This window comes from Pseudomonas sp. Rh2 (assembly GCF_040762985.1).
GTDB classification, from domain to species: Bacteria; Pseudomonadota; Gammaproteobacteria; order Pseudomonadales; family Pseudomonadaceae; genus Aquipseudomonas; species Aquipseudomonas taiwanensis.
Genome location: NZ_CP142890.1, coordinates 236,124 through 463,537 on the forward strand (window position 1 = coordinate 236,124; position 227,414 = coordinate 463,537).

Annotated in this window: 209 protein-coding genes, 1 other RNA gene and 2 pseudogenes (2 of these 212 cut by a window edge); 87 read left to right on the plus strand and 125 right to left on the minus strand. The window is 62.1% G+C overall.

The window, feature by feature from the left end; all coding sequences use genetic code 11:
* From VXM67_RS01070 to VXM67_RS01080, 3 genes are all read left to right on the plus strand, one after another.
* Positions 1 to 267 carry the 3' portion of a PaaI family thioesterase gene (locus VXM67_RS01070; protein WP_023382897.1) on the plus strand. 117 nt of this gene lie to the left of the window's left edge, so 267 of the gene's 384 nt are visible here — the last part of the coding sequence; its start codon lies off the left edge, out of view; its stop codon occupies positions 265 to 267.
* Positions 268 to 463: 196 nt separating this feature from the next.
* Positions 464 to 2,041: a glutamate--cysteine ligase gene (gene gshA / locus VXM67_RS01075; RefSeq protein ID WP_367237451.1), complete on the plus strand. Its 1,578-nt coding sequence runs from the start codon at positions 464 to 466 to the stop codon at positions 2,039 to 2,041.
* Positions 2,041 to 2,673 carry a TetR/AcrR family transcriptional regulator gene (locus VXM67_RS01080; protein ID WP_023382899.1) on the plus strand — a complete coding sequence of 211 codons (633 nt, stop codon included), beginning with the start codon at positions 2,041 to 2,043 and terminating at the stop codon, positions 2,671 to 2,673. The genes gshA and VXM67_RS01080 overlap by 1 nt, the downstream gene beginning before the upstream one ends.
* A gap of 38 nt (positions 2,674 to 2,711) precedes the next feature.
* Here VXM67_RS01080 and VXM67_RS01085 read toward each other — a convergent pair whose 3' ends face one another.
* The 8 genes from VXM67_RS01085 to VXM67_RS01120 form a co-directional block, all read right to left on the minus strand.
* Positions 2,712 to 2,927, minus strand: coding sequence for a molybdopterin-binding protein (locus tag VXM67_RS01085; protein WP_008095172.1), 216 nt, complete (start codon positions 2,925 to 2,927; stop codon positions 2,712 to 2,714).
* Positions 2,928 to 2,958: 31 nt separating this feature from the next.
* On the minus strand, positions 2,959 to 3,771 hold the full coding sequence (gene ssuB, locus VXM67_RS01090; RefSeq protein ID WP_023382900.1) for an aliphatic sulfonates ABC transporter ATP-binding protein: 813 nt from the start codon (positions 3,769 to 3,771) through the stop codon (positions 2,959 to 2,961).
* Positions 3,768 to 4,565, minus strand: coding sequence for an aliphatic sulfonate ABC transporter permease SsuC (gene ssuC, locus VXM67_RS01095; protein ID WP_027907225.1), 798 nt, complete (start codon positions 4,563 to 4,565; stop codon positions 3,768 to 3,770). The genes ssuB and ssuC overlap by 4 nt, the downstream gene beginning before the upstream one ends.
* A gap of 10 nt (positions 4,566 to 4,575) precedes the next feature.
* Positions 4,576 to 5,724, minus strand: a complete 1,149-nt coding sequence (gene ssuD / locus VXM67_RS01100) for an FMNH2-dependent alkanesulfonate monooxygenase (protein ID WP_027907224.1) — start codon at positions 5,722 to 5,724, stop codon at positions 4,576 to 4,578.
* A 59-nt stretch (positions 5,725 to 5,783) separates the two neighbouring features.
* Complete coding sequence (locus tag VXM67_RS01105) at positions 5,784 to 6,749, minus strand: sulfonate ABC transporter substrate-binding protein (RefSeq protein WP_023382903.1); 966 nt, start codon at positions 6,747 to 6,749, stop codon at positions 5,784 to 5,786.
* A 93-nt stretch (positions 6,750 to 6,842) separates the two neighbouring features.
* Positions 6,843 to 7,436, minus strand: a complete 594-nt coding sequence (gene ssuE, locus VXM67_RS01110) for an NADPH-dependent FMN reductase (RefSeq protein ID WP_367237452.1) — start codon at positions 7,434 to 7,436, stop codon at positions 6,843 to 6,845.
* Positions 7,437 to 7,896: 460 nt separating this feature from the next.
* On the minus strand, positions 7,897 to 8,535 hold the full coding sequence (locus tag VXM67_RS01115; RefSeq protein WP_023382905.1) for a peroxiredoxin: 639 nt from the start codon (positions 8,533 to 8,535) through the stop codon (positions 7,897 to 7,899).
* Between the two features lie 163 nt (positions 8,536 to 8,698).
* Positions 8,699 to 10,054, minus strand: a complete 1,356-nt coding sequence (locus VXM67_RS01120; protein ID WP_104881090.1) for an OprD family porin — start codon at positions 10,052 to 10,054, stop codon at positions 8,699 to 8,701.
* Positions 10,055 to 10,555: 501 nt separating this feature from the next.
* Between VXM67_RS01120 and tauA the strand changes: the two genes are divergently transcribed.
* From tauA to tauD, 4 genes are read left to right on the plus strand one after another with little or no spacing between them, the layout of a single operon-like run.
* On the plus strand, positions 10,556 to 11,527 hold the full coding sequence (gene tauA, locus VXM67_RS01125; protein WP_023382907.1) for a taurine ABC transporter substrate-binding protein: 972 nt from the start codon (positions 10,556 to 10,558) through the stop codon (positions 11,525 to 11,527).
* A 24-nt stretch (positions 11,528 to 11,551) separates the two neighbouring features.
* Complete coding sequence (tauB, locus tag VXM67_RS01130; protein ID WP_104881088.1) at positions 11,552 to 12,346, plus strand: taurine ABC transporter ATP-binding subunit; 795 nt, start codon at positions 11,552 to 11,554, stop codon at positions 12,344 to 12,346.
* Positions 12,343 to 13,173, plus strand: a complete 831-nt coding sequence (gene tauC / locus VXM67_RS01135) for a taurine ABC transporter permease TauC (RefSeq protein ID WP_023382909.1) — start codon at positions 12,343 to 12,345, stop codon at positions 13,171 to 13,173. The genes tauB and tauC overlap by 4 nt, the downstream gene beginning before the upstream one ends.
* A 47-nt stretch (positions 13,174 to 13,220) precedes the next feature.
* A complete protein-coding gene (gene tauD, locus VXM67_RS01140) occupies positions 13,221 to 14,054 on the plus strand; it encodes a taurine dioxygenase (RefSeq protein ID WP_027907222.1) in 834 nt (277 codons plus the stop codon).
* A 62-nt stretch (positions 14,055 to 14,116) separates the two neighbouring features.
* Here tauD and betT read toward each other — a convergent pair whose 3' ends face one another.
* Positions 14,117 to 16,078, minus strand: coding sequence for a choline BCCT transporter BetT (betT, locus tag VXM67_RS01145; RefSeq protein ID WP_209439657.1), 1,962 nt, complete (start codon positions 16,076 to 16,078; stop codon positions 14,117 to 14,119).
* Positions 16,079 to 16,383: 305 nt separating this feature from the next.
* Complete coding sequence (epsC, locus tag VXM67_RS01150) at positions 16,384 to 17,316, minus strand: serine O-acetyltransferase EpsC (protein ID WP_027907221.1); 933 nt, start codon at positions 17,314 to 17,316, stop codon at positions 16,384 to 16,386.
* Positions 17,317 to 17,606: 290 nt separating this feature from the next.
* Between epsC and tcyJ the strand changes: the two genes are divergently transcribed.
* Genes tcyJ through tcyN form a run of 3 tightly spaced genes read left to right on the plus strand, consistent with a single transcriptional unit; the run spans position 17,607 to position 19,827 of the window.
* Entirely contained in the window at positions 17,607 to 18,401 is a 795-nt protein-coding gene (gene tcyJ / locus VXM67_RS01155; protein WP_023382913.1) for a cystine ABC transporter substrate-binding protein, read from the plus strand.
* Positions 18,398 to 19,066 (plus strand): cystine ABC transporter permease, encoded by a 669-nt coding sequence (tcyL, locus tag VXM67_RS01160; RefSeq protein ID WP_023382914.1) that lies wholly within the window; start codon positions 18,398 to 18,400, stop codon positions 19,064 to 19,066. The genes tcyJ and tcyL overlap by 4 nt, the downstream gene beginning before the upstream one ends.
* A 2-nt stretch (positions 19,067 to 19,068) precedes the next feature.
* Complete coding sequence (gene tcyN / locus VXM67_RS01165) at positions 19,069 to 19,827, plus strand: L-cystine ABC transporter ATP-binding protein TcyN (protein ID WP_023382915.1); 759 nt, start codon at positions 19,069 to 19,071, stop codon at positions 19,825 to 19,827.
* A gap of 26 nt (positions 19,828 to 19,853) precedes the next feature.
* Here tcyN and VXM67_RS01170 read toward each other — a convergent pair whose 3' ends face one another.
* From VXM67_RS01170 to VXM67_RS01185, 4 genes are all read right to left on the minus strand, one after another.
* Positions 19,854 to 20,765: an SdiA-regulated domain-containing protein gene (locus tag VXM67_RS01170; RefSeq protein WP_023382916.1), complete on the minus strand. Its 912-nt coding sequence runs from the start codon at positions 20,763 to 20,765 to the stop codon at positions 19,854 to 19,856.
* Positions 20,766 to 20,855: 90 nt separating this feature from the next.
* Positions 20,856 to 21,782, minus strand: a complete 927-nt coding sequence (locus VXM67_RS01175; RefSeq protein ID WP_023382917.1) for an SdiA-regulated domain-containing protein — start codon at positions 21,780 to 21,782, stop codon at positions 20,856 to 20,858.
* Between the two features lie 204 nt (positions 21,783 to 21,986).
* Positions 21,987 to 22,652 carry a fumarylacetoacetate hydrolase family protein gene (locus VXM67_RS01180; protein WP_023382918.1) on the minus strand — a complete coding sequence of 222 codons (666 nt, stop codon included), beginning with the start codon at positions 22,650 to 22,652 and terminating at the stop codon, positions 21,987 to 21,989.
* Positions 22,653 to 22,677: 25 nt separating this feature from the next.
* The gene (locus VXM67_RS01185; RefSeq protein ID WP_023382919.1) at positions 22,678 to 24,075 is read right to left on the minus strand and encodes an FAD-binding oxidoreductase; all 1,398 of its coding nucleotides are present in this window, start codon (positions 24,073 to 24,075) and stop codon (positions 22,678 to 22,680) included.
* 170 nt (positions 24,076 to 24,245) lie between these two features.
* Here VXM67_RS01185 and serA point away from each other — a divergent pair, with 170 nt between their 5' ends.
* Entirely contained in the window at positions 24,246 to 25,475 is a 1,230-nt protein-coding gene (serA, locus tag VXM67_RS01190) for a phosphoglycerate dehydrogenase (protein WP_023382920.1), read from the plus strand.
* Positions 25,476 to 25,595: 120 nt separating this feature from the next.
* Here the strand turns inward: serA and VXM67_RS01195 are convergent, their stop codons facing one another.
* Positions 25,596 to 26,072: a DUF4399 domain-containing protein gene (locus VXM67_RS01195; protein WP_023382921.1), complete on the minus strand. Its 477-nt coding sequence runs from the start codon at positions 26,070 to 26,072 to the stop codon at positions 25,596 to 25,598.
* A gap of 197 nt (positions 26,073 to 26,269) precedes the next feature.
* On the opposite strand from VXM67_RS01195, the gene VXM67_RS01200 reads away from it, so the two are divergent.
* Positions 26,270 to 26,785 carry an ABC transporter substrate-binding protein gene (locus VXM67_RS01200; protein ID WP_023382922.1) on the plus strand — a complete coding sequence of 172 codons (516 nt, stop codon included), beginning with the start codon at positions 26,270 to 26,272 and terminating at the stop codon, positions 26,783 to 26,785.
* Here VXM67_RS01200 and VXM67_RS01205 read toward each other — a convergent pair.
* Together VXM67_RS01205 and VXM67_RS01210 are read right to left on the minus strand one after the other, a co-directional pair.
* Positions 26,724 to 27,239 (minus strand): DUF523 domain-containing protein, encoded by a 516-nt coding sequence (locus VXM67_RS01205; RefSeq protein ID WP_027907219.1) that lies wholly within the window; start codon positions 27,237 to 27,239, stop codon positions 26,724 to 26,726. The two genes, VXM67_RS01200 and VXM67_RS01205, sit on opposite strands and share 62 nt — an antisense overlap.
* Positions 27,220 to 27,852 (minus strand): 2OG-Fe(II) oxygenase, encoded by a 633-nt coding sequence (locus VXM67_RS01210; RefSeq protein WP_081669665.1) that lies wholly within the window; start codon positions 27,850 to 27,852, stop codon positions 27,220 to 27,222. Before VXM67_RS01210 ends, VXM67_RS01205 begins: the two co-directional genes overlap by 20 nt.
* A 113-nt stretch (positions 27,853 to 27,965) precedes the next feature.
* Between VXM67_RS01210 and VXM67_RS01215 the strand changes: the two genes are divergently transcribed.
* Positions 27,966 to 28,718: a DUF2059 domain-containing protein gene (locus VXM67_RS01215; protein WP_023382925.1), complete on the plus strand. Its 753-nt coding sequence runs from the start codon at positions 27,966 to 27,968 to the stop codon at positions 28,716 to 28,718.
* Here the strand turns inward: VXM67_RS01215 and VXM67_RS01220 are convergent.
* Entirely contained in the window at positions 28,711 to 29,646 is a 936-nt protein-coding gene (locus VXM67_RS01220; protein WP_023382926.1) for an alpha/beta hydrolase, read from the minus strand. The genes VXM67_RS01215 and VXM67_RS01220 overlap by 8 nt on opposite strands.
* Before the next feature lie 121 nt (positions 29,647 to 29,767).
* Here VXM67_RS01220 and VXM67_RS01225 point away from each other — a divergent pair, with 121 nt between their 5' ends.
* Positions 29,768 to 30,337, plus strand: coding sequence for a DUF6436 domain-containing protein (locus VXM67_RS01225; RefSeq protein WP_027907217.1), 570 nt, complete (start codon positions 29,768 to 29,770; stop codon positions 30,335 to 30,337).
* On the opposite strand, the gene VXM67_RS01230 is transcribed toward VXM67_RS01225, so the two are convergent.
* The gene (locus VXM67_RS01230) at positions 30,316 to 30,882 is read right to left on the minus strand and encodes a sugar O-acetyltransferase (RefSeq protein ID WP_023382928.1); all 567 of its coding nucleotides are present in this window, start codon (positions 30,880 to 30,882) and stop codon (positions 30,316 to 30,318) included. The genes VXM67_RS01225 and VXM67_RS01230 overlap by 22 nt on opposite strands.
* Positions 30,883 to 30,971: 89 nt before the next feature.
* On the opposite strand from VXM67_RS01230, the gene VXM67_RS01235 reads away from it, so the two are divergent.
* On the plus strand, positions 30,972 to 33,335 hold the full coding sequence (locus VXM67_RS01235) for a penicillin acylase family protein (RefSeq protein ID WP_367237453.1): 2,364 nt from the start codon (positions 30,972 to 30,974) through the stop codon (positions 33,333 to 33,335).
* Between the two features lie 16 nt (positions 33,336 to 33,351).
* On the plus strand, positions 33,352 to 34,170 hold the full coding sequence (locus VXM67_RS01240) for an alpha/beta hydrolase (protein ID WP_023382930.1): 819 nt from the start codon (positions 33,352 to 33,354) through the stop codon (positions 34,168 to 34,170).
* A gap of 89 nt (positions 34,171 to 34,259) precedes the next feature.
* On the opposite strand, the gene VXM67_RS01245 is transcribed toward VXM67_RS01240, so the two are convergent.
* From VXM67_RS01245 to VXM67_RS01330, 18 genes are all read right to left on the minus strand, one after another.
* Positions 34,260 to 35,045: a MetQ/NlpA family ABC transporter substrate-binding protein gene (locus VXM67_RS01245; RefSeq protein WP_023382931.1), complete on the minus strand. Its 786-nt coding sequence runs from the start codon at positions 35,043 to 35,045 to the stop codon at positions 34,260 to 34,262.
* A gap of 187 nt (positions 35,046 to 35,232) precedes the next feature.
* Entirely contained in the window at positions 35,233 to 36,063 is an 831-nt protein-coding gene (locus VXM67_RS01250) for a sigma 54-interacting transcriptional regulator (protein WP_023382932.1), read from the minus strand.
* A 65-nt stretch (positions 36,064 to 36,128) separates the two neighbouring features.
* A complete protein-coding gene (locus VXM67_RS01255) occupies positions 36,129 to 36,710 on the minus strand; it encodes an alpha/beta hydrolase (protein ID WP_023382933.1) in 582 nt (193 codons plus the stop codon).
* Between the two features lie 156 nt (positions 36,711 to 36,866).
* Complete coding sequence (locus VXM67_RS01260) at positions 36,867 to 37,856, minus strand: sulfate/molybdate ABC transporter ATP-binding protein (protein ID WP_023382934.1); 990 nt, start codon at positions 37,854 to 37,856, stop codon at positions 36,867 to 36,869.
* Positions 37,857 to 37,859: 3 nt separating this feature from the next.
* Entirely contained in the window at positions 37,860 to 38,732 is an 873-nt protein-coding gene (cysW, locus tag VXM67_RS01265) for a sulfate ABC transporter permease subunit CysW (protein ID WP_023382935.1), read from the minus strand.
* A 15-nt stretch (positions 38,733 to 38,747) separates the two neighbouring features.
* Positions 38,748 to 39,566: a sulfate ABC transporter permease subunit CysT gene (cysT, locus tag VXM67_RS01270; protein WP_367237454.1), complete on the minus strand. Its 819-nt coding sequence runs from the start codon at positions 39,564 to 39,566 to the stop codon at positions 38,748 to 38,750.
* 159 nt (positions 39,567 to 39,725) lie between these two features.
* Positions 39,726 to 40,733 carry a sulfate ABC transporter substrate-binding protein gene (locus VXM67_RS01275; protein WP_023382938.1) on the minus strand — a complete coding sequence of 336 codons (1,008 nt, stop codon included), beginning with the start codon at positions 40,731 to 40,733 and terminating at the stop codon, positions 39,726 to 39,728.
* 48 nt (positions 40,734 to 40,781) lie between these two features.
* A complete protein-coding gene (oscA, locus tag VXM67_RS01280) occupies positions 40,782 to 40,964 on the minus strand; it encodes a sulfur starvation response protein OscA (RefSeq protein WP_016489716.1) in 183 nt (60 codons plus the stop codon).
* A 237-nt stretch (positions 40,965 to 41,201) separates the two neighbouring features.
* Positions 41,202 to 44,264, minus strand: a complete 3,063-nt coding sequence (locus VXM67_RS01285; protein ID WP_023382941.1) for an efflux RND transporter permease subunit — start codon at positions 44,262 to 44,264, stop codon at positions 41,202 to 41,204.
* A complete protein-coding gene (locus VXM67_RS01290; RefSeq protein WP_023382942.1) occupies positions 44,261 to 45,328 on the minus strand; it encodes an efflux RND transporter periplasmic adaptor subunit in 1,068 nt (355 codons plus the stop codon). The genes VXM67_RS01285 and VXM67_RS01290 overlap by 4 nt, the downstream gene beginning before the upstream one ends.
* The gene (locus VXM67_RS01295; protein ID WP_027907215.1) at positions 45,325 to 46,413 is read right to left on the minus strand and encodes an efflux RND transporter periplasmic adaptor subunit; all 1,089 of its coding nucleotides are present in this window, start codon (positions 46,411 to 46,413) and stop codon (positions 45,325 to 45,327) included. The genes VXM67_RS01290 and VXM67_RS01295 overlap by 4 nt, the downstream gene beginning before the upstream one ends.
* 359 nt (positions 46,414 to 46,772) lie before the next feature.
* Complete coding sequence (locus VXM67_RS01300) at positions 46,773 to 47,666, minus strand: ABC transporter permease subunit (RefSeq protein ID WP_023382944.1); 894 nt, start codon at positions 47,664 to 47,666, stop codon at positions 46,773 to 46,775.
* Positions 47,663 to 48,583 (minus strand): ABC transporter permease subunit, encoded by a 921-nt coding sequence (locus VXM67_RS01305; protein ID WP_023382945.1) that lies wholly within the window; start codon positions 48,581 to 48,583, stop codon positions 47,663 to 47,665. The genes VXM67_RS01300 and VXM67_RS01305 overlap by 4 nt, the downstream gene beginning before the upstream one ends.
* Positions 48,580 to 49,722 (minus strand): polyamine ABC transporter ATP-binding protein, encoded by a 1,143-nt coding sequence (potA, locus tag VXM67_RS01310; protein WP_023382946.1) that lies wholly within the window; start codon positions 49,720 to 49,722, stop codon positions 48,580 to 48,582. Before potA ends, VXM67_RS01305 begins: the two co-directional genes overlap by 4 nt.
* Before the next feature lie 60 nt (positions 49,723 to 49,782).
* Positions 49,783 to 50,877, minus strand: a complete 1,095-nt coding sequence (locus VXM67_RS01315; RefSeq protein ID WP_023382947.1) for a polyamine ABC transporter substrate-binding protein — start codon at positions 50,875 to 50,877, stop codon at positions 49,783 to 49,785.
* Positions 50,878 to 51,052: 175 nt separating this feature from the next.
* Entirely contained in the window at positions 51,053 to 52,150 is a 1,098-nt protein-coding gene (locus VXM67_RS01320) for a polyamine ABC transporter substrate-binding protein (protein ID WP_027907214.1), read from the minus strand.
* Positions 52,151 to 52,319: 169 nt separating this feature from the next.
* A complete protein-coding gene (locus VXM67_RS01325; RefSeq protein WP_367237455.1) occupies positions 52,320 to 53,681 on the minus strand; it encodes an aspartate aminotransferase family protein in 1,362 nt (453 codons plus the stop codon).
* A 48-nt stretch (positions 53,682 to 53,729) separates the two neighbouring features.
* Positions 53,730 to 55,088 (minus strand): glutamine synthetase family protein, encoded by a 1,359-nt coding sequence (locus tag VXM67_RS01330; RefSeq protein ID WP_023382950.1) that lies wholly within the window; start codon positions 55,086 to 55,088, stop codon positions 53,730 to 53,732.
* 574 nt (positions 55,089 to 55,662) lie between these two features.
* Here VXM67_RS01330 and VXM67_RS01335 point away from each other — a divergent pair.
* A complete protein-coding gene (locus tag VXM67_RS01335; RefSeq protein WP_016712594.1) occupies positions 55,663 to 57,039 on the plus strand; it encodes a glutamine synthetase family protein in 1,377 nt (458 codons plus the stop codon).
* A 64-nt stretch (positions 57,040 to 57,103) separates the two neighbouring features.
* Here the strand turns inward: VXM67_RS01335 and argA are convergent, their stop codons facing one another.
* Together argA and argE are read right to left on the minus strand one after the other, a co-directional pair.
* Positions 57,104 to 58,402 (minus strand): amino-acid N-acetyltransferase, encoded by a 1,299-nt coding sequence (gene argA / locus VXM67_RS01340; RefSeq protein WP_023382951.1) that lies wholly within the window; start codon positions 58,400 to 58,402, stop codon positions 57,104 to 57,106.
* Between the two features lie 125 nt (positions 58,403 to 58,527).
* A complete protein-coding gene (argE, locus tag VXM67_RS01345) occupies positions 58,528 to 59,670 on the minus strand; it encodes an acetylornithine deacetylase (RefSeq protein WP_023382952.1) in 1,143 nt (380 codons plus the stop codon).
* Positions 59,671 to 59,850: 180 nt separating this feature from the next.
* Here argE and VXM67_RS01350 point away from each other — a divergent pair, with 180 nt between their 5' ends.
* Positions 59,851 to 61,218: a CYTH domain-containing protein gene (locus tag VXM67_RS01350; RefSeq protein WP_023382953.1), complete on the plus strand. Its 1,368-nt coding sequence runs from the start codon at positions 59,851 to 59,853 to the stop codon at positions 61,216 to 61,218.
* A gap of 69 nt (positions 61,219 to 61,287) precedes the next feature.
* On the opposite strand, the gene VXM67_RS01355 is transcribed toward VXM67_RS01350, so the two are convergent.
* Positions 61,288 to 61,758, minus strand: coding sequence for an Lrp/AsnC family transcriptional regulator (locus VXM67_RS01355; RefSeq protein ID WP_023382954.1), 471 nt, complete (start codon positions 61,756 to 61,758; stop codon positions 61,288 to 61,290).
* A 126-nt stretch (positions 61,759 to 61,884) separates the two neighbouring features.
* Between VXM67_RS01355 and VXM67_RS01360 the strand changes: the two genes are divergently transcribed.
* From VXM67_RS01360 to VXM67_RS01370, 3 genes are all read left to right on the plus strand, one after another.
* A complete protein-coding gene (locus VXM67_RS01360) occupies positions 61,885 to 62,196 on the plus strand; it encodes a hypothetical protein (RefSeq protein ID WP_023382955.1) in 312 nt (103 codons plus the stop codon).
* 122 nt (positions 62,197 to 62,318) lie between these two features.
* Positions 62,319 to 64,004 carry a GspE/PulE family protein gene (locus VXM67_RS01365; RefSeq protein ID WP_023382956.1) on the plus strand — a complete coding sequence of 562 codons (1,686 nt, stop codon included), beginning with the start codon at positions 62,319 to 62,321 and terminating at the stop codon, positions 64,002 to 64,004.
* Positions 64,005 to 64,094: 90 nt separating this feature from the next.
* On the plus strand, positions 64,095 to 64,409 hold the full coding sequence (locus VXM67_RS01370; protein ID WP_023382957.1) for a DUF2388 domain-containing protein: 315 nt from the start codon (positions 64,095 to 64,097) through the stop codon (positions 64,407 to 64,409).
* A gap of 30 nt (positions 64,410 to 64,439) precedes the next feature.
* Here the strand turns inward: VXM67_RS01370 and gcvP are convergent, their stop codons facing one another.
* The 10 genes from gcvP to VXM67_RS01420 form a co-directional block, all read right to left on the minus strand.
* Complete coding sequence (gene gcvP / locus VXM67_RS01375) at positions 64,440 to 67,313, minus strand: aminomethyl-transferring glycine dehydrogenase (protein ID WP_023382958.1); 2,874 nt, start codon at positions 67,311 to 67,313, stop codon at positions 64,440 to 64,442.
* 139 nt (positions 67,314 to 67,452) lie between these two features.
* On the minus strand, positions 67,453 to 67,836 hold the full coding sequence (gene gcvH / locus VXM67_RS01380; protein ID WP_367237457.1) for a glycine cleavage system protein GcvH: 384 nt from the start codon (positions 67,834 to 67,836) through the stop codon (positions 67,453 to 67,455).
* A 47-nt stretch (positions 67,837 to 67,883) separates the two neighbouring features.
* Positions 67,884 to 68,966, minus strand: coding sequence for a glycine cleavage system aminomethyltransferase GcvT (gene gcvT / locus VXM67_RS01385; protein WP_367237458.1), 1,083 nt, complete (start codon positions 68,964 to 68,966; stop codon positions 67,884 to 67,886).
* Between the two features lie 124 nt (positions 68,967 to 69,090).
* On the minus strand, positions 69,091 to 70,671 hold the full coding sequence (locus tag VXM67_RS01390) for an iron ABC transporter permease (protein ID WP_023382961.1): 1,581 nt from the start codon (positions 70,669 to 70,671) through the stop codon (positions 69,091 to 69,093).
* 206 nt (positions 70,672 to 70,877) lie between these two features.
* A complete protein-coding gene (locus VXM67_RS01395; protein ID WP_027907209.1) occupies positions 70,878 to 71,879 on the minus strand; it encodes an extracellular solute-binding protein in 1,002 nt (333 codons plus the stop codon).
* Between the two features lie 151 nt (positions 71,880 to 72,030).
* Positions 72,031 to 73,248, minus strand: coding sequence for a 2-octaprenyl-3-methyl-6-methoxy-1,4-benzoquinol hydroxylase (locus tag VXM67_RS01400; RefSeq protein WP_177325273.1), 1,218 nt, complete (start codon positions 73,246 to 73,248; stop codon positions 72,031 to 72,033).
* Positions 73,249 to 73,257: 9 nt separating this feature from the next.
* On the minus strand, positions 73,258 to 73,740 hold the full coding sequence (locus VXM67_RS01405; RefSeq protein ID WP_023382964.1) for a DUF4442 domain-containing protein: 483 nt from the start codon (positions 73,738 to 73,740) through the stop codon (positions 73,258 to 73,260).
* Positions 73,737 to 74,936 (minus strand): 2-octaprenyl-6-methoxyphenyl hydroxylase, encoded by a 1,200-nt coding sequence (gene ubiH / locus VXM67_RS01410; protein WP_023382965.1) that lies wholly within the window; start codon positions 74,934 to 74,936, stop codon positions 73,737 to 73,739. The genes VXM67_RS01405 and ubiH overlap by 4 nt, the downstream gene beginning before the upstream one ends.
* Positions 74,933 to 76,267: a Xaa-Pro aminopeptidase gene (pepP, locus tag VXM67_RS01415; protein ID WP_023382966.1), complete on the minus strand. Its 1,335-nt coding sequence runs from the start codon at positions 76,265 to 76,267 to the stop codon at positions 74,933 to 74,935. Before pepP ends, ubiH begins: the two co-directional genes overlap by 4 nt.
* Positions 76,268 to 76,296: 29 nt before the next feature.
* Positions 76,297 to 76,851 (minus strand): YecA family protein, encoded by a 555-nt coding sequence (locus VXM67_RS01420; RefSeq protein ID WP_023382967.1) that lies wholly within the window; start codon positions 76,849 to 76,851, stop codon positions 76,297 to 76,299.
* A gap of 154 nt (positions 76,852 to 77,005) precedes the next feature.
* Here VXM67_RS01420 and VXM67_RS01425 point away from each other — a divergent pair, with 154 nt between their 5' ends.
* The 4 genes from VXM67_RS01425 (at position 77,006) to VXM67_RS01440 (ending at position 78,416) form a co-directional block, all read left to right on the plus strand.
* Entirely contained in the window at positions 77,006 to 77,215 is a 210-nt protein-coding gene (locus VXM67_RS01425; protein ID WP_023382968.1) for a TIGR02449 family protein, read from the plus strand.
* Complete coding sequence (locus VXM67_RS01430) at positions 77,212 to 77,529, plus strand: cell division protein ZapA (protein WP_023382969.1); 318 nt, start codon at positions 77,212 to 77,214, stop codon at positions 77,527 to 77,529. Before VXM67_RS01425 ends, VXM67_RS01430 begins: the two co-directional genes overlap by 4 nt.
* 17 nt (positions 77,530 to 77,546) lie before the next feature.
* A non-coding RNA gene (gene ssrS / locus VXM67_RS01435) (6S RNA) lies at positions 77,547 to 77,726 on the plus strand.
* Between the two features lie 81 nt (positions 77,727 to 77,807).
* The gene (locus tag VXM67_RS01440; RefSeq protein ID WP_023382970.1) at positions 77,808 to 78,416 is read left to right on the plus strand and encodes a 5-formyltetrahydrofolate cyclo-ligase; all 609 of its coding nucleotides are present in this window, start codon (positions 77,808 to 77,810) and stop codon (positions 78,414 to 78,416) included.
* 18 nt (positions 78,417 to 78,434) lie between these two features.
* On the opposite strand, the gene VXM67_RS01445 is transcribed toward VXM67_RS01440, so the two are convergent.
* Complete coding sequence (locus VXM67_RS01445) at positions 78,435 to 78,584, minus strand: hypothetical protein (RefSeq protein WP_023382971.1); 150 nt, start codon at positions 78,582 to 78,584, stop codon at positions 78,435 to 78,437.
* 177 nt (positions 78,585 to 78,761) lie between these two features.
* On the opposite strand from VXM67_RS01445, the gene VXM67_RS01450 reads away from it, so the two are divergent.
* On the plus strand, positions 78,762 to 79,214 hold the full coding sequence (locus VXM67_RS01450) for an EVE domain-containing protein (RefSeq protein ID WP_367237459.1): 453 nt from the start codon (positions 78,762 to 78,764) through the stop codon (positions 79,212 to 79,214).
* A gap of 273 nt (positions 79,215 to 79,487) precedes the next feature.
* Here the strand turns inward: VXM67_RS01450 and VXM67_RS01455 are convergent, their stop codons facing one another.
* A complete protein-coding gene (locus tag VXM67_RS01455; RefSeq protein WP_023382973.1) occupies positions 79,488 to 79,892 on the minus strand; it encodes a flagellar basal body-associated protein FliL in 405 nt (134 codons plus the stop codon).
* Between the two features lie 157 nt (positions 79,893 to 80,049).
* Between VXM67_RS01455 and VXM67_RS01460 the strand changes: the two genes are divergently transcribed.
* Positions 80,050 to 81,027, plus strand: a complete 978-nt coding sequence (locus VXM67_RS01460; protein ID WP_023382974.1) for an NADPH:quinone oxidoreductase family protein — start codon at positions 80,050 to 80,052, stop codon at positions 81,025 to 81,027.
* A 91-nt stretch (positions 81,028 to 81,118) separates the two neighbouring features.
* Here VXM67_RS01460 and VXM67_RS01465 read toward each other — a convergent pair whose 3' ends face one another.
* From VXM67_RS01465 to trxA, 5 genes are all read right to left on the minus strand, one after another.
* Entirely contained in the window at positions 81,119 to 81,769 is a 651-nt protein-coding gene (locus VXM67_RS01465; RefSeq protein ID WP_027907207.1) for a gamma-glutamylcyclotransferase, read from the minus strand.
* A gap of 279 nt (positions 81,770 to 82,048) precedes the next feature.
* Positions 82,049 to 83,017 carry a CDP-6-deoxy-delta-3,4-glucoseen reductase gene (locus VXM67_RS01470; protein ID WP_367237460.1) on the minus strand — a complete coding sequence of 323 codons (969 nt, stop codon included), beginning with the start codon at positions 83,015 to 83,017 and terminating at the stop codon, positions 82,049 to 82,051.
* Positions 83,017 to 84,483, minus strand: coding sequence for a 4-hydroxy-3-polyprenylbenzoate decarboxylase (gene ubiD, locus VXM67_RS01475; protein ID WP_023382977.1), 1,467 nt, complete (start codon positions 84,481 to 84,483; stop codon positions 83,017 to 83,019). The genes VXM67_RS01470 and ubiD overlap by 1 nt, the downstream gene beginning before the upstream one ends.
* A gap of 203 nt (positions 84,484 to 84,686) precedes the next feature.
* Complete coding sequence (gene rho / locus VXM67_RS01480) at positions 84,687 to 85,946, minus strand: transcription termination factor Rho (RefSeq protein ID WP_023382978.1); 1,260 nt, start codon at positions 85,944 to 85,946, stop codon at positions 84,687 to 84,689.
* A 328-nt stretch (positions 85,947 to 86,274) separates the two neighbouring features.
* Positions 86,275 to 86,604: a thioredoxin TrxA gene (gene trxA / locus VXM67_RS01485; protein ID WP_016392405.1), complete on the minus strand. Its 330-nt coding sequence runs from the start codon at positions 86,602 to 86,604 to the stop codon at positions 86,275 to 86,277.
* A 243-nt stretch (positions 86,605 to 86,847) separates the two neighbouring features.
* On the opposite strand from trxA, the gene ppx reads away from it, so the two are divergent.
* Positions 86,848 to 88,350 carry an exopolyphosphatase gene (gene ppx, locus VXM67_RS01490; RefSeq protein WP_027907205.1) on the plus strand — a complete coding sequence of 501 codons (1,503 nt, stop codon included), beginning with the start codon at positions 86,848 to 86,850 and terminating at the stop codon, positions 88,348 to 88,350.
* On the opposite strand, the gene ppk1 is transcribed toward ppx, so the two are convergent.
* Positions 88,337 to 90,571 carry a polyphosphate kinase 1 gene (ppk1, locus tag VXM67_RS01495; protein WP_027907204.1) on the minus strand — a complete coding sequence of 745 codons (2,235 nt, stop codon included), beginning with the start codon at positions 90,569 to 90,571 and terminating at the stop codon, positions 88,337 to 88,339. The two genes, ppx and ppk1, sit on opposite strands and share 14 nt — an antisense overlap.
* Positions 90,572 to 90,785: 214 nt before the next feature.
* Here ppk1 and VXM67_RS01500 point away from each other — a divergent pair, with 214 nt between their 5' ends.
* The gene (locus tag VXM67_RS01500) at positions 90,786 to 91,430 is read left to right on the plus strand and encodes a DedA family protein (protein WP_162144444.1); all 645 of its coding nucleotides are present in this window, start codon (positions 90,786 to 90,788) and stop codon (positions 91,428 to 91,430) included.
* A gap of 501 nt (positions 91,431 to 91,931) precedes the next feature.
* Here VXM67_RS01500 and VXM67_RS01505 read toward each other — a convergent pair.
* A pseudogene (locus VXM67_RS01505) lies at positions 91,932 to 92,576 on the minus strand (sterol desaturase family protein); the annotation flags it as partial.
* Between the two features lie 94 nt (positions 92,577 to 92,670).
* Between VXM67_RS01505 and elbB the strand changes: the two are divergent.
* Entirely contained in the window at positions 92,671 to 93,339 is a 669-nt protein-coding gene (gene elbB, locus VXM67_RS01510; RefSeq protein WP_023382983.1) for an isoprenoid biosynthesis glyoxalase ElbB, read from the plus strand.
* A 94-nt stretch (positions 93,340 to 93,433) separates the two neighbouring features.
* Here elbB and VXM67_RS01515 read toward each other — a convergent pair whose 3' ends face one another.
* From VXM67_RS01515 to VXM67_RS01550, 8 genes are all read right to left on the minus strand, one after another.
* The gene (locus VXM67_RS01515; RefSeq protein ID WP_023382984.1) at positions 93,434 to 93,886 is read right to left on the minus strand and encodes a YaiI/YqxD family protein; all 453 of its coding nucleotides are present in this window, start codon (positions 93,884 to 93,886) and stop codon (positions 93,434 to 93,436) included.
* Between the two features lie 86 nt (positions 93,887 to 93,972).
* A complete protein-coding gene (locus VXM67_RS01520; protein WP_367237461.1) occupies positions 93,973 to 95,901 on the minus strand; it encodes an FTR1 family protein in 1,929 nt (642 codons plus the stop codon).
* Positions 95,902 to 96,234: 333 nt separating this feature from the next.
* Positions 96,235 to 97,653, minus strand: a complete 1,419-nt coding sequence (locus VXM67_RS01525) for an efflux transporter outer membrane subunit (RefSeq protein ID WP_023382986.1) — start codon at positions 97,651 to 97,653, stop codon at positions 96,235 to 96,237.
* Positions 97,650 to 98,525 carry an HlyD family secretion protein gene (locus VXM67_RS01530; RefSeq protein ID WP_023382987.1) on the minus strand — a complete coding sequence of 292 codons (876 nt, stop codon included), beginning with the start codon at positions 98,523 to 98,525 and terminating at the stop codon, positions 97,650 to 97,652. The genes VXM67_RS01525 and VXM67_RS01530 overlap by 4 nt, the downstream gene beginning before the upstream one ends.
* The gene (locus VXM67_RS01535) at positions 98,522 to 98,734 is read right to left on the minus strand and encodes a DUF1656 domain-containing protein (protein ID WP_023382988.1); all 213 of its coding nucleotides are present in this window, start codon (positions 98,732 to 98,734) and stop codon (positions 98,522 to 98,524) included. Before VXM67_RS01535 ends, VXM67_RS01530 begins: the two co-directional genes overlap by 4 nt.
* Entirely contained in the window at positions 98,731 to 100,818 is a 2,088-nt protein-coding gene (locus tag VXM67_RS01540) for an FUSC family protein (protein WP_023382989.1), read from the minus strand. Before VXM67_RS01540 ends, VXM67_RS01535 begins: the two co-directional genes overlap by 4 nt.
* Complete coding sequence (locus tag VXM67_RS01545; protein WP_023382990.1) at positions 100,815 to 101,267, minus strand: MarR family transcriptional regulator; 453 nt, start codon at positions 101,265 to 101,267, stop codon at positions 100,815 to 100,817. The genes VXM67_RS01540 and VXM67_RS01545 overlap by 4 nt, the downstream gene beginning before the upstream one ends.
* A gap of 155 nt (positions 101,268 to 101,422) precedes the next feature.
* Positions 101,423 to 102,217: a tetratricopeptide repeat protein gene (locus VXM67_RS01550; RefSeq protein WP_041925567.1), complete on the minus strand. Its 795-nt coding sequence runs from the start codon at positions 102,215 to 102,217 to the stop codon at positions 101,423 to 101,425.
* A 206-nt stretch (positions 102,218 to 102,423) separates the two neighbouring features.
* Here VXM67_RS01550 and VXM67_RS01555 point away from each other — a divergent pair, with 206 nt between their 5' ends.
* On the plus strand, positions 102,424 to 102,981 hold the full coding sequence (locus VXM67_RS01555; RefSeq protein WP_023382992.1) for a WYL domain-containing protein: 558 nt from the start codon (positions 102,424 to 102,426) through the stop codon (positions 102,979 to 102,981).
* A gap of 56 nt (positions 102,982 to 103,037) precedes the next feature.
* Here VXM67_RS01555 and ycaC (VXM67_RS01560) read toward each other — a convergent pair whose 3' ends face one another.
* Entirely contained in the window at positions 103,038 to 103,667 is a 630-nt protein-coding gene (gene ycaC / locus VXM67_RS01560) for an isochorismate family cysteine hydrolase YcaC (protein ID WP_023382993.1), read from the minus strand.
* A 133-nt stretch (positions 103,668 to 103,800) separates the two neighbouring features.
* On the opposite strand from ycaC (VXM67_RS01560), the gene VXM67_RS01565 reads away from it, so the two are divergent.
* Complete coding sequence (locus VXM67_RS01565) at positions 103,801 to 104,712, plus strand: LysR substrate-binding domain-containing protein (RefSeq protein ID WP_023382994.1); 912 nt, start codon at positions 103,801 to 103,803, stop codon at positions 104,710 to 104,712.
* Between the two features lie 127 nt (positions 104,713 to 104,839).
* The gene (locus tag VXM67_RS01570; RefSeq protein ID WP_027907843.1) at positions 104,840 to 106,102 is read left to right on the plus strand and encodes an OprD family porin; all 1,263 of its coding nucleotides are present in this window, start codon (positions 104,840 to 104,842) and stop codon (positions 106,100 to 106,102) included.
* 85 nt (positions 106,103 to 106,187) lie between these two features.
* Here the strand turns inward: VXM67_RS01570 and VXM67_RS01575 are convergent, their stop codons facing one another.
* The 4 genes from VXM67_RS01575 to ycaC (VXM67_RS01590) all read right to left on the minus strand — a co-directional run bounded on the left by VXM67_RS01575 (position 106,188) and on the right by ycaC (VXM67_RS01590) (position 110,566).
* Complete coding sequence (locus VXM67_RS01575) at positions 106,188 to 108,026, minus strand: amidohydrolase (protein ID WP_315696489.1); 1,839 nt, start codon at positions 108,024 to 108,026, stop codon at positions 106,188 to 106,190.
* Positions 108,027 to 108,396: 370 nt separating this feature from the next.
* Positions 108,397 to 109,215, minus strand: a complete 819-nt coding sequence (locus VXM67_RS01580) for an alpha/beta hydrolase (RefSeq protein ID WP_023382997.1) — start codon at positions 109,213 to 109,215, stop codon at positions 108,397 to 108,399.
* Positions 109,216 to 109,253: 38 nt separating this feature from the next.
* Positions 109,254 to 109,820, minus strand: coding sequence for an antibiotic biosynthesis monooxygenase (locus VXM67_RS01585; protein ID WP_023382998.1), 567 nt, complete (start codon positions 109,818 to 109,820; stop codon positions 109,254 to 109,256).
* A gap of 116 nt (positions 109,821 to 109,936) precedes the next feature.
* Positions 109,937 to 110,566 carry an isochorismate family cysteine hydrolase YcaC gene (gene ycaC / locus VXM67_RS01590; RefSeq protein ID WP_023382993.1) on the minus strand — a complete coding sequence of 210 codons (630 nt, stop codon included), beginning with the start codon at positions 110,564 to 110,566 and terminating at the stop codon, positions 109,937 to 109,939.
* 333 nt (positions 110,567 to 110,899) lie between these two features.
* Between ycaC (VXM67_RS01590) and VXM67_RS01595 the strand changes: the two genes are divergently transcribed.
* From VXM67_RS01595 to VXM67_RS01605, 3 genes are all read left to right on the plus strand, one after another.
* Positions 110,900 to 112,303: a PAAR domain-containing protein gene (locus tag VXM67_RS01595; protein ID WP_023382999.1), complete on the plus strand. Its 1,404-nt coding sequence runs from the start codon at positions 110,900 to 110,902 to the stop codon at positions 112,301 to 112,303.
* A gap of 392 nt (positions 112,304 to 112,695) precedes the next feature.
* On the plus strand, positions 112,696 to 113,295 hold the full coding sequence (locus tag VXM67_RS01600) for a hypothetical protein (RefSeq protein WP_367237462.1): 600 nt from the start codon (positions 112,696 to 112,698) through the stop codon (positions 113,293 to 113,295).
* Between the two features lie 312 nt (positions 113,296 to 113,607).
* Positions 113,608 to 115,035: a mechanosensitive ion channel family protein gene (locus tag VXM67_RS01605; protein ID WP_023383001.1), complete on the plus strand. Its 1,428-nt coding sequence runs from the start codon at positions 113,608 to 113,610 to the stop codon at positions 115,033 to 115,035.
* 52 nt (positions 115,036 to 115,087) lie between these two features.
* On the opposite strand, the gene VXM67_RS01610 is transcribed toward VXM67_RS01605, so the two are convergent.
* Together VXM67_RS01610 and VXM67_RS01615 are read right to left on the minus strand one after the other, a co-directional pair.
* The gene (locus VXM67_RS01610) at positions 115,088 to 116,374 is read right to left on the minus strand and encodes an FAD-binding oxidoreductase (RefSeq protein WP_023383002.1); all 1,287 of its coding nucleotides are present in this window, start codon (positions 116,372 to 116,374) and stop codon (positions 115,088 to 115,090) included.
* A gap of 196 nt (positions 116,375 to 116,570) precedes the next feature.
* A complete protein-coding gene (locus tag VXM67_RS01615) occupies positions 116,571 to 118,061 on the minus strand; it encodes an aldehyde dehydrogenase family protein (protein WP_023383003.1) in 1,491 nt (496 codons plus the stop codon).
* A 136-nt stretch (positions 118,062 to 118,197) separates the two neighbouring features.
* Here VXM67_RS01615 and VXM67_RS01620 point away from each other — a divergent pair, with 136 nt between their 5' ends.
* Both VXM67_RS01620 and VXM67_RS01625 read left to right on the plus strand, forming a co-directional pair.
* Positions 118,198 to 119,088 (plus strand): LysR family transcriptional regulator, encoded by an 891-nt coding sequence (locus VXM67_RS01620; protein WP_023383004.1) that lies wholly within the window; start codon positions 118,198 to 118,200, stop codon positions 119,086 to 119,088.
* Positions 119,089 to 119,250: 162 nt separating this feature from the next.
* Positions 119,251 to 120,645, plus strand: a complete 1,395-nt coding sequence (locus tag VXM67_RS01625) for a VOC family protein (protein WP_023383005.1) — start codon at positions 119,251 to 119,253, stop codon at positions 120,643 to 120,645.
* Between the two features lie 55 nt (positions 120,646 to 120,700).
* Here the strand turns inward: VXM67_RS01625 and VXM67_RS01630 are convergent, their stop codons facing one another.
* Together VXM67_RS01630 and VXM67_RS01635 are read right to left on the minus strand one after the other, a co-directional pair.
* A complete protein-coding gene (locus VXM67_RS01630) occupies positions 120,701 to 122,608 on the minus strand; it encodes a methyl-accepting chemotaxis protein (protein WP_023383006.1) in 1,908 nt (635 codons plus the stop codon).
* A gap of 212 nt (positions 122,609 to 122,820) precedes the next feature.
* Positions 122,821 to 123,747 (minus strand): LysR substrate-binding domain-containing protein, encoded by a 927-nt coding sequence (locus VXM67_RS01635; protein ID WP_027906675.1) that lies wholly within the window; start codon positions 123,745 to 123,747, stop codon positions 122,821 to 122,823.
* A 155-nt stretch (positions 123,748 to 123,902) separates the two neighbouring features.
* Between VXM67_RS01635 and VXM67_RS01640 the strand changes: the two genes are divergently transcribed.
* Positions 123,903 to 125,300, plus strand: coding sequence for a NorM family multidrug efflux MATE transporter (locus VXM67_RS01640; protein WP_023383008.1), 1,398 nt, complete (start codon positions 123,903 to 123,905; stop codon positions 125,298 to 125,300).
* A 24-nt stretch (positions 125,301 to 125,324) separates the two neighbouring features.
* Here VXM67_RS01640 and VXM67_RS01645 read toward each other — a convergent pair whose 3' ends face one another.
* The gene (locus VXM67_RS01645; RefSeq protein WP_023383009.1) at positions 125,325 to 126,983 is read right to left on the minus strand and encodes a bifunctional diguanylate cyclase/phosphodiesterase; all 1,659 of its coding nucleotides are present in this window, start codon (positions 126,981 to 126,983) and stop codon (positions 125,325 to 125,327) included.
* A gap of 298 nt (positions 126,984 to 127,281) precedes the next feature.
* Here VXM67_RS01645 and rep point away from each other — a divergent pair, with 298 nt between their 5' ends.
* On the plus strand, positions 127,282 to 129,291 hold the full coding sequence (gene rep, locus VXM67_RS01650; RefSeq protein ID WP_367237464.1) for a DNA helicase Rep: 2,010 nt from the start codon (positions 127,282 to 127,284) through the stop codon (positions 129,289 to 129,291).
* Between the two features lie 64 nt (positions 129,292 to 129,355).
* Complete coding sequence (locus VXM67_RS01655) at positions 129,356 to 129,928, plus strand: xanthine phosphoribosyltransferase (RefSeq protein WP_023383011.1); 573 nt, start codon at positions 129,356 to 129,358, stop codon at positions 129,926 to 129,928.
* A gap of 111 nt (positions 129,929 to 130,039) precedes the next feature.
* Here VXM67_RS01655 and VXM67_RS01660 read toward each other — a convergent pair whose 3' ends face one another.
* The 6 genes from VXM67_RS01660 to dadA all read right to left on the minus strand — a co-directional run bounded on the left by VXM67_RS01660 (position 130,040) and on the right by dadA (position 136,959).
* Positions 130,040 to 131,899, minus strand: coding sequence for an acetyl-CoA hydrolase/transferase C-terminal domain-containing protein (locus VXM67_RS01660; protein ID WP_023383012.1), 1,860 nt, complete (start codon positions 131,897 to 131,899; stop codon positions 130,040 to 130,042).
* A gap of 185 nt (positions 131,900 to 132,084) precedes the next feature.
* The gene (locus tag VXM67_RS01665; RefSeq protein WP_244880939.1) at positions 132,085 to 132,879 is read right to left on the minus strand and encodes an RHS repeat-associated core domain-containing protein; all 795 of its coding nucleotides are present in this window, start codon (positions 132,877 to 132,879) and stop codon (positions 132,085 to 132,087) included.
* Between the two features lie 351 nt (positions 132,880 to 133,230).
* Positions 133,231 to 133,635, minus strand: a complete 405-nt coding sequence (locus VXM67_RS01670) for a c-type cytochrome (protein WP_049818688.1) — start codon at positions 133,633 to 133,635, stop codon at positions 133,231 to 133,233.
* Between the two features lie 153 nt (positions 133,636 to 133,788).
* On the minus strand, positions 133,789 to 134,337 hold the full coding sequence (locus VXM67_RS01675; protein ID WP_023383015.1) for a cupin domain-containing protein: 549 nt from the start codon (positions 134,335 to 134,337) through the stop codon (positions 133,789 to 133,791).
* A 108-nt stretch (positions 134,338 to 134,445) separates the two neighbouring features.
* Positions 134,446 to 135,519, minus strand: coding sequence for an alanine racemase (gene alr / locus VXM67_RS01680; protein WP_023383016.1), 1,074 nt, complete (start codon positions 135,517 to 135,519; stop codon positions 134,446 to 134,448).
* 135 nt (positions 135,520 to 135,654) lie between these two features.
* Positions 135,655 to 136,959, minus strand: a complete 1,305-nt coding sequence (gene dadA, locus VXM67_RS01685; protein ID WP_023383017.1) for a D-amino acid dehydrogenase — start codon at positions 136,957 to 136,959, stop codon at positions 135,655 to 135,657.
* A gap of 155 nt (positions 136,960 to 137,114) precedes the next feature.
* Here dadA and dadR point away from each other — a divergent pair, with 155 nt between their 5' ends.
* Positions 137,115 to 137,603 carry a transcriptional regulator DadR gene (gene dadR / locus VXM67_RS01690; protein WP_003258963.1) on the plus strand — a complete coding sequence of 163 codons (489 nt, stop codon included), beginning with the start codon at positions 137,115 to 137,117 and terminating at the stop codon, positions 137,601 to 137,603.
* Positions 137,604 to 137,605: 2 nt separating this feature from the next.
* Here dadR and VXM67_RS01695 read toward each other — a convergent pair whose 3' ends face one another.
* Entirely contained in the window at positions 137,606 to 137,959 is a 354-nt protein-coding gene (locus tag VXM67_RS01695; protein WP_027906671.1) for a YkgJ family cysteine cluster protein, read from the minus strand.
* 177 nt (positions 137,960 to 138,136) lie between these two features.
* Between VXM67_RS01695 and VXM67_RS01700 the strand changes: the two genes are divergently transcribed.
* Positions 138,137 to 139,429, plus strand: coding sequence for an FAD-binding oxidoreductase (locus VXM67_RS01700; protein WP_104883116.1), 1,293 nt, complete (start codon positions 138,137 to 138,139; stop codon positions 139,427 to 139,429).
* Positions 139,430 to 139,559: 130 nt separating this feature from the next.
* On the opposite strand, the gene VXM67_RS01705 is transcribed toward VXM67_RS01700, so the two are convergent.
* Positions 139,560 to 139,790 carry a DUF1127 domain-containing protein gene (locus tag VXM67_RS01705; protein WP_027906669.1) on the minus strand — a complete coding sequence of 77 codons (231 nt, stop codon included), beginning with the start codon at positions 139,788 to 139,790 and terminating at the stop codon, positions 139,560 to 139,562.
* A 178-nt stretch (positions 139,791 to 139,968) separates the two neighbouring features.
* Between VXM67_RS01705 and VXM67_RS01710 the strand changes: the two genes are divergently transcribed.
* Positions 139,969 to 141,393, plus strand: a complete 1,425-nt coding sequence (locus VXM67_RS01710; protein WP_027906668.1) for a PLP-dependent aminotransferase family protein — start codon at positions 139,969 to 139,971, stop codon at positions 141,391 to 141,393.
* Between the two features lie 65 nt (positions 141,394 to 141,458).
* Positions 141,459 to 143,015, plus strand: a complete 1,557-nt coding sequence (locus VXM67_RS01715) for a phospholipase D family protein (protein WP_023383022.1) — start codon at positions 141,459 to 141,461, stop codon at positions 143,013 to 143,015.
* A gap of 9 nt (positions 143,016 to 143,024) precedes the next feature.
* Here VXM67_RS01715 and VXM67_RS01720 read toward each other — a convergent pair whose 3' ends face one another.
* The gene (locus VXM67_RS01720; RefSeq protein ID WP_367237465.1) at positions 143,025 to 144,164 is read right to left on the minus strand and encodes an MFS transporter; all 1,140 of its coding nucleotides are present in this window, start codon (positions 144,162 to 144,164) and stop codon (positions 143,025 to 143,027) included.
* A gap of 124 nt (positions 144,165 to 144,288) precedes the next feature.
* Positions 144,289 to 145,782, minus strand: coding sequence for an aldehyde dehydrogenase (locus VXM67_RS01725; RefSeq protein ID WP_023383024.1), 1,494 nt, complete (start codon positions 145,780 to 145,782; stop codon positions 144,289 to 144,291).
* 196 nt (positions 145,783 to 145,978) lie between these two features.
* Between VXM67_RS01725 and VXM67_RS01730 the strand changes: the two genes are divergently transcribed.
* Together VXM67_RS01730 and VXM67_RS01735 are read left to right on the plus strand one after the other, a co-directional pair.
* Complete coding sequence (locus VXM67_RS01730) at positions 145,979 to 146,338, plus strand: cupin domain-containing protein (RefSeq protein WP_023383025.1); 360 nt, start codon at positions 145,979 to 145,981, stop codon at positions 146,336 to 146,338.
* Positions 146,339 to 146,421: 83 nt separating this feature from the next.
* On the plus strand, positions 146,422 to 146,625 hold the full coding sequence (locus VXM67_RS01735) for a hypothetical protein (RefSeq protein WP_023383026.1): 204 nt from the start codon (positions 146,422 to 146,424) through the stop codon (positions 146,623 to 146,625).
* A 65-nt stretch (positions 146,626 to 146,690) separates the two neighbouring features.
* Here VXM67_RS01735 and rpmG read toward each other — a convergent pair whose 3' ends face one another.
* Together rpmG and rpmB are read right to left on the minus strand one after the other, a co-directional pair.
* Entirely contained in the window at positions 146,691 to 146,846 is a 156-nt protein-coding gene (gene rpmG / locus VXM67_RS01740) for a 50S ribosomal protein L33 (protein ID WP_003253507.1), read from the minus strand.
* A 10-nt stretch (positions 146,847 to 146,856) separates the two neighbouring features.
* Positions 146,857 to 147,093 (minus strand): 50S ribosomal protein L28, encoded by a 237-nt coding sequence (rpmB, locus tag VXM67_RS01745; RefSeq protein WP_003258972.1) that lies wholly within the window; start codon positions 147,091 to 147,093, stop codon positions 146,857 to 146,859.
* A gap of 361 nt (positions 147,094 to 147,454) precedes the next feature.
* On the opposite strand from rpmB, the gene VXM67_RS01750 reads away from it, so the two are divergent.
* On the plus strand, positions 147,455 to 149,044 hold the full coding sequence (locus VXM67_RS01750; protein ID WP_023383027.1) for an ABC transporter substrate-binding protein: 1,590 nt from the start codon (positions 147,455 to 147,457) through the stop codon (positions 149,042 to 149,044).
* 291 nt (positions 149,045 to 149,335) lie between these two features.
* Here VXM67_RS01750 and radC read toward each other — a convergent pair whose 3' ends face one another.
* Complete coding sequence (radC, locus tag VXM67_RS01755) at positions 149,336 to 150,016, minus strand: DNA repair protein RadC (RefSeq protein ID WP_023383028.1); 681 nt, start codon at positions 150,014 to 150,016, stop codon at positions 149,336 to 149,338.
* 126 nt (positions 150,017 to 150,142) lie between these two features.
* Between radC and coaBC the strand changes: the two genes are divergently transcribed.
* The 4 genes and pseudogenes from coaBC to argB all read left to right on the plus strand — a co-directional run bounded on the left by coaBC (position 150,143) and on the right by argB (position 154,263).
* Positions 150,143 to 151,354 (plus strand): bifunctional phosphopantothenoylcysteine decarboxylase/phosphopantothenate--cysteine ligase CoaBC, encoded by a 1,212-nt coding sequence (coaBC, locus tag VXM67_RS01760; RefSeq protein WP_023383029.1) that lies wholly within the window; start codon positions 150,143 to 150,145, stop codon positions 151,352 to 151,354.
* A gap of 5 nt (positions 151,355 to 151,359) precedes the next feature.
* On the plus strand, positions 151,360 to 151,815 hold the full coding sequence (gene dut / locus VXM67_RS01765) for a dUTP diphosphatase (RefSeq protein ID WP_023383030.1): 456 nt from the start codon (positions 151,360 to 151,362) through the stop codon (positions 151,813 to 151,815).
* Positions 151,816 to 151,956: 141 nt separating this feature from the next.
* Positions 151,957 to 153,324 (plus strand): annotated as a pseudogene (locus VXM67_RS01770) (phosphomannomutase/phosphoglucomutase); the annotation flags it as partial.
* A 30-nt stretch (positions 153,325 to 153,354) separates the two neighbouring features.
* A complete protein-coding gene (gene argB, locus VXM67_RS01775; protein ID WP_023383032.1) occupies positions 153,355 to 154,263 on the plus strand; it encodes an acetylglutamate kinase in 909 nt (302 codons plus the stop codon).
* 79 nt (positions 154,264 to 154,342) lie between these two features.
* Here argB and pyrE read toward each other — a convergent pair whose 3' ends face one another.
* Complete coding sequence (pyrE, locus tag VXM67_RS01780) at positions 154,343 to 154,984, minus strand: orotate phosphoribosyltransferase (RefSeq protein WP_011536401.1); 642 nt, start codon at positions 154,982 to 154,984, stop codon at positions 154,343 to 154,345.
* A 79-nt stretch (positions 154,985 to 155,063) separates the two neighbouring features.
* On the opposite strand from pyrE, the gene VXM67_RS01785 reads away from it, so the two are divergent.
* On the plus strand, positions 155,064 to 155,843 hold the full coding sequence (locus VXM67_RS01785; RefSeq protein ID WP_023383033.1) for an exodeoxyribonuclease III: 780 nt from the start codon (positions 155,064 to 155,066) through the stop codon (positions 155,841 to 155,843).
* Between the two features lie 50 nt (positions 155,844 to 155,893).
* Here the strand turns inward: VXM67_RS01785 and rph are convergent, their stop codons facing one another.
* Complete coding sequence (gene rph / locus VXM67_RS01790) at positions 155,894 to 156,616, minus strand: ribonuclease PH (RefSeq protein ID WP_023383034.1); 723 nt, start codon at positions 156,614 to 156,616, stop codon at positions 155,894 to 155,896.
* A gap of 227 nt (positions 156,617 to 156,843) precedes the next feature.
* Here rph and VXM67_RS01795 point away from each other — a divergent pair, with 227 nt between their 5' ends.
* Together VXM67_RS01795 and gmk are read left to right on the plus strand one after the other, a co-directional pair.
* Entirely contained in the window at positions 156,844 to 157,707 is an 864-nt protein-coding gene (locus tag VXM67_RS01795) for a YicC/YloC family endoribonuclease (protein ID WP_023383035.1), read from the plus strand.
* Positions 157,708 to 157,720: 13 nt separating this feature from the next.
* A complete protein-coding gene (gmk, locus tag VXM67_RS01800) occupies positions 157,721 to 158,341 on the plus strand; it encodes a guanylate kinase (protein ID WP_023383036.1) in 621 nt (206 codons plus the stop codon).
* 32 nt (positions 158,342 to 158,373) lie between these two features.
* Here gmk and VXM67_RS01805 read toward each other — a convergent pair whose 3' ends face one another.
* From VXM67_RS01805 to VXM67_RS01815, 3 genes are all read right to left on the minus strand, one after another.
* A complete protein-coding gene (locus tag VXM67_RS01805) occupies positions 158,374 to 159,915 on the minus strand; it encodes an APC family permease (RefSeq protein ID WP_023383037.1) in 1,542 nt (513 codons plus the stop codon).
* A gap of 114 nt (positions 159,916 to 160,029) precedes the next feature.
* Positions 160,030 to 160,779, minus strand: coding sequence for a gamma-glutamyl-gamma-aminobutyrate hydrolase family protein (locus VXM67_RS01810; protein ID WP_027906665.1), 750 nt, complete (start codon positions 160,777 to 160,779; stop codon positions 160,030 to 160,032).
* Between the two features lie 4 nt (positions 160,780 to 160,783).
* Positions 160,784 to 162,166, minus strand: coding sequence for a glutamine synthetase family protein (locus VXM67_RS01815; protein WP_023383040.1), 1,383 nt, complete (start codon positions 162,164 to 162,166; stop codon positions 160,784 to 160,786).
* Positions 162,167 to 162,373: 207 nt separating this feature from the next.
* Here VXM67_RS01815 and VXM67_RS01820 point away from each other — a divergent pair, with 207 nt between their 5' ends.
* The 5 genes from VXM67_RS01820 (at position 162,374) to VXM67_RS01840 (ending at position 167,119) form a co-directional block, all read left to right on the plus strand.
* Positions 162,374 to 163,246 carry a LysR family transcriptional regulator gene (locus VXM67_RS01820; RefSeq protein ID WP_023383041.1) on the plus strand — a complete coding sequence of 291 codons (873 nt, stop codon included), beginning with the start codon at positions 162,374 to 162,376 and terminating at the stop codon, positions 163,244 to 163,246.
* A 254-nt stretch (positions 163,247 to 163,500) separates the two neighbouring features.
* The gene (gene rpoZ, locus VXM67_RS01825; protein ID WP_016394025.1) at positions 163,501 to 163,764 is read left to right on the plus strand and encodes a DNA-directed RNA polymerase subunit omega; all 264 of its coding nucleotides are present in this window, start codon (positions 163,501 to 163,503) and stop codon (positions 163,762 to 163,764) included.
* Between the two features lie 60 nt (positions 163,765 to 163,824).
* Positions 163,825 to 165,933, plus strand: a complete 2,109-nt coding sequence (gene spoT / locus VXM67_RS01830) for a bifunctional GTP diphosphokinase/guanosine-3',5'-bis pyrophosphate 3'-pyrophosphohydrolase (protein ID WP_023383042.1) — start codon at positions 163,825 to 163,827, stop codon at positions 165,931 to 165,933.
* Positions 165,934 to 165,956: 23 nt separating this feature from the next.
* Positions 165,957 to 166,337 carry a RidA family protein gene (locus VXM67_RS01835; protein WP_009684531.1) on the plus strand — a complete coding sequence of 127 codons (381 nt, stop codon included), beginning with the start codon at positions 165,957 to 165,959 and terminating at the stop codon, positions 166,335 to 166,337.
* A 53-nt stretch (positions 166,338 to 166,390) separates the two neighbouring features.
* On the plus strand, positions 166,391 to 167,119 hold the full coding sequence (locus VXM67_RS01840) for a hypothetical protein (protein ID WP_023383043.1): 729 nt from the start codon (positions 166,391 to 166,393) through the stop codon (positions 167,117 to 167,119).
* Positions 167,120 to 167,239: 120 nt separating this feature from the next.
* Here VXM67_RS01840 and VXM67_RS01845 read toward each other — a convergent pair whose 3' ends face one another.
* Positions 167,240 to 168,094 (minus strand): NAD-dependent epimerase/dehydratase family protein, encoded by an 855-nt coding sequence (locus tag VXM67_RS01845; RefSeq protein WP_023383044.1) that lies wholly within the window; start codon positions 168,092 to 168,094, stop codon positions 167,240 to 167,242.
* A gap of 192 nt (positions 168,095 to 168,286) precedes the next feature.
* Here VXM67_RS01845 and exbB point away from each other — a divergent pair, with 192 nt between their 5' ends.
* From exbB to VXM67_RS01875, 6 genes are all read left to right on the plus strand, one after another.
* Complete coding sequence (gene exbB / locus VXM67_RS01850; protein ID WP_027906663.1) at positions 168,287 to 169,261, plus strand: tonB-system energizer ExbB; 975 nt, start codon at positions 168,287 to 168,289, stop codon at positions 169,259 to 169,261.
* Between the two features lie 3 nt (positions 169,262 to 169,264).
* Complete coding sequence (gene exbD, locus VXM67_RS01855; protein ID WP_013974803.1) at positions 169,265 to 169,693, plus strand: TonB system transport protein ExbD; 429 nt, start codon at positions 169,265 to 169,267, stop codon at positions 169,691 to 169,693.
* Positions 169,690 to 170,424 (plus strand): energy transducer TonB, encoded by a 735-nt coding sequence (locus VXM67_RS01860; RefSeq protein WP_023383046.1) that lies wholly within the window; start codon positions 169,690 to 169,692, stop codon positions 170,422 to 170,424. Before exbD ends, VXM67_RS01860 begins: the two co-directional genes overlap by 4 nt.
* A 94-nt stretch (positions 170,425 to 170,518) precedes the next feature.
* Positions 170,519 to 171,442 carry a hydrogen peroxide-inducible genes activator gene (locus tag VXM67_RS01865; RefSeq protein WP_023383047.1) on the plus strand — a complete coding sequence of 308 codons (924 nt, stop codon included), beginning with the start codon at positions 170,519 to 170,521 and terminating at the stop codon, positions 171,440 to 171,442.
* A gap of 3 nt (positions 171,443 to 171,445) precedes the next feature.
* Complete coding sequence (gene recG / locus VXM67_RS01870) at positions 171,446 to 173,524, plus strand: ATP-dependent DNA helicase RecG (RefSeq protein ID WP_023383048.1); 2,079 nt, start codon at positions 171,446 to 171,448, stop codon at positions 173,522 to 173,524.
* A 78-nt stretch (positions 173,525 to 173,602) separates the two neighbouring features.
* On the plus strand, positions 173,603 to 175,006 hold the full coding sequence (locus tag VXM67_RS01875; RefSeq protein WP_027906661.1) for an aminoacyl-tRNA deacylase and HDOD domain-containing protein: 1,404 nt from the start codon (positions 173,603 to 173,605) through the stop codon (positions 175,004 to 175,006).
* 105 nt (positions 175,007 to 175,111) lie between these two features.
* Here the strand turns inward: VXM67_RS01875 and VXM67_RS01880 are convergent, their stop codons facing one another.
* The 4 genes from VXM67_RS01880 to VXM67_RS01895 all read right to left on the minus strand — a co-directional run bounded on the left by VXM67_RS01880 (position 175,112) and on the right by VXM67_RS01895 (position 177,471).
* Positions 175,112 to 175,486, minus strand: coding sequence for a hypothetical protein (locus VXM67_RS01880; protein ID WP_023383050.1), 375 nt, complete (start codon positions 175,484 to 175,486; stop codon positions 175,112 to 175,114).
* 149 nt (positions 175,487 to 175,635) lie between these two features.
* The gene (locus VXM67_RS01885; protein WP_016394014.1) at positions 175,636 to 175,935 is read right to left on the minus strand and encodes an HU family DNA-binding protein; all 300 of its coding nucleotides are present in this window, start codon (positions 175,933 to 175,935) and stop codon (positions 175,636 to 175,638) included.
* 187 nt (positions 175,936 to 176,122) lie between these two features.
* On the minus strand, positions 176,123 to 177,271 hold the full coding sequence (locus tag VXM67_RS01890; protein WP_027906660.1) for an FAD-dependent oxidoreductase: 1,149 nt from the start codon (positions 177,269 to 177,271) through the stop codon (positions 176,123 to 176,125).
* A 32-nt stretch (positions 177,272 to 177,303) separates the two neighbouring features.
* Positions 177,304 to 177,471 (minus strand): rubredoxin, encoded by a 168-nt coding sequence (locus tag VXM67_RS01895; protein WP_011536423.1) that lies wholly within the window; start codon positions 177,469 to 177,471, stop codon positions 177,304 to 177,306.
* Between the two features lie 114 nt (positions 177,472 to 177,585).
* Here VXM67_RS01895 and VXM67_RS01900 point away from each other — a divergent pair, with 114 nt between their 5' ends.
* Both VXM67_RS01900 and ubiA read left to right on the plus strand, forming a co-directional pair.
* Positions 177,586 to 178,143 carry a chorismate lyase gene (locus VXM67_RS01900; RefSeq protein WP_023383052.1) on the plus strand — a complete coding sequence of 186 codons (558 nt, stop codon included), beginning with the start codon at positions 177,586 to 177,588 and terminating at the stop codon, positions 178,141 to 178,143.
* Positions 178,143 to 179,033 carry a 4-hydroxybenzoate octaprenyltransferase gene (gene ubiA, locus VXM67_RS01905; protein ID WP_023383053.1) on the plus strand — a complete coding sequence of 297 codons (891 nt, stop codon included), beginning with the start codon at positions 178,143 to 178,145 and terminating at the stop codon, positions 179,031 to 179,033. The genes VXM67_RS01900 and ubiA overlap by 1 nt, the downstream gene beginning before the upstream one ends.
* A gap of 129 nt (positions 179,034 to 179,162) precedes the next feature.
* Here the strand turns inward: ubiA and VXM67_RS01910 are convergent, their stop codons facing one another.
* Positions 179,163 to 179,534, minus strand: a complete 372-nt coding sequence (locus VXM67_RS01910; protein WP_023383054.1) for a hypothetical protein — start codon at positions 179,532 to 179,534, stop codon at positions 179,163 to 179,165.
* A gap of 171 nt (positions 179,535 to 179,705) precedes the next feature.
* Between VXM67_RS01910 and phoB the strand changes: the two genes are divergently transcribed.
* From phoB to VXM67_RS01925, 3 genes are all read left to right on the plus strand, one after another.
* Positions 179,706 to 180,395, plus strand: coding sequence for a phosphate regulon transcriptional regulator PhoB (gene phoB, locus VXM67_RS01915; RefSeq protein WP_003253341.1), 690 nt, complete (start codon positions 179,706 to 179,708; stop codon positions 180,393 to 180,395).
* Between the two features lie 44 nt (positions 180,396 to 180,439).
* Positions 180,440 to 181,756 carry a phosphate regulon sensor histidine kinase PhoR gene (gene phoR / locus VXM67_RS01920; RefSeq protein WP_367237467.1) on the plus strand — a complete coding sequence of 439 codons (1,317 nt, stop codon included), beginning with the start codon at positions 180,440 to 180,442 and terminating at the stop codon, positions 181,754 to 181,756.
* Between the two features lie 155 nt (positions 181,757 to 181,911).
* Positions 181,912 to 183,252, plus strand: coding sequence for a hemolysin family protein (locus VXM67_RS01925; protein ID WP_023383056.1), 1,341 nt, complete (start codon positions 181,912 to 181,914; stop codon positions 183,250 to 183,252).
* A gap of 78 nt (positions 183,253 to 183,330) precedes the next feature.
* On the opposite strand, the gene VXM67_RS01930 is transcribed toward VXM67_RS01925, so the two are convergent.
* The 8 genes from VXM67_RS01930 to VXM67_RS01965 form a co-directional block, all read right to left on the minus strand.
* A complete protein-coding gene (locus VXM67_RS01930) occupies positions 183,331 to 184,230 on the minus strand; it encodes a peptidoglycan DD-metalloendopeptidase family protein (protein ID WP_367237468.1) in 900 nt (299 codons plus the stop codon).
* A gap of 149 nt (positions 184,231 to 184,379) precedes the next feature.
* On the minus strand, positions 184,380 to 185,291 hold the full coding sequence (locus VXM67_RS01935) for a response regulator (RefSeq protein WP_023383058.1): 912 nt from the start codon (positions 185,289 to 185,291) through the stop codon (positions 184,380 to 184,382).
* Positions 185,292 to 185,456: 165 nt separating this feature from the next.
* Positions 185,457 to 186,215: a phosphate signaling complex protein PhoU gene (gene phoU, locus VXM67_RS01940; RefSeq protein ID WP_023383059.1), complete on the minus strand. Its 759-nt coding sequence runs from the start codon at positions 186,213 to 186,215 to the stop codon at positions 185,457 to 185,459.
* 63 nt (positions 186,216 to 186,278) lie between these two features.
* A complete protein-coding gene (gene pstB, locus VXM67_RS01945; RefSeq protein ID WP_023383060.1) occupies positions 186,279 to 187,112 on the minus strand; it encodes a phosphate ABC transporter ATP-binding protein PstB in 834 nt (277 codons plus the stop codon).
* A gap of 72 nt (positions 187,113 to 187,184) precedes the next feature.
* Positions 187,185 to 188,855, minus strand: a complete 1,671-nt coding sequence (pstA, locus tag VXM67_RS01950; RefSeq protein WP_023383061.1) for a phosphate ABC transporter permease PstA — start codon at positions 188,853 to 188,855, stop codon at positions 187,185 to 187,187.
* A 17-nt stretch (positions 188,856 to 188,872) separates the two neighbouring features.
* Positions 188,873 to 191,161 carry an ABC transporter permease subunit gene (locus tag VXM67_RS01955; protein ID WP_023383062.1) on the minus strand — a complete coding sequence of 763 codons (2,289 nt, stop codon included), beginning with the start codon at positions 191,159 to 191,161 and terminating at the stop codon, positions 188,873 to 188,875.
* Between the two features lie 138 nt (positions 191,162 to 191,299).
* Positions 191,300 to 192,298: a phosphate ABC transporter substrate-binding protein PstS gene (locus VXM67_RS01960; protein WP_003258169.1), complete on the minus strand. Its 999-nt coding sequence runs from the start codon at positions 192,296 to 192,298 to the stop codon at positions 191,300 to 191,302.
* Positions 192,299 to 192,523: 225 nt separating this feature from the next.
* Positions 192,524 to 193,813, minus strand: a complete 1,290-nt coding sequence (locus tag VXM67_RS01965; RefSeq protein ID WP_186598618.1) for an MFS transporter — start codon at positions 193,811 to 193,813, stop codon at positions 192,524 to 192,526.
* 359 nt (positions 193,814 to 194,172) lie between these two features.
* Between VXM67_RS01965 and VXM67_RS01970 the strand changes: the two genes are divergently transcribed.
* Together VXM67_RS01970 and VXM67_RS01975 are read left to right on the plus strand one after the other, a co-directional pair.
* Entirely contained in the window at positions 194,173 to 194,571 is a 399-nt protein-coding gene (locus VXM67_RS01970; protein ID WP_003253317.1) for an acyl-CoA thioesterase, read from the plus strand.
* Between the two features lie 71 nt (positions 194,572 to 194,642).
* Complete coding sequence (locus VXM67_RS01975) at positions 194,643 to 195,539, plus strand: D-hexose-6-phosphate mutarotase (RefSeq protein WP_023383064.1); 897 nt, start codon at positions 194,643 to 194,645, stop codon at positions 195,537 to 195,539.
* Between the two features lie 63 nt (positions 195,540 to 195,602).
* Here the strand turns inward: VXM67_RS01975 and VXM67_RS01980 are convergent, their stop codons facing one another.
* The 5 genes from VXM67_RS01980 to VXM67_RS02000 form a co-directional block, all read right to left on the minus strand.
* Positions 195,603 to 196,136, minus strand: a complete 534-nt coding sequence (locus tag VXM67_RS01980; RefSeq protein ID WP_023383065.1) for a DUF3299 domain-containing protein — start codon at positions 196,134 to 196,136, stop codon at positions 195,603 to 195,605.
* Positions 196,137 to 196,183: 47 nt separating this feature from the next.
* The gene (locus tag VXM67_RS01985; RefSeq protein WP_010955824.1) at positions 196,184 to 196,429 is read right to left on the minus strand and encodes a GlsB/YeaQ/YmgE family stress response membrane protein; all 246 of its coding nucleotides are present in this window, start codon (positions 196,427 to 196,429) and stop codon (positions 196,184 to 196,186) included.
* A 96-nt stretch (positions 196,430 to 196,525) separates the two neighbouring features.
* On the minus strand, positions 196,526 to 197,608 hold the full coding sequence (locus tag VXM67_RS01990) for a 5-(carboxyamino)imidazole ribonucleotide synthase (RefSeq protein ID WP_186598619.1): 1,083 nt from the start codon (positions 197,606 to 197,608) through the stop codon (positions 196,526 to 196,528).
* 10 nt (positions 197,609 to 197,618) lie between these two features.
* Entirely contained in the window at positions 197,619 to 198,110 is a 492-nt protein-coding gene (purE, locus tag VXM67_RS01995; protein WP_023383067.1) for a 5-(carboxyamino)imidazole ribonucleotide mutase, read from the minus strand.
* A 214-nt stretch (positions 198,111 to 198,324) separates the two neighbouring features.
* Positions 198,325 to 199,242, minus strand: coding sequence for a LysR substrate-binding domain-containing protein (locus VXM67_RS02000; RefSeq protein WP_023383068.1), 918 nt, complete (start codon positions 199,240 to 199,242; stop codon positions 198,325 to 198,327).
* A 181-nt stretch (positions 199,243 to 199,423) separates the two neighbouring features.
* On the opposite strand from VXM67_RS02000, the gene aspA reads away from it, so the two are divergent.
* Positions 199,424 to 200,848, plus strand: coding sequence for an aspartate ammonia-lyase (gene aspA, locus VXM67_RS02005; protein WP_367237469.1), 1,425 nt, complete (start codon positions 199,424 to 199,426; stop codon positions 200,846 to 200,848).
* 525 nt (positions 200,849 to 201,373) lie between these two features.
* Here the strand turns inward: aspA and VXM67_RS02010 are convergent.
* Positions 201,374 to 201,589: a hypothetical protein gene (locus VXM67_RS02010; protein WP_148299942.1), complete on the minus strand. Its 216-nt coding sequence runs from the start codon at positions 201,587 to 201,589 to the stop codon at positions 201,374 to 201,376.
* A gap of 43 nt (positions 201,590 to 201,632) precedes the next feature.
* Between VXM67_RS02010 and VXM67_RS02015 the strand changes: the two genes are divergently transcribed.
* The 3 genes from VXM67_RS02015 to VXM67_RS02025 all read left to right on the plus strand — a co-directional run bounded on the left by VXM67_RS02015 (position 201,633) and on the right by VXM67_RS02025 (position 204,920).
* Positions 201,633 to 202,625 (plus strand): AraC family transcriptional regulator, encoded by a 993-nt coding sequence (locus VXM67_RS02015; protein ID WP_023383071.1) that lies wholly within the window; start codon positions 201,633 to 201,635, stop codon positions 202,623 to 202,625.
* A gap of 148 nt (positions 202,626 to 202,773) precedes the next feature.
* Positions 202,774 to 203,817: a histone deacetylase family protein gene (locus VXM67_RS02020; RefSeq protein ID WP_023383072.1), complete on the plus strand. Its 1,044-nt coding sequence runs from the start codon at positions 202,774 to 202,776 to the stop codon at positions 203,815 to 203,817.
* Positions 203,817 to 204,920: a polyamine ABC transporter substrate-binding protein gene (locus VXM67_RS02025; RefSeq protein WP_023383073.1), complete on the plus strand. Its 1,104-nt coding sequence runs from the start codon at positions 203,817 to 203,819 to the stop codon at positions 204,918 to 204,920. The genes VXM67_RS02020 and VXM67_RS02025 overlap by 1 nt, the downstream gene beginning before the upstream one ends.
* Before the next feature lie 139 nt (positions 204,921 to 205,059).
* Here the strand turns inward: VXM67_RS02025 and VXM67_RS02030 are convergent, their stop codons facing one another.
* Positions 205,060 to 206,592, minus strand: coding sequence for a PLP-dependent aminotransferase family protein (locus tag VXM67_RS02030; protein ID WP_027906657.1), 1,533 nt, complete (start codon positions 206,590 to 206,592; stop codon positions 205,060 to 205,062).
* 90 nt (positions 206,593 to 206,682) lie between these two features.
* Here VXM67_RS02030 and VXM67_RS02035 point away from each other — a divergent pair, with 90 nt between their 5' ends.
* The 3 genes from VXM67_RS02035 to VXM67_RS02045 are packed head-to-tail and all read left to right on the plus strand — an operon-like array spanning position 206,683 to position 208,450.
* Positions 206,683 to 207,312, plus strand: coding sequence for an FMN-binding negative transcriptional regulator (locus tag VXM67_RS02035; RefSeq protein ID WP_023383075.1), 630 nt, complete (start codon positions 206,683 to 206,685; stop codon positions 207,310 to 207,312).
* 12 nt (positions 207,313 to 207,324) lie between these two features.
* A complete protein-coding gene (locus tag VXM67_RS02040) occupies positions 207,325 to 207,771 on the plus strand; it encodes a GNAT family N-acetyltransferase (RefSeq protein ID WP_023383076.1) in 447 nt (148 codons plus the stop codon).
* 7 nt (positions 207,772 to 207,778) lie between these two features.
* Complete coding sequence (locus VXM67_RS02045) at positions 207,779 to 208,450, plus strand: GNAT family protein (protein WP_023383077.1); 672 nt, start codon at positions 207,779 to 207,781, stop codon at positions 208,448 to 208,450.
* Between the two features lie 91 nt (positions 208,451 to 208,541).
* Here the strand turns inward: VXM67_RS02045 and oadA are convergent, their stop codons facing one another.
* Together oadA and VXM67_RS02055 are read right to left on the minus strand one after the other, a co-directional pair.
* A complete protein-coding gene (oadA, locus tag VXM67_RS02050; protein ID WP_023383078.1) occupies positions 208,542 to 210,350 on the minus strand; it encodes a sodium-extruding oxaloacetate decarboxylase subunit alpha in 1,809 nt (602 codons plus the stop codon).
* 11 nt (positions 210,351 to 210,361) lie between these two features.
* Positions 210,362 to 211,777, minus strand: coding sequence for an acetyl-CoA carboxylase biotin carboxylase subunit (locus VXM67_RS02055; RefSeq protein WP_023383079.1), 1,416 nt, complete (start codon positions 211,775 to 211,777; stop codon positions 210,362 to 210,364).
* 189 nt (positions 211,778 to 211,966) lie between these two features.
* On the opposite strand from VXM67_RS02055, the gene VXM67_RS02060 reads away from it, so the two are divergent.
* Complete coding sequence (locus tag VXM67_RS02060) at positions 211,967 to 212,929, plus strand: LysR family transcriptional regulator (protein WP_023383080.1); 963 nt, start codon at positions 211,967 to 211,969, stop codon at positions 212,927 to 212,929.
* Here the strand turns inward: VXM67_RS02060 and VXM67_RS02065 are convergent.
* A complete protein-coding gene (locus VXM67_RS02065; protein WP_081669616.1) occupies positions 212,871 to 213,089 on the minus strand; it encodes a PA3496 family putative envelope integrity protein in 219 nt (72 codons plus the stop codon). The genes VXM67_RS02060 and VXM67_RS02065 overlap by 59 nt on opposite strands.
* Before the next feature lie 147 nt (positions 213,090 to 213,236).
* Positions 213,237 to 214,103: a transcriptional regulator HexR gene (hexR, locus tag VXM67_RS02070; protein ID WP_023383081.1), complete on the minus strand. Its 867-nt coding sequence runs from the start codon at positions 214,101 to 214,103 to the stop codon at positions 213,237 to 213,239.
* Between the two features lie 104 nt (positions 214,104 to 214,207).
* On the opposite strand from hexR, the gene zwf reads away from it, so the two are divergent.
* Positions 214,208 to 215,650 carry a glucose-6-phosphate dehydrogenase gene (zwf, locus tag VXM67_RS02075; RefSeq protein ID WP_023383082.1) on the plus strand — a complete coding sequence of 481 codons (1,443 nt, stop codon included), beginning with the start codon at positions 214,208 to 214,210 and terminating at the stop codon, positions 215,648 to 215,650.
* Between the two features lie 31 nt (positions 215,651 to 215,681).
* On the opposite strand, the gene VXM67_RS02080 is transcribed toward zwf, so the two are convergent.
* Positions 215,682 to 218,039, minus strand: a complete 2,358-nt coding sequence (locus VXM67_RS02080; RefSeq protein WP_023383083.1) for an EAL domain-containing protein — start codon at positions 218,037 to 218,039, stop codon at positions 215,682 to 215,684.
* A gap of 240 nt (positions 218,040 to 218,279) precedes the next feature.
* Between VXM67_RS02080 and uvrD the strand changes: the two genes are divergently transcribed.
* From uvrD to VXM67_RS02095, 3 genes are all read left to right on the plus strand, one after another.
* On the plus strand, positions 218,280 to 220,466 hold the full coding sequence (uvrD, locus tag VXM67_RS02085) for a DNA helicase II (protein WP_023383084.1): 2,187 nt from the start codon (positions 218,280 to 218,282) through the stop codon (positions 220,464 to 220,466).
* Positions 220,467 to 220,664: 198 nt separating this feature from the next.
* Complete coding sequence (locus tag VXM67_RS02090; protein ID WP_023383085.1) at positions 220,665 to 221,519, plus strand: TIM44-like domain-containing protein; 855 nt, start codon at positions 220,665 to 220,667, stop codon at positions 221,517 to 221,519.
* Between the two features lie 111 nt (positions 221,520 to 221,630).
* The gene (locus VXM67_RS02095; RefSeq protein WP_023383086.1) at positions 221,631 to 222,038 is read left to right on the plus strand and encodes an SMI1/KNR4 family protein; all 408 of its coding nucleotides are present in this window, start codon (positions 221,631 to 221,633) and stop codon (positions 222,036 to 222,038) included.
* Positions 222,039 to 222,176: 138 nt separating this feature from the next.
* Here VXM67_RS02095 and VXM67_RS02100 read toward each other — a convergent pair whose 3' ends face one another.
* Positions 222,177 to 223,937, minus strand: a complete 1,761-nt coding sequence (locus VXM67_RS02100; RefSeq protein ID WP_367237470.1) for a cation:proton antiporter — start codon at positions 223,935 to 223,937, stop codon at positions 222,177 to 222,179.
* A gap of 322 nt (positions 223,938 to 224,259) precedes the next feature.
* Here VXM67_RS02100 and VXM67_RS02105 point away from each other — a divergent pair, with 322 nt between their 5' ends.
* Positions 224,260 to 224,745: an acyl-CoA thioesterase gene (locus tag VXM67_RS02105; protein ID WP_023383088.1), complete on the plus strand. Its 486-nt coding sequence runs from the start codon at positions 224,260 to 224,262 to the stop codon at positions 224,743 to 224,745.
* On the opposite strand, the gene pdxY is transcribed toward VXM67_RS02105, so the two are convergent.
* On the minus strand, positions 224,742 to 225,614 hold the full coding sequence (gene pdxY / locus VXM67_RS02110) for a pyridoxal kinase PdxY (RefSeq protein WP_023383089.1): 873 nt from the start codon (positions 225,612 to 225,614) through the stop codon (positions 224,742 to 224,744). The two genes, VXM67_RS02105 and pdxY, sit on opposite strands and share 4 nt — an antisense overlap.
* Positions 225,615 to 225,734: 120 nt before the next feature.
* Between pdxY and VXM67_RS02115 the strand changes: the two genes are divergently transcribed.
* A complete protein-coding gene (locus VXM67_RS02115) occupies positions 225,735 to 226,127 on the plus strand; it encodes a DUF3301 domain-containing protein (RefSeq protein WP_023383090.1) in 393 nt (130 codons plus the stop codon).
* Here the strand turns inward: VXM67_RS02115 and VXM67_RS02120 are convergent, their stop codons facing one another.
* Together VXM67_RS02120 and VXM67_RS02125 are read right to left on the minus strand one after the other, a co-directional pair.
* Positions 226,128 to 227,099, minus strand: coding sequence for a GTP-binding protein (locus VXM67_RS02120; RefSeq protein ID WP_104881055.1), 972 nt, complete (start codon positions 227,097 to 227,099; stop codon positions 226,128 to 226,130). It abuts the gene before it with no gap.
* Positions 227,100 to 227,139: 40 nt separating this feature from the next.
* Positions 227,140 to 227,414 carry the end of a DUF1826 domain-containing protein gene (locus VXM67_RS02125; protein ID WP_023383092.1) on the minus strand. The gene runs 352 nt beyond the window's last position, so 275 of the gene's 627 nt are visible here — the last part of the coding sequence; its start codon lies off the right edge, out of view; its stop codon occupies positions 227,140 to 227,142.

Sequence of the window (227,414 nt, forward strand, 5' to 3'; positions counted from 1 at the left end):
AACCGTGGCCAGAAGTTGCACGGTGGGGCGATCTTCAGCCTGGTGGACATCGCCATGGGCCTGGCCTGCTCGGCCAGCCATGGCTTCGACCAGCAAAGCGTGACCATCGAATGCAAGATCAACTACCTGCGCGCCGTCAGCGACGGCGACGTGCTGTGCACCGCCCGCGTATTGCACGCCGGGCGCCGCACGCTGGTTGTCGACGCTGACGTAGTCCAAGGCGACAAGCTGGTGGCCAAAGCGCAAGGAACCTTCGCTGTTCTCTAGCTCCCAAAGCAGTATCTGCGGTATTTTCGGCAGCAGATGAGGGCCGCTTCGCAGCGCGAGGCGGTCCCAAGTCGGCGCTGGCACTGCCGAGAACCCAGGCAAACCAGGCGACAACGCCAGTTCCTTTTCCAACTACCCTTGTAGACCGTCAACGCTACCCCCATATTGGGGCGACTGACGCGTGAAGGAATCCATCTTGAGCGACCTCCTCAACCGCCGCCTGAGCCTGCTCGGCGCCAATCTTCCCCTGCTCAAGCAGTGCCTGCACGGTATTGAGCGCGAATGCCTGCGCGTGACCGACGAAGGTCGCCTGGCCCAGACCCCACACCCGGAAGCATTGGGTTCGGCGCTGACCAACGAGCAGATCACCACCGACTATTCCGAGTCGCTGCTGGAGTTCATCACCCCGGCACTGGCCGACCCGGCCAAGGTGCTCGAAAGCCTTGAACAGACCCACCGCTTCGTCTACAGCAAGCTGGGCGACGAGTACCTGTGGAGCCCGTCGATGCCCTGCACGTTGCCGGCCGAGGAGGATATTCCGATCGCCGAGTACGGCACCTCGAACATCGGCAAGCTCAAGCATGTCTATCGCAAGGGCCTGGCCCTGCGCTACGGCCGCACCATGCAGTGCATCGCCGGCATCCACTACAACTTCTCCCTGCCTGAAGCCCTCTGGCCGCTGCTGCGCGAGGCCGAGGGTGGTCAGGAGAGCGACCGCGACTACCAGTCCTCGGCCTACATTGCGTTGATCCGCAACTTCCGCCGCTACAGCTGGCTGCTGATGTACCTGTTCGGTGCCTCGCCGGCGCTGGACAAAGGCTTCCTGCGCGGTCGCCCGCACCAGCTCGAAGAGCTGGACGCCGAGACCCTGTACCTGCCCTACGCCACCAGCCTGCGCATGAGCGACCTGGGCTACCAGAGCAACGCCCAGGCGGGCCTGACGCCTTGCTACAACAACCTGTCGAGCTACACCGACAGCCTGCGCAAGGCCGTCGGCACGCCCTACCCGCCCTATGTCGAAGTGGGAACCCACAAAGATGGCGAGTGGGTGCAGCTGAACACCAACATCCTGCAGATCGAGAACGAGTACTACTCGAACATCCGCCCCAAGCGCGTGACCTACACCGGCGAGCGGCCGATCCAGGCCCTGACCTCGCGTGGCGTGCAGTATGTCGAGGTGCGCTGCCTGGACATCAACCCGTTCCTACCGGTAGGCATCGACCTGACCGAAGCGCGTTTCCTCGACGCGTTTCTGCTGTTCTGCGCCCTGGAGAACAGCCCGCAGCTGGACAACGGCGAATGCGGCCAGTGCACCAGCAACTTCCTTACCGTGGTCAAGGAAGGCCGCCGTCCTGGCCTCGAACTGCGCCGTGACGGCCAACCGATCGGCCTCAAGGCATGGGCCAGCGAGCTGATCGAGCGTATCGGGCAACTGGCCGAACTGCTCGACCGAGCCAACGGTGGCGACGAGCACGCCAAGGCGCTGCGTGCTCAGCAAGCCAAGGTCGATGACGCTTCGCTGACCCCTTCTGCCCAGGTACTGGCGCGCATGACCGAACATGACGAATCTTTCGTCAAGTTCGCCCTGCGCCAGAGCCGCCTGCACGCCGAGACCTTCCGCGACCAGCCCCTGCCCGTCGAGCGCCAGCAGGCTTTCGAAACCCTAGCCCGCGAGTCGCTGGCCGAGCAGGCGCGCCTGGAACAGCAAGAGGTCGGCGACTTCGACCTGTTCGTCGGCGCCTACCAGGCCAGCATTCTGGGGATCAGCAACTGATGACCCGTACCGTCACCCCGCGCAAGCCACGCGCCAGCAGCCAGGCCAGGATCGAAGCGATCCTGGCAGCGGCACGCGAGCTACTGGCCGATCAAGGGGTGGCAGGGTTGTCGATCTACAGCGTGGCCGATCGGGCGCAGATTCCACCGTCGTCGGTGTACCACTTCTTCGCCAGTGTTCCGGCCTTGCTCGAAGCCTTGACCGCCGATGTGCATCGCGCCTTCCGCGAGGCCCTCAGCGCGCCCATCGACAGCTCGGCATTCAACACCTGGCATGAGCTGTCACGACTGATCGAAGAGCGCATGCTCGCCATCTACAACGAAGACGCCGCTGCCCGCCAGTTGATTCTGGCGCAGCACGGCTTGAGTGAAGTGGTGCAGGCTGACCGCCAGCACGACATGGAGTTGGGCGAGCTGATGCACAAGCTGTTCAACCAGCACTTCCAGTTGCCGGTGATGCCTGTGGATGTGGATGTGTTCGCCTTGGCCATGGAGCTCAGCGACCGGGTGTATGCGCGGTCGGTGCAGTTGCATGAGGCGATTACCCCACGCATGGCCGAGGAAGGCAAACGGGTGTTCGAGGCGTATCTGGGGCTTTACCTGCCGCCGTTTCTGAGCAAGCGTCCGGTTTGAGATTGTTGGGGCCGCAGCGCGGCCCCGGATGGCCAACCTCACAACTTGGCGATGGACACTTCGGTCGACTTCACGAAGGCAATGACCTCACTGCCAACCTGCAGCTCCAGCTCCTTCACGGAACGGGTGGTGATCACCGAGGTGACGATGCCGGAGGCGGTCTGCACGTCGATTTCCGACAGTACCGGGCCTTCGAGGATTTCTTTCACAGTGCCTTTGAACTGGTTGCGGACATTGATCGCTTTGATGGTCATGACTTGATTCCTTCTATTTGGCTTCTGGGGTTCAGTGCGCCCAACGCAGTTGCGTGGGCAAAGGGGCTACAGGGTCCGGCTCGGGCGCAGCGCCCGGCACGGAAAGAACACGGTCGAGCACTTCGCTTTCCAACGCCGCCAGGCGGTGCGAGCCACGCGCCCTGGGCCTTGGCAAGTCGACGACCAGGTCGAGACCGACCTCACCGTCCTCGATCAGAATCACGCGGTCGGCAACGGCAACCGCTTCGCTGACATCGTGGGTAACCAGCAGCACGGTAAAACCGTGCTGGCGCCACAGCCGTTCGATCAGTTGCTGCATTTCGATCCGGGTCAGAGCATCCAGCGCACCGAGCGGCTCATCCAGCAGCAGCAGGCGCGGCTGATGGATCAGGGCACGGGCCAGGGCCACGCGCTGTTTCTGGCCACCGGACAGCGCCGCCGGCCACTCGTTGGCGCGATCGGCCAGGCCGACCGCCTCCAGGGCATCCAGCGCCTTCGTCCGCCAGTCGCCCGACAGGCCCAAGCCGACGTTGTCGATCACCTTCTTCCAGGGCAGCAGGCGTGCGTCCTGGAACATCAACCGGGTTTCCTCGCGCGCCTCGGCCAGAGGCGCAGCACCGGCCAGAAGCTCGCCGGCAGTAGGCTTGTCGAGACCGGCCAGCAGACGCAGCAAGGTGCTCTTGCCGCAGCCGCTGCGGCCAACGATGGCGACGAACTGACCGGCCGGGATGTGCAAGTCGATGCCACGCAACACTTCACGTTTGCCAAAGGTCTTGCGCAGGTCGTTGGCAGCCAGAGGGATGCCACGCAGCAGGCGTGGCGGCTGTTCATTGAGCACGGTCATGCGCCCTCCTTCTTCGCCGGCTGATAGGCCGGGTGCCAACGCAGCCAGACACGCTCCAGACCACGGGCCGCCAGGTCGGCGAGCTTGCCAAGCACGGCGTACAGGACGATGGCCAGCACCACGACGTCGGTTTGCAGAAACTCACGGGCATTCATGGCCAGGTAACCGATGCCGGCGTTGGCCGAAATGGTCTCGGCAACGATCAACGTCAGCCACATGAAGCCCAGGGCGAAGCGCACGCCCACCAGGATCGAGGGCAGCGCCCCCGGCAGGATCACCTGACGGAACAGCGAGAAGCCTGACAGGCCGTAGCTGCGCGCCATTTCCACCAATGCCGGGTCGACATTACGGATGCCGTGGTAGGTGTTCAGGTAGATGGGGAACAGCGTGCCCAGCGCCACCAGGAAAATCTTCGCCGACTCGTCGATGCCGAACCACAGGATCACCAGTGGAATCAGCGCCAGGTGCGGCACGTTTCGAATCATCTGCACCGAGCTGTCGAGCAGGCGCTCGCCCCAGTTCGACAACCCGGTGATGAAGCCCAGCACCAGGCCGATGCTGCCACCGATCAAGAAACCTAGGCCTGCCCGCCAGCCACTGATGGCCAGGTGAGACCAGATCTCACCGCTGCGCACCAGCTCGACCCCGGCACTGATCACCGCGCTCGGGGCCGGCAGGATGCGGGTCGACAGCCAGCCAGCGCTGACCGCCAGTTGCCAGACGGCCAGGAGCAATACCGGCAGCGCCCATGGCGCCAGACGCTGCTGCAAGTTGGATGACGTTGCACGACTCATGGCCTGGCCCTCAGCTCTGCGCGACGGATTTGGGCAGGATGTCGTTAGCCACCATCTCGCCAAACGGGCTCACGTAGCCACCACTGCTCGGTTGCTGTGGACGCTGTACATCCAGGTGGGGGAACAGCAGTTCAGCCACGCGATAGGACTCTTCCAAGTGTGGGTAGCCCGAGAAGATGAAGGTATCGATGCCCAGTGCCGCGTATTCCTTGACCCGCTGCGCCACCGTCGGGCCGTCGCCCACCAGTGCAGTGCCTGCGCCACCGCGAACCAGGCCGACGCCGGCCCACAGGTTGGGGCTGACTTCCAGCTTGTCGCGGTTACCGTTGTGCAGGGCCGCCATGCGTTGCTGGCCGACCGAATCGAACCGCGCCAACGAGGCCTGGGCGCGAGCGATGGTGTCGTCGTCCAGGTGCGAGATGAGCTTGTCGGCGGCGGCCCAGGCTTGCTCGTTGGTTTCCCGCACGATTACGTGCAGACGAATACCAAAGCGTACTTCCCGGCCCTGCGCCGCGGCCTTCTCACGCACCTGGGCGATTTTCTCGGCCACGGCGGCCGGCGGCTCGCCCCAGGTCAGGTACAACTCGACCTGTTCGGCGGCCAGATCCTGGGCAGCCTCTGAAGAGCCACCGAAATACAGCGGCGGACGCGGCTGCTGGATCGGCGGGTAGAGCAGTTTGGCGCCCTTGACCTGAATGTGCTTGCCGTCGTAATCCACCACTTCGCCTTCGAGCACCTTGCGCCAGATGCGGGTGAACTCGACGGACGCTTCGTAGCGCTCCTGGTGGTTAAGATGCAGGCCATCACCGGCCAGCTCGTCCGGGTCGCCACCGGTAACCAGGTTGAACAGCGCACGGCCATTGGACAGACGATCGAGGGTCGCCGCCTGGCGGGCAGCGACGGTCGGCGAAATGATGCCTGGGCGCAGGGCGACGAGGAATTTCAGGCGTTGAGTCACGGGGATCAGCGATGCCGCGACCAACCAGGAGTCTTCGCAGGAGCGCCCGGTGGGAATCAGCACACCACCAAAGCCAAGGCGGTCGGCGGCCTGGGCGATCTGCTGCAAATAGCCATGATCGACTGCGCGGGCGCCCTCGGAAGTACCCAGGTACTTGCCGTCGCCGTGGGTCGGAAGGAACCAGAAAATGTTAAGGCTCATTGGAGTTGTCTCCTCAAGGGTGGCTCAAGCCGGCGCGGCGCCCCGGCGTAGCGAATGGTTCAAGGCGCGCTGGCGACCTTGGCCGGGGGTGTCCAGATCACGTCCTTGATGCTCAGCGGCTTGGGAATCAGCTTGAGCGCTTGGAAGGTGTCGGCGATCTTCTGCTGCGCGGCGACCACTTCCGGCGTCAGCGGCGCGGCACCGTAGCCTTGGCGCTTGACCGACGTCAGGGTGATGTCGGCAGGTAGGCCAAGCAGCGGCGCTACCTGTTCGGTGACTTGCTGCGGGTTGGCCTTGGACCATTCACCCACACCGCGCACCTCATCGATCAGCGTGTTGATCACCGCCGGGTGCTGGGTCGCGTAATTGCGGGTAGCCAGGTAGAACTGGTGGTTGTCGACCAGGCCTTTGCCGTCGCGCAGGGTACGTGCCTGCAGCTGCTGCTCGGCGGCGGCCTGGTAAGGGTCCCAGATCACCCAGGCATCGACGCTGCCTCGCTCGAAAGCGGCGCGGGCATCGGCAGGCGGCAGGTAGACCGGCTGGATATCGCTGTACTTGAGGCCGGCGTCTTCCAGGGCGCGGACCAGCAGGTAATGAACGTTGGAGCCCTTGTTCAGGGCAACTTTCCTGCCTTTGAGATCCTTGACCGACTGGATCGACGAACCCTTCGGTACCAGGATCGCTTCGCTGTGCGGCGCAGGTGGCTCATAGGCGACATAGAGCAGGTCAGCGCCAGCTGCCTGGGCGAACACGGGTGGCGTTTCGCCGGTCACGCCGAAGTCAATGGAGCCAACGTTCAACCCTTCGAGCAGCTGCGGACCGCCGGGGAATTCGGTCCATTGCACCTGAATGCCTTGCTCGGCCAGGCGCTTTTCCAACGTACCCTTGGCCTTGAGCAGCACCAGGGTGCCGTATTTCTGATAACCGATACGCAGGCTTTCAGCCTGGGCCTGAGTGATGGCGCCGAAGGACACAGCCGCCGCGAACAGGGCGACCAGACCACGACGCAAGAAGACTGTGCGCATGGCGCTCTCCTGTGCGAATGAGGTTCGGGTTGCACCTGCTTGCCTCGTTGACGGGCGAGTAAGGTGGAAAAGCAGTGAAGCGGTGTTGCCGGGTCAGATGCTCCAGCGAGCACTGATCAGGCGTTCGTTGAGTACGCCAGGGGCCACGGCGCTCGGCCGACGGGCCAAGGCAACGTGGAAGGTTTCCAACGAGTCCAGCAGCCGCGCTTCCAACGCGGGTGTCAGCTGGGCAGGCTTGCTGCCCTCTGCGTAACTGACCTGGCTGTCGTCGGCGAAGATCCCTTGCAGGGTCTCTTGCGCCTTAAGTGCCGACAGCACGGGCTTGAGTGCGTAATCCACCGCCAGCATATGGGCAATGCTGCCGCCGGTAGCGATGGGCAAAACGATCTTGTGCACCAGGGCGCGCTCGGGCAGCAGGTCGAGCAGGGTTTTCAGGGCACCAGCGAAAGACGCCTTGTACACCGGGGTTGCGACTATCAGGCCATCGGCCTGGGCGACCACCTGCTGGAAGTGCTGGATATGCGGGCTGTCGAAACGCGCATGCAGCAGGTCCTCGGCTGGAAAGTCACGCACCTGGAAGTTCACCACTTCGACACCACGCTCCTGTAGCCAATGGCGCGAACGCTCGAGCAGCACGCCAGAGCGTGAACGAGGACTGGGGCTACCACCGATAGAGACGACCAGCATTGGAGCGCTTCCTTGAGTTCTATGGGGAGAGACATTAACAGTCGGCTTATATATCTAGAAATCATATTTTTTTATTTGTTTATTCCATTTTGCATTTGCATTGATGCGTCAATCGAGCGCCGCCCGCACGGCGCATCGCGAGCAAGGCTCGCTCCTACGTTTGTTTCGGGCCAGTTATGCCAGCGGGAAATGCGCGCGACCGCTTTGGCGTGCGCCGCGATATCGAGCCGAACAAACAAGGCGGTCGCGCGCGTCTGTCACAGGCGTTATTGGCCGTAAACAAACGTAGGAGCGAGCCTTGCTCGCGATGCGCCGCGCGGGCGGCGCTCGTTCTCATGATCACCGTACCTCTCGCGCCAATCACCCAGCGGCCCGAACACCATTCCTGCAGCCATAAAAAAGGGCCGTCGAAACGGCCCGAATATCCCTGCTATGGCTAAGAGCAATGCAACGAGGATCCTTAACGATTAGGTTGCGGGGTCAGACGCAGATAGGGCTTCACGGCGCGGTAGCCTTTAGGGAAGCGCTGCTTGATCTCGTCCTCGTCCTTCAGCGACGGCACGATCACCACGTCGTCGCCGTCCTGCCAGTTACCTGGCGTGGCGACCTTGTGGTTGTCGGTGAGCTGCAGCGAGTCGATCACCCGCAGGATTTCGTTGAAGTTGCGCCCGGTACTGGCCGGATAGGTAATGGTCAGGCGCACCTTCTTGTTCGGGTCGATGACGAACAGCGATCGCACGGTGAGGGTATCGCTGGCGTTGGGGTGAATCAGGTCGTACAGGTCGGACACCTTGCGGTCGGCGTCAGCGATGATCGGGAAATTCACCACGGTATTCTGGGTTTCGTTGATGTCGTCGATCCAACGGTGGTGGGAGTCGACTGGGTCTACCGACAGCGCGATGACCTTGACGCCGCGCTTGGCGAAATCGTCCTTGAGCTTGGCGGTCAGGCCCAACTCGGTGGTGCATACCGGCGTGAAATCGGCCGGGTGGGAGAACAGCACACCCCAGCTGTTGCCGAGCCATTCGTGGAAGCGGATATTGCCTTCGCTGGACGCTTGTTCGAAATCGGGGGCGATGTCGCCAAGTTTGAGACTCATGGGCTGCGGCTCCTGTGCTGTGTTTGCCTTATGGGATTCAATGTGCCTGCATTCGATTCAAAACAAAAAGAATAAATATTGATTTATTTATAACCAGGTGGAATACAGAAGTTGAGACACAAAAAAGCCTCGCACTAGGCGAGGCTCTTTTTGTGGTTACGACTTACAGGAAGCTGTAAGTGTAGTTCACGATGAAGCGGGCTTGGTCCTGATCGGCGCTGGATTCACTACCGCTGCCACGGTATACGCCTTGACGCAGGCTGAACCCGAGACCCTTGAGGGTGCCTTCCTGGATCGTGTAGTCGATACGTGCGTCGCGCTCCCACTCGTTGTAGGTACCGTTACCGGACTTGTAACGAATGTCATCACCACGGAGGTAAGCTACGGAAGCCTTCAAGCCTGGTACTCCAAGGCCAGCGAAGTCGTAAGAGTACTGACCAAAGGTGGTGTTTTCGCCAGCACGTGCGAACTGGTTGATCATACTGTCGGTGAACAGATAGAAGCTGGAGCCAGCAGCGCCTTCCGAAGTATTGCTGTCGTTGACCAGGCTACCTTGGTTCAGCCATACGAAGCCGCCGTCGTCGCCGACCTGCTGGTGACCGACCATGAATGCATGACCACCCAAGGTGTAGGTGAACATGGCAGACCAAGTCTTGTTGTCGATCTTGCCGTCGGTTTTCTCGTAACCGCCGTTGTTGTTGAAGTTGTAGTCGCCTGGGCCACCCTTCTTGTTTTTACCGTCGGCACTGCTGTCGAAGTAGCGAAGGTCAGTCTTGAAGGACTGGTCATCAGCAATCTTGAAGACATGCGTAGCCCCCAGGAAATGCTGCTTATAGAAGTCTTCCAGATTCGAGTAGTAGTACTGAAGCGTCAGATCAGGCGTGAGCTTGTAGTCCAAACCACCGTAGCGGAACTTGTTGCTCTCAGCCTTGGCGCCAGAAACCGACAGACCAGTTCGGTTGCTAGATGCACGGCCCATCGCATGAGTCAGCTGACCAGCATTGATGGTGAGGTTGTCGATTTCCTTCGACTGAATGGTGCCACCCTCGAAGGTCTGGGGCAGCAGACGGCCGTCGTTGGCAACCAGGATCGGCAGGTTCGGAGCCAGCGCGCTACCGAAGTGCGCTTCGGTTTTCGAGAAGCGAGCTTTGGCGTTGGCGCCGAAACGAGCCCACTGGGCCGCAGAGCCTTTGCCATCATCCGGGAAGAAACCACTCTTGTGATAACCCTCACCACCATCCAGGTGGATACCCCACAGTGCCTGGGCATCAACACCGAAACCTACAGTGCCTTCAGTGAAACCGGAGATGTAGTCGAGCTTGAAGCCCTGACCCGATTCACGCTGGTCCGGACGCTCGAAGTTGGTAGTGCTGCTCGCGTGAGCTTCACGGTTATCGTTATTGAAATACATGGTGCGCGAGCTCAGGGACAGCTTGCTGTCCTCTACGAAACCGGCAGCGCCTGCTTGTTGGGCGAGAACCCCCAGTGCCACGGCCAGAGCCAGGCTGGACTTGTACATGTTTTGCTCCTCTACGTTCTAATTCTTGTAGGTCTCAGGTGGCCAGGTCTTCTGCCGTGCTCACCATGGATTGGCGATTTAGTCCCAAAGTGTGACTGTCTAGTCAATGGTTACTAAACATTTCTAGACTTTGGTCTAAGGCGCCGCCTGGGCTACAGGATAATGACAATCCTATAAATCCAAAATGACCGTTTTATGAATTTCTAAGATTTTTGCGGAATAAGGTAGGAACCTTTACAGCCAAAAGTTGTATCGTCCGCGCAAATCATACCTTTAGGTTATTTGCAAACGTTTGCCAACCTGCTGGCCGCCCACCTCTCTTCTAAAGGCAAAAGAGCCTAGCAGCGGAAACCTGTTTCGCCAGCGGCACCCAGACCACTTGACAAGGGTTAAAACCTTTGGCTCCCAAGCTAATTCCAAAACGTTATTTATTTCTGATTTCTTAGATCATCTAGTCTTCTCGCCATCCATCACCACGATTGCCTGACGAGGAGTTCAACCATGATCCCGCACGCTCCGCTGCGCCTGTTCGCCGCCCTGACCCTCGCCAGCGCCAGCTGGTTGGCCCAGGCCGCTGACCTGACCGTGGCCTACCAGACCACCGTCGATCCGGCCAAAGTGGCCCAGGTCGATGGCGACTATGAAAAAGCCAGCAAGGCCAGCATCGACTGGCGCAAATTCGACAATGGCGCCGACGTGATCACCGCGGTGGCCAGCGGCGATGTGCAGATCGGCTACCTGGGCTCCAGCCCGCTGGCTGCCGCCGCCACCCGCAAACTCCCGGTCGAGACGTTCCTGATCGCCACCCAGATCGGCGCGGGCGAAGCGCTGGTCGCTCGCGACACCATCAAGACCCCGCAAGACCTGATCGGCAAGAAGGTCGCGGTGCCCTTCGTCTCGACCGGTCATTACAGCCTGCTGGCGGCGCTCAAGAGCTGGAACATCGATCCGTCCAAGGTTCAGATCCTCAACCTGGCGCCTCCGGCCATCATCGCCGCCTGGAAACGTGGCGACATCGACGCCACCTACGTTTGGGACCCGGCCCTGGGCGTCGCCAAGGAGAACGGCAAGGTGCTGATCACCTCCGGCGAGCTGGCCGAGAAAGGCGCACCGACCTTCGACGCGTGGATCGTGCGCAAGGACTTCGCCGCCAAGCACCCTGATGTGGTCAAGGCCTTCGCCAAGGTCACCCTCGACGCCTACGCCGACTACCGCAAGGACCCTAAAGCCTGGTTGGCCAACCCTGACAACGTCGCCAAGCTGGCCAAGCTGTCCGGCGCCAAGCCATCGGACATCCCTGTGCTGCTGCAAGGCAACGTCTACCCGCTGGCCGCCGACCAGGCCAGTGCGCTTGGCGCGCCGACGACCCAGGCCCTCACTGACACGGCCACCTTCCTCAAGCAGCAAGGCAAGGTCGACGCAGTGCTGCCTGACTACTCGCCGTATGTCAGCGCCCAGTACATCCCCAACTAAGACTGCAACCGACGGGAGGCTGTCATGGCCTTGCTTGAGCTGGAGCGCATCAGCGCACAGTACCCCGGCGCCACCACCCCGGTGCTGGCCGACATCAACCTGAGCCTGGGGCCGCGCCAGCTGCTGGTGGCCCTCGGGCCTTCCGGCAGCGGCAAGACCTCGCTGCTGAACCTGATCGCCGGCTTCGTCGCCCCCAGCGGCGGACGCATCACCCTGGATGGTGTCCCGGTGCAAGGCCCTGGCGCCGAGCGTGGCGTGGTGTTCCAGGACGATGCCTTGCTGCCTTGGCAGAACGTGCTGGGCAACGTCGCCTTTGGCCTGGAACTGGCCGGTGTCGCTCGCCCGGAGCGCGAGGCCAAAGCTCGCGAGATGCTGGCCCTGGTCGACCTGGAAGGCTTCGGCGAGCGGCGCATCTGGCAGTTGTCCGGCGGCCAGAAACAACGCGTGGGCCTGGCCCGGGCGCTGGCGGCAAACCCTCGGGTACTGCTGATGGACGAACCGTTCGGCGCCCTGGATGCCTTCACCCGCGAACAAATGCAAGAGCTGCTGCTGCAGGTATGGCAGCGCACCGCCAAGCCGGTGTTCCTGATTACCCACGACATCGAGGAGGCGGTCTTCCTGGCCTCCGAACTCGTATTGCTGGCGCCGAGCCCCGGCCGCGTGGTCGAACGCTTGCAACTGGACTTTGGCCAGCGCTACGCGGCTGGCGAATCGGCCCGGGCGATCAAGTCCGATCCTCGCTTCATCGAAACCCGCGAACACGTGCTGGCGCGAGTGTTTTCCGAACGTGAAACGGCCCGCCGGGAGGCATCCGCATGAGCATCCTCGAACTGCCGGTTGCCACCAAGCGTACCGCGCCAGCGGCCAAGCCCCGCAAGCCACTGCCAACCCGCTGGATCAGCGCTCTGACCCTCGGGTTGCTACTGTCCTTGTGGTGGCTGGTCACTGCCGCTGGCTGGATCGAACCTTTGTTCCTGCCCTCGCCCGCCGACATCCTGGCCAAGGCGTGGACGCTGCTTACCCAAGGCTACATGGACGCCAGCCTGTGGCAGCACCTGGGCGCAAGCCTGGGCCGCATCGGGCTGGCGCTGGTCGCGGCAACGCTGACCGCCATCCCGGTCGGCATCGCCATCGGCTACAACCGCGTGGCCCGGGGCATCCTCGACCCGCTGATCGAGTTCTACCGCCCGATTCCGCCGCTGGCCTACCTGCCGTTGATCGTCATCTGGTGCGGTATCGGCGAGCTGTCCAAGGTGCTGCTGATCTACTTGGCGATCTTTGCTCCGATCGCCATCGCCACCGCCACCGGCGTGCGCACCGTCGACCCTGCCAAACTGCGGGCCGCGCAATCGCTGGGCGCTACCCAGGCGCAATTGATTCGCCACGTGATCCTGCCAAGTGCCCTGCCCGACATCCTCACCGGCATTCGGATCGGCCTGGGTGTCGGCTGGTCGACCCTGGTGGCCGCCGAGCTGATCGCCGCCACCAGCGGCCTGGGCTTCATGGTGCAGTCTGCGGCGCAGTTCCTGGTTACCGACGTGGTGGTACTGGGCATCCTGCTGATCGCGCTGATCGCCTTCGCCCTGGAGATGGGCCTGCGCGCCCTGCAACGCAAGCTGGTGCCCTGGCATGGGCAAAGCCACTGATTTCCGACTGACCACGCTGGCACGCCGGCGCTAGAACGAGACAAGACATGAGCCTGACCGTTACCCCTCTCAGCCCAGCGCTCGGTGCGCTGATCAGTGGCGTGGATATCAGCCGCGAGATCACCGTCGAGCAACGCGATGCCATCGAACAAGCGCTGCTCAAGCATCAGGTGCTGTTCTTCCGCGACCAACCGATCACGCCTGAACAGCAGGCCCGTTTCGCTGCCCGCTTCGGCGACCTGCACATTCACCCGATCTACCCCAATGTGCCGGAAACCCCGCAGGTGCTGATCCTCGACACCGCGGTCACCGACGTGCGCGATAACGCGGTCTGGCACACCGATGTGACCTTCTTGCGCACCCCGGCGCTGGGCGCGGTACTTAGCGCCAAGCAGCTGCCGGCCTACGGCGGCGATACACTGTGGGCCAGTGGTATCGCCGCCTTCGAGGCGTTGTCAGCGCCGCTGCGCGAGATGCTCGACGGTCTGACCGCCACCCATGACTTCACCAAGTCGTTCCCGCTCGAGCGCTTCGGCACCACGGCTGAAGACCTGGCGCGCTGGGAAGCTACCCGCCGCAACAACCCGCCGCTGTCTCACCCGGTGGTGCGCACCCACCCGGTGAGCGGGCGCAAGGCGCTGTTCGTCAACGAAGGCTTCACGACTCGCATCAACGAGTTGAGCGAACTGGAGAGCGAGGCGCTGCTGAAGTTGCTGTTCGCCCACGCCACGCGGCCAGAGTTCAGCATTCGCTGGCGGTGGCAGGAGAACGACGTGGCCTTCTGGGACAACCGCGTGACCCAGCATTTCGCGGTGGATGATTACCGGCCGAGCCGGCGGGTGATGCATCGGGCGACCATCCTGGGGGACGCGCCGTTCTGAATGCCCTCGGCCGGTGGCCGCGGCCTTGTGTCGCGAAAGGGCCGCAACGCGGCCCCCGCGATCTATCGGACCAGGTGCAGGAACTGCATGTGCCGTTCGTACTGGTCGAGAATGTCGTTGATGATCTGCTCCTTGCTGTAGCCCACCAGGTCGTAGTTCTGGCTGCCCTCGCTCAGATGCACCTCCGCCCGGTAGTAGCGGCGGTTCTTCAAATCCTGGGTCCCCAATCCACCCAAGGCGAACGATGGCGTGAAATACCCGCGCATCTGCACCTGGTAAAGGAATGGCTGCTCCTCGCCATGGCCAATCTTCAGGCTGACGTTGTCGTGACTCGGGTCGTCCTGGGTAATCAGCGCCAGGCCCTTCTGCTCGAACACTTCGGTCACGTCGGCAATCGCCGGGCGCACCACGTCATCCATGAAGCGATACACCTCATCGCGTGACGGGAAGTGCACCGCCTGGCTCAGACGCTGGCGCCAGCCACCACGACCACGACGTGACTGCGCGAACGGCGCCAACGAGTGCATCTGCGCGATCTGCCGCTGGGACTCTAGGTAAAACGCCTTGTGCAGCCCCCACATCATGCTCAGCAAAATCAGCGAGAATGGCAGCGAAGTCAGCACCACCGCCGACTTGAGCGAGTCGATGCTGCCAGCGAACAGCAACCCGCTGGTGATCAGCGCCGTCATCGCGCCCCAGAAGATCCGCAGCCAGTTCGGCCCATCTTCATCGGCACCACCGCCCTTGGCGGACAGCGTCGACAGCACCACCGTGCCCGAGTCGGCCGACGTGACGAAGAACACGAAGCTGATGAAGACCGTCACCGCGATGACGGTCTTGCTCCACGGGTAGGTTTCCAGCAGCAGGTACAGACTCATCGACGGGTTATCCAGCGCCGACTGCCCGAGCGCGGTCATGCCGTGGTTGATCACCTGGTCCAAGGCGCTGTTGCCGAAGATCGACATCCACGCCAGGGTGAAGCCCAGCGGAATCAGCAGCACGCCGAAGACGAATTCGCGGATGGTCCGGCCACGGGAAATACGTGCGATGAACAAGCCCACGAACGGAGCCCAGGCAATCCACCAGGCCCAGTAGAACACCGTCCAGCCGCCGAGCCAGTCGCGATTCTCACCGTAGGCGTATACATCGAAACTCTTGCGCGGCAAGGCACCGAGGTAGTCGCCGAGGTTCTGGATCAGGGTGTTGAACAAGTGCTGGGTAGGCCCGGCGAACAGCACGAACAGCAACAGCGCACAGGCCAGGAACAGGTTGATGTCGCTCATCACCCGCACGCCCTTCTCGACCCCTGCCACCGCAACGGCTACCGCCGCACCCATCATCAGGGTGATGAGGATGACCTGCACCCACTGGCTATGGCTGATACCGAACAGGTAGTCCAGCCCGGAATTCAGGTGCAGCACGCCGAAACCCATATCGGCACCGAGGCCGAAGACCGTGGCAATGATGCCAAAGCCGTCCACCGCATAGCCGATGGGGCCGTTGATACGCTTGCCGATCAGCGGATACAGCGCCGACCGCAGGGCCAGCGGCAGGTTGTGGCGGTAGGCGAAGTAGGCCAGGGCCATGCCGACGAAGGCGAACACGCCCCAGCCATGCAGGCCCCAGTGCAGGAACAGGATCTGCATCGCCTGGCGCCCGGCCTCCGCCGTACCCGCTTCGCCCTGAGGCGGTTGCAGCATGTGGGTCAGCGGTTCGGAGACGCAAAAGAAGAACAGGGTAATGCTGATGCCAGCGGCGAACAGCATGCCGGCCCAGGACAGGTAACTGAACTCGGGCTCGTCGTGGTCGGCACCGAGCTTGATCTTGCCGTAGCCGGACAAGGCGGTGACCACCACGAAGACCAGGTACAGGGTCATCGCCAGCATGTAGTACCAGCCGACCGTGTTGGCCGCCCAGTTCTGTGCCGCCAGCAGCCACTCACCTGAGGCTTGCGGGAATGCGATGACCACCAGGCCGAACAAAAGGATGAAACTTGCCGCGAAGTAGAACACCGGAGGGTTCATGCGGATCTTGCCGTGGGCAAGGGAAGCGGTCGGTGCACTCATTGGGCATGCACCTCGTCGAAGGACGTGAGGTTCGGATTGAACGGGTTCAGCAAAGGAATCCTCCTGTTGAACACCGGCAGCGGACCAGCGTTTTTCGTTGAACAAGCGTTCAAGTTAAACATGGATCGACTTTCAATGCGACCTGGGGTGCCGACTGGCGAAGGTAGAACCAGCTTGTGGCGGGGCTCCCACAGGCTCACTCAGGCCCCTGTGGGAGCGGGTTCACCCGCGATGGCGCCAACCCGACCCGCCCCCCCATCAGGTCAAGTCTTGTCCTGGCAATCCAACTGCAAATTCGCCTGGGTGATGTTGCTCTCGGCTGGCACGCTGCGCGTCAGCCACACGTTGCCGCCGATGGTCGACCCCTTGCCAATGGTGATCCGCCCCAGAATAGTCGCCCCGGCGTAGATCACCACATCGTCTTCGACGATCGGGTGGCGCGCCAGGCCCTTGTGCAACGTTCCCGACTCGTCGCTGGGGAAGCGCTTGGCGCCCAACGTCACCGCCTGGTAGATACGGACCCGCTCACCAATGATGGCGGTTTCACCGATCACCACACCGGTGCCATGGTCGATGAAGAAGCTCGGGCCAATCTGCGCACCCGGGTGTATGTCGATACCCGTGGCCGAGTGCGCCAGCTCCGAGCTGATCCGCGCCAACAACGGCAGGCCGGCCTGATAGAGGTGGTGCGCCAGGCGATGGTGGATGATCGCCAGAATGCCGGGGTAGCACAGCAGGACCTCATCCACACTACGTGCCGCTGGGTCGCCGTGGTATGCGGCCAGCACATCGGTGTCGAGCAGCACACGCAGATTCGGCAGGGCCGCAGCGAAGTCCTGGATCAAGCGCAGGGCCTGGGCGTCCACGGTACTCAGGTCGCCCTTGTTGTGCCTTGCCGCGTAACGCAACTCCAGGCGCGCCTGGGCCAACAGCGCGGTCAGCGCGGCATCGAGGGTATGACCGACATAGAAGTCTTCGCTTTCTTCCCGCAGGTCCACCGGCCCCAGGCGCATGGGAAACAACGCCCCGCACAACTGTTCGAGAATGTGCCGCATGGCCTCGCGCGAGGGCAGTTCGCGCCCGCCTTGCTCACCACTGCTACGGCCATTGCGGGTGCGCCACTGCTCCCGGGCGCTGCGCAGGCCGCTGACGATGCTCTGCAATTGCCAATGCCCAGATGAAGATTGTTCGCTCACGGTGTTCTCCTGCCGGTGTTCTCGAATAGGCACGCATCCCCTGTAGCAACCGGCTTGTCGGCTACGGCATCCGCCGCCCACAAAGGAAGTGCCAGCCTTTTGTCCCACGATACGTCAATTCTCCCCCTTGGAAAAAACAACGCTTTATTCCATCCTGAGCTAACTCGGGCATAAGCTGATTCAAAATCGGGATTTAGGAATAACAACCTGATTTTTTATTATTTCCCGACCTATCAAATTCACCCCTATAGTCGCCAACCACTACTTCCACAACAAGCGCGGGGCCTGTCATGCCGAAATTTGCCAAACCGCTACTCAACGCTACCCTGGCCGTCCTGCTGGGCGCCGGTCTGCTCAGCCAGGCCTTCGCTGGCGAGCAACTGAAAACCATCCAGGAAAAAGGCGTGATCAACGTCGGCCTGGAAGGCACCTATCCCCCCTTCAGCTTCCAGGACGAAAACGGCAAGCTGACCGGCTTCGAAGTGGAGCTTTCCGAGCTGCTGGCCAAAGAGCTTGGGGTGAAGGCCAAGGTCCAGCCGACCAAATGGGATGGCATTCTCGCAGCACTGGAATCCAAGCGCCTGGACGTGGTGATCAACCAGGTCACCATTTCCGAGGAGCGCAAGAAGAAGTACGACTTCTCCGAGCCCTACACCGTCTCCGGTATCCAGGCCCTGATCCTGAAGAAGAAGGCTGACCAGCTGAACATCCACAAGGCGGCAGACCTGGCGGGCAAGAAGGTCGGCGTGGGCCTGGGCACCAACTACGAACAGTGGGTGAAACAGGACGTCCCGCAAGCCGATGTGCGCACCTATGAAGATGACCCAAGCAAGTTCGCCGACCTGCGCAACGGCCGCATCGACGCGATCCTGATCGATCGTTTGGCCGCGCTGGAGTACGCGCAGAAAGCCAAGGACACCCAACTGGCCGGCGATGCGTTCTCGCGCCTGGAGTCCGGTGTTGCCTTGCGCAAGGGCGAGCCTGAGCTGCTGGCGGCCATCAACAAGGCGCTGGACAAGCTCAAGGCTGACGGCACGCTGGCCAAGCTGTCCGAGAAATACTTCGGTGCCGATGTCACTAAATGATCGCTGAAAGCCTGCAACTCGTTGTCGATTCCGCGCCCTTCCTGCTCAAGGGCGCGGGTTATACGGTACTGCTCAGTGTCGGCGGCATGTTCTTCGGCCTTGTGCTGGGGTTTGCCCTGGCACTGATGCGCCTGTCGAAAATCCTGCCACTGAACTGGCTGGCACGTGTCTACGTGTCGTTCTTCCGGGGCACACCCCTGCTGGTGCAGTTGTTCGTCATCTATTTCGGCATGCCACAGATCGGTATCGAGCTCGATCCGATCCCGGCATCGCTGATCGGCCTGTCGCTGAACATGGCGGCCTACATCTGCGAAATCCTGCGGGCGGCCATCTCGTCGATCGACCGCGGCCAGTGGGAAGCCGCCGCCAGTATCGGCATGACCCGCACCCAGGCCATGCGCCGGGCCATCCTGCCGCAGGCCTTGCGAACCGCACTGCCGCCGTTGGGTAACAGCTTCATTTCATTGGTCAAGGACACTGCCCTCGCGGCGACCATCCAGGTGCCAGAGCTGTTCCGCCAGGCGCAGTTGATCACCGCACGCACCTTCGAAGTCTTCACCATGTACCTGGCTGTTGCGGTGATCTACTGGATTCTCTGCAGCATCCTCGCGCACTTCCAGAACCGCATGGAAGCGCGGGTCAACCAGCACGACCAGGAGCATTGAGCATGATCGAAGTAAAAGGCCTGACGAAGCAGTTCAAGGGCCAGACCGTGCTCAACGGTATCGACCTGACGGTGCAGCCCGGCGAAGTGGTGGCCATCATCGGCCCCAGCGGCTCGGGCAAGACCACCTTCCTGCGCTGCCTGAACCTGCTGGAAACCCCTGATGCCGGGCAGATCCAGATCGGCAACATTCGCATCGATGCCAACCGCCCGCTGGGTAGCCAGCAAGGTGCAATCCGCCAGCTGCGCCAGCAAGCCGGCTTCGTGTTCCAGAACTTCAACCTGTTCCCCCACCGCACGGCCCTGGAAAACGTGATCGAGGGGCCGGTGATCGTCAAGAAGACCCCGAAAGCACAAGCGGCGGAATTGGGCCGGCGGTTATTGGCCAAGGTGGGCCTGGCTGGCAAGGAAGATGCCTACCCACGGCGCCTGTCCGGTGGCCAGCAGCAACGGGTCGCCATTGCCCGCGCCCTGGCCATGGAGCCGGAAGTCATCCTGTTCGACGAGCCGACGTCGGCGCTCGACCCCGAGCTGGTCGGAGAAGTGCTGGCCACCATCCGTGGGCTGGCCGAGGAAAAACGCACCATGATCATCGTCACCCACGAGATGAGCTTTGCTCGCGACGTGGCGAACCGGGTGATTTTCTTCGACAAGGGCGTGATCGTGGAACAGGGCGAGGCCAAGGCACTGTTCGCCAACCCCAAGGAAGAGCGCACACGGCAGTTCCTGCGCAAGTTCCTGGGAACTGCGGCCGGCGATTGAAGGCCATCAGCCGGCGCGCTGGACCTTCAGTCAGCCGGCTGCTTGAACACGTAGAACAGATTCGGCTCGCTGACCAGGTAGATCGTTCCGGCTTCATCCATGGCGATACCCTCTGCCTGCGGTACCGTTTCCTTCAACCCCTGATAGCCCTTGCGCAGCGACAAGGAGCTCAGCGGCCGGCCCTCCACATCCAGTTCCAGCACCAGGCGCGACTCGTCGGACAGCGCCAGCAAGTGCCCGCTGCGCTCATCGAACTGCAGGCTCGACAGGTCCCGTACGAACAGCCGTGAATCGCGCTCGCGGTCCTGCACCACATGCACGGCGTAGGGCTGTTCGGGGTTGGCATGCGGGAAGCCATGAACCTCATAGATCATCATCGGATCCCGCTCCTTGGCCACGAACAGGCGCTTGCCCGCCGAGTCGTATGCCAGGCCCTCGAAGCCCTTGTTTCCGTTCAGGCCAATGCCCAGCGTCAGTTGCTCGGCATCATGGGCATCAAGGAACATCGTGTCATCGTCCAGACGCACACGGATCAACCGCTGCTGGCGTTCGTCGGTGATCACGTAGCTGTTCGGCCCGACGTACTCCACAGCTTCGGGATCGCCGAACCCGGTCAATGGAACACGGCGTAGAATGCGGCCAGCCAACGACAGCTCGATCAATTCCGAGCGCTTGTTGGTCACTGTGAAGAGGGTCTTGCGGTCGGGGTCGTAGGTCAGCGCCGAAACGTCATCGTCCAGCCCTTCGACAGGTTGCGCCTCGACCACCACCCGGTAGCGATCCAGGCCGATGCTCTGCTGCGCAGGCTGCCACCAGGTCTTCAGGTTGAACCAGCCCCGCTCGAACAGGCGAAACTCATAGCCGGCCACCACCAACATGCACAAGGCAAGCAAACCGAAGGTGGCAAGGATCAGTGGCGGGCGGACAAAACGGCGCATAACGGCAGACTCGACGTGAGGATGGCGAATCTAACCATGATCAACTGAAGTAAAGCTTAATGCTGGCGTAAGAATGGCCCGAAGCAATCTTTAGTCTTTTCTGAAGCGATAGAACAGGTTGGGCTCGCTGACCATGTACAGGTTGCCTTGGTCATCCATGGCCACCCCCTCGGCACGCGGCACGGTGTCTTCCAGGCCGTTGAAACCGCCCAGCAGCGTCATGAAGCTGACTTGCTGGCCCTGTTCGTCCAGCTCAAGCAGCATGTTGGAGTCAGCCGACAGCGCGAGCAAATGGCCGGTACGCGGGTCAACGTCAAGGGCCGACAGGTTGCGCAGGTCCAGTTCGTCATTAGGCAGCGATTGCTTCTCGCCCTTCAAAGGGCTGCGGCCATCGGTGCTCCAGGTGAATAGCTTCGGCGGGCGTTCTTCCCCGATGACCAGCCGCTGTCGCAGGGGGTCCCAGGCCACCGATTCGTAGCCCTTGTTGCTCTTGACCGACTCACCCAGGTCGTAGCTCTGGAAGTCGGTTCGGTTCAAGGCCGTGGTGTGCTCATCCACCTTGACCAGGGTCAGGTCGTGGCGGCGCTCGTCGACAATAGCCAGGTGCCCGTCCTCCAGCACAGCGACGCCTTCGGGGTTCTCCCAGCCGTTGAGTGGCATCTTGCGCAGCACATCGCCATCGAGGCTCAACTCGACCAGGAACGGATTCTTGCCCATGACGGCGAACAGGGTGCGGGTGCGCGGGTTGAAGGACAGGTCCGATGCCTCGTCGTCCTCCATGCCCGGCAAGACCTTGGCGTCGATGTCAACCCGATAGTTCGGCAGCCAGACGCTCTCGCTGCGTTCGGCCGAGCTCTCGAAGCGCTCCTTGACCCACAGCAGCCCCCGGTCATCCCAGTGCATCGCCACGGCAACGCCGTAACCGATCACGGCCGCCACGGCCAGCCCGAACGGCCAGCGCAGGAAGAAGCGACGCTTGTGACGGGAGGTGGCAGAGGCGCTGGGGGAGGGAGCCATGCGAAGAGTTCCTGGAATGTGCCGGGCTAACGCTGGCGCCGGTAGATGGACGATGATCAGCGCATTATCCAGATGGTTTGTGAAAAAACTGTCTTGCACACGCGCTGAAGGCCACCTGGCCGACAAGCCGGCTCCCCGGTCAAACCGTGCAACCTGTGGGAGCCGGCTTGCCGGCGATATCCGGCGATGCCGGCAGGCCAGCCGTCAGAGCACGCGGCTTTCGAAACGGCTGACGCCCGGCAGCTCCAGCACCAGCTCATCGCCCACGCTGAACGGGCCAACGCCGGCTGGCGTGCCGGTCAGAACCACATCGCCCGCCTGCAGGGAAAAGTGCGCGGCAATGTGCTGGATCATCGGCACGATGGGGTTGAGCATCATCGCGCTGTTGCCATCCTGGCGCACTTCGCCATTGATGGTCAGGCGAATGCCAATGTCGGTCAGATCCTCGAAGCTGGCGGCGGAAACGAACGGCGGCAGCACGCAGGCACCATCGAAGCTCTTGCTCAGCTCCCACGGCAGGCCCTTTTCCTTGAGCTTGGCCTGCACGTCGCGCAGGGTCAGGTCCAGGGCTGGCGCATAACCGGAAATAGCGTCGAGCACCTCTTCCTCGGTCGGCTTGGTGGACAGCGGCTTGCCCAGCAGAACTGCGATCTCCGCTTCGTAGTGAACCGAGCCACGGTCGGTCGGAATCTTGAAGCCACCTTCCAGCGGCACCACGCAACTGCCTGGCTTGATGAACAGCAGCGGCTCGGTGGGAATGGGGTTGTCCAGTTCCTTGGCATGCTCGGCATAGTTACGGCCGATGCACACCACCTTGCCCAGTGGGAAGTGGATGCGCGTGCCGTCTACGTACTGGTGCTGGTAACTCATGGCCGACTCCTCTGGATACTGCTTTTTATTCAGGAGCGAAGATCTTACCCGGATTCATGATCCCGTTAGGGTCGAAGACGGCCTTAATTGCCTTCATGCAGGCAATTTCTTCAGGCGAGCGGCTGTAGCCCAGGTAGTCGCGCTTGGTCATGCCTACGCCGTGCTCCGCGGAGATCGAGCCGTCATAGCGCTGCACGATCTCGAACACCCACTTGTTGACCTTGGCACAGGAGGCGAAGAAATCATCCTTGCTCATAGAGTCGGGCTTGAGGATGTTCAGGTGCAGGTTGCCGTCGCCGATGTGGCCATACCAGACCACTTCGTAGTCCGGGTAGTGCTCGGCGACAATGGCGTCGATGTCACGCAGGAAAGCCGGCACTTTCGAAACGGTGACCGAGATGTCGTTCTTGTACGGCGTCCAGTGGGAGATGGTCTCGGACAGGTACTCGCGTAGCTTCCACAGGTTCTTGAGCTGGGTCTCGCTCTGGCTCATCACCCCATCCAGCACCCAGCCCTGCTCGACGCAATGCTCGAAAGTGGCCAGGGCCTCGTTGGCGACGTCCTCGGTGCTGGCCTCGAATTCCAGCAGGGCATAGAACGGGCAGTCGGTCTCGAACGGTGCCGGCACATCGCCTCGTGCCATGATCTTGGCCAGGCCCTTGTCGGAGAAGAACTCGAAGGCGGTCAGGTCCAGCCTGGCCTGGAAGGCATGCAGCACTGGCATGATCGAGTCGAAGTCCGGTGTGCCCAGCACCATGGCAGTAAGGTTGCGCGCAGCGCGATCCAGGCGCATGGTGGCCTCGACCACGAAGCCCAGCGTACCTTCGGCACCGATGAACAGCTGGCGAAGGTCATAGCCTGTGGCGTTCTTGATCAGGTCCTTGTTCAATTCGAGCAGTTCACCCTTGCCAGTGACCACCTTGAGGCCCGCGACCCAGTTGCGGGTCATGCCGTAGCGAATGACCTTGATCCCACCGGCATTGGTGCCGATATTGCCGCCAATCTGACTGGAGCCGGAGGAAGCGAAGTCCACCGGGTAATACAAGCCATGTTCTTCGGCGAACAATTGCAGTTGGCGGGTGATGACACCCGGCTGACAGACCACGGTGCGGTCGAAGGCATTGAAGTCGAGAATCTGGTTCATGTAGTCGAAAGCGACGACGACTTCGCCGTTGGCCGCCACGGCGCCGGCAGAAAGCCCGGTCCGCCCGCCAGAAGGCACCAGCGCGACCTTGTGGCAATTGGCCCAGCGGACGATGGCCTGTACCTGCTCGACCGTCTTGGGAAAGACGATGGCCGAGGGTGCTGGGGGAAAATGCTTGGTCCAGTCCTTGCCGTAGGTATCAAGGGAAGCCGCGTCGGTCAGCACCCGGCCAGGGTCGACCAGGGTCTTCAGTTCATCAATTACCGCCGGGTGGGTCATCGCCGGAACTCTCGACTTATTCATAGTCACCCTGAGCACTCTTCACCTGTCGGGATAAGCTCAGATTGTGTCGCGTATGCTAGCATAGCCCCCCTGCTGTTCGTGCTAAGGCCGACACCGCGCCGCTTTACCCCCTCGCCATTTTTTCTCCGGGATACAGGTTTACGCAGATGAGCAAGACTTCTCTCGACAAGAGCAAGATCAGGTTCCTTCTTCTTGAAGGTGTGCACCAGAACGCGGTGGATACCCTCAAGGCTGCCGGGTACACCAATATCGAGTACCACACTGGCTCGCTGCCAGAGGCGGAACTCAAGGAAAAGATCGCTGATGCCCACTTCATCGGCATCCGCTCGCGTACCCAGCTGACCGAAGAGATCTTCGACAGTGCCAAGAAACTGGTCGCTGTCGGCTGCTTCTGCATCGGTACCAACCAGGTCGACCTGAACGCTGCCCGCGAGCGCGGCATCGCCGTGTTCAACGCCCCGTACTCCAACACCCGTTCGGTGGCCGAACTGGTACTGGCTGAAGCCATCCTGCTGCTGCGCGGCATCCCTGAGAAAAACGCCTCGTGCCACCGTGGCGGCTGGATCAAGAGCGCGGCCAACTCGTTCGAAATCCGTGGCAAGAAACTGGGCATCGTCGGCTACGGCTCGATCGGTACCCAGCTGTCGGTCCTGGCCGAAAGCCTGGGCATGCAGGTCTACTTCTACGACCCGCTGACCAAGCTGCCGCTGGGTAACGCCACCCAGGTCACCAGCCTGCACGAACTGCTGGGCCTGGCCGACATCGTCTCGCTGCACGTTCCTGAGCTGCCCTCCACCCAGTGGATGATTGGCGAGAAGGAAATCCGTGCGATGAAGAAGGGCTCGATCCTGATCAACGCCGCCCGTGGCACCGTGGTCGAACTGGATCACCTGGCCGCCGCCATCAAGGACAAGCACCTGATCGGCGCCGCCATCGACGTATTCCCGGTCGAGCCTCGCTCCAACGACGAGCAGTTCGAAAGCCCGCTGCGTGGCCTGGACAACGTGATCTTGACCCCGCACATCGGTGGTTCCACCGCCGAAGCGCAGGCCAACATCGGCCTGGAAGTGGCCGAGAAGCTGGTCAAGTACAGCGACAACGGTACCTCGGTATCGTCGGTCAACTTCCCGGAAGTGGCCCTGCCAGCGCACCCAGGCAAGCATCGCCTGCTGCACATCCACGAAAACATCCCTGGCGTACTCAGCGAGATCAACAAGGTCTTCGCCGAAAACGGCATCAACATCTCCGGTCAGTTCCTGCAGACCGACGAGAAAGTGGGTTACGTGGTAATCGACGTGGACGCCGAGTACTCGGACCTGGCGCAAGAGAAACTGCAGCACGTCAAGGGCACCATCCGTTCCCGCGTACTGTTCTGAGTTTCCACCGCTAACGAAAAAGGCGACCTTCGATGAAGGTCGCCTTTTTTATTGCCTGTGTCCCGGCTCTTTCGCGAATGAACCCGCTCCGGCAGCTTCAGCATGCGAAAGGAGCAGCAATCATTTCACGGTTACCGTGATTTTCTTCGACTCGACGCTCGGCTTGAACGGCACGTGATACTGGTCGCCCAGCACCAGCTGCAAGGTGTGCTTGCCTGGGGTCAGGGTAATGGTCGCTTCGGTCTGCGCCTTGCCGAAGTGCAGCACTTGCGGGCCGGCCGGCAGCGGCGCGTTGTTCTCCGGCATCAGGCTGGTTGGCAATGGCTGATCGGCAGCCGGTGCTGTGTCGACATCCACCAGCAGGTGGTGATGGCCGGTGTGCGGGGTCTGGTCGCCAGCGGGCTTGAGCGCCATGCCTTCGATACCGAACTTGACGGTAAAGGTCTTGTCGACCGTGGCACCATCGGCGGGGGAAACGATGAAGACCTTGGCATCCTGGGGCGGTTCCTGGCTCTTGAGCGCATCCGCAGCGCCGGCGAACACCGATACCCCCATCAGCAAACCGGCGACGGCAGCACGCGAAAATAGGCTGTTCATTCACTTCTCCTGTGATTCACTTATTGGCCGCCCCCAGTAAAACGAATGGCGGCGGTAATTCACCATAGCCCACAAAGAGAATTTTTTCAGTTAGGGTTAAACCTCGCCAAGGCTTCAAGGTCATAGGCTGCGCTCGACCGTGACGAGGAAGAAAGTCGCGGCGAAGGTTATTCATCTGCCAAATAAAAGGGGCATTCATGCGTTCGACCATAGGCGTACTGCTGGCAGTACTGATCACTCCATTGGCTCAGGCCGAGCTGATAGATGAAATCAACGACCGCGGCGAACTGCGCATTGTCGTGCAGGCTGATAACAAGCCCTACGCCTTCAAGGAAAACGACCGCCTGACCGGCTTTCAGGTCGAGTTTGGCCAGGACCTTGCCCGTGAGCTGGACCTGCGCGCCGAGTTCATCGAGGCGCCTGCTGCCGATGTGCTACCAGGCGTAGAAAGCGGGAAGTACGACGTCGCACTGACGGCGGAGCAAGCACAGACCGCCGCCAACGGCACATTGGATGTCAGCCAGCCTTATGGCGAGAAGCAGCTGGTCATTCCGTTCCAGAAGGACAACCCGGCCTTCCAAAGCGCGCTGAACAATGCCCTTCAGCGCCTGAAGGACAGTGGCCGTACCGCACAACTCGAACAGAAGTGGTTCAAGGCGATTCAGACAGCCGAGCCAGCGCCCGCTGCGCTTGCTCCAACTCCAGCTCACTGAACACCAGCACGCCCTCGCGCCGCAGCAATGCCGCCGTGACGCCCTCCCCCGGCACCTTCACCGCGCTGAAGGTGCCATCGTAGGTCAAACGGTTGCCACACGAGGGGCTGCCGGCTTTGAGCACCGCCACGCCGATCGCGTGCTGGCGCACCAACGCCAGCGCCTGCCGCGCCCCAGCCAGAAAGGCACCGCTGACATCCTCCCCGGTGACTGTCAGCACCTGCGCCATGCCATCGAGTACCTGTCCGCCTTGCCCGCCCGGAATCTCCGCAGGAGGACGCGGCGTCGGCAAGCCGCCGGCCACTTCCGGACACAACGGCACTACACGGCCTTCGGCCTGCCAGCGCTGCAACTGATCGTGGTGCCCGCTGGCCCGGCCGTCGTAGCGCACCGGTTGCCCCAGCAGGCAGGCGCTGACCAGGACCTTCGGCAAGTCAGAAGGGTTCGTTGCCACGGCGGCGGAACCAGCCCGTCAGCGACAAGCGCTCGCGCCCGGCCGGCAAGACTTCATGGGGAACATCACCCGAGAGGAATACCACCAGGCTACCGGCCAACGGCAGGACGTCGTGCTCGACTTCGTCGGCCAGGAACATGCGCAACTGGCCGCCGTCCTGGGGCTGCCAGTCTTCATTGAGGTAGAACACCGCCGAAACGCTGCGGCGATCATCGTCGCGGAAACGATCCAGGTGCCGGCGATAGAATGCACCCGGTGGATACAGGGCGAAATGGCATTCGAAGTCCTCGAGCCCCAGGAACAGGCTACGGTTGATGGCCTGACGCAAGCAGTCCATGGCTTCGAGATAGCGATCGCAGGCGTCGGCCTGACCGGGGTCGATCCACTGGATCTGGTCGCCGCGAATGGCCTCGCGCACTTCCTGGGAAGCGCCCCGTCCAACCCCGGCAGGGTTGAGTTCGCCTTCGGCATGACGGCGCCGACACTCGGCCGCCAGGGCGCGCACCAGGTCCGCAGGCAAGAAAAGGGCCTGCTGCGACCAGCCACGGGTGGCGAGGTCATCGACGACGGCCGACAGCATAGGGTGTTCAGGAGAGATGTGCATGGCGCGCATCATATCCATTAGCCATGACCACGGACAGCGCCACTTGGCTGAGAACCACGCTGATATCTCGACAAAATACCGCCGAGCCAAGGACAATAGCCGCCTGCCGACAGGAGTCCTGAATGCGCCGTCTGTTTTCCCTGCTTCTGCTGATGATCTGCACCATGCCTGTCTGGGCAGACAGCCTCGATCAACTGTACAAGGCCGCCGGCTGGCCCGACCAGCGCGCCCATTTCAACGATGCCCTGACCGCTGCCCAGCAGCGCTACCGCAACAGTTTGCCGCCTGCCGTCTACCAGGCCCTGGTCAACAACAGCAACCAGCGCTTCCAGGCCCAGGCCATGGACCGCCGTGCCCAGGCGCAACTGCGCGCTACCCTGCCCAACCCTTCGCCAGCGCTGGCCTTTTTCCAGTCGCCACTGGGGCGCAAGGTGGTGGCGGCTGAACTTCAAGCTACCCGCAAGGACCAGTTGGCCAAGAATGCCAAGGGCCTGCCAAAGGTCCAGGCCAGCGACGACCGCCTGCTGATCATCGGCCACCTGGCCCAGGCCTTGCCGGCACGCGAGGCCGGAGCCGAAGTGAGCCTGGCGATCGCCGGCGTGGCCGCCGACAGCCTCAGCTCGATGATCCCCGGCCTGTTCGGGGGCGGGCAGGCCCAGGGCATGCTCGACGGCCAGCGCCAGCGCCTGATGTCGCAAATCGGCGAAGACCTGAACAACACGCTGCTGTATGTCTATCGCGACTTGTCCGATGCCGAGCTGGAGCAATTCGCCACCTTCGCCGAGTCGCCTGAAGGCAAGGCGTACTACCAGGCAGCCCTTGCCGCTGTGCGTGCGGGGCTGGCGGTGGGGCAAAGTACCGAGGATCTCAAGTAGTCACGCCCAGCCGCTGGTCGATGAATGCGAAGTAGCGCTGGCGGATGCCAGGCAACTCGTTGGCCAGGTGGTGTCGTGCTTCCGGCAGCATCAGAATCTGTGGCTCGCGGAATTTGGCCTTGAGCACCTTGAGGTTATGCTGCCAATCCACCGTGCCGTCTGCCTCGCCCTGCACGATCAGCGGTTGCCGCGTGCTGCGCGGCGCCGCCTCGATCCGCTTGACCCAAGCCGCCAACGCCCCAACCCAGGCCGTGGGCAGGCGCCGAGGTTGGAGCGGGTCCGCTTCGAGAAAGGGCAAGAAAGCAGGGTCGTTGGTGTTCTCGCTGAAGCGCCGCTCGATGCCATTGACGAAGTGGCGCAACACACAATAGCTCAACTTCGACCAGCGCCACCCCCTTGGCCGCACCAACGGCGCCAACAGAATCACTTGGCCATCGGACGGGCTATGCTCGCCCTTGCTCAACAGGTGGTCGATCACGATTGCCCCACCCGTGCTTTGCCCACACAGGTGCCATGGACGAGGTAGCTCAAGCATGCGCGCCTGCTCGAACAACGCATCGAGCACCTGCTGGTACAGCGCAAAATCCTTGATGCTGGCGCGCTCGCCGCTAGACAGGCCGTGGCCTGGCAGGTCGCAACTGATGACCGCATAACCCAGGCCCAGGGCCCATTCGATCACATGTCGGTACAGGCCCATGTGGTCGTAGTAACCGTGCATCAGAAATAGCGTTGCCGTCGGCTCCCTGGGTAGCCACACCTGGCCGACCACCTCGAAACCCGCTGCCTGGAAGCGGCCAAGCCAACTGCGGGCCGGCAGGTCCAGGCCGTAGAAGCGCTGGTATTGCTGGGCCTGCGCCGACAAACGCTCACAGGCTGTCAGCGGTGCAAGGCTGGTACGCAGGTGATTGGGGTCGAAAACAGCGGGCATCAGGTGCATCCACGGTAGAGCAAGTATTGATCTGGGATATTCAGCTCTGCCTGGCGTCATGGCAAGCTTGCTGACCTTCGAACGCACTGCACTGCCGCTCGCACAAGGCTCCGGAAACCCCATGAACGCCCACGTCATCAAGCCTGCAATCACCCTACTGGCACTTGCACTCTGCGCCGCCGGACTGTGGTGGGCCTACGATAGTTTCCAGTCCCGTTACCTGCGCTCGTTCGACAACCAGGCCACCCTGTTCGACGGCAGCCAACTGCGCCTGCCTGCAGAGCTGGCGGGCCCCGGGCCGATCCGGGTGGTGCACTTCTGGGACCCAGCTTGCCCCTGCAACGTCGGCAACCAGCAGCACCTGGGTGACCTGGTCAGCCACTTTGCCGACCAAGGCGTCACCTTCTTCGTCGTGCACAAGCCAGGCAGCCACGGCCAGTTGCCAGCCAACCTCAGCAGCCTGAAACCTATCACCCGTCTTCCCGGCAGCGAGCAGCTGCCAGCCTCACCTGCCGTGGCGATCTGGGACCGCCAGGGCCGCCTGGCCTACTTCGGCCCCTATAGCGAAGGCGCGGTGTGCAATGCCAGCAACAGCTTCATTGAACCCATCCTCAAGGCGTTGCTCGACGGCCGCCCAGTCACGGCCTCCAACACCTTGGCCGTCGGCTGCTATTGCACTTGGGCAGGGTGACGCTCGCGCGCAGGGTTACCCACCACCACAGCACCCGCAGGCACATCGCGCGTGACCACGCTGCCCGCGCCGATCACGGCATCGTCACCGATGGTCACGCCTGGCAAGATGATCGCCGCCCCACCGATCCACACGTTGTTACCGATAGTCACCGGCCGACCACTTTCAAGGCCGGTTCGCCGCAGTGCCGGGTCGAGGGGATGGTCGGCGGTATAGATCTGCACGGCGGGTCCGACCTGGCAGTCGTCGCCGATCCGCACAGGCAGCACATCCAGAATCACGCAGTTGAAATTCATGAAGCTGTTGCGGCCGATGCTGATGTTGTAGCCATAGTCGCAATAGAACGGCGGCCGGATTACCGCACCTTCGCCAGCATGACCGAAGTGTTCGGCGAGCAGGCCATGGCGCTGTTCGTTGAGCAATTCGAAGCTGTTGTTGTATCGCTGCATCCAGTGTTTGTTGGCGATCTGCTCGGCCTGGAGTTCAGGACAACTGGCGTGGTAAAGCTGGCCACTGAGCATCTTCTGTTTTTCGCTGAGGGACATGGGTACGGCTCTCCAAGGGCTATGCTCTGTTCGCGAATCCGTCGATGATCGGACCACAGTTTTGGCGTTCATGCACACAAGGAGTATCGATGAAGCGCAGCTTGACCGTGTTGGCCCTCGTCATGGCGGTGGCCGCGGGAGCCGGTTACTGGTACGTGCAAGGCAAGTTGCCGCGACGCGAGGGCGAGGTTGCCTTGGCCGGCCTGCAAGCGCCGGTCAGCGTGCGCTACGACGCCCGGGGGGTGCCGCACCTGCAGGCACGGAACGAGCAAGACCTGTACCGCGCCCTGGGTTATGTGCACGCCCAGGATCGGCTGTTCCAGATGGAAATCATGCGCCGGCTGGCCCAGGGTGAACTGGCCGAAGTGCTGGGCAGCAAGCTGGTGCCCACAGACACCCTGTTCCGCAGCTTGCGCATCCGCGAGCAGGCTGCGCTCATGGCGCGCCGCCAAGACCACAGCGCGCCGGCCTGGCAAGCCCTGCAAGCTTATCTCGATGGCGTCAACGCCTGGCAGAGCAGCCACCCCAAGCCCATGGAGTTCGACCTGCTAGGCATCACGCCGCGCCCGTTCACCGCCGAGGACACCCTGAGCATCGCAGGCTACCTGGCCTATAGCTTTGCCGCTGCGTTCCGGACCGAGCCTGCGCTGACCTACATTCGCGATCAACTCGGCCCACAGTACCTGACTCTGTTCGATCTGGACTGGAAGCCCCAGGGTGACTTGAACGCCCCCCTGGCGGCTGCCGACTGGACCAGCCTGGAAACCCTCGCCCGGCTCAGCCAAGAAGCGCTGGGCGATGCGGGCATCCCGCAGTTCGAGGGCAGCAACGCCTGGGCCATAGCCGGTAGCCGCACCCGCAGCGGCCTGCCCCTGCTGGCCGGCGACCCGCACATCAGCTTTGCGGTGCCGGCGGTGTGGTATGAAGCCGAGCTTTCAGCCCCCGGCTTCAACTTGTATGGGTATTTTCAGGCACTCAACCCCTTCGCCATGCTCGGGCACAACCGCGACTTCGGCTGGAGCCTGACCATGTTCCAGAACGACGATGTCGATCTGATCGCGGAGCGGACCAATCCGGCCAATGCCGAACACGTGATGGTCGATGGCAAGTGGCGCCCCCTCGAAAAGACAGAGCAGAAGATTGCAGTCAAAGGTGAAGCGCCAGTCACCCTCACCCTGCGCCGCTCCCCCCACGGCCCGATCGTCAACGATGTGCTCGGTGCCACCGCCAGCACCACGCCCATTGCCATGTGGTGGGCGTTCCTCGAAACCGAGAACCCAATCCTGGAAGGCTTCTACCAGCTCAACCGTGCGGACACCCTGGGCAAGATGCGCGAGGCGGTGGCCAAGGTGCAGGCGCCCGGCCTGAACTTCGTCTGGGCCAACGCGCGCGGCGACATCGGCTGGTGGGCGGCGGCGAAGCTGCCGATACGCCCCGATGGCGTGAACCCAACCTTCATCCTCGACGGCGCCAGCGCGCAGGCGAACAAGCTGGGCTTCTACCCGTTCAGCGTCAACCCACAGCAGGAAAACCCAGCCAGCGGCTACATCGTGTCAGCCAACTTCCAGCCACCCGCCACGGTGCCCGTACCGGGCTATTACAACTTGCCGGATCGGGGCCGCCAACTCGACCGCCGGCTGGCCGACCCTGATATCAAGTGGGACACCCGCAACAGCCAGTCCCTGCAATTGGACACCAGCAACGATTATGGCCCTCGCACCCTGGCACCACTGCTGTCGACCCTGCGTGCGGTGGCCCAGGGCGACGAGGAAAAAGAGCTGGTCGAACAGCTGGCCGCCTGGCGCGGCGATTACCCGCTGGACTCGATCAGTGCCACGCTGTTCAACCAGTTTCTCTATGAGCTGGCGTTCGCGGCCTTGCATGACGAACTGGGTGATACCTGGTTCCCGGTGTTGATCAGCACCCGTGCCATCGACGCCGCCCTCCCACGCCTGGCCGCCGACCCACAGTCGCCCTGGTGGAACCTGCGCGGCGGCAATGAACGCACCGACCGGACGGCCATCGTGCGCATGGCCTGGCAAAAGAGCCTTGTGCACCTGCGGGATACCCTCGGCAAGGACCCGGCGAGCTGGCAATGGGGCAAGGCCCACACCCTCACCCACAACCACCCGCTGGGAGCGAAGAAGCCGCTGAACCTGTTGTTCAATGTCGGTCCATTCGCGGCGCCCGGCACCCATGAGGTACCGAACAACCTCTCGGCGAAGATCGGCCCGGCGCCCTGGCCGGTCACCTACGGGCCTTCGACGCGGCGGTTGATCGACTTCGCAGACGCCTCGCAAGCGCTGACCAGTAACCCGGTCGGGCAGAGTGGCGTGCTGTTCGACACCCATTACGCCGACCAGGCCGAGGACTACATCAACGGCCGCTACGCCAAAGCGCAAATGGGCGTCATACCGGCCCAAGGCACGCTACGATTGAACCCGGCACATTAACCAGCAAGGCACCCCCATGCAGAAACACTTCATCGAAATCGACGGCGCCCGCATGAGCTACGTCGACCAAGGCCAGGGCTTCCCGGTCCTGCTGGGCCACAGCTACCTGTGGTCGGCCCAGATGTGGCAACCGCAGATCGAGGCGCTGTCACAACACTTCCGAGTCATCGTCCCCGAGCTGTGGGGCCATGGCGACTCCGACGCGCCACCGGCCACCACTACCGACATGGGCGCCCTGACTCGCCAACACCTGGCGTTGCTGGATGCCCTGGATATTCCCAAGTGCCACCTGGTAGGCCTGTCGGTCGGCGGCATGTGGGGCGCACAGTTGGCCATCGAGCACCCGACGCGCATCGACCGCCTGGTGCTGATGGACACTTACCTGGGTGCCGAACCTGAAGCGACCCGGCTGAAGTACTTCGGCCTGCTGGATGCCGCCAGTGCAGCAGGCTGTTTCCCGGAGCCGCTGCTGGATATCGTCGTGCCGATTTTCTTCCATGCCGAAGGCCAGACGGTGCCAGCGGTTCGCGAGCGTTTCCGCGCGGACCTGAAGGCCAGCACCGCGCAGGCCATTCGCAACAGCCTGGACCCCATGGGCCGGGTGATCTTCGGACGCCCCGACCTGCTGGCGCGGCTGGGTGAACTGGCGGCGCACAGGACCATCGTCCTCTGTGGCGACCAGGACATCCCCCGGCCGCCGGCCGAGTCTGGCGAAATGGCAAGGATCATCGGCTGCCTGGCGGCGCAGATCCCGTTTGCAGGACACATCTCCAGCCTTGAGAACCCGCAGGTGGTGAATGATTTCCTGCTGAGCTGGTTGCCGCGCAGCGCCTGAGAAGAACGGCGCGCTCCTATCGGCCGAAAACGAAAACGCCGACACACAGGTGTCGGCGTTTTCACATCAGGCAACGCGTTAACGGCGCATCAGAACGCCGGCAACACTGCACCCTGGTACTTCTTGGTGATGAATGCCTTCACCTCGGGGCTGGTCAGGGCCTTGGCCAGCTTCTGGATGGCTTCGCTGTCCTTGTTGTCCGGACGCGCCACCAGGAAGTTCACATACGGCGAGTCGCTGCCCTCGATCACCAAGGCATCCTTGGCAGGGTTCAGGCCGGCTTCCAGCGCGTAGTTGGTGTTGATCATGTCCAGGTCGACCTGGTCCAGCACACGCGGCAGCATGGCCGATTCCAGCTCACGGAACTTGAGCTTCTTGGGGTTCTCGGCGATGTCTTTCGGCGTGGCCAGCGCGTTCTTCGGATCTTTCAGGGTAATCAGGCCAGCCTTCTGCAGGAGCAGCAGGGCACGGCCGCTGTTGCTGCCCTCGTTAGGGATTGCAATGGTGGCGCCTTCTTTGAGCTCGGCCAGGGACTTGACCTTCTTCGAATAGCCACCGAACGGCTCGACGTGCACGCCGATCACGGTTTCCAGGTGGGTACCCTTGCCTTCGTTGAAGTTCTGCAGGTACGGCAAGGTCTGGAAGTAGTTGGCGTCCAGGCGCTTCTGGTCGACCTGCACGTTGGGCTGGACGTAGTCGGTGAAGACCTTGATCTGCAGGTCGACACCTTCCTTGGCCAAGGTCGGCTTGATCAACTCCAGGATCTCGGCATGCGGTACGGGGGTCGCTGCAACTACCAGTTTCTCGGCGGCGCAGGCCAGGCCGGCGAACGACAGCGCAGCGGCCAGGGCAGTGGTCAACAGAGTCTTCTTCATGGTGTTCCTTGTTATGAACCTGGGCCATCGGTGATGGCAAAGTCGGGTGCCCAACCGTTCTAGCGGGGGGGCGTGAGGCGGACAATACCGAGATTTTTTATACCGTAACAATATCTTTTAATTAGCTGCTTATTCCAAAATCAAAAAGCCATCACCCACTTTGCTTATGAGCCCTGTTGCCCGCCGTCTAGCGCGGGATATTCAGCAGGTCCAGGTGCTCCGGCAGGATCTCTTCACCGTCACAGACCAGCAACGCGAAGTGGATGACATTTTCCAACTCGCGGGTATTTCCAGGCCAGGCGTGGGCTTCGAGCGCGTGCTGCGCAGCCTCGCTGATCAGCGGCACAGCGCGCTGTTGCCGCACGCTGTAGATGCCGACGAAATACTCGGCCAGCGGCAGGATATCGCCACGCCTTTGGCGCAGCGGCGGCAGGTCCAGCGCGCCTTCGCGCAGGTACAGGTAAAGCCTCTCGTTGAATCGACCGGCCTTCACCACTCGCGCCAGATCGACGCTGGAGGCAGCGACCAGGCGTACATCAACCGCCTGCGGTTGCTGGGCGCCGACCCGGGTGACTTCACGGGTCTCGAGGGCGGCAAGCAGCTTGCCCTGAACAGCCAGCGGCAAGTCGGCTATCTCGTCCAGGTACAAGGTGCCGCCATTGGCCGACCCGAACCAACCGGCTCGACTGCTGGCGGTTCCACCATGGGCGCCGGCGCTGTAGCCGAACAGTTCGGCATCGGCATAGGTGGGACTGATGGCCGCGCAGTTGACCGACACGAACAGCCCGCTGCGATCACTGGCCCGATGGACCTGACGCGCCAGCAATTCCTTGCCGGTGCCGGTTTCACCCCGTATCAACACTGGCAGCGGTTGGGGGGCCAGTCGCTCCAGCGCCTGACGCAAGGCCTGCGAACGAGGGTCGATGAACACCAGCGCCTTGGCACGGATGCTCAGGGGGCTTTTGTCCAGTTCAGGAAAGGTCAGCAGCGGCTGGCCAAATGGGTTTTGAAGGGTCATGACGAACTCCCGCCCCAGACCTGCGATGGCCGGGCGTCAGGTGCAGCGGTAATCGGTAGGGTCGCTCAGGCGCGGCGCAGTGCGCGCTGTTCGACCCGGCTTTGCAGGCGGTACAGGTAGGCGAAGCCCTGCTCCCAGCGCTCATGTCCGGACTTCACGTTGATATGTCCGGCGTTGGCCAACAACCCCGCTTCGGCACCCCAGGCGCGAGCCAGGTACAGCGCACGGGGCACGCTCACCGCCGGGTCATTGTCGGAGCTGACCACCTGGCTGGGGAACGGCAGTGCCTGCAGCGGGATAGGCGCAAAGTTGCGCAGTGCCGGCGCACAGGTAGGGCGCTCGACATCGGCGGGCGCCACGAGCAATGCACCGCGCACTCGACGTAGCAGGGACGGGCTGGCGTGTGCAGCCCAATGGGCCACGGTAATGCAACCCAGGCTATGGGCAATGAGAATCACCGGCGAGCGTTCAGCGGCGATGGCCTGCTCCAGTGCTTGAACCCAATCATGGCGTTGCGGGGTCAGCCAGTCGTGCTGTTCGACCCGGGCACTGTTGGGCAAGGTACGCTGCCAGTGACTCTGCCAGTGGTTGTCTGGCGATCCTTGCCAGCCCGGCACAATCAGGTAACGAATCGACTCATTGCGCATGGGGACGCCTCCAGTAAGTTTGCGTGCTTGGAGACCAGTATAGGGAGGGAGTTATATTCGTAAAGGAATAAGAAGCTATTTATTAATAACCAAAATTACTGCCGTCCGTGAATGCAAAAAACCCGGGACATGCCCGGGTTCTTTGTTTCTGGCGGCTCAGATATCCGCCACCTTCTGCCAAACCTTCGGCCGGAAGAACAAGGTCTCCCCACGGGCCAATCCGGTAAGGCTGTCGTGATCCTTGACCACCTCTGCCTCGATCAGCTCGCTCTGCCCCTCCACCTTCAAGGTCACCCGGGTCGTGGCGCCCAATGGGCGAATGTCCCGCACCTCTGCCGCGTGATGTCCTTCCGTCTCGTGCCGCGACAGCGACACCTCGTGCGGGCGGAACAGCACATGGTGGCCTTCGCTCAAGCTCAGGCGGTTGGAGTCACCCAGGAAGTGATAGACGAAATCGTTGGCCGGCTTTTCGTACACCTCACCTGGCGAGCCAATCTGCTCGATCACGCCCTTGTTCATCACCACGATGCGGTCAGCCACTTCCATGGCCTCTTCCTGGTCATGGGTGACGAACACCGAGGTCAGGTTGATGTCCTCGTGCAGGCGCGCTAACCAGCGGCGCAGCTCTTTACGGACCTTGGCGTCCAGGGCGCCAAATGGTTCATCGAGCAACAGCACCTTGGGCTCTACCGCCAGTGCGCGCGCCAGGGCGATACGCTGGCGCTGGCCACCGGACAACTGCTCGGGGTAACGGTCGGCCAGCCAGTCGAGCTGAACCATGTTCAGCAGCTCGTGCACCTTGTCGGCAATCTTGCTTTCGCTCGGACGCTCGCCCTTTGGCTTCATGCGCAGGCCGAAGGCAACGTTGTCGAACACACTCATATGGCGGAACAGCGCGTAGTGCTGGAACACAAAACCCACGTTACGGTCGCGCACATCGTGGCCGGATACGTCCTCGCCGTGAAACACGATGCTGCCCTGATCCGGGGTTTCCAGGCCAGCGATGATGCGCAGCAGCGTGGTCTTGCCGCAGCCGGACGGGCCGAGCAAAGCCACCAGCTCACCGCTGTGGATATCCAGGTTGATGTTGTCCAGGGCCTGGAAGCTGTTGAAGCGCTTGCTGACGTTACGAACTTCGATCGACATGAATTATTCCTCCGCTGCGCTTTGGCGCAGGCGGTTAATACGGTTCTCGCTCCACTGCTTGAGCAGCAGGATGAAGAGCGCCAGGATCAGCAGCAGGCTGGCCACGCTGAAGGCCGCGACGTGGTTGTACTCGTTGTAGAGGATCTCCACGTGCAGCGGCAAGGTATTGGTGACGCCGCGAATATGGCCAGAGACCACCGACACCGCGCCGAACTCGCCCATGGCCCGGGCGGTGCACAGCACCACGCCGTAGATCAGGCCCCACTTGATGTTCGGCAAGGTCACGTGCCAGAACATCTGCCAGCCGTTGGCACCGAGCAGGCGTGCTGCTTCTTCTTCCTGGGTCCCCTGCTCCTGCATCAGCGGGATCAGTTCACGGGCCACGAAGGGCACGGTAACGAAAATGGTCGCCAGGACGATGCCCGGAAGGGCGAACACGATCTGGATATCATGGTCCTGCAACCAAGGCCCGAACAGGCCCTGTGCACCGAACATCAGCACATAGACCAGACCTGCGATGACCGGCGAGACCGAGAACGGCAAGTCGATCAGGGTGACCAGCAGGCTTTTGCCGCGGAAGGTGTACTTGCTCACGCACCATGCGGCGCTGACACCGAATACAAGGTTCAGCGGCACAGAGATGAACACCGCCAGCAGGGTGAGCTTCAGCGCCGACAGTGCGTCTGGCTCGAAGATTGCCTCGAAGAACGTACCGAAGCCATTCTTGAGTGCCTGCGACACCACGATGAACAACGGCAACAACAGGAACAGCGTGAAGACCAGCCAAGCCAGACCGATCAGTACCCGTCGCGAAGTAGCACTGCCACGACGGGCGGCGTTGGCGGCGGCAGCGGCGCCAATGGATGAACTAGACATGAGCCACGGCCTCCTTCAAGGGGTTTCGATGCGGCGCTGCAGCAGGTTGATCAGCAGCAGCAGGATGAAGGAAACCACCAGCATCAGCACGCCGATGGCCGTGGCGCCGGTGTAGTCGTACTGGTCGAGCTTGACCATGATCAGCAACGGCAGGATCTCGGTCTTCATCGGCATGTTGCCGGCAATGAAGATCACCGAACCGTACTCACCCACGCCACGGGCAAAAGCCAGGGCGAAACCGGTCAGCCAGGCGGGCAGCAGCGCTGGCGCCAGGATGTGGCGAAACACTTGTAGCGGCTTGGCACCCAGGCAGGCAGCGGCTTCTTCGACTTCACGCGGGATATCCGCCAGCACCGGCTGCACGGTGCGCACCACGAACGGCAGGGTGACGAAGGTCAGCGCAAGCGTGATGCCCAGCGGGGTGTAGGCGATCTTGAAGCCCAGATCGGTGGCGAACTGCCCTACCCAGCCGGCCGGTGCATACAAGGCCGTCAGGGCGATACCCGCCACCGCGGTGGGCAGGGCGAACGGCAGGTCGATCATCGCATCGATGATCTTGCGTCCCGGGAAGGTGTAGCGCACCAGCACCCAGGCCAACAAGGTGCCGATCACGCCATTGATGATGGCGGCGAACAGCGCAGTGCAGAAACTCAGCTTGAGCGCGGCAAGCACTCGCGGCGCGCTGACGATGTTCCAGAACTGTTCCCAGGTGAGCTGTGCGGCATGCACGAACATGGCGGCCAGTGGTATCAGCACTATCAGACTGAGGTACACCAAGGTGTAGCCCAGTGTCAGCCCGAAGCCGGGTATGACGGGGGAAATGCGACGCGACATAAATATCCCTGGTTTAACGCACTTGACCCGGCAATTCTGCCGGGCCGGTGCAAGCTTCTGAATCACGCGGCCGCCGCCACAGGAGATCGCGATTCCTAATGGCAGCGGCCTCGTGTCGCGAAAGGGCTGCATAGCGGCCCCCGCGCTTTTTCATGACCCTTACTGTGCCTGATAGATCTGGTCGAATACACCGCCGTCATTGAAGAACTTAGGTTGTGCAGTCTTCCAGCCGCCGAAGTCCTTGTCGATCGTCACCAGTTCCAGTTTCGGGAACTGCTTGCCGAATTCGGCGGCCACCTTCGCGTCACGCGGACGGTAGAAGTTCTCTGCGGCGATCTTCTGGCCTGCAGGGCTATACAGATGCTTGAGGTACTCCTCGGCGATCTTCTCGTTACCCTTCTTCTGGGCGTTCTTGTCGACCACGGCCACCGGCGGCTCGGCCAGAATCGACAGCGAAGGCACGACGATCTCGAACTTGTCGCTACCGCCATCTTCCTTCAACGCCAGGAAAGCTTCGTTTTCCCAGGCCAGCAGAACATCGCCCTGACCATTGTTGACGAAGGTGATGGTCGAGCCGCGGGCGCCGGTATCCAACACTGGCACGTGCTTGAACAGCTCCTGCACATAGGCCTTGGCCTTGTCTTCACTGCCACCGGTTTTCAGGCCGTAGGCCCAGGCGGCCAGGAAGTTCCAGCGGGCGCCACCAGAGGTTTTCGGGTTGGGGGTGATGACCGAGACATCCTGCTTGATCAGGTCGCCCCAGTCCTTGATGCCTTTCGGGTTGCCCTTGCGCACCAGGAACACGATTGTCGAGGTGTACGGGGTGCTGGCATCCGGCAGGCGCTTCTGCCAGTCCTCGGGCAGCGACTTGCCAAGCTTGGCGACTTCGTCGATGTCTCCGGCCAGGGCCAGGGTCACCACGTCAGCGCGCAAGCCATCGATCACCGCGCGGGCCTGCTTGCCCGAGCCGCCATGGGATTGCTGGATCTTCACCTTGTCGTCCGGGTGAGCCTGCTGCCAGTGCTTGATGAATTCGGCGTTGTACTGCTGGTACAGCTCACGGGTCGGGTCGTAGGACACGTTCAACAGTTCGTAGTCCTTGGCGATGGCGGAACCGGCAAAAACAGCACTGGCCAGGGCGGCGAGCGCATAACGGCGGATGGACATGGTGAAGCTCCCGATTGGCATTTTTCTAGTTTTGAATGTGAATCGCGATCAGCCGGACTTGTTGCCAGGCTGCTGCAGGCGGAACTTCTCCTTGCGCTCGATCTGTACGACCTGCGCGTTGTGCACGGTTATCTCCACCGCACCGAAACGCAGATCGCGCAAGGCGCTCTGGATCTCACGCAGAATGGTGGCTTCGTCCTGACCGTCGATGCTACGCAGAGATGCACTCATGCTCGTTCTCCTTGGAGTGAGGTGCCGGGCAGAGGTTTGAAGGGGATGTACGCCTGGCTTGAGTGCAATAGTAGTGAGGCGGGTTTATTCTTAAAAATACTGTTTAAGAATTTTTATATAACCAAAATTAAATCGCGATTTTACACGCGACAAAAAGCCTCGGTGGGAGCGGGCGTGCCCGCGAATGCGGCAGTGAATCCACCATCGCATTCGTGGGCATGCCCGCTCCCACAGGGTTTAATGTTGGGTTTTAGTGCTGTGTTCAGGCTCGCGGATCTTGTACCAGGCCACATACAACGCCGGCAGGAACAACAGCGTCAGCAGGGTAGCCACGATGATCCCACCAATCATGGCGTAGGCCATCGGCCCCCAGAACACTTCGCGGGCAATCGGGATCATGCCAAGGCTCGCCGCTGCCGCCGTCAGCAGAATCGGCCGGCGCCGGTGGTTGGTGGCCTCCACCACGGCATCCCAGGGCGAGAAGCCCTGCGCCTCGAACTCGTCGATCTGGGTCACCAGAATCACCGAGTTGCGAATGATGATCCCGGCCAGGGCCAGAATCCCCAGGATTGCCACGAAGCCCATGGGCGTGCCGGTGGGCACAAGGGCGATGATGACACCAATCAATCCCAGCGGTGCCACGCTCACCACCAGGAACAGCTTCTGCACACTGTGCAGCTGGATCATCAGGAAGGTCGCCATGAGGAACAGCATCAGCGGAATGACTTTGCGGATCGGCCCCTGCGCCTTGGCGCTTTCCTCCACGGTACCGCCGGTGGCCACCTCGTAGCCGGTCGGCAGTTTGCTGATGAATTCGTCGATGCTCGGTTTGAGCTGGGTCACCAGGTCGGTGGGCTGGATGTCGCCGGTCACCGAGGACTTGATGGTGATGGTCGGCTTGCGGTCACGACGCCACACCAGCGGTTGCTCCAGCTCATAGCGCACGGTGGCGAAGGCCAGCAGCGGAATGGAAGTCCCGTTGGGGCTGACGATTTGCAGGTTCTGCAGGGTATCGGGCGAGCCTCGTTCGCTGTCTTCGGCGCGCGCGACCACGTTCACCAGGTAGATGTTGTCGTTGACCTGGGTGATCTGCACGCCGCTGACGATGCTGTTCATCACATTGGCCACATCCTCGGACGAAAGCCCAAGCTGGCGTGCCTTGTCCTGGGCAATTTCGATGCGCATCACCTTACCGGGCTCGTTCCAGTCATAGATCATTTCACCGATATGCTCGTTGCGGTCGAGCAAGGTCGCCAGTTCGATGGCGTGCTTGCGCACCTGGTCGATGTCCGGGCCGCTGATCCGGTACTGAATCGGCCGCCCTACCGGTGGGCCCATTTCCAGCGACTGGACGTTGGTACCGATGCCGACGAACTCCTCGCGCAGTAGCTTTTGCAGGCGGTCCATCATGGCCTGGCGCTCTTCGAAGCCTTTGCTGACGATCACTAGCTGGGCGTAGTAAGGGTTCTGCAGTTGCTGATCGAGCGGCAGGTAGAAGCGAATGGCGCCCTGGCCGATATAGGTGCTCCAGTGCACCAGGTCCGGATCGTCCTTGATCTTGGCTTCCAGCCGGTCGACTACCTTGCGGGTCTCTTCGATCGAGGCATTTTGCGGCAGGTTCAGGTCGACCAGGATTTCCGGTCGGTCCGAGGAAGGGAAAAACTGGTTCTGCACGAAACGCTCGCAGAAGATGGCCAGGACGAACAGCAGCACGGTGCCGATGATGGTCAGCCAGCGGTTGCGCATGCACCACAGCAAGCCATTTTCGAAGGCCTTGCCCACCCGCCCCGGCTCGGCTTCATGGGGCTTCACCTGACTGCTGAGAATGTGCACACCCAACACCGGCGCAAAGAACACCGCCACCACCCAAGACACCATCAGCGCGACGGCGATCACGGCAAACAAGGTGTAGGTATATTCACCGGCGGAACTGGCATTGAGCCCGATGGGCACGAAGCCCGCCACGGTCACCAAGGTGCCGGTCAGCATAGGAAAAGCGGTGGAGGTGTAGGCGAAAGTAGCTGCCTGCTCCTTGCTCTCGCCCATCTCGAGCCGCGTGACCATGACCTCCACGGTGATCATCGCATCGTCCACCAGCAGGCCCAGGGCGATGATCAGTGCACCCAGGGAAATCCGCTGCATGGTGATGCCGCTGTATTCCATGAACACGAACACCATCGCCAGCACCAATGGAATCGAACAGGCCACCACCAGGCCGGCACGCACCCCAAGGCTGACGAAGCTCACCCCCAGCACGATCACCACCGCCTCGAACAGGGCACTGGTGAAGCCACCGACAGCCTGCTTGACCACCACCGCCTGGTCGGAAACAGTGTGCACTCCGACCCCTATCGGCAAGTCTTCGACCACCTGATCCATGCGCTTTTTCAGCGCCGCACCAAACACCTGGATATTGCCACCGGCCTTCATGCCGATGGCCAGGCCGATGGCGGTTTGGCCGTTGTAGCGGAACATGGGCGATGGTGGGTCGACGTAACCGCGCTCGATGTCGGCAATGTCCGCCAGGCGGAAGAACCGGTCGTTGATGCGCAGGTTGACGGTTTCCAAGTCTTTCTCAGAGGCGAATTGCCCGGTGGTCCGCAGCGAAATGCGCTCCGGACCCGCCTCGATCACGCCCGCCGGCGTGACGGCGTTCTGCGATTGCAGGGCCTGCATGACCTGCCGCTGGTCTATGCCCAGCGCCGCCAGTTTGCGGGTCGAGAAGTTCAGGTACAGCACTTCGTCCTGGGTGCCGACCAGCTCGATCTTGCCGATATTGGGCACATCACGGACCTCGGCCCTGGCCTGCTCCACATAGTCACGCAATTGGCGCAGGGTGAGGCCATCGGCGGTGAAGGCGTAGATCGAACCGAACACATCGCCGAACTCGTCGTTGAAACCAGGGCCCTGGATACCCTGGGGGAACTGACCGCGTATGTCCTGGATCTTCTTGCGCACCTGGTACCAGATGTCCGGGATGTCCTTGGCCTTGGTGGTATCGCGAAGATAGACATAGACCGTGGACTCGCCGGGGCGGGTATAGCTCTTGGTGTAATCGAGCGAGTCGAGCTCCTCAAGCTTTTTCTCGATGCGGTCGGTGACCTGGTACAGCGTCTCGTCCTGAGTCGCCCCTGGCCAACGGGTCTGGATCACCATGGTCTTGATGGTGAAGGAAGGGTCTTCCTCACGCCCCAGGTTGAAGTACGAAAAGATCCCCATCAGCAAGCCGACGAACATCAGGTACCAGACGAAGGACTGATGCCGGAGCGCCCATTCGGACAGGTTGAAGCTTCCTTTCATTGCGCGTCCTCATCGAAGGCGACCTTCTGGCCAGGCTTGAGACTGTTCACACCCGCCGTGACGACCCGCTCGCCGGGCTGAACGCCTGAGGCCAGAACGATGCTGTCGTGGGTGCGCTCGATCAGCTTCACGTCGCGGACAGCCACAGTCTTTTGCTGCGGATCGATCACCCAGACCTGCGGCTTGCCATCACGCTCGAGCAATGCGCTCAGGGGAAGTTCGCTGCGTGGCGTGATCGCCGAGCTCAGGGTCACGCTGATGGCAGTACCCAAATGGAAAGCCGCGGGCGTACTCGCCAAGGTCAGGCGTGCACGTCGTGTGCGGGTCGTGGCATCCGCCTGGGGCTCCAGTTCCCGTAGGGTGGCAGTGGTGCTGATAGTGGGATCGAGCTGAGAGGCCACGGTGAAGGTAACGCCCTCGCCGAGCTGGTCGGCCAGGCTGATCGGCAAGTCGATGACCGCCTCCTTGACGTCCGGGCGGGCCAGGGTGACCACGGCCTGACCGGCAGTGATGGTCTGCCCGGCTTCGGCCTGCCAAGCGGTGATGACTGCCGCGTGATCGGTGCGCAAGGTGCTGTAGTCGAGCTGGTCGCGAGCCTGGCTGACTGCCGAGCGCGCCTGCTCGAGCGCAGCGCCAGTCGTCTTGAGGTTGGTCTGGGCGATGTCCAACTGGGCCTGGGCGCCGACACCGCGATCATACAATTGCTGCTGGCGGCGGGCGTCGGCCTGGGCATTGATCCACTGCGCCTGCACCTTCGCCAGGTCGCCCTCGGCGGCACGCAACTGGTTTTGCTGGTCGGTCGGGTCGAGCGTGGCCAAGGTATCGCCTGGTTTCACCTGGGCGCCAACGTCCAGCCAGCGCCGGGCGATGCGACCGGAAACACGAAAGCCCAGGGTGCTTTCGAAGCGCGCCTGGATGCTCCCGGCAAAGCGCCCGAGCTGGGATTGCTCCAGCGGCTCGACCTTGACCGACAGTACTGGCCGGATCGGTTCAGCCACCTGTTGCTCATCGCCACATCCGGCAAGCAGCAGGCCGGCCAATGGCAACAGCAGCAGGCGCTTCATAGCTCACCTCCTTCGGCCTTGGCGTCGATCTTCTCCACTTGCATGCCCGGGTGCAGCAGCTGCCCACCATTGACCACGACGGTCTCGCCGCTCTTGAGGCCGCTGGCGACCACGATCTTGCCGGTGAGGTAGCGGGTGACTTCGACCTTGCGCAGCTCGACCTTGTCGCCCTCGCCCACCACCCAGACCGCTGGCTCGTGCAGGGCTTTGGTCAGCGCGGCCCAGGGCAGCTCGATGCTCGGCCGGCCTTCAGCATTGGTGGTGGCGGTGACGGGTGCGCCCAGCTGCATGCCGGGCGGCACATCGCGCAGGCCTACCTTGACCTGTACCGTGCCGCTCTGCGCGGAGACGGTCGGGGTGATTTCCCGAACGAAGCCCCGCGCCTTCACCTTCGGGTTATCCAGCAGACTGACGATGACACCTGCATCGCTGGGCGGCGCTACCAGCAACGATTCATAGACGTTGAACACTGCATCACGGTCGCCATCCTGGGCGAGACTGAAAATCGGCATGGTCGCCTGCACCACCTGTCCGACCTCGGCCTGGCGCTCGGTGATGACGCCATCGGCTTCGGACACCAACGCGGTGTAGCTCAGTTGTTCGTTGGCGTTGGCCAGTTGCGCCTGGGCGGCCTTCAGCGCGCTCTGGTTGCTGCGCAGGGCGGCTTCGGCGGAGTCGTATTCGCTCTGGCTGGTATAGCCCTTGGGCAGCAGCTTCTGTTGCCGGACGAACGCCGCGCTGGTCTGCGTGACCCGAGCCTGGGCAGCGAACACCTCGGCCTTGGCCGAGTCGACGTTGTTCTGCAAGTCTTTCGGATCCAGCCTCGCCAGCACCTGGTTGGCCTTGACGTGATCCCCCACATCGACGCTACGCGAGATGATCTTGCCGCCGACCCGAAACGACAGGTCAGTCTGCACCCGCGCCTGTACATCACCGGTCAGCGTGACCCTGGCGGCGAAATCGGTTGGTTGGACCTCCAGTACCCCCACCCGAGGCAGTACCTCAGGCGTTTCTTCCTTGCTACAGCCCGTGAGCATGTACAACAGCCCCAGGCAGACGACCGACAGCAGACGCGTCACCGTCATGCAGGCCTCCTGGCTTGCGCGCGAACGATTCTTGGGATGCGACTGTTAGCGTAGATCAGGCTTTGGGAAACGGCACTGATGGCAGGAAGGTGGGGAAATCATGGCGGCTTCGAGGGCGCCTTCGCGGGGAAACCTGCGCTTGCAGATTCCGCATGAGCCCATCGCTACAGAAAAACTGCCCATGATTGGCCTGTGCGGCGGGAGAAACGTTTGGCGCATGTTGCGTCAGCGACCCAACCCCTCTGGGATGCGGCTTGGCTTTGAGTCCCTGGTGAGGTCTTCGCGGGTGAACCCGCTCCCACAGGCTCAGTGCAGCCTGCATGAGACCTGTGGGAGCGGGTCACCCGCGAAGAGACCGGTCAGGCCGACGCAGTGGCCGGAGCCGGGCGCCGCACCTGGGGCTGCGATACGTTCGCCGCCGCACCTTCTTCGATCGCCTGCTGAATCGCCTTGCGACGACGCTCTTCGGCCTGGCGGCTGAAGTACCAGACCAGGAAGGTTACCAGCGACACCGACAGCAGGATCAGGCTGGCCACGGCGTTGATTTCCGGCTTCACGCCCAGGCGCACCGCCGAGAACACTTCCATCGGCAAGGTGGTCGAACCGGGGCCGGACACGAAGCTGGCCAGCACCAGGTCATCCAGCGACAGGGCGAACGACATCATGCCGCCCGCCGCCAGCGAGGGCGCGATCATCGGGATGGTAATCAGGAAGAACACCTTCCACGGCTTGGCACCCAGGTCCATCGCCGCTTCCTCGATCGACAGGTCCAGCTCACGCAAGCGCGCCGACACCACTACCGCCACATAAGCCGCACAGAACGTGGTGTGGGCGATCCAGATGGTGACGATGCCACGCTCCTGCGGCCAGCCGATCATCTGCGCCATGGCCACGAACAGCAGCAACAGCGACAGACCGGTAATCACCTCAGGCATCACCAACGGCGCGGTCACCAGGCCACCGAACAGCGTGCGGCCCTTGAAGCGTGTCACACGGGTCAGCACGAAGGCTGCCAGGGTACCCAGCGCCACCGCTGCCACCGCCGTGTAGCAGGCGATCTCCAGCGAGCGCATCACCGAACCCATCAACTGGCTGTTGTCCAGCAGGCCAACGTACCACTTCACCGACCAGCCGCCCCACACCGTCACCAGCTTCGAGGCGTTGAACGAGTAGATCACCAGGATCAGCATCGGCAGGTAGATGAACAGCAAGCCGAGCACCAGCATCAGCTTGGAGAAACTGAAGCGCTTCATGCCCTGCCCTCCATTTCTTTGGCCTGGCTGCGGTTGAACAGCAGGATCGGCACGATCAGGATCGCCAGCATCACCACCGCCAAGGCAGATGCCACCGGCCAGTCACGGTTGTTGAAGAACTCCTGCCACAGCACCTTACCGATCATCAAGGTTTCCGGGCCACCCAGCAGTTCAGGAATCACGAACTCACCCACGACCGGGATGAACACCAGCATGCAGCCGGCGATGATGCCGTTCTTCGACAGCGGCACGGTGATCTTCCAGAAGCTGTTGAAGGTGCTCGAACCCAGGTCAGACGCGGCCTCTAACAAGCTCGGGTCGTGTTTGACCAGGTTCGCGTACAGCGGCAGGATCATGAACGGCAGGTACGAATAGACCACGCCGATATACACCGCCAGGTTGGTGTTGAGGATCTGCAGCGGCTGGTCGATCAACCCGGTCCACAGCAGGAAGCCATTGAGCAGGCCGTTGTTGCTGAGAATGCCCATCCAGGCATAGACGCGGATCAGGATCGCGGTCCAGGTCGGCATCATGATCAGCAGCAGCAGTACTGTCTGGGTTTCCTTCTTGGCGTTGGCAATCGCATACGCCATGGGATAGCCGATCAGCAGGCACAACAGCGTGCTGAAGAACGCCATCTTCAACGAACCCAGATAGGCCGAGATGTACAGCTCATCCTCGGTCAGCAGTCCGTAGTTGGCCAGGTTCAGCACCAGTTGAACCTTGTCTTCGACGTAGCTGTAGATCTCGGTGTACGGCGGGATCGCCACGTCGGCTTCGGCAAAGCTGATCTTCAGAACGATGAAGAACGGCAGCATGAAGAACAGGAACAGCCAGATGAAGGGCACGCCGATCACCAGATGCCGCCCCTCCGGGGTGATGCGCTTGAAGGCTCGCTTGAGCTTGCTCGGTTTCATGACCGCAGTACCACGCCGCTGTCGTCTTCCCACCATACGTACACTTCGTCGCCCCAGGTCGGGCGGGTACCCTGGCGCTCGGCGTTGGCAACGAACGACTGGACGACCTTGCCACTCGGCAGTTCGACGTAGAACACCGAATGGCCACCCAGGTAAGCGATGTCATGCACCTTGCCACGCGACCAGTTGTGCTCGCAGGTCGGCTGGGTGGTGGTGACCAGCAGCTTCTCCGGGCGCAACGCGTAGGTGATGTGCTTGTCTTCTACCGAGGTAGTGACACCGTGGCCGACATAGATTTTACGTTCGAGCTCCGGGCTTGCGATGATCGCGTGGCCTTCGGCGTCGTCGACCACCTCACCTTCGAACAGGTTGACGTTGCCGATGAACTCGCAGACCAGGCGGCTGGTCGGGGTCTCGTAGACGTCGATAGGGCTGCCGATCTGGGCGATCCAGCCCAGGTGCATGATGGCGATACGCTGGGCCATGGTCATGGCCTCTTCCTGGTCGTGGGTCACCATCACGCAGGTCACACCGACCCGCTCGATGATTTCGACCAGTTCAAGTTGCATCTGCGAGCGCAGCTTCTTGTCCAGAGCGCCCATCGGCTCGTCGAGCAGCAACAGTTTTGGGCGTTTGGCCAGCGAGCGGGCCAGTGCCACACGCTGACGCTGACCACCGGAAAGCTGGTGCGGCTTGCGCTTGGCGTACTGGGTCATGTGCACCAGCTTGAGCATCTCCGCCACGCGGGCTTCGATCTCGGCCTTGGGCATCTTGTCCTGCTGCAGGCCGAAGGCGATGTTCTGCGCCACGGTCATGTGCGGGAACAGCGCATAGGACTGGAACATCATGTTGATCGGCCGCTCGTAGGGCGGCATGTCGGTGATGTCGACGCCATCGAGGAAAATCCGCCCTTCGGTCGGACGCTCGAAGCCCGCCAGCATACGCAGGAGGGTCGATTTACCGGAACCGGAGCCTCCCAGCAGGGCGAAGATTTCACCCTTGCGGATTTCCAGGGACACATCGTCCACGGCTACCGTTTCGTCGAATTTTTTCGTGACCCGGTCGATCTTGACCAGCACCTGCTTGGGTTGCTGGCCACCCTCGAGGGCTTTTTTATAGGCACCGGAGGCAACTGCCATGAGTGAAACTCCCAACAAGATTTGTGTGCCCGCCCCGTCTGGCGCGGCAGGCCTGGATTGTTACTTGCCCGACTTGACCTTGGTCCAGCTGCGGGTCATCAAACGTTGCACCTTGGGTGGCAACTCACTGTTCACGAACATCTTGTCCAGCACTTCCTGCGGTGGGTAAACCGCAGCGTCAGTCCTCACGGCCTGGTCCATCAGGTCGCCAGCCTTGGGGTTCGGGTTGGCGTAACCGACGTAGTCACTGACCTGGGCGATAACCTCAGGCTTCAGCAAATAGTTGATGAAGGCGTGGGCCTCTTTCACGTTCTTGGCGTCCTTGGGAATCGCCAGTACGTCGAACCAGAGGTTGCCGCCCTCCTTGGGAATCGCGTAGGCCAGGTTCACGCCTTTCTTCGCTTCTTCAGCGCGGGTCTTGGCCTGGAACACGTCACCGGAGAACCCTGCCGCGACGCAGATGTCGCCGTTGGCCAGGTCGGTGATGTACTTGGAGGAGTGGAAATACGTCACGTAGGGGCGTACCGCCAGCAGCTTCTTCTCAGCCTTGGCGTAGTCCTTGGCATCGGTGCTATTGGGGTTCAAACCCATGTAGTTGAGCACCGCCGGCAGCATTTCGTCCGCCGAGTCGAGGAAGGCCACACCGCACTTGGACAGTTTCTTCATGTTCTCGGGCTCGAACAGCACCGCCCACGAGTCGATGGTGTCCACGCCGAGCGCGGCCTTGACCTTGTCGACGTTGTAGCCGATTCCATTGGTGCCCCACAGGTACGGCACGGCGTACTGGTTGCCCGGATCGTTCTTTTCCAGGCGCTTCATCAGCGCCGGGTCCAGGTTGGAATAATCAGGCAGCAGGCTCTTGTCGAGCTTCTGGAACGCGCCCGCCTTGATCTGCTTGCCCAGGAAATGGTTGGACGGCACGACTACGTCGTAGCCGGTGTTACCGGCCAGCAGCTTGCCTTCCAAGGTTTCATTGGAGTCGAAGACGTCCTGCACCGGCTTGATACCGGTCGCTTTCTCGAAATCCGCGAGGGTGTTAGGGCCGATATAATCGGACCAGTTGTAGAAGTGCACCGTAGGCGCCGCTTGGACGCTGCATGCCAGCGTCAGGCCCGCTCCAGCCATCAAGGCCTTGCGTAAAACAGAAATAGACAAGTGGGTGGTCCTCACAATCAGTGCCTCGGTGACGGCTCGCTTCATGGGTACGAGCGCTGCCGCACACGTAAAACCGGCGCGCAACTTACCTTCGCAGCCTCGATGCCGCAATCATCAATTGCCTTTCACTGCCTCTGGGCCGGAAAGCCCCGGCCCAGAGGGTTCAGCATCGGGTTTACTTGCCCGACTTGATCTTGGTCCAGCTGCGAGTGATGACGCGCTGGGCGGCGGCTTCTGGAGCAGCAATCGCGTACAGCTGTTTCTTCACTTCGGCAGGCGGATAGATGCTTGGGTCGCTGGTGATGTCCTTGTCCACGAACTGGGTCGCGGCCTTGTTGCCATTCGGGAAGCGCACGGCGTTGGTGATCTCGGCCATGATTTCCGGCTGCATCAGGAAGTCCATGAACTTGTAGGCAGCGTCCTTGTGCTCGGCATCCTTCGGCATGGCGACCATGTCGTAGAAGGTACCGGCGCCTTCTTTCGGAATGACGTAGTCCAGCTTGACCTTGTCGCCCGCTTCATGGGCGCGCGCCTTGGACTGCTCCAGGTCACCCGAGTAACCGACGGCGACGCAGATGTTGCCGTTGGCCAGGTCACCGATGTACTTGGACGAGTGGAAGTAGGTGATCGAAGGACGGATGCTCAGGAACAGGTCCTCGGCGGCCTTCAGGTCTTCCTTCTTGGTGCTGTTGGTCGGCTTGCCCAGGTAGTGCAGTGCGGCCGGCAGCATTTCGGTCGGCGCATCGAGGAAGCTCACGCCGCAGCTCTTGAGCTTGGCGATGTTCTCTGGCTTGAACACGGCGTCCCAGGAGTCGATCTTGTCGACGCCCAGCGCGGCCTTGACCTTCTCAGGGTTGTAGCCAATACCGATCGAACCCCACATGTAGGGGAAGGCGTATTTGTTACCCGGGTCGCTGGCATCGCCGACGGCCTTGAGCAGGTCTTCGTCGAGGTTTTTCCAGTTAGGCAGCTTGGAACGGTCCAGCTCCTGATACACACCAGCCTTGATCTGCTTGGCCAGGAAGTTGTTGGACGGCACAACGATGTCGTAACCGGACTTGCCCGCCAGCAGCTTGGCTTCCAGGGTTTCGTTGCTGTCGAAGACGTCGTACTTGACCTTGATGCCAGTCTGCTTCTCGAACTTGGCGACCGTTTCCGGAGCGATGTAGTCCGACCAGTTGTAGACGTTCAGGACTTTGTCTTCAGCCTGCACAGCGGTGGCCATGGCACCCATCAGGGCTGCGGCCAGCAACGTCTTGCCCATTTTCTTCATGCGTCATGCTCCAGATTTTTTTGATTAGCCATCCGTTCAGCTGCCAGGTCCCGCAGTACACGCGTTGGGCGACTGAAACAGTCGCTAGTCTGGCAAGTTCCAAGGCGCTGTTTCAAGGAAAGCAGAGCCTTGTCCGCAACTAATGTCACAACGCTAGCCTAGCAGGCGCTCACTTGATCGCTTCATAGGTCAGGTCCAGGCACTTGCGCGCCTTCTCTACCAACTCGTCCACCTCTGCATGGCTGATGACCAGGGGCGGGGCGATGATCATGGTGTCGCCGACCGCACGCATGATCAGGCCGTTCTCGAAGCAGAAGTTGCGGCAGATCATGCCTACGCCCTTGCCTTCGTAACGGCTGCGGGTGGCTTTGTCCTTGACCAGCTCGATCGCACCGAGCAGGCCCAGGCCGCGCACTTCGCCAACCAGCGGGTGGTCTTGCAGCTCTCGCAGACGCTTTTGCAAGTAGGGTGCCACATCTGTGCGAGCCTTCTCGACGATCTTCTCGTCGCGCAGGATGCGCAGGTTTTCCAGGCCCACCGCCGCCGCAACCGGGTGGCCGGAGTAGGTGAAGCCGTGGTTGAAGTCACCACCTTCGCTGAGCACCTGGGCGACTGTGTCACGCACGATCACACCGCCCATGGGGATGTAACCGGAGGTCAGGCCCTTGGCGATGGTCATCAGGTCTGGCTTGAGGTCGTAGTAGTCCGAACCGAACCACTCGCCGGTACGGCCGAAACCGCAGATCACTTCGTCGGCGACGAACAGGATGTCGTACTTGGCAAGGATCTCCTTGACCTTCGGCCAGTAGGTCACTGGCGGAATGATCACGCCGCCAGCGCCCTGAATCGGCTCGGCGATGAAGGCCGCGACGTTGTCTTCGCCAACCTCCAGAATTTTCTTCTCCAGTTGCTCGGCAGCCCAAACCCCGAATTCATCAGGGGTCATGTCGCCGCCCTCGCCGAACCAGTACGGCTGAGGGATGTGCACGATGCCCGGGATCGGCAGGCCGCCCTGCTCGTGCATGCCGCTCATGCCACCCAGGCTTGCACCGGCGACAGTGGAGCCGTGGTAACCGTTGATGCGGCCGATGATGGTCTGTTTCTGCGGCTTGCCCTTGAGCGCCCAGTAATGACGGACCATGCGCAGCACGGTGTCATTGCCTTCGGAGCCGGAACCGGTGAAGAACACATGGGTCATGCCCTTCGGCGCCACCTCGGTAATGGCCTTGGCCAGCTCCAACGCAGGTGGGTGGGCGGTCTGGAAGAACAGGTTGTAGTACGGCAGTTCTCGCATCTGCTTTTCTGCCGCCTGCACCAGCTCTTCACGGCCATAGCCGACCGCAACGCACCACAGGCCAGCCATGCCGTCGAGGATCTTGTGCCCCTCGCTGTCCCACAAATGCACACCCTGCGCCTTGGTGATGATGCGCGGCCCTTTCTCCTTCAACTGCTTGTAGTCAGAGAAAGGTGCAAGGTGGTGCTCGCCGCTCAGGGTTTGCCATTCACGGGTTTGCGGGTTGTTGACGCTCATGTGCCTCTCCATTTTCCGGCGGCCGCCCTTGAGCGGCCTCAGGGTTGATCAGACAGCGAACAGCAGGAACTCACGTTCCCAGGAGCTGATGACGCGTTTGAAGTTTTCATGCTCGGCGCGCTTGGTGGCGACGTAGCCGGTGATGAATTTCTTGCCCAGGTACTGGGTCAGCGCGCGGCTGATTTCCATACGCTCAAGGGCATCCTCGATGGTCAGCGGCAGGCGCAGGTTACGCCGCTCATAGCCTCGGCCCACCACCGGTGCGCTGGCTTCGATACCTTCGACCATGCCGATGTAGCCGCACAGCAGGCTCGCCGCGATGGCCAGGTAGGGGTTCGCATCAGCACCGGGGAGGCGGTTTTCGACACGCCGGCTCTGTGGCCCGGCATCCGGCACCCGCAGGCCAACCGTGCGGTTCTCTTCGCCCCATTCGACGTTCACCGGCGCCGAGGTATCGGGCAGGAAACGACGGAACGAGTTGACGTTGGGAGCGAACAGCGGCAGCGCTTCGGGAATGAATCTCTGCAAGCCACCGATGTGGTGGAGGAACAGCTGACTCATGCTGCCGTCTTCATTGGAGAAGATGTTCTTGCCGGTGTGCACGTCAACCACGCTCTGGTGCAAGTGCATGGCACTGCCCGGCTCGCCGGTCATCGGCTTGGCCATGAAGGTCGCGGCCACATTGTGCTTGAGCGCCGCCTCGCGCATGGTGCGTTTGAACACCAGGATCTGGTCGGCCAGGTGCAGGGCGTCGCCATGACGGAAGTTGATCTCCATCTGCGCCGTGCCGTCTTCGTGGATCAGCGTGTCGAGGTCCAGCTGCTGCAGCTCGCACCAGTCGTAGACATCTTCGAACAGCGGGTCGAATTCGTTGGCTGCCTCGATGGAGAACGACTGCCGACCGGTTTCCGGGCGGCCCGAACGGCCCACCGGGGGCTGCAGCGGGAAGTCCGGGTCTTCGCTACGCTTGGTCAGGTAGAACTCCATCTCGGGCGCGACGATCGGCTGCCAGCCCTTGTCGGCATAGAGTTTGAGCACTTTTTTCAGGACGTTGCGCGGCGATAGTTCGACCGGGTTGCCCTTCTTGTCGTAGGTGTCGTGAATGACCTGGGCGGTTGGCTCGATGGCCCACGGCACCAGGAACACGGCGTTCTCGTCCGGGCGGCAGATCATGTCGATGTCGGCAGGATCGAGCAGTTCGTAATAGATGTCGTCGTCGACGTAGTCGCCGGTCACGGTTTGCAACAACACGCTCTCGGGCAGGCGCATGCCTTTTTCGGCGATGAACTTGTTGGTGGGCGATATCTTGCCGCGCGTGATGCCGGTCAAGTCGCTGATCAGGCACTCGACTTCGGTGATCTTGTGCTCTTTCAACCAATCGGTGAGCTGGTCGAGGTTGTTACTCATAAATACCTCAGGAGGTAAGGTGGTCCGCGCTCTGATTCTGGATGGAGTACATTGCTAAAGCAAAAACCCGCGCGCAGGACCGCAGTGGATACACTGGAAACAGGCGTATCCGTAATGAGTTCGATGGGCAGAAAGGCGAAAAAAGGTGCGATAGACCGCTACGGGGCGTGGTCCGCGAAGGCCAGGCGTCAATTATTGCGGCCAGTGCAGCCGACCAATCGTCGGGGCGCGCAAATAGGACGGAGATACCCGATGGTGCTGCACTGGCAGCACGTACAGGTCGCGACAAGCGGACCATGTGACCCTCGTATTATTGTGTTCTGGGTTGAGACCGAGCTTAGCCTTGTTCATTTTTTTACACAACACCTCCGTAAAAAATAAAACACGGCGTGTCGGAGATAGCCCTTCGCAGCGGAAATAGCGGATAATGGATTGCCCCGATATGCAGCAAATCTGCCGTCGATGTGCCATTTCAGGGCATCATGGGGTTGGCTTGACATCAGTATGTCTTTTCGATTGACTGGACCTGCAAGCCCCCCTTGATTGATATTTTTAACAACAAAGGTGTTGCATCATGTCGGTACCCCCGCGTGCCGTTCAGCTTAACGAAGCGAACGCGTTCCTTAAGGAACATCCTGAGGTTCTCTACGTTGACCTTCTGATTGCAGATATGAATGGTGTGGTTCGTGGCAAGCGAATCGAACGCACCAGCCTCCACAAGGTTTACGAGAAAGGCATCAACCTGCCGGCCTCCCTCTTCGCCCTGGATATCAACGGTTCCACCGTTGAAAGCACCGGGCTGGGCCTGGACATCGGCGATGCCGACCGCATCTGCTACCCGATTCCCGGCACCCTCTCCAACGAACCCTGGCAGAAGCGCCCCACCGCTCAGCTGCTGATGACCATGCACGAGCTCGAAGGCGAGCCGTTCTTCGCCGACCCGCGCGAAGTGCTGCGTCAGGTAGTGAGCAAATTCACCGAGATGGGCCTCACCATCTGCGCAGCCTTCGAGCTGGAGTTCTACCTGATCGACCAGGAGAACGTGAACGGCCGTCCACAGCCACCGCGTTCACCCATTTCGGGCAAGCGTCCGCAGTCGACCCAGGTGTACCTGATCGACGACCTCGACGAATACGCCGACTGCCTCCAGGACATCCTCGAAGGTGCCAAGGAGCAAGGTATTCCGGCCGACGCCATCGTCAAGGAAAGCGCCCCGGCGCAGTTCGAAGTCAACCTGCACCACGTCGCCGACCCGCTCAAGGCCTGCGACTATGCCGTGCTGCTCAAGCGCTTGATCAAGAACATCGCCTACGACCATGAAATGGACACCACCTTCATGGCCAAGCCCTACCCGGGCCAGGCAGGCAACGGCCTGCATGTACACATCTCCGTGCTGGACAAAGATGGCAACAACATCTTCACCAGCGAGGATCCCGAGCAGAACGCCGCGCTACGTCACGCTGTCGGCGGTGTGCTCGAGACCCTGCCCGCGTCCATGGCGTTCCTCTGCCCGAACGTCAACTCGTACCGCCGCTTCGGCGCCCAGTTCTACGTGCCGAACGCGCCGAGCTGGGGTCTGGACAACCGCACCGTGGCCCTGCGCGTGCCGACTGGCTCGCCAGATGCCGTGCGCATCGAGCATCGCGTTGCCGGTGCCGATGCCAACCCGTACCTGATGATGGCGGCCGTCCTGGCGGGCGTGCACCATGGCCTGACCAACAAAATCGAGCCAGGCGAGCCGATCGAAGGCAACTCGTACGAGCAGCTGGAACAGAGCCTGCCGAACAACCTGCGCGATGCCCTGCGCGAGCTGGACGACAGCGAGATCCTGAACAAGTACATCGATCCGAAGTACATCGACATCTTTGTCGCGTGCAAGGAAAGCGAGCTGGAGGAGTTCGAGCACTCGATCTCCGACCTCGAGTACAACTGGTACCTGCATACCGTGTAAACGAAAACGCCGCCCACAAGGGCGGCGTTTTTCATTGCGGGCCGCGAAGCCGGCAAGCACAGGCTTACAGGGATTTCTCGAAAATCTTCGAATTGCGCTGATAGTTGTACAGCGAAGCTCGCGCCGCCGGCAGCCGCTCGACCCCACTGGGCGCGAACCCACGCTCGCGGAACCAGTGCGCGGTACGCGTCGTCAACACGAACAAGGTATTCAACCCCAACTGCCGCGCCCGGCTCTCGATGCGCTCCAGCAACTCGTCCCCGCGCCCGCCATGGCGGTACTCTGGGTTGACCGCCAGGCACGCCAGTTCGCCCGCTTCGGAATCGGCTATCGGGTACAACGCCGCACAGGCGATGATCATGCCCTCACGCTCGACCACGCTGAACTGCTCGATCTCCCGCTCCAGCACCTCGCGCGAACGACGTACCAGAATGCCCTGCTCTTCCAGCGGACTGATCAACTCCAGCAAGCCGCCGACGTCGTCGATGGTAGCCTCGCGCACCACCTCGAACTGTTCCTGGGAAACCAGCGTACCGCCACCCTCACGGGTGAACAGCTCGGTCAACAGCGCGCCATCTTCGGCATAACTGACGATATGACTGCGCGCCACGCCCCCCTTGCACGCCTCGGCGGCAGCATCGAGCAACTCGCCCTGGTAATCGCTGCCCAGACGGGCCAAATGCGGTGCGACCTGTTGCGGGCGCAGCTCGCGCACCAGCTTGCCGTTCTCGTCCAGCAAACCCGGTTCGGCGCCGAACAGCAGCAGCTTGTCAGCACCCAATTCGATGGCCGCCCGGGTGGCGACGTCTTCGCAGGCCAAATTGAAGATTTCACCCGTAGGCGAATACCCCAGGGGCGACAGCAGCACGATGGAGCGCTCGTCGAGCAAGCGGCTGATGCCCTTGCGGTCGATCCGACGCACTTCGCCGGTGTGGTGGAAATCGACGCCTTCGAGTACGCCGATCGGCCGTGCGGTGACCAGGTTGCCGCAGGCCACACGCAAGCGCGAGCCCTGCATCGGTGAGGCGGCGATATCCATCGACAGCCGCGCCTCGATGGCAAGACGCAAGGCGCCGACTGCATCGATCACACAGTCCAGGGTGGCCGCGTCAGTGATGCGCAAGCCGCGGTGGTAGTGCGGCGTCAGCCCGCGAGCCGCCAGGCGGCTTTCGATTTGTGGACGCGAGCCATGCACCAGTACCAGCCGCACGCCAAGACTGTGCAGCAGTACCAGGTCATGGACGATATTGCCGAAGTTCGGGTGCTCCACACCATCGCCGGGGAGCATGACCACGAAGGTGCAATCGCGATGAGCATTGATGTACGGGGAGGCATGACGCAGCCAGTTGACGTATTCGGGCATGACAGGGCCTGTGGATAAAGTGGACGGAGAACGGTGGATCACACGGCGTTCAGGATCATCGTCGGAACAGGCTTGCGGTCACGCGCGGTCTCCTCTAGGCAAGAACGAATCAGCTCGATTGACGTTTAATTCAGGCAATAGTGCCGGATCAGGTCACGCAATAGACGCACGGTAGGCTCGATTCGTGACATTTCAAGGTATTCGCCCGGCTGGTGAGCACAGGCGATGTCACCGGGGCCGAGCACGATGGTCTGGCAACCCAGCTGCTGAAGATAAGGCGCTTCGGTGCCGAACGCCACCGCTTCGGCGCGATGCCCGGTCAGACGTTCGGCTACCTGTACCAGCTCGGCATCGGCGGCCTGCTCGAACGGTGGCACTTCCGGGAACAGCGGCGCGTAGTCGATACGCACCTCATGGCGCTCAGCCAGCGGCACCAACTTCTCGCGGATGGCCGCGCGCAACTGCTCCACGTCCATGCCAGGCAAAGGACGCAGGTCGAACTCCAGCGCGCACTGGCCACAGATGCGGTTAGGGTTGTCGCCACCGTGGATGCAGCCGAAGTTCATGGTCGGTGTCGGTACGGAGAACTGCGGGTTGCGGTAGGTTTCCTGCCATTGCCGGCGCAAGCCCATCAACTCGCCCATGACCGCATGCATGGCCTCCATGGCGCTGCGCCCCAGGCTTGGGTCGGAGGAGTGGCCGCTGCGCCCGAGGATGTCGATTCGGTCCATGAGAATGCCCTTGTGCATGCGAATCGGCCGCAGGCCCGTGGGCTCGCCAATCACCGCCGCACGCCCAAGAGGCTGCCCGGCTTCTGCCAGGGCGCGGGCCCCAGACATGGAGCTTTCTTCGTCGCAGGTGGCCAGGATCAGCAACGGCTGCTTGAAGTCGTGCTCCAGCAACGGCAGCACCGCTTCGATCACCAAGGCGAAAAAGCCCTTCATGTCGCAACTGCCAAGCCCGACCCAGCGACCATCGACCTCGGTCAGCTTGAGCGGATCACTCGCCCACAGCTGCGGGTCATAGGGCACCGTATCGCTGTGACCTGCCAGTACAAGGCCGCCAGGGCCGGTGCCACGACTGGCCAACAGGTTGAACTTGCCGGGGCTGACTGGCTGAATGTCGCACTTGAACCCCAGGTCGGCCAACCAGCCTGCCAGCAGGTCGATGACCTGGCGGTTGGACTGGTCCAGCGCGGGCTGGGTGCAACTGACCGAGGGCGCGGCAACCAAGGCGGCGAACTGGTCTTTGAGCGTCGGCAACGGCATGCGCATACTCCTCGAAAGCGTTGCCCATCATAGCAACGCATTCCTGCTCGCGGGCAACCCGCTGGCCCTGTGGAAGTCCCCTTGCGTCGCCAAAGCAGGGCAAAGCCCTGGCAAACTCAACAGTCCACAGCCGACTCCTGTAGACTCACCGCCAACCACGCCCCTCCCTTCGAGCCTGTGATGCACAAAGAAACCGAACTCAAGCTCCGCGCCAGCCGCGAGACCCTTGCCGCCCTGCGCGAGCACCCCCTGCTGAAGAAGCGCAACAAGTCCGGCTGGCAGACCCGCGAGCTGCTCAACCAGTACTTCGATACCCCCGAGCGCGACCTCTCGGCTGCCCGCGTCGCCCTGCGCCTGCGCCGTGACGGCGATGTGATCATCCAGACCCTCAAGTGCCGTGGCCAAAGCGTTGCCGGCCTGTCCGAGCGCAACGAATTCGAATGGCAGCTGGACAAGGTCAAGCTGGACCTGAAAAAGCTCGACGCCACCTGCTGGCCCGAGCAACTGGCCGACCTGGACAAGAAAACCATCAAGCCGCTGTTCACCACCGACTTCACCCGCGAATACGCTGAAATCGCCTGGGGTCGGGGCAAGAGCAAGGTGGTGATCGAAGCCGCGCTGGACCAGGGCTTCGTGATCGCCGGCAAACGAAAGGAAGAGATCTGCGAGCTGGAACTCGAACTGCGCGAAGGTGCCCCGGAGGCATTGCTCGAACTTGCCGCCGAGCTGGCCGCCAGCCTGCCACTGATGCCCTGCGACATCAGCAAGGCCGAGCGCGGCTACCGCCTGCTGGATCCCGACAGCTACGAGTTGGGCCTGCCCCACACCGAGCTGGACGCCGAAATGGCCGTGGACGACGCCTACGCCGCACTCGCCTGGCAACTGCTGGGCAGCAGCCAGCGCCTGGCTGAGCAATACCGCCACAACGGTCACTGGCGCTTGTTGCAGGAATGGGTCCTGTGCCTCAGCGAACTGCGCGCCCTGACCAGCAGCCTGGGCCAGGCCGCACCACGCCCGACTACTCGCGCCCTGCGCACCCGCCTGGACGCACTGCTGGAAGACTGGCGCCCGCTGGTTCAGGCCGGCAACGATGACGAAGACATCCGCCGCGCCGCGCCCGAGCAGTTCGCCGAAGAGCTGGAAGACATCCGTTGGGGCCAGTTCTCGCTGGAAACGTCTCGCTGGCTGCTAGCCCGTAGTTGGACTCTGGATCGTAAAGGCCGTGGCGAGCGCCAGGGCAAGGCGCAACTGGCCAGCTGGCTGGGCCACCTGCTGGGCGAGGAAGGCCGCGCCCTGAAGCTGCCGCTCTACACTCAGCGTCCAGAAGACCTGGCCGAGCAGTTGCCGCGTCTCGAACAGTTGCTGGCCTGGCTGCACCACGCACGCCAGGTGCTCGAAGCGCCGCAGATGGACCGCCTGTATGGCGACCTGAAGAAACTGCACGAGCTGGCCGAACAACCCCTGTCCGATGAGCTGCTCGAAGCGCGCATCGAGCAGGCCCGCGCGGTGGATCAGAGCCGCGGTTGGAAGTATCTGATCAAGGCTTGAGTCAGCGTAGACCCCGCCGGCTAGCCGCTCCTGCAGGGGCTGCGATGATTTGCGGATCATCGCAGTCGCTCAACGCGCCAGCGGCAGGCTGGTCGTGGACTTGATCTCGGACAAGGCCACGATCGAATTGACCTCCTGGATCCCCGGCACATTCGACAGCTTCTCGAAGAAAAACCGTTCGTAGGCTTCGATGTCCGGCGTGACGATGCGCAACAGAAAGTCCACCGACCCCATCAGCACATAACACTCCAGCACTTCCGGAAAGCCGCGAATCGCCTCGGTGAACTCGGTAAAGTTGGAGCGCCCGTGAGCGTTGAGTTTCACCTCGGCGAAAATCTGCGTGTTGAGCCCGACTTTCTTGCGATCGAGCAAGGTCACCTGGCCCCGAATCACCCCCTCCTCCTTCAGGCGCTGAATGCGACGCCAGCACGGCGATTGCGAAAGCCCGACACGCTCGGCGATCTGTGCGCTGGACAGCGAGGCGTCCTCCTGCAGCAGCTCAAGAATGCGTCGATCGTAGGCGTCCAGCTCGCCATGCATTTTTAATTCTCTCATAGAGTGGTTTTTGAATTGATCAATTCGCCTCAACGGCGAAATCCACCCATCATAGCGAAAAAATGCCTTTGGAAACGTGCAAGAATTCTTCCCACTCTTGCGGAGAACAGCATGAACGCACAGCCCCGTACCGACGTCTGGGCGGCCAACAACGCCCACAGCACCGTCAACTATCGCCTGCAGGCCGAGGCCGAACCCGACAGCCTGTGCCGGGTACTCAACCTGTTTGCCCTGCAGTTCCTCACGCCACACAGCGTGCAGGTCAGCCAGCAGGATGACTGGTTGAATATCGAGGTGGGCATCGGTGGACTGAGCTGGCACCGGGCCGAGGTGATAGCGCAAAAACTGCGTAACCTGGTGTGTGTGGGTGAGGTGAGCCTGACCAACCAGCAGTGGCTCGTCAGGTCGTCACGATCACTGTAAGCGCCGTCTCGCCAATGACCGGGCAGTGACAGGCCCTGCAAGATCCAGAAACCCTTCATGTTCGGCAACCTCCCCCCGCCCGGCTAGCCTGAGCAGCACCTCCATCAGGCACGGACGCCTCCATGCATACCCAAGACAATCCGGCACTCGACCTCAGGCGCGTGCTCGAAGCCCTGCTCACCGACCAGCACCTGCACGCCAACGACACCCTGCAGGTGCTTAGGCACGCCGCCACCCAACCCGCCCGCCATCCGTTGGAACAAATCGCCGCCTGTGGCCTGCAAGATCGCCAGCAGCCAGGCCAACGCCTTGATCTGGACCGCCTCTGCCAATGGCTTGCGAACAAGGTCGGCCAGCCCTACATGCAAATCGACCCCATGCAGCTCGACCTGTCCCAGGTCACGGGTCTGGTTTCCCCAGCATTCGCTCAACGCCATGGCATCCTGGTCGTGCACGCCGATGCCCAGCGCGTCACCGTCGCCAGCGCCCAACCTTTTCAGGACAGTTGGCAGGCCGACCTGGCGCGCAGCCTGGGTAAACCCATTCGCCGCGTACTGGCCAACCCGGTGCAACTCCGCCAGCTAGGCCAGTCGCTCTTTCGCCTGGCCCATTCGGTAAAGGGCGCGCAGCATCAGCAATCGGCCAGCCTGGGCGACCTGGAGCAGTTGCTGGAGCTGGGCAAGCGCCAGGCCGAAGCCTCGGCTGACGATGCCCATATCGTGCACATCGTCGATTGGCTGCTGCAGTACGCCGTCGAACAACGGGCCAGTGACATCCACCTGGAGCCCCGCCGCGACCAGGGCCGACTGCGCTACCGCATCGACGGCCTGCTGCACACGGTCTATGCCTTCCCTGCCGGCGTGACCCTGGCGGTCGTCAGCCGCCTCAAGCACCTAGGGCGCATGGATGTCGCGGAAAAACGCCGGCCTCAGGATGGTCGACTTAAGAGCCGTCTGCCTGGCGGCGAAGAAGTCGAGCTGCGCCTTTCGTCCCTCCCTACCCCGTTTGGCGAAAAACTGGTGCTGCGCCTGTTCGACCCGCAGCAATTGCATCAGCGCTTCGACAGCCTGGGTCTTGAAGGCGAACAGCTTGCCCTGTGGCAAGCACTGTTGCGTCGACGACAGGGCATCATCCTGGTCACCGGACCCACCGGCTCCGGCAAGACCAGCACCCTGTACGCGAGCCTTAAGTCGCTGGCCACGCCCGAGGTCAACCTGTGCACCATCGAAGACCCTGTCGAGCGCCTGGAGCCTGCGTTCAACCAGTTGCAAGTCCAACCAAGCCTTGACCTGAGCTTCGCCAACGGCGCCCGCGCCCTGCTGCGCCAGGACCCGGATATCATCATGATCGGTGAAATTCGCGACCGCGAAACGGCGCTGGTGGCGGTTCAGGCGGCCTTGACCGGGCATCTGGTGCTGTCCACGTTACACACCAACGACGCCTGTAGCGCCATCACTCGGCTGCAAGAGCTGGGCGTCGCCGATTACCTGATCAAGGCAACCCTTATCGGCGTCATGGCCCAGCGTCTGGTGCGCACCTTGTGCGACGAGTGCAATGGACGTCCGACGATGGGAGAAGGCCAGCCATGCCGCCGCTGCCGTGGCACTGGTTTCCAAGGCCGAACCGGTCTTTTCGAGCTGCTGACCCCAAGCGACGAGCTTCGCGCGCGGATAAGCCCGGGCACCGACCTTGCAGCATTGCGTGACCAGGCCAGGGAGGATGGACTAAAGGATCTTCGAAGCTGCGGGGAAGCGAAAGTGGCGCTGGGTCTGACCAGCCTCGAGGAGGTCCTGAGGGTCTGCACCTGAGCAAAAAAAGCCTTGTATTCAAGGAACTTGCGTCAGTGCGGCAGGATCAAAGCGGGCATCTTCAACCCCCACCCTTTGAGGTGTTTCATCATGCGTCTCAAAACCGCCATCGCAGCTACTGCCTTGCTGTCGCTGCCGATTGGCTCCGCCATGGCCGATGAGTTCTTGCGTAACCTCATGACGACAGGTGCGACCACAGCGTCGAGCTACCTGACGTCCAGAGATCACAAGCTGGTATTGGCGGCACAGGATGATGCCGGCAGCTTCGTCGCCAGTGAAGGCGCCATTCGCGGACCTTTCCTGGAGGCAGCCCTGCACCAGGTACGCACCGAGAACCCAGGGATTGAAGCCAGCGACATGGAACTGGCCAATGCCATTCTTGCCAAGAATGCAGTAGCCGAGTAAGCGTGGGGGGCTGCAACGCAGCCCCTTCTCTCAGCGGTAGGCCTCCACCGGCACACACGCACAGAACAGATTCCTGTCCCCATAGACATTGTCGACCCGGTTCACCGCTGGCCAATACTTGTGCTGGCGAACGTGGCCACTGGGGGCGACGCCTTGCTCCAGGCTGTACGGCCGATTCCACGGTGCGAGGACATCAGCCAGCGTATGCGGCGCGTGCTTGAGCGGGTTGTCCTCCGCCGGCCAATTACCCTCCTGCACCTCGCCGATCTCGGCGCGAATTGCCAGCATGGCATCGACAAAGCGATCCAGCTCCGCCTTCGACTCGCTTTCGGTCGGCTCCACCATCAACGTGCCAGGCACCGGGAACGACATGGTCGGGGCATGGAAACCGTAGTCCATCAGGCGCTTGGCCACGTCTTCCTCGGTGATGCCGGTCTGCGCCTTGAGCGGGCGCAGGTCGAGAATGCATTCGTGCGCCACCCGCTGGTTGCGGCCGCGATACAGCACGGGGAACGCGCCACTCAGCTGGCTGGCCAAATAGTTCGCCGAGAGGATCGCCACCTCGCTGGCGTCAGCCAGCTGCGGGCCCATCATGGCGATGTACATCCAGCTGATCGGCAAGATGCTCGCGCTGCCCCACGGCGCGGCGCTGACCGCGCTGTTGTTCGGGTCCAGCCCAGGCACCGGCACTACCGGGTGGCTGGCGACGAACGGCTTGAGGTGGGCGCGAATCCCAATTGGCCCCATGCCTGGGCCACCCCCGCCGTGGGGGATGCAAAACGTCTTGTGCAGGTTCATGTGCGAAACGTCTGCGCCGATGTCCGCCGGCCTGGTCAGGCCAACCTGGGCATTGAGGTTGGCGCCATCCATGTACACCTGGCCGCCGTGCTGGTGGATCACGTCGCAAATCTCGCGAATACCCTCCTCGTACACCCCATGGGTGGACGGGTAGGTGATCATCAGGCAGGACAGCCGGTCGCCAGCCGCTCGGGCTTTGGCCTTGAGGTCGTCGAGGTCGACGTTGCCCTCGTCATCGCATTCGACGATCACCACCTCCATCCCCGCCATCTGCGCCGAAGCCGGGTTGGTGCCGTGGGCCGATGAGGGTATCAGGCACAAGGTGCGGTGGGGCTGATGACGGCTGTGATGATATCGGGTGATGGCCATGAGCCCGGCATATTCACCCTGGGCGCCCGAGTTGGGCTGCATGCAGATGGCGTCGAAGCCGGTAATGGCGCACAACCAAGCCTCCAGCTCGTCGATCATCGCCTTGTAGCCCGTCACCTGGGCGGCCGGCGCGAAGGGGTGGATGTTGGCAAAGCCCGGCCAGGTGATGGGAATCATCTCGCTGGTGGCGTTGAGCTTCATGGTGCATGAGCCGAGCGGGATCATCGACTGGTTCAGCGCCAGGTCCTTGTTCTCCAGGTGCTTGAGGTAACGCAACATCTCGGTCTCGCTGTGGTGCAGGTTGAACACCGGGTGAGCGAGCAATGGCGTGCGCCGCACCAACGCGGCGGGAATACCCTCGGGCAAGGCATGCTTGTCGAGTTCAGCGATGTCCAGGCCATGGTCCACACCGAGGAAGATGTCGAACAGCCGCAGTACCGTCGCTTCGTTGCAGGTCTCGTCCAGGCTCACGCCCAGGTGCCCGCGTCCAAGAATTCGCAGGTTGATCCGGGCATGTTCGGCACTTTCGATGATCGCGGCCTGGGCGCCACCGACATCCAGTGTAAGGGTGTCGAAGAAATGCTGGTTGAGGCGCTTTATACCCTTGGCCTCAAGCCCTGCTGCCAGGATAAACGTCAACCGATGGACCCGCTGGGCGATGCGCTGCAGGCCTTCCGGGCCGTGGTAGACGGCATAGAAACCGGCGATGTTGGCCAGCAGCACCTGGGCCGTGCAGATGTTGGAGTTGGCCTTCTCACGGCGAATGTGCTGCTCGCGGGTCTGCAGCGCCATGCGCAGCGCGGTGTTGCCGCGGGCATCGCGGGAGACACCGATGATGCGCCCCGGCATGGCGCGCTTGTAATCATCGCGGCAGGCGAAATAGGCCGCATGGGGGCCGCCGTAGCCCATGGGCACGCCAAAGCGCTGGGTCGAACCCAGCACTACGTCCGCACCCCACTCGCCGGGCGGTGCCAGCACCACCAGGCTCAACAGGTCGGCCGCTACACAGGCCAATGCCTGCTGGCTGTGGAGCTGGTCGACCAGCGGACGCAAGTCGCGCACCTCGCCGTGGGTATCCGGGTATTGCAGCAGCGCGCCGAATACCGAGTGCTTGGCGAGGTTATCCACGCAGTCCACGATCAGCTCGAAGCCAAACCCTTCGGCGCGGGTTTTCAGCACCGAGAGGGTTTGCGGGTGGCAATGCTCATCAGCGAAGAACGCGTTGCTCTTGCTGCGCGCCACACGCTTGGCCAAGGCCATGGCTTCGGCGGCAGCGGTGGCCTCGTCGAGCAACGACGCATTGGCCAGGGCCAGCCCGGTCAGGTCGATGATCATCTGCTGGAAGTTCAACAGCGCCTCCAGCCGGCCTTGGGCGATTTCCGGCTGATAGGGCGTGTAGGCGGTGTACCAGCCGGGGTTCTCCAACACGTTTCGCAGGATCACCGTCGGCGTGACCGTGCCGTGATAGCCCATGCCGATCAGACTGGTCCATACCTGGTTCTGCTCGGCATAGCCAGCGAGCTTGGCCAGTGCAGCCTGTTCATCCAGAGCCGGCGGAAGGTCGAGCGGACGGTTCAGTCGGATTCCAGGGGGGACAGTCTGCTCGATCAGCTCACTGCGGCTGGCAACGCCCAACGTGGTGAGCATGGCCTGCTGCTCCGAGGCATCAGGCCCCAGGTGGCGACGCAGGAAAGGGTTGAGCTCTTGCAGTTGATGCAGGGATGGCGACTGGGACATGACGACGCTCTCTTCCTAGACCAGGCCTCATGGAGACTTATAAGTCTAGGAAGGATTGCCGATTCTGCGGGAATTCTTGGGGTTGCAGTACCGGGCTCCTGCAGGAGGGTGCCTGCTGCAGGAGCCAGCGACCAGGCGATTACTCGCCGATGGCAGCCTTGTAGCCGGCGGCATCCAGCAGCTTGTCCAGCCCGGACGTGTCGCTTGGCTTGAGCTTGAAGATCCACGACTCGTAAGGTTTTTCGTTGAGCAGCTCGGGGCTGTCGGCCAGTTCTTCGTTGACGGCGATGACTTCGCCACCGACCGGGGCGTAGATGTCGGAAGCGGCCTTGACCGACTCCACAACGCCGGCAGCGTCGCCAGCAGCGAACACCTTGCCAACTTCCGCCAGCTCTACGAACACCACATCACCCAGGGCTGCCTGGGCGTGATCGCTGATGCCCACGGTGACGGTCCCGTCAGTTTCCAGGCGTGCCCATTCATGGCTTTCGGCATAACGCAGGTCGGCGGGGATATTGCTCATGTCTTGTATTCCTCGATTGGCTCAGCGGTCGGTCCGCCGTTGATTGTTCAGATCAGAATCTTGCCGTGGCGCACGAAAGTGGGTTTTACCACACGCACCGGGTACCACTTGCCGCGAATTTCGACTTCGGCGCGGTCGCCAGTGGCCATGGGCACGCGCGCCAAGGCGATGGACTTGCTCAGCGTAGGCGAGAAACTACCACTGGTGATCTCTCCTTCGCCAATGCCAGCGACACGTACCACCTGATGGGCACGCAACACGCCACGTTCTTCGAGCACCAGCCCAACCAGTTTTTCCTTCACGCCACTCTTGATCTCGTCCTGCAGCGCAGTGCGGCCAATGAAGTCGCGCTCGGCAGGTTCCCAGGCAATGCTCCAGCCCAGGTTGGAGGTGAGCGGCGTGTGGTTTTCGTCGATGTCCTGGCCGTACAGGTTCATGCCGGCTTCCAGTCGCAGGGTATCGCGGGCGCCAAGGCCGCTGGGGGCGATGCCGGCACCGACCAGGTCGTTGAAGAATGCAGGGGCCTGATGACCGGGCAAGATGATCTCGAGGCCGTCTTCACCGGTGTAACCGGTTCGGGCGATGAACCAGTCACCTTCGGCCATGCCTTCGAACGGGCGCAATTCGCGGATCAGCGCGGCACGCGAGGCACTGACCAGCGCGGCGACCTTCTCGCGGGCGTGGGGGCCCTGAATGGCAAGGATGGCCAGGTCGGAACGCTCATCCACACCCACCTCGAAACCCGCGCTGCGTGTCGTCAGCCAGGACAGCACGCTGGCTCGGGTCGCGGCATTGGTCACCAGGCGGTAGCCGTCCTCGGTGCGATAGACGATCAGGTCATCGATGACCCCGCCTGCGTGGTTCAACAGCGGGCTGTACAGGGCTTTGCCGGGGCTGTCCAGGCGAGCGACATCGTTGGCCAGCAGCTGTTGCAGCCAAGGCGTGGCGGCACTGCCATCGATGTCGATGACGGTCATGTGGGACACGTCGAAAACCCCGCAGTCGCTACGCACCTGGTGGTGCTCTTCGACTTGCGAGCCATAGTGCAGGGGCATATCCCAACCGCCGAAATCGACCGTCTTGGCGCCGAGCGCCAGGTGCAGGTCATACAAAGGCGTGCGCTGTCCCATGGGTTTCTCCTTCCGGGCTTGGCGAAGCGGCAGCGGGCGATGACGTTTGGTCGTCAACTCTTGTTATAGGACCCGCCGCTGCGAATGCCGCGCATTGTAGCCGCAAGGGCGCGGGCTGGCATCCTTACTGACTGTGACCGGGACGTCTGGCCGAACGGCGGATCAAGCCGATGACCGGTAGCAGCCCAACCAGCACAAGGGTCAGCGCGGGTAACGAAGCACGCGCCCACTCCCCTTCGCTGGTCATCTCGAACACCCGCACCGCCAACGTATCCCAGCCGAAAGGACGCATCAGCAAGGTTGCCGGCATTTCCTTGAGCACATCGACAAATACCAGCAAGGCCGCGCTGAGAGCACCTGGAACCAGTAATGGCAGATACACCTTGCAAAACAATCTCGCGCCACCGACACCCAGGCTGCGCGATGCCTCCGGCAGCGAAGGCCGGATACGCTCCAGGCTGCTTTCCAAGGGGCCGTAAGCCACTGCGATGAAACGCACCAGATACGCCAGCAGCAGCGCCGCCAGGCTGCCCAGCAACAGTGGCTTGCCTGCGCCCCCCAGCCACTGGGACAGCGGCACCACCAACTGGTTATCCAGATAGCTGAAGGCCAGCATGATGGACACCGCCAACACCGACCCCGGCAACGCGTAACCCACGTTGGCCAGGCTCACGCCAGCACGGATGACGTGCGTCGGCGCCTGACGTCGGGCAAAGGCCAGCACCAACGCCACGCCAACGGTGATCAGCGCCGCCATGGCGCCCAGATACAGGGTGTGCAGTACCAGGCTGACGTATCGCTCATCCAGGTCATACCGCCCGCGCTGCCAGAACCACGCCAGCAATTGCAGCAGCGGAATGACGAAGGCACAGGCGAATACGAGCAGGCACCAGCCACTGGCCAGCAGCGCCTTGCCGCCGCGTAAATGGTAAAGCGCCCGCCCTCGTGGCCGCTCGTTGCCATGGTGACTGGCACCCCGGGCACGACGCTCGCCATACAGCACCAGCATCACCGCCAGCAGCAGCAGGCTGGCCAACTGCGCCGCGCTGGAGAGGCTGAAGAAACCGTACCAGGTCTTGTAGATGGCCGTGGTGAAGGTGTCGAAGTTGAATACCGCAACTGCGCCGAAGTCGGCCAGTGTCTCCATCAACGCCAAGGCAATACCCGCACCGATGGCGGGTCGGGCCATTGGCAACGCGACCCGCCAGAACGCTTGCAGCGGCGACAGCCCCAGCACCCGCGCCGCTTCCATCAGGCCCTTGCCCTGGGCGAGGAACGCCGTGCGCGCCAGCAGGTAGACGTAGGGGTAGAACACCAGCACCAGCACGACGATCACCCCGCCCGTGGAGCGCACACGGGGCAAGCGCATCGGCCCAAACATTTCGCGCAGGGCAGTCTGCACCGGGCCGGAGAAATCCAGCAGGCCGACGAAGACGAAGGCCAGCACATACGCCGGAATGGCGAATGGCAGCATCAACGCCCAGTCCAGCCAGCGTCGGCCGGGGAATTCACAGAGGCTGGTGAGCCAGGCCAGGCTGACGCCTAACACGGTGACCCCGACGCCGACCCCGAGTACCAGGGTGGCCGTGTTGCCCAGCAAGCGGCTCATCTGGGTATCGAGCAGGTGCGACCATATTTGCGGGTCGATCGACTGCCACGACAGCAACAGCACGCTCAGGGGCAAGAGCACCAGGGCGGCGGTCATCAAGACCGGGAGGTACCAACGGCGTTGGGGCGTGTGCGGCAAGTTGACTGTCTCTGAGGCTGAATTGCGACCGCTTTGGGGTCATTCGCGGGTAAACCCCCTCCCACAGGGTGCGGCGCCGCTCTTGATGACGGCGAAATACCTGGGGGAGCGGGTTCACCCGCGAAAGGGCCTTCGCAGGCCCCCGAAAGGATAAGGCCTGGGGCTTAGTTCCAGCCAGCCCGGTCCATCAAGCGAATCGCTTCGGCCTGGCGCTTGCCGGCGACTTCAACCGGAATGCTGTCGGCCTTGAAGCTACCCCAGGCCGCCACCTCGTCCGATGGCTTGACCTTTGGGTTGGCCGGGAATTCCTGGTTGATATCGGCGAACAGCTTTTGCGCTTGCTCGCCGGTCATCCACTCGACCAGCTTCTTCGCCGCTTCAGGATGCGGCGCATGCTTGGTCAGGCCGATACCCGAGAGATTGACGTGCACGCCTCGGTCGCCCTGGTTTGGCCAGAAGATCTTCACCGGCAGTTGTGGATTCTGATTGTGCAGACGCCCGTAGTAGTAGGTGTTGACCACCCCCACATCGCACTGGCCTGCCGCGATGGCCTGGATCACCGCGTTGTCGTCGGAGAACACGTCCGTGGACAGGTTATTGACCCAGCCTTTGATGATTTGCTCGGTCTTGGCCTCACCGTGTGTCTCGATCATCGTGGCGGTCAGCGACTGGTTATAGACCTTCTTCGCCGTCCGCAGGCACAGGCGGCCTTCCCACTGCTTGTCGGCCAGAGCTTCGTAGGTGCTCAACTCTTCAGGCTTGACCCGCTCGGTGGAGTAGATGATGGTCCGCGCACGCAGGCTCAGGCCGGTCCAGTCATGGGACGACGCGCGATACTGCGGGGGGATGTTCTTGTCGATGATGTCCGACTTGATCGGCTGCAGGATGCCCATCTGCTCGGCTTGCCACAGGTTGCCGGCATCGACGGTAAGCAGCAGGTCGGCCACACCATTCTCGCCCTCGGCCTTGATGCGCTGCATCAGCGGGGCTTCCTTGTCGGTGATGAACTTGATCTGGGTGCCGGTCTTGGCGGTATAGGCGTCGAAAACTGGCTTGATCAGCTCGTCGATGCGCGAGGAGTACACCACCACTTCGTCCGCTGCCTGGGCAGTGCCGCCCAGCAGGGTCAAGGCCAGAACGGCCAGTAGGGGCTTGCGTGGCAACATGAAAAGCACTCCTCGAATGGTATGAGAGGTGCAAATGGTAGTGAATCCCATTTTGCAGCTCATCCTCGGAGCCGTTACCGGATGTTGCAAAGCCCCAGCACCACCAGAAGCCGGCTTGCCGGCAATGAGGCCGCCAAGCGGCACCCACGCATCAGGCCTTGGCCAACTCAGGCAGATCCCCACTCAAGCCCAACGCCTGGCGCACGAACACCGCCTTGGCCTCCGGCATCTGCTCCACCAGCTTCAAGCCGGTGTTACGCAGCCAGCGCAACGGCAGCGGATTGGCCTGGAACAGCCGCTCGAAGCCCTCCATGGCCGCCATCAGCGCCAGGTTGTGCGGCATACGCCGGCGCTCGTATCGGCTCAGCACCTTCACATCCGCCAACCGCTCACCACGCTCACAGGCATTAACCAACACCTCGGCCAGCACGGCGGCGTCGAGAAACCCCAGGTTGACGCCCTGCCCGGCCAACGGATGAATGGTGTGCGCGGCATCGCCAATCAGCACCAGGCCTTCATCCACGTAGCGCTTGGCATGGCGTTGGCGCAGCGGCACGCAAACACGCGGGTCGGCCTCCAGCACATCGCCCAGTCGCCCCTCGAAGGCTTCCTGCAGCGCCCTGCGGAAGGCGTCGTCCTCCAACGCCATGATCTGCTCGGCTTGTTCAGGCGTGGTCGACCATACGATCGAGCACCACTGCTGGTTGCCATCGCGCGATAAAGGCAGAAACGCCAGCGGCCCCTCGTCGGTAAAACGCTGCCAGGCGGTGGCTCGATGCGCCGCGCTGCAGCGCACACTGGTCACGATAGCGTGGTGCAGGTAATCCCATTCACGGGTCTGGCAACCCGCCAGGCGTCTCACCGCCGAATTGGCGCCGTCGGCGGCCACCACCAGAGGAGCTCGCAGGCTGCGACCGTCGGCCAAGGTCAGCAGCCACTCGTCACCGGAGCGGCGCAGCTGCTCCAGGCGTGCATTGGGCAAGAGGCCGATATCGCTGTCGTGCAGGCGCTCCAGCAACCCATCCTGCACCACCCGGTTCTCGACGATGTGGCCAAGTACCTGGGCATGCACGCTGGCCGCCGAGAAATGAATCTGGCCGGTGCCGCTTCCGTCCCAGACCTGCATGTCCGAATAGGGCGAGACGCGTCGCCCAGCGATGCCTTCCCAGGCCCCCAGGCGCTCCAGAATTCGCTGGCTCGCTGCGGACAAGGCGCTCACCCTGGGCTCGAACGGCGCCTGGGCATCGAAGGGTTTGACCGACAGCGGGCTGCCGTCGAGCAGGAGAATATCCAGGCCACTGTGGCGCAAGGCCAGGGCCAGGGCGCTACCGACCATACCGGCACCGACAATCAGTACATCTGCGCGCATTTCCATGCTTTACGCCTGCCTCGCTTGCGGCTTGAGCCGCACGTATAGGGTTTTATCGACCCGCGCCACCAGCTCGCCGGCGCCATCGCGTACATCCACCTGCAAACGCGGCAGGTACTTCTTGCCGGAAGCGGTTTGCTGGCGAATGTCGTCCAGCAACGCATCGTCGAGGTGGAACTCGGCGTACACCGGTCCTTTGCCCGGGGCGATGAAGTCGATGCTGGCAGCCTTGTCCCAGACGATGTACTCGCGGCCCAGCTGTTCGATCAGCAGCAACATGTAGAACGGATCGACCATCGAGTACAGACTGCCACCGAACTGGGTACCGACGTAGTTGCGGTTCCAGCGGGTCAGTTTCATGCGGACCTTGGCGCTGCGCATGTCCGGGCTGATGTGCTGCACGCGGATACCGGCGCCGAGGTAGGGAGGGTACAGGTTCAGCAACCAACGCAGCATGCGAGCCCGGCGAGCCAGGCGGCGTGAATCGCTCATGCCTGGCCCCGCGCGTCAGGGCGGGTGCCCAGGCCCATGGCCTGGCGCGCGAACCAACTTTTCGCCGGCGGCAGCAGGTCAAGCCCGAGCAATCCGATGTTTCGCCCTGCCGCCAGCAATGGCTGGCTGCTGCCGAACAGGCGGGTCACCTGGTCGGAAAAGCCGATGGTCAGCGCCTGGTCGAGTCGCTGGCGCTGGTGATAGGCCTGCAGTGTCGCAAGGTCGCCCGGATGTTGCGGGCCAGCCAACAGCGCGTCGGTCAGTGCCTGCACATCGCGCAATGAAAGGTTGAAGCCCTGGCCGGCTATCGGGTGCAGGCTGTGCGCAGCATTGCCCAGTACCACCAGGTGCGGTCGCACCTGTTCCTCGGCCTCCACCAGCGCCAGCGGATAAAGGTGCCGCGCGCCCACCTGACGCAGGGCGCCGAGGCGATAGCCAAAGGCGTCCTGCAGCTCACGCAGGAAATGGCGCTCGTTGATATCCGCCAGGCGCTGGGCGTCCATTCCCTGGCGGGTCCAGACGAGCGCGCAGCGATTGTCCGGCAATGGCAGCAGGGCCATCGGACCTTGTTCGGTGAAACGCTCGAAGGCTTGCCCGCGATGGGCCTCACCCGGTGTGATATTGGCGATCAGTGCACTTTGTTCGTAGGGCCTGCGACGCACATGGATGCCCAATTGCTCACGCAGACCCGAGCGGCCGCCGTCGGCCAGAATCGCCAGGTCGCATTCCAGGCTGGTGTCATCGTCCAGTCGCAATCGGTATCCACCGTCGATGGCCTGCATCGACCGGACCTCCGCCGGACAGCGCCAGCTCACCACCTCGCTGTCCAACCCTTGCCACAGGCACTGGCCAAGCCAGGCGTTCTCCACCACGTAGCCCAGTGCCGGCACACCTTCTTGCGAAGCATCCAGGCGTGTTGCGCCAAAGCGTCCACGGTCGGAGACCTGGATCTGCAGGATGGGTTCGGCACGTCGGCTGATGGTCGGCCACAGGCCCAGGTGATGGTAGATCTGTTGGGTACCAAACGACAGCGCGGATGAACGTGCGTCATAACTGGGCTGGAAGCTATCACCCGGGGCAAACGGCTCGATCAGCAGAATCTTCCAGCCTCGTGCCTTGGCACCTGCCTGCAGGGCCAAGGCCAGGCTTGCACCGACGAGGCCGCCGCCGATGATCGCCAGGTTGACCCGGCTCATGCTGCATCCCTGCGCGCGGCCGCCATCAGTGCCTCGATTTCAGCGACTGTCTTGGGCACATCCGACGTCAGAATTTCACAGCCCTGCCTGGTCACCACTACATCGTCCTCGATTCGCACACCAATGCCACGCCACTTCTTCGCCACCGTCTGATTGTCGGCAGCAATGTAGATACCTGGCTCTACCGTAAGCGCCATGCCGGGCTCGAGCACCCGCCACTGGCCACCGACCTTGTACTCGCCTACATCGTGCACATCCATGCCCAGCCAATGTCCGGCTCGGTGCATGTAGAAGGCGCGATAGGCCTCGCTTTCGATCAACGCCTGCACCTGGCCCTTGAGCAGCCCCAGTTCCACCAGGCCCTCGGTGATGACCCGCACGGTCGCCTCGTGGGCGTGATTCCAGTGCTTGCCCGGAGCGATCTCGGCGAACGCGGCCTCCTGGGCCTTGAGCACCAGTTCGTAGATCGCCTTCTGCTCGGGGGAAAAGCGTCCACTGACCGGGAAGGTGCGGGTAATGTCGCTGGCATAGCAGTCGATCTCACAGCCAGCGTCGATCAGCACCAGGTCGCCATCCTTGAGCAGGGCGTCATTTTGCTGGTAATGCAGAATGCAGCCATTGCGCCCGGCCGCGACGATCGAGCCGTAGGCCGGCATTTTGGCGCCACCTTTGCGGAATTCGTAATCCAACTCGGCTTCCAGGCTGTACTCGTGCAGCCCCGCCCGGCAGACCTGCATGGCCCGCACATGGGCGCGCGCGGAGATTTGCGCGGCAGCACGCATGACCTTCACCTCCGCCGCCGATTTATACAGGCGCATGTCATGCAGCAGATGATCCAGCGCAACGAACTCGTTCGGTGGCTGGGCGCCCAGACGGGCCTTGGAACGGATCACGTTGATCCAGTCCATGAGCCGGCGATCGAACTCGGGGTTACTGCCCATGGCGCTGTACACCCGCTCGCGCCCTTCGATCAGGCCCGGGAGGATCTCGTCGATGTCGGTGATCGGAAAGGCGTCATCGGCTGCAAAGTCGCGAATCGCCCCTTCCTGGCCGGCCCGCACACCGTCCCACTGCTCACGCTCGGGGTTGCGCTCACGGCAGAACAACACGTACTCACCGTGCTCGCGCCCAGGAATGAGCGCAATCACGGCTTCAGGCTCGGGGAAGCCGCTGAGGTACTGGAAGTCGCTGTCCTGGCGGTACACATGCTCGACGTCGCGGTTGCGAATGGCGACTGCAGCGGCAGGCAGGATGGCGATGCTGTTGGGAACCATCTGCGCCATCAGCGCCTTGCGCCGACGGGCATACTCGGCCTTGGGTATGTGGCTCATGGACAAGACTTCCCCCCAGGGTGATCGAATCAGTGCAGCGATGGCTTGGGTGCGGGTGCGGCGGGTGCGGCCAGCTCCGTATAGAGCAGCAGCGGCGCGACACGCAGATACTCCATCACTTCCATGTAGTCGCTTTCGCCATCCTCGGACTCTTCCAAGGCTTCCTGGACTTGAGAAATGGCGACCAGGTCCTGCAGGACCTCTTTCGCATCGGTGGACAGGTCCTTGCCGCCAGCGTTCAGACCAAAGCCGGTAATGAAACCTTGGCACCATTGGCCCAGCGCGGTGGCGCGCTCGGTCAGCGGGGCTTCGTCGCCTGGCAGCAGCAGGACGATGGCGATGTCCTCGCCAGTGAGTTCGGCCTTGACCATTTCCTGCAGGCCAACCAAGGCATTGCGCACGGAGTCCGCGGGCTCGCTTTCCAGCGCGCCTGCGGCATCGGCCAGCCAGGCTTCGGGGTCGAAGCCCGCGCCAGCGCAGCTGCGGCCGATCAGCAGACCATGCAGTTCGGCGGGAGATACAGGGTGACCGTTGCTCGAAAGCAGCGAGGCGAAAGCGGTGTAAGGCGATTGAGTATTAGGCATGGGCAGCTAGGCGCCAGGCGGCGCAATGACTAGAATGAAGACCTTGTATCCTAGCACCGGCAGGCGCGCCAAGACCATCGGCACTGGCCGCCATTGCCCAGGGAGAGGCATCATCGCCAGGTGAGTCAACGACGGAGCGAATCGAGTGCAACCCATGCAAGAGAAAGACCTGCAAGCGCTGATGAGCCGGTTCGAGTTGCTGATCGAACGTGTCGAGCAACTTAAACGGCAAAATGCACTCCTAATTGCTCAGGAAAAATCCTGGCGCGAGGAACGCGCCCACCTCATCGAAAAGAACGAAATCGCCAAGCGCAAGATCGAGTCGATGATTTTACGCCTGAAGGCCCTGGAGCAAGACTCATGAGTTCAAGCAATAGCGTTACCGTGCAGATCCTCGACAAGGAGTACTCGATCATCTGCCCTCCGGAAGAACGCAACAACCTGGTCAGCGCCGCACGCTATCTGGACAGCAAGATGCGCGAGATCCGCAGCAGCGGCAAGGTCATCGGTGCCGACCGCATCGCCGTCATGGCGGCCCTTAACATCACCCACGAGCTGCTGCACCGCCAGGACACCCCGGAAACGGCCAGCACAGGCACTACCCGTGAACAGGTACGCGACCTGCTGGAACGGGTCGACCAAGCGCTGTCCGACGACGCGGATACCAAAATCGGCTGAGATTGGTATACTGGCGCCACTCCCTGGGGGATGCGCCAGTCGGTTATGTCCCTGAGCCGATACGCACAACCACGGGGGTTGCACGCTGGGGCCGGTGTGCATGTCCGCCCGACGGAAAGCCTTAACGCCCCCTGCAATCTCCACCTTGAACTTTCGGGTTCAAGGGCTACACCGATAGCGGTCTTATCGGGGAGCCTGAATTCGCTTGCCCGCCTCCTCTGGCGGGCAATTCGTTTTGGCCGGCCCAGTCGGCCAGCACACCTGGGAACGCCCGTGCCATGACCGACACCGCGCCGCTCACCCGCCCCCAGCTTCGTCGCCTGCTTCGCGATGCCCGCCGCGCCCTGACGCCGGCACAGCAACATCGAGCCGCACGTGGCCTGTATCGCCAACTGGCGCAGCACCCGCTGTTCCGCCGTGCCCGGCACATTGCCCTATACCTGCCCAACGATGGCGAAATCGACCCGCAGTTGCTACTGCGCGAAGCCCAGCGTCGTGGCAAGCGCACCTACCTGCCAGTGCTGCACGCCTGGCCGCGCACGCGCATGGTGTTCCAACGCTTCGAGCACGGCGAAAAACTCAAACGCAATCGGTTTCGCATTCCAGAACCGGTCACCGACCGCAAGCGTCAGCGTCCGATCTGGTCGCTGGATCTGATCCTGCTGCCACTGGTGGGGTTCGATGAGGTCGGCGGACGCCTAGGCATGGGCGGCGGTTTCTATGATCGCAGCCTCGCCTACCAGGCTCGTCGTCAAACCTGGAAAAAGCCACTGCTGCTGGGGCTGGCCCATGAGTGCCAGAAAGTGGAGCGACTGGCTCAGGCCAGCTGGGATGTACCGCTACAAGGCACGGTCTCGGACCGCGGCTGGTACATGGCGCCGAACTGATCGGCGCCAGCGGGGGAATCAGCGCTGCTGCTGGCCGGCGTCGACTGGCGCCTGGTAAGCGGCATCGAGCTTGCGCTCCCAGATACCCTGCGCATAACCGGTGGTGACCACGCCAAGTCCAAAGATGAATACCAGGATCCAAAGCAGATCTGGTTTACGTTGGTTCATCGAAAATTGCCCCCCTAGGCAATGGTCAGGCTCGGCGACCTTCTTGGTGTCGCCGGAGCGTCTAGCGTTAAAATCGGCGCATTTTCCGACAACCTGAGTCGACACGCAAACGTTGACGCCAACCGACTGTCGGTTTCATGCAACAGGTTATTTCAAACTTTTTCAGGAGCAGCATCCATGGCCTATTGGCTGATGAAATCCGAGCCCGACGAGCTCTCGATCGAAGGCCTGGGCCGGCTGGGGGAAGCGCGCTGGGATGGTGTGCGCAACTACCAGGCACGTAATTTCATGCGCGCCATGAGTGTCGGAGACGAGTTCTTTTTCTACCATTCCAGCTGCCCGCAGCCGGGAATCGCCGGCATTGCCAGAGTCGTCAACGCAGCTTACCCGGACCCGACTGCGCTGGATCCGATAAGCCACTATTTCGACGCAAAGGCCACTACCGATAAGAACCCCTGGAGCGCAGTGGACGTGGCGCACGTAAAAACGTTCAGCCAGGTGCTGGGGCTGGGCTTGCTCAAGCAGCAGAGTGCATTGGAGGCGTTGCCGTTGGTGCAGAAGGGCACGCGGCTGTCGGTGATGCCCGTGACCGATGAGCAGTGGGCGGCGATTATTGCCTTGGCCCGGTGAATTCGAGTGGTCCGTCTGGCGTTGTTCAGCGCCGTCACCATCGAGCGCCGCCCGCGCGGCGCATCGCGAGCAAGGCTCGCTCCTACGTCTATTCCGGGCCAATTATTCCTGTGGGAAATGCGCGCGAGTGCACACAAGGCGGTCGCGTGCGTTGGCACAGACATGACTGGCCAGAAACAAACGTAGGAGCGAGCCTTGCTCGCGATGCGCCGCGCGGGCGGCGCGCGATCTCAACCGCACCACACAATTACCGGCGAGCCTATCGAGGCAGCATCACTGCACGATCAAATTGTTGAACAGCAGGTCCTCGACGATCGGCTTGCCTTCCTCGGCCTCCATTACCTGCTGCACCTGTTTCAGCGCTTCCTGGCGCAGCTTTTCCTTGGCCTCTACATTGCTCATGTTATCCACACCCTGCTGGGTGAACAGCGCCACCAGCTGATTGCGAATCAACGGCTCATGGTGTTTGACCGCAGCAGCGGCGGCATCGCCCGTCACACGCAGGGCCACATCGGCTTTGTACACGCGCAGCTTAGGGCCACCATCGAGGGCATAGTTGCCGACGAAGGGCGGGCTCAGGCTGATGTAGGAGACCTTGGGCTCTCCTTCCTTGGCTTCTTCGGCCATGGCCGCCGCTGGCAGCATCAGGGCCAGTACCATCAAGATCCACGCTTTCACGAATTAGCTCCTCAATACAGTTGGCGCCAGCTTACCCAGCACGCCGCTCAAACCCAAGCTCCGGCTTATGCCAGCCCATCAGGCCGGGGCATGCTCGTTGACCGGGCAGGCGGCACTCCTACACTTATCGGCCACCACACGCAAAGGAATAGCCCCGATGAAAGCTGTGTTGTGCAAAACCCTGGGCCCTGCCAGCAACCTGGTAGTGGAGGAAGTGGCCAGCCCGGTGCCGAAGAAGAACGAGATCCTGCTCGACGTACACGCGGCCGGGGTGAATTTCCCTGACACCCTGATCATCGAAGGCAAATACCAGTTCCAACCACCACTGCCCTTCTCTCCCGGTGGTGAGGCGGCTGGTGTGGTGGCGGCGGTAGGCGAGAAGGCCGGCGCTTTCAAGGTCGGTGACCGGGTCATGGCGCTGACCGGCTGGGGCGCCTTCGCCGAACACGTGGCGGTGCCCTTCTACAACGTGATGCCGATCCCGCAGGGTATGGATTTCGCCACCGCCGCTGCCTTCGGCATGACCTACGGCACTTCGATGCATGCGCTCAAACAGCGCGGCCAACTGAAGCCTGGCGAAACCCTGCTGGTACTGGGTGCATCCGGGGGCGTCGGCCTGGCGGCTGTGGAAATTGGCAAGGCCATGGGCGCCAAGGTGATCGCTGCAGCCAGCAGCGCGGAAAAACTCGCCGTGGCCAAGGCTGCGGGTGCCGATGAAGTGATCGATTACAGCAAGGCCAGCCTGAAGGATGAGATCAAGCGACTGACCGGCGGCCAGGGCGTGGATGTGATCTACGACCCAGTGGGAGGCGAGCTGTTCGAACAGGCAGTGCGCGGGCTGGCCTGGAATGGTCGGTTGCTGGTGGTGGGGTTTGCCAGCGGCACCATCCCTCAGCTGGCGGCGAACCTGGTGCTGCTCAAGGGCGCAGCGGTGCTCGGGGTGTTTTGGGGAGCATTCGCCCAGCGCCAGCCAGAGGACAATGCCGCCAACTTCCAACAGCTGTTCGTCTGGCATGGCCAGGGCAAGCTGAAACCGCTGGTCTCGCAGACTTATCCACTGGCCGAAGCTGGGGCGGCTATCGATCGACTGGGGCAGCGGCAAGCTGTGGGTAAGTTGGTGGTGCTGGCCAAGTAGGGCTGGAAGCGTTCATTGCCTGTACCCGCCCTATCGCCGGCCAGGCGTCTGCTGAAGGGGGATGCTTGGGAAGGTACAGGCAGTGGGGAACTCAAACCTCGCGCAGGTTATGGCAGCGCCTGAAACGCGCCTCGAGGTTGCGATCCGGCATCTGGTGGCTGCGCAAGGCATTCAAGGTCTGCTCGACATAATCGCGCGTAGTGCCATAGCGCCCCTTGGCACTGGCCAGGATCTGGCTGAGCAAGGTATCCGGCAGGTTCCCTGCGTAACAGGGCAAATGCCGCTCCAACACGAACCCCAGGGCCTGGACCTTGCTCCCATCGCTGAGCCGGCAGCTCAACCAGTGCGGCCGATACGCCGGGTAAGGCATTTCGCGCTGCCACAGGGCCATCAGCGAGTCGTCCAGGTTGCTTTCATCAAGCCGGTAGGCAAAACCGCTGCAAGAGCCACCCCGATCCAGGCCAAACACCAGGCCGGGCGTTTCAGGCGTGCCACGGTGCTCATGCGACCACAAGTACAACCCACGGTGGTAACCATGCACCCGCGCGCGTTGGCGCTCCACGGAGTTGCATTCCGGGCGCCAGATCAAGGAACCATAGGCGAACAGCCAGACCGGGCCGCCCTGGTGCCGTGACATGGTCGTCTGCATGGAGTTGTACAGTTGCTCACGGGTCAGTTGTTGCCCGAAGTCAAGCGAGGGTGGATATGAAACTTTCCAGGATGAACTTTCAAGTGCCGACATAAGCTGCCGCCATGATTCCCTGTGAATAGCGCTTGTAGCGGAAAAGACGATTCAAGGCAGATCTTACTCTGCTGCCCATGCCAGCCAAATCGCCGGCTGGCCGGCTCCCGTGGAGGCGTCATGTCTAACTTAAGACAGCCACCGCCTTAGCTCAAGTATATGTCGAAATTTTCATGGGGCCTTCCGACGATTGGGAATTATTATTCCGAAAAACGCGAAAGTTATTAACCAAGGCGGTAATAGTTACCGCCTTATACCGACGCTTTCAAACTTCGGTTATTAACTGCGGGGGGCGTAGGCAAACACATCGGCACGCATACGGTGCGCGTCCATACCAGCCTCGACCAATGCATCGAGCGTGGCATAGACCATGTTGGGCGAGCCACTGGCGTAAACATGCACGGCATTCAGGTCGTCCATGTCTTCGCAGACCGCTTCATGCAGCATGCCGCAGCGCCCTTCCCAATCGCATAGGTCGCTGACGACCTTGTGCAAGTACAGATTGGGCAGGCGCTCCCACTCGTCCCAATGCTCGATGGCATAGAAATCTTCGGGGCGCCGCACTCCCCAGTACAGGTGGACCGGGTGCTTGAAACCTTGAGCGCGGCAATGTTCGACCAGGCTGTGCATCTGCCCCATACCCGTGCCCGCAGCGATCAATACCAACGGCCCGTCGGGCAGCTCGGCCAGGTGGGCATCGCCAAATGGCATTTCGATGCGCGCCACGCCATCACGCTGCAGTTGCTCGATCAATTGTCGGGCGCTGTCTTCGCGGACCAACACATGCAGCTCCAGGTCCCGCCCGCAATGGGGGGCTGAAGCCAGCGAGAAGGCCGCCTGCTTGCCACCCTTGCGCTCGATCATCAGGTACTGCCCGGCGTGGTAGCGCGGCGGCTTTCCGGCCGGCGCACGCAGACGCACGCGCCAGACATCGCCACCTACCTCGGCGCATTCGCTCACGGTGCAAGCCAGTTTACGCACCGGCAGCTCGCCCAACGCCAGCACACCATCCCACAGCAAGACACAGTCCTCCAGTGGCTCGGCAATGCAGGTGAACAGCTCGCCATGGCCACGGACTTCGCCATCCTGGCGCACCCGCCCCTCCACCAACAACGCGGCGCAGACATGGCAATTGCCATTGCGGCAGCTGTTCGGGCAGTCATAGCCCAGTCGCCGCGCCCCATCCAGGATCCGTTCCCCGGGTTCGAGCGCCAGCACTGCCCCGGACGGCTGCAACGTTACCTGCATCAATCTATTCCCAACTGATCCCACAGCTCATCGATACGGCGGGTGACCGCCTCGTCCTTGACGATGGCACGGCCCCATTCCCGCGTAGTCTCGCCTGGCCACTTGTGGGTGGCATCCAGGCCCATCTTCGACCCAAGCCCCGATACCGGCGACGCGAAATCCAGGTAGTCAATCGGCGTATTGTCGATCATCACCGTATCACGCTTGGGGTCCATGCGCGTGGTGATCGCCCAGATCACATCGTTCCAGTCGCGGGCGTTGATGTCATCGTCGGTAACGATAACGAACTTGGTGTACATGAACTGTCGCAGGAACGACCACACGCCCAGCATTACGCGCTTGGCGTGCCCTGGATACTGCTTCTTCATGGTCACCACCGCCATGCGGTACGAGCAACCTTCCGGAGGCAGGTAGAAGTCCACGATTTCCGGGAACTGCTTCTGCAGGATCGGCACGAACACTTCATTCAGCGCCACACCGAGGATCGCCGGCTCATCCGGTGGACGGCCGGTGTAGGTGCTGTGGTAGATCGGCTTCTGGCGGTGGGTGATGCGCTCCACGGTGAACACCGGGAAGCTGTCGACCTCGTTGTAGTAGCCGGTGTGGTCGCCATAGGGGCCTTCCGGGGCCATTTCACCCGGATGGATCACACCTTCGAGAATGATCTCGGCGGTTGCCGGGACCTGCAGGTCGCTGCCACGGCATTTGACCAGCTCGGTACGGTTGCCGCGCAGCAGGCCGGCGAAGGCATACTCGGACAAGGTGTCAGGCACAGGCGTGACCGCGCCAAGGATGGTCGCCGGGTCCGCCCCAAGCGCCACTGCGACCGGGAAAGGCTGGCCTGGGTGCTTCTCGCACCACTCACGGTAGTCCAGCGCGCCACCACGGTGGCTCAACCAACGCATGATGACCTTGTTGCGACCAATCAGCTGCTGGCGGTAGATGCCCAGGTTCTGGCGGTCCTTGTTGGGGCCGCGGGTGACGGTCAGACCCCAGGTGATCAGCGGAGCCACGTCGCCCGGCCAGCAATGCTGGATCGGCAGCTGGGTAAGGTCGACATCCTCGCCCTCGACCACCACTTCCTGACAGACCGCGTCCTTGACCACTTTCGGCGCCATGGACACGACTTTCTTGAAGATCGGCAGCTTGGACCAGGCGTCCTTCAAGCCCTTGGGCGGCTCGGGTTCCTTGAGGAAGGCCAACAGCTTGCCGATTTCGCGCAGTTCGTCGACCGACTCGGCGCCCATGCCCATGGCCACCCGCTCCGGGGTGCCGAACAGGTTGCCCAGCACCGGCATATCGAAGCCGGTGGGCTTTTCGAACAGCAAAGCTGGGCCCTTGGCGCGCAGGGTACGGTCACAGACCTCGGTCATTTCCAGGACTGGGGAGATCGGAACCTGGATGCGCTTGAGTTCACCGCGCTGCTCCAGGCCACGGATGAAGTCGCGCAAGTCGCGATACTGCATGCATGAGCCTCGTATTGGCCGTATCGGTCGGGGTGCAGAGTGTAGCGCCGTTCAGGCCTTTATTGGGGGCAAAAATGATGTGGGGCCGCTTCGCGCCCCTTTCGCGAGCAAGCCCGCTCCCACAAGATCACACTGACCCTGTGGAAGCGGGCTTGCCCGCGAAGAGGCGCGAAGCGGCCCCAATCAATTCCAGCTTGAAGTGCTTACTTGCGCTTCATCGACAGGAAGAACTCATCGTTGGTCTTGGTCTGCTTGAGCTTGTCGACCAGGAACTCGATGGCAGCGACTTCGTCCATCGGGTGCAGCAGCTTGCGCAGAATCCACATGCGCTGCAACTCGTCGTCGGCGGTCAGCAGCTCTTCGCGACGGGTACCGGAGCGGTTGATGTTGATGGCAGGGAACACACGTTTCTCGGCGATACGACGGTCCAGGGGCAGCTCCATGTTGCCGGTACCCTTGAACTCTTCGTAGATCACCTCGTCCATCTTCGAACCGGTTTCTACCAGCGCGGTGGCGATGATGGTCAGCGAACCACCTTCCTCGATGTTACGGGCGGCACCGAAGAAGCGCTTCGGCTTCTCAAGGGCATGTGCGTCGACACCACCGGTCAGCACCTTGCCGGAGCTCGGGATCACGGTGTTGTAGGCACGGGCCAGACGGGTGATGGAGTCGAGCAGAATGACCACGTCCTTCTTGTGCTCGACCAGGCGCTTGGCCTTCTCGATGACCATCTCGGCCACCTGCACGTGACGGGTTGGCGGCTCGTCGAAGGTCGAGGCGACCACTTCGCCGCGCACGGTGCGCTGCATCTCGGTCACTTCTTCCGGGCGCTCGTCGATCAGCAGGACGATCAGGTGGCACTCGGGGTTGTTACGGGTGATGTTGGCCGCGATGTTCTGCAGCATGATCGTCTTACCCGCTTTCGGCGGAGCGACGATCAGGCCACGCTGGCCTTTACCGATCGGGGCGCACAGGTCGATGACACGGCCGGTGAGGTCTTCGGTGGAACCGTTGCCGGCTTCCATCTTAAGGCGCTCGTTGGGGAACAGCGGCGTCAGGTTCTCGAACAGAATCTTGTTCTTCGCGTTTTCCGGACGGTCGAAGTTGATGGTATCGACCTTCAGCAGCGCGAAGTAACGCTCCCCTTCCTTCGGTGGACGGATCTTGCCGACGATGGTGTCGCCGGTACGCAGGTTGAAACGGCGGATCTGGCTAGGCGAGACGTAGATGTCATCGGGGCCGGCCAGGTAGGACGCATCAGCCGAACGCAGGAAACCGAAACCATCCTGGAGAATCTCCAGCACGCCGTCACCCGAGATCTCTTCGCCGCTTTTCGCGTGCTTTTTCAGCAGGGCGAAAATCACGTCCTGTTTGCGCGAACGGGCCATGTTTTCGATGCCCATCTGTTCGGCCATTTCCAAAAGATCGGTAATCGGCTTTTGCTTGAGTTCAGTCAGGTTCATAAGGGGAGTGACGTAATCATGTAAGAAGGGAGAATTAAGCTTTGGCTTAATGAGGCCGCGCCGCTAGATGGCGACAGGATCGCGTACTGATTCGAATTAGGGATGCTTCGGCGACGGCGTGCAGAGGGCACTGAAGAAGCAGTGCGAGGCCGAATGTAACACTTGCATTTTTCGACGTCTAGTGGTTTTGACGAGGGAAATCGAACCTTTTGGGACCGGATTTAGCTGCGAAGGCATCGACCGGCTGAACCTTGGATTCGCGGGGGATCCCGCTCCCACAGGGTCGTCGAGCAAAAGAAAAGCCCCGCATTCGCGGGGCTTTTTCACATCACAGATGGGCGTCGAGGAACGCAGCCAGCTGGGATTTGGACAGAGCGCCGACCTTGGTAGCTTCGACGTTGCCGTTCTTGAACAGCATCAGGGTCGGGATGCCACGCACGCCATGCTTGGCCGGGGTTTCCTGGTTGTCGTCGATGTTCAGCTTGGCGACGGTCAGTTTACCTTCGTAGGTGGCGGCGATGTCGTCCAGAACCGGAGCGATCATCTTGCATGGACCGCACCATTCAGCCCAGTAGTCGACCAGCACCGGGCCTTGAGCCTGCAGGACTTCGGCTTCGAAGGTGGCGTCGGTGACGTGTTTGATCAGATCGCTGCTCATGGATATCTCCAGGGTCGTAAGCAAAAAACGTGGCCCATCATAGCCGCACAGGCTGCCTACAGGAAGTCACGGACGATTGAGTGTAACTATAGTTGTGCAAGACGCCGCGAATCGAAACCGTCACATAAGTGTCATAGCATCGAATGGCACATTGCCTTGCATCAAACCTTGGCGTGCCCCGCGTTGGCGACAGCCACGTATCGTGGCACGATTGCCAGGTTAACGACCGAGAACACTCAGATCATGCCGCAAACAACCGCGAAGAACCTGTCTCTGATCGCCGCCATCGACCTTGGCTCCAACAGTTTTCACATGGTCGTGGCCAAGGCTCACCACACCGAGATCCGTATTCTTGAACGGCTTGGCGAGAAGGTTCAGCTGGCCGCCGGCATCGGCGAGGATCGTCTGCTGAGCGAAGAAGCCATGCAACGGGGGCTCGAATGCCTCAAGCGCTTCGCTCAACTGATCAACGGTATGCCTTCCGGCGCCGTGCGCATCGTCGGCACCAACGCCCTGCGCGAAGCGCGCAACCGCAATGAGTTCATCCAGCGCGCGGAGGCCATTCTGGGCCACCCAGTGGAGGTGATCTCCGGCCGCGAAGAGGCTCGCCTCATCTACCTCGGTGTCTCCCATACCCTGGCCGACACCCCCGGCAAACGCCTGGTGGCCGACATTGGCGGCGGCAGCACCGAGTTCATCATTGGCCAGCGATTCGAACCGCTACTGCGCGAAAGCCTGCAAATGGGCTGCGTGAGCTTCACCCAGCGCTATTTCCGCGATGGCAAGATCACCCCGGCGCGCTATGCACAGGCCTACACGGCGGCGCGCCTGGAGCTGATGAGCATCGAGAATGCCCTGCACCGACTGACCTGGGATGAAGCCATCGGCTCGTCCGGCACCATTCGCGCCATCGGCGCCGCGATCAAGGCCTGCAACCTGGGCAACGGCGAAGTCAACGCCGAAGGCCTGGCCTGGGTCAAACGCAAACTGTTCAAGCTCGGCGACGTCGACAAGATCGACTTTGAAGGGGTCAAACCGGACCGCCGCGCCATCTTCCCGGCCGGCCTTGCGATTCTCGAAGCCATCTTCGACGCCCTGGAACTGCAACGCATGGACCATTGCGACGGTGCCCTGCGTGAAGGCGTGCTGTTCGACCTGCTCGGCCGCCATCACCACGAAGATGTGCGCGAGCGCACACTCAATTCGTTGATGGAGCGTTACCACGTCGACCAGGGCCAAGCTGCTCGCGTGGAGCGCAAGGCACTGCATGCCTTCGACCAAGTGGCCAAGGCGTGGGACCTGGAAGACGGTAACTGGCGCGATCTACTGGGATGGGCAGCCAAAATCCATGAAATTGGCCTGGATATCGCTCACTACCATTACCACAAGCATGGCGCCTACCTGGTCGAGCACTCCGACCTTGCCGGCTTCTCGCGCGAAGACCAGCAGATGATGGCCCTGCTGGTGCGTGGCCATCGGCGCAACATCCCCAAGGACAAGTTCGCCGAACTGGGCGAGGAAGGTGTGAAGCTGCTACGTCTGTGCGTGCTGCTGCGTTTCGCCATTCTGTTCCACCACATCCGTGGCACCCAACAGATGCCCACCGTGTCACTGCAGGCTGGCGAGCAATCGCTGGATGTGGCCTTCCCCAATGGTTGGCTGGAGCAAAACCAGCTGACCCAGGCCGACTTCGCCAACGAAGCGGAGTGGCTGACCCGGGTCGGCTTCGTCCTCAGCGTACGTTGAGGACCGGGTTGCTCAGGCGCTCCAGCAGAGCGGCCTGGGCACTGCGAGGGTTCTGGTTACCGGTCGGGGCGGTGCGCACGTAGCGGCCGTCCGATTGCAGGACCCAGGCATGGGTGTTGTCGGTCAGGTAACCTTCCAGCTCCTTCTTAACCCGCAGCAGCAACTTCTTGCCTTCTACCGGGAAGCAGGTCTCCACACGCTTGTCGAGGTTTCGCTCCATCCAGTCGGCACTGGACAGGTAGATCTGCTCTTCGCCTCCATTGAGGAAGTAGAACACCCGGGTGTGCTCCAGGAAGCGGCCGATGATCGAACGTACCTGGATGTTGTGCGACACCCCAGGAATGCCCGGCCGCAGGCAGCACATGCCACGCACCACCAGGTCGATTTTCACGCCAGACTGGCTGGCCTTGTACAGCGCCTTGATGACCTTCGCATCGGTCAGCGAGTTGAACTTGGCGATGATGTGCGCCGGCTTGCCTTCGAGGGCGAACTGCGTCTCGCGGGCAATCATGTCGAGCATGCCCTTCTTCAACGTGAACGGCGCATGCAGCAGCTTTTTCATGCGCAGTGTCTTGCCCATGCCAATCAGCTGGCTGAACAGCTTGCCCACGTCCTCGGTCAGGGCATCGTCGGAGGTGAGCAGGCTGTAGTCGGTGTACAACCGGGCGTTGCCGGCATGGTAGTTACCAGTACCCAGATGTGCATAACGGACGATCTCTCCCTGCTCGCGGCGCAGGATCAGCATCATCTTGGCGTGGGTCTTGAAGCCCACCACGCCATAGATCACCACCGCGCCAGCTGCCTGCAGACGGCTGGCCATTTGCAGGTTGGACTCTTCATCGAAGCGCGCACGCAACTCGATCACCGCGGTGACCTCCTTGCCGTTGCGCGCTGCGTCCACCAACGCATCGACGATCTCCGAGTTGGCGCCGGAGCGGTACAGCGTCTGGCGCACGGCAAGCACATGCGGGTCCTTGGCAGCCTGTCGCAGCAGGTCGATCACCGGGGTGAACGACTCGAACGGGTGCATCAGCAGTACATCCTGCTTGCCGATCACGCTGAAGATGTTGTCGGCGTTCTGCAGCAGCTTGGGAATCGCCGGGGTGAACGGGGTGTACTGCAGTTCAGGATGGCTATCCAGGCCTGTGATGCTGAACAGGCGGGTCAGGTTGACCGGACCATTGACTTGATACAGCTCGCTCTCGCTGAGGCTGAACTGCTTGAGCAGGTAGTCGGACAGGTGCTTCGGGCAGGTGTCGGCCACTTCCAGACGCACGGCGTCGCCGTAACGACGCGAAAACAGTTCACCGCGCAAAGCACGGGCCAGGTCGTCGACCTCTTCGGAGTCCAGCGCCAGGTCAGCGTTTCGCGTCAGGCGGAACTGGTAGCAGCCCTTGACCTTCATGCCCTGGAACAAGTCGTCGGCGTGAGCGTGGATCATCGACGACAGGAACACATAGTTGTCGCCTGCCCCCCCCACGTCCTCAGGTACGCGAATGACCCGTGGCAGCAACCGCGGGGCCGGGATGATCGCCAGGCCCGAGTCGCGGCCGAAGGCGTCGACACCTTCGAGCTCGACGATGAAGTTGAGGCTCTTGTTCACCAGCAACGGGAACGGGTGCGTCGGGTCGAGGCCAATGGGGGTGATGATCGGCGCGATCTCGTCGCGGAAGTAACGACGCACCCAGGTCTTGAGCTTGGGCGTCCAGTAACGGCGGCGGATGAAGCGGATCTGGTGTTTTTCCAGCTCCGGCAACAGCACATCGTTGAGGATCGCGTATTGACGGTCCACCTCGCCATGCACCAGCTCGCTGATCCGTGCCAGCGCCTGGTGCGGCTGCAGGCCATCGGCACCGGCTTGTTCCCGGGCAAAGTTGATCTGCTTCTTCAGGCCGGCAACACGGATTTCGAAGAATTCGTCCAGGTTGCTGGAGAAGATCAGCAAGAACTTGAGGCGTTCGAGCAGCGGATAGGACTCATCCAGCGCCTGCTCCAGCACTCGGATATTGAATTGCAGCTGCGAAAGCTCGCGATGAATGTACAGGCTGCTGTCGTCCAGGCTCGGAATGGCGATTGCCGGTGCTGGCGCGGGGGCTGGCGTGGCAGTGGCCTCGACCACAGGTTCCGGTGCCTCTGGCAGGTCCGGCGGGGTCTGCACCATTTCTTCGGGAAGAGCCTGGGCGTCCTTGATCGCGACAGGGGTTAGCACTTCATTATTCATCTGGCGTTCCTGGAGGACGTTAACGCCCTATCATCAATTGAGCGGCACGATAAGCGGCCATTATGACGCCTGTGTTACATACCAAGGCAAGTCGCGACTTATGGCCGCAGGCATTGTCCGCACAGGGATTGTTCACGTCGAGACACATTTGGACACTTTCACGAATGCGCGCGAAGGGGTAGGCTGCGCGTTCATTTCGCCAGCACCTCAGAAAATGCTTCAACAATTCCTGCAGGATTTCGGCTACTTCGCCCTCTTTCTTGGCACCTTCTTCGAAGGCGAGACCATCCTGGTGCTTGCGGGATTCCTTGCGTTCCGCGGTTACATGGACATCAACCTGGTCGTGCTGACCGCGTTCTTCGGCAGCTACGCTGGCGACCAGCTGTGGTACTTCATGGGCCGTCGCCACGGCCGCAAGATTCTGGCGCGCAAGCCCCGCTGGCAGGCCATGGGCGACCGAGCGCTGGACCACATTCGCCGACATCCCGACATCTGGGTGCTGAGCTTCCGCTTCGTGTATGGCCTGCGTACGGTCATGCCGGTAGCGATCGGGCTGTCCGGCTACCCGCCGCGCCGCTACTTGCTGCTCAACGGCATCGGTGCTGCGGTCTGGGCCCTGGCATTGGGCGCGGCCGCCTATCACTTCGGCGCCATCCTCGAAGGCCTGCTGGGCAATGTGAAGAAGTACGAGCTATGGGTGCTTGGCGGCCTGCTGGTGCTGGGCGGCCTGTTGTGGCTGCGCCGACGGTTCCGCACCCTGCGTGCCGAGCGCAAGGCGGCGGCAAATGGCCAGGGCCCAGAGGCAGGCCAAGCTGTAGGCCAGGAGCAAGCCCCAGACCAGCACCGTGACCGGCGCTAAGCCCAGCACGCCAGCCAGGTAGAGCGCCGGTACGTTGCAGACCAGGCGCGCCAGTTCCAGACGCGGCGCCCAGCGGCGGTTTTCCAGCATCGCGCCCAGCACGAACAAACCAAACGCCATTACCGACCAGCCCAGCACCAGGGCGCCAGTCGTCACCTGCTCTGCCACCCCCATCAAGTAACTGCCCAACGCGACGTGCACCGCAAACTGCGCCACCACGTAGCGCTGTTGCGCACGCCCGATGACCACGTCGAACTTGCGAAACGACGCCAGGTCCTGCTTGGCCTGTGGATAACCAGCCGCGACATCGGCCGGCCGCCAGCCAGTGGGCATGAACCAGATGCGCAGCTTGTCCCAAAAGCGATGGGTGCGACATGCATCGTGCCAAAGCTGGGCGTAGAACTGCAGGTTGGCCCACAACGGATTCCAGCTGGCCAGTGGCGTGGTCACGCCGAACACCACGGGCTCGGCCGGGTCTTCCTCCTTGAAGGTACCGAACAAGCGGTCCCAGAGAATGAACACGCCGCCATAGTTACGATCCAAGTAAGCAGGATTCTGCGCATGGTGGACGCGATGGTTGGATGGCGTGATCAGCACCCACTCGAGCCAACCCAGTTTAGGTATGTGCCGGGTGTGCACCCAGAACTGGTACAGCAAATTCAGCGACGCTACGGTGATGAACACCACCGGCGGGACGCCGACCAAGGCCAGAGGCAGGTAGAAGACCCACGAAAAAATGAAACCGCTGCTGGTCTGGCGCAGGGCGGTGGTGAGGTTGTATTCCTCACTCTGGTGATGCACCGAATGGGCCGCCCACAGCACGTTGCGCTCGTGCCCCAGGCGGTGCAGCCAGTAGTAGCACAGGTCATACAGCACGAATGCCAGCAGCCATACCCACCCGGCCTGCTCTGGCAAACGCAGCAACGCCAGGTGCTCCCAGGCCACGGCGTAGGTCACCAGCCCAACCCCTTTGGTCAGCAGCCCGGTACTGGTCGACAGCACCCCCGTGCTCAGGCTGTTGATCGAGTCGGCCACGGTGAAATTGCGTTGGCCACGCACCAGGTCAGCCACCAGTTCGACAGCGATCAGCACAAAGAAGAACGGCACGGCCAGCAGAATCAGGTCCATGGGCAACGGCTCCGGCATGATCTGAAGAGATTAGGCCGCGGCCACAGGAAACCCTATGGCGACATCTGCCAAACTAGAGGACATTTAGCGCCTCGACACTGGAGTAATGAGCATGACGAAAAAAGTAGCGGTGATTCTTTCCGGCTGTGGCGTTTACGACGGCGCCGAAATCCATGAAAGCGTGATCACCCTGCTGCGCCTCGACCAGCGCGGAGCGCAGGTGCAGTGCTTCGCGCCGAACATTGCGCAGATGCATGTGATCAACCACCTGACTGGCGAGGCAATGCCCGAGTCACGCAATGTGCTGGTTGAGTCGGCGCGCATCGCACGTGGTGAGGTGAAGGACATCCGCGAAGCCAAGGTCGAAGACTTCGACGCGCTGATCGTACCGGGCGGTTTCGGCGCGGCGAAGAACCTCTCGAACTTTGCCGTCGAGGGCGCCAACTGCTCCGTCAATCCGGACGTGCTGGCCCTGGCCGAAGCCTTTGCCGACGCCTGCAAACCGGTTGGCCTGATCTGCATTTCGCCCGCCCTGGCGGCCAAGATCTATGGCCCTGGCGTGGTCTGCACCATTGGCAACGATGCCGGCACCGCTGCGGCGGTGGCGAAGATGGGCGGGACCCATGAAGAGTGCGATGTGCACGACATCGTCGAAGACACCCAGCGCAAGCTGGTGACCACCCCGGCCTACATGCTGGCCCAATCGATCAGCGAAGCGGCGGGCGGTATCTACAAGCTGGTGGACCGGGTGCTGGAGCTGACCCACGAAGGCGAGCAGTAAGCGCCTTGCGCCTGCTTCACAGGCGATCGCCAGTGCGCCGGCCCCTCCACCGTTGCGGTGACTGCAGGGGCCGGCTCGCCGGCCATTGGCCCCACTACCCTTTCGACAAACGCGTCAAAATCCGGTCCAGCGCATTGGCAAATGCCTGCTTTTCCTTCTCGCCGTAGGGCGCTTGCCCGCCCCCTACCTGTCCTTGCTCACGCAACTCGGTAAACAGGTTGCGCACTGCCAGCCGCTCGCCCATGTTGCGCTCATCGAACTCGCGCCCCCTGGGGTCGAGCGCGGCCACGCCCTTCTTGATCAAGCGGTCGGCCAACGGCACATCACTGCAGATGACCAGTTCCCCGGGCACGGCATTCTCGACCAGATAGTCGTCCGCCGCATCCATACCGCTTGGCACCACGATCAGCCGCACCAGGGCGAAGGCCGGCTTGGCCACGGCCTGGCCAGCCACCATCACCACCTCGATCTTGCGCTTGAGGGCGAATTTGACGATCAGGTCCTTGGCTGCCTTGGGGCAGGCGTCGGCATCGATCCATACACGCATGCAACTTGTCCCATCTTCTGTGAGCTCGGCATTGTGTCAGGTCCGGCCCTTTCCTGGGTAAACCCGCGAAGCGGCCCACACTGTAGTCAGCTCGCCGCGGCCCGGCGCTTCTCGGCCAGGCGACTGCGCCCATACAACATAACGATAGCCATCAACGCCACCACCTGCGCCGCCAGCGAATAGGCATCGGCATGAATCCCCAGCCAATCGAACTCGAAGAACAACACTGGCCGTGTGCCCAGCACGCCGGCCTCTTGCAGCGCCTTCACGCCATGCCCGGCGAACACCACCGACAGCGCGCACAACAGCGCGGCGTTGATACTGAAGAACAGCGACAGCGGCAGCTTCGCCGAACCTCGCAGAATCACCCAGGCCAACCCCATCAGCAACACCAGTGCCGTGGCGCCACCGGCCAGCACTGCCTGGTGACCCGCCGGGCCTGCCTGCAACCACAGGGTTTCATAGAACAGGATCACTTCGAACAGCTCGCGGTACACCGAGAAGAACGCCAGCACCGCGAAACCAAACCGCCCACCGCCACTGACCAGCGAGCTCTTGATGTAGTTCTGCCATGCGGCGGCGTGGCGGCGGTCATGCATCCACACACCAAGCCACAACACCATGACACTGGCGAACAGCGCCGTACTGCCTTCGAGCAGCTCGCGCTGTGCGCCGCCTACGTCGATCACATACGCTGCCAACGCCCAGGTCGCGAAGCCCGCGGCCAACGCCAGGCCCCAACCGACGTTGACGCTGCGCACCGCCGACTGCTGGCCGGTGTTGCGCAGGAAAGCGAGGATCGCCGCCAGCACCAGAATCGCCTCGATGCCCTCACGCAGCAGAATCAGCAACCCGGAGATATAGCTCAACGACCAGCTCAGGCCATCGCTGCCCAGCAGCTTGGCGGCCTGGTCGAGCTTGGTCTTGGCCTCGACCAGACGCTGTTCGGCCTGGGCCACTGGTACGCCATCCTGCAACGACTGACGGTAGGCCATCAGGGCTTTTTCGGTGTCCTTGCGCGCTTGGCTATCGATGTTGTCCAGCGAGCTTTCCACCAGCTCGAAGCCTTCCAGGTAGGCAGCGACCGACAGGTCATAGGCCTGATCGTGATCACCTTCGCGGTAAGCCGCCAGGCTCTTGTCCAGCGTGCTGGCGGTGTACTCGAGCAACTGCGCCGGGCCACGCTTGACCTGTGGTGGTTGGGCACGCTGGGCACGGAACGCCGCGACGGCGTCGCTACCCTGGCTGGCCGCGACTTCCGCTGGCGTCTGGCGGGCCAGATCGGCCAGGTTCCAGGTCTTCCCGCCCTTGGCAGCCTGCGGGTCGGCGGTGAAGCTGGCGACGTACGCAGCCACATCCCAGCGCTGACGGTCATCGAGCTGGTCGGCGAAGGAGGGCATCTCGGTGCCGTCGATACCCAGTGCTAGCGTGTTGTAAAGGTCGAACAGGCTCAACCGATCCAGGCGCTCGGCGCTGCGCAGGTTGGCGGGAGGTGGCTCCAGTCCCACCCCGGCCGGACCATCGCCCGCGCCGGTGTCACCGTGGCAGATCGAGCAGTTCTGCGCGTACAGCGATGCGCCACGTGCAGGGTCCGGGGTAATCACCGGAGCTTGGCTGACCTCATAGGCAACAGCCAGGCGAGCGCCCAGCTGACGCGCTTGCTTGGCGACCACCGCCCCATCCTGGCGCTGGTCGATGGCCTGGCGCAGGGTCTGTACACCCTGCGCCAATGCGGCCTGCTCGGCATTGGCCGGCAAACCTTTGACCAGCTCCGCCAGCACCGCGCTGAACTCCTGTTGCTCGCGGTATTCACTCTCGTCGACCACGTTGCCGTCGCGCACGGTCGGCGGGTAGTCAGCGCTCAGGTAGTCGAGCAGATGCATGGCCTTGCTCGCCTCGGCGGGCGCACCGGCCAATACCAAGGTGCTGCACAGCGCCAGCACCGGCCACGAGAGCCAGGCAAGCAGACGGGAATGTTTCATGGGCAGTCTCGAAGGGAATGCGAAAGAGAACATTGTTCACTTCCACTCTATTTCACTCAAGGTTTCTCGGCGGATTTCATGAAAAATCTTGTGACAACTCTGTAAGACCGACAGGCGGCGATAGCTCATTGCGCGATCAATTCGTCGCATGCTTCCAGAGGCGGTGGGGAATGCCCTGCCCTTCCTCTTCGTCCCATGGATTGGAGTGGCAGTCATGCACGAAGTGAGACCCGAGGTACAGTAGACCCGGCCAGACAGCAGCCTGCCCGCGCGCGACCGCCATGAAGCGGCGTAACCTGTAGCCACATGAATCTCGCCAGCTTGTAGAAATTGACCAAGGCAGTGCGCCTACAAGTGGTCAAGCCATTACTGTTTGCCGGTATCCTTCCATCCACCACCCAACGCCAGGAACACCCCAATCTGCCCCAACACCACCTGGCTGTTGGCTGCCGCCAACTGCGCCCGCATGTCGGTGTAGGTCCGTGTCGCCTGCAAATCCGCCAGGAACGACTCACGTCCAGCCAGGTAATACCGGTGCGTCTGTTCAGCCGCTTCCTTGGCCGACTTTTCAGCCTCGGCCAGGGCATCTCGACGATCAAGCAGCGCGCTGTACTGGGCCAACCGCGTCTGGGTCTCGCGGATAGCGTTCAACACCACGCCATCGAAGTGCGCCAGTGCCGCCTGGGTCGAGGCTTCGGCCATGCGGATGCGGGCGCGGGTGCCGTTGGTGGGAATGGTCCAGCTGACCTGTGGCCCGAAGCCCCAGCGGTTGGTTGCAGGTTCGCCAAGATTCTCAAGAATGCCGATGGTGCCGACCTGGGCGCCGATGCTGATGTCCGGGTACAACGCGCCGGTGGCCACGCCGATGTTGGCCGTTGCAGCAGCCAGCTGACGTTCCGCCTGACGCACGTCGGGGCGGCGTTTGAGCAGTGCGGCGCCGTCACCCACCGGCACCCGCTGGGCAAGGTGCGGCAACTCCGCGCAATCGGCCGTCCCGGCCGGCAGTTGGTCGACCGGCTTGGCCAGCAGCGCCGCCAAGGTGTACAAGCCCGTCTCCCGCTCGGCCGTGAAGCGCGGCAACTCGGCGCGCAACGACTTGAACTGGGTTTGCGAACGGGTCACCTGGGTTTCGTCACCCCGGCCAGCATCGCGCAGGCGCTGGTTCAGCTCGACGCTCTGCTGCTGCAAATCCAGCGACTCACGGGCAATGTGGTACTCCTCGTTAGCCGAGCACACCTGGGTATAGGCCTTGACCACATCGGCCACCAGCGTGATACGGGCGGTATCGGCTGCGGCCTGCACGGCGTCGGCATTGGCCTTGGCCGCTTCGGTACCTCTCTTGAAGGTACCCCACAGGTCGAACTGGTAGGACGCGCTGATGATCGCTTCGCCGATGTTGGCCACCGGCACTTTTTCACTTAGCAGGAACGCTTCGCCGGACTCCTGCAAGCGCTGCGCGCCGAGCTTCACCCCCCCATTGAAACCACCCTGCGATTCAGCCACTTCAACCTGGGCACGGGCCTTGGCGATGTTGGCCGCCGCCACGCGCAGCTCGGTGTTGGCACTCAACGCCTGGCGCACCAACGCATTGAGCCGCTGATCCTGATACAGCTGCCACCAGTCCTCGGGCACCGGCGCCGATACCACGCTGTCGGCATCCTGGCGCAACGGGCCGTTGAGGTCGCGGCGCTGCAGTGCCGCGTCCTTCGGCACGTCATAGTCCGGGCCAACCATCATGCAGGCACCCAGAGACAGGCACAAACCGGCCAGGATCAACTGTTTCATGGGCGCTGGCCCTCGATGATCGAGACGGTCGCGGTGCGACCGGCGATCATGCGGAAGTCTTCCGGCACTTCGTCGAAGGCGATACGCACCGGAATCCGTTGGGCCAGGCGTACCCAGCTGAACGCAGGGTTGACGTTAGGCAGCAGGTTGGCACCGCTGCTGCGGTCGCGGTCTTCGATGGCGGCGGCGAAGCTCTGCACATGGCCGCGAAGACGGGTGTTGTCGCCCATCACGCGAATGTCCACGGCATCGCCGATGTGGATGCCACCGAGCTTGGTTTCCTCGAAGTAACCATCGACGTGGTACGAGGCACTGTCGACCACCGACAGCACTGGGCGGCCAGCAGTGACGAACTCATGATTTCGCGGCGCACGGTCGTTGAGGTACCCGTCCACAGGGCTGCGAACCACGGAGCGATCGAGGTTGAGCTGGGCGCTGTCGACCGCCACCTGGGCCTCGTTCACCGCCGAGCGGGCACGGGCCTCGCGGGACTGGCTTTCTTCCAACTGCTCGGCCGCCACCAGGTTGCCCAACTTGCGGTTACGCTGCGCCTCGCGGGAGGCCTGGGCCAGGGTTTCCGAACGCTCGGCCAGGGTCGCCTTGGCCTGGCGCAAGGCCAGGGTAAAGCGGTCCTGATCGATGGTGAACAGCACGTCGCCGCGCTTGACCACCTGGTTGTCGCGCACCTCGACCTTCTGGATCAACCCCGATACATCTGGGGCGATCTGGATCACGTCGGCGCGGATATGGCCGTCGCGGGTCCAGGGGGCGAACAGGTAGTACACCACCATCTGCCACACGAGCACGGCGGCGAAGCTCACTACCAGCAAGGTCAGGACCACGCGGCCCAGGGTCAGCAAAGGTTTTTTCATGGCAGCATCAGGTTTCGGCAAAAGTGGTCGACCGCGCCCAGCAGCACGGCATACAGGGCAACGTTGAACAACGCCCGGTGCCAGACCAGGCGGTAGAAATGCAGGCGCACCAGCACGGCGTGCACGCCCAGGAACAGCAAGTAGGTGAACACCATCATCACCAGCAGCGTGGGCAGGAATACCCCGCTGATATCCAGATCACCGATCACAGGGGCGCTCCATCGATGCCTTGGGGCAGTTGCGGTTGTTCGGTTGGTTCGAGCATGACCTCCACACCCGGCAACAAGGCCAGGCGCAGGCCGCTCAGGGCGTGCAGCAGATGCACGCGGGCATCGCCACGGTCGTTGTTCTCGTCCAGCGCCAGGCCCTGGCGGGCGTACTCCATGCTGCGCAGCAGTTCTGCTGGCGCATGCAGGCGGCGGTTGGCGCGCAGGCAGGCGGCGTAATGGGCACCGACTTCGTGGATCACCGTCTCAAGCCGCTCGCGGGCCTGTGGGCCGACACGGGGCATGTAGGCCAGCAGGTCGAGCAGGTTCAGGCCCACGCGCAGGTCACGCAGCGCCACGCCGCTGTCCTGTCCGGTCTGCGACAGGCGCGGCAGGTGCTGCATCAGGCGGTCGAGCATCTGCACGCCGACCTGGCGGTGTTCGGCCAAGGTCGCCGACTGGGTCATCTCGACAATGTCGCGCCAGGCGAACCGGGTCATGCGCTTGGCGGCCAGTTCCACGCCGAACGGACGCAGCAGCAGGGTCCAGATGAAGGCGAACAGCAAGCCAACGGGGCCGGCCAGGTTGGCGTTGATGAAGGTCAGGAAGTCCGCGTCGTAGGCGCCCTGGATGCTGATGAAGGTCGCGGTGTTGACGATGGTCAGCAAGGTGCCGAGATAGAAGCGCGGCTGCACCGTCAGCGTGCCGACGCAGATGAACGGAACGGCAAAGGCCAGTACCAACATCGGGAAGTCGTGCAGATTGGGCAGCACCAGGAACAGGTAGACACTGGAGAAAATCACCGACATCAGCGTCCAGAAGAAGAACCGGTAGATCTGCGGCGCGGGGTCGTCCATGGCGGCGAAGAAGCTGCAGGCAACGGCAGCAAGGATCACCGCGCTGCCACCATCGTTCCAGCCCAGCAGAATCCACAGGCCGCTGGCGACGATGATCGCGGTCACGGTGGAGAACACCGAATAGAGCATCAGGCCACGGTCGAAGAACGGGGTCAGGCGACCCAGGCGCCAATGACGGTAGGTGGCACGCCAAGGCGTGGCGTCATCCAGACGCAGGGCATGCTGCAGGGCGCAGCAATCCTGCCAGAGGTCGACCCACTCGGTCAGGCGATACAGCGCGTTGGACAGCAGCAACTCGGCGCGCTGATCCAGCGCCGCTGCGCTGGGTTGCAGCCGATCTATCTGTTCATGCAAGACGGTCCAGCGGGCCAGCGAGGCGTCCTTGGCGGTCCCTTCGAGCCACTGGCGGGCCGCGCCGAGCACCGGCTGCAATTGAGCGAACTGTGCCGGGGCCCGACCTTCGAGGGCGACCAGGGCATCGTCCAGGGCATCGATCACAGGCAGCAGGTGGATCATCCGCCCACGCAATTCACGCGCGTTCTTCAGGGTGTGAGGCCCGGCGCCTTCGTGGCCGAGCTGGCCGATCATCATTTCCAGGGTGTTGAAAGTCGCCACCATGGAAGCCCGCATGCCGCCTACCTTGTCGGCGGCGGCTTCGCGCGCCAGGTAAGTATCGCTGTAGCGGATCGCTTCGTTGAACCAATTGCCGGTCGAGCCGACCACCACCGGTGCCAGGCGGCGAGGCCAGAAGATTGCGCCCACCACCGCTGCACAGACGATACCCAGGCAGATTTCCTGTGCCCGTGAAGAGGCCACGTCGAACACCGCCGTGGGGTTGTCGACCACCGCCAGGGCGATCATCGGCAAGGTGTAGCCGGCCAGCATCAGCACATAGTTGTTGGCGGTGCGCAGGTTCAGCGAGAGGAACAGCAGGGTGCCGGTCCACAGCGCGATAGCGGTGCTCAACAGCAAGGGCGACTGGACCAGCGGCGGCACCAGAAAGATTGCCCCGCCCGCCCCAAGCAGGGTACCCAAGGCACGGTACAGCGCCTTGGAACTGGTCGGACCGACGAAGGGACTGGAGACGATGTAGACCGTGGCCATGGCCCAGTAGGGGCGTGGCAGCTCCATGTAGAGAGCGATGTACAGTGCGATCATCGACGCGGCAAAGGTACGCACGCCGTAGAACCAGTCGCGGGCCGGGGGCACTGAGCTGAAGAAACCGTTCATGCCACCCCGCCGACCGTGCCCAGACCAGCAGCCTCGAACGCGCCCAGCACCCGCAGGGTGGCTTCAAGATCTGCCTGGTCGATGCCGTGCAGTACGTCGCGACGCAGACGCACCAGCTCGGTTTCGATGGCCTCGGCCAGTGCGCGACCTTCAGCCGTGAGGCTCAAGGCCTTGGCGCGACGGTCCAGGGGGTCTTCGCTGCGGCACACCAGGCCGGCCTTGCACAGCTGGTCGAGCAGGCGCACCAGCGACGGGCTTTCCAGGCCCGCAGCCTGAGCCACCGCCACCTGGTGCACCCCATCGCCCAGGCGCACGATCATCAGCAAAGGCGCGGCACAGGCCTCGGAAATGCCGTAGCTGGTCAGCGCGGCATGGCAGATCCGCCGCCAATGGCGGGCGGCCACGACCATACCGCTACTGACTTTCAGGTGCAGTGCATCGAGCGTCATGAGAGAAACCGAACATATTCATAGTTTGCTAACTATCAATATACGCTTCGCCCTCCCCCTGTCGTCAACCGTGGGCGACGGACAGCCTGGATGAATTGTTTTTTATTCGGCAGTTCCCCGGGCCTGCTCGGGATATCGCCGCCAAGCCGGGCGGATCAGGTCTGTACCTGGTCCTCCAGCTTCATCGCCAGCGCCAGGCTACTGCCCAATCGCACCGCTCGGTCGCGCCAGTCGAGGTAACGCGCACTGTCGCTGCGGCTGAAATGTACGGCCAGCTCCTCGGCTGCTTGCATCACCCCCGCCGCCGCCGCCAGCTCCAGCCAGTACAAGGCCGCCTTCACATCGCGCGCCACCGTCAAGCCATGCAGCAGCCGGTACCCCACCTCGAACCGACAGCGCGCCTCACCCTGCTCGGCCCCCCGAAGAAACCACTGGTAGGCCTGGGGAAAGTCGACCTGCCAGGCCAACTGCTCATCGCAGACCTCTTCCTCGTACAGATCGGCCAGCGCAGCGGCAGCCTGCAAAACGCCGCGCTCGAACGCCTGTCGATAGCACTCGGCTGCTTGCACGTAGGAGGTCGCGACGCCCTTGCCGAAATAATGCTGCTGCCCGAGGTTGAACCAGGCCACCGGATGCCCCTGCAATGCCGCCATGCGCAGCAAGTGTCCGGCCAGATCGGTATCGGCGTGCCAGTACTTGCCGTTGAGCCAGATCCAGCCCAGGTCATTGAGTGCGGCAACATTCCCTTGCAATGCCTGACGCCGGAGATCGTCGTACACCACTTGCACGTCGACCGCTTCGTCCAGACGGCGGACCAGTAACGCCCGTTGGCTGGGCATCCCAACGCCTGCGAACTGACGGAGCCGCCTCTGGGCGGGGATTGGAGACGAGAAGACCCGCTCAGGCAGAAGACGGGCGAGCAGCGAATGGATATTGCTGGCAGCAGACATGTTCATCCTCATTGAACGACCCACAGTCCCGACCTCGGCTGTGATGAGGCGTGATTCTGCGCGACACCACGACAGAACCTGTCGCGAACGATTCAAGCACAGGCAACCAAATGCACGATCGTTGATCTGATCAATCAATGGCCAATTGCCATGCCGCGCCCGTGCCGCCATCCTAGTGCGGCAAGCCTAGACAAGGACGTTATCTTTTGCCGTTCGCCACCACCCGCGCCACCCTTAGCCGTCAGTGGGCGCTGCTGCGCCAGCTACCCAGCCGCTCCCCCGGAACCACCAGCGCCGAACTGGTCTGGCGCCTGCGTGATGTAGGCTTCAATGTCAGCAAGCGCACGGTCGAGCGCGACCTTAACGAGCTGTCGCTGATCTTCCCGCTTGAGCGCAATGACAAGAGCATTCCGTTCGGTTGGCATTGGTCGGCCAATCCCGTGGGCGACCTGCGCGGCAACTTCGATCTGCAAGGGTACCTGCGTGGCGATGCCTTGCAGCCGCCACAGGGCGATGGCCTGGAAGTGCAACTATGGATCAGCGACACGCTGGCACGCCAACTGCGTGAGTCCCCGCTGTGTGCCGACATGCGACTGACAGCCCTCGACCAGGGGCACCGGCTGCAGGCCACCTTAAGTGATGGCTGGCCGCTGCGATGGTGGCTGTTGAGCCAGGGCGACCAGATCGAAGTGGAGCTGCCGATCGAATTGCGGCAGGAAGTTGCCAACACCTTGAACAAGGCAGCAGCGCGCTACCAGGGCTGAACGAAAAAGCCGGCCCCTGCGACAGGGGCCGGCCTCATCCTTCAAGCGCTTTGGCGTTATTTGCCGGCGGTGAGGGCGTTGTAGGTGGTGATCAGGTTGCGGTAGTCCGGGATGTGGTTCGAGCACAGCGCCGCCAGACCCTCGATGTCGTTGCGCCAGTCGCGGTGCAGCTCACAGGCCACGCCGAACCAGGTCATCATTTGCGCACCCGCCTGGCTCATGCGGTTGTGGGCAGCATCGCGGGTCATCTCGTTGAAGGTGCCCGAAGCGTCGGTCACCACGAACACATCGAATTCTTCCTCCAGGGCCGACAGTGCCGGGAACGCCACGCACACTTCGGTCACCACGCCAGCGATGATCAGTTGCTTCTTGCCGGTGGCCTTCACCGCCTTGACGAAGTCTTCGTTGTCCCAGGCGTTGATCTGACCAGGGCGGGCAATGTACGGGGCATCCGGGAACAGCGCCTTGAGTTCCGGTACCAGTGGGCCGTTGGGGCCTTGCTCGAAGCTGGTGGTGAGAATGGTCGGCAGGTTGAAGAACTTGGCCAGGTCCGCCAGGGCCAGCACGTTGTTCTTGAACGTGTCCGGCTCGATGTCGCGCACCAGGGACAGCAGGCCAGCCTGGTGGTCGACCAGCAGCACGGCAGCGTCGTCTTTGTTCAGGCGGTTGTATTTGAACTGGGTCATGGTCGTCGCTCCTAAGGGGTTCTGATCTTCAGTAAGTGGGGTGTTTCGCGTTGATGAGCAAAGATTAGATTCATCACCTTTGGCGCGGTAGACTGCGAAAATTGTCCTTAGCGTTCCATTTGGAGAACGATCATTGGAAGACCTCAACTCCCTCTACTACTTCACCCAAGTGGTCGAGCACGGTGGATTCGCTCCCGCAGGGCGAGCGCTGGACATGCCCAAATCCAAGCTCAGCCGGCGCATCGCCGACCTTGAGGACCGCCTGGGTGTGCGCTTGTTGCACCGCACCAGCCGGCACTGTTCGCTGACCGAGATCGGCCAGGCCTACTACAACCGATGCCTGGCCATGCGGGTCGAGGCCGAAGGCGCAGCGGAGATCATCGAACGCAACCGCAGCGAACCACGCGGTCTGGTGCGCATCAGCTGCCCGACCACGCTGCTCAACTCCTGGGTCGGCCCCATGCTGACCCGCTACATGCTCAAGTACCCGCAAGTGGAGCTGTTCATCGAGAGCACCAACCGCCGCGTCGACCTGCTTCATGAAGGTTTCGACGTCGCCCTGCGCGTGCGTTTTCCACCGCTGGAGAACACCGACATGGTGATGAAGGTGCTGAGCAACAGCACCCAGTGCCTGGTCGGGCACCCAGCCTTTCTGGAACAACTGCCAGAGGGCTTCGACCCGCGAAAACTCGGCGAACTTCCCAGCCTGCATTGGGGCAGCGCCCAGCGCGAGTATCAGTGGGAACTGTTCCAGGGCGAGGACATGACGCACAGCCTGGTGATCCCGCATACACCGCGCATGGTCACTGACGACTTGTTCGCGCTACGCCACTTCGTCGTGGCTGGCGTGGGTATCGCCCACTTGCCACGGGTAGCGGTGCGCGAGGACCTGGCCGAGGGGCGGCTGGTGGAGTTGCTGCCGCAGTGGCACCCGCGCTGCGGTATCGTGCACGCGATCTTCCCGTCGCGGCGGGGCTTGCTGCCTTCGGTGCGGTCGTTGATCGATCATCTGGCGGAAGAGTTCGCGGCCAGCGACATGGCTTGATTCGGGTCCCCTGGCCTTATCGCCGGCAAGCAGGCTCCCACGGGAGCGGCCCAATGCCTCTTGCCCGTGATGAGGCCAGCACACCCATACAAGAACCTCACACGTCGCTGGTGCACAGTCCCGGCTCATGCATAACGGAACCTTACCCCCTCGCGCCCTGCTGATCGCCTTCGCCGCCCTCGGCCCTGCTTTTGCACTGGCCGACGAGCCAGGCTGGTCACTGCTCAGCCGCAACTATTTCTTGCACAGTGACTTCCGCTCGCCGTCACCCAGCGGCCAAAGCTATCGCCAGGAATGGGCCCAGGGTTTCATCGGTGAAATTCGCTCGGGCTTCACCGAGGGCACGGTCGGCCTCGGTGTGGATGCCCACGGTTTCCTGGGGCTCAAGCTCGACGGTGGACGCGGTCACGCCGGCACGGGTCTGTTGCCCCGAGACAGCGACGGGCGCGCTGAGTCTGACTACTCCAGCGCAGGCGCTGCGCTGAAAATGCGCCTGGGCAACACCGTGCTGCGCTATGGCGAAATGACAGTGGAAACGCCAGTGTTCGATACCGGCGATAAGCGCCTGCACCCGGAGTACGCCACAGGCTGGCTACTGGAAAACACCGACTTAACCGACTGGCGCGTGCAAGCCGGGCGATTCACCGCGTTCAATAATCAAGACAACAGTTCGACGCACGACGACTTCGCCGGCTACGGCGCCAGCACCCATGGGCGCGCGATCAGCCTGGCGGGTGTCACTTTCGCCCCCAACGGTCCGTTTGGCGGAGCACTGTTCGCCTCGCAGCTGCAGGACACCTGGAACCAGGCCTACCTCAACCTGAACCTGGCGGAAGGCCGCTGGCGGCTGGACGGCAACCTCTATCACACCCGCGATACCGGTGCAGCCAGTGCAGGCAACATCGACACCCTGGCTTACAGTCTGGCGGCCAAGTACAGAGCCGGCGCCCAGGCCGTGACCCTTGCCTATCAGAAGGTCGAGGGCGACACCCCGTTCGACTTCGTCGGCGGCGACTCCATCTACCTCGCCAACTCGATCAAGTATGCAGACTTCAACGGACCCGGCGAACGCTCGTGGCAACTGCGCTACGACCTGGATTTCGCCACCCTCGGTGTGCCCGGCCTGAGCGTGATGGGGCGCTACGTCAGCGGGCGCGGCATCGATGGCAGCCATGCTCCGGCGGCGGGTGCCTATGTGTCGCAACAGGGCAAAGGAGGGCGCCACTGGGAGCGTGACCTGGACCTCAAGTACGTGGTGCAGTCCGGCGCTGCCAAGGACCTCGGCGTGTCGCTGTCCCACGTCAGCCATCGCGCCAACGAGGCCCAGGCGGGCGACGATATCGACCGCCTGTACCTCATCATCGAATACCCGCTCAAAGGGGTTTTCTGAACTGAATCGCTGGCAAGCCGGCACCTACAAGATCGTATAGGCGCCAGGTTGCCAACGGTGGGGGCCCTGATGGCCCCCGCTTACCTCAGAACGCGAAGCACGAACAACCCAACGCTCCCCAGAAGCCCTGGAAGTCACTGACCGGCACACTGGAATGGCGAGCCTTCTCATGACTGTGGGCATGCACCCCACATGGGCCAACGCACTGGTGCAAGGCCGCCGCCATTGGCGCGCCGGCACGCCAGTGCCCTGGCACCTTGGCCACTGGCGACCACTCTGGCAGCACGGGCACCTGCGCCGGGCCGAGCTTGTCGAACTCTGCCGCGCCGTACACCACCTTGCCATCGACGATGGTCAGCACCGACTCGATCCCTTTGATGGCTTCTTCCTCGACGCTGAAGAAGTCCAGCGACAGTGCGGCCAGGTCTGCCAGCTGGCCGACCTTGATCTGACCTTTCTTGCCCTGCTCGCTGGAGAACCAGGCGCTGCCATGGGTGAACAACTGCAGTGCGGTCTCGCGGCTCAGGCCTTCGGGGTACAACTCCAGGCCTCCAACGGTCTTGCCGCTGACCAGCCAGTACAGCGAGGTCCATGGGTTGTAACTGGACACGCGGGTCGCATCGGTACCGGCCCCGACGGGGATACCTTCGGCCAGCATGCGCTGGATCGGCGGGGTCTTCTCGGCGGCCTTGGCGCCATAGCGGTCGACGAAATACTCGCCCTGGAAGGCCATGCGGTCTTGAATCGCGATGCCACCGCCCAGGGCGCGCACGCGCTCGATGTTCTTCGGCGAGATGGTTTCGGCATGGTCGAAGAACCACGGCAGGCCGTTGAACGGGATGTCGCGGTTGACCTTCTCGAACACATCGAGCATGCGCGAGATCGACTCATCATAGGTGGCGTGCAGGCGGAACGGCCAACGCTGCTCAACCAGGTGACGCACCACCGGTTCGAGCTCTTGCTCCATGGTCTGCGGCAGGTCAGGGCGCGGTTCGAGGAAGTCTTCGAAGTCGGCGGCGGAGAACACCAGCATTTCGCCGGCACCGTTGTGGCGGAAGAAGTCCGTGCCGTCGCCCGGCTTGACCTTGGTGGTCCAGTTCTTGAAGTCCGCCAGCTCTTCCTTGGGCTTTTGGGTGAACAGGTTGTAGGCAATCCGCACGGTCAACTGGTCATTGTCGGCCAGCTCTTGGATGACCTGGTAGTCGTCCGGGTAGTTCTGGTAACCACCGCCGGCATCGATGGCGCTGGTCAAGCCCAGGCGGTTGAGCTCACGCATGAACTGACGGGTCGAGTTGACCTGGTATTCCAGCGGCAGCTTCGGCCCCTTGGCCAGGGTGGCATACAGGATAGTGGCGTTGGGACGAGCGATCAGCATGCCGGTCGGGTTGCCGAACTTGTCGCGCTGGATCTCGCCACCTGGCGGGTTCGGCGTATCCTTGGTGTAGCCCACGGCCCTGAGCGCTGCGCGATTGAGCAGCGCACGGTCGTAGAGGTGCAACAGGAACACCGGGGTGTCGGGTGCGGCCTGGTTGATTTCCTCCAGGGTCGGCATGCGTTTTTCAGCGAACTGGAATTCGTTCCAGCCGCCCACCACCCTCACCCACTGCGGGCTTGGCGTACGCTCGGCCTGATCCTTGAGCATGCGCAGGGCATCGGCCAGCGATGGCACGCCTTCCCAACGCAGTTCGAGGTTGTAGTTCAGGCCACCACGGATCAGGTGCAGGTGCGAGTCATTGAGGCCGGGGATCACGGTGCGTTGCTTGAGGTCGATGATCTGCGTGGCGGAGCCCTTGTGGGCCATGGCCTCGGCGTCGTTGCCCACGGCGATGAAGCGGCCATCCTTGATGGCGACGGCAGTCGCGGTGGGCTTTTCGCGGTCAACGGTGTGCAGTTTGCCGTTGAACAGAATCAGGTCGGCGGTCATGGAACCTCCTTGGGTCGATGCGTGAGCGGAACCGGCTTGGCCGGTGAAGGGCAATGCGGACCAGAGCGCGCCAGCGGCACCGAGCAGGGTGCTGGTGGCGATGAACTGGCGACGGGTCTTGTCGTTGGGGTCCTGGGACATGGTCTTCTCCGTCTGGCTGGGGCGGCAGGCGACTGCCGAGCATGCCGGTTCGCGCCGGGCTAAGGATTGGATGGATGTGCGGTGAAGTGGTTGAAGACTAGCAACCACTCGGATTCGTGCCGCCTGCCCCAGCCCTTTGGCCGGCAAGCCGACTCCCGCGGATCCCAGTGACGACACGATCGATGCGGGAGCCGACTCGCTGGCGATGGGCCGCACAGCGGCCCCGCCTTCAGCGCTGCAGGAACGCCAGCAGGTCTTCGTTCAGCTGTTGCGCATGGGTCACCGCAAAGCCGTGCGGTGCACCGCTGTACACCTTCAACTCGGCCCCACGGATCAGTTCCGCGGCACGCTTGCCGGTGGTCTCGAACGGCACGATCTGGTCGTCATCCCCGTGGATTACCAGGGTTGGCACATCGATCTTGGCCATATCCGGACGGAAGTCGGTCTCGGAGAATGCCGTCACGCAATCGAGGGTGCCCTTGATCGACGCCATCAGGGCGATATTCAGGGTCTGGGTCTGCACGCCCTGAGATACCTGCTGCCCATGGTTCAGGCCATAGAATGGCGTGGCGAAGTCGGCGATGAACTGTGCGCGATCGGCGCGCAGGCCAGCCTTGATGCCTTCGAACACCGAAAGGTCGACACCCTCCTGGTTGCTTTCGATCTTGCCAAACACTGGCGTCACCGCCCCCAGCAGCACCAGGCCGGCAACGCGCGCGCTACCGTGACGGGCGATGTAGCGGCTGACATCGCCACCGCCCATCGAGAAGCCCACCAGGGTTACCTCGCGCAGGTCGAGGTGTTCGATCAGTTGTGCGATGTCATCGGCGAAGGTGTCGTAGTCATAACCGGTCCACGGCTGATCGGAGCGGCCAAACCCTCGACGGTCGAAGGCGATGGCACGGTAGCCACGGCTGGCCAGGTACTCCATCTGCGAATCCCACATGTCGGCGTCCAGCGGCCAACCGTGGCTGAACAGTACAGGCTTGCCGCTGCCCCAGTCCTTGTAATAGATCGAAGTGCCATCGCGGGTGACGAGTGTGCTCATGTCGGTATCTCCTTGAAAGTCTGCAGGTGAGGTGTGAATCAGCCGCGCAGCCACTTGGCGCAGCGGCGGGTTACCCAAGGCATGATGTAGAACACCACGGGCAGGATGACGAACAGGTTGACGATCAGGTTGCTGGTAACCCGGCCGCCCAACAGCGGGAAGTGCGCGAACAAGGGTGCCAGCAGTTGAGGAATGACCAGAGTCATCGGACAGATCACCAGGTAGGTCAGCAGCGCCTGCTTCCAACGCGGCGGCGGTGCAACGCTGGTGCTGGGCGGGGTGAACCAGAACTCGGGATCTTCGTGGACCTGGGTGTGGTCACCGTCTTCGAGCAGCGGCAGCACCTCTTCGACCAGCGCCTGGCGTTCGGCCGAGTTGACCCAGGCCTGCAACAGACTGGCATCGGCAAAGCGAACCACGGTGGTGAAGTGGCGCCCACCGTCGTCGGGGCGAATGACATTGACATCCAGGTGCCCCGGCTGACGGCGCGCGGTGCTGACCGTGCGCTTTAGCCACGCCTCGTAGCCCGCCAGCGACTCGGCGCGGACCTTGTGTTGGATGACCAGGGTCACCACGTTGCGGTTGTCTTGGAATGCGGTGTTCATCGGCGTTCCTTGGGATGAGCTTGCCCGCATCCACTGTGCAACGGCGGACGGGCTGAGGATTGGATGGGTGTGCTGCCTTGCCCGGGCACCGATGCTTGGTGCCCGGGCGGCGGGGCTTACTTGCCGGCGGTGAGGGCGTTGTAGGTGGTGATCAGGTTGCGGTAGTCCGGGATGTGGTTCGAGCACAGTGCCGCCAAGCCTTCGATATCGTTGCGCCAGTCGCGGTGCAGCTCACAGGCCACGCCGAACCAGGTCATCATTTGCGCACCCGCCTGGCTCATGCGGTTGTGGGCAGCATCGCGGGTCATCTCGTTGAAGGTGCCCGAAGCGTCGGTCACCACGAACACATCGAATTCTTCCTCCAGGGCCGACAGTGCCGGGAACGCCACGCACACTTCGGTCACCACGCCAGCGATGATCAGCTGCTTCTTGCCGGTGGCCTTCACCGCCTTGACGAAGTCTTCGTTGTCCCAGGCGTTGATCTGACCAGGGCGGGCAATGTACGGGGCATCCGGGAACAGCGCCTTGAGTTCCGGTACCAGTGGGCCGTTGGGGCCTTGCTCGAAGCTGGTGGTGAGAATGGTCGGCAGGTTGAAGAACTTGGCCAGGTCCGCCAGGGCCAGCACGTTGTTCTTGAACGTGTCCGGCTCGATGTCGCGCACCAGGGACAGCAGGCCAGCCTGGTGGTCGACCAGCAGCACGGCAGCGTCGTCTTTGTTCAGGCGGTTGTATTTGAACTGGGTCATGGTCGTCGCTCCTAAGGGGTTCTGATCTTCAGTAAGTGGGGTGTTTCGCGTTGATGGGAGAAGATTAAAACCAGACCCTTTGGCGCGGAAGATAGTGAATTTTGGCTTTAGCGTTCCATTATGTGAACGATCTGAGCACACCGTTACAAGCGTTGCCTACCCGCTCGGCTCCACGCACACGACATACTTTTGGATACCTTCACCCTAAAAGCAGGACCTTTCCTACAGGTCAATCTGCATCTTGCGTAAGGCATGTCTTAAGCGCTGCCCCGCCCGAAAATAGGGGCCTTCAGAGTGATAGCTTGCCGGATTCACATCTCAGGGAATCGAGACATGAATCAGCGCACCAACATTTTCGGTAACGGCCAAGGCCTCGACGGCGACGTCACCACCACAGGTGCCACGTGCATCGCCAGCCATTCCCGGGGCACGTTCAATGGCCGCCGGTGGTTGATCGAAGGCGACCGAACTACCGCCTGCCCACGCTGTGGTGAGGAAGGCGTCATCATCGAAGGCGAGCAACGTTGGATGCAGGACGGTCGGCCCACCGCCGTGGACGGCTCGCTGGTCAAGTGCGGCTGCCCGTTGGGCAGCAACCGCGTGTTGGCGCCGTTGAATCAGGGCCCTGCACCGCGTCGCATGACGGCGGCTGGAACCGTTGTCGAGGCACAAGCCCCAGCCCAGGCAACCCCGCACGTGAACAGGTACCGGCCTTCGGCATTTCAATCATCGACCGCGCCTCAAGGCATGGAGCCTGGCTTCTATATCGTGCCGCGGTGCATGACCTACCAGGAGGTTCTGATTGAGCTCGGCGCGCAGCAGGCGAACCTGCCGAGCTCGATTCTGCAGCGCCTGAACCCGACTTATCAGCAAGGGTTCAAGGCAGGAGAGATCTTCGTCATCGGCGACGGCCTGAGCCGACCGGTTTGCACCCGTGAAGAGCTGTATTCGATGAGCGCGGCAAAACAGGCGCGGGAGGCATTGGCAAGCCTGACGCCGGAAGAGGCCGAGTTCATGATGCAACATCAGGCCGACATTGCCGGATTGCTTGGTGAGGTGAGCCAGGCGATGGGGGTGAGCGAGGCGATGCTGGCAAAGTCGCTGGACGAACTGGGTCTTATATTGCGAAAGATTGAAGAACTGCATCAGCAGCAGTTTGCCAAGTACGGACACCTGCATAGCAAAGAGTTTTTTGAAGAACGCATGAAGCTACTCAAGCAATTAAATACAATTTTGAAAGCGACCGTTCTGAACAAGCGCCTTAACCTTGGAAATTATGAAACCCTACGCCGACACCTCGGAATTTCGTCAAAAAGCCTGGTGCACCACTGGAGTAAAATAGGGGCGCCAGGCCAGATTCCCGGCTATTCGACACACCTCAATAAGCTGGCAAGCATCTCTAAGTATTTGAAGGCAGGAGGACGTCTAGGCGTTGCTATCGGAGGGGTTGGTTCGGCCATGAAAGTTGCCGACGTATGCCGAGCGGGTAATACAAGAGCCTGTGAAAAAGTCAAGATCACTGAGGCGGGAAATTTTTCCGGCGGTTTAGCCGGGGGCTGGATTGGAGGTAGAGCAGGATCAAAATTGGCTGCGACAGTTTGCATTAGACCGGGTGCCGGCGCCTTGATATGCGGAATAGCAGTAACTGGATTAGGAGTCTATGTCGGCAGCACACAAGGGATGGACGGCGGAGAAGTACTTGGGGAAATACTTTTCGAGGCCTTTCAAGATGATTGATAACCTCGACTTCAAGGTAAAATTATTCTCATTGGCCGCTCCTTTCTTCATAGGCTTGACCGGGCTGGCAATGGATATCCATATCGCCTGCACTCGCCACTATAAAATAATGACGTCAGCACTTCAAAGAAGCCCATGCCTGTCATACGCCACAACGCTTTGGGGAGAGACCAGTTTACGTTCGAGAGTACTCGTTATTTCCATGATAGCCGGCACCCTCACATCTCCTAAATTCTGCATTCGCAGAGGTTCACTAGACGCGCAAGACTACAGGGCGTTCCCTCACCGCCTCAAAAAAAGACTCATTATATCCTCGCAATTAAACGTAGCCGCATGCATCTGGCTAACTTTCAATCATTTCTTCATGTAACTTTCGCGGCGGGAGCAACAAATTGAACAAACCCCTGACACATAACACCGAGCAACAATCACACCTACCCAATGATCGCACTCAGTTTCACGTAGTCTCTATATCAAAATACGCAATCATGGGGGTATTCACCCTTGGCCTTTACATCGCATACTGCAATTATCGACACTGGCTACATATTCGAGGCCAACGCGGATTAAAACTCACTCCGCTGCTGTGCACGCTATTTGGCGGACTCACAATGTATTGGTTAATGAAAAACATAGTCGCCCGCAGCCGCGAGGTGAATCAATCTGTCGAAGGTGCACTCGGCGTCACGTTGATGTGGTGGATTCCCTATTTGGTCACGCTGTCTTGGGATTTGTTTAATCCCGAGAATTTCCTTAACAGCCTACCCCTGATGGTCAGGTTTTTGATGACTATCACTCTCGTCTTTGCGATCGCGACCTTTGGCACCGTTTCACTGTTGAGAATTCAGCAAGCCGCCAATGCATGTGCAGGTGATCCACTGGGACTGCAAAACTCTAAAATCACCTGGGTTAATATTTTCTGGATAATGATCAGCTGGTTGCCGATCACCGCCATTTTCGTCTACGTGGCAGGTCACGCAGCGCTGATTTGACCCCAACATTTACCTAGTGTCCTGTCTCGGAAATAAGCTCTTCACTTTTGGCGGCGTCCTGGGCTTTCGGCCTGCGTTGCCACTCCTCGCCATAGCCCTGCTATGACTCGTCGCGGCGCCTTTGCCGAACACCCAGGCCACTCGCCAGAAGAGAACGTATTTCCAAGACAGGACACTAGCCTGGACCAAAGGGGCCGTTTCAGTGGCAGGGCAACGGCCCCCGCCACTGGAGAAACCTCACCCCTCCCCCATTGCCTGCCACCTCAACCTACTCTATTACTACCCGCAGCCCTCCCTCATCCCGAGACCATCATGCTGGCGTTCATCCAGTCGTCCCCGTTGTTGCTCGGCACCGCCTTGATCCTGCTTGACCTCGTGCTCTGGCAACTGATCCCCCTCCAGCGCCACGCCTGGCGCATCGGCACGCGGTTGGTGATCTTCCTGCTGTTCAGTTCGGTGCTGGTGGCCGCTGGCATGAGCCCGCTGCAACCGCCACCCTGGCCAGACGATGTTTCGCGTAACCTGTTGGCCACGGTGCTGGCGATTGGCTGGTGGCTGTTCGGCGCACGAACGGTGACCGTAGTGTTCGGGCTGCTATTGGTGGCACGGGGCAGCCACGGCGGTCGGCTGTTGCAGGATGTGCTAGGGGCGTTGATCTTCCTGGCGGCGGTGGTAGCTGCCGCGGCTTACGTGATGCAACTGCCCGTGAAGGGCCTGCTGGCCACCTCTGGTGTCATGGCCATCGTCATTGGTCTTGCGCTGCAAAGCACTCTGGCCGACGTGTTTTCCGGCATCGTGCTGAATACCACCCGGCCTTACCAGATCGGCGATGCTATCTCCATCGACGGCACCGAGGGTAAGGTGGTGGATATCGACTGGCGCGCCACGCGCATGATCACCGGCAGCGGTAGTCTGGCGGTCATCCCCAACTCCGTGGCGGCCAAGGCCAAACTGCTCAACCACAGCCGTCCCATCGACCGCCATGGGGTGTCAATCAGCGTGGTGGTGCCTGCCAAGGTGCGGCCGAGGCGGGTTTTCGATGCCCTGGAGAAAGCACTGCAAGGCACCAGCGCCCTGCTCGCGAACCCCGCGCCAAAGGTTACTGTCAAGGCCTCGACACTGGAGTCGGTCGAGTACGAGGCCAGTGGTTTCATCGCCGACATGGCGCGCAAGACCGAAGTGCGCAACCAGCTGTTCGATCTGGCACATCGGCATCTGGAAGCCAGCGGTGTGATGTGGAACGTCGACTTGGCCATGCCTGCGCGCAGTCGCCAGCGTGAAGTGCTGGACGAGGTGCGCGTGTTCCGCTCGCTCACCGACGAAGAGCGCGACACCCTGAGCCAGCGCATGACCGCTGTGGAGTACCTGGCCGATCAGGTGATCCTGGGGGTGGGCGAGCAGTCCGATCACCTGCTGGTAATTGGCAGCGGCGTGGTCTCGGCGTCGGTACGCGACGGTGACAAGCTGCTGGAGGCTGGGCGTATGGGACCGGGAGAAGTGCTGGGGATCGAGGGTCTGATCGACGAGGACGATTCGTTCGCCGAATTCCGCACGCTGACCAGCTGTGTGCTGTTCCGCATCGACAAGGAGCAGGTGCGCAGCTGCCTGGCCCAGCGGGGCGAGGTGCAGACCGCGCTGACCAAACTGCAGCGCTTCCGGCGCCAGAGCCGGGAGTCGCTTTTGCTGCAAAAGCCGGCCCTGATCAAGAAGGGCGGTTTCCTAAGCTGGCTGCACAAGTAGGCCGTTGTTGGAACGGGCCCCATCGCCGGCTTGCCGCCGATGAGGCCATCAGCTAGAGCACGACTCTCAAGCACTGCCCGGCATGGTACAGCGAGAACCCAGACTCGTAGAACGCGGTGCGCAGCGACGGCGCACTGACCCCCGTCATCGGCGAGAAGGGAATCGGCAGGCTGTCCGGATCATCTTTGAGCAGGAACTCAGCGAACGCCCGGCCAATCACCGTTCCGGTGGTATTGCCACGCCCGTTGTAACCCGTCACCGCCACCAATCCGGGCGCAGGCTCGAACAGGCGCATCAGGTGATCTGGAGTGAAGTCGATGCAACCGGTCCAGTGCATCTCCCACTCGACCTTGCCCAGTTCGGGGTAGTAGTGGCTCTGGATGCGGTCGGCCCAGCTGCGCACGAACCAGGTTGGCTTGTTGTCGACCCGGCCCAGGCTGCCAAGCAACAAGCGGCCCTGATCGTCACGGCGAATACTGCTGAGCACGGTGCGGGTATCCCACGAACCCTGGCCATAGGGCAGCACCTTGTCGGCGGCAGCACCCTGCAGCGGCTTGGAGGCCACCTGGTAGTAGTAGCCGCGGAAGAACTGCTTCTGCAGGTTGCTCCAATCGCCTTCGGTGTACGCGCCAGTGGATATCACCACCTTGTCGGCGCATACCGAACCGCGCGCGGTTCTTACCTGCCAGCCATCGCCGTCACGCGCCAGGCCTTCGACCGATGATTGCTGGAACACCTTGCCACCCAGGCGGGTGACAGCGGCGGCCAGGCCCTGGGTGTAACCCATGGGGTTGATGGTACCGGCGCGGCGGTCTAGCAGCGCGGCGGAGATCTTGTCGGTGCCGCAGTATTCCTGGCATTGCACGCCAGTGAGCAACTCCACATCGGCACCACGACGGCGCCATTGCTCGTGACGCGCTTGCAGGTCGGCAATACCGGTGGCGTTGTGCGCCATGTGTAGGGTGCCTTTGTGCTGCGCCTGGCAGTCGATGCCGAGGCGCTCGATCATGGCGAACACTTCGGCTGGGGCTTCACCCAGTACCTTGTTCAGGCGGCTGCCTTGCTTCTGGCCAAGCGTTGCCTCGACATCGTCGGGACGAATCCAGGTGCCAGCGTTCACCAGGCCTACGTTGCGCCCTGAGCCACCGTGGCCGATCTTCCAGGCCTCCAGCAGAATCACCGACTTGCCCTGTTCCAGCAGGTGGATGGCCGCAGACAGGCCAGTGATACCGCCACCGATCACGCAGACGTCAGCCTTGTGCTCACCGGCCAGGGCCTGGGCGGCGACGGTCGGTTTGGTGACGTGTTCCCACAGACATTCTTGACGCAGTTCGGACATGGCCCGGCTCCAGCGATTTGTTCTTGTTGGGGCCGCCAAGCGGCCCATTCGCGGCGGTACGACGAACCGATAAACCCGCTCACACAGGGGCCACACAGGCCTCGAGGGCAGTGGAGAACCTGTGGGAACGGGTATATTGGGTCGCCGCACCACTGCGAACCGGGGGCAACGCCCCCGGCCATGCAGCATCAATCCATCAGTCGAACACGATACCCTGCGCCAACGGCAGCTCACGGGAGTAGTTCACGGTGTTGGTCTGGCGCCGCATGTAGCCCTTCCAGGCATCCGAACCCGACTCACGACCACCGCCAGTCTCCTTCTCGCCACCGAATGCACCGCCGATTTCCGCGCCGCTGGTGCCGATGTTGACGTTGGCGATACCGCAGTCGCTACCCGAAGCACTCTGGAAGCGCTCGGCTTCACGAATGTCGGTGGTGAAGATGCACGAGGACAGACCTTGTGGCACTTCGTTGTTCAGGCGCAAGGCCTCTTCGAAGTCGTCATAGGCCAGCACGTACAGGATCGGCGCGAAGGTCTCGTGGCGCACTACATCGCTCTGCGCCGGCATCTCGGCGATGGCGGGCGACACGTAGTAGGCGTTGGGGTACTGATCGGCCAGCTGACGCTCGCCACCGAATACCTGGCCACCCTCATCACGGGCCTTGGCCAAGGCACCCTGCATCGCATCGAACGACTGCTTGTCGATCAGCGGGCCAACCAGGTTGTCTTTGCGCGGATCGCCGATGCGCACCTTGCCGTATGCCGCTTTGACGCGAGCAACCACTTCGTCCTTGATGGAGCGGTGCACGATCAGGCGACGCAGGGTGGTGCAGCGCTGGCCCGCGGTGCCGACTGCGGAGAACAGAATGCCGCGCACGGCCAGGTCCAGGTCGGCGCTCGGGGCCAGGATCATGGCGTTGTTGCCACCCAGCTCCAGGATGCTGCGGCCGAAGCGTGCGGCCACACGCGGGCCGACTTCGCGACCCATACGGGTGCTGCCGGTGGCGCTGACCAGCGGAACGCGTGGGTCGTCGACCAGGGCTTCACCCGCTTCGCGGCCGCCGATCACCAGTTGCGACAGACCAGCCGGAGCATCGCCGAAGGCTTTCAGGGCTTTCTCGAACAGCGCCTGGCAAGCCAGGGCGGTCAGCGGGGTCTTCTCGGACGGTTTCCATACCACCGAGTTACCGGCCACCAGGGCCAGGGCGGTATTCCAGGCCCAGACGGCGACTGGGAAGTTGAAAGCGCTGATGACACCGACCACGCCCAGCGGATGCCAGGTTTCACGCATGTGGTGGCCAGGACGTTCGGACGCGATGGTCAGGCCGTACAGCTGACGCGACAGGCCAACGGCGAAGTCGCAAATGTCGATCATTTCCTGTACTTCGCCCAGGCCTTCCTGGGTGATCTTGCCCGCTTCGATGGATACCAGCTCGCCGAGGTCGGCCTTGTGCTCGCGCAGCACTTCGCCGAACAGGCGCACCAGCTCGCCACGGCGTGGGGCCGGGACGCTGCGCCAGGCTTCGAAGGCGTTCTGCGCCCTGTCGATGCAGGCGATGGTCTCGGCTTTGCCGAGCAGTTTCACCGAGGCGATCTGGCTGCCGTCGATCGGCGTGTGAACAGGGTAGTCGCCCTGGGTGTGAGCCTCGGCGGCAACGCCAAGGCGCTCGAGCAATCCAGCAACCATTTGTGCTTCTCCTACATCGGGTGAAGGGATGGAAAAATGATGTGGATCAGTATTAATCCGATCACACCAGTGCAACAAACGACCTTTATTCCGCATATCATTCCGTCAGGTAATGATTTCTGCCACAGAGACCGCTATGTCAAAACGCCTGGTTCCCTCCATGACCGCCCTGCAGTGCTTCGAAGCCGCAGCCCGTCACTTGAGTTTTACCCGTGCCGCCGAAGAGCTGCACCTGACCCAGAGCGCGGTCAGTAAACAGGTGGCACAGCTTGAGGACATGCTGCGTCACCACCTGTTCCTGCGTATTCGCCGGCGTCTGCAACTCACGCCTGCCGGCAGCCTGTACCTGGCCGAGGTGAACAAGATCCTGACCCAGGTCGACATGTCCAGCCGCTATGTCCTGACCTATGGCGAGCAGACCGAGATATTGAAGGTAGCCACTCAACCGAGTTTTGGCGTGCGCTGGCTGATCCCGCACCTCAAGGGCTTCGGCAAACGCCACCCGAATATCCACTTGGATATCCGCAACGAAATGGAGCCTTTTGCCCTGCTGCAAGGCTCGGCCGATGTGGTGTTCTTCTACGGCCAGGGCACCTGGCCGGGCGCTACCTGCCTTGAACTGTTCCGTGAGGACGTGGTGCCGGTATGCGCGCCGGAACTGCTGGCCGGCCGAACCCTGGCCGATGCCGCTGAACTGGCGGAACTGGTGCTGTTGCAAAGCACATCTCGGCCAGAGGCCTGGCATGAATGGTTCCTGGAGCTTGGACTGCACAGTGTCAGCGCCTACCACGGACCACGCTTCGATACGTTCTACATGGCATTAAGCGCGGCGCAGGCGGGGTGTGGAGTGGCGCTGGTGCCCAAATACCTGGCTGCCAAGGAGTTGGCCGAGGGAAGCCTGGTCATCCCCTGGGATCATGCGATGCGTAGCGCGGGGGCGCATTACCTGGCGTATGCCGAACATGCGGCCGAGGTGCCGAAGGTGCGAGCGCTGATGGCGTGGATCAACGAGCAGTTGTCGGTTTGACGTTGTCAGGCGCGTGGCGCGGCCTGCCACATTCTGCAGCGGCGGTCGCAACGACCTCAGGGTCGATCAAAAAAGGAATGACACACTCACTTTTTTTCGCTTGTGGCCAACGTGCATTCCCAGTTTTCATGTAAGTGTCCGAACCCAACCAGGAAGCTTGCGATGCCCGCCCACGATTTCGTCAGCCCCGACAGCATCCGTGCGCAGTTCTCTGCCGCCATGTCACTCATGTACAAACAGGAAGTGCCGCTGTACGGCACGCTGCTGGAGCTGGTGAGCGAAGTCAACCAGCAGGTCATGACCCAACAGCCAGCAGTGGCCGAGGCCCTGCGCTGGACCGGCGAAATCGAGCGCCTGGACCAGGAGCGCCACGGCGCGATCCGCGTGGGCACCGCAGAGGAACTGGCGACCATCGCCAAATTGTTCGCCGTCATGGGCATGGAACCTGTCGGCTACTACGATCTCAGCTCGGCCGGTGTACCGGTCCATTCCACCGCGTTCCGCGCGGTGCACGAGCAGTCCCTGCATGTCAGCCCCTTCCGGGTATTCACCTCGCTGTTACGACTGGAGCTGATCGACAACCCGCCACTGCGTGAACTGGCCCAGACCATTCTGGCCAAGCGCAAGATCTTCACCCCACGGGTACTGGAGCTGATCGCCCAAAGCGAGCGTGACGGCGGCCTGAATGCAGTCGATGCCCACACCTTCGTCCAAGAGGCGCTGCACACCTTCCGCTGGCACCAGGATGCCACGGTGACCGCCGAGCAGTATCAGCAGCTGCATGACCAGCACCGCCTGATCGCCGATGTGGTGGCCTTCAAAGGCCCACACATCAACCACCTGACGCCGCGCACGCTGGATATCGACGCGATCCAGGCCGGCATGCCTGCCAAGGGCATCCCACCAAAAGCCGTGGTCGAAGGCCCTCCTACTCGCCGTCACCCGATCCTGTTGCGCCAGACCAGCTTCAAGGCGCTGCAAGAGACGGTCGCGTTCAGCGGTCAGCAGGGCAGCGAAGGCAGCCACACCGCGCGCTTCGGCGAAATCGAGCAACGCGGCGCGGCACTGACGCCCAAAGGCCGCCAGCTCTACGACACGCTGCTGGATGCGACCCGCGCGGCCCTGGGCGGCGCCCCGGCCGAGGCCAACGCCGAACGCTACATGGTGTTGCTCAAGGAGCAATTCGCCGCATTTCCGGATGACCTGGCCCAAATGCGCGAACAGGGTCTGGCCTACTTCCGCTACTTCCCCACCGAGAAGGGCTTGGCCGCACGGGATCAGGACGATCGCCCGACCACGCTGGAAGGGCTGATCGAAGCAGGCCATGTGCACTTCGAGGCGCTGGTGTACGAAGACTTCCTGCCGGTCAGTGCCGCGGGCATTTTCCAATCCAACCTCGGTGACGATGCCCAGGCCGAGTACGGTAGCAATGCCAACCGGGATGCTTTCGAGGCGGCACTTGGGCTGAAGGTACAGGATGAATTGACGCTGTATGCACAGAGTGAACAGCGTTCGCTGCAGGCATGTGCGCAGGCGTTGAACCTCGGCTCGATCTAAGCCTCGGTCATAAAGTCGCCGGCAAGCCCGCTTGCCGGCGACAGGTCCGTAGCAGTCAGCGGCCTACCCGAAATCGATCCACTTCCTGCCTCAACTGCGCTGCCAGCCCTTCCAGCTCCCGGGCAGTGAACGCCAGCTCGTTGGCCACGTCGCGTTGCTCGCTGTTGGCTTGCGCGATGCTCTGCAGGTTGCGGCTAAGCACCGTTGCCGTGCTGCTCTGCTCCTGTGTCGCGGTGCTGATGACGGCGAACTGTTCACCGGCAACGCGGCTTTGCTCATCGATGCGCGCCAGTGCCTCGGCCACTTTGTCGTTGCGCTCCAGGCCCTCCTGCATCAACTGGTTGCCCTGCTCCAGGGTGCTGATCGCATGCCCGGTCTGTTGCTGGATACTGGCGATCATGCCGGAAATTTCGTCCGTCGCCTGGCGCGTGCGGGCAGCCAGTCCTCGCACCTCATCAGCCACGACGGCGAAGCCTCGTCCCTGCTCGCCGGCCCGGGCCGCTTCAATGGCGGCGTTGAGCGCCAGCAAGTTGGTCTGCTCGGCAATCGCGGTGATCACCCCAACGATCCCACCGATTTCCTGGGAGCGAGCGCCCAGGGTGTCCATCACCGTAGCCGTGCCACCCAGCGCCTCGGCGATCTGGCGTAGCGAGCTCGATGCCTGATCCATGGCGTTACGGCCGATGCGGGTCTGCTGGGCATTGTCGCGGGCCATGCGCTCGGTGCCCGCCATGTTGTCGGCGATGTTCATCGAGGTGGCGCTGAACTCCTCCACCGCGCCTGCCATGCTGGTGATCTCGCCGGACTGTTGGTCCATGCCTTCGCAAGCCCCGGCCGACAACCCGGCCAACGAGCGTGCCCGCCCGCTGACTTGCTCGGATGCATTGCGAATGTGCTCGACCATGGTCGACAGGGCCTCGCCCATCTTGTTGAAACTGCGTGCCAGCTGGCCGATTTCGTCATGGCTGGTGACATTCAGACGTGCATTGAGGTCGCCTGCCCCGAGGGCTTCGGCCTGCAGCACCAGGTCATCGAGGGGCCGAAGCTTGCGCCGCAACAACCACAGGGTCGCCGCCACCGCCAGCAGCATGGCCAGCAGGCTGCCGATGGCCAGGCGCCAGCCGACGTTCCAGGTCACCTCACGAATCTCCGCTTCTGGCATGCTCGCCACCACCGTCCATGGGCCTTCGGCGAAGGGCGCGGTGACGCTGAACAGTGGCTGCTCGGCATTGGCCGGCGGAACCAGCCATTGACCTCGTTCATCACGCAGGGCCAGCGAGCCGGTTTCACCAATGCGGAACCGCTTGAGGTTGGCGAACTGGGCATTCTGCGCGTCGGTGTAGTCGAAGCCGACGAACAACACAGCTATCACCCGCCCACTGCCATCGCTGACCGGCACGTAGCGAGTCATGTAGTTGCGCTCGAACAGCACGGCACGCCCGACATAGGTCTGGCCCGCCATCAGCTTTGCATAAGCCGGGTGCTGACGGTCGAGCTGGGTACCGATGGCGCGGCTACCATCCTGCTTGGTCAGCGAGGTGCTGATGCGCACGAAGTCGTCACCGCTGCGCACGAACAGCGTCGCGACACCCGCGGTCATCTGCTGGAATTCGTCCACCTGCTGGAAGTCGTTGTTCAGCAGCCGCTCGCCCAAGTACAACGCAGGCGTAGCCTGGCCTGCGACATTGACGGTTTCACCGGCATGCACTGTCAGGCCCGAGGCGAAACGCCGCTCGAACAAGCCGCTTAGGCGCTGGGTGTTGTCCTTGAGCGAGCTGTGGAAGGTTTCGAGCTGGTCGGCCAACAGCCGGGCCTCGCTGGCCAGGTGCTGCTGGCGGGTGGCGAGGTTGGCCTGGTCCAACGAGCGCAGGGCGAACAAGGTACTGCCGGTGATCACCAACGCCAGCACGATGGCGAGGGCGATTCCGAGCTGCGAGGCGATGCGTGCACGCGGTTGCGACATGGGGAAGCTCCTGACAAGTGGCCGGGATCATCCTGATCACCCAGGCCACCTGCGGGTTATCGACGAAAATCGCATCCTCTTCCGGGACGCTGGTGCCAGAGAATCGGCGTCGCAAGCCAATACTTGAGTGTCGGGCCGGGATATTCGCAAACGTTTTCGTTGTTGCAGCAAGCCCAGGATCCCACCCAGCCCTGAAGAAGGCGGCTTGCCGGCTAGAGGGGAGGCAGCATCTGCACATCCGGCAAACTCACCGCAGCCGCCTCCTCCTGCAGAAACACGCTCAGCCGTCGCAACCGCTCGCCACCCGGTCGGGTGCGCGGCCACACCAGATAGTAGTCCATGCCACTGGGCACCGCCGTGGGCCACGGCAGGCTCAGGCGTCCTTGCGCAACGTCCTCCGCCACCATCAGCAGGTCACCCATGGAAATCCCATAACCCCTGGCAGCCGCAATCATGCCCAGCTCCAGCGTGTCGAATACCTGGCCGCCCTTGAGCGAAACCTTTTCGGCAAGCCCCATGCGCTCTAGCCAAGCCCGCCAGTCACGCTTGTCCGGCGTTGGGTGCAGCAACTCGATGCCCGCCAACCGGCGCTCGTCCCAGGGGCCATCCTTGAGCAAATCCGGCGCCCCCACCGGGATCAGTAACTCGCTGAATAACCGGCGCACTTCCCAGTCTGGTGGGAACACACCGTCACTGAGCAACACTGCACAGTCGAACGGCTCCTGATTGAAGTCCACATGGTCGACGTCCATCCAGGCGCTGGTCAGCTGCACCTCGTTACCCGACTGCAAATGGCGAAAGCGGCTCAGGCGTGCCAGCAACCAGCGCATGGTCAAGGTCGAAGGCGCCTTCATGCGCAGGATGTCATCTTCACCGCGCAGGGTATCGCAAGCCCGCTCCAGCGCGGCGAAGCCCTCGCGCACACCCGGCAGCAGCACCCGCGCGGCCTCGGTCAATTGCAGGCTGCGCCCGCTGCGTACGAATAGGCGACAGGCGAAATGATCCTCCAAGGTGCGAATGTGTCGACTGACCGCACTCTGGGTAATCGAGAGCTCTTCGCCAGCGCGGGTGAAAGAGCTCAGCCGAGCGGCGGCTTCGAATGCGCGCAGCGCATAGAGCGCAGGCAACTGACGGGACATGGGGCACCTGAAAGAGGGCGTGGAAAGGAATGCAGATAATCATATATGCATGAGTTCAACTCATGCCAAGCATCGCTATTATCCTTTTGTGGAAAGTTGACCAAAGCCTCAGAATCGTCGCCTCGCCTACAGGATAAGCATCAAGGACCTCAACCATGCATGTCGCGCCCGCTACTGAACTCAAGGCTTTGCTGCGCCTGGCGGGGCCGCTGATCGCCTCGCAGTTGGCGCACATGCTGATGGTGTTGACCGACACCTTGATGATGGCCCGTATCAGCCCACAGGCCCTGGCAGGTGGCGGCCTGGGTGCGGCGAGCTATTCGTTCGTGTCGATTTTCTGCCTGGGTGTGATTGCCGCAGTCGGCACTCTGGTGGCGATTCGCAAAGGGGCGAATGACATCGAGGGCGCTACCCGCCTGGCACAGAACGGCCTGTGGTTGGCCTGGGGTCTGGCGCTGGTCGCGGCCCTGGTGCTGTGGAACCTCGAGCCTGTGTTACTGCTGTTCGGCCAGAAGCCCGAGAACGTGGCCTCGGCGGCCGAATTCCTTACCCTGCTGCCCTTGGCCCTGCCTGGCTACCTGACGTTCATGGCCTTGCGCGGATTCACCAGCGCATTGGGTCGCTCGACGCCAGTGATGGTCATCAGCCTGGTGGGCACGGTGCTCAACTATCTGTTCAACGTCGCGCTGATCGAAGGCATGTTCGGCCTGCCCAAGCTTGGCCTGATGGGCATCGGCCTGGTCACCGCCGTGGTGTCGATGGGCATGGCCATTGCCCTGGCGCTGTACATCCACTGGCACCCGGCCTATACACCCTACCCGCTACGCCGGGGCCTGTCGCGCCCTTCCCTGCCTGCCCTGCGGGAACTGTGGCGGCTAGGTCTGCCGATTGGCGGTACCTACATGGTGGAGGTGGGGCTGTTCGCCTTCGCCGCGCTGTGCATGGGTGTGCTCGGTAGCACGGAACTGGCGGCGCACCAGATCGCCCTGCAAATCGTGTCCACCGCATTCATGGTACCAACCGGGCTGTCGTACGCGGTGACCATGCGAGTGGGGCTTTACTACGGCGCCGACAACCTGTTGGCGGCACGCAGCGCTGGGCGTGTGGGAATCGGCTTCGGCGCGATGATCATGTTCGCCTTTGCCGCGCTGTTCTGGCTGCGTCCGGAGATGCTGGTAGGCCTGTTCATCGACGGCGATGACCCAGCCTTCGCGGCGATCTACCAGCTGGCGGTAAGCCTGCTGATGGTCGCGGCCTGGTTCGAGCTGTTCGATGGCGTGCAGACCATCGCCATGGGCTCGATACGTGGGCTGAAGGATGCCAAGACCACCTTCCTGATCGGGCTGTGCTGCTACTGGCTGGTAGGCGCACCGGCAGCGTGGCTGCTCACCTTCACCCTGGGCGGCGGTGCGGTCGGCGTGTGGTGGGGGCTGGCCTTGGGGCTGGCGTGCGCTTCGGTGGCACTGACGATCGGCTTCGAGTGGCGGATGAAGCGGTTGCTGAAGTCCAGGGCACCTACGCTGGCTGGGCAGCTCGTGCATGGACCGCGATGAGCCCTGCGGGACCGGCGGTGCGTCTCAGGCCGACCGCCGCCCCGGAACCTGCAACAGGTAATCGATCAACGCCTCGACCGGCAACGGCTTGCTGACCAGGAACCCCTGTACCTGGTCGCAACCGAACTCGCGCAGCAACTGCATCTGCTCTTCGCTCTCCACCCCCTCGGCGACCACTTCGAGGTTGAGGTTGTGCGCCAGGTTGATCATGGCGTGCACCAACTTGCGGTTCTCTTCGCGCATCTCCATTTCAGCGACGAAGCTTCGGTCGACCTTGAGTAACGTGATCGGCAAGCTATTGAGGTGGACGAACGAAGAGAAGCCGGTACCGAAGTCATCCAGCGAAAACCGCACGCCAAGGCGCGCCAGGGCATCCATGGTCTGGCGGACCAGTTCGTTGCGACGCATGACGGCGGTCTCGGTAAGCTCGAACTCCAGCCAGCGGGCATCGACACCGTGCTCGATGATCAAGCGGCTCAGGGTAGCCAGCAACTGGCTGTCCTGGAACTGACGGAAGCTCAGGTTCACCGCCATGTGCAAGGGGGCCAGGCCCTCTTCACGCAAGGCTTGCATGTCACGCAGGGCGCGGGAAATCACCCAGTATCCCAACGGCACGATCAGCCCGCTCTGCTCGGCCAGCGGCACGAACTCACTGGGCGGCAGCAGGCCACGTTCGGCATGGCGCCAACGGACCAGGGCCTCCAGGCCAACGATACGACCGTCTTCCAGGTTCAATCGTGGCTGGTAATGCAGCTCCAACTCATCGCGGCGCAGCGCACGGCGCAACTCGCTTTCCAGGTCGGCCAGGCTGCGTGCGTTGCGGTTGATGCGCTCATTGAATACATGGAAGGTGCAGCCCTGGCTGCCCTTGGCCTGGCGCATGGCGATGTGGGCATGCCACATCAATGGGTCTGGCCCAGCCTGAGCGCGGGCATGGGCCAGGCCCAGGCTGCAGCCCAGCAGCAGGCTCTCGCCGTCTATCCAGAAGGGTTCGGCCAGCGCTTCGACGATCCGTTCGGCCATCCATTCGGCGCGGTTGGCATCGCGTCGGGTGTCGATCAGCAGGGCGAATTCGTCACTGCCCAGACGTGCCAGCTGGTCCCCCGCTTCCAGTTGCTGCTTCAGCCGGGCCACCACCTGCAAGATCAACCGGTCGCCGCTCTGGTGGCCAAGGGCATCGTTGACGTGGCGGAAATTGTCGAGGTCCAGGTGGCCAAGCGCCAGACCGCGCCCGTCATTCTCGGCCAGGCGCGCGGTCAGTAAGGCCTGGAAGCCCTGACGATTGGCGATGCCGGTAAGCGGGTCTTGTTCGGCCAGGCGCTGCAGGGTGGCCACCAGTACGCCGCGCTCACGCACATGGCGCAAGGATCGGCGGATGGCGTCGGCGCTGAGTTGATCGCGCACCAACCAATCGCTGACAGCCGTCGGTGGTGAGTCAGGCTCATGCTCAAGCAGCAAGATGGTGGGGAGTTCGCAACGCCCCGGCGCGGGTTGCAAGGCCGGGGTAGCCAGCACCACCGCTTGGCGGTCTTGGTTGAACAGGGTGTCGACAGCCTCCCAACTGGGTGCGGTCAGCAATACGGCGCTGCCGCCCAAGGGCAGCAGGCAGTCGCGCAACAGGGCAGCCCATTCCGGCTCATCAGCCAACAACAGCAAACGCAAAGGTTCGACAGGCGTGGACAAGCGGGCTCCTTAAAGGCTTGGACAGTGAAGCGTATGAGGCCGGATATGCTACTGCATAAATGAAAACGATTTTCACTTTTAGACATATCCTTGCCTGCAGTGCTCCCCGACGCATTTTGACGTGCATCCTGCGCGAAACTCGCTAAACCAGCAAATCCGATTTTTTTCTTGGATATCATGAGTCTGACTAATAGTAGCGAGAGACAAAAGTCTGACTCAGACGTCAGACGGTCGCGCCACAACTGCCCCATGCCTGTTAGAATGCGCGGCTATTTTCTGGCGACCCCCGGTTTCTAGCATGTCCCGACTCAATCCCCGGCAACAAGAAGCCCGAGACTACGTCGGCGGCCCTCTTTTGGTGCTCGCCGGTGCTGGCTCCGGCAAGACCAGCGTGATCACGCGCAAGATTGCCCACCTCATCCAGAACTGCGGCATCCGCGCCCAGTACATCGTGGCGATGACCTTCACCAACAAGGCCGCCCGCGAGATGAAGGAGCGGGTCGCTACCCTGCTGCGTCCGGGCGAAGGCCGTGGCCTGACGGTGTGCACCTTCCACAACCTGGGCCTGAACATCATCCGCAAGGAACACGAGCGCCTGGGCTACAAGCCTGGTTTCTCGATCTTCGACGAGTCCGACATCAAGGCATTGCTGTCGGACATCATGCAGAAGGAATACTCCGGCGACGATGGCATCGACGAGATCAAGAACATGATCGGTGCCTGGAAGAACGACCTGGTCCTGCCTGCCGAGGCGCTGGAGAAAGCGCGCAACCCGCGCGAACGGACCGCCGCAATCGTCTATACCCACTACCAGCGCACGCTCAAGGCGTTCAACGCCGTGGACTTCGACGACTTGATCCTGCTGCCGGTCAAGCTGTTCCAGGAACACCCCGACGTGCTCGAACGCTGGCAGAACCGTGTGCGCTACCTGCTGGTGGACGAGTATCAGGACACCAACGCCAGCCAGTACCTGCTGGTGAAGATGCTGATCGGCATGCGCAACCAGTTCACCGTGGTCGGCGACGATGACCAGTCGATCTATGCCTGGCGTGGCGCCCGCCCGGAGAACCTCATGCTGCTCAAGGAGGACTATCCCTCCCTGAAAGTGGTGATGCTGGAGCAGAACTACCGCTCCACCAGCCGCATCCTGCGCTGCGCCAACGTGCTGATCGCCAACAACCCCCACGCGTTCGAAAAGCAGCTGTGGAGCGAGATGGGCGTGGGCGATGAGATCCGCGTGATCCGCTGCAAGAACGAGGAAGCCGAAGCCGAGCGGGTGGCCATGGAGATCCTCACCCTGCACCTGCGCACCAATCGCCCCTACAGCGATTTCGCCATCCTCTACCGTGGCAACTACCAGGCCAAGCTGATCGAGTTGAAGCTGCAACACCACCAGGTGCCATATCGCCTGTCCGGCGGCAACAGCTTCTTCGGCCGCCAGGAGGTCAAGGACCTGATGGCCTACCTGCGCTTGCTGGTGAACCCGGACGACGACAACGCCTACCTGCGGGTGATCAACGTACCGCGCCGGGAGATCGGCTCGACCACTTTGGAAAAGCTCGGCAACTACGCCACCGAGCGCGGCATCTCGATGTACGCCGCCAGCGAAGAGCTGGGCCTGGGTGAGCACCTGGATGCCCGCTACACAGAGCGCCTGCAGCGCTTCAAGCACTGGCTCGATGGCGTGCGTCACAAGGTCGCCCTGGAAGACCCGATTGCCGCGTTGCACGAGATGATCCGCGACATCGACTACGAGAACTGGATCCGCCAGCAGACCGCCAGCGACAAGGCGGCGGAGTTCCGCATCAGCAACGTCTGGTTCCTGGTCGAAGCGCTGAAGAACACCCTCGAGAAAGACGAAGAGGGTGACATGACCATCGAGGACGCCATCGGCAAACTGGTGCTGCGCGACATGCTCGAGCGCCAGCAGGAAGAGGAAGAAAACGCCGAAGGCGTGCAGATGATGACTCTGCATGCGTCCAAGGGCCTGGAATTCCCCTACGTGTTCATCATGGGCATGGAAGAGGAAATCCTCCCGCACCGTTCCAGCATCGAAGCCGACACCATCGAAGAGGAACGCCGCCTGGCCTATGTGGGCATCACCCGCGCCCGCCAGACCCTGGCCTTCACCTTCGCCGCCAAGCGCAAGCAGTATGGCGAAATCATCGACTGCACGCCCAGCCGCTTCCTTGACGAGCTGCCGCCGGAGGACCTGGCCTGGGAAGGCCTGGACGATGCGCCGGTAGAAGTGAAAGCCGCTCGCGGCAATAACGCCCTGGCCGACATCCGGGCAATGCTCAAACGCTGATCAACCATTACTCTTTAACACTGCCGCTTCATGCGGCCACCTTTGCTACATCGAGGAATACACAGTGGAAGCACTGCAGCAGAAGATTCGCGAAGAAGGCATCGTGCTTTCCGATCAGGTTCTCAAAGTCGACGCGTTTCTCAACCACCAGATCGACCCTGCGCTGATGCAGCTGATCGGTGACGAATTCGCCCGCCTGTTCGCCGACGCCGGCGTGACCAAGATCGTCACCATCGAAGCCTCGGGCATTGCCCCGGCCGTGATGACTGGCCTGAAGCTGGGCGTACCGGTGATCTTCGCGCGCAAGCACCAGTCGCTGACCCTGACCGAGAACCTGCTGACCGCCTCGGTGTACTCCTTCACCAAGCAGACCGAGAACACCGTGGCCATCTCGCCGCGCCACCTCAACAGCAGCGACCGCGTGCTGGTGATCGACGATTTCCTGGCCAACGGCAAGGCTTCGCAGGCACTGATCTCGATCATCAAGCAAGCCGGTGCTACCGTGGCGGGCCTGGGTATCGTCATCGAGAAATCGTTCCAGGGCGGCCGTGCCGAGCTGGACAGCCAGGGTTACCGCGTCGAATCGCTGGCCCGGGTGAAGTCGCTGGAAGGTGGTGTGGTCAGCTTCATCGACTAAAGCCTGAGCACCTCTCCTGTAGGAGCGGGTTTACCCGCGAAGACAACGGTGACGTCACCCTCTCATTCGTAGGTGAACCCGCTCCCACAGGGTAAGGCGCTGAACCTTGGTTTAGCGGGTTGCCTCTAGCCCCGCCAGCAACAACCGCTGATACAACTCTTCCTTCAGCCCCTGCGGTTGATCCAGCTGCATCCGCGCCAGGTGCGCCTCATACCCCTCCGGCCCCGGTGCCTCCAGTGCCGCCTTGCCCAGCTCCAGCACCTCTCTGAGCTTGAACTTGCTCTTCAACCAGTTGAGCGCGCGCAGCAAATCCTGCTCTTGTGCCGTGAAATCCGTGCCCAGCGGATACTCTGGGAACAACCGTGCGTGCCGTGCCCGCACCGCCTCAAGACGCTCGGGCGTGTTGTCGGTGAAGCGCGGATCCAGCTGAAAGTCCCTGGCCAATTTACCGGCACGCTTGGCTTGCTCCATCAACGTGTCCTGGAACCGCGAGTCACTCACCGCCAGCAACCGCGCAATCACTTCGCTGTCGGTCTGCCCGCGCAAGTCGGCGATGCCGTACTCGGTCACCACGATATCGCGTAGGTGTCGGGGGATGGTGCAGTGGCCATAGGTCCAGAACAGGTTCGAGCTGATCTCACCACCCGCCTCGCGCCAGCTGCGCAGCAGCAAGACCGAACGCCCACCCGCCAGGGCATGGCCCTGGGCGACGAAGTTGTACTGCCCACCGACACCGCTGAGTACACGGCCGTCTTCCAACTGGTCAGCCACCCCGGCGCCAAGCAAGGTCATGCCGAACACCGTATTGACGAAACGGGCATCGCGGCGCTGTCGACGCTTCAGGGCTTCCTGCCCGTACAGCTCGTTGATGAAGCTGATACGGGTCATGGCGTAACGCGCCCGCTGCTCCAGCGGCAGCTCTCGCAAGCGCCGGTAGAAGGACTGCGGCCCCAGGAAAAACCCGCCATGCACGAGCACGCCCTGACCATTGATCGGGCGCCGAACTACCCCGGCTTCGGCCAGCGCCAGCAGGCCGTTGACGAACATTTCGCTGCAGCCATACAGCCCTTGGGCAAGCGCTTCCAAGCCCCCTTCCCGCTCGATCAGCGTCTGCCAGGGGCGAATGTCCAACTCGTCGAGCAAGGCGCGATAGCCCGCGTTGTCGCCCTGGCGCGCCAGCAAAGCAGCCGCCAGCGCATCGCCCATGGCACCGATGCCGATCTGTAGGGTGCCACCATCACGCACCAGTGCGCTGGCGAACAGGCCAATGCAGTGGTCCTGGGTGGTGACCGGCATGTTCGGGGTCGAAAACAGCCGGCGTTGCTCCGCTACGTCGATCAGCAGGTCGAAGTGGTCGATACCCAGCTCTGCGTCGCCTGGCATGTAAGGCAGCTCGGCATGGACCTGACCAAGCATGAGGATGGTCTCACCAGCCTTGCGGCGCTTGGCAATCATCGGCAGCAGGTCAAGGGTGATGTCGGGGTTGCAGGCCAGGCTCAGGTGCACGGGCCTTTCCGGTGTGGCGGCGACCAACTGCGCGATCAGGTTCAGCCCCTTGGCATTGATGTCACGGGCAGCGTGGCTGTAATTGCTGCTGACATAGTCCTGCTGGGCAGCCTCGCTATGCAGCAGGCTGCCGGGCTGCATGAAGAACTGCTCGACACGGATGTTCGGCGGCAAGCTGTCGTTGCGCAGGTCGGCAAGGTAAGTGAGTTCTTCGTAGTCAGCGAACACACGCTCGACGAAGGGTTCGAGAAAGCGCCGTTGCAAACCGTCGCCCAGCGGGGGGCGGCCTAGTGTAAGCGCCGTGTAGATAGTCAGTTGCCGTTCGGGTAGGTCACGCACCCGGGCATAGAGAGCGTTGACGAAAGCATTGGGCTTGCCCAGGCCCAAGGGCAGGCCCATGTGAATATGAGCTGGCAGGCGCGACAGCACTTGCTCGACAGCCTGGTCGATGGAGCAGAGGTGCATCGAGATCTCCTCATTCATCCATGGGGGTCAGAGGTTGGACACGAATTCGCGCGGCTTGGTTGCCTCAGGAGGTGTCTTCGTGGTCAATCTCCCACACAGACTTTGCACCTCCTATATTCGCAGAGGCCTGAATAGTGCTCGACTCACCAGAAACACCTACGTACCGGCTATCAATGCTGGCGCTGTTAGTATGTGACAGTGGTTTTATCACTGATTAAAATTGGAAACGCTACTTCCCTGCGCACAGCGACCTTCCCATAAGCATTCTCCCTGATTACCATTACGTTTCGATTAGCGCTGAAATAGTCCTTCCCTTTTTTCCATTCCCCGAAATTTTCTGCGTACACGCCGAATACGATTCCGTCTCCATCCGAACCTGCGTACTTATTGGCCACATCGAGATTAGTGGAAAAGTAGAAGCCGCTGCCGTAAGTTCCACCCTTTGAGTAACCAGGATCAAGGCCTGATTCCAACGACCGCGCATGTTTTGCTTGACTCCCATGAAAGCCGATCAACTCATAGCCCTGCGGCACACGCCCTGAACTACCCACCAGGCTGATGTTGATGACAGAATTAATATTCTTGTAGTCTTTGTTAATAACCATTCTCTCGATGATAGGCGACACATATAACTTACCAGGGAGCTCTTTTTTAGGAAAAATCCTTCTAAACATTCGTGCGAAGGGCTTAAATAAACAGCAATTCCCGCTCGGGTCCTCGCGGTTCACCGGATCACCTAGACAGTATGAATATGAATTTAACCCACCCGCCGCGAAGGGGCTCATGCTGTCCGAGCTGATGAAACGCAACAATGATGGATTGAATGATCGACGCCCATTGCCCAATGGATAACACCCTGTAACAGGATCGAGTCGGCCACCATTGAAACCGAGCATGGTGCGTAGGAGCGAATGATAGCCATAGGGCGAATAGCCCCGATGAAGAGGGGCACTGCCGGAGGGTTGCCTTTGCAGCTTCACCCGGCTGACTGCATTCTGCTTCCGACCGTTATTGTCCGCTATTCTCAAGTCTATTGGCTCCCATCCAACACCACTACCAGAAGCTTGAGTGTTATTCGTAGACCCGAAAAATAAAACTGGTAAAAATGCTAGTTAATCATCAGCATGGTTCAAACACCGGGGCTTTCTGGATTGTCCATGGTTTCAGAGATTGGGTGGGGTTAGTTGCCTGTGCCGGCCCTTTCGCGGCTAAAGCCGCTCCCACATGGGCAGCATAGGACTCGAAGGCTTTAGCCACGAAAGCGGCCGACACACGCAGCACAAAAACAAAGCCCGCCATCGATGGCGGGCCTCGTGCAATTCAGGTTTGGATCAAAGCCCCGACATCTTCTTGATCGCGCCTTTGAGATCCTCGTCCGAACAGTCGGCACAGGTACCTTTCGGTGGCATGGCGTTTATGCCGGTAATGGCTTTGGCCAGAATGCCATCCAGGCCGCCCTGGTGGTCGGCGCGCTCTTTCCACGCGGCGGTATCGCCAATCTTCGGCGCACCGAGCAAGCCGCTGCCATGGCAGGCGTTGCAGTGCTTGGCGATGATCTCGTCCGGCGTCTTGGCCCCGCCACCGCCCGCTGCGGCAGCCACTTCCATGCCTTTGCACTCCTGACCCTGAATGCACACCTGCCCTACAGGCTCCAGGCGCTTGGCAATGTCGTCGTTGGTTGCAGCAGTTGCATTGATTGCCCAGAGGGCGAGTACGGCGGCTGGTAAGGCCAGCATCTTCTTGATTTGGTTCACGCGAACACCCTCATGGTGGCTAATCATGCCCGCACCACGAAATTGCGAGCGTTGAAAAGTATAGCGGGAACCCGGAACCCGTGAAACGACCCCACAGGTGAAAGGGGTATTAGCGAAACAATACGCTGCGCTGGATCAAAAGTTCGAAGGCGTCGCCGCACTGATCAGCCGTGCTGGCTCTGCGAAGGGGTTGCGGAATCGATGCGGCCGGGTGCTTTCGAAGTAGTAGCTGTCGCCTGCTTCGAGGATGAAGGTCTCATTCCCGACCACCAGCTCCAGGCGCCCTTCCAGCAGGATGCCGGTCTCTTCGCCATCGTGGGTGAGCATTTCTTCCCCGGTGTCGGCGCCCGGCGGGTAGACCTCGTTGAGGAAAGCGATGGCGCGGTTGGGGTGCGACTTGCCCACCAGCTTCATGGTTACCGCACCGTCCGAGATGTCGATCAGCTCGTGAGCTTTGTAGACGATCTGGGAAGGGCTTTCGGGTTCCAGCTCGACGGAGAAGAACTCGACCATGGACATGGGAATGCCACTGAGGACCTTGCGCAGCGAGCTGATCGAAGGGCTCACGCTGTTCTTCTCGATCATCGAGATGGTGCTGTTGGTCACACCCGCACGCTTGGCGAGTTCACGCTGGGACAGGCCCTTGAGCTTGCGGATGGCTTGCAGTCGTTCGCCGACGTCCAAAGCTGGAGCCTCCTGAAACGGTAGAAATGGGGGGTGATGTGAACGATATCATGGCAATGCCGTTCAGTATTTACAACACACCCCCTCCATCCTGTCCGCTTCGGCGCCTTATTCGCCGTAATAGTCCAGCGGTACACGCTTGAGATTGCAGAAGATCTGGTACGGAATGGTGCCAGCGCGCATGGCCACGTCGCTGGCCAGTACCTGTTTGCCCCACAACTCGACCGGGCTGCCGATGGTGGCTTCAGGCACGTCGGTGAGGTCGACGCAGAGCATGTCCATCGAAACCCTGCCAATCAGTTGGGTGAGCTTGCCAGCGACCATCACCGGCGTGCCAGTGGGTGCCTGGCGAGGGTAGCCGTCGGCATAGCCCATGGCGACCACACCCACACGGGTCGGCCGAGAGCTGATGAACTTGGCGCCGTAACCCACCGGTTCGCCAGCCGGCAGCTCCCGCACACTGATGATGCGCGATTGCAGGGTCATCACCGGCTGCAGGCGCGCAGCCTGGGCCTGATCCACTTCGAAGGGCGTGGCGCCGTACAGCATGATGCCAGGTCGCACCCAGTCGCTTGGCGCCTGCGGCCAGGCCAGCACACCGGGCGAATTGCGTAGGCTGCACTCGGCAGCCAGGCCTTGGCGGGCAGCCTCGAACACGGCGATTTGTTGGGCGGTGGCATCGGCATCCAACTCGTCCGCACGGGCGAAGTGGCTCATCAACACGATGCGCGAAACCTTGCCGCTGGCCAGCAGCCGCTGGTAGGCCTCGTGGTAATCCTTGGGGTGCAGGCCCGCCCGGTGCATGCCGCTGTCGAGTTTCAGCCAGGTGGTCAGGGGCTTGTGCACCTGAGTCCTTTCGATCGCCTCCAGTTGCCACAGCGAGTGCACGACACACCACAGGTCATGCTCGGCGATCAGCGCCAACTCGCTGGCTTCGAAAAAGCCTTCGAGCAACAACACGGGTGCCTTGATACCCGCTGCACGCAGCTCCAGCGCCTCCTCGATGCAGGCCACGGCAAAGCCATCGGCTTCCGGCTCCAGCGCCAGGGCGCAGCGCACGGCACCGTGACCATAGGCGTCGGCCTTGATCACGGCGAGGGCCTTGGCACCGGACAGTTCACGGGCCAGGCGGTAATTGTGGCGGAGGGCTTGCAGGTCGATCAGGGCGCGGGCGGGTCGCATGGCGGCTGCCTTATGGTGTTCGGGTTGTCATCGGTGTTGGATTGATCGCCGGCAGGCCGGTTCTCCTCAGGACCAGAACTTCAGGCTGATCCTGCAGGAGCCGGCTTGCCGCCGATGAGGCCGGGTCAGTCGACCTTACTGCTGATGGGCTGGCGCGGTCTGACCCTGCTTGGCAACCTCACGGCGGTTGCCATAACGAGAGATATCCAGGCCTTCGGCGCTGATCTGCGGCTTCTTGCGCGCGATCAGGTCAGCCAGCAGGCGACCGGAGCCGCACGCCATCGTCCAGCCCAGTGTGCCGTGACCGGTATTGAGGAACAGGTTACGGAACGAGGTCGCACCCACGATCGGCGTACCGTCCGGGGTAGCCGGGCGCAGGCCGGTCCAGAAACTGGCCTGGCTCAGGTCGCCGCCGCGAGGATAAAGGTCGTTGACGATCATCTCCAGTGTTTCGCGACGACGCGGGTTCAGCGACAGGTCAAAACCAGCGATTTCAGCCATGCCGCCGACACGAATACGGTTGTCGAAGCGAGTGATGGCGACCTTGTAGGTCTCATCGAGGATGGTCGAAGTCGGCGCCATGTCAGCGTTGGTGATCGGCACGGTCAGCGAGTAACCCTTCAGCGGGTACACCGGGGCCTTGATACCCAGCGGCTTGAGCATCTGCGGCGAGTAGCTGCCCAGGGCCAGCACATAGCGATCGGCGGTTTCCAGCTTGCCGTCGATCCACACGCCATTGATGCGATCACCCGCGAAGTCCAGGCGCTGGATGTCCTGGCCGAAGCGGAACTCCACGCCCAGCTTCACGGCCATCTCGGCCAGCTTGGTGGTGAACAGCTGGCAGTCGCCGGTCTGGTCGTTGGGCAGACGCAGGGCGCCAGCGAGAATGTCTTTCACGCCCGCCAAGGCCGGTTCGACGCGGGCGATGCCGTCGCGGTCGAGCAGCTCGTAAGGCACGCCGGACTGTTCGAGCACGGCGATATCCTTGGCCGCGGCATCCACCTGGGCCTGGGTACGGAACAGCTGGGTAGTTCCCAGGCTGCGGTTTTCGTAGGCGATGCCGGTTTCAGCGCGCAACTCGTCGAGGCAGTCGCGGCTGTACTCGGACAGCCGCACCATGCGCTCTTTGTTGACCGCGTAACGGCTGGCGGTGCAGTTGCGCAGCATCTGCGCCATCCACAGGTATTGGTCGACATCGCCGGTCAGCTTGATGGCGAGGGGCGCGTGGCGCTCAAGCAGCCACTTGATGGCCTTCAGCGGTACGCCAGGGGCAGCCCAGGGCGAGGCATAACCAGGCGAGATCTGACCTGCGTTGGCAAAACTGGTTTCCATGGCCACCGCGGGTTGGCGGTCGACCACCGTCACTTCGAAACCTTGACGGGCCAGGTAGTAGGCGCTGGCGGTTCCGATCACACCGCTACCAAGTACCAGAACTCGCATCGTTTATTCCTCGCACGCGGCGCACCGCTGTCTTTTGTTGAAATGGCATGGATGCGCGCAGTATAAAAAGGTAGGCCCAGTGCAATTCACTATATAAAAGCCTATTATTGGCGAGAATTATCGGCAAAATCGCCTTTCACGGAGGGGCATCCCCTATGAGAACCCAGCACCAGAGTAAGCGTGAGCTGGACAAGATCGACCGCAACATCCTGCGCATCCTGCAGAATGACGGGCGTATTTCCTTCACCGAACTGGGCGAGAAAGTTGGGCTTTCCACCACCCCTTGCACCGAGCGGGTCCGCCGCCTCGAGCGCGAGGGCATCATCATGGGCTACAACGCCCGGCTCAACCCCCAGCACCTCAAAGGTAGCCTGCTGGTGTTCGTCGAGATCAGCCTGGACTACAAGTCCGGCGACACCTTCGAGGAGTTCCGCCGCGCCGTGCTGAAACTGCCGCATGTGCTGGAATGCCACCTGGTTTCTGGCGACTTCGACTACCTGGTGAAAGCCCGTATTTCGGAGATGGCTTCATACCGCAAGCTGCTGGGCGACATCCTGCTCAAGCTGCCGCACGTCCGTGAGTCGAAGAGCTACATCGTGATGGAAGAGGTCAAAGAGAGCCTCTGCCTGCCGATTCCGGACTAAGGCTAGACCAGCACCTGACGTGTGGTGGCGATGAACTGGTGAACGAGCTGCTCGGCCTGCGGCTCGATCATCTGTTCAGGCCCACGACCACGGGGGCAGGCCATGCGTGGAGTTGTGCCAAAGAGGCGGCAGATCATCGGGCGCTCTTCATACACCGTGCAGCCATCGGGGCCCAGGTGTACGCAGTCCAGGCGCTCCAACGCCGCATCCTGCTCGGCCTGGGACTTGCGCGGCAAGCGCGCCATCTCCTCAGCCGAGGTGGTGACCGGACCACAACAGTCGTGGCACCCGGGCTCGCACTCGAAAGAGGGAATGAGTTCGCGCAGGAAGTGAATCTTGTGGCGGTTGCAGGACATGGCCGGATACAGGATTGACGATCGAAGTTCGATTATAGGACCAATTGCCCGCCAGCCGGCTGCCCAAGTCACACGCGCCCCTGAGCGGCAGTCGGCTTGCCGGCGAGGAGGCCAGTTGCCCCACCGCAAAACCCCAGCTTATCCTCCCCCTTTCGCCCAACGCCCAGGAACCGCCCGATGATCCACAGCGCGCAGCACGCCGCCTCTTACTACGCCGCCAGCAGCGCGCCTCATCCCGATCATCCCTACCTGCAGGGCGAACATTCTGCCGACGTGTGCATCGTTGGTGGCGGCTACTCAGGCTTGAACACTGCCATCGAACTGGCCGAACGCGGCCTGTCGGTAATCCTGCTGGAGGCACGCAAGCTTGGCTGGGGCGCCAGCGGCCGCAACGGCGGTCAGTTGATTCGTGGCGTTGGCCATGGCCTTGAGCAGTTCTTGCCGGTGATTGGCCAGGAAGGTGTGCGCAGCATGAAGCTGATGGGACTGGAGGCCGTGGACATCGTCCGCGAGCGCGTCGAACGACACGCCATCGACTGCGACTTGACCTGGGGTTACTGCGACCTGGCCAACAAACCCGGCGAGCTGCAAGGCTTTGCCGAGGATGCCGAAGAACTGCGCAGCCTTGGCTACCGCCATGAAATGCGCCTGGTGCAACAAGAAGATATCCACAGCGTGGTCGGTTCCGACCGCTACGTCGGCGGCCTGATCGACATGGGTTCAGGCCACCTGCACCCGCTCAACCTGGCATTGGGCGAAGCAGCCGTGGCCAGCCGTCTAGGCGTCAAGCTGTTCGAGCAGTCCGAGGTCACACGCATCGACTACGGCCCCCTGGTTCAGGTACACACTCCCCAAGGAAGAGTGCGCGCCAGGACCTTGGTGCTGTGCTGCAATGCCTACCACAACGACCTCAACCGCGAACTGGGTGGCAAGGTATTGCCCGCCGGCAGCTACATCATCGCCACTGAACCGCTCGGCGAAGAACGAGCGCGCCAGCTACTGCCGCAGAATATGGCGGTGTGCGACCAGCGCGTGGCGCTGGATTACTATCGTTTGTCTGCCGACCACCGCCTGCTGTTCGGTGGCGCCTGCCATTACTCGGGCCGTGATCCAAAAGACATCGCCGCCTACATGCAGCCGAAGATGCTCAAGGTGTTCCCACAGTTGGCCGACGTGCGCATCGAATATCAATGGGGCGGCATGATCGGCATCGGCGCCAATCGCCTGCCGCAGATCGGCCGCCTGGCCAGCCAACCGAACGTGTATTACGCCCAGGCCTATTCGGGCCACGGGGTCAACGCCACCCACCTCGCTGCGCGCCTGCTGGGTGAAGCCATCAGCGGTCAGGAAAGCGGGCGCTTCGACCTGTTCGCCAACGTGCCGCACGTCACTTTCCCCGGTGGCAAGCACCTGCGCTCGCCGCTGCTGGCGTTGGGAATGTTGTGGCACAGGCTCAAAGAGCTGATCTGACCGCTGACGTACCTTTCAGGAGCGTGCTTGCCCGCGAACCAAGCACTGCGATGTACGACACTGACTTGGCCGATGCTCGCGGGTGAACCGCTCCTACACGGTGATGCGCTGCCGTTCCCAGCGCTTTGCGTCAGTCCTTCCAGCAGGGCTTTCGCCCTTCGGTCCGGGCCTGCTCCCAGCTCAGCCCTACATCACGCAACTCCTCATCGCTCAGTTGCAACAGCGCCCTGCGGGTGTGCCAACGGTGCAGCAGCAGGCCCCAGCGGCTCAAGCCGGCCGGTGCATTGAACACCTTGGGCCGCTGCTCGTCCTCGAGCTCCTTGGCCAACAGTTGCAAGCGCACATCGCTCAAGCCACCCATTGCTGCATCCTCCCGATCAGTTCATACCGTGGAGACAGCATGCGCGCTGGCAGGCGTGACGATACAGATCCAATAATGGCTTATTATTCCCATACAGAATTGGCGAACCGGCCGCTGAATGCTGTATTTTCCCCACAACTGTACTGGTCGCTGCCAGCCTTGAACGCGGGAGTATGCCGTGACGCTCTATCTCAACCTCGCCGAATTGCTGGGCGCCCGCATCGAGCAGGGCCTGTATCGCCCTGGTCAGCGGCTGCCATCGGTGCGAGCCCTCAGCGAGGAACATGGCGTCAGCCTCAGCACCGTACAGCAGGCTTATCGCATGCTCGAGGACAGCGGCCTGGTCTCGCCACGCCCAAAGTCCGGGTACTTCGTCAGCGAAGGACGCCACCTCCCCGCCCTGCCCGCCGTCAGCCGGCCGGCGCAGCGCCCTGTGGATATCTCCCAGTGGGAACAGGTGCTGGAGCTGGTGCGTAGCACGCCCCGCAAGGATGTGATCCAGCTCGGCCGCGGCATGCCCGACATCGACAGCCCCACCCTCAAGCCGCTGTTGCGCAGCCTCGCCCAGTTGAGCCGGCGCCAGGACATGCCCGGCCTTTACTACGACAACATCCACGGCAACCTGGCCCTGCGCGAGCAGATCGCCCGGTTGATGCTCGATTCCGGCTGCCGCCTGGGGCCGGCTGACCTGGTGGTGACGACCGGCTGCCATGAAGCGCTGTCCTGCAGCATCCGCGCGGTGTGCGACCCGGGGGACATCGTCGCGGTTGACTCGCCGAGCTTCCACGGCGCCATGCAAACCCTCAAAGGTTTGGGCATGAAAGCCCTGGAGATCCCCACTGACCCCGTCACCGGAATCAGTCTGGAGGCGCTGGAACTGGCCTTGGAACAATGGCCGATCAAGCTCATCCAGATCACCCCTAACTGCAACAACCCGCTCGGCTACATAATGCCCGAGGCCCGCAAGAAGGCGCTGCTGAGCCTGGCCCAGCGCTATGACGTGGCGGTTCTCGAAGACGATGTGTATGGCGACCTGGCATATACCTACCCTCGCCCGCGCACCCTCAAGTCGTTCGACGACGACGGCCGCGTGCTGCTGTGCAGCTCCTTCTCCAAGACCCTGGCCCCGGGCTTGCGCATAGGCTGGGTCGCGCCGGGGCGTTATCTGGAGCGGGTGCTGCACATGAAGTACATCAGCACCGGCAGCACGGCCACCCAACCGCAACTGGCCATCGCCGACTTCATCGCCGCCGGGCACTACCAACCCCATGTGCGCCGCATGCGCAGCCAGTATCAGCGCGGTCGCGACCTGATGAGCGACTGGGTCACCCAGTACTTCCCGAGCGGGACGCGTGTCAGCCGGCCACAAGGGGGCTTCATGCTGTGGGTCGAATTGCCTGAAGATTTCGACACGCTGCGGCTGAACCGAGCTTTACTGGAGCAGGGAGTGCAAATCGCGGTAGGCAGCATCTTCTCGGCCTCGGGCAAGTTTCGTCACTGCCTGCGCATGAACTTCGCCTCGCGCCCCACACCACAGATCGAGGATGCCGTGCGCAAGGTCGGTGAAACCGCCCTTCGTCTACTGGATCAGGACATCACCTGAGCGTAACTTTGCGCCGCCCTCCACAGTCCAACCTTCAGGCCCTTGCTGCACAGGACGATCCACCCTTGAGATTCACGCCTGCCCTGCCTCTGTTGCTAGCGCTGCTGCTCGGCCTCGCGGGCTGCGCCAGCGTCGGTACGACCCGCGAAGTCAGCCAGGCGCTGCCAGCGAACGAGTCGGCCTTCGGCCGCTCCGTACTTCGCCAGGCCGCACCCTATGACGGCCGCTCCGGATTCCGGCTGCTGCCTAACAGCAACGAGGCCTTCCGCGCCCGGGCCGAGCTGATCCGTAACGCACAGGCCAGCATCGACCTGCAGTACTACATCGTCCATGACGGCTTGAGCACGCGGGCGCTGGTCCACGAACTGCTGCGCGCGGCCGACCGTGGCGTTCGGGTGCGCATTCTCCTCGATGACACCACCAGCGATGGCCTCGACACCATCATGGGCACCCTCGACGCCCACCCCAACATCCAGATTCGCGTGTTCAACCCGCTGCACCTCGGCCGCAGCACAGGCGTGACACGCGCCGCAGGACGTCTGTTCAACCTCTCCCGACAACACCGGCGCATGCACAACAAATTGTTCGTGGTGGACAACGCCATGGCCATCGTCGGCGGACGTAACCTGGGTGACGAGTATTTCGATGCCGAGCCCAACCTCAACTTCACCGACATCGACCTGTTGGGAGTCGGCCCCGTGGCCGAGCAGCTCAGTCATGGTTTCGACCAGTACTGGAACAGCGCGCTGAGCCGTCCCATTGGAGACTTCCTATGGCGCCAGCCAGATGCCAGCGACCTGCATGCCAGCCGTCGACGCCTTGAGGTGTCCTTGGCCGAGGCGCGGGTCAGGCACAAGGCCCTGTACGACAGGTTGATGGCCTACCAGACGCAGCCGCGCCTGGATATCTGGCGCAACGAACTGATCTGGGCACATAGCCAGGCCTTGTGGGATGCGCCGAGCAAAGTCCTGGCCGACGACGAGCCAGACCCGCACCTGCTGCTTAGCCAGCAACTGGCGCCGGACCTGGACAACGTGCATCACGAGCTGATTCTGGTTTCGGCCTACTTCGTGCCGGGCAAGTCAGGCCTGCTGTACCTGACCGGCGCTGCCGATGCGGGCGTTTCGATCAAGCTGTTGACCAACTCCCTGGAAGCCACCGACGTGCCGGCTGTGCATGGCGGGTATGCGCCCTACCGCCGCGCCCTGCTGGAGCACGGCGTGCAGTTGTACGAACTGCGCCGCCAACCTGGTGACACCAACGCCAGATACCGTTTGAGCTTCCATGGCAGTTCGGATTCGAGCCTTCACAGCAAGGCAATCGTCTTCGACCGGCGCAAGACCTTCATCGGCTCGTTCAACTTCGACCCGCGATCATTGCTGTGGAACACCGAGGTTGGAGTGCTGGTCGATAGCCCGGAACTGGCTGAATACACCCGTTTTCTGGCGGTACAAGGCATGGCACCCGCACTGAGTTACCAGCCCAGGCTGGTGGACGACAAGCTGGTCTGGGTAACCGAGGAAAATGGCAAGCGCCGCATGCTGACCTCCGAGCCTGGCGGCCTGTGGCGGCGTTTCAATGCCTGGATCAGCAAGGCGGTGGGGCTGGAGAAGATGCTCTAGCCCCATGCCTCAGGCGGAGGCTGGCTCGAACGCCCCGCGCCGCCGGGTCAACAGCACCAGAACAGCCGCCCCTGCCGCCATCAGCAACAGCAACGCGTGCCCGCTGATCCACTGGCTGCCTGCTCCGGCCAACAATGGCCCGAGCAGGCAGCCGATACCCCAGAGCTGCGCCACATGGGCATTGGCCCGCACCAGCTCATCGTCGCGATAACGCTCGCCAATCAGCACCAGCGACAAGGTGAACAGCCCCCCGGCGCTAGCCCCGAACAGCACCCATAACGGCCAGATCACAGGTGTGTGCAACAGCAATGGGATCGCCAGGCTTGAGACCAGCAAGGTTACCGCACAGCCCGTGAACAGAGCCCGTCGCGACATATGGTCGGCGAGCGCACCGATCGGCAACTGCAGCACAGCATCGCCCACCACCACGGTACTGATCATGAACAAGGCGATTTCGGTACTGAAGCCTTGCTGCAGGCAATACACCGGCAGCAAGGTGAGGATCATCGCCTCGAAGGACGCGAACAGGGCAATCGCCCAGGCAATCACTGGTAAACGCCGGCAGAACGCGAGCAGGTCGCCGAAGGTCACGCTGCAGGCTTCGGTGCTCGGCGCACCGCCACGGCCTAGCAGGACCAGCGGCGCGGCTAGCAGCAGGCCAGTCGCCGCCCAGAAGCCGAAGTCATCATCCGAGCCGAGAAAGCCCAGTACCAACGGCCCGGCCAGCTGGCTCAGCGCGTAGCTGCTGCCGTACAGCGCCACCAGCCGTCCCCGCCATTGCTCGACCACCAGTTGGTTGATCCAGCTCTCGCCCAGGATGAACACCACAGTCAGCGACATACCGATCATCAGCCGCAGCAGCAACCACAACGGGTAGCTGGGCAGCAATGCAAGCAGGCCGATCGACAGCGCCCCGCCCCACAGGCAAAGGCGCATGGCCGAGGGCACGCCGACCCACCCGGCCAGACGGCTGGCCACACTGGCACCTGCCAGTACACCCAGCGCCGGCATCGCCGCCATGACGCCGATGGCGAAGCTGCCGTAGCCCCAGGCTTCCAGGCGCAGGGACACCAGCGGCATGCTCACGCCGAGCGCCAGCCCGACACTGAGCACCGATGCCAGTACGGCGAAATAGGTTCCCCAACGCATTGCAGCCTCCCAGGCAGTCTTCATGAATTGCAAAGACGACAAAGCCGGGGCGGTGTGAACCGTCCCGGCTGTGGTTCGTCGCCACGACAAGCTGGCGATTGGGCCGCTAAGCGGCCCCCTGGACTTACAACTTGATCCAGGTCGCCTTCAGCTCGGTGTACTTCTCCAGCGCATGCAGCGACTTGTCACGGCCGTTGCCCGACTGCTTGAAGCCACCGAACGGCGCGGTCATGTCGCCGCCGTCGTACTGGTTGACCCAGACACTGCCCGCGCGCACGGCACGAGCGGTCTTGTGGGCCTTGGAGATGTCCGAGGTCCAGATGCCCGCAGCCAGGCCGTACGGGGTGTCGTTGGCGATGGCGATGGCTTCCTCGGCGGTGTCGAAGGCGATCACCGACAGCACTGGGCCGAAGATCTCTTCCTGGGCGATCTTCATGGCGTTGGTCACGCCGTCGAAGATGGTCGGCTCGACGTAGGTACCGCCGGTCTCTTCCAGGGTGCGCTTGCCGCCGGCCAGCAGTTTGGCGCCGTCCTTGTGGCCGGCGTCGATGTACGACAGCACGGTGTTCATCTGCTGGGTATCGACCAGAGCGCCGACAGTCGTGGCAGGGTCCAGCGGGTTGCCTGGCTTCCAGCCCTTGAGGGCTTCGACCACCATGGGCAGGAACTTGTCCTTGATCGAGCGCTCGACCAGCAGGCGAGAACCGGCGGTGCAGACCTCGCCCTGGTTGAAGGCGATGGCGCTGGCAGCAGCCTCGGCGGCGGCTTTCAGGTCCGGAGCGTCGGCGAAGACGATGTTCGGGCTCTTGCCACCGGCTTCCAGCCAGATACGCTTCATGTTCGACTCGCCCGCATAGACCATCAACTGCTTGGCGATCTTGGTCGAACCGGTGAACACTAGGGTGTCGACGTCCATGTGCAGGGCCAGGGCCTTGCCCACGGTGTGGCCGTAGCCTGGCAGCACGTTCAGCACACCTGCCGGGATGCCAGCTTCAATGGCCAGCTGGGCGATACGGATGGCGGTCAGTGGCGACTTTTCGGACGGTTTGAGCACGACCGAGTTACCGGTGGCCAAGGCCGGGCCGAGCTTCCAGCATGCCATCAGCAGCGGGAAGTTCCACGGCACGATGGCACCGACCACACCAACAGGTTCGCGGGTGACCAGGCCGAGTTGGTCGTGCGGCGTCGGCGCGACTTCGTCGTACACTTTGTCGATGGCTTCGGCAGTCCAGTGGATGGCGTTGGCCGCGCCCGGAATGTCGATGGTGGAGGAGTCGCCGATTGGCTTACCCATGTCCAGGGTTTCGAGCAGTGCCAGCTCTTCGACGTTCTTTCGCAGCAAGTCGGCGAAGCGAATCAGTTTGGCCTTGCGCTTGGCCGGGGCCAGTTGCGACCAGACGCCGGAGTCGAAGGTAGCGCGGGCGTTATCCACGGCACGGTTGGCGTCAGCCAGGTCACAGCTGGCGACCTTGGCCAGGAAGCGTCCGTCGACCGGGCTCAGGCAGTCGAAGGTTTCACCGGATGCGGCGTCGGTGTATTCGCCGTTGATGAAGGCGCGTCCTTCGATCTTCAGTTGCTGGGCACGCTGTTCCCAGTCCGCACGAGTCAGGGTGGTCATACGAAACTCCTCCTCTTGTTAAGGTGCAACGCCGCACTGAGGACTCACTGGCGTTGTCAGAAATCTGGCCGGGCGACAAGCGCACACTGGCACGCGATACCCTAAACCAGCCGATGCAAACTATCAATATATTTGACACGAAAGGCCTAAAAGCCTACTGATGTGCATTTTATTAAACAACAACAGGAGCCGCACCATGAGCATCGCCAGCATCATCGACTTCGCCCAGGCCCTCACCGAGGCCGAACGCTACCGCCCGGCTGCGGAAAAAATCATCAAAGGCGAGCCGGACCAGACCGTCTACAACCACTACTCCAGCCCCTGCGGGCAGTTCGCTGCGGGCGTGTGGGAAGGTGAAGTGGGGCAATGGAGCGTGAACTACACCGAGCACGAATACTGTGAAATCGTGCAAGGCGTTTCGGTACTGCGCGACCAGGAAGGCAACGCCAAGACCCTGCGTACCGGTGATCGGTTCGTTATCCCGGCCGGCTTCAAAGGTACCTGGGAGGTGCTGGAGCCCTGCCGCAAGATCTATGTGATGTTCGAGCAAAAGTAACTATGTAGCGCAGGCGCCTTGCACCTCTGGAGGAGGATGCCCCTGCCCATGTCGGGCTGTCCTCCTACCAAAGGAAATACATCATGAACAACGAAGAAGTCCTGCAAGCCCTGGCTCACCTGATCGGCACCCCGTACGAGCCATCGATCAAGGACGCCATCACAGCGATCACCGGCCGCCCTCGGGTCGTCGGCCCCAATGAAATCACCACTCGCGAGTACGACATCAACCGTGTTCACATCAAGACCGATGCACACGCCGTGATTCAGGGCTTCCGCTTCCAATGACCGGCATCCGGGCATAAAAAAACCCGCGTCCTTTCGGATGCGGGTTTTTCTTGGTCGCCGATCAATTACTTGATCTTGGCTTCCTTGTACACCACGTGCTTGCGAACAACGGGATCGTACTTCTTGATCTCGATTTTGTCCGGAGTGGTGCGCTTGTTCTTGTCGGTGGTGTAGAAGTGGCCAGTGCCAGCACTCGAAACCAGACGGATCAATTCACGCATGACGTTCTCCTTAGAACTTTTCGCCGCGAGCACGCAGCTCGGCCAGCACTACGTCGATACCACGCTTGTCAATGACGCGCATGCCTTTGGCAGAAACGCGCAGACGCACGAAACGCTTCTCGGACTCAACCCAGAAACGGTGGTGCTGCAGGTTCGGCAGGAAACGACGACGGGTTTTGTTGTTTGCGTGGGAAATGTTGTTCCCGGTTACTGGACCCTTACCAGTAACTTGACAGACTCTCGACATGACTCAGCCCTCTAAAACCTCATGCCCAACCCGGCATGGGTTGGCCGCTTAATCTCTCAGTCTTTGGCGCCAGGCGCCGTGATTCTGGAGGTCTTATCGACCGGATCCGCTGATGCGACAGGCCGAGCCCCTAGAAAAGAGCGCTGCTTTATACCAGAAAGACTACGCCGCAACAACAGAAGATGAGCATCTGATTGCTGCCGATGGCGCGCGGGCAGCATAGCGACTCGCGCGCCGGCCTGTCGACCGCTCGTCGCAGACTGGCATAAAAAGGGGGTGGCCATTTCCCGACGCGCGCACTAGGGTAGGACATTTCCAGACTGCACTGGCAGATGGGCCACTGACTCGCCAAGGAGCTTTGATGCGTGCCGCCGCCCTTTCCTTAATGTTCACCTCCCTGCTTGCAACCGGACTCGCCCAGGCGGCCCCGCTGAGCGTATGTAGCGAAGCCAGCCCCGAGGGCTTCGACGTGGTCCAGTACAACTCGCTGACCACCACCAATGCCTCGGCTGACATGCTGATGAACCGCTTGGTGGAATTCGATGCGACCCAGGGCAAGGTGGTGCCGGGACTTGCGCAAAGCTGGACGGTGTCGGCCGATGGCCTGGTCTATGACTTCACGCTGCGCAACGGTGTGAAATTCCACACCACGCCCTATTTCAAGCCCAGCCGTGATCTGGATGCAGACGATGTGCTGTTCAGCTTCCAGCGAATGCTCTACCCCGCCCATGCTTGGCACAAGACCGCTCCGGGTGGTTATCCACACGCTCAGTCGCTGCAACTGGGCAACCTGATCAAGTCGATCGAGGCGCCCGAGCCACGCACCGTGCGCTTCACCCTCACTCATCCGGATGCCACCTTCCTGGCCACCCTGAGCATGGGCTTCGCCTCGATCTACTCCGCCGAGTACGCCGACAAGCTGCTCAAGGCAGGAACTCCCGAGAAACTCAACAGCCAGCCGATCGGCACCGGTCCGTTCGTCTTCCAGCGCTTCCAGAAAGACTCCGTGGTTCGCTACCGCGCGAACCCCGACTATTTCGACGGCAAGCCCACGGTCGACCCACTGATCTTCGCCATCACGCCTGACGCCAACGTCCGCCTGCAGAAACTCAAGCGCGGAGAATGCCAGGTAGCCCTGTCGCCCAAGCCGCTGGACATCGCAGAAGCAGGCAAGGACGGCAACCTCAAGGTGGCGACCACTCCGGCCTTCATGACCGCATTCGTGGCTATCAACAGCGAGCACCCACCGCTGGACAAGCCTGAGGTACGCCAGGCGATCAACCTGGCGTTCGATAAACAGGCCTACCTCAAAGCCGTGTTCGAAGACACCGCCACCGCCGCCAACGGCCCCTACCCGCCGAACACCTGGAGCTATGCCAAGGATCTGCCGGGCTATGCACTGGACCCCACCAAGGCCAAGGCCCTGCTTGCCAAGGCTGGCTTGCCGGATGGCTTCACCACGACGATCTGGACCCGTCCGTCGGGCAGCCTGCTCAACCCCAACCCCAGCCTGGGCGCGCAGATGCTCCAGGCAGACCTCGCCAAGGTGGGCATCAAGGCCGAGATCAAGGTCATCGAATGGGGCGAGCTGATTCGCCGCGCCAAAGCGGGCGAACATGACCTGCTGTTCATGGGCTGGGCCGGTGATAACGGCGACCCGGACAACTTCCTGAGCCCTCAGTTTGCCTGTGCTGCGGTGAAGTCGGGGACCAACTTCGCACGGTTCTGCGACAGCCGGCTGGACCAGTTGATCAGCGCTGGACGCACCACCAACGACCAGAGCGTGCGCAGCCGGCTTTACCAGCAGGCGCAGACGCTGATTCAGCAGCAGGCGCTGTGGGTACCGCTGGCGCACCCGACGGCGACGACACTCCTGCGCCAGGGCGTCGAGGGGTATCAGGTCAGCCCGTTCGGGCGACTTGATTTCAGCAAGGTTTCGGTGAACCGCTGATTCCGCGGCTGACTTGAGGGGGAGAGCCTGTGAAATCGAGCGCCGCCCGTGCGGCGCATCGCGAGCAAGGCTCGCTCCTACGCCTGTTTCGGGCCAATTATTTCTGTAGGATTTGCGCGCGACCGCTTGGGTGACTTGGCCCAATCCACGTCGTACAAACAAGGCGGTCGTGCGTTTGCCCTTGGCGTTACTGGCCAAAAACAATCGTAGGAGCGAGCCTTGCTCGCGATGCGCCGCACGGGCGGCGCTCGATCTCACAGCTCCCCCTCCAGCAAGACAAGCACTTCCCCCCTAAGCCACGATCCACCCATGCTCGACCATCGACAGCGGCTCCCCGTCGCCGATGATGATGTGGTCCAGCACCCGCACATCGATCAACGCCAACCCCCGCTTCAGCGATAGCGTCAGGTGCACATCGTCCTGGCTCGGCTCGCAGTTACCCGAAGGATGGTTGTGGCACAGAATCAAGGCCGCGGCGTTATGCAGCAACGCCCGCCGGACCACTTCACGCGGGTAGACGCTGGCCCGGTCTATCGTGCCCCTGAACAAGATCTCGAAGGCCAGTGGCCGATGCTTGGTATCCAAGAACAGGCAACCGAACACTTCACTGGCCTCATGGCGCAACATGGCCTTCAGATAACGCCGAACCGCCGATGGGCTCTCCATGGCCGACTCGCGCTCGATAGCCGTAGCCAGATGCCTTCGCCCGATTTCCAGAAGCGCCTGCAACTGACTGTACTTCACTGGCCCAAGCCCAAGTTCAGCCATGAATGCCTCTCTATCGGCCTCAAGCAACTGGCGCAGACTTCCGAATTTCACCAACAGCCCTCGCGCCAGCTCCACAACATTCCGACCGCGAACACCAGAGCCAAGGAACACCGCCAATAGCTCAGCATCCGATAAGCTACCCACTCCCCGTTGCAGCAACTTCTCCCTCGGCCGCTCTTCAGTCGGCCACTCCCTCATGTTCATGCCCCCTCCTGGCAACCTACTGCGGCGCGTTTCGGCCCTGTGTTAATCTATTTCGCCTCGTACATGCGACGTTCTGCCGCAGGCAGTCTTCGTCGCCGCCCGCTTTCACTGGAAAAAGGCAAGCCTATGCAGCGGCTGTATCGCAAGCGCATCGTTCTCGGCGTGGGAGGCGGCATCGCCGCCTACAAGAGTGCCGAACTGATTCGCCGACTCCTGGAGCACGGCGCGCAGGTGCGCGTCGTCATGACCCGTGGTGGTGCCGAGTTCATCACCCCGCTGACCTTGCAAGCGCTCTCCGGGCACCCCGTGCACATGGATTTGCTCGACCCTGCCGCTGAAGCGGCCATGGGCCATATCGAACTGGCCAAGTGGGCCGACCTCGTGCTCATCGCCCCCGCCACCGCCGACCTCATGGCGCGCATGGCCCAGGGCATGGCCGATGACCTGCTGACTACCCTGGTGCTGGCGACCGACGCCACCGTGGCCGTAGCCCCCGCAATGAACCAGGCCATGTGGCGCGACCCTGCCACCCAGGCCAACCTCGACCTGCTCAAGAGCCGCGGCATCCAGGTGTTCGGCCCGGCCTCCGGCAGCCAGGCCTGTGGCGATGTCGGCCTCGGCCGCATGCTCGAACCCACCGACCTGGCCTGGTGCGCCGCCGAGAGCTTCAAGCGCGAGGCCCTGACCGGCAAGCACGTACTGATTACCGCCGGCCCGACCCAGGAAAACATCGACCCGGTGCGCTACATCACCAATCATAGCTCCGGGAAGATGGGCTTTGCCCTGGCCGAGGCGGCTGCAGAAGCCGGGGCTCGGGTGACCCTCGTCACCGGCCCTGTCCACCTGCCAACACCCGACCGGGTGACCCGTATCGACGTGGTGAGCGCACGGGACATGCTTGCGGCCTGCGAAGCGGCCATGCCGTGCGACCTGTTCATCGCTTCGGCAGCGGTTGCGGACTACCGCCCGGAAGTCGTCGCCACACAGAAACTTAAGAAAGATCCTACGACTGGCGACGGCATGCTGCTGCAGATGGTGCGCAATCCGGATATCCTCGCCACCATTGCTGGCCGTGACGACCGCCCGTTCAGCGTCGGCTTCGCCGCCGAGACCGAGCACTTGCTCGATTACGCCACGCGCAAGCTCAAGGACAAGAACCTCGACCTGATCGTCGCCAATGATGTGGCCAACCCCAGCATTGGCTTCAACAGCGAAGAGAATGCCTTGACCGTGATCGACCGCCAGCAGCACCAGACCCTCTTCGCGCAGACCAGCAAGGGCAAGATTGCCCGCCAGTTGGTCGCCTTCATCGCCGAACGGCTCAACCAGGTTCAATAAGTTACATGCACGCTCTTCAAGCCAAGATTCTCGACCCACGCCTGGGCACTGAATTCCCCCTGCCGCAGTACGCCACCCCCGGCTCCGCCGGCCTGGACCTGCGCGCACTGCTCAAGGAGGACACTGTCCTCGAACCCGGCCAGACCCTGCTGATTCCCACTGGCCTGTCGATCTACATCGGCGACCCAGGCCTGGCCGCCATGATCCTGCCGCGCTCGGGCCTGGGTCATAAACACGGCATCGTGCTCGGCAACCTGGTTGGGCTGATCGACTCGGACTACCAGGGTGAGCTGATGGTGTCGTGCTGGAACCGTGGCAATACCCCCTTCACCATCGCCGTCGGCGAGCGCATCGCGCAGTTGGTGCTGGTGCCGGTGGTGCAGGCTCACTTCGACATCGTCGAGGCCTTCGATGAGACCCAGCGTGGCGCGGGCGGCTTCGGTCACTCCGGCAGCCACTGAGCCGACCGACAACCGTTCAGGCCAAGGATGGCGAACTCTCTGGCAATTCCACCGTCCAAGCGTTCAGTTTGTGCCTGCCCAGAAAGCCTTTGACTAATGGAGCTTCCCGAGATGAATGACATGGCCCACCTGGTACCCGCACTGCCCGAGAGCATCTTCCGCGCCTATGACATTCGCGGCGTGGTCGGCAAAACCCTGCATGCTGAAACGGCTTATTGGATTGGCCGCGCCATCGGTGCCCAAAGCATTGCCCAGGGCGAGCCAAAGGTTTCGGTCGGCCGCGACGGCCGTTTGTCCGGCCCGATGCTGGTCGAACAACTGATCAAGGGGCTGGCCGATGCTGGTTGCCATGTCAGCGATGTCGGTCTGGTGCCGACCCCCGCGCTGTACTACGCCGCCAATGTACTGGCCGGCAAATCAGGCGTGATGCTGACGGGTAGCCATAACCCATCGGACTACAACGGTTTCAAGATCGTCATCGCCGGCGACACCCTGGCCAACGAGCAAATCCAGGCCCTGTTGACCCGCCTGCAGACCAACGACGTGCCGCGCGCCCAGGGCAGTGTGGAAAAGGTCGAGATTCTGGACCGCTACTTCCAGCAGATCGTCAGTGACGTGAAGCTGGCCAAGAAACTCAAGGTGGTGGTGGACTGCGGCAACGGCGCCGCAGGCGTCATCGCACCGCGACTGATCGAAGCGCTGGGCTGCGAAGTCATCCCGCTGTTCTGCGAGGTGGATGGCAACTTCCCCAACCACCACCCGGACCCAGGCAAACCCGAGAACCTCAAGGACCTGATCGCCAAGGTGAAGGAAACCGGTGCCGACATCGGCCTGGCCTTCGACGGTGACGGCGACCGCGTCGGCGTAGTGACCAACACCGGCAGCATCGTCTACCCAGACCGCCTGCTGATGCTGTTCGCCCAGGACGTACTGGCCCGCAACCCTGGCGCCGAAATCATCTTCGACGTCAAATGCACCCGCCGCCTGACCCCGCTGATCGAACAGCACGGTGGCCGCGCGCTAATGTGGAAGACCGGTCACTCGTTGATCAAGAAGAAGATGAAGCAGACCGGCTCCTTGCTCGCGGGCGAGATGAGCGGCCATATCTTCATCAAGGAACGCTGGTATGGTTTCGACGACGGCATCTACAGCGCCGCGCGCCTGCTGGAGATCCTCAGCAAGGCCGACCAGGATGCCGAAAGCCTGTTCGCAGCGTTCCCGAACGATATTTCCACGCCGGAAATCAATATTGATGTGACCGACGAGGGTAAATTCAGCATCATTGATGCACTGCAACGCGACGCCGACTGGGGCGAAGCCAGCCTGACCACCATCGACGGTGTCCGGGTGGACTATGCCCGCGGCTGGGGCCTGGTTCGCGCCTCCAACACCACGCCGGTGCTGGTGCTGCGCTTCGAGGCCGAAAGCGACGCCGAGTTGCAACGTATCAAGGATGTTTTCCGCACTCAGTTGCTGCGGGTTGCCCCTGAGCTGCAACTGCCGTTCTGACCGACTATCTGTTCCTTACTGGAGCCCTGCATGACCCTCGATCGCGATGCCGCTTCCCATGTAGCCGAGGTTTTGTCCGAAGCGCTGCCCTATATCCGCCGCTTTGTCGGCAAGACCCTGGTGATCAAGTACGGCGGCAACGCGATGGAGAGCGAAGAGCTCAAGACCGGCTTTGCCCGTGACATCGTGCTGATGAAGGCCGTCGGCATCAACCCGGTGGTGGTTCACGGCGGCGGCCCGCAGATTGGCGACCTGCTAAAGCGCCTGTCGATCGAAAGCCACTTCATCGACGGCATGCGCGTTACCGACGCGGCAACCATGGACGTCGTGGAAATGGTGCTGGGCGGCCAGGTCAACAAGGACATCGTCAACCTGATCAACCGTCATGGCGGTAGTGCCATTGGCCTGACCGGCAAGGACGCGGAGCTGATCCGCGCCAAGAAGCTCACCGTCACCCGTCAGACCCCGGAGATGACCACGCCGGAAATCATCGACATCGGCCACGTCGGCGAAGTCGTGGGCGTGAACACCGACCTGCTGAACATGCTGGTCAAGGGCGACTTCATCCCGGTGATCGCGCCAATCGGCGTGGGCGCCAATGGCGAGTCGTACAACATCAACGCCGACCTGGTGGCTGGCAAAGTGGCCGAGGCGCTCAAAGCCGAGAAGCTTATGCTGCTGACCAACATCGCCGGCCTGATGGACAAGCAAGGCCAGGTCCTGACCGGCCTGACCACCGAGCAGGTCAACGAACTGATCGCCGACGGGACCATCTACGGCGGCATGCTGCCGAAGATCAAGTGCGCCCTGGAAGCGGTCCAGGGTGGCGTGAACAGCTCGCACATCATCGACGGCCGCGTGCCGAATGCGGTGCTGCTTGAGATCTTCACCGACAGCGGTGTCGGCACCCTGATCACCAACCGCAAGCGTCACGGCTAACCGGCGAAAGGGCCGGAACAGGCGACACAAAAAAGGCGACCGTCTCACGAAGGTCGCCTTTTTCATTACCGGGCCAGGATCAGATCCCGTACTGCGCCCGATACGCCTCGACAGCCGGCAGATGCTGCTTGAGCTGCGGGTCATCGGCCAGGAACTCCAGCACCTGGGTCAGCGAAACGATGCTGACCACCGGAATACCGAAGTCGCGTTCCACTTCCTGAATCGCCGACAGCTCGCCATTGCCACGTTCTTCACGGTTCAGCGCGATCAGCACGCCCGCGGCCTTGGCCTGCTGGGCATTGATGATCTGCATGACTTCACGAATGGCGGTACCGGCAGTGATCACATCGTCGATGATCAGCACGTCGCCGGCCAGCGGCGCGCCAACCAGGCTGCCGCCTTCGCCGTGGTCCTTGGCTTCCTTGCGGTTGAAGCACCATGGCACATCGAGCTGATGCTGCTCGGCCAGGGCCACGGCAGTGGCCGCTGCGAGGGGAATACCCTTGTAGGCTGGGCCAAACAGTACGTCGAACGGGATCTTGCTGTCGACGATGGCCGCCGCGTAGCAACGACCCAGCTGCGCCAGGGCGGAGCCTGTGTTGAACAGGCCTGCATTGAAGAAGTACGGGCTGGTACGCCCCGATTTCAGGGTGAATTCACCGAAACGCAGAACCCCGCGATCGATGGCAAAACGAATGAAGTCGCGCTGATACGGCTGCATAAATGTCTCGGGCACCACGGATTTAGCTAAATGAGTTGAGCTCGGGTATCATACACGCACGAGATTTTTGGGGCCATTTATGCGGATCATCAGTGTGAACGTGAATGGCATTCAGGCTGCGGCCGAGCGAGGATTGCTCAGCTGGCTGCAAGCCCAGAATGCCGACGTCATCTGCCTTCAGGATACCCGCGCCTCGGCCTTTGAACTCGATGACCCAGCTTTCCAGCTCGATGGCTATTTCCTTTATGCCTGCGACGCGGAAGTGCCTGCCCAAGGTGGCGTGGCACTGTATTCGCGGATGCAGCCCAAGGCAGTCATCACGGGCCTGGGCTTCGAGACAGCCGACCGCTACGGGCGTTACCTGCAGGCCGACTTCGACAAGGTAAGCATCGCTACCCTGCTGCTACCTTCGGGAATGAACGGCGACGAAGATTTGAACCAGAAGTTCAAGTTGATGGACGACTTCGCCAAGTACCTGGACAAGCAGCGGCGCAAGCGTCGTGAATACATCTATTGCGGCTCGTTCTACGTGGCGCAGCAGAAGCTCGACATCAAGAACTGGCGTGATAGCCAGCAGTCGCCAGGCTTCCTGGCGCCGGAGCGTGCCTGGATGGACGCCATCACCGGCGACATGGGTTACGTGGATGCGCTGCGCGAGGTCAGTCGTGAAGGTGACCAGTACAGCTGGTGGCCGGACAACGAGCAGGCTGAGATGCTCAACCTGGGTTACCGGTTCGACTACCAGATCCTCACTCCAGGCCTGCGCCGCTTCGTGCGCAATGCCCGCCTGCCACGCCAGCCGCGCTTCTCGCAGCATGCGCCGCTGATTGTGGATTACGACTGGACGCTGACCATCTAAACGAAATGGGGCCGCTTTTGCGGCCCCATTTTCGTCTGGATCGACTGGAATCAGTCAGCCAACGAAGCCTGCTGCAGCTCGAAGATTTCGTTCATGCCCTTCTGCGCGAGCGCCAGCATGGCGTTGAAGTCTTCCGACTGGAATGGCGCGCCCTCGGCAGTGCCCTGCACTTCGATGAAGCCGCCGGCACTGGTCATGACCACGTTCAGGTCGGTCTCGGCAGCGGAGTCTTCCAGGTAGTCCAGGTCCAGCACGGCCTCACCCTGGTACATACCCACCGACACGGCGGCGATCATGTGCTTGAGCGGGTTGCCAGCCTTCAGGCCACCACGCTTCTTGATCACCGCCAGGGCGTCGCACAGGGCGACCATGGCACCGGTAATCGAAGCGGTGCGCGTACCACCGTCGGCCTGGATCACGTCGCAGTCGATGTACAGCGTGATGTCGCCCAGCTTGCTCATGTCCAGGGCGGCGCGTAGCGAACGGCCGATCAAGCGCTGGATTTCCAGGGTGCGACCACCCTGCTTGCCACGGCTGGCCTCGCGCTGGTTTCGCTCACCGGTGGAGCGCGGCAGCATGCCGTACTCTGCCGTCAGCCAGCCTTGGCCCTGGCCTTTGAGGAAGCGGGGAACACCATTCTCGACGCTGACCGTGCAGACGACCTTGGTGTCGCCGAACTCGACCAGTACCGACCCCTCGGCGTGCTTGGTGTAGTTGCGGGTGAGGCGGATCGAGCGAAGCTGATCGGCGGCGCGACCACTTGGACGTTTCATCTGGGATACCTGTACCGGGACTTTGAATCTGCCCTGCATTATAGGGCCCGACGCCTTGCGAGGACATGCCTATTGTCGTGCGCCTGGCAGCCTGTCGACTTTTCCCACTGCCCAGCGGCCACTCTGTAACATGGGTGGATTGGGCGCCAAGGTCCCACTGCGCTACAATCCTGCGCCTTGCAGCCGAAAGGCTTTTCCGTTCACTCCATCAACGCGAGGTACTCCCCATGGTGCACAGCATGACCGCTTTTGCTCGAGTCGAGCGCGCCGGCAGCCAAGGCACCCTGGTCTGGGAGCTGCGTTCGGTCAACCACCGTTACCTGGAACCCCATCTGCGCCTGCCCGAAGCGCTGCGCGACCTTGAGGGCGCCGTCCGCGAAGGTCTGCGCCAGGGCGTGTCCCGGGGCAAGGTGGAATGCACCCTGCGTCTCAATGAAGACAACGCCGGCAAGCCGCTCAAGGTCGACCGTGAGCGCGCCTCGCAACTGGTTGCCGCAGCCGAAGAGGTCGCCGGCCTGATCAAGCAGCCAGCCCCGCTCAACCCGCTGGAAGTGCTGTCGTGGCCGGGGGTACTGGTGGCTGACGCCAGTGACCCGCAGGCCCTGAACGCCGAGGCCATGGCGCTGTTCGACGAAGCCCTGGCCGAGCTCAAGGCCGGTCGTCTGCGCGAAGGCCAGGAGCTGGCGCGTCTGATCAACGAGCGCCTGGACAGTATGGCCAGCGAGGTCACCACCCTACGCGCCCTGGTGCCACAAATGCTGGCAGCCCAACGGCAGAAGATCCTTGATCGCTTCGGCGACCTGCAGGCCGAGCTCGACCCGCAGCGCCTGGAGCAGGAGATGGTCCTGCTGGCCCAGAAGAGCGACGTCGCCGAAGAACTGGACCGCCTGAGCACCCACGTCAACGAAGTGCGCCGGGTACTCAAGTCCGGTGGCGCAGCGGGACGGCGCCTGGATTTCCTGATGCAGGAACTCAACCGTGAGGCCAACACCCTGGGCTCCAAGGCCTTCGACCCGCGCAGCACGCAAGCGGCGGTCAACCTGAAGGTGCTGATCGAACAGATGCGTGAACAAGTACAGAACATCGAGTAAGGCCACCCCTACCATGAATCACAGCAGCGGCACCCTCTATATCGTCTCGGCCCCTTCGGGCGCCGGCAAGACCAGCCTGGTCACCGCCCTGACCAATGACGACCAGCAGATCCGCGTCTCGGTCTCGCACACCACGCGCGCCATGCGCCCAGGCGAAACGCACGGCGTGAACTACCACTTCGTCATCCACGAAGAGTTCAAGGCGCTGATCGAGCAAGGCGACTTCCTGGAACATGCCGAAGTCTTCGGCAACTTCTACGGCACCTCGCGCAGCGCACTGCAGCAGACCCTCGACCAGGGCTACGACCTGATCCTGGAGATCGACTGGCAAGGTGCGCAGCAAGTGCGCAAGCTGATGCCGGACGCACTGTCGATTTTCATTCTGCCGCCAAGCCAGCAGGCGCTGCGCGAGCGCCTGGATGGCCGTGGACAGGACAGCGAAGAGATCATCGCCGGACGCATGAAGGAAGCGGTCAGCGAGATGGTGCACTACGACGAGTACGACTATGTGATCATCAACGATGATTTCGATGTCGCGCTGCAGGAGTTGAAGGCGGTGTTCGTCGCCAACCGGCTGCTGCTGAAGAAACAACAGCAGCGGCATGGGGCGTTGTTGAAGCAGCTGGTCGGCTGAAGGTTCACAGGGGCCGCTGTGCGGCCCCAACATCACTCCGGCAGAGGCAGGGTAGCCTGCTGACGCAGGGTAGCCCCCAGGAAGTAGGCCGGCGCGCGCATCCGCGACAGCATCATCAGTACGATCCCCAGTGCCGAGATGATCGCTGCAATCACGAACACCAACCCCAGCCCCCCCACATGCGAGCCGCTACCGAAGTCTGGCGAAGCGCTGTCGATCGCGGTGCGCACGAAGATCACCGACAGAATCACCCCACCCACCAACGGGCACAGGCCACGCATGAAGAAGTGGCGCAGACTGTCGAACAGGCTGTCACGGAAGTACCAGACACAGGCGAAAGCCGTCAGCGAGTAGTAGAAGCAGATCATCATCCCCAGCGCGGTGATGGTGTCGGCCAGCACGTTCTCACTGAGGGTACGCATGGTAACGTAGAACAGCCCCGCGGCAACGCCTGCGCAGATGGTGGCGTAACGCGGCGTCTGCGAACGCGGGCAGACGCTGGCGAACTTCTGCGGAACGGCACCGTAGTACCCCATGGCAAGCAAGGTGCGCGCGGGCGAAACGAAGGTCGACTGCAACGAAGCGGCGGTGCTGGCCAGCACGGCAATGGACATCAGGATCGCCAACGGCCCCATCACCGGACCGGCCAGGTGGGCAAAGACGTTTTCCTGAATGCGCGGATTGTTCAGGCCCAGGCCTTCCTCACTGATGCCAGCGAACTGCAGGGTGGCGATGGCCGTGAGCAGGTACAGCCCGAGAATCAGCAGCACGGTCCAGGTCGCTGCCTTGCCCGGCACCTCGTCACTGCCAATCGACTCCTCGCTGACGGTCAGGCATACGTCCCAACCCCAGAAGATGAAGATCGACAGCGACAGCCCGGCAGCGAACGCCGAGAACGACTCGACGCCAAACGGGTTGAACCAGGCAAAATCGAATTCCAGCGGGGGCGGCGCCGTGGTCTCGCCGAACGCTGCAAAGGCAAAGCCGATCAATACCAACAGCTGCAAGGCTACCAGGCCATATTGCACCGTCATGGTCGTGGTCATGCCGCGACAGCAGATCCACACCGCCAAGGCGATGAACACGCAACAGGTCGTGATGTTGATCAACAGGTTGTCCGCCAGGGCCGCCAGTTCGTGCTGACCGGTGATCTGGGCAAGGAACAGGTAGAAGAAGTCGACCGCCACGCCCGCCAGGTTGGATAACACGATGGTGGTGGCAACTACCAACCCCCAGCCGCCGATCCAGCCGATCATTGGGCCGAAGGCACGGGCCGACCATGTGAATGAAGTACCGCTGTCAGGCTCCGCCGAGTTGAGCTCGCGATAGCCGAGGGCCACCAGCAGCATTGGCAGGAAACCGACGATGAACACCGCCGGCAGGTGAGCGCCGACTTCGCGGACGGTTGGCCCGAGGGCGCCGGTCAAGGTGTAGACCGGCGCGATGGTGGAAATGCCCAGCACCACGCTGGCCAGCAAGCCCAAACGGCCCTTGGCCAGGCCTTTGCCGCGCGAGGTATTGCCCGAGTCGGTCGCCACGTCAGGTGGGCGGCCGGCTTCTGTGTAATTGCTCATGAGAAAACGCCGTAACTATTGGAATTGTTGTCACAGGCCTTGCAAGCAAGGCGCTTTCACTCATTGAAAGCTTGCGAATCGGTTTAGGTCATCCAAGACCTTCGGGTCATGACCCTACCGTGCAGCATGGGCAATGCAGGCCTCACGAAACGCCTGGAACAGGCGCAAGGAGACCGGGTTTTCGGCGAAACGCCACTCAGGGTGCCACTGAACACCCAGCACAAAGCCAGGTGCATCAACCATCGACACCGCTTCGATCAGGCCATCCGGGGCCCGTGCCTCGACACGCAGCCCTGGGGCCAGGCGGTCGATACCCTGGCTGTGCAACGAATTGACTTCGAACTGCGCAGCCAGGCCCAGGCGCTCGAACAACCCGCCCGGCTCGGTGCTGACGGGGTGACGAAGGCCGTATTGCACCTCCAGGGGTGCATCCTCAGGTTCACGGTGGTCCAGGAAGCCAGGCAGCTCCTGCACGCGCTGGTGCAGAGTGCCGCCCAAGGCCACATTCAATTCCTGGAAACCACGACAAATGCAGAACACCGGTACACCGGCGGCAATGGCCGCCTGCAGCAGCGGCAAGGTCAGGCGGTCACGAGCAGGGTCGTGCCGGGTCCCTTCCGCGCTGGGGGCGCCATTGTAATGATGCGGCTCGATATTTGAAGGCGAACCGGTAAAAACAATGCCGTCGAGCTGCGCCAACAGCGCCTGCGTGTCACTGCCGGCATCGCGAGCCGGCAACAGCAGTGGCAGCCCGGCAAAGCCCGCCGCCTCGACATACTTGTCGCCCACCGTGTGCGACGAGTTCTTCCCCACCTGCTGACGGCAGGCGCTGACACCGATCAAGGGGACCGCAATTGCGCTCATGGGCTTACACCGTGTGCAGGTACCAGTTGTACTCGAGGTCGGAAATCGATACTTCGAACTCGGCCAGTTCGCTTTCCTTGCAGGCCACGAAGATATCGATGTAGTCCGGGCTGATGTATTGATTGAGCACTTCGCTGTCGTCCAGCGCGCGCAAGGCATCGCGCAGGTTGTTCGGCAGGCTCTGCTCCAACTGTTCGTACGAGTTGCCTTCGATCGGTTCACCTGGCTCGACTTTGTGGGTCAGGCCGTGATGGATACCGGCGAGAATCGCCGCGAGCATCAGGTACGGGTTGGCGTCCGCACCGGCCACGCGGTGCTCGATACGCACGTTTTCGCGGCTGTCGGTGGGTACGCGTACAGCCACTGTGCGGTTGTCCAGGCCCCAGCTCGGGGCGTTGGGTACATAGAACTGCGCACCGAAACGGCGGTAGGAATTGATGTTCGGGCACAGGAACGCCATGGAGGCAGGCATGGTTTCCAGGACGCCACCGATGGCATGGCGCAGGGTTTCACTTTCCTGCGGATCATCGCTGGCGAAGATGTTCTTGCCGGTCTTCTTGTCCAGCAACGAGATATGCACATGCAAGCCGTTGCCCGCCTGACCCGGATAGGGCTTGGCCATGAAGGTGGTATCCATCTCATGGTCGTAGGCGATGTTCTTGATCAAGCGCTTGAGCAGAATCGCGTAGTCGCAGGCCTTCAGCGGGTCAGCGACATGGTGCAGATTGACTTCGAACTGCGCCGGGGCGCTTTCCTTGACGATGGCGTCAGCCGGCAGGCCCTGCTCCTTGGCAGCTTCGAGCATGTCCTGGAGGCAGTCGGCGTATTCGTCGAGGTCGTCGATCAGGTACACCTGGGTGGACTGCGGGCGCTTGCCCGAAATGGGCGAACGCGGCGGTTGCGGACGACCGTTGAGGTTGTCCTGGTCGATCAGGTAGAACTCCAGCTCGAACGCGGCGCAGATGTCCAGGCCAAGATCGTCGAACTTGCTGACCACCTGACGCAGCACCTCGCGCGGGTCGGCGAAGAACGGCTGCCCATCCAGTTCGTGCATGGTCATCAGCAACTGGGCGGTCGGACGTTTCTGCCACGGCTCATCGGAAAGCGTCCCAGGGATCGGGTAGCAGATGCGGTCGGCATCGCCGATATCCAGGCCAAGCCCGGTGCTCTCGACGGTCGAGCCGTTGATATCCAGGGCGAACAGCGAGGCAGGCAGGTTGATGCCCTTCTCGTACACCTTGTGCAGGCTGGCGCGCTCGATACGCTTGCCACGTACCACTCCATTCATGTCGGAGATCAGCAGATCGACGTACTGAGTGTCCGGATGGGCCTTGAGGAATTCATTCATCTCGCTGGAAGAACTGGCGCACGGGGTTACCGACGTCATGGCTGTACATCCTTTGATTTGCTGCGGCGATGTGAGGGGATACGACTGGCGCCTCGGCGGCGGCGATGGTTGCTACTGTTGTTCTTTTCACTTTCCCATCGGGGGATAGGTTGCCCGACCGGCTGCATTGATTACCGGGGGCCGTTTCACTATAAAATGGCCTCAACGCAACAGACATTGGCAATTCGGCAAGCAGAGCGTGCACCAATGCAATATCAGATTACCCATGCCGACCTTTCTCTGGTCCTGGCCCTGGAACGTGGCCGCTCGCTGGCCAAGGCTGCCGAATTGCTCAAGGTCGACGTCTCGACCGTGTTCCGCTCCATACGTCGCCTTGAGTCGGCGCTGGGCACCGCCTTGTTCGTCAAAAGCCGCAAGGGCTACCTGCCCACCGACACCGCACAGGCCCTGGCAGAACAGGCCGAACGTGCCGAACAAGCGCTGGACGCTGCGCGCATCGCCATGACCAGCGGCGAGCAGGTAGTCAGCGGCACGGTTCGACTGACCTGCACCGAGGCGGTGATGCACACCTTGCTGCTGCCCGCGCTGGCTGCGTTCATGCCGAACTACCCAGCGCTGTCGCTGGAGATGGGTACGTCCAACACCTTCGCCAACCTGAGCCGACGCGATGCCGACATCGCCCTGCGCTTGACCAACACGCCACCGGAACATCTGGTCGGACGCTGCCTGGGGTCCACCTCCTACGTGATCTGCGGCCAAGCGCAGTGGCGCGAACGCCTGGCCGAGTCTGCCAGCAGCGTGCCGTGGATCGCCCCGGACGACTCAATGCAGGATCACCCCACGGTGGTTTGGCGCAACCAGCAGTACCCAGGGCTTAGCCCGCGCTACCAGTGCAGCGGCATGTCGACCATCGCCCAGCTGGTGAGCACTGGCCTTGGTGTAGCGGCGCTGCCTGACTACATGGTGCACGCATTGCCTGGAGTGGAGGCGCTGAGCGGCCCGCTACCGGGTTGCGACACCCAGTTGTGGCTGTTGACGCGGCCGGACTGCCGGGCGTTGCGCTCGGTACAGACACTCTTCGAAGAACTGACACCCCGGTTGCGCGACGCAATGTTGTAAGGGATGTTGTGTTCCTGGGGCCTGGGACGTTATCGTCGGAATCATGCATCGAGGGTGTCTGTAACGGCCCTTTCGCGGCTGCCGCGGTTCATGACCCGCGCATTCCCAGCAGACGCGGATGTACCCGCGCAGAAGCCGACACCGAGCCACCGGACAAAACAGCGCTTCCCTATTGGCTGGTGATTTTTTAAACTATCGAGTCCGCCCGCCCATATTGGGCTGCACGCCTACCGCATTTGCTACTGAGGAAGACCATGGCCCGCGTTACTGTTGAAGACTGCCTGGAACACGTGGATAACCGTTTTGAGCTGGTCATGCTCTCGACCAAGCGCGCACGTCAGCTGGCTACCGGCGGCAAAGAACCGCGCGTAGCATGGGAAAACGACAAGCCGACCGTGGTCGCCCTGCGCGAAATCGCCGAAGGTATCGTTACCCCTGAGTTCATCGCCGCAGAAGAGATCGTCACCGAGGATCCGGTCTTCGCCGCGTTCGAGGACGAGTCCAACGAGGCGGTCTGATCCATGCCCTGGTCGACATCGTGCGGCACAAGGCCCTCTTCCTCGGCAAGAGGTGAATCCATGCCGGGTATAGAAGCCTTAGCCGAACGGCTGTCGACCTATCTGGGCCCGGAGCAGGTCAACCTGGTTCGTCGCGCCTACTTTTACGCCGAACAGGCCCACGACGGGCAGCGCCGCCGCAGCGGTGAGCCCTACGTGACCCATCCGCTGGCCGTGGCCAGCATCCTTGCCGACATGCACATGGACCATCAAAGCCTGATGGCCGCCATGCTGCACGACGTGATCGAAGACACCGGCATCGCCAAGGAAGCCCTCTGCCAGCAGTTCGGCGAAACCGTCGCCGAGCTGGTCGACGGGGTCAGCAAGCTGACCCAGATGAACTTCGAAACCAAGGCCGAGGCGCAAGCCGAGAACTTCCAGAAAATGGCCATGGCCATGGCTCGCGATATCCGCGTGATCCTGGTCAAGCTGGCTGACCGCCTGCACAACATGCGCACCCTGGAAGTGCTGTCGGGCGAAAAACGCCGGCGCATCGCCAAGGAAACCCTCGAAATCTACGCCCCCATCGCCAATCGTCTGGGGATGCACACCGTGCGCGTGGAGTTCGAAGACCTCGGCTTCAAGGCCATGCACCCGATGCGCTCGTCGCTCATCCACCGGGCAGTCAAGAGCGCTCGCGGCAACCGCAAGGAAATCGTCGCCAAGATCGAGCAGTCACTGGCCAACTGCCTGGCTGCAGACGGTATCGAGGGCGAAGTCAGCGGCCGGCAGAAACACCTCTATGGCATCTACAAGAAGATGCGCGGCAAGCGTCGCGCCTTCAACGAGATCATGGACGTGTATGCCTTCCGCATCATCGTCGACAAGGTCGACACTTGCTACCGCGTGCTCGGTGCCGTGCACAACCTGTACAAGCCGCTGCCGGGCCGGTTCAAGGATTACATCGCGATCCCCAAGGCCAACGGCTACCAATCGTTGCACACCACCTTGTTCGGCATGCACGGCGTGCCCATCGAAATCCAGATCCGCACCCGCGAGATGGAAGAGATGGCCAACAACGGCATCGCCGCGCACTGGCTCTACAAGTCCAACGAGGACGAGCAGCCCAAAGGCAGCCATGCCCGCGCCCGCCAGTGGGTCAAGGGCATCCTCGAACTGCAGCAACGCGCCGGCAACTCGCTGGAATTCATCGAGAGCGTGAAGATCGACCTGTTCCCCGACGAGGTCTACGTCTTCACGCCCAAAGGGCGAATCATGGAGCTGCCCAAAGGCTCCACCGCTGTCGACTTTGCCTATGCCGTGCACACTGACGTTGGCAACAGCTGTATCGCCTGCCGCATCAATCGCCGCCTGGCACCGCTCTCCGAACCCCTGCAAAGCGGCTCGACCGTGGAAATCGTCAGTGCGCCAGGTGCCCGGCCCAACCCGGCCTGGCTCAACTTCGTCGTCACCGGCAAGGCGCGCACGCACATCCGCCACGCGCTCAAGCAGCAACGCCGCTCCGAATCCATCAGCCTGGGCGAACGCCTGCTGAACAAAGTGCTGACCGGGTTCGACAGCAGTCTGGAGCAGATACCGCAGGACCGTATCCTGGCGATTCTTGCCGAGTACCGTCTGGAACTGATCGAAGACCTGCTCGAAGACATCGGCTTGGGCAATCGCATGGCCTATGTCGTCGCCCGCCGCCTGCTTTCGGCCGAAGGCGAACCATTGCCGGCTCCGGAAGGCCCGCTGGCCATTCGTGGCACCGAAGGCCTGGTGCTCAGTTACGCCAAGTGCTGCACACCGATTCCGGGCGACCCCATCGTCGGCCACCTGTCCGCAGGCAAAGGCATGGTCGTGCACCTTGAGAACTGCCGGAACATCAGCGAAATCCGACACAACCCAGAGAAGTGCGTGCAGCTCTCCTGGGCCAAGGACATCACTGGCGAATTCAATGTCGAGCTGCGCGTCGAGCTGGAGCACCAGCGCGGTCTGATCGCCCTGCTCGCCAGCAGTGTCAATGCCGCCGATGGCAACATCGAGAAGATCAGCATGGACGAACGCGACGGTCGAATCAGCGTGGTCCAGTTGGTGGTCAGCGTGCACGACCGCGTGCACCTGGCGCGAGTGATCAAGAAGCTGCGTACGCTGACCGGCGTGGTCCGCATCACCCGCATGCGTGCGTAGTCCGTCAACAGCAAGGAGTCATCATGAGCAAGACTGTTATCAACAGCGACAAGGCCCCTGCCGCTATCGGCACCTACTCCCAGGCGATCAAGGCCGGTAACACCGTGTACATGTCGGGCCAGATCCCGCTGGACCCAAAAACCATGGAACTGGTCGAAGGTTTCGAAGCCCAGACCGTACAGGTATTCGAAAACCTCAAGGCCGTGGCTGAAGCTGCTGGTGGTTCCTTCAAGGACATCGTCAAGCTCAACATCTTCCTCACTGACCTGAGCCACTTCGCCAAAGTCAACGAAGTCATGGGCCGTTACTTCGAGCAGCCGTACCCGGCCCGCGCCGCCATCGGCGTTGCCGCACTGCCGAAAGGCGCCCAGGTTGAAATGGACGCCATTCTGGTCATCGAATGATGCCCTGGTGACGGGCGCCCTGCCCGTCACCTTCCTGCCAAGGTTATACAGCCATGCGTCAAGCACTCCCCTTCGCACTGGCCGCCCTGCTCATGAGCGGCTGTGCCAGCCACAAACCCGAAGATTTCAACGGCGTCTGGATCAACCAGGACGCCATCGAGGCCGCCAAGGGCGGTAGCCTGCGCCAGGCGCTGGACAAGCATGGGCCGGTCCTTGAGTGGAAACTCGATGTCGCCAACCAGCAAGTCAGCTACAGCAACGGCTTCGAAGCTGCCGATGGCCAGTTGAGCGCCAATGACAAGCAATGGCAAGCCAGCTTCCCCGGTGGCCAGACCGAGCAGTTGAAACTGGATGGCGATGAACTGAAAGCCACCGACCAGCGCGGCGCTGAGCAGACCTTCGTCCGTGCCAAGCAACCGAATGCGGCTGACGCTCCGCTTGGCAGCAGCTTCGAAAAGGCGTTGTACCAGTCCTATCTGGGCGGCGAATGGAAGATCGTCGAAGGACAGGGTAAAGGCGGCGTGGTGCGTTTCGCCGATAACGGCAGCGTCACTGGCCTGCCCGGCCCGGACCGCTATGCCCTGTGCCTTGCCGGCGACTGCGCCGCCATGGGCGGCAGCAATGACAGCCTGTGGCTGGAGCGTGACCAGCGTGGCGCGCCATTCATCTTCAAACGCGATGGCGACAAGCTGGAGATCTTCCAGGCAATCAACAGCGCACAGCCCGATGAGGTGCCAACCCTGGCACCGGGCGCTCGCAAGTGGGTGCTCGAGCGCGGCTGATCGCGGCATAACGACCTGCACTGCCCTTGACGGCCCCCAAGGGTTGGATTTGTGTCCAGCTTCTTGGGGGCAGGCCAGCCCTGTGTGAGATTTGGGGATGCGGGCAAGTCGGCGACAAGGTCAACGCTGCGCAAGAATGGCTGCGTACCCTTCCTTGTAGCTCGGATACACCGGGGCCCACCCCAACGCGCGTGCCCGGGCGTTGCTGCAGCGCTTGCTACCGGTGCGCCGCACGCGTTGCTCATCCGACCACTCGGTGACACCCATGTACGCTCGCAGCCAGGCCACCACATCGGCCAAGGGCGCCGGGTCATTGTCGACACCGATATAGCAATCTTCCAACGTCACACCCTTAGCGTCGGCCTGCAACAGGAAGGCGAGCAGGCTTGCGGCATCTTCAGCGTGGATGCGGTTGCCATACAGCGGCGGCTCCGCGGCCACGCGGTAACCTTGACGCACCTGGCTGAGCAGCCATTCGCGACCTGGCCCGTAGATTCCCGTCAAGCGCACCAGGGTAGCTGGAATGCCACTGCCCAGGGCTAGCCGCTCTGCCTCCAGCATGATCCGCCCGGAGTAACCCTCGGGTTCGGTGGCGGCGGTCTCGTCGATCCATTCGCCATCTTTCTGCGCATAGACACTGCTGCTGGAGACGAACAGCAGGCGACGCGGGCGTTGTCCTCGCTCGTTCAACCAAGACAATACGTGCCGCAAACCCTCGACGTACGCAGCCTGGTAACCGGCTTCATCGTGCTGGCTGGCCGCTACGCAGTACACCAGGTAGTCCGGCGCACGCACTGGCCATGCCTGGGGAATCTCCGGGCTCAAGAGGTCTGCGGCGACCGGTATCACTCCGGCCGGCAGTTGGCCAACCGAACGTCGCAGGCCACTGACCTGCCAACCGCGAGCCAGCAGTTGCCGGGCCAGGCGGCCGCCTACATCACCGCATCCTACGATCATCGCGGATAGGTCTGACATCACAAAACTCCGAAGATCAAAGGGTCAGGCTAGCCGGATTACGCGATAGGCGGCTAGACCAAGGTGGAAAAAAGCAACGAGATTACTTTTGTTAACAAGAATTACTTGCAATAATGGCACCCCTATCTGTTCTCGGCCTGCTTCGAGGCTTTGAAGAACGCTGACTTTTCTTCTTCATCAGGTCCGGCCAGCATGACACGTACTCAACCTTCCGCTTCGCCAACCACCTCGCGCGCCTGGCGCGCCATTGCCGCGCTGATGTTCAGCCTGGTACTGGCCCCAGCTGCCATGGCTGATGAACCAAGCACCAATGCCTCCACCCCTGCAGCTGCCACTGCACCGGCTGCCGCGCCCGCTGGCGATGCTCAGGCCGCTGCCCCAGCTGCCAACGCCGCCGCCCCGGTAGATTCAGCGGCGCCAGCAGGCGAACAGACGCAAGCAATCGTCGAGGACAACTCCCTGGGCATGGCACATGACCTGTCTCCATGGGGCATGTACAAGAACGCCGACGTCGTGGTCAAAGCGGTGATGATCGGCCTGGCCATCGCCTCGATCATTACCTGGACCATCTGGATCGCCAAAGGCTTCGAACTGATGGGCGCCAAACGTCGTCTGCGCGGTGAGATCGCGGTCCTGAAGAAGTCCGCCAGCCTCAAGGAGGCCAGCGACGCCTCTAACAAGGAAGGCACGCTGGCCCACACGCTGGTCCACGATGCACTGGAGGAAATGCGCTTGTCGGCCAATGCCCGCGAGAAAGAAGGCATCAAGGAACGCGTCAGCTTCCGCTTGGAGCGCCTGGTAGCAGCCAGCGGCCGCAGCATGAGCAGCGGCACCGGGGTCCTCGCCACCATCGGCTCGACCGCACCGTTCGTCGGCCTGTTTGGTACCGTCTGGGGCATCATGAACAGCTTCATCGGCATCGCCAAGACCCAGACCACCAACCTCGCCGTGGTTGCCCCTGGTATCGCTGAAGCCCTGCTGGCCACCGCACTGGGCCTGGTTGCGGCTATCCCGGCCGTGGTGATCTACAACGTCTTCGCCCGCTCCATCGCAGGCTACAAGGCTCAAGTCTCCGACGCGTCGGCGCAGGTACTGCTGCTGGTAAGCCGTGACCTCGACCACCAGGGTAGCGAGCGCGCCACCCCGCACATGGTGAAAGTGGGGTAAACCATGGGCCTGCATCTGAACGAAGGTGGCGATGACCTCGCCGAAAACCACGAAATCAACGTCACGCCGTTCATCGACGTGATGCTGGTGCTGCTGATCATCTTCATGGTCGCCGCCCCCTTGGCCACGGTTGACATCAAGGTCGACCTGCCCGCCTCGACCGCCAAACCGGCGCCGAGGCCCGAGAAACCGGTGTTCGTCAGCGTCAAGGCCGACCAAAAGCTTTATGTCGGCGACGATCAGGTTCCGGCACCCGACCAGCTTGGCCCGATGCTCGACGCCAAGACCAAGGGCGACAAGGAAACCACCATCTTCTTCCAGGCCGATAAAGGCGTGGATTACGGTGACCTGATGGAAGTGATGAACAACATGCGCGCGGCCGGCTACCTGAAAGTCGGCCTGGTAGGTCTCGAGACGGCAGCCAAGAAATGACGAAGACGCGGCACAATCTGGCGCGTTACAGCGGCAGCCTGGCACTCGTGCTGGGTGTCCATGCCGTCGCTGTGCTGCTTACGCTCAACTGGTCGGTGCCCCAGGCCATCGAACTGCCCCCGGCAGCGATGATGGTCGAGTTGGCGCCGCTGCCCGAGCCCGCGCCACCACCACCTCCCAAAGCGGCTCCACAACCGCCGGCACCGGTTGAAGAACCGCCGTTACCCAAGCTGGCGGAGGCCCCCAAGCCCAAGATCGCCATCCCGAAACCCCCGAAGCCCAAGCCTAAGCCGCAGCCGCCCAAGCCAGAGAAAAAGCCTGAGCCGCCGAAGGATGAGCCACCGGCCAAGGAAGAAGTCGCGGACACGCCGCCAAGCAACACGCCACCGCAGAAGTCGGCGGCACCGGCGCCAAGCATCGCGTCCAACAGCAAAGCGTTGCCGACCTGGCAAAGCGACCTGCTGCGCCACTTGGCGAAGTACAAGCGCTACCCGGAAGACGCGCGACGCCGCGGTCTGCAAGGCATCAACCGCCTGCGGTTCGTGGTCGACGCCGAGGGCAAGGTGGTGTCGTACTCGTTGGCTGGCGGCTCCGGTAGCGCAGCACTGGACCGGGCGACTCTGGAGATGATCCGTCGTGCCGGTACGGTGCCTAAGCCACCGGCCGAGTTGCTGAACAATGGCACCATCGAAGTAGTGGCACCTTTCGTCTACTCGCTGGATCGCCGCTGATACGGTTGTTTCTGTCACAAATCAACAAGTCTGATAACGTGCGTCTATCGTTTGCAGCCGCTATGCTGGGCCCGCAACTTCATGGACGCACGTTATGACCCTCACAGAATTACGCTACATCGTCACACTCGCCCAAGAGCAGCACTTCGGCCATGCCGCCGAGCGCTGCCACGTCAGCCAACCGACCCTGTCGGTCGGCGTGAAGAAGCTTGAGGACGAGCTGGGTGTACTGATTTTCGAGCGCAGCAAAAGCGCGGTGCGCCTGACACCGGTCGGCGAAAGCATCGTGGCCCAGGCGCAGAAGGTGCTGGAGCAGGCACAGGGCATCCGCGAACTGGCCCAAGCCGGCAAGAACCAGCTGACCGCGCCGCTCAAGGTGGGCGCCATCTATACCGTCGGCCCTTACCTGTTCCCGCACCTGATCCCACAGCTGCACCGGGTTGCCCCACAGATGCCGCTGTACATCGAAGAGAACTTCACCCACGTCCTGCGCGAGAAGTTGCGCAATGGCGAGCTGGACGCAGTGATCATCGCCCTGCCGTTCAACGAGGCCGACGTGCTGACCCTGCCACTCTACGATGAGCCATTCTGCGCGCTGATGCCCGCCGATCACCCATGGACGGCCAAAAAGACCATCGACACCGCCATGCTCAACGACAAGAGCCTGCTCCTGCTCGGCGAAGGCCACTGCTTCCGCGACCAAGTGCTGGAAGCGTGCCCGACCTTGAATAAAGGCGAAGGTTCCAAGCACACCACCGTAGAATCCAGCTCCCTGGAAACCATCCGCCACATGGTTGCCTCAGGCCTCGGCGTATCGATCCTGCCGTTGTCGGCGGTGCACAGCCACCACTATGCGCCCGGCGTCATCGAAGTGCGTCCACTCACACCGCCCGCGCCGTTCCGCACCGTGGCCATTGCCTGGCGCGCCAGCTTCCCACGGCCCAAGGCGATCGAGATCCTCGCTGACTCGATCCGCCTCTGCTCGGTCGCCAAGCCGCCCGTGGAACAATCGGCCTGAACCATGACTGAGCTGTCTAAGGTGCCGGTCACGGCACTCAAGGGAGTGGGCGAAGCCATGGCGGAAAAACTCGCCAAGGTTGGACTCGAGAATCTGCAGGACCTGCTGTTCCACCTGCCGCTGCGCTACCAGGACCGCACGCGCGTCGTTCCCATCGGGGCCCTGCGCCCCGGCCAGGACGCGGTCATCGAAGGTGTGGTCAGCGGTGCCGATGTGACCATGGGCAAACGCCGCAGCCTGGTGGTACGCCTGGGTGACGGGAGCGGCGTGCTGAGCCTGCGCTTCTACCACTTCAGCAATGCTCAGAAAGAGGGCCTGAAGCGTGGCACGCACCTGCGCTGCTACGGCGAAGCCCGGCCAGGTGCATCAGGGCTGGAAATCTACCACCCAGAGTACCGTGCACTGAACGGAGACGAACCACCGCCTCCTGTCGAGCAGACACTGACGCCGATCTACCCGTCCACCGAAGGGCTCACCCAGCAGCGCTTGCGCCTGCTGTGCCAACAGAGCCTGGGCATGCTCGGCCCGCGCAGCCTGCCGGACTGGCTGCCGGAGCAATTGGCTCGCGATTACCACCTGGCACCGCTGGACGATGCCATCCGCTACCTGCACAACCCACCGGCTGACGCTGACCTCGACGAACTCGCCGAAGGCCAGCACTGGGCCCAGCATCGCCTGGCGTTCGAAGAGCTGCTGACCCACCAGCTTTCGCAGCAGCGCCTGCGCGAAAGCCTGCGCAGCCTACGTGCCCCCGTGCTGCCCAAGGCTGGCCGTCTGCAAGCGCAATACCTGGCCAACCTCGGCTTCAAGCCGACCGGCGCCCAGCAACGGGTTGCCAATGAAATTGCCTACGACCTCAGCCAGGCCGAGCCGATGATGCGCCTGGTGCAAGGCGATGTCGGCGCCGGCAAGACCGTGGTAGCTGCCCTGGCGGCGCTTCAGGCGCTGGAAGCCGGCTACCAGGTGGCACTGATGGCCCCGACCGAGATCTTGGCCGAGCAGCACTACATCACGTTCAAGCGCTGGTTGGAACCACTGGGCATAGAGGTGGCCTGGTTGGCCGGCAAACTCAAGGGCAAGGCCCGTACCAGTGCCCTGGAGCAGATCGCCAATGGCGCACCCATGGTGGTCGGTACCCACGCGCTGTTCCAGGACGAGGTCCGGTTCAAGCACCTGGCCCTGGCGATCATCGACGAGCAGCACCGATTCGGTGTCCAGCAACGCCTGGCCTTGCGCAAGAAAGGTGTGGCCGGCGAACTGTGCCCGCACCAACTGATCATGACGGCCACGCCGATCCCCCGCACCCTGGCCATGAGCGCCTACGCCGACCTCGACACCTCGATCCTTGACGAGCTGCCGCCTGGCCGCACACCGGTCAACACCGTTCTGGTCGCAGACAGCCGGCGTTTCGAAGTGGTCGAGCGGGTCCGCGCTGCCTGTGCCGAAGGGCGCCAGGCGTATTGGGTGTGCACGTTGATCGAGGAGTCCGAAGAGCTGACCTGCCAGGCGGCAGAAAGCACCTTCGAGGAGCTGGGCAGCGCCCTGGGCGAGCTGCGCGTGGGCTTGATCCACGGCCGCATGAAACCGGCCGAGAAGGCGGCGGTGATGGCCGAGTTCAAGGAAGGCAAGCTGCAACTGCTGGTGGCCACCACGGTGATCGAGGTCGGGGTGGATGTACCGAATGCCAGCCTGATGATCATCGAGAACCCCGAGCGCCTTGGCCTGGCCCAGTTGCACCAGCTGCGTGGCCGCGTCGGCCGTGGCAGCGCGGTCAGCCATTGCGTCCTGTTGTACCACCCGCCCCTGTCGCAGATCGGCCGCGAACGGCTGGGGATCATGCGGGAAACCAACGATGGCTTCATCATCGCCGAGAAAGACCTGGAGCTGCGTGGCCCTGGCGAGATGCTCGGAACCCGTCAGACTGGCCTGCTACAGTTCAAGGTTGCCGACTTGATGCGCGATGCCGATCTGCTGCCGGCCGTGCGTGACGCGGCCCAGGCCCTGCTAGCCCGCTGGCCCGACCATGTCAGCCCGCTGCTCGATCGCTGGCTGCGCCATGGCCAGCAATATGGCCAAGTGTGACGATTGTCCCAAATTGGATCCAGCTTGCGGGCCAGGCTGGTTATACTTCGCGTTTAAAAGAAATAGTGGATACGGACCATGACTGAAGTTGCCCTGGATACCGCAACCCCACATGCACCCTCGGTGATCAAGCTGCTGCTGGAAAAGCTTGGCGTCAGCTATCGCGAGGTGCCTGAGGATCCGGCCCTGCCGGCGGCTTCGCGGGTACAGGCGATTCTGCTCGACGATGAGGTCGGCGCCCTGATGGTGCTGTTCCCACAGAGCAAGCTGCTGGACCTCAATCGCCTTGAGGAATTGACCGGACGCAAGCTCCGTGCGGTCCCCGTTGCACGCCTCAAGCAGATGCTCGACAAGCACAGTCTCAAGGCGCTGCCTGGCATCCCGGCGCTGACCAGCTCGCCTTGCCTGTACGAACAGAAACTGCTCGACAGCCAGACGCTGCTCATCGAGTCCGGAGAAACCGGTCTTTTGCTGAGAATCGAGCGGGATGACTTCAAGCGCATGCTGAAGAAAGCCAGCGCGGGCAGCTTCGGACAGCCCGTCAGGGACATCCGCCCCAACCTGGACCGCCCCGACGACGACTCGAAGGAAATCACCCAGGCCGTGCAGGCCTTCACCGCCCGACGCATCCAGCAACGACTGGAGCAGACCATCGAAATTCCGCCGCTGGCAGACACCGCACAGAAGATCATCAAGCTGCGGGTCGACCCCAATGCCAGCATCGATGACATCACCGGCGTAGTGGAAACCGATCCAGCGCTGGCTGCCCAAGTGGTCAGCTGGGCGGCGTCCCCTTACTACGCCTCACCCGGCAAGATCCGCTCGGTAGAGGACGCCATCGTGCGCGTGCTGGGCTTCGACCTGGTGATCAACCTGGCCTTGGGCCTGGCCCTGGGCAAGACCCTGAGCCTGCCGAAAGACCACCCCCAGCAAGCCACGCCTTACTGGCAGCAGTCGATCTACACCGCCGCGATCATCGAAGGCCTGACCCGCGCCATGCCACGGGCCGAGCGCCCTGAAGCCGGTCTGACCTACCTCGCGGGGCTGCTGCACAATTTCGGCTATCTACTGCTGGCCCACGTGTTCCCACCGCACTTCTCGCTGATCTGCCGTCATCTGGAGGTCAACCCGCACCTGTGCCACACCTATGTGGAACAGCACCTGCTGGGCATCAGCCGCGAACAGATCGGCACTTGGCTGATGAAGCTGTGGGACATGCCAGAAGAGCTGTCGGCCGCGCTGCGTTTCCAGCATGACCCGTCCTACGACGGCGAAAATTCAGCATTCCCCAATTTGGTGTGCCTGGCGACCCGGCTGCTGCGCTCGCGCGGAATCGGCTCAGGGCCACAGGCTGAAATCCCTGATGATTTACTGGACCGTCTGGGCATCACGCGGGAAAAGGCGGAGGATGTGGTGAACAAGGTGCTGGAGGCCGAAAGCCTGTTGCGCGAGCTGGCCTCGCAATTCCACGCACCGCATTGATCCCCAGGGTTGGATCCGTCCAATCTTTCGGGGTATTCGCCCCTGTGGCGCGGGCTTGGCGGATGAGCCCGCGCTCACAGGTTCAGCGCAACAGTTTCTGGGATCTCAACCCTTCTTTTTCGGCTTCAGGTACTTCATCAAACCCTGGAACCACATCACCAACGCTGGATTGCCCTTGATCTGGATGTTCTTGTCCTGGATACCCTGCATGAAGGCCAACTGCTTGTTACCCGCCTGCATCGTGGCAAAACCGTAAGCCGCATCCTTGAATGCAATGGCGAAAGCCGGTTGCGGGTGCAACCCACCCTTGCTGCTGACGCGCTCGCCGCTGACGATGAAGTGACGCGCAACCTTGCCGTCCAGTGTCTGCATCTGGAACACCAGGTCTTTGTCCTTGAGCTGCTGTTGGAAGGCCGGGTTGCTGCGGCTGGCCCTGGCCATCAATAGCCCCATGGCCCAAAGAAGAAAGCGAAACTTCATCAACGCGCCTCGAATAAAAAATGACTGAGACGCGGAGTTTATCCGTTTCCTGAACTTTTTATACAGCTCTGCCGAATGCATCGCTTGCAAAACACGACGGGCGCCCTGGGGCGCCCGTCTTACTGACACTGGGGATTGTCAGGTGTGCATCACTTGCCTTTTTTAGCCGGCTTGGCTGGGGCGTTGACGCTGTCACGAAGGTTCTTGCCAGGTTTGAAGGCAACGGTGTTGCTGGCCTTGATCTTCACCGGCTGGCCGGTTTGCGGGTTCTTGCCGGTGCGGGCACCACGATGGCGTTTTTCGAAGGTGCCGAAGCCGACCAAGGTGACGGTGTCCTTGTCCAGGGCACCTGTGATGCTGTCGAGAATCGCGTTCAGCACTTGGTTGGCTTTTTCCTTGGTCAGATCGGCCTTTTCGGCGATGACGGCGGCGAGTTCTGGTTTACGCATAGTGAAGCCTCTTTGACGGAATTCTTGTTGTTATGCCGTGCTGCCCGAAGAGGCAGCGCTCAAGGCACCGCAGGCTCTAATCTGCGGCAGACGGGAGTGAGAATGGCACGCCCACCGAGGCCGCGCCAGTATCTGGGCGGCCATTGTAGTGGCAACTAAAGGGTAAACCCGACAGAACGCCTGTCATTTACGCCATCAGGGGTGGTAACTGCCGATTCAGGGCCAGTTTCTCCATCACCCCGGCGCCCGTCAGGGCATAGCCCAACAACTGGCCGTCGGCATCGTGGCAGAGCACCTTGAGGTCACGACCCTCGCCGTGCACCCGCCAAATACCCTCCCGGCCCGGAGGTGGCGGCGAGACTACCAGTGGGCAGGCCGGGGTCTTCACTGTGACCGGCATCGGCCCATAACTGACTGTGGTGGGGTTGCCGGCCAGGGTCTGGGCCAAGGCACGGGCACAAGCCATCAGCGGCATCACATACAGCAGGTTGATACCGTCGACCTCGGCGCAGTCCCCCAGCGCGAAGATATTGCCGTGGGACGTACGCAACTGTCGGTCCACCACCACACCGCGATTGGTCTGCAGGCCCGCGGCAGCGGCCAGGTCGATGCGTGGGCGCAGGCCAATGGCGGACACCACCAGTTCGCAGGCGATCACGGTACCGTCCGACAGATGCGCCTCAAGCCCATCACCCGCCCGTTGCAGGCGCGTCAGCACGGGCCCCAGATGAAAGCGTACGCCCAACTCTTGCAGCCCGTCCTGTACCGCCGCGGCGGCAGCCGGATGCAGCAGGGTTGGCATCAATTGCTCGCACGGGGCCACGACATCGACCTGGTAACCACCCAAGGTCAGGTCGTTGGCGAACTCGCAGCCAATCAGCCCGGCACCCAGGATCAGTACGCGCTGCTTGCCCGCAGCGGCGGCGCGAAACCGGGCGTAGTCTTCCAGGTCATTGATCGGGAATACCCATTCACCAGCATCCCCTTCGATGGGCACTTGCACTGTCTGCGCGCCCCAGGCCAATACCAAGTCCCGATACTCGATGGCCTCCTCGCCAATCCACAGGCGCTTGTGGCCTGGGTCGATACCGCTGATGCGGGTATGGGTGCGGATTTCGGCATTGAGCTGGTCGGCCATGGCGCCAGGTTCGGCCATGCATAGGCCGTCGGCATCCTTGTGCTTGGCAAAGCCGGTGGAGAGCATTGGCTTGGAGTAGGAGCGGCCGTCGTCGGCGGTAATCAGCAGCAGCGGCGTCTGGGTATCGAGCTTGCGAAACTCACGGGCCAGGTTATAGCCCGCCAGACCAGTACCGATGATGACCACAGGGGATGACATGTCGTGCTTTCCTCGCTCTTGAACAGGTTCGATCAGCCGATGGCGATCATTTCGAAGTCACTCTTGCCGACGCCGCAGTCGGGGCACAGCCAATCTTCCGGTACATCTTCCCAACGGGTGCCCGGAGCGATGCCGTCGTCCGGCCAGCCTTCGGCTTCGTCGTAGATCAATCCGCAAACAATACACTGCCACTTTTTCATCAGGCTCGTTCCTCAGTCAGGTGGGGCTTTGTAATGGCCCAGCCAGCAGTATGCAAGCAGTCGGGGCAATCATGCTAAGCTCGCCGCCTCTCTGGTTGTAACAAGCATACCGACGTGTCGTACGAAACCCCGCAAGCAGCCGCTGCCGCGTGGCTGCCGTATTCGCAACTGGCAACCGGCCTGGGCCAGCCCATTGTTGACTGGCTGTTCGACGAAGGCTCGCTGACCCGCCGCCTGACCCATCTTTCCCAGAACCACTTCACCGTTACCCCGCTGTTCGAGGGCTGGCAAGCCCTGCGCGAGGACGAATGCCTGGCCCTGGGCATCCCCACGGGGGCCGAAGGCTGGGTGCGCGAAGTGTTCCTGCGCGGCCATGGCGAACCATGGGTCTTCGCCCGTAGCGTCTCGAGCCGCAGTGCACTGGCGCGTGGCGGCCTGGACCTGGAGTCGCTGGGCAGCCGCTCACTCGGCGAGCTACTGTTCTGCGACCAGGCATTCGTTCGCCACCCGATCGAGGCCTGCCAGTATCCACAGGCCTGGTTGCCCGCCGAAGCAGCCCAGGCAAATCTGTGGGGACGACGCTCACGCTTCGAACGCGATGGCCTCGACCTGCTGGTGGCGGAAGTCTTCCTGCCGGCGCTATGGCAAGCGGCCAAGGAGGAAACTCGCTGATGTACCTGCAAATGCTCAAGTCGCTCAATCGCGTCCATCCGCGTGCCTGGGATTTCATACAGCTCAGCCGTATGGATCGACCCATCGGTATCTACCTGCTGCTGTGGCCAACCTTGTCGGCAGTGTGGATCGCCGGCAATGGCTCGCCGACACTGGCCAACGTGCTGATCTTCGGCCTGGGGGTGGTACTGATGCGCGCCGCCGGCTGCTGCATCAACGACTTCGCCGATCGCAAAGTGGACGGCCACGTCAAGCGCACCGCCGATCGTCCCCTGGCCAGCGGCCGGGTCAGGCCACGCGAGGCCGTGGCGCTGTTCGCGATTCTGGTCGGGGTGAGTTTCCTGCTGGTGCTGTGCACCAACAGCAAGACGGTCTGGCTGTCGTTCGGGGCGGTGGCCCTGGCTTTCTGCTACCCGTTCATGAAGCGCTTCACCTACTACCCCCAAGTGGTACTGGGCGCCGCGTATTCCTGGGGTATCCCCATGGCATTCACGGCGGCCGGTGGTGAACTGCCAGCCAGTGCCTGGCTGCTGTACATCGCCAACCTGCTATGGACGGTGGGCTACGACACCTACTACGCCATGGTCGACCGCGACGACGACTTGAAGATTGGGGTGAAATCCACCGCGATTCTGTTCGGCGAGGCCGACCGGGTCATCATCCTGAGCCTGCAGATGCTGTCGCTGGGCTGCCTGTTGCTGGCGGGAAACCGCTTCGAGCTGGGGGGCTGGTTCCACTTGGGGCTGCTGGGTGCGGCGCTGTGCTTCGCCTGGGAGTTCTGGTCGACGCGCAAGCTGGACCGCGAGTCGTGCTTCAAGGCCTTCCTGCACAATCACTGGGCGGGGATGCTGGTGTTCATTGGCGTGGTGCTGGATTACGCCTTGCGCTGAGTTCATCGCAGTCAAGCCGGCTCCTACAGGCAATGCGCGTGCCTTGTAGGAGCGGCCTTATGTCGAGAAAGGGCTGTGCAACAGCCGCAGCAGGTTCGTGATCGACGCGGCGTGTGGGCCCGCAGGACCTCAAGGCTTGGCGATGTGCCAGACGTCTTTCATGCCATCGCCGGTCTTGTCCCCGGCTTTCTTGTCCTTGATGAAGGTGTACAGCGGCTTGCCGTCATAGGCCCACTGCATTGAACCATCGTCGCGGGTGACGTGGGTCCACTTGTCCTTTGGTGCCTCATCGTCCTTCGAGACCATCAGCGGCGGCCAGTTCTTCGCACACTCACCATTGCACATCGACTTTCCACCGCTGTCCTTGTCGAAGGTGTAGAGCGTCATCCCGGCATCATCGACCCACATGCCATCTTTTTCCATGGCATGGTGGGCGGACGCCACCCCCGGGAGCGCCAGGGCAGCGAAAAGGGCCATCCAGCTCAGCGTATGTCGTGTCATTGGAATCACCATTGTTCGGGGGCTATGGGTTCGAAGAGCCGCCGCAGCGGCCCTTTGAAGCCTAGTCCAGTCATGGAATGTCGCCAGAACGGCCAACGCCCTGTCACACAGCTGCAATAATTCCGTTATCTAATGCGGGCCAAGACATCGTTCCTGGGAGAGGTTTTGAGCATGGTTGGCAGAAACATTCTGATCGTCGACGACGAGGCGCCTATCCGCGAGATGATCGCCGTTGCATTGGAAATGGCCGGCTATGACTGCCTGGAAGCGGAGAACTCGCAGCAGGCCCACGCGATCATCGTCGACCGCAAGCCCGACCTGATCCTGCTGGACTGGATGCTCCCCGGCACTTCCGGCATCGAGCTGGCTCGTCGCCTCAAGCGTGACGAGCTGACCGGGGACATCCCGATCATCATGCTCACCGCCAAAGGTGAAGAGGACAACAAGATCCAAGGCCTGGAAGTCGGCGCCGACGACTACATCACCAAGCCGTTCTCGCCGCGCGAGCTGGTGGCACGCCTGAAGGCCGTGCTGCGTCGCACCGGCCCCAGTGACAGTGAAGCCCCCATCGAAGTCGGCGGCCTGCTGCTCGACCCGATCAGCCACCGCGTGACCATCGATGGCAAGCCTGCGGAAATGGGGCCTACCGAGTACCGCCTGCTGCAGTTCTTCATGACCCACCAGGAACGCGCCTACACCCGTGGGCAACTGCTGGACCAGGTCTGGGGCGGCAACGTCTATGTCGAGGAACGCACCGTCGACGTGCATATCCGCCGCCTGCGCAAAGCCTTGGGTGAGGCCTATGAAAATCTGGTACAAACCGTCCGGGGCACGGGTTACCGCTTCTCGACCAAAAGCTGACTAACCCGCAAGCCAGCCGCACGCCGCTGTACAAGGACCGTCAATTGAACCAGAACTGGCACGCGACCCTGATTCGTCACCTGCTGCTACTGATCACCGTTTGCCTGATCGGTGGACTGATCAGTGGCTACTACGGCTGGAGCCTGGCCATTGGCCTGGCGCTTTACCTGGGTTGGACCCTCAAGCAACTGCTGCGCCTGCATGACTGGCTGCGCAACCATCAGCCCGACGAAGCTCCACCCGATGGCTACGGCCTGTGGGGCGAGGTCTTCGACAGCATCTACCACCTGCAGCGGCGCGACCAACGAGTGCGTGGCCGCCTGCAGGCAGTGATCGACCGGGTTCAGGAATCCACCGCCGCGCTGCGCGATGCAGTGATCATGCTCGACAGCGACGGCAACCTGGAATGGTGGAACCGCGCCGCTGAAACCCTGCTGGGCTTCAAGACCCCTCAGGATGGCGGACAACCCGTCACCAACCTGGTGCGTCATCCCCGTTTCAAGGAATACTTCGAGGCCGGGAACTACGCCGAGCCGCTGGAAATCCCGTCGCCGATCAACGACCGCATGCGGGTCCAGTTGCATATCACCCGTTACGGCAACAACGAGCATCTGATGCTGGTGCGCGATGTCACCCGCATTCATCAGCTCGAACAGATGCGCAAGGACTTCGTGGCCAACGTCTCGCATGAACTGCGCACCCCGCTGACGGTGATCACTGGCTATCTGGAAACGCTGCTGGACAACGTCGATGACGTGAACCCACGCTGGGGCCGGGCATTGCAGCAGATGAGCCAGCAGGGCTCACGCATGCAGACCCTGCTCAACGACCTGTTGCTGCTGGCCAAGCTGGAAGCCACGGACTACCCATCGGACAACCATCCGGTGGCTGTGGACACCCTGCTGCAGTCGATCAAGAGCGATGCCCAGGCGCTGTCTGGCCCACGTAACCAGCGAATCAGCCTGGAAGCTGCGCCGGGCCTGCGCCTGAAGGGCAGCGAGGCGGAGCTGCGCAGCGCGTTCTCCAACCTGGTGTTCAATGCAGTCAAGTACACCCAGGACGAAGGCAGCATCCGCATCCGCTGGTGGGCCGATGAACAGGGCGCCCATCTGTCTGTGCAGGATTCAGGTGTGGGTATCGACGCCAAGCACCTGCCCCGCCTGACCGAACGTTTCTACCGGGTCGACTCCAGCCGCGCTTCCAACACCGGAGGTACCGGGCTTGGCCTGGCCATCGTCAAGCATGTGCTGATGCGCCATCGCGGCAAGCTGGAGATCAGCAGCGTTCCGGGGCATGGCAGCACCTTCACCTGTCACTTCGCACCGGCTCAATTGGCCAACGGCAAAGCTGACCAGGACTGACCTGTCGGCGAAGCGTTTGGGCGTGCAGTCGGCCCCAATAGGACCACCACCCTTTGCTTTTGCGCCCTCAGCCGCTACATTGGATCCCCTGTGCCAGCAAAAGCTGGCACTTTATTTTTTAATTTCCCAAAGACGGACCCCGTAAAAACTCCATCATGGACCCTTCCCCTGGTATCAGCCTCACCTCGTTATTCGCCGATTTCGGCATGATCATCTTCGCCCTGCTGCTGGTGCTGCTCAACGGCTTCTTCGTTGCCGCCGAGTTCGCCATGGTCAAGCTGCGCGCTACCCGCGTCGAATCCATTGCCGAACTGCACGGCTGGCGCGGCAGCATCCTGCGCAAGGTTCACAACCAGCTGGACGCCTACCTCTCGGCCTGCCAGTTGGGTATCACCCTCGCCTCCCTAGGCCTGGGCTGGGTCGGTGAGCCGGCCTTCGCCCACTTGCTCGAGCCATTGCTGGCATACATGGGTGTGGACACGCCTGAGCTGATCAAGGCGATTTCGTTCTTCGTCGCCTTCTTCGTGATCTCCTACCTGCACATCGTGGTCGGCGAGCTGGCGCCCAAGTCCTGGGCCATCCGCAAACCGGAACTGCTGTCGCTGTGGACAGCCGTGCCGCTGTACCTGTTCTACTGGCTGATGTACCCGGCCATCTATCTGCTCAACGCCAGCGCCAACACCATCCTGCGCATTGCCGGCCAGGGTGAGCCCGGCCCACACCACGAGCACCACTACAGCCGCGAGGAGCTCAAGCTCATCCTGCACTCCAGCCGAGGCCAGGACCCGAGTGACCAGGGCATGCGCGTACTCGCCTCGGCGGTCGAAATGGGCGAGCTGGAGGTGGTCGACTGGGCCAACTCGCGCGAAGACATGGTCAGTATCGACGCCCATGCGCCGCTGAGGGAGATCCTGGCCCTGGTACGCCGCCACAAGTTCAGCCGTTACCCGGTGTACGACGCCGAGCGCGAGGAGTTCACCGGACTGCTGCACATCAAGGACTTGCTGCTGGAGCTTGCCGAGCTGGAGCACCTGCCCGAGACCATCGACCTGGAAGACCTCTCCCGCCCGCTGGAGCGTGTTTCCCGGCACATGCCGCTGGCGCAACTGCTGGAGCAGTTCCGCAAGGGCGGCGCGCATTTCGTGCTGGTCGAGGAAGCCGATGGCAAGGTAATCGGCTACCTGACCATGGAAGACGTGCTGGAAGTGCTGGTCGGCGACATCCAGGACGAACACCGCAAGACCGAACGCGGCATCCTCGCCTACCAGCCGGGCAAACTGCTGGTGCGTGGCGATACACCGCTGTTCAAGGTCGAGCGCCTGTTGGGCATCGACCTGGACCATATCGAGGCAGAAACCCTGGCTGGCCTGGTGTACGAGACGCTCAAGCGGGTACCTGAGGAAGAAGAAGTGCTGGAGGTCGAGGGGCTGCGTATCATCATCAAGAAGATGAAAGGGCCAAAGATCGTGCTGGCCAAGGTGCTCAAGCTGGATTGACCGACCGTGGCGCCACCCGGCAAGCCGACTCCCGAACCTGCAGGGGCCGGCTTGCCGACGGTGAAGCCCACACCCTCCTCAAGGGTTGCCAGCGGTAAAATCCGGCAGCCCGCCAATCGGCCGGTCGAACTGAAAGGGTATCGACTCCAGCGCCAGCCCCACATTGCGTTGCACCACGAAATGCAGATGTGGCCCGGTGCTGTTGCCCGTGTTGCCCGACTTGGCCAAGGCCTGCCCTACTACCACCTGTTGCCCCTCAGCGACCACCACCGACCCGCGCATCAGGTGCAGGTAGACGCCCATGGTGCCGTCCGGGTGCAGAATACGCACGAAGTTGCCCGACGGGTTGGTGCCCCGCCCACTCTGGTTGTTCTCGATCCTGACCACCACCCCACCCCGCGCAGCGATGATCGGCGTGCCCTCTGGCATGGCGATGTCCATGGCATAGCGCCCCTTAGGGCCGAAGTGGCTGAAACGGCCATTGGGCCCCTGGGTCAAGCGGAACGGTCCGCCTTTCCAGGGGAAGGGATATCGGTAAGCCAGCGAGCGCTGAGAGGGGTCTCCCATGGCGTACTGGAACTGGCTGACATACTTGAGCGGCCCGCCCGGCGCCGCCAGCACCGAGCTCAACGTTTTGCTCGAACGCGGGCCGACGATGGCGCGCACGGTGCGGGGCGCGTTGCCGCCAAAGGCGTTGGCCAGCTTGTCGATACGCAGCTCGACCTGCATCGGTACGTACAGGTCATTTCGCACGACAAAGCGCACACCGCCAGGAAAGGTCTCGGTCTGCAAACGCACCTTGCCCTCGATCCGTTCGAGCATCGGCTCACGCAGCTCGAAGGTTTTCGCGCCGGGGCTGTAACGGTCGGAGTACGAGACCACGCCGAAATTGTCGACGGTCTTGTAGATGGTCATGCCCAGGCTCGACGCCGAAGCCGTGAGCAAGGCACAGAACAGCAGCAGGCGAGAGGCTGGCATGATAGTGGCTTTTTGACAGTTATTGTCTGTCGAAGCCTAGCAGGGGGATTTGGCCGATGGGCTGCAGTTGGTCGGGTGAACAGCCAGCACCCGACAAGCCGGCACCTGGTGGTCGTGCAACCCAAGGCGCCAGCTTATCGACGATGGGCTCAGGCCCCCGGAGTGAAATGCTTCTGCTGGGTGCCGCGCGCGATCAGGCGCGACAGGTAATCCAGCTTCTGTGCATCCTGATCGACGAACTTGAACGTCAATTGCAGCCAATCACTCTCTGGTTTCGGTTCCAGAGCCGCAATCGCATGCAAGTAGCCGTTCAAACGTGCCACCTCGGCGTTCTCGCCCTGCTCCAGGTCCAACACCGCACCTTCTAGCACTTGTGGCAGGACCGCACTACGCCGAACCACCAGCAAGGCTTCCTTGAGGCTCAAGGCCTTGATCACACAAGGCTGTGTACCGCTGGACAACCGCAGCTGCCCCTGACCACGGCCCGTCTGCGCAGCAGCAGCGGCGGTAGTGGGGGTTGGCGCGTTGATCAAGGGTTTGGCAGGGGCCGGGGCTGAGGCAGGCGCGGGCGCCGAGACCTTGGCCGCTTCAGGCTTGCCGCCAGTCAGGGCGCTCAACGAGTCGTTGGCGAATGCCGAGTTGACCCGTGCCTGCGCACCCGCCACCAGGCCTTCGAGTTTGCCGATCTTGGTCAGCGCCTTTTTTACCTTGGTCAGCAGCTGCTCGTTGGTGAACGGCTTGCCGACGAAGTCTGAGACGCCGGCCTGAATGGCCTGGATCACGTTCTCCTTGTCACCACGGCTGGTTACCATGATGAACTGCAGGTTCTTCATCTCGGGCTGCTGACGGCACCAGGTCAGCAGTTCCAAACCGGACATTTCCGGCATCTCCCAGTCGCACAGCACCAGGTCGAACGGTTCTTTGCTCAGCATGGTCATGGCCTTGCGGCCGTTGACCGCATCGTCGATGACCATGCCGGGGAAGGCATTGCGCAAGCACTTCCTCACCAGGTCACGAATGAACGGTGCGTCATCCACGACCAGCACATTGACTTTACTCATCGATACTCCTCTTGAATCCCGGCTAGCATAACGCTGACTGATGGCCATTTGCCAAAACATGGACCACGCCGGGAGTTCTTCACATCATTCGCAGGTGCCTGCTGGCTGCTCGACCGCAAACGAAAACGCCCGGCACAGGCCGGGCGTTGAGGCTCGGGAGCAATCCTATTTATCGTCCGCTCCGGCCGGAACATTAGCGCTATCGGCCGTTCCTTCGACTTCCTCTTTCATGCGCTTGAGGCCCAGGTGGCGCACATCAGTGCCGCGCACCAGATAGATCACCAGCTCCGAGATGTTGCGCGCGTGGTCGCCGATGCGTTCCAGCGAACGCAGGGCCCAGATAACACTCAGTACCCGCGAGATCGAGCGCGGGTCTTCCATCATGTAGGTCACCAGCTCGCGCAGCGCGGTCTTGTACTCGCGGTCGATGGTCTTGTCGTACTGAGCCACCGACAATGCCAGGTCGGCGTCGAAGCGGGCGAACGCATCCAGCGCGTCACGCACCATGTTGCGCACCTGGTCGCCGATATGGCGAACCTCGACATAGCCACGCGGCGATTCGCCTTCCTCGCACAGCTGGATGGCACGGCGGGCGATCTTGGTCGACTCGTCACCAATGCGCTCCAGGTCGATCACCGACTTGGAAATGCTGATGATCAGGCGCAGGTCGGACGCGGCAGGCTGACGGCGAGCGAGGATGCGCACGCACTCCTCGTCGATGTTGCGCTCCATCTGGTTGATCTGCTCGTCCACTTCGCGCACTTGCTGGGCCAGGCCCGAGTCGGCCTCGATCAGCGCGGTAACGGCGTCGTTGACCTGCTTCTCGACCAGGCCACCCATGGCCAGCAGGTGGCTGCGCACCTCTTCGAGCTCGGCGTTGAACTGCTGGGAAATGTGATGCGTAAGGCTTTCTTTGTTGATCATCGTCTCGCTCCGCGAAGAAGCTGCAAGCTTCAAGAAGTTCGTGTCGTTCCCTGGCTTCGGTTGTTAGCCGTAGCGACCGGTGATGTAGTCTTCGGTCTGCTTCTTCGCCGGGTTGGTGAACAGGGTGTCGGTATCCCCGAATTCGACCAGTTTGCCCATGTACATGAACGCGGTGTAGTCCGAGACACGGGCCGCCTGCTGCATGTTGTGGGTCACGATGACGATGGTGTACTTGGATTTCAGCTCGTAGATCAGCTCTTCGACCTTCAGGGTCGAGATCGGGTCCAGTGCCGAGCATGGCTCGTCGAGCAGCAGCACTTCCGGTTCTACCGCGATGGTGCGGGCGATGACCAGACGCTGCTGCTGACCGCCAGAGAGGCCCAGTGCCGATTCGTGCAGGCGGTCCTTCACCTCATCCCAGAGGGCAGCGCCCTTGAGTGCCCATTCGACAGCCTCATCGAGCACACGCTTCTTGTTGATGCCCTGGATGCGCAGGCCGTAGACCACGTTCTCGTAGATGGTCTTGGGGAACGGGTTGGGCTTCTGGAACACCATGCCCACACGGCGACGCAGCTCCGCCACGTCTTCGCCCTTGCGGTAAATGTTGTTGCCGTACAGGTTGATCGCGCCTTCCACGCGGCAACCGTCAACCAGGTCGTTCATGCGGTTGAAGGTACGCAGCAGGGTCGACTTGCCGCAACCGGACGGGCCGATGAAGGCGGTCACGCGCTGCTTGGGGATATTCATCTGCACATCGAACAGCGCTTGCTTCTCGCCATAGAACAGGGACAGGCCCGGTACTTCGATGGCCACGGTTTCTTCGGCCAGGCGCAGGCTCTGCTTGTCGCGGCCCAGGGCCGACATGTCGATGCCGTGGGCGTGGGATTCATGCTGCATGGTCAACTCCATACGCTATCAATGCGTTTCAAAGGGCCGCCCGACGGGCGGGCGGCACGCTTGCAATCAGGTTCAGCTGTCGAGAGCCTTGTACTTCTCGCGCAGGTGGTTACGGATCCACACCGCCGAGAGGTTTAGGGTGGCGATCACCAGCACCAGCAGCAGCGCGGTGGCGTACACCAACGGCCGCGCGGCCTCGACGTTAGGGCTTTGGAAGCCGACGTCGTAGATGTGGAAGCCCAGGTGCATGATCTTTTGATCCAGGTGCAGGTACGGGTAGTTGCCGTCAACCGGCAGCGACGGTGCCAGTTTCACCACACCCACCAGCATCAGCGGCGCGACCTCACCGGCAGCGCGGGCCACCGCGAGGATCATGCCGGTCATCATGGCCGGGCTGGCCATCGGCAGGACAATTTTCCACAGGGTCTCGGCCTTGGTCGCACCCAAGGCCAGGGAGCCTTCGCGCACGGTACGTGGAATGCGCGCCAGGCCTTCCTCGGTGGCCACGATCACCACGGGCACGGCCAGCAGTGCCAAGGTCAACGAGGCCCACAGCAGGCCCGGAGTACCCAGGGTCGGTGCCGGCAGCGCTTCGGGGAAGAACAGACGGTCGATCGAACCGCCCAGCACGTAGACGAAGAAGCCCAGTCCGAACACGCCGTAGACGATGGCCGGAACACCCGCCAGGTTGTTCACCGCAATACGAATCAGGCGGGTCACCGGTCCCTGCTTGGCGTACTCGCGCAGGTAAACGGCGGCCAGCACACCGAACGGGGTGACGATCACGGCCATGATCAGGGTCATCATCACGGTACCGAAGATGGCTGGGAAGATACCGCCTTCAGTGTTGGCTTCACGCGGGTCGTCGCTGAGGAACTCCCAGACCTTGGCGAAGTAGGTGCCCATCTTCGTCATGCCGGACATGGCGTTCGGCTGGATGGCATGTACCACTTTGCTCAGGTTGATCTCGACTTCGCGGCCATTACCGTCACGCGCCACCAGGCTGTCACGGGCAAAAGCCTGGTGCAGACTGGTCAGTCGGTCTTCGATGGCCTTGTAGCGGCTGTTCAGCTCGGCACGCTCGGCGTCCATGTCTGCTTGGGCAGCGGCGTCCAGTTTGCCGTCCAGTTCCAGTTTACGGGCATGCAGGCGCAGGCGTTCGAGGCCATGGTTGATGGCACCAATGTCTTTCTTCTCGAGGCTCTGCAGCTCGCTGTTGAGCTGGTTGGCGCGCTTGAGGCGAGTCTGTAGCTCGTTCCAGGCCGCAGGGCCTTCGGCGACGACCTTGCCCTCTTCCTTGACGCTGACCAGGTAGCCGTAGAAGTTGCCCCACTCGCGACGTTCCAGGGCGATCAGGTCGACCGGCTTCTGCTCGTCGACCAGCCATTCGCCGACCACCCAGGTGAAGTCGCTGCCATTGAGGTCGCGGTTACCGACCTTGATCAGCTCGCGGGTCATGAACTCCGGCCCCTCGTCCGGTACTGGCAAGCCAGCACCCTTGAGACGGGCACGCGGGACTTCTTCTTTCTGTACCACTTCACCGATGACGATATGGTCGGCCTGGCCCGGCACCTTGTAGGTGGCCTGGACCAGGTCGGCCGGCCAGAAGTGGCCCAGGCCGCGCACGGCGATCACCGCCAGCAGGCCGACGGTCATGATCACCGCCATGGCGACCGCGCCACCGCTGATCCAGACGCCTGGGGCGCCGCTCTTGAACCAGCTTTTGAGGGAATCCTTTTTCACGGATCTCTACCTTCCTATCAAAGCGACGAGTATTTCTTGCGCAGACGCTGGCGAATCAGCTCGGCCAAGGTGTTCATGATGAAGGTGAACATCAGCAGCACGAGGGCAGCGAGGAACAGCACACGGTAGTGGCTGCCGCCGACTTCGGATTCAGGCATTTCCACCGCCACGTTGGCGGCCAGGGTGCGCATGCCTTCGAACAGGTTCAGCTCCATCACCGGGGTGTTGCCGGTGGCCATGAGCACGATCATGGTCTCGCCAACCGCACGGCCCATGCCGATCATCAGCGCCGAGAAGATACCCGGGCTGGCGGTGAGGATGACCACGCGGGTCAGGGTCTGCCACGGTGTCGCACCCAGGGCCAGGGAGCCCAGGGTCAGGCTGCGCGGCACGCTGAACACGGCGTCTTCGGCGATGGAGTAGATGTTCGGAATGACCGCGAAGCCCATGGCGATACCAACTACCAGGGCGTTGCGCTGGTCGTAGGTGATGCCCAGGTCGTTGGTGATCCACAGGCGCATGTCGCCGCCGAAGAACCAGGTCTCCATAAACGGGCTCATGTACAGGGCGAACCAACCGATCACCAGGATCACCGGGATCAGGATCGCGGCTTCCCAGCCGTCTGGAATACGCAGGCGGATCGACTCAGGCAGACGGCTCCAGGTGAAGCCTGTGAGGAGGATACCAAGGGGCATGATCACGAACAGGCTGAACACTCCTGGCAGGTGGCCTTCCAGGTACGGGGCCAGGAACAGACCGGCGAAGAAGCCCAGGATCACCGTCGGCATCGCTTCCATCAGTTCGATCACCGGCTTGACCTTGCGGCGCATGCCCGGGGCCATGAAGTAAGCGGTGTAGATGGCGGCGGCGATGGCCAGTGGAGCAGCCAGGATCATCGCGTAGAAGGCGGCCTTCAGAGTACCGAAGGTCAGCGGCGACAGGCTCAGCTTGGGTTCGAAATCGGTGTTCGATGCGGTCGACTGCCATACATACTTCGGCTCGTCGTAGTTTTCGTACCAGACCTTGCCCCACAGCGCGCTGAAGGAAATTTCAGGGTGCGGGTTCTTTAGGCTCAGTGGCAGCAGCTTGCCACCTTCCTCGATGATGATGCGGTTGGCGCGCGGCGACAGCGCCAGGATACCCGGGCCTTCAGCCGCTGGCTCGACCAACAGGGTTCGGTGCGCAGTGCTGTGGAACACGCCCAGTTTGCCTGCCGCATCCAGCGCAATGAAGCCCTTGCGGCGCTCCTCGGCGTCGATCTGGACGACAGGCGCGTTGCCCATCTGGAAGCTGCGGATCAGCTTGAAGCGCGATTCGCCATCGGGGTCACGCGCCATGAACCACTGGCTCAGCCCCCCCTTGGAGTCACCGAAGATCAGCGAGATGCCGCCGACCAGCTGGGCAGTGGCTGTGATTTCGGCCTGGCCGTCTTCAAGCAGCTTGTAGCGGCCATTGAGGCTTTTCTCACGCAGGCTGAAGACGTCGGCAGTGGCGCGACCGTTGATCACGTACAGCCACTGCTGACGCGGGTCGATGAAGATGTTCTTCACCACTTCGGTCATCTGCGGCAGTTCGATGCGGTTCTGCTCGGTGGTGACCTCGCCGGTCATCATGTTCTCGGTGCTCGTCAGCTCGACCACCTGCAGGTGCGAACCGGTGGAACCAGCCAGCAGCAAGGTCTCGCCATTGAGGTTCACGCTTACGTGCTCGAGCGGACGACCCTCGTCATCGAGCACGAACGGCGCCTGGCCGTACGGGAAGTCGATGTCGGGGGTAATGGTTTTCTTGTTGTCCGGGTAGGTGATCTTGTAGGTGTGGTGGAACACCAACGCCTGGCCGTTGGACAACCCCAACACCACCAGCGGGCTGCCCGGCTGGTCGGTACTGATCGAGCTGACCTGGGTGCCAGCTGGCAACGGCAGGTCGACGCGCTTCACTTCGGCACCGGTCTTGGAGTCAAAGAACAGCGCCTGCCCCTTGTCGGAAACCCGCATGCCCACCAGGTTCTGCTCTTCAAGCGCGATCATCAGCGGCTTGCCGGCGTCCTGCTGCAACCAGGTCGGCTCCAGGGCCTTCTTGCTGGTCAGCTCGGCGCCCTGGAACAGTGGCAGCACCACATAGGCCAGGTAGAAGAAGATCAGGGTAATGGCTGCCAATACGGCAAGCCCGCCCACCAGTACATACCAGCGGGTCAGGCGATCCTTGAGGGCGCGCATGCGGCGCTTGCGTTGCAGCTCCGGCGTATTGAAGTCAATCCGCACGGGAGGGGAATTTTGGGTCATTGTGGAGTTGGCCAGATCATTCATGCGCACACCCTAGCGGTCCCGTATGACAAAAACATGACAGTGCGTTGACGCACAAAAGCCCGCCGCTCAGGAACCCTGGCTTCGGACTGGGAATTCGTGGAAAAGGCCGGCATCCGCGCCGGCCTCTTCCTCAATTACTTACTTCTTTGCAACGTTACCTGCGTGGGACAGGCCCAGGTCAGCCAGGGTCTTGTCGACCACTTTGGCCGGCAGCGGGATGTAGCCATCCTTCACCACGACCTGCTGACCAGCTTGCGACAGGACCAGCTTCACGAACTCGGCTTCCAGCGGGGCCAGAGGCTTGTTCGGGGCCTTGTTGACGTAGACGTACAGGAAACGCGACAGCGGGTAAGTGCCGTTCAGGGCGTTGGCTTCGTTGTCCTCGATGAACTCGCCGCCTTCTTTCTTGGCCAGGGCTACGGTCTTGACGCTGGCGGTCTTGTAGCCGATGCCCGAGTAGCCGATGCCGTTGAGCGAGGAGCTGATCGACTGCACGACCGAAGCCGAGCCAGGCTGTTCGTTGACGTTAGGCTTGAAGTCGCCTTTGCACAGGGCTTCTTCCTTGAAGTAGCCGTAGGTGCCGGACACCGAGTTACGACCGAACAGCTGAACCGGCTTGTTGGCCAGGTCGCCGGTCACGCCCAGGTCGCCCCAGGTCTTGACGTCGGCCTTGCCGCCGCAAAGGCGGGTCGAGGAGAAGATCGCATCGACCTGGGCCATGGTCAGGCCTTTGATCGGGTTGTCCTTGTGTACGAACACGGCGAGGGCGTCGACGGCAACCGGGATGGCGGTCGGCTTGTAGCCGTACTTCTGCTCGAAGGCCTGCAGCTCGACATCCTTCATCTTGCGGCTCATCGGGCCGAGGTTGGCGGTGCCTTCGGTCAGCGCAGGTGGCGCGGTGGAGGAGCCGGCAGCCTGGATCTGGATGTTTACGTTCGGATATTCCTTCTTGTAGGCCTCGGCCCACAGAGTCATCAGGTTCGCGAGGGTATCGGAACCGACGCTGGAGAGGTTGCCCGATACACCGGTGGTCTTGGTGTAGGTCGGGATCGCAGGATCGACAGCGGCTACCGCATTGGCGGTTGCAACGCCAGCGGCGGCAAAGGTGAGGGCCGCCATCAAACGCTTCAGTTTCATGCCTTGCTCCTAGCAGGAATATTGGGGGTGTTGGATGGATCGGGCCCAAGTATCTGCAGGCCGCATGAACACGATATGACTTCAATGTGACAATTGGATGAAAGGCCATCACCGGTTGCCGGGATGGCCTTTTCAGGATGTTTCAGAAAGGGGGAACCTTATCGCTGGCAAGCCGGCACCTACAGGGTCGGGGCTTGCCAGCGATCGGAGCGGTACCTCTGCCAATCAGCGTTTGTTGGCGAGCAAATAAAGGCCCACGACCAGACCAACGGCGCACAACCCCGCCACATAGTAGGCGGGCGCCATCGGGCTGACCTTCAGCAGCGCAGTGACCACCATTGGCGTCAAGCCGCCGAAGATGGCGTATGCCACGTTGTAAGAGAACGACAGGCCACTGAAACGCACCACCGGCGGGAAGGCTTTGACCATTACGTAAGGCACCGCCCCGATCACGCCCACGCACAGGCCAGTGATGGCATACAACGGGAACAGCAGGTCAGGCCGGACCGGCAGGCTGTGATAGAAGGTCCAGGAGCTTGCCAGCAGCAGCAGACTGCCAACCACGAACACGCGGCCCGCGCCGAAGCGGTCGGCCAGGCTGCCGGCACCGATGCAACCGAGGCTGAGCAGCACGATCGCCAGGCTGTTGGCCTTGAGCGAGTCGGTGGGGCTGATGTGGTAGATGCTCTGCAGCAACGCCGGAGTCATCAGGATCACCACGACGATACCCGCCGACAGCATCCAGGTCAGCAGCATGGACAGGATGATCGGGCCACGGTGATCGCGCAGTACCGCGCGCAATGGCAGCTCTTCGGCCAGTGCCTTGCGTTCCTGCATTTCGGCGAACACCGGGGTTTCATGCAGCCAACGACGCAGGTACACCGAGAACAGGCCGAACACGCCACCGAGCAGGAATGGGATACGCCAGGCGTAGCCGGCGACTTCCTCGGCGCTGTACACGCTGTTGATCAGGGTCGCGACCAGCGAACCCAGCAGGATGCCGGCGGTAAGCCCCGCAGTCAGGGTGCCGCAGGCATAACCTGTGTTGCGCGCTGGTACGTGCTCGGAGACGAATACCCACGCACCCGGCACCTCACCACCAATGGCCGCGCCCTGGATGACGCGCATCAGCAGCAGCAGGATGGGTGCCCACATGCCAATTTGCGCGTAGGTCGGCAGCAGGCCCATGACCAAGGTTGGCAGCGCCATCATGAAAATGCTCAAGGTGAACATCTTCTTGCGACCCAGCAGGTCGCCGAAGTGGGCCATGATGATCCCGCCCAGCGGCCGCGCCAGGTAGCCGGCGGCAAAGATGCCGAACGTTTGCATCAGGCGCAGCCACTCAGGCATGTCGGCCGGGAAGAACAGCTTGCCGACCACGGTGGCAAAGAATACGAAGATGATGAAGTCGTAGAACTCCAGCGCTCCGCCAAGGGCGGACAGTGAGAGAGTCTTGTAGTCACTGCGGGTCAGCGGCCGCGAAGGCTGCTCGATACTGCTGGGCACGGAGGTCATCGCTCGTTGTTCTCTTGTAGGTCATGCAGACCGCTTGGCACGCGGCTTCTGGATTGGGAGACAGGCGAAGATAGCAAATTGCCGAGGCGCATCGTTAGCGATACAAAATCCATACAGATATTCATCAATGCACGGTCGTCGCTGGCTGTTCTGCTCTATATACTGCCCACTCGTAGGAAAAAGGTTGGTCCAACTGTGGGATGTTGTGCGAAAACGCCGGTCACTATGCTCAGGCGGTTTCGCAGAGTTTCCCTACGGCCGCCCAGCAAAGCGAAATCAGCGTAGTATGTTTCGAGCTGAATCGTTTTCACGGCCTTGCGCCATACCAACGAAGCGTCACGGGTCAGAGGCCCCACCGCATGATTGAGCTCGAACAAGAAGATCCTATTCCGCAAGGCGACCTGGCCTTGCAAATCACCGCACTCCCCCGCGAAACCAACGGTTTCGGCGACATCTTCGGCGGTTGGCTGGTTGCCCAGATGGACTTGGCCGGCACCGCCATGGCCAGCCGCGTCGCCGGCGGCCGGGTTGCCACGGTGGCCATCGATCGCATGGCATTCCTGGTCCCGGTGGCCGTCGGCGCGCAGCTGTCGTTCTATACCCAGACCCTGGAAATCGGCCGCAGCTCGATCCAGATGATGGTGGAAGTCTGGAGCGACGACCCGCTGTCCAGCGAATGGCGCAAGGTGACCGAAGCGGTATTTGTTTTCGTGGCCATCGATGGCAGCGGCCGCACCCGCTCTGTGCCTCGTCGCTGAGCCCGGCGAGCGGTAAACTCATTGCAAGTCACAGGGTCCAAGACCCACAGGCATTCAATGAGACGAGCGCAATGGCTACCTTCAAGGTCGAATCCGAGCAACATGGCGAACTCAACTGCTGGCGCATCACCAGCGACCGCGCCGAACTACTGATCGCCCAGCAGGGTGCGCAGATCCTCAGCTACCAGCGCGTGGGCGAGCCACCGCTGCTGTGGCTGAGCGACCAGGCCATCTTCCGAAAGGACAAGTCGGTGCGCGCGGGGGTGCCAGTGTGCTGGCCGTGGTTCGGCAATCTGCAGCGCAACCCCCAGTCGGTGCAGGCCATGTACCGTGGCGAGCAGCCGCCTGCCCATGGTTTGGCGCGCACGCGTGACTGGCAATTGCTGGGTATCGAAGAAGTTGGCGATGGCCTGCGCATCGAGTTCGAGCTGCCCGAGGCAAAGGGTGAACTGCCCGGCTGGCCTCATGAAGTCGAACTCAAGCTTGTGGTGGAGCTGGACCAGGACCTGACGCTGACGCTGACCAGCTGTAATCAGGGCACTACCCCGGTCACCATCAGCCAGGCCCTGCACAGCTACTTTGCGCTCAGCGATGTGCGACAGGCGCGGGTCGAAGGCGTCGAGGGGCTGAGCTACATCGAGACCCTGGCAGACTGGGAGCAACGCCAACAACAGGGTGCACTGGGCTTCACCGGCGAGACCGACCGCATCTACCTGAACACACCCGCTCGACTGAGCATCGTCGATCCACACTGGAACCGGCGCATCACCTTGAGCAGCCAGGGTTCACGCTCGGCGGTGATCTGGAACCCATGGACCGACCGCGCCCGCGAACTGCCAGACATGGCCGATGATGGCTGGCAACGGATGCTGTGCATCGAGACGGCGAACGTGTGGGATGACGTAGTGGAGTTGGAACCTGGGGCCAGCAGTTCGCTGCAGGTCCGGGTGGGTAGTGACACGATCTGACAGCCTGCGCCTAGCTCATGGGCCTCTTCTAGGGTTCTCTCGCGAAGAGGCCGGCGCAGGCACTCAGAGGTCGGCGTCTTCAACCACCCTCACCTGCCCCGCATCCATCGCATACGCCGCATCGGCCAGGTCATTGCTGACCTTCTCCACCTTCAGCTTGCCGCTGACCCAAAGCGGGGTGTAGATATCGTCGATCTTCAGTCCCTTCGGGTAGCGCACCAGCACCAGCTGGTTGGGCGGCGGCGGTGGCACGTGAATGCAAGCTCCTGGGTACGGCACCAGGAAGAACAAGGTGCTGTTGCCCTTGGCATCGCTTTCCAACGGCACCGGGTAGCCACCCAAGCGGATTTCCCGGCCGTCCATCGCCGCCACGGTCTTGGTCGAGTACATCACCGCCGGCAAGCCCTTGCTCTGCTTGAGGCCGCCCTTGTCGGTGAAGGTGCCCATGGCCTCCGGCGAGTTGTGGTCGATCTCGGGCATCTGCTCGAGCGCTTTCTGATCCGACTTGGGCATCAGCTCCAGCCAGTCGGTCTCGGGCAGTTCGGCATGGGCCAGGGTGCTGGCCAGAAGCAAGGGAATGAGAAAAAAGGCTCGCATGAAATGCTCGGCAACTCGGATGAATTGCCGGGCATTCTACCGCCTATTCAACGCTTCTTGATGAATCCATAGATCACCAGAAGGACGACGGCACCTACCAGCGCTCCGAAGAAGCCTGCAGCCTGGCCCGCCTGGTAGATCCCCAAGGCCTGCCCACCGTAGGTGGCGAGCAAGGAGCCGGCGATACCCAGCAGGATGGTCATGATCCAGCCCATGCTGTCGTCCCCTGGCTTGATGAAGCGCGCCAGCAGGCCAACGATGAGGCCGATGAAGATAGTTCCAATGATGCCCATGGCAGTCCCTCTGCAGTGAAGATGGAACAAGCCAAAGCCTAGACAGCGCTTTGGCTTGTTGCCATTTCAGAGACCCTGCCCGTGGCAGAAGTTCGATCAGTTGCTGATCAGCGCCTCTACCTCGGCGATTTTGCTCTTGAGGGTGGGCATGTCCTGGCAGCGCAATGTGGCGTGACCCACCTTGCGTCCGGCCTTGAAGGCCTTGCCGTAGTGATGCAGGTGGCAATCTTCGATAGCCAAGACCTTGTCGACCGCCGGGACTTCGCCGATGAAGTTGAGCATCGCGCTCTCACCCACCTTGGCGGTCGAACCCAGTGGCAGGCCGGCAACGGCGCGCAGGTGGTTCTCGAACTGGCTGCATTCGGCGCCTTCGATGGTCCAGTGCCCGGAGTTGTGCACCCGCGGGGCGATTTCGTTGGCCTTCAGGCCACCGTCGACTTCGAAGAACTCGAACGCCAGGACGCCCACGTAGTCGAGCTTCTGCAGTACACGGCCAACATAGTCTTCAGCCAGCGCCTGGAGCGGGTGAGCCTCGCTGGCCACCGACAGACGCAGGATGCCGCTCTCGTGCGTGTTGTGCACCAGCGGGTAAAAACGGGTTTCGCCATCCCGGGCACGCACGGCCACCAGCGAGACTTCGCCGGTGAACGGCACGAAGCCTTCGAGCAGGCACGGTACGCTACCCAGTTCGGCGAAGGTGCCGACCACGTCCTCGGGCGTGCGCAGGACCTTCTGGCCTTTGCCGTCGTAACCGAGGGTGCGGGTCTTGAGCACCGCCGGCAGGCCGATGGTGGCCACGGCAGCGTCCAGATCTTGCTGCGAGAGGATGTCGGCGAAGGCTGGGGTCGGGATGCCCAGGTCACGGAACATGCTCTTCTCGAACAGGCGGTCACGGGCGATGCGCAGCGCCTCGGCGCTCGGGTACACCGGTACGAATTGCGACAGGAAAGCCACGGTCTCGGCCGGGACGCTCTCGAACTCGAAGGTCACCAGGTCGACTTCGTCGGCCAGCTGGCGCAGGTGGTCCTGGTCGCCATAGTCGGCACGCAGGTGCTCGCCCAGTGCGGCGGCACAGGCGTCCGGCGCCGGGTCGAGGAAAGCGAAGTTCATGCCCAGCGGAGTACCCGCCAGAGCCAGCATGCGGCCCAACTGGCCGCCACCGATTACACCGATCTTCATGGGTTCAGCCTCAAGCCTGACGTGGATCTGGATTGTCCAGGACGGTCTCGGTCTGCTCTGTGCGGAACTGCTTGAGCGCTGCATGGTACTGAGGGTACTTGGCGCCCAGGATGCTCGCCGACAGCAAAGCGGCGTTAACAGCTCCGGCGCGACCGATAGCCAAGGTAGCAACCGGTACGCCGGCAGGCATCTGCACGATCGACAGCAGCGAGTCCACGCCCGACAGCATCGACGACTGCACCGGTACGCCCAGCACCGGCAGGTGGGTCTTGGCCGCGCACATGCCTGGCAGGTGGGCTGCACCACCAGCACCGGCGATGATCACCTCGATACCACGCCCTTCGGCTTCTTCAGCGTACTGGAACAGCAAGTCCGGGGTGCGGTGGGCGGAAACCACCTTCACTTCATAGGGAATGCCGAGTTTTTCCAGCATATCGGCGGTGTGGCTAAGGGTGGACCAATCGGACTTGGAGCCCATGATCACGCCAACCAGTGCACTCATCGTCGAGCCTCTCCTGCAAGCGCCTTCAGGCGCGCTAAAAGCAACAAGCCACGCAGGTCGACCGGCGTGGCTTGTCATACGGATTCTGAATCGACCTAGCCGGCCGAAGGCGCGGGATTATAGCGTATAGCGAAGCAGCCCGCCCACCCCCACAAGCACATGTCGGATCAAAGGGCAAGCTGTCTCGCGGGACAACTTTTTACCCCCTAATGATTCAGAGTGCAGGGTCCGCCTGGTTACCGGCCGACTCCAGTTTGCGCCACAACAAACGCACGTTGGCCTTGCGCACCAGGGCGCAGCGGTACAAGCGTATTTCCAGCGGAACATGCCACTGGCTACCACCACAGACCACCAGTTCGCCCCGCTCCAGTTCACCCCGCATGGAAAGCCGCGGCACCCAGGCCACGCCCATTCCTTCCAGAGCCATGCTCTTGAGACTGTCGGCCATGGCCGTTTCGTAGACCGTGGTGTAGCGCAGGTTGCGTTGACGTAGCAGCAGGCTCACCGACCGCCCCAGGAAGGCGCCGGCACTGTAGGCGAGCAGCGGCACGCTGCTGTCACCATCGAGGTCGAACAACGGCTTGCGATCTGCGCCCACCGCGCACACCGGCAGCATTTCCGTGGTGCCCATGTGCAGCGACGGGAAGATCTCGGCATCCATCTGCAGGGCGGCATCCGGGTCATAGAAAGCCAGCATCAGGTCGCAGCCACCCTCACGCAAGGCATGCACGGCATCCCCCACGTTGGTGGCGACCAGGCGCGTGGCGATGTTCAACCCATCGTTGCGTAACTGTGCCACCCAACGGGGGAAAAAGCCCGATGCCAAGGAGTGCGCCGCAGCCACCTGGATCACCTCACCCTGCCCACCTTCAAGATGATGTAAATGGCGGAGAACTTCGCTCAACTGGTCGACAACCGTGCGCGCCGTGACCAGAAAAAGCTGTCCTGCCTCAGTCAGCTCGATGGGCGTGCGGGAACGATTCACCAAGGTCAAGCCCAGGGCAGCTTCGAGGCTGCGGATACGACGGCTGAAGGCTGGCTGGGTGACGAAGCGGCGCTCTGCCGCCTGAGAAAAACTACGTGTGGCGGCCAGGGCACTGAAGTCTTCCAGCCACTTGCTTTCGAGGTTCATCGACTACTCCGCAAGGCGTGCACCAAAATGGAACACGCTCGATTGTCAATCGGCGTCACATCAAACCGTATGCCGTTTATGCATAGGTTAGCGTGCAACAGCATTGGCCGCAAAATCGCGGCAGCCCTAGGATTGGCGCCATTCCGGCATGTGCCGGGTCAAAATCGAGATGATATCCATCATGTCCTCCGCTGCATCGTTCCGCGTCGAAAAAGATCTGCTTGGTACCCTTGAAGTCCCTGCCGATGCCTACTACGGCATCCAGACCCTGCGCGCTGCCAACAACTTCCACCTCTCCGGTGTTCCGCTGTCGCACTACCCGAAGCTGGTCGTGGCCCTGGCCATGGTCAAGCAGGCCGCTGCCGACGCCAACCGTGAGCTGGGTCACCTGAGCGATGCCAAGCATGCTGCCATTACCGCAGCCTGCGCCCGCCTGATCAAAGGCGACTTCCACGACCAGTTCGTGGTGGACATGATCCAGGGTGGTGCTGGTACTTCCACCAACATGAACGCCAACGAAGTCATCGCCAACGTCGCACTGGAGGCCATGGGCCACCAGAAGGGTGAGTACCAGTACCTGCACCCGAACAACGACGTGAACATGGCTCAATCGACCAACGATGCCTACCCGACCGCGATCCGCCTGGGTCTGCTGCTGGGTCACGACGCCCTGCTGGCCAGCCTCGACAGCCTGATCCAGGCCTTCGCCGCCAAAGGCAAGGAATTCGACCACGTACTGAAGATGGGTCGTACCCAGCTGCAGGACGCCGTGCCGATGACCCTGGGCCAGGAATTCCGCGCCTTCGCCACCACCATGACCGAAGACCTGCAGCGCCTGCGCTCGCTGGCTCCGGAGCTGCTGACCGAAATCAACCTGGGCGGCACCGCCATCGGTACCGGCATCAACGCCGACCCTGGCTATCAGGCCCTGGCCGTGCAGCGCCTGGCGACCATCAGCGGCCAGCCGCTGGTACCGGCTGCCGACCTGATCGAAGCCACCTCCGACATGGGCGCCTTCGTGCTGTTCTCCGGCATGCTCAAGCGTACCGCGGTCAAGCTGTCGAAGATCTGCAACGACCTGCGCCTGCTGTCCAGCGGCCCACGCACCGGCATCAACGAGATCAACCTGCCGGCACGCCAGCCAGGCAGCTCGATCATGCCAGGCAAGGTCAACCCGGTTATCCCGGAAGCGGTGAACCAAGTCGCCTTCGCCATCATGGGCAACGACCTGGCGCTGACCGTCGCCGCCGAAGGTGGCCAGCTGCAGTTGAACGTGATGGAGCCGCTGATCGCCTACAAGATCTTCGACTCGATCCGCCTGCTGCAACGCGCCATGGACATGCTGCGCGAGCACTGCATCGTCGGCATTACCGCCAACGAACAGCGTTGCCGTGAACTGGTCGAGCACTCGATCGGCCTGGTCACCGCCCTGAACCCTTACATCGGCTACGAAAACGCCACCCGTATCGCCCGCGTTGCCCTGGAAACCGGCCGCGGCGTACTGGAACTGGTGCGCGAAGAAAAGCTGCTGGACGAAGAGATGCTCAACGACATCCTGCGTCCGGAAAACATGATCGCTCCACGTCTGGTTCCGCTGAAGGCGTAACCGACCGCTTGAAACGTCTCACCAGGTCGAGGGACTAGACACCTCTCAACCTTTCAAGGGCCCTAGCGCACGCTTAGGGCCCTTTTTTTATATCAAATTCAACGGGTCGGACGGGTCGTCCTCAGCGTCGAGCATGGCGAGGATGTCACTGTGCTGTGAGTGCCTGGCTCGGGCTTGTAAATCACACCAGCCAATAAGAAAAGTTTGGCGGTAGCTCACTTACCTACGTGAACGTATTCGATTGCTCTTCAAAACAATTGGTCTGTAACCATGCTGCGGTCACCACAACGACTCGTTTCAAACAATATTTCATTTCACACCCCCTAGCGCCGAACGGCGCAAACCGTCGCATCCGCTGAAAATGCGTCTCGGGTGTTTCCTCCGGCCACGGTGGTAAGCGGGCAGCTCAGCCGGGGCCAAGCTGGCCAACCAACCCCAATTCTGCTGCGGCGTCGAACGGTCAGGCTCGGCCAAACTTGGCTCGCCAGGCATCACCCGGAATGCCACTGGGCCAGCATTAGACGATTAGGCGGCCGGCGTCTGGCTATGAAGCGCGCACCATCGGTCGCTGCCCAGGGCGGCCATCAACTCGCGGCGAGTGAATGCTTCGCCATCCAGCAGCACAATGACTTCACGCCCCTGGGCACGCTGCGGGGCCATCCACGGCCACACATCGAGGCCGTATTTGGCGTCGTACCCGTCTAATTCACTTCTATCGCCGTTGTTAAAGTGAAAAGGCACGCTAATTGCTCCAGAATCTGCCCAGCCCAACGGGATTCCGAGCATGCTGCACAGCCACCTCACCACCCTCAACGCGGTTTCGCTGATTCTCAACCTCTTCCAGGAAGAAGGTTGCGAGGCTGCGTCGCTGCTGGCCGGCAGTGGCATAGGCCCGGCAGACCTGGGGCATCCCGATGCGCGCATCACCACCCAGCAGGAGCTGCAGGTCTGCGCCAATGCTGTGGCTCGGCGCGAGGATATCGGCCTGGAATTGGGCCGGCGGATGCATGTGTCGTGCTATGGCATGCTCGGTTACGCCTTGCTCTCCAGTGCCACTTTGGGTGACGCCCTGCGCCTGGCGTTGCGCTACCCGGCACTGCTGGGAACAGTCTTCCAGCTGCGCCTGGTGGATGATGGCCAGCGCGTCTGGTTCAGTGCCAGCGACTACCGCGACAGCCCAGCGCTGGCGGCCTTCAATGCCGAGTTCTGCCTGGTGTCGCTGAAAGTCATCTGCGATGACCTGCTGGGACGCACACTGCCGCTGCTTGGTGCCCGCTTCGAACACCGTCGGCCCGTCTACCATGCGCTCTATACCGGTGCATTCCAGTGTCCGCTGGGTTTCGATGCCGAGGACAATGCCTTCGCCTTCGAGCGCCGCTGGCTAGACACGCCACTGCCACTGGCCGACCCCATCACGCACAAAGCCATGAGCGAGCGTTGCCGGCGCCTGAACCTGGAGTTCACCGGTCGCCAGGCCTGGCTCGGGCGCATTCGCCAATTACTGCTGCAACAGCTGGATGCCGCACCTGGGTTGGACGGCCTGGCGCGGCAGATGAACTGTTCATCGCGCACCCTGCGCCGGCACCTGCAAGCGCTGGGCTGCAGTTATCAACAACTGCTGGATGAGCTGCGCTTCGAGCGGGCCAAGCAGCTGCTGGCCGATGCGCAGATGCCGATCTACCGGATCGCCGAAACCCTGGGATTTAGCGAAACAGCGAGCTTTCGCCATGCGTTCCAGCGCTGGAGTGGTGTGGCGCCAAGTCATTATCGAGGCTGACGGGTCTTATCGCCGGCAAGTCGGCCCATGGGTCGTTGAACGGCCAACGAGCTTGGCCACATCTATCCCCTTTTGGCCGTTTGCGTCGTTCTCCACCCCAGGCCTGCCCATGACAATGGGCCTACGCCAGTAAAACCGGAGAACAACAATGCTGACGATCTATTCCGATGATCATCGCCTGCACCACGGCCGCTGCGAGCTGATCGACGGCAAGCTGATGCCTTGCTTCGAAATGCCATCGCGCGCCGATCATGTGCTCGAACGCGTGAAAAAGCGCAACCTCGGCGAGGTAAAAGGGCCGAGCGACTTTGGTCGTGCGCCATTGCAGCGCATCCACAGCGCCGAGTACCTGAACTTCTTCGAAGGTGCGTGGGCACGTTGGGCCGCATTGGGTCACGAGGGCGACTTGCTGCCCTTCACCTGGCCCGCCCGCACATTGCGCCAGGTCAAGCCCACTGGCCTGCATGGCGAACTGGGCTACTACAGCTTCGACGCTGGCGCCCCGATCACAGCCGGGACCTGGCAGGCGGCCTACAGCGCCGCCCAGGTAGCCCTGACCGCCCAGGCCGCCATCGTCGAAGGCGCACATTCCGCCTTCGCCCTGTGCCGTCCACCGGGGCACCACGCTGCCGCCGAAGTCATGGGCGGATATTGCTACCTGAACAATGCCGCCATCGCCGCCCAGGCCTTCCTCGATCAAGGCTATGGGAAGGTGGCGATCCTGGATGTCGACTACCACCACGGCAACGGCACCCAGGACATCTTCTACAGCCGCAACGATGTGTTCTTCGCCTCGATCCACGGCGACCCACAAGCGGAATTCCCGTTCTTCCTCGGCTACGCCGACGAAACCGGCGAGGGTGCGGGTGAAGGGTGCAACATCAACTATCCACTGCCGGCTGGCAGCGACTGGGCAGCCTGGAGCGCCGCATTGGAAGACGCCTGCCTACGCATCGCCAGCTATGACGCGGACGTGCTGGTGATCTCCCTTGGCGTGGACACTTTCAAGGACGATCCAATCTCCCAGTTCAAACTGGACAGCCCGGACTACCTGGAAATGGGCAAGCGCATCGCCGCCCTGGGCAAGCCGACCTTGTTCGTGATGGAAGGTGGCTACGCTGTGGAAGAAATCGGTATCAACGCAGTGAATGTGCTGGAAGGCTTCCAGCAAGCACAACCAGGAGCCCGGTAATGGTCCGACTCAAGCGTCTGCTCGCCCCGCTCATCGCCGCCACGCTGTTCACCGGCGCCCTCAATGCCCAGGCCGAACAGCGTACCCTGCGCGTATACAACTGGTTCGACTACATCACGCCACAGACCTTGACCGACTTCCAGAAGGACAGTGGCGTCAAACTGATCTACGACATCTTCGACACCAACGAAGCGCTCGAGGCCAAGTTGCTTACCGGTAACTCCGGTTATGACGTCGTAGTACCGTCCAACGTGTTCCTGGCCAAGCAGATCGAGGCGGGCGTGTTCCAGCCGCTGGATCGCGCCAAGCTGCCGAATTGGCAACACTTGGACCCTGCGCTGATGAAGCTGATCGAAGCCAACGACCCTGGCAACAAGTTCGCCGTGCCCTACATGTACGGCACCGTGCTCATCGGTTTCAACCCGGACAAGGTCAAGGCGGCGCTGGGCGACAAAGCACCTGTGGACAGCTGGGACCTGATCTTCAAGGAAGAGAACATCGCCAAGCTCAAGCAGTGCGGTGTCGCACTGCTCGACTCGCCATCAGAGATTCTACCGCTGGCTCTGCAGTACCTCGGCCTGGACCCCAACAGCGGCAAACCTGACGACTACAAGAAAGCCGAAGCCTTGCTGCTCAAGATCCGCCCGCACATCACCTACTTCCATTCCTCGAAGTACATGGCGGACATCGCCAACGGCGATATCTGCGTCGCAGTGGGCTATTCGGGCAGCTTCTCCCAGGCCGCCAACCGCGCCCGCGATGCCAAGAATGGTGTGGTGGTCGATATGCGCCTGCCCAAGGAAGGCGCGCCGATCTGGTTCGACATGCTGGCGATTCCGAAGAATGCGGCTAACCCGGAAGATGCCCACACGTTCATCAATTACCTGCTGCGCCCAGAGGTGATTGCGCCGATTAGCGACTTCGTCGGGTATCCAAACCCGAACAAGGATGCCACCGAAAAAGTGAGCCCGGCTATTCGCAACAACCCCAACCTGTACCCGACAGCGGAGGCGATGACCAAGCTGTATACCCTCAAGCCGTTGCCACGGGATGCGGAGCGGGCACGCACGCGGGCTTGGACACGGATCAAGTCAGGCACCTGAGTCGCTCACTTCGCGGGCAAAGCCGCTCCCCGTAAGGGTATGCCCCCAAGGAAGTGGACCCAAATCCAACCCTCGGGGGCGATATCCTTGAACACCCGTGCCTGTGGGAGCGGATACGCCCGCGAAGTGGCCATCAGCGTCACCGTTGCTTCCATGCCTTGCGCAAGCGCATCAACGCCTCGGCGATCTCCCCTTCTGGCACCGCCGCAAACCCAAGAACCAACCCAGCGCGTTTATCCACAGGCACCTCGCTGTCCTCAAGCCAATAACTGCTCAGCGGATTGACCTCGACCCCCACCGCCTCAGCCTTGGCTACCAGTTCCTGCTCCCGGGCATGGTTATCCACATCTACCTTCACATGAAGCCCAGCCTCGACTTCCGGCATTTCGCCTAGCCCGGGAACATCCACCGGCCATCCCGCCTTGAGCACGTTGCGGCGGCTCAACGCTGCCCGGCGCATGCGCCGGATATGCCGCTGAAAGTGCCCCTGGGCCATGAACTCGGCCATTACGCACTGCGAGCCCACTTCCGAATGCCGCACCGCCAGCGCGCGGCCCTGGCTGAAGGCCTCCGCCAGGCGCGCAGGCAATACCAGATACCCCAGGCGCAAGGCCGGGAAGGCAATCTTGCCGAAGGTACCCACGTACAACACGCGCCCCTGCTGATCGAGGGCGGCCAAGGGTGCCAATGGCGCGCCGCTGTAGCGATACTCGCCGTCATAGTCGTCTTCGACGATCCAGCCCTCGTTGCGTTCGGCCCAGTCCAGCAACGCCAGGCGTCTCGCCAGGCTCATGGTTACCCCCGTGGGGTACTGATGAGCGGGCGTCACATAGGCCAACCGGCAGTCCGTCACCTGCGCCAGTCGTTGGCAGTCCATGCCCTGCTCGTCCACCGCTACCCCAATCACCCTGGCCCCTGCAATGGCGAAGGCGTGACCTGCTGCCCGGTAGCCTGGGTTTTCCACAGCCACCTTGTCGCCGGGCTGCAGCAGCAACTGTGCACAAAGGCTGATGGCCTGCTGCGCGCCATGGGTGATCACAATTTGCTCAGCCGTGCACGAAAGTCCTCGGGAACGACGCATATAGGCCGCTACCAGCTCTCGCAAAGCTCGCTCGCCTGCGGGGTCCCCATAGCCGAGTCGCGCGGGATCCGGATTTCTCCAGAAACCCGCTTGCAGCTTGGCCCAGACCTCGAACGGGAAAAGGTCGAACGCGGGAATGCCCACCCGAAATGCCCGTGGCGCGCCACTTTTTGGTGGTGGTAAATGGTTATTTTTCAGACGCTCAAGCGGCTCGCTGGAACGCTCTCGGCTGGATATATCCTCAGTGTTTTTCGATGAAAATGTGGATAACTCTGTTGATAAACCCCGGGATAACCCTGTGGATAGTTGTGTGGATAGTTTTGGCAGCCGACTGACATAGGTGCCATCGCCAACCCGGCTTTCGATGTAGCCCTCGGCATACAACTGGTCATAAGCGCGGATCACGCTGTTGCGGGACAACGCCAGTATGGCGGCCAGGTCGCGGGTTGCTGGCAAACGTGTACCACTGCTGAGCCGGCCATCGAGCACCCGTGCCCGCAGTGCCTGATACAGCTGTTGGCTGAGGCCTCGGCGGCGGTCGAGGACGATGCCGGCAGGGTCGAATGGCAATACGAGAGGACGCTCGCTCATGGAATTGGACCTATGAAATCAGCCGTTAATGGCTCTTACTCGGTGCCAATAGCCTGCCTAGGATGGAGTGATTCGACAAGGAACCTCGCCATGTACAACAGCAAGCCTCATCAGGAACATGATCTCCAGCGCCTGCACCAGCACATGCTCGATACACGCCTTGCCGTGCTGGTCAGCCATGGCGAGCACGGCCTGCTGGCCAGCCACCTACCCGTGCTTGTCGAGCCAAGCGAAGGCGAGTTCGGCACCGTCTATGCTCACCTTGCCCGAGCCAATCGCCAATGGCAGGACCTGCAGCACGGCAGCGAGGCAATGCTGGTATTCCCAGGAGCGGACGCTTATGTCAGCCCCAGCTACTACCCCAGCAAAGCCGACAACCCCAAGGTCGTGCCAACGTGGAACTACCTGGCGGTTCATGCCTATGGCTCGGTCGACGTCATCCACGATGCCACCCCTTTGCTGGACATCGTCAGCCGCCTGACCGACCGCCACGAGCAAGGCCGTAACCTGCCATGGAGCGTGACGGACGCTCCCACCGACTACGTGGACGGCATGCTCCGCGCCATTGTCGGCATCCGCATGCCCATTGCCCGCCTGCAGGGAGCACGCAAGCTCAGCCAGAACCGCTCGGAGCAGGACATCGCTGGCGTGCGCGAAGGCCTCAGCGCCAGCGCCGACCACCTGGACAATCAACTCGCGGCGCACATGCGCCAACTCTGAAGGAAAAGCCCCATGACCTGCGTCACCCTGCGCCCCGTCCGCGCCGAAGACCACGCCGCCTGGCTCGCCCTGTGGCAAGCCTACCTGCGCTTTTATGAAACCGAACTGGCAGAGGAGGTCAGCGTCAGCACCTGGCAGCGCCTGCTCGACCCGAACGAGCCTACCCATTCGGCGCTGGCCTGGGTCGATGGCGAGGCGGTCGGGATGGTCAACTGGATCTATCATCGTTCCAACTGGAGCATCGAGAATTCCTGCTACCTGCAGGACTTGTACGTGGACAGCAAGCAACGGGGCCTGGGCATCGGCCGCCAGCTGATCGAACACGTTTATGCCACGGCCAAGGCCGCTGGCTGCATCAAGGTGCACTGGCTGACTCACGAGACCAACGCCACCGCCATCAGCCTGTACGAGCAGGTTGCCGAGCGCCCTGGCTTCATCCAATTCCGCAAAGGGCTGTAGGCTGAGCATGACTGACGCATTGAACTGGAAACCTGCATCTACGCCTACGGCAGAACCCATCGAAGGCCGTTTCATCCGCCTGGAAAAGCTCGACCCAGCGCGCCATGGCGACGACCTCTGGGAGGTGCTGCAAGGCCCAGCCTCGGACCCGCGGCTATGGGACTACCTGCCTTACGGACCCTTCACCGAGCGCGCCACCTTCGACCGCTGGCTAGACAGCAACGCTGCGGGGCGTGACCCGCTCTACTATGCCGTCATCGACCGCCGCAGCGGACAGGCGCAGGGCATCCTGAGCCTGATGTCGATCGTGCCCGATCATGGCCGCATCGAGATCGGTCATATCGCCTTCGGCGCCGCCATGCAGCGCACGCCAAAGAGCACCGAGGCGGTGTACCTGCTAGGCAAGCTGAGCTTCGAGCTGGGCAACCGCCGCCTGGAATGGAAGTGCAATAACGCCAACGCTCGCTCCAAGCGGGCTGCAGAGCGATTCGGCTTCCAGTTCGAGGGCGTGTTCCGCAAGCACCTGGTGGTCAAGGATCGTAACCGCGACACGGCCTGGTATTCGATTACCGATGATGAGTGGCCGCGAGTGGCCGCGGGGTTCGAGCAGTGGTTGAGTGCTGACAACCAGCGTCCCGAGGGCCAGATCAAGACACTCGAGGCGTGCCGCAACGGCTGATGGTGGTACTGGACCGACTTGCCGGCGTCCAGGCAAAAAAAGGGGAGCACCCGCTCCCCAGAGGTTAACCGCTTGTAGATGAGGGCGTATCTCAGCCCTCGATCTCGATCAGGATCTCACCCGGCGTCACACGGTCGCCCTTGGCCACATGGATAGCCACGACCTTGCCGGCGATCGCCGCCTGCACTTCGGTCTCCATCTTCATGGCCTCGGTGATCAGCACCGCTTGGCCGGCCTTGACCACAACGCCTTCCGTGACCAGTACATCGACGATGTTGCCTGGCATGGTCGTGCTGATGTGGCCCGGCGCGCTGGCCTGCTTGCGCTTGCTGCCGCCACCGCTGACGAACTCGTTGAGCGGCTCGAACACCACTTCCTCCGGCATGCCGTCGATCGACAGGTAGAAGTGACGCTTGCCTTCGGCCTTGACCCCCACACCGGTGATGTCGACGCGGTAGGTTTCGCCATGCACGTCGATGACGAACTCGGTCGGCACGCCTTCTCCGCCTGGCGCCGCCGCTGCGCCGGCTTCCGGAATCGGCAGCAGGGCTTCGGGGACCAAGGTGCCGGCTTCACGCTCTTCGAGGAACTTGCGGCCGATGTCCGGGAACATGGCGTAGGTCAGCACGTCTTCCTCGCAGCGCGCCAGGGCGCCGATATCGGCGCGCAGCTTGGCCATTTCCGGCTTCAGCAGGTCGGCCGGACGCACGTCGATCACTTCTTCGCTACCGATGGCCTGGCGACGCAGTTGCTCGTTCACCACGCCTGGCGCTTTGCCGTAACCGCCTTGCAGGTACAGCTTCACTTCGTTGGTGATGGTCTTGTAGCGCTCGCCAGCCAGCACGTTGAAGAACGCCTGGGTGCCGACGATCTGCGAAGTCGGGGTGACCAGCGGCGGGAAGCCAAGGTCTTCGCGAACACGCGGGATCTCGGCCAGCACCTCGTTCATGCGGTTCAGAGCGCCCTGCTCCTTGAGCTGGTTGGCCAGGTTGGAAATCATGCCACCGGGTACCTGGTTCACCTGCACGCGGGTGTCCACGGCGGTGAATTCACTTTCGAACTGATGGTACTTCTTGCGCACGGCATAGAAGTACAGGCCGATTTCCTGCAGCAGTTCCAGGTCCAGGCCGGTGTCGAACTCGCTGCCCTTGAGCGCGGCGACCATCGACTCGGTACCCGGGTGGCTGGTGCCCCAGGCGAAGCTGGAGATGGCGGTGTCGATGTGGTCGGCACCGTTTTCCACCGCCTTGAGCTGGCACATGGCTGCCAGGCCGGCAGTGTCATGGGAGTGGATGAACACCGGCAGCGACTGCTCAGCTTTCAGCGCCTTGACCAGTTCGCCGGTGGCGTAGGGAGTCAGCAGGCCGGCCATGTCCTTGATCGCCACCGAGTCGCAACCCATGGCTTCCATCTGCTTGGCCTGGGCGACGAACGCATCGATGGTGTGTACCGGGCTGGTGGTGTAGGCAATGGTGCCCTGGGCATGCTTGCCCGCAGCCTTGACCGCCTCGATGGCCACACGCAGGTTACGCACGTCGTTCATGGCGTCGAAGATACGGAACACGTCGATGCCGTTGACAGCAGCCTTGGCCACGAAAGCCTTGACCACATCATCGCTGTAGTGACGATAGCCCAGTAGGTTCTGGCCGCGCAGCAGCATTTGCAGGCGGGTGTTGGGCAGCGCAGCGCGCAGCTTGCGCAGGCGTTCCCACGGGTCTTCCTTGAGGAAGCGCACGCAGGCATCGAAGGTGGCACCGCCCCAGACTTCCAGCGACCAGTAGCCGACTTTGTCGAGCTTGTCGCAGATCGGCAGCATGTCTTCGGTGCGCATGCGGGTAGCCAGCAGGGACTGGTGGGCGTCGCGCAGGATCGTGTCGGTTACGTGAATTTTCTTGGACATTATGGAATTCCTCACAGGCCTGCGTGGGCGGCGATGGCGGCAGCGATGGCCAGGGCCAGCTCTTCGGGTTTGCGCTTGATCGAGTAGTTGGTCAGTTCAGGATGGCTTTCGACGAAGCTGGTGTTGAACTGGCCGCTACGGAATTCTGGGTTGCGCAGAATTTCCTGGTAGTACGCGGCGGTGGTTTTCACCCCTTGCACGCGCATGTCGTCCAGAGCCCGCAGGCCGCGGTCCATGGCCTCTTCCCAGGTAAGCGCCCAGACCACCAGCTTCAGACACATCGAGTCGTAGAACGGCGGAATGGTGTAGCCGGTATAGATCGCCGTATCGGTGCGCACGCCCGGGCCGCCGGGAGCGTAGTAACGGGTGATCTTGCCGAAGCTTGGGAGGAAGTTGTTCTTCGGATCTTCAGCGTTGATACGGAACTGCAACGCGTAGCCGCGGTGCTGGATGTCTTCCTGCTTGACCGACAGTGGCAGGCCAGAGGCAATGCGGATCTGTTCACGGACGATGTCGATGCCGGTGATTTCCTCGGTGATGGTGTGTTCCACCTGCACCCGGGTGTTCATCTCCATGAAGTACACCTCGCCATCGGCGAGCAGGAACTCCACGGTACCGGCGTTCTCGTAATTCACTGCCTTGGCCGCACGCACCGCCAGGTCGCCGATGTAGGCGCGCTGCTCGGGGGTCAGCTGTGGGCTTGGGGCAATTTCGATGAGCTTCTGGTTACGGCGCTGGATCGAGCAGTCGCGCTCGAACAGGTGCACCACATTGCCGAAGCTGTCACCGAGGATTTGCGCTTCGATGTGCTTGGGGTTGACGATGCACTTCTCCAGGAACACTTCAGCCGAACCAAATGCCTTGGTGGCCTCGGAAATGACCCGGGGGAAGTTCTGTTCCAGTTCTTCACGGCTGTTGCAACGGCGAATGCCGCGGCCGCCACCGCCGGAGGTGGCCTTGAGCATCACCGGGTAACCGATGCGGTCGCCTTCGCTCAGGGCTTCGTGGATATCGGCAACGTTGCCTTCGGTGCCAGGGGTCACCGGAACGCCAGCGGCGATCATGGTACGGCGCGCTTCGGTCTTGTCGCCCATACGGCGAATGACGTCGGCAGCCGGCCCAATGAACTTGATGCCGCGCTCAGCGCAGATCTCTGCCAGTTCAGCGTTTTCCGACAGGAAACCGTAACCGGGGTGCAACGCATCGCAGCCGGTTTCCACAGCCAGGTTCACCAGCTTGCGCGGGTTCAGGTAACCGGCCAGCGGCTCGGCACCAATGCTGTAGGCCTCATCGGCACGCTTGACGTGCAAGGCATGACGGTCGGCGTCGGAATAGATCGCCACCGAGCGAATGCCCATCTCGGCGCAAGCACGCACGATCCGAACTGCGATTTCACCTCGGTTGGCGATCAGGATTTTTTTTATCACTGGAGTCTTCCCAAAGCCGTAGGAACAGACGAGCCGGTTCTACCGGTCGGCGCGTGACCAGACGTTGATGGCCAGTCGCGTATTCACCCTAGCGCCGAAGGTCGATAAACAAAAATCAATATTTGTTAGAGGCTGTATTAGCAAAAGCTTATAGTGCAGTTACAAGGTTTTGCAGGAGCCCGGATAAAAATGCGTAAGTCCTTGATGCGTATGACATTGCGTCAGCTGCAGATCTTCAACGAGGTGTGCGATTTGCGCTCGTACAGCCGGGCTGCGGAAGAAATGGCGTTGACGCAACCCGCCGTTAGTCTACAGATTCGGCAGCTCGAAGAGCTGATCGGCCAACCGCTGTTCGAGTATGTCGGCAAGAAGCTCTACCTGACCGAGGCGGCTGAAGCTTTGCAGCGCGCCAGCCGGGATATCTTCGGTCGCCTGGAAAGCCTCGACATGCAACTGTCGGACATGCAGGGCTCATTGCAGGGGCAGCTGAAGCTGGCGATCGAGTCCAGTGCCAAATACTTCGTGCCACACCTGTTCGCCGCCTTCAAGCAGCGTCACCCGGAGGTCAACCTGACCCTGACGGTGGTCAACCGCGCCCAGGCCATCCGGCGCCTTTCGGACAACCGCGATGACCTGATCATCATGTCGATGGTGCCCCAGGACATGGGCTTGGAGTTTCTGCCATTCCTCAACAACCCGATCGTTGCCGTAGCGCCTCCGGACCACCCGTTGTGCAAGCTCGAACACTTGCGCCTGCAAGATCTTGAGCCTCATACCCTGCTCGTGCGGGAACAGGGTTCCGGCACGCGCAAGGCTTGCGAGGAGTACTTCAAGGACAAGCGCGTGCACTTCACCCAGACCTTGGAGGTGGCCTCGGCCGATGCCCAGCGCGAATGTGTGATCGCCGGGCTTGGCATTGCCCTGCTGACCCGCCATGCGCTGAACCTGGAGCTCGCCACTGGGGTGCTCAAAGAGCTGCCGGTCGAAGAGCTGCCCCTGTATCGCAGCTGGTGCGTGGTGCAGTCCAAGGCCAAGCGACAGTCGCCGGTGGCCTTGGCGTTTCTGGCGTTCATCCGCAGCGAACGTGCTTTGATCAGTGCGCTTGTTGAGCGTTTTTCGGGGAAGCTGCCGACGATGCCCGCCACACCGTGAGCGCTTGTAGCTCAGGGTAGTCCGCCAGGTCGCGGAGCAATTGACGTTGGTCGCAGTAGCTTTCGATCGCGCGTCGATATTCCATGCGACGCTGATCTTTTTCCTGCTGCTTGCGAGCCTTGGCGCTGGGTTGGTACGTACCGTCGTAGTCACGAGCCATTGCCTGTCTCCCAGATTAAGATGCGGGAGCTTCAGCGTGACGTTGGCGGTTTACGGTTTGGCTGTGAAACGGTGACAAAATGGTGAAATTTGGTCGTTTGGGTACCGGAGCATCGCCGGCAAGCCGACGCCTGCAGTGCCTGCCCGGTCAGTCGTCCATCGCCTTGATCGACTTCGGCGACAACCGCAGGCTGCGCAGACTGCGCTTCACGCTCTTCAGGTGGTTGACCAGGCTTGGCCCGCGCGCCATGGCTACGCCCATGGCCAGCACGTCGATCACGACCAGGTGGGCGATACGCGAGGTCAGCGGCGTATAGATTTCCGTGTCCTCGTGCACATCGATCGCCAGGTTCACCGTGGACAGCTCCGCCAATGGCGTCTGGCTTGGGCACAGGGTAATCAGGTTGGCACCGCTCTCACGCACCAGGTTGGCGGTGATCAGCAAGTCCTTTGAGCGCCCGGATTGCGAGATGCAGACCGCAACATCACCAGGTTTCAAGGTGACGGCAGACATCGCCTGCATGTGCGGGTCGGAGTACGCCGCGGCGCTGAGCAACAGACGGAAGAACTTGTGCTGGGCATCGGCGGCCACCGCACCCGAGGCACCGAACCCATAGAACTCCACGCGCTGCGCCTGCGCCATGGCGCTCACCGCCTGCTGCAACGCCTGAGGGTCGAGGTGTTCGCGCACTTCCATGAGGGTGTGCAGCGTGGTGTCGAAAATTTTCAGGCTGTAGTCGGCGACCGAGTCATCCTCGTGGATCGCGAACTGGCCGAAACTGGCACCGGCCGCCAGGCTCTGCGCCAACTTCAACTTGAGGTCTTGGAAACCCGAGCAGCCAATCGCACGGCAGAAGCGCACGATGGTAGGTTCGCTGATACCCACGCTGTGAGCCAGGTCGGCCATCGAGCTGTGCATGACTGCAGCCGGATCAAGCAGCACATGGTCAGCCACTTTCAGTTCCGATTTGCGCAGCAGGTGGCGCGATTGAGCGATATGTTGCAACAGATTCACAGGCTGGACTCGGTTATGATCGGCTGGCCGGGATGTAGCTTTCTTGTAGTTATACTACATGCACGCCAACCCGCCCAGTTAAACGAACGTGGAGAGTGGTGGTTTTGACTATTCCTTGCGACATTTTGGTTTTCGGTGGCACTGGCGATCTGGCCCTGCACAAGCTGCTGCCGGCGCTCTACCACCTGTATCGCGAGGCTCGCCTGAATAATGCCGTGCGCATCATTGCGCTGGCCCGGCGCAACCTGCCACACAACGACTATGTGAAGCTCGCCGAACGCCATTGCCGGGCACAGATCGCCCGCAACGATTTCGACGAAGAAGTGTGGCGGCGTTTTTCCGCACGCCTGGACTACTTCGCCATGGATGCTTCGCAAAGCGCGGACTTCGGGCGCCTGGCCCGCTACCTTGGCGAACCCGGTGGGCTTACCCGCATCTACTACCTGGCCACCGCGCCCAACCTGTTCGTGCCGATCGTCAACCACCTGCGCATCGCCGGCCTGGCTGACAGCGAAGCCCGCATCGTGCTGGAAAAGCCCATTGGCCATTCGCTGGAATCGGCCACCGCCATCAACGAAGCCATTGGCGCGGTGTTCGACGAGTCCCACGTGTTCCGGATCGATCACTACCTGGGCAAGGAGACCGTGCAAAACCTGATGGCCCTGCGTTTCGCCAACGCCCTGCTGGAGCCGGTATGGCGCAATGGCCAGGTCGACCATGTGCAAATCAGTGTCTGTGAAACACTGGGCGTCGAGAATCGTGGTGCCTATTACGACCGTGCTGGCGCGACCCGAGACATGCTGCAGAACCACCTGCTGCAGCTGTTGTGCCTGGTGGCCATGGAACCGCCTGCCCAATTCGAAGCCGAGGCGGTGCGTGATGAGAAAGTGAAGATCCTTCGAGCCCTCAAACCGATTACCGGCCAAGACGTGCAGGACAAGACCGTGCGCGGTCAGTACGGCGCTGGACGCATTGGTGGCCAGGAAGTGCCGGCGTACTACTTCGAAAAAGATGTCGACAACGACAGCGATACGGAGACTTTCGTCGCCGTTCAGGCTCATATCGAAAACTGGCGCTGGGCGGGCGTACCGTTTTACTTGCGCACCGGCAAGCGAATGGCAAGGCGCTCCTCGCAAATCGTCATCCAATTCAAACCAGTACCCCATGAGCTGTTCAACGGCGGCCAGGCCAACCAGCTCCTGATACAGCTGCAACCGGACGAACGCATCAGCCTGCGCATGATGACCAAGACCCCCGGCAAGGGCATGCGCCTGGAACCGGTCGACCTGGATCTGAACCTTGCCCAGGTGTTTGGCCAGACCCGGCGCTGGGAAGCTTACGAGCGCTTGCTGCTGGACGTGCTCGAAGGCGATTCGACCTTGTTCATGCGGCGCGACGAGGTCGAAGCGGCCTGGGCCTGGATCGACCCGATCATCAAGGGCTGGGAGGAGCATTTCCAAGCGCCACGCCACTACCCGGCGGGCACCAACGGCCCCGAGCAGGCCAATAGCCTGCTGGCCCATCAGGGACGGGCGTGGCACAGCTGAACTCAAGTTACCGCGCGACGCCAGGTGCGCATCAGGCCTGGCGGGTGGCGATCAAGCGTTCGAAGTCCATTTCGCAGATCGGTCGGCTGATCAGATAACCCTGTGCCTCGTCACACCCTTGCTCACGCAGGAACGCCATCTGCTCCTGCGTCTCTACCCCTTCCGCGACCACTCTCAGGTTCAGGCTACGCGCCATGGCGATGATTGCCCGGGTGATGGCCGCATCCTGGCTGCCTTCGTGCAAGCCTCGGATGAAGGCCTGGTCGATCTTCACGAAATCCACCGGTAAGCGCTTCAAGTAGCTGAGCGAGGAGTAACCGGTTCCGAAATCGTCGATGGCCAGTTTCACACCGAGTTCGTGCAGCTGCCTGAAGGTCGAAATGATGTGCTCGACATTCTCCAACAACTGGCTCTCGGTCAGTTCGAGCTCCAGCAGATGCGGCTGCAGGCCCGTTTCTTCGAGCACCTGCCGCACCAGGCTGACGATCTTGCCTTGGCGCACCTGGTAAACCGACAGGTTCACCGAGACACGCACATCCAGCCCCTGACGCTGCCACTGACAAGCCTGCCAGCAGGCACGCCGCAAAACGAACTCGCCCATTGGCGCAATCAGCCCGGTTTCCTCGGCCAGGCCGATGAAATCACCGGGCGGTACCATGCCCCATTGAGGATGAAGCCAGCGCACCAGAGCTTCAGCCGCATGCAAACGCCCGGTGCGCAAGCAGAGCTTGGGTTGGTAGTAGACCAGCAGTTGGCCTTCATCAATGGCCTTGCGCAGCTGGTTCTCCAGTTGCAGACGCTCCAAGGTGCTGGCGCGCAGGCTCTCGGTGTAGAACTGGAAATTGTCGCCACCCAGGTGCTTGGCGTGCTGCTTGGCCATGTCAGCCTGGCTGATCAACTGGTTGGGTTCGAAACTGCCGTCAGCCGCCAGGCTGATGCCAACCGATGCGCTGATCACCACTTCATGCTCGCCCAGACGCAACGGCACGCGCAGCTTGTCCAGCAGCCGGGTGGTCACCCGCACCAGGCTCGACAGGTTGCTATAACCGTCGAACAGCACGGCAAACTCATCGCCAGACAAGCGCGCCACGGTGTCGGCCTCGGGTACGGCATTGGCGATTCGCTGAGAGATCTTCTTCAACAGTTGATCGGCATGCTCATGGCCGAGGCTTTCGTTCAGCAGCTTGAAGCGGTCCAGGTCGATGTGCAGCAACGCCAGGCTGCGGCCACTCAGACGCACACGCCGCCCGGCCTCATCGAGGCGCATGCGGAACAACGCACGGTTGGCCAGGCCGCTGAGCTCGTCGTGCTGGGCCAGGTAACGAATGCGCTCTTCGGACGCCCGTCTCGCGGAAAGATCGGAGAAAAAGCCAACGATATTGCTCAAATTCCCCGAAGCATCACGAACGCCCGTGAACTGCAGCCATTGCGGGTACAGTTCTCCACTCTTGCGAGCTTCCACCAACTCGCCCTGCCAGTACCCCTGCTGACGCAGCGACTGCTCGATCTGGCCGCTGTGCCGCCGAGCATCGCTGCTGCAGGGCAGATCCAGGACATTGCGCGCCAGCAGCTCGCTGCGCGAGTAACCGGTCATCTGACAGAAAGCCCGATTGACGGTCAGCAGCGTGAAGTCAGCGCTCAGGATGACGATACCTTCACTGGAAGCCTCGAACACCGAGGCCGCGAGCCGTTGGTGGTCCTCCAGGGCTTTCTGGGCCTGGACGCGCTGCAGGTCCTCGGTCAACAGCTGGTTCTGGAAGCGCCGCAACAGCCCGCGCTCGATCAGGCGATTAACCTGCCAGGCCACGACCAGCAATGCCGCCAGCAGAATCAGGCCAAAACATCCCCAGCCCCGTTGTTCGCCGGCATCGTAAAAGAACAGAAACGCAATCGGTGGCAATAGGCATGGCAGGGCAAAGCTGAGGAAGGCTGGCAAACTCACCGCGTAGGCGACACTGGCCGACAGCGTAGCCGCGCCCAACAGGCCAAACCCCCACGCCTGCTGGACGAAACTCTCCGCAGGTACCAGAGCGATGGCCGCACAGGCCAGGGTCAGGCCGCTGAAACCCGAGCCAAGCAGGAACATCCGCCACCATATAGGCCGGGCCTGGCGCTGGGTGTCGGCCGCTTCGAAAGCGGTTACCTGAATGACTCGCAAGGCCACCAGCGCCAGCAGCCAGACAATCCAGACACTGACCAGCAGGTAGCGCTCAGGGCTCCACAGCAACCAGGCGCAGAGCAGGCCGTTGAGCAGCATGAACAAGGTGGGCAACAAAGAGCCCTGGTAGAGCAGACGGGTGCGCTCGATCGAAAGCTGGGTAGCGAATTGCCTGCGAACACTCCGTGTCGTATCCGGCGATGCTCCGATCGCCACGCAATCCTGGGTCATAATGTCGGGTTCTTGTGCTGTTATTGTTATGGATGACCGCAAACGTGCTGGGAGAATACACAAGCGCCGCGCCAGACCAAACTGCTCTGGATCATGATTTGCCAAAACCCCGACAAACCCGCACCGAACCGCTCAATTACGCTGCCCTGGCACAAGCCCGGATGAACGGCAACGGACGAGCGGCAAGTTTTGCCCCATCGGCGTTTGCCCCTGTCCCCTGCACGGCCCTAGAATGGCCGGATGCACAATGATGACCTCTCCCTCCTGCTGAACTCCCTCAACGATGCCCAACGCCAGGCCGTAGCAGCCTCGCTGGGGCGTCAACTGGTGCTTGCTGGCGCCGGCTCCGGCAAGACCCGTGTGCTGGTGCACCGTATCGCCTGGCTGATCCAGGTCGAGCAGGCTTCACCGCATTCGATCCTGTCGGTGACCTTCACCAACAAGGCCGCAGCAGAAATGCGCCATCGAATCGAGCAATTGCTGGGCATCAACCCGGCTGGCATGTGGGTCGGTACCTTCCACGGCCTGGCTCACCGCCTGCTGCGCGCGCACTGGCAGGAGGCGCGGCTGGTGCAGAACTTCCAGATTCTCGACAGCGACGACCAGCAGCGCCTGATCAAGCGGGTGATCCGCGACCTGGGGCTGGACGAACAGCGCTGGCCAGCACGCCAGGCACAATGGTTCATCAACGGGCAGAAGGACGAAGGGCTTCGCCCGCAGCACATCCAGGCCAGCGGCGACCTGTTCCTGGGCACCATGCGCAGCATCTACGAAGCCTACGAACAGGCTTGCGAGCGAGCCGGGGTCATCGACTTTTCCGAACTGCTGCTGCGCGCCCTCGACCTGTGGCGCGACCACCCCGGCCTGCTGGAGCACTACCAACGGCGCTTCCGCCATGTACTGGTGGACGAGTTCCAGGATACCAACGCCGTGCAGTACGCCTGGCTGCGCCTGCTGGCCGGCGGCGGCGTGAGCCTGATGGCCGTGGGTGACGACGACCAGTCGATCTACGGCTGGCGTGGCGCCAAGATCGAGAACATCCACCAATACACCGCCGATTTCCCCGACGCCGAACTGATTCGCCTGGAGCAGAACTATCGCTCCACCGGCGGCATCCTCAAGGCCGCCAACGCGCTGATCGCCAACAACAGCGGGCGCCTGGGCAAGGAGCTGTGGACGGACCTGGGCGAAGGCGAACCGCTGACCCTATACGCCGCCTACAACGAGCATGACGAAGCGCGCTACGTGGTCGAGACCATCGAGAGCCTCATCAAGCAAGGCAACTCGCGCAGCGACATCGCCATTCTCTATCGCTCCAACGCCCAGTCGCGGGTATTGGAAGAGGCGCTGCTTCGCGAACGCATCCCGTATCGCATCTACGGCGGCCAGCGCTTCTTCGAGCGTGCCGAAATCAAGAACGCCATGGCCTACCTGCGCCTGCTCGAAGGCCGTGGCAACGATGCCGCTCTCGAGCGGGTCATCAACGTACCGCCACGGGGCATCGGCGAGAAAACCGTCGAGGCCATCCGTGAACATGCCCGCCACAGCCAACTGTCGATGTGGGAGGCGATGTGCCAGTTGCTGGCCGCCAAGGCTCTCAAGGGGCGCGCCGCCAGCGCCCTGGGGGCCTTCATCGAGTTGATCGAAAGCCTGACAGGCAAAACGGCTGACATGCCCTTGCACCTGATGACCCAGACGGTCATCGAACAGTCCGGCTTGATCATCTATCACCAGGAAGAAAAAGGTGAAAAGGGCCAGGCACGGGTAGAAAACCTTGAGGAACTGGTCAGCGCAGCACGCAACTTCGAAGCGGGCGAAGAAGATGCCGATCTGACGCCGCTCTCGGCCTTCCTGGGTCATGCGTCGCTGGAAGCGGGCGAGGCGCAGGCCGACGAGCACGAGGACAGCATTCAGCTGATGACCCTGCACAGCGCCAAGGGCCTGGAGTTCCCATATGTGTTCCTGGTGGGCATGGAAGAAGGCCTGTTCCCGCACAAGATGAGCCTGGAAGAGCCTGGCCGCTTGGAGGAAGAACGCCGCTTGGCGTATGTGGGCATTACCCGCGCCATGCGTCAGCTGATCATGACTTACGCCGAGACCCGACGCCTGTACGGCAGCGAGACCTACAACAAAGTGTCGCGTTTCGTACGGGAAATCCCGGCCGGCCTGGTTCAGGAAGTGCGTTTGTCCAATAGCGTCAGCCGACCATTCGGTGGGGCGAAGACCAGCTCGGCCAGTAGCCTGTTCGCCAACGCCAGTATTCCGCAGACCGCCTTCAACCTTGGCCAGCGCGTGCAGCATGCGGTGTTCGGCGAAGGGGTGATTCTCAACTTCGAAGGTTCCGGCGCCCAGGCACGGGTGCAGGTCAACTTCGCCGAAGGCAGCAAGTGGCTCATGCTGGGGTACGCCAAGCTCGAGGCTATCTGAGGCTCCTGCGCCGCCATCGCTGGCAAGTAGACTCCTGCGGGATTTCGGGATCGGTGCCATACGGGCAGGAGCCGGCTTGCCCGCCACAAGGTCTTGGCAACATCAGGCAAAAGCTCGAAACATTATGACGCTGGTCATGTGCCCAGGAACCTGTGCAACATGACGCGCGTGCAATCCACAACAGGGGAAATCCCATTTATGCAACGTTTTCTTAGCATCGCTCTGGCGCTCTGCGTCGGCCTGACGCTGAGCCTGGACGCCAACGCCAAGCGTTTCGGCGGCGGCAAGAGTTCGGGCTCCGCGCCTATCCACCAGACCCGCCAGGCCACGCCAACCACGCCTGCTGCCGCGCCGACCGCTCCTGGCCGTGCTCCGGCCGCCGCCAGCGGTGCTTCGCGCTGGCTGGGCCCACTCGCCGGCCTCGCCGCCGGTGGCCTGCTGGCGTCCATGTTCATGGGTGACGGCTTCGAGGGCCTGCAGATCATGGACTTCCTGATCGTCGCCCTGATCGCGTTCCTGGTGTTCCGCTTCATTGCTGCGCGCCGCCGCCAGCAGCAGCCGCAAATGGCCGCGCCTGGCCATGCGCCGTTCCAGCGTGAAGCTCACGCCCAGCCTGCCCAGCCGTCGATCTTCGGTGGTTCGGCCGCGCCAGCCGCCGCAGCCGCTCCGGTGATCAACGCACCAGCCTGGTTCAACGAGCAGAACTTCCTGGCCGCCGCTCGCAACCACTTCCAGGCGCTGCAGCAGCACTGGGATGCCAACGAGATGGACAAGATCGCTGAGTTCGTGACCCCGCAAATGCTCGAGTTCCTCAAGCGTGAACGTGCCGAACTGGGTGATGGCTTCCAGTCCACCTACATCGACAACCTCGATGTGCAACTGGACGGTGTAGACGATCGCCCAGACCGCACCGACGCTACCCTGACCTTCCGTGGCGTGTCGAAGAATTCGCGCTTCGATCAAGGTGAGGCCTTCAGCGAGAGCTGGCACATGGTTCGCGCTCAAGGCGAGAACCAGCCGTGGCTGGTCGCCGGTATCCGCCAGAACGGTTAACCGACGCACGCTGTGCAAAAAACCCCGGGCTTGCCCGGGGTTTTTGCTTTTGCCAAAGTGGGATACTAGGGTATAACGCGCAGCGTTCATCAAGGTTAGAGGATGTGAACCGTGGAAGAAGTGATCGAACAACTCCGTGAAGCCAACGAGCCGGTACCGGTACCCTTGGAACTTCCCGACGAAGATCTGCTGGTCGAGATCGAGGAACAACTGTTCATCAACATCCCTTTCGTGTTCAAAGAGTTCCTGCTGACCGTCAGCGATGTGGTCTATGGCTCTCTTGAACCGGTAACCGTCACCGACCCGCAGTCGCACACCTACCTGCCCGACGTCGCGGCAAACGCTTGGGATGCTGGCGTACCGCGCGACCTGATCCCCATCTGCCAGGACGGCGACAACTACTACTGCGTCGAGGAAGACGGCACTGTCGTGTTGTGGGATGCCGAAGAGGAAGCCTTGGGCGAAGACAGCTGGGAGTCGGTCTGGCACTGGGCCCGGGACGTCTGGCTTGAAAGCTGAGTGAGAATTAAACTCACAAAATAATGGCCCATGGCCATTTTGCCCCGTAGAATCCCCAGGCTTTCTGCGCTTGGCGCCATCGCTACCGCTCCATCCCCTCGGACTTCGGTGAACGCTGGCGCAGAAAGCCCAACCCGCTCAGTGCGAGTGATCGCGACTGTTCTCCAGGGTTTCAAGCAGGGCGATTTGCATGCGCGTGTGTACGCGTATGAACCAACGCCAAAGCAACGCCACCACCAATGCCGCCACCACCGCGATCACCAGCAGCAACTCGCTGGTGGGCAGAATGCTCGCCGATAGCGCCGACAGCAGCAGGAAGATGACCAGCAACGACAACAGCGGGATCACCTCGGCAATCACCCTCCGCACGCGCTGCGTGTGACGCCCGGCCATCTCCGGCTTGACGCCCATCTCCGCCAGCAGCATCGACAGCGCCTTGAGCTTGCGATAGGCCGCAATCAGAAACGGGAGCGAAAGCAGCAGTGCAGCGCCCCAGATCACCGCCTTCTGCTGACTGACATCGCTCACCCACTCGGTCAGCCAATTGCTGATACGGCCAGCAAAATAGCCTCCGCTGAAGAAGATCGCGATCACCAGTGCCAGATTCACCCCCACCTGCAGCAGGATGCGACGGATCATCGCGGCCAGCATCGCGCCCTCGCCCTGCGGCTGGATGCTGCGCAACCACTCGCCATACAGCGACAGCACCCGTGCCAGGCGGCGCGGCACCACGTGCCCGAGTTTGATCGAAAGCGGATCAGCGGCGCGGATCAGATACGGCGTCAGCAGCGTGGTGATGGCCGACACCGCAACGGCGACGGGGTAAAGGAAGTCGCTGGTTACCTGCAGGGTCATGCCCAAGGCAGCGATGATGAACGAAAACTCGCCAATCTGCGAAAGGCCCATGCCCACGCGTAGCGACGTGCGGCCGTCATTGCCGGCAATGAATGCCCCCATGCCACAGGACAGCATTTTGCCCAGCACCACCGCCAAGGTGATGACCACGATCGGCCAGGCATAATCGACCAGCACCTGAGGATCGATCATCAAACCGATGGCGACGAAGAAGATCGCGCTGAACAGGTCGCGAACGGGTTCGATCAGGCGTTCGATTTTCAGCAACTGCCGCGACTCGGCCATGATCGCGCCAATCAGGAAGGCCCCCAGTACCATGCTGTATTCGAGCTTCACCACCAGCAGGCAGAAGCCGAAGCACAGCCCAAGCACGGTGATCAGCAGCATCTCGTTGCTTTCGAATTTGGCGACGTAGGCCAACAGCCTCGGCACCAGCAGAATGCCGATGACCAGCGCCACGATCATGAACAAGGACAGCTTGCCTACGGTGGAAAACACTTCCCCGGAGCTGACAGTGCCACTGACCGCGATTCCTGACAGCAAGGCGATGATGCCGATACCGAGGATGTCCTCGACGATTAGCACGCCGAAGATCAGCTGTGCGAAACGCTCGTTCTTCATCTTCAGGTCATTGAGCGCCTTGACGATGATGGTGGTCGACGAAATCGCCAGGATCGCCCCTAGGAACAGCGAATCCATGGTGCTCCAGCCGAACCAGCGGCCTATCTCGAAGCCGATCCAGATCATCAGGACGATTTCCAGAAACGCTGCGATGAAGGCGGTGGCACCGACCTTGAACAGTTTGCGCAGACTGAACTCAAGGCCCAGGCAGAACATCAGGAAGATCACCCCAAGCTCGGCCAGGGTCTTGATGGTGTCTTCGTCGTGGATCAGGCCAAAGGGCGGAGTGTGCGGGCCGATGATGAAGCCTGCGACGATGTAGCCCAGCACCACGGGCTGTTTGAGCCGATGAAAGAGAATGGTCACGACACCAGCGACAAGCATGATCACTGCGAGGTCCTGGATGAAGCTGATGGCATGCATGGCGCGATTCTCCTTTTTCTCGATGCCAAGGCAGACCGCTCCTCTGCCAAAGCAGCCCCGAGCGAGCAGCAAGTACATACTGTATTGAATGCTGGAAAGCCCATGTTGCAGGGGCGTACTCAGGTTAACATCGCACCTCGCCGCAAATTGCCGGTGCAATATGCAGAAACAGATCGGCTACTTAACCGCCGCCGATGGCGTGATCGGCGTGACGATGGAGCGTCAGCCAACGTCCCGTATCAGGATGGCAAACACCAAGAGGGGAACCGACGTGTCTGTAGATACCCACCCCGCTTCAGCGCAACCTCACCGTGAGCACTCTATGGAACCTGGAAACGCCCAGCTGACTATGACCGTTTTGATGACGCCGGACATGGCCAACTTCTCCGGCAACGTACATGGCGGCACCCTGCTCAAGTATCTCGATGAAGTGGCTTACGCCTGCGCCAGCCGATATGCCGGCAGCTACGTGGTGACGCTGTCGGTGGACCAGGTGATATTCCGTGAGCCGGTACACGTCGGCGAACTGGTGACCTTCCTGGCTTCGGTCAACTACACCGGCAATACCTCGATGGAGGTGGGCATCAAGGTGGTGACCGAGAACATCCGCGAACGCTCCGTTCGCCACTCAAACAGCTGCTTCTTCACCATGGTGGCTGTCGATGACAATCGCCGCCCGGTCCAGGTACCACCGCGTCAGCCACAAACCAGCGAAGAGAAGCGGCGCTTCCTGCAAGGCCAGCAGCGCCGCCAGATCCGCCAGGAACTGGAAAAGCGCTACCAGGACCTGAAGACCGACTCGATCTAGAACGCCAGGCGTTGCGCCTCGAAGCGCACACGCGGATGGGCGATGCGATCATGGGCCCTCACCAGCTGCAATTCGTAGCTGGTGCAGGCTTGGGTTTCCAGCAATACCTCGTGCACCGCCGCCGCAGTGAACTCGAAGGCCTGCTGCCAGCTGTCCCCCAGCAGCACACGCGCCAGGAACAGCCCCGAGGTAAGGTCACCGACACCCACCGGCTGGCGCGGGAAGGCCAGCAGCGGCCGCTTCAGATGCCAGCTCGCCTGCTCGGTAACCAGCAGCATCTCGAACGAATCTGGCGCCCGATCGGGGTAGGACACGTGCTTGACCAGCACCACCTGCGGGCCACGCTTGAGCAGGCTGCGCGCCATGGCCACGCAATCGGCCAGCGACTCTGCGCGCCGGCCGCAGAAGCTGTCCAGCTCCAGCTGATTCGGACATAGAATGTCAGCCTTCGCGACGGCCTCTTCGAGCAGGAACTCGCTCACCTCGACCGGGACGATACAGCCCTTCTCCGCATGGCCCATGACCGGGTCGCACAGGTACAAGGCATTCGGGTTCACCGCCTTGATACGCTCCACCCCCGCCAGAATCGCCCGCCCTTGCTCCGCACTGCCCAGGTAGCCGGAAAGCACGGCGTCACAGTTGCCTAGCTCCCCGATGTTGCTAATGCCTTCCACCAACGCAGGAATTTGCGCTGGAGCAAGCACTTCTCCTGCCCACTGGCCATACTGAGTGTGATTGGAAAACTGCACGGTATTGAGCGGCCAGACGTTGACCCCGATACGCTGCATGGGAAACACCGCAGCACTGTTTCCGGCATGGCCAAACACCACATGGGACTGGATTGCGAGCAGGTGCGGGGTACGTTTCATGCGGGAGATTTCCAAAGCTGTTTCAAGGATTGTGCGCAGCGCAGTATGAACTCGATTGCCACCTGTACGACAGGCCAGGGACGCAGTTAAGCTGGTTCGACCTGTTTGGAGCATATGCAAATGTTGACCCTTGAGAATCTTCTCGTCCTGATGCTGGTGGCCACGGCAGGCGCTTGGTTGTGGCACAACCATGGGCTGCGCGAAAAAGCCTTGGAACGGGTCAAGCAGCATTGCGCCAAGCTCGACCTTGAGCTGCTCGACGACGCCGTCGCCCTCAAGCGCATCGCCTTTGTCCGCGATGCCAATGGGCGCAAGCGCTTGGCGCGGGTATACGCCTTCGAGTTCACTGTCACAGGCGAGCAACGTCACCCAGGCACCGTAACGCAATTCGGTGCCCACAGTATGCAGATCGAATTGGCGCCTTACCCGTTCGAGATCAAGACCCCGCCTCGCGGCGACAACGTGATCGAGATGCAGCAGTGGCGCCAGGAGCACAACCGCTGGCGCAATTGATCAATCGATCCGGCAGTCAGCCAGCGCGTCCTGCAGGACTTGCTGGGGCTGGGCTTGGTCGAAGATCAATTCGATACGGGTGTCCCTGCGCCAATCGCTGGGCTGCCAATCAGGCGCCCTGCCATGGACACCGTTGAACGATTTCCAGCCCTGCGCACTGTGGATAACACCCTTGGCGCGACGCCAAGGCCAGGACTCAAGAAGACCGCGCAGTCGCTGCTGATCGAAACACTGGCTGGGGTGCCAGCGCCAACCGATGCTCCAACTCTCCTCTCCCGCGTGGACAAGGCACATTGGGATTCGTGGGTCTGTCCACAGGGGCTGAGGTGGAGCCGGCGCATTACCCACAGCCAGTGCTTCTACCGAACCTCGACCGGCCGTCCCTGTGGACGAAACCGGAAGTCGGGCCAAGGGCAATGCGCCAAAGTCCGTCCAGTAGCCTTCCTGGCCGGCCAAGGCGGCAGTTATCAACAGCCGTTTCTGTTCATCCACAGCAGCGGCCTTATTGAAAACCACCAAACCCGATGCCTGTAACGCCTGTGCTTGAGCATCTGCCAGAGGCTCGCCGCGCGCCAGCGCTTCTGCGTCCACCACCATCAACAGCGGCTGGACAGCCAGGACCCCAGTCCACGGCGCTTGCCCAAGCTGCTTCAACAGCTGCACAGGGTGACCCAGCCCCGAGGGTTCGATGAACAGGCGGTCGGGCCGAGCTTTGCGCAGCAGCCGGCCCAATCCTACCTGAAACGGCATGCCATTGACGCAGCACAGGCAGCCTCCTGCCACCTCGCCGATGGCAATGCCATCGTCATCGCGGTGCAGCAGGGCGGCATCCAGTCCTATTTGCCCAAACTCGTTGACCAGTACCGCCCAACGCTCATTGAGTGGGCGCTGGGCCAGCAACTGGCGAACCAGACTGGTCTTGCCAGCGCCCAAGGGACCGGCGATGACATGGGTGGGAATATTCTGCAGCATGCGATGAGTTCAAGGCGGGTGTGTCACCCACTATGCCCCGTCACGCCAACCAGTCAAGACTGAGCAGCAAACGCCGCTCGTTACTCGACGGCGAACGATGGACCAATCCGGCACCTTCGTTACCCAACCATTTCTCACCTTTGAGAATGGCAACTTCGCCCGCTTGCAGGCGCTGTATCTTATCCACAGGCTCGTGCGCCAGCGACAGGCCGTCGCGGGCTATAGACCCCTCGGGTAACCACTCGCTACCGGGGCCGGCGTAGGTCGTGAGCAAGCGCAAAGGCACATGATCAACATGAAAGCGGGGACACATGG

Excerpts from the sequence above, each read along its gene's own strand:
- VXM67_RS01080 (WP_023382899.1), top strand. The coding sequence starts at position 2,041 with ATGACCCGTACCGTCACCCCGCGCAAGCCACGCGCCAGCAGCCAGGCC.
- VXM67_RS01085 (WP_008095172.1), bottom strand. The coding sequence starts at position 2,927 with ATGACCATCAAAGCGATCAATGTCCGCAACCAGTTCAAAGGCACTGTG.
- ssuB (WP_023382900.1), bottom strand. The coding sequence starts at position 3,771 with ATGACCGTGCTCAATGAACAGCCGCCACGCCTGCTGCGTGGCATCCCT.
- ssuC (WP_027907225.1), bottom strand. The coding sequence starts at position 4,565 with ATGAGTCGTGCAACGTCATCCAACTTGCAGCAGCGTCTGGCGCCATGG.
- ssuD (WP_027907224.1), bottom strand. The coding sequence starts at position 5,724 with ATGAGCCTTAACATTTTCTGGTTCCTTCCGACCCACGGCGACGGCAAG.
- VXM67_RS01105 (WP_023382903.1), bottom strand. The coding sequence starts at position 6,749 with ATGCGCACAGTCTTCTTGCGTCGTGGTCTGGTCGCCCTGTTCGCGGCG.
- ssuE (WP_367237452.1), bottom strand. The coding sequence starts at position 7,436 with ATGCTGGTCGTCTCTATCGGTGGTAGCCCCAGTCCTCGTTCACGCTCT.
- VXM67_RS01115 (WP_023382905.1), bottom strand. The coding sequence starts at position 8,535 with ATGAGTCTCAAACTTGGCGACATCGCCCCCGATTTCGAACAAGCGTCC.
- VXM67_RS01120 (WP_104881090.1), bottom strand. The coding sequence starts at position 10,054 with ATGTACAAGTCCAGCCTGGCTCTGGCCGTGGCACTGGGGGTTCTCGCC.
- tauA (WP_023382907.1), top strand. The coding sequence starts at position 10,556 with ATGATCCCGCACGCTCCGCTGCGCCTGTTCGCCGCCCTGACCCTCGCC.
- tauB (WP_104881088.1), top strand. The coding sequence starts at position 11,552 with ATGGCCTTGCTTGAGCTGGAGCGCATCAGCGCACAGTACCCCGGCGCC.
- tauC (WP_023382909.1), top strand. The coding sequence starts at position 12,343 with ATGAGCATCCTCGAACTGCCGGTTGCCACCAAGCGTACCGCGCCAGCG.
- tauD (WP_027907222.1), top strand. The coding sequence starts at position 13,221 with ATGAGCCTGACCGTTACCCCTCTCAGCCCAGCGCTCGGTGCGCTGATC.
- betT (WP_209439657.1), bottom strand. The coding sequence starts at position 16,078 with ATGAACCCTCCGGTGTTCTACTTCGCGGCAAGTTTCATCCTTTTGTTC.
- tcyJ (WP_023382913.1), top strand. The coding sequence starts at position 17,607 with ATGCCGAAATTTGCCAAACCGCTACTCAACGCTACCCTGGCCGTCCTG.
- tcyL (WP_023382914.1), top strand. The coding sequence starts at position 18,398 with ATGATCGCTGAAAGCCTGCAACTCGTTGTCGATTCCGCGCCCTTCCTG.
- tcyN (WP_023382915.1), top strand. The coding sequence starts at position 19,069 with ATGATCGAAGTAAAAGGCCTGACGAAGCAGTTCAAGGGCCAGACCGTG.
- VXM67_RS01170 (WP_023382916.1), bottom strand. The coding sequence starts at position 20,765 with ATGCGCCGTTTTGTCCGCCCGCCACTGATCCTTGCCACCTTCGGTTTG.
- VXM67_RS01175 (WP_023382917.1), bottom strand. The coding sequence starts at position 21,782 with ATGGCTCCCTCCCCCAGCGCCTCTGCCACCTCCCGTCACAAGCGTCGC.
- VXM67_RS01180 (WP_023382918.1), bottom strand. The coding sequence starts at position 22,652 with ATGAGTTACCAGCACCAGTACGTAGACGGCACGCGCATCCACTTCCCA.
- VXM67_RS01185 (WP_023382919.1), bottom strand. The coding sequence starts at position 24,075 with ATGACCCACCCGGCGGTAATTGATGAACTGAAGACCCTGGTCGACCCT.
- serA (WP_023382920.1), top strand. The coding sequence starts at position 24,246 with ATGAGCAAGACTTCTCTCGACAAGAGCAAGATCAGGTTCCTTCTTCTT.
- VXM67_RS01195 (WP_023382921.1), bottom strand. The coding sequence starts at position 26,072 with ATGAACAGCCTATTTTCGCGTGCTGCCGTCGCCGGTTTGCTGATGGGG.
- VXM67_RS01200 (WP_023382922.1), top strand. The coding sequence starts at position 26,270 with ATGCGTTCGACCATAGGCGTACTGCTGGCAGTACTGATCACTCCATTG.
- VXM67_RS01210 (WP_081669665.1), bottom strand. The coding sequence starts at position 27,852 with ATGCGCGCCATGCACATCTCTCCTGAACACCCTATGCTGTCGGCCGTC.
- VXM67_RS01215 (WP_023382925.1), top strand. The coding sequence starts at position 27,966 with ATGCGCCGTCTGTTTTCCCTGCTTCTGCTGATGATCTGCACCATGCCT.
- VXM67_RS01220 (WP_023382926.1), bottom strand. The coding sequence starts at position 29,646 with ATGCCCGCTGTTTTCGACCCCAATCACCTGCGTACCAGCCTTGCACCG.
- VXM67_RS01225 (WP_027907217.1), top strand. The coding sequence starts at position 29,768 with ATGAACGCCCACGTCATCAAGCCTGCAATCACCCTACTGGCACTTGCA.
- VXM67_RS01230 (WP_023382928.1), bottom strand. The coding sequence starts at position 30,882 with ATGTCCCTCAGCGAAAAACAGAAGATGCTCAGTGGCCAGCTTTACCAC.
- VXM67_RS01235 (WP_367237453.1), top strand. The coding sequence starts at position 30,972 with ATGAAGCGCAGCTTGACCGTGTTGGCCCTCGTCATGGCGGTGGCCGCG.
- VXM67_RS01240 (WP_023382930.1), top strand. The coding sequence starts at position 33,352 with ATGCAGAAACACTTCATCGAAATCGACGGCGCCCGCATGAGCTACGTC.
- VXM67_RS01245 (WP_023382931.1), bottom strand. The coding sequence starts at position 35,045 with ATGAAGAAGACTCTGTTGACCACTGCCCTGGCCGCTGCGCTGTCGTTC.
- VXM67_RS01250 (WP_023382932.1), bottom strand. The coding sequence starts at position 36,063 with ATGACCCTTCAAAACCCATTTGGCCAGCCGCTGCTGACCTTTCCTGAA.
- VXM67_RS01255 (WP_023382933.1), bottom strand. The coding sequence starts at position 36,710 with ATGCGCAATGAGTCGATTCGTTACCTGATTGTGCCGGGCTGGCAAGGA.
- VXM67_RS01260 (WP_023382934.1), bottom strand. The coding sequence starts at position 37,856 with ATGTCGATCGAAGTTCGTAACGTCAGCAAGCGCTTCAACAGCTTCCAG.
- cysW (WP_023382935.1), bottom strand. The coding sequence starts at position 38,732 with ATGTCTAGTTCATCCATTGGCGCCGCTGCCGCCGCCAACGCCGCCCGT.
- cysT (WP_367237454.1), bottom strand. The coding sequence starts at position 39,566 with ATGTCGCGTCGCATTTCCCCCGTCATACCCGGCTTCGGGCTGACACTG.
- VXM67_RS01275 (WP_023382938.1), bottom strand. The coding sequence starts at position 40,733 with ATGTCCATCCGCCGTTATGCGCTCGCCGCCCTGGCCAGTGCTGTTTTT.
- oscA (WP_016489716.1), bottom strand. The coding sequence starts at position 40,964 with ATGAGTGCATCTCTGCGTAGCATCGACGGTCAGGACGAAGCCACCATT.
- VXM67_RS01285 (WP_023382941.1), bottom strand. The coding sequence starts at position 44,264 with ATGAAAGGAAGCTTCAACCTGTCCGAATGGGCGCTCCGGCATCAGTCC.
- VXM67_RS01290 (WP_023382942.1), bottom strand. The coding sequence starts at position 45,328 with ATGAAGCGCCTGCTGCTGTTGCCATTGGCCGGCCTGCTGCTTGCCGGA.
- VXM67_RS01295 (WP_027907215.1), bottom strand. The coding sequence starts at position 46,413 with ATGACGGTGACGCGTCTGCTGTCGGTCGTCTGCCTGGGGCTGTTGTAC.
- VXM67_RS01300 (WP_023382944.1), bottom strand. The coding sequence starts at position 47,666 with ATGAAGCGCTTCAGTTTCTCCAAGCTGATGCTGGTGCTCGGCTTGCTG.
- VXM67_RS01305 (WP_023382945.1), bottom strand. The coding sequence starts at position 48,583 with ATGAAACCGAGCAAGCTCAAGCGAGCCTTCAAGCGCATCACCCCGGAG.
- potA (WP_023382946.1), bottom strand. The coding sequence starts at position 49,722 with ATGGCAGTTGCCTCCGGTGCCTATAAAAAAGCCCTCGAGGGTGGCCAG.
- VXM67_RS01320 (WP_027907214.1), bottom strand. The coding sequence starts at position 52,150 with ATGAAGAAAATGGGCAAGACGTTGCTGGCCGCAGCCCTGATGGGTGCC.
- VXM67_RS01325 (WP_367237455.1), bottom strand. The coding sequence starts at position 53,681 with ATGAGCGTCAACAACCCGCAAACCCGTGAATGGCAAACCCTGAGCGGC.
- VXM67_RS01330 (WP_023382950.1), bottom strand. The coding sequence starts at position 55,088 with ATGAGTAACAACCTCGACCAGCTCACCGATTGGTTGAAAGAGCACAAG.
- VXM67_RS01335 (WP_016712594.1), top strand. The coding sequence starts at position 55,663 with ATGTCGGTACCCCCGCGTGCCGTTCAGCTTAACGAAGCGAACGCGTTC.
- argA (WP_023382951.1), bottom strand. The coding sequence starts at position 58,402 with ATGCCCGAATACGTCAACTGGCTGCGTCATGCCTCCCCGTACATCAAT.
- argE (WP_023382952.1), bottom strand. The coding sequence starts at position 59,670 with ATGCCGTTGCCGACGCTCAAAGACCAGTTCGCCGCCTTGGTTGCCGCG.
- VXM67_RS01350 (WP_023382953.1), top strand. The coding sequence starts at position 59,851 with ATGCACAAAGAAACCGAACTCAAGCTCCGCGCCAGCCGCGAGACCCTT.
- VXM67_RS01355 (WP_023382954.1), bottom strand. The coding sequence starts at position 61,758 with ATGCATGGCGAGCTGGACGCCTACGATCGACGCATTCTTGAGCTGCTG.
- VXM67_RS01360 (WP_023382955.1), top strand. The coding sequence starts at position 61,885 with ATGAACGCACAGCCCCGTACCGACGTCTGGGCGGCCAACAACGCCCAC.
- VXM67_RS01365 (WP_023382956.1), top strand. The coding sequence starts at position 62,319 with ATGCATACCCAAGACAATCCGGCACTCGACCTCAGGCGCGTGCTCGAA.
- VXM67_RS01370 (WP_023382957.1), top strand. The coding sequence starts at position 64,095 with ATGCGTCTCAAAACCGCCATCGCAGCTACTGCCTTGCTGTCGCTGCCG.
- gcvP (WP_023382958.1), bottom strand. The coding sequence starts at position 67,313 with ATGTCCCAGTCGCCATCCCTGCATCAACTGCAAGAGCTCAACCCTTTC.
- gcvH (WP_367237457.1), bottom strand. The coding sequence starts at position 67,836 with ATGAGCAATATCCCCGCCGACCTGCGTTATGCCGAAAGCCATGAATGG.
- gcvT (WP_367237458.1), bottom strand. The coding sequence starts at position 68,966 with ATGGGACAGCGCACGCCTTTGTATGACCTGCACCTGGCGCTCGGCGCC.
- VXM67_RS01390 (WP_023382961.1), bottom strand. The coding sequence starts at position 70,671 with ATGACCGCCGCCCTGGTGCTCTTGCCCCTGAGCGTGCTGTTGCTGTCG.
- VXM67_RS01395 (WP_027907209.1), bottom strand. The coding sequence starts at position 71,879 with ATGTTGCCACGCAAGCCCCTACTGGCCGTTCTGGCCTTGACCCTGCTG.
- VXM67_RS01400 (WP_177325273.1), bottom strand. The coding sequence starts at position 73,248 with ATGCGCGCAGATGTACTGATTGTCGGTGCCGGTATGGTCGGTAGCGCC.
- VXM67_RS01405 (WP_023382964.1), bottom strand. The coding sequence starts at position 73,740 with ATGAGCGATTCACGCCGCCTGGCTCGCCGGGCTCGCATGCTGCGTTGG.
- ubiH (WP_023382965.1), bottom strand. The coding sequence starts at position 74,936 with ATGAGCCGGGTCAACCTGGCGATCATCGGCGGCGGCCTCGTCGGTGCA.
- pepP (WP_023382966.1), bottom strand. The coding sequence starts at position 76,267 with ATGAGCCACATACCCAAGGCCGAGTATGCCCGTCGGCGCAAGGCGCTG.
- VXM67_RS01420 (WP_023382967.1), bottom strand. The coding sequence starts at position 76,851 with ATGCCTAATACTCAATCGCCTTACACCGCTTTCGCCTCGCTGCTTTCG.
- VXM67_RS01425 (WP_023382968.1), top strand. The coding sequence starts at position 77,006 with ATGCAAGAGAAAGACCTGCAAGCGCTGATGAGCCGGTTCGAGTTGCTG.
- VXM67_RS01430 (WP_023382969.1), top strand. The coding sequence starts at position 77,212 with ATGAGTTCAAGCAATAGCGTTACCGTGCAGATCCTCGACAAGGAGTAC.
- VXM67_RS01440 (WP_023382970.1), top strand. The coding sequence starts at position 77,808 with ATGACCGACACCGCGCCGCTCACCCGCCCCCAGCTTCGTCGCCTGCTT.
- VXM67_RS01445 (WP_023382971.1), bottom strand. The coding sequence starts at position 78,584 with ATGAACCAACGTAAACCAGATCTGCTTTGGATCCTGGTATTCATCTTT.
- VXM67_RS01450 (WP_367237459.1), top strand. The coding sequence starts at position 78,762 with ATGGCCTATTGGCTGATGAAATCCGAGCCCGACGAGCTCTCGATCGAA.
- VXM67_RS01460 (WP_023382974.1), top strand. The coding sequence starts at position 80,050 with ATGAAAGCTGTGTTGTGCAAAACCCTGGGCCCTGCCAGCAACCTGGTA.
- VXM67_RS01465 (WP_027907207.1), bottom strand. The coding sequence starts at position 81,769 with ATGTCGGCACTTGAAAGTTCATCCTGGAAAGTTTCATATCCACCCTCG.
- VXM67_RS01470 (WP_367237460.1), bottom strand. The coding sequence starts at position 83,017 with ATGCAGGTAACGTTGCAGCCGTCCGGGGCAGTGCTGGCGCTCGAACCC.
- ubiD (WP_023382977.1), bottom strand. The coding sequence starts at position 84,483 with ATGCAGTATCGCGACTTGCGCGACTTCATCCGTGGCCTGGAGCAGCGC.
- rho (WP_023382978.1), bottom strand. The coding sequence starts at position 85,946 with ATGAACCTGACTGAACTCAAGCAAAAGCCGATTACCGATCTTTTGGAA.
- trxA (WP_016392405.1), bottom strand. The coding sequence starts at position 86,604 with ATGAGCAGCGATCTGATCAAACACGTCACCGACGCCACCTTCGAAGCC.
- ppx (WP_027907205.1), top strand. The coding sequence starts at position 86,848 with ATGCCGCAAACAACCGCGAAGAACCTGTCTCTGATCGCCGCCATCGAC.
- ppk1 (WP_027907204.1), bottom strand. The coding sequence starts at position 90,571 with ATGAATAATGAAGTGCTAACCCCTGTCGCGATCAAGGACGCCCAGGCT.
- VXM67_RS01500 (WP_162144444.1), top strand. The coding sequence starts at position 90,786 with ATGCTTCAACAATTCCTGCAGGATTTCGGCTACTTCGCCCTCTTTCTT.
- elbB (WP_023382983.1), top strand. The coding sequence starts at position 92,671 with ATGACGAAAAAAGTAGCGGTGATTCTTTCCGGCTGTGGCGTTTACGAC.
- VXM67_RS01515 (WP_023382984.1), bottom strand. The coding sequence starts at position 93,886 with ATGCGTGTATGGATCGATGCCGACGCCTGCCCCAAGGCAGCCAAGGAC.
- VXM67_RS01520 (WP_367237461.1), bottom strand. The coding sequence starts at position 95,901 with ATGTTCTCTTTCGCATTCCCTTCGAGACTGCCCATGAAACATTCCCGT.
- VXM67_RS01525 (WP_023382986.1), bottom strand. The coding sequence starts at position 97,653 with ATGAAACAGTTGATCCTGGCCGGTTTGTGCCTGTCTCTGGGTGCCTGC.
- VXM67_RS01530 (WP_023382987.1), bottom strand. The coding sequence starts at position 98,525 with ATGAAAAAACCTTTGCTGACCCTGGGCCGCGTGGTCCTGACCTTGCTG.
- VXM67_RS01540 (WP_023382989.1), bottom strand. The coding sequence starts at position 100,818 with ATGAACGGTTTCTTCAGCTCAGTGCCCCCGGCCCGCGACTGGTTCTAC.
- VXM67_RS01545 (WP_023382990.1), bottom strand. The coding sequence starts at position 101,267 with ATGACGCTCGATGCACTGCACCTGAAAGTCAGTAGCGGTATGGTCGTG.
- VXM67_RS01550 (WP_041925567.1), bottom strand. The coding sequence starts at position 102,217 with ATGTCTGCTGCCAGCAATATCCATTCGCTGCTCGCCCGTCTTCTGCCT.
- ycaC (WP_023382993.1), bottom strand. The coding sequence starts at position 103,667 with ATGACCCAGTTCAAATACAACCGCCTGAACAAAGACGACGCTGCCGTG.
- VXM67_RS01570 (WP_027907843.1), top strand. The coding sequence starts at position 104,840 with ATGCATAACGGAACCTTACCCCCTCGCGCCCTGCTGATCGCCTTCGCC.
- VXM67_RS01575 (WP_315696489.1), bottom strand. The coding sequence starts at position 108,026 with ATGACCGCCGACCTGATTCTGTTCAACGGCAAACTGCACACCGTTGAC.
- VXM67_RS01580 (WP_023382997.1), bottom strand. The coding sequence starts at position 109,215 with ATGAGCACACTCGTCACCCGCGATGGCACTTCGATCTATTACAAGGAC.
- VXM67_RS01585 (WP_023382998.1), bottom strand. The coding sequence starts at position 109,820 with ATGAACACCGCATTCCAAGACAACCGCAACGTGGTGACCCTGGTCATC.
- ycaC (WP_023382993.1), bottom strand. The coding sequence starts at position 110,566 with ATGACCCAGTTCAAATACAACCGCCTGAACAAAGACGACGCTGCCGTG.
- VXM67_RS01595 (WP_023382999.1), top strand. The coding sequence starts at position 110,900 with ATGAATCAGCGCACCAACATTTTCGGTAACGGCCAAGGCCTCGACGGC.
- VXM67_RS01605 (WP_023383001.1), top strand. The coding sequence starts at position 113,608 with ATGCTGGCGTTCATCCAGTCGTCCCCGTTGTTGCTCGGCACCGCCTTG.
- VXM67_RS01610 (WP_023383002.1), bottom strand. The coding sequence starts at position 116,374 with ATGTCCGAACTGCGTCAAGAATGTCTGTGGGAACACGTCACCAAACCG.
- VXM67_RS01615 (WP_023383003.1), bottom strand. The coding sequence starts at position 118,061 with ATGGTTGCTGGATTGCTCGAGCGCCTTGGCGTTGCCGCCGAGGCTCAC.
- VXM67_RS01620 (WP_023383004.1), top strand. The coding sequence starts at position 118,198 with ATGTCAAAACGCCTGGTTCCCTCCATGACCGCCCTGCAGTGCTTCGAA.
- VXM67_RS01625 (WP_023383005.1), top strand. The coding sequence starts at position 119,251 with ATGCCCGCCCACGATTTCGTCAGCCCCGACAGCATCCGTGCGCAGTTC.
- VXM67_RS01630 (WP_023383006.1), bottom strand. The coding sequence starts at position 122,608 with ATGTCGCAACCGCGTGCACGCATCGCCTCGCAGCTCGGAATCGCCCTC.
- VXM67_RS01635 (WP_027906675.1), bottom strand. The coding sequence starts at position 123,747 with ATGTCCCGTCAGTTGCCTGCGCTCTATGCGCTGCGCGCATTCGAAGCC.
- VXM67_RS01640 (WP_023383008.1), top strand. The coding sequence starts at position 123,903 with ATGCATGTCGCGCCCGCTACTGAACTCAAGGCTTTGCTGCGCCTGGCG.
- rep (WP_367237464.1), top strand. The coding sequence starts at position 127,282 with ATGTCCCGACTCAATCCCCGGCAACAAGAAGCCCGAGACTACGTCGGC.
- VXM67_RS01660 (WP_023383012.1), bottom strand. The coding sequence starts at position 131,899 with ATGCACCTCTGCTCCATCGACCAGGCTGTCGAGCAAGTGCTGTCGCGC.
- VXM67_RS01670 (WP_049818688.1), bottom strand. The coding sequence starts at position 133,635 with ATGCTGGCCTTACCAGCCGCCGTACTCGCCCTCTGGGCAATCAATGCA.
- alr (WP_023383016.1), bottom strand. The coding sequence starts at position 135,519 with ATGCGACCCGCCCGCGCCCTGATCGACCTGCAAGCCCTCCGCCACAAT.
- dadA (WP_023383017.1), bottom strand. The coding sequence starts at position 136,959 with ATGCGAGTTCTGGTACTTGGTAGCGGTGTGATCGGAACCGCCAGCGCC.
- dadR (WP_003258963.1), top strand. The coding sequence starts at position 137,115 with ATGAGAACCCAGCACCAGAGTAAGCGTGAGCTGGACAAGATCGACCGC.
- VXM67_RS01695 (WP_027906671.1), bottom strand. The coding sequence starts at position 137,959 with ATGTCCTGCAACCGCCACAAGATTCACTTCCTGCGCGAACTCATTCCC.
- VXM67_RS01700 (WP_104883116.1), top strand. The coding sequence starts at position 138,137 with ATGATCCACAGCGCGCAGCACGCCGCCTCTTACTACGCCGCCAGCAGC.
- VXM67_RS01705 (WP_027906669.1), bottom strand. The coding sequence starts at position 139,790 with ATGGGTGGCTTGAGCGATGTGCGCTTGCAACTGTTGGCCAAGGAGCTC.
- VXM67_RS01720 (WP_367237465.1), bottom strand. The coding sequence starts at position 144,164 with ATGCGTTGGGGAACCTATTTCGCCGTACTGGCATCGGTGCTCAGTGTC.
- VXM67_RS01725 (WP_023383024.1), bottom strand. The coding sequence starts at position 145,782 with ATGACCACCCTGACTCGTGCGGACTGGGAACAGCGTGCCCAGCAACTG.
- VXM67_RS01730 (WP_023383025.1), top strand. The coding sequence starts at position 145,979 with ATGAGCATCGCCAGCATCATCGACTTCGCCCAGGCCCTCACCGAGGCC.
- VXM67_RS01735 (WP_023383026.1), top strand. The coding sequence starts at position 146,422 with ATGAACAACGAAGAAGTCCTGCAAGCCCTGGCTCACCTGATCGGCACC.
- rpmG (WP_003253507.1), bottom strand. The coding sequence starts at position 146,846 with ATGCGTGAATTGATCCGTCTGGTTTCGAGTGCTGGCACTGGCCACTTC.
- rpmB (WP_003258972.1), bottom strand. The coding sequence starts at position 147,093 with ATGTCGAGAGTCTGTCAAGTTACTGGTAAGGGTCCAGTAACCGGGAAC.
- VXM67_RS01750 (WP_023383027.1), top strand. The coding sequence starts at position 147,455 with ATGCGTGCCGCCGCCCTTTCCTTAATGTTCACCTCCCTGCTTGCAACC.
- radC (WP_023383028.1), bottom strand. The coding sequence starts at position 150,016 with ATGAACATGAGGGAGTGGCCGACTGAAGAGCGGCCGAGGGAGAAGTTG.
- coaBC (WP_023383029.1), top strand. The coding sequence starts at position 150,143 with ATGCAGCGGCTGTATCGCAAGCGCATCGTTCTCGGCGTGGGAGGCGGC.
- dut (WP_023383030.1), top strand. The coding sequence starts at position 151,360 with ATGCACGCTCTTCAAGCCAAGATTCTCGACCCACGCCTGGGCACTGAA.
- argB (WP_023383032.1), top strand. The coding sequence starts at position 153,355 with ATGACCCTCGATCGCGATGCCGCTTCCCATGTAGCCGAGGTTTTGTCC.
- pyrE (WP_011536401.1), bottom strand. The coding sequence starts at position 154,984 with ATGCAGCCGTATCAGCGCGACTTCATTCGTTTTGCCATCGATCGCGGG.
- VXM67_RS01785 (WP_023383033.1), top strand. The coding sequence starts at position 155,064 with ATGCGGATCATCAGTGTGAACGTGAATGGCATTCAGGCTGCGGCCGAG.
- rph (WP_023383034.1), bottom strand. The coding sequence starts at position 156,616 with ATGAAACGTCCAAGTGGTCGCGCCGCCGATCAGCTTCGCTCGATCCGC.
- VXM67_RS01795 (WP_023383035.1), top strand. The coding sequence starts at position 156,844 with ATGGTGCACAGCATGACCGCTTTTGCTCGAGTCGAGCGCGCCGGCAGC.
- gmk (WP_023383036.1), top strand. The coding sequence starts at position 157,721 with ATGAATCACAGCAGCGGCACCCTCTATATCGTCTCGGCCCCTTCGGGC.
- VXM67_RS01805 (WP_023383037.1), bottom strand. The coding sequence starts at position 159,915 with ATGAGCAATTACACAGAAGCCGGCCGCCCACCTGACGTGGCGACCGAC.
- VXM67_RS01810 (WP_027906665.1), bottom strand. The coding sequence starts at position 160,779 with ATGAGCGCAATTGCGGTCCCCTTGATCGGTGTCAGCGCCTGCCGTCAG.
- VXM67_RS01815 (WP_023383040.1), bottom strand. The coding sequence starts at position 162,166 with ATGACGTCGGTAACCCCGTGCGCCAGTTCTTCCAGCGAGATGAATGAA.
- VXM67_RS01820 (WP_023383041.1), top strand. The coding sequence starts at position 162,374 with ATGCAATATCAGATTACCCATGCCGACCTTTCTCTGGTCCTGGCCCTG.
- rpoZ (WP_016394025.1), top strand. The coding sequence starts at position 163,501 with ATGGCCCGCGTTACTGTTGAAGACTGCCTGGAACACGTGGATAACCGT.
- spoT (WP_023383042.1), top strand. The coding sequence starts at position 163,825 with ATGCCGGGTATAGAAGCCTTAGCCGAACGGCTGTCGACCTATCTGGGC.
- VXM67_RS01835 (WP_009684531.1), top strand. The coding sequence starts at position 165,957 with ATGAGCAAGACTGTTATCAACAGCGACAAGGCCCCTGCCGCTATCGGC.
- VXM67_RS01840 (WP_023383043.1), top strand. The coding sequence starts at position 166,391 with ATGCGTCAAGCACTCCCCTTCGCACTGGCCGCCCTGCTCATGAGCGGC.
- VXM67_RS01845 (WP_023383044.1), bottom strand. The coding sequence starts at position 168,094 with ATGTCAGACCTATCCGCGATGATCGTAGGATGCGGTGATGTAGGCGGC.
- exbB (WP_027906663.1), top strand. The coding sequence starts at position 168,287 with ATGACACGTACTCAACCTTCCGCTTCGCCAACCACCTCGCGCGCCTGG.
- exbD (WP_013974803.1), top strand. The coding sequence starts at position 169,265 with ATGGGCCTGCATCTGAACGAAGGTGGCGATGACCTCGCCGAAAACCAC.
- VXM67_RS01860 (WP_023383046.1), top strand. The coding sequence starts at position 169,690 with ATGACGAAGACGCGGCACAATCTGGCGCGTTACAGCGGCAGCCTGGCA.
- VXM67_RS01865 (WP_023383047.1), top strand. The coding sequence starts at position 170,519 with ATGACCCTCACAGAATTACGCTACATCGTCACACTCGCCCAAGAGCAG.
- recG (WP_023383048.1), top strand. The coding sequence starts at position 171,446 with ATGACTGAGCTGTCTAAGGTGCCGGTCACGGCACTCAAGGGAGTGGGC.
- VXM67_RS01875 (WP_027906661.1), top strand. The coding sequence starts at position 173,603 with ATGACTGAAGTTGCCCTGGATACCGCAACCCCACATGCACCCTCGGTG.
- VXM67_RS01880 (WP_023383050.1), bottom strand. The coding sequence starts at position 175,486 with ATGAAGTTTCGCTTTCTTCTTTGGGCCATGGGGCTATTGATGGCCAGG.
- VXM67_RS01885 (WP_016394014.1), bottom strand. The coding sequence starts at position 175,935 with ATGCGTAAACCAGAACTCGCCGCCGTCATCGCCGAAAAGGCCGATCTG.
- VXM67_RS01890 (WP_027906660.1), bottom strand. The coding sequence starts at position 177,271 with ATGTCATCCCCTGTGGTCATCATCGGTACTGGTCTGGCGGGCTATAAC.
- VXM67_RS01895 (WP_011536423.1), bottom strand. The coding sequence starts at position 177,471 with ATGAAAAAGTGGCAGTGTATTGTTTGCGGATTGATCTACGACGAAGCC.
- ubiA (WP_023383053.1), top strand. The coding sequence starts at position 178,143 with ATGTACCTGCAAATGCTCAAGTCGCTCAATCGCGTCCATCCGCGTGCC.
- VXM67_RS01910 (WP_023383054.1), bottom strand. The coding sequence starts at position 179,534 with ATGACACGACATACGCTGAGCTGGATGGCCCTTTTCGCTGCCCTGGCG.
- phoB (WP_003253341.1), top strand. The coding sequence starts at position 179,706 with ATGGTTGGCAGAAACATTCTGATCGTCGACGACGAGGCGCCTATCCGC.
- VXM67_RS01925 (WP_023383056.1), top strand. The coding sequence starts at position 181,912 with ATGGACCCTTCCCCTGGTATCAGCCTCACCTCGTTATTCGCCGATTTC.
- VXM67_RS01930 (WP_367237468.1), bottom strand. The coding sequence starts at position 184,230 with ATGCCAGCCTCTCGCCTGCTGCTGTTCTGTGCCTTGCTCACGGCTTCG.
- VXM67_RS01935 (WP_023383058.1), bottom strand. The coding sequence starts at position 185,291 with ATGAGTAAAGTCAATGTGCTGGTCGTGGATGACGCACCGTTCATTCGT.
- phoU (WP_023383059.1), bottom strand. The coding sequence starts at position 186,215 with ATGATCAACAAAGAAAGCCTTACGCATCACATTTCCCAGCAGTTCAAC.
- pstB (WP_023383060.1), bottom strand. The coding sequence starts at position 187,112 with ATGCAGCATGAATCCCACGCCCACGGCATCGACATGTCGGCCCTGGGC.
- VXM67_RS01955 (WP_023383062.1), bottom strand. The coding sequence starts at position 191,161 with ATGAATGATCTGGCCAACTCCACAATGACCCAAAATTCCCCTCCCGTG.
- VXM67_RS01960 (WP_003258169.1), bottom strand. The coding sequence starts at position 192,298 with ATGAAACTGAAGCGTTTGATGGCGGCCCTCACCTTTGCCGCCGCTGGC.
- VXM67_RS01965 (WP_186598618.1), bottom strand. The coding sequence starts at position 193,813 with ATGACCTCCGTGCCCAGCAGTATCGAGCAGCCTTCGCGGCCGCTGACC.
- VXM67_RS01970 (WP_003253317.1), top strand. The coding sequence starts at position 194,173 with ATGATTGAGCTCGAACAAGAAGATCCTATTCCGCAAGGCGACCTGGCC.
- VXM67_RS01975 (WP_023383064.1), top strand. The coding sequence starts at position 194,643 with ATGGCTACCTTCAAGGTCGAATCCGAGCAACATGGCGAACTCAACTGC.
- VXM67_RS01980 (WP_023383065.1), bottom strand. The coding sequence starts at position 196,136 with ATGCGAGCCTTTTTTCTCATTCCCTTGCTTCTGGCCAGCACCCTGGCC.
- VXM67_RS01985 (WP_010955824.1), bottom strand. The coding sequence starts at position 196,429 with ATGGGCATCATTGGAACTATCTTCATCGGCCTCATCGTTGGCCTGCTG.
- VXM67_RS01990 (WP_186598619.1), bottom strand. The coding sequence starts at position 197,608 with ATGAAGATCGGTGTAATCGGTGGCGGCCAGTTGGGCCGCATGCTGGCT.
- purE (WP_023383067.1), bottom strand. The coding sequence starts at position 198,110 with ATGAGTGCACTGGTTGGCGTGATCATGGGCTCCAAGTCCGATTGGTCC.
- VXM67_RS02000 (WP_023383068.1), bottom strand. The coding sequence starts at position 199,242 with ATGAACCTCGAAAGCAAGTGGCTGGAAGACTTCAGTGCCCTGGCCGCC.
- aspA (WP_367237469.1), top strand. The coding sequence starts at position 199,424 with ATGTCCTCCGCTGCATCGTTCCGCGTCGAAAAAGATCTGCTTGGTACC.
- VXM67_RS02015 (WP_023383071.1), top strand. The coding sequence starts at position 201,633 with ATGCTGCACAGCCACCTCACCACCCTCAACGCGGTTTCGCTGATTCTC.
- VXM67_RS02020 (WP_023383072.1), top strand. The coding sequence starts at position 202,774 with ATGCTGACGATCTATTCCGATGATCATCGCCTGCACCACGGCCGCTGC.
- VXM67_RS02025 (WP_023383073.1), top strand. The coding sequence starts at position 203,817 with ATGGTCCGACTCAAGCGTCTGCTCGCCCCGCTCATCGCCGCCACGCTG.
- VXM67_RS02030 (WP_027906657.1), bottom strand. The coding sequence starts at position 206,592 with ATGAGCGAGCGTCCTCTCGTATTGCCATTCGACCCTGCCGGCATCGTC.
- VXM67_RS02035 (WP_023383075.1), top strand. The coding sequence starts at position 206,683 with ATGTACAACAGCAAGCCTCATCAGGAACATGATCTCCAGCGCCTGCAC.
- VXM67_RS02040 (WP_023383076.1), top strand. The coding sequence starts at position 207,325 with ATGACCTGCGTCACCCTGCGCCCCGTCCGCGCCGAAGACCACGCCGCC.
- VXM67_RS02045 (WP_023383077.1), top strand. The coding sequence starts at position 207,779 with ATGACTGACGCATTGAACTGGAAACCTGCATCTACGCCTACGGCAGAA.
- oadA (WP_023383078.1), bottom strand. The coding sequence starts at position 210,350 with ATGTCCAAGAAAATTCACGTAACCGACACGATCCTGCGCGACGCCCAC.
- VXM67_RS02060 (WP_023383080.1), top strand. The coding sequence starts at position 211,967 with ATGCGTAAGTCCTTGATGCGTATGACATTGCGTCAGCTGCAGATCTTC.
- VXM67_RS02065 (WP_081669616.1), bottom strand. The coding sequence starts at position 213,089 with ATGGCTCGTGACTACGACGGTACGTACCAACCCAGCGCCAAGGCTCGC.
- VXM67_RS02080 (WP_023383083.1), bottom strand. The coding sequence starts at position 218,039 with ATGACCCAGGATTGCGTGGCGATCGGAGCATCGCCGGATACGACACGG.
- uvrD (WP_023383084.1), top strand. The coding sequence starts at position 218,280 with ATGCACAATGATGACCTCTCCCTCCTGCTGAACTCCCTCAACGATGCC.
- VXM67_RS02090 (WP_023383085.1), top strand. The coding sequence starts at position 220,665 with ATGCAACGTTTTCTTAGCATCGCTCTGGCGCTCTGCGTCGGCCTGACG.
- VXM67_RS02100 (WP_367237470.1), bottom strand. The coding sequence starts at position 223,937 with ATGCATGCCATCAGCTTCATCCAGGACCTCGCAGTGATCATGCTTGTC.
- VXM67_RS02105 (WP_023383088.1), top strand. The coding sequence starts at position 224,260 with ATGGAACCTGGAAACGCCCAGCTGACTATGACCGTTTTGATGACGCCG.
- pdxY (WP_023383089.1), bottom strand. The coding sequence starts at position 225,614 with ATGAAACGTACCCCGCACCTGCTCGCAATCCAGTCCCATGTGGTGTTT.
- VXM67_RS02115 (WP_023383090.1), top strand. The coding sequence starts at position 225,735 with ATGTTGACCCTTGAGAATCTTCTCGTCCTGATGCTGGTGGCCACGGCA.
- VXM67_RS02120 (WP_104881055.1), bottom strand. The coding sequence starts at position 227,099 with ATGCTGCAGAATATTCCCACCCATGTCATCGCCGGTCCCTTGGGCGCT.